The 227422-nt window shown below is 62.8% G+C and carries 201 protein-coding genes, 1 tRNA gene, 1 other RNA gene and 2 pseudogenes (1 of these 205 only partly in view); 108 read left to right on the top strand and 97 right to left on the bottom strand.

The genetic code is table 11. From position 1 onward, the window contains the following. The 8 genes in view from bcsC to UF78_RS21160 are tightly spaced (at most 7 nt apart) and all read right to left on the bottom strand, a layout consistent with a single transcriptional unit that may run on beyond the window. Window positions 1-2052, bottom strand: partial view of a cellulose synthase complex outer membrane protein BcsC gene (bcsC, locus tag UF78_RS21195; protein ID WP_045164183.1) — the 5' portion only. It extends 1407 nt beyond the left edge of the window; the window shows 2052 of its 3459 coding nt (coding positions 1-2052); its start codon is at window positions 2050-2052; the stop codon falls past the left edge of the window. A gap of 5 nt (window positions 2053-2057) precedes the next feature. Beyond that, window positions 2058-4280: a cellulose biosynthesis cyclic di-GMP-binding regulatory protein BcsB gene (bcsB, locus tag UF78_RS21190; RefSeq protein ID WP_045164182.1), complete on the bottom strand. Its 2223-nt coding sequence runs from the start codon at window positions 4278-4280 to the stop codon at window positions 2058-2060. Then, window positions 4277-6874: a UDP-forming cellulose synthase catalytic subunit gene (gene bcsA, locus UF78_RS21185; protein WP_045164181.1), complete on the bottom strand. Its 2598-nt coding sequence runs from the start codon at window positions 6872-6874 to the stop codon at window positions 4277-4279. The genes bcsB and bcsA overlap by 4 nt, the downstream gene beginning before the upstream one ends. 2 nt (window positions 6875-6876) lie before the next feature. Then, window positions 6877-7611: a cellulose biosynthesis protein BcsQ gene (bcsQ, locus tag UF78_RS21180; RefSeq protein ID WP_045164180.1), complete on the bottom strand. Its 735-nt coding sequence runs from the start codon at window positions 7609-7611 to the stop codon at window positions 6877-6879. Next, entirely contained in the window at window positions 7608-7841 is a 234-nt protein-coding gene (bcsR, locus tag UF78_RS21175) for a cellulose biosynthesis protein BcsR (RefSeq protein ID WP_045164179.1), read from the bottom strand. The genes bcsQ and bcsR overlap by 4 nt, the downstream gene beginning before the upstream one ends. 7 nt (window positions 7842-7848) lie before the next feature. After that, window positions 7849-9486: a cellulose biosynthesis protein BcsG gene (gene bcsG, locus UF78_RS21170; RefSeq protein ID WP_045164178.1), complete on the bottom strand. Its 1638-nt coding sequence runs from the start codon at window positions 9484-9486 to the stop codon at window positions 7849-7851. Next, window positions 9483-9674 carry a cellulose biosynthesis protein BcsF gene (bcsF, locus tag UF78_RS21165; RefSeq protein ID WP_045164177.1) on the bottom strand — a complete coding sequence of 64 codons (192 nt, stop codon included), beginning with the start codon at window positions 9672-9674 and terminating at the stop codon, window positions 9483-9485. The genes bcsG and bcsF overlap by 4 nt, the downstream gene beginning before the upstream one ends. After that, window positions 9671-11212, bottom strand: coding sequence for a BcsE family c-di-GMP-binding protein (locus UF78_RS21160; RefSeq protein ID WP_052679349.1), 1542 nt, complete (start codon window positions 11210-11212; stop codon window positions 9671-9673). Before UF78_RS21160 ends, bcsF begins: the two co-directional genes overlap by 4 nt. A gap of 234 nt (window positions 11213-11446) precedes the next feature. On the opposite strand from UF78_RS21160, the gene UF78_RS21155 reads away from it, so the two are divergent. From UF78_RS21155 to UF78_RS21145, 3 genes are all read left to right on the top strand, one after another. After that, complete coding sequence (locus UF78_RS21155; protein WP_045164176.1) at window positions 11447-11833, top strand: diacylglycerol kinase; 387 nt, start codon at window positions 11447-11449, stop codon at window positions 11831-11833. A 121-nt stretch (window positions 11834-11954) separates the two neighbouring features. Then, the gene (gene ompR / locus UF78_RS21150; protein WP_045164175.1) at window positions 11955-12689 is read left to right on the top strand and encodes a two-component system response regulator OmpR; all 735 of its coding nucleotides are present in this window, start codon (window positions 11955-11957) and stop codon (window positions 12687-12689) included. A gap of 96 nt (window positions 12690-12785) precedes the next feature. Continuing rightward, a complete protein-coding gene (locus tag UF78_RS21145; RefSeq protein ID WP_045164174.1) occupies window positions 12786-14105 on the top strand; it encodes an ATP-binding protein in 1320 nt (439 codons plus the stop codon). A 23-nt stretch (window positions 14106-14128) separates the two neighbouring features. On the opposite strand, the gene rimK is transcribed toward UF78_RS21145, so the two are convergent. Together rimK and UF78_RS21135 are read right to left on the bottom strand one after the other, a co-directional pair. Then, on the bottom strand, window positions 14129-15034 hold the full coding sequence (gene rimK, locus UF78_RS21140; RefSeq protein ID WP_025243607.1) for a 30S ribosomal protein S6--L-glutamate ligase: 906 nt from the start codon (window positions 15032-15034) through the stop codon (window positions 14129-14131). After that, entirely contained in the window at window positions 15031-15498 is a 468-nt protein-coding gene (locus UF78_RS21135) for an ATP-dependent zinc protease (protein ID WP_045164173.1), read from the bottom strand. Before UF78_RS21135 ends, rimK begins: the two co-directional genes overlap by 4 nt. Window positions 15499-15600: 102 nt before the next feature. Between UF78_RS21135 and UF78_RS21130 the strand changes: the two genes are divergently transcribed. The 5 genes from UF78_RS21130 (at window position 15601) to UF78_RS21110 (ending at window position 21657) form a co-directional block, all read left to right on the top strand. Then, complete coding sequence (locus UF78_RS21130) at window positions 15601-15996, top strand: RNA-binding S4 domain-containing protein (protein WP_045164172.1); 396 nt, start codon at window positions 15601-15603, stop codon at window positions 15994-15996. A gap of 132 nt (window positions 15997-16128) precedes the next feature. Beyond that, a complete protein-coding gene (gene hslO, locus UF78_RS21125) occupies window positions 16129-17022 on the top strand; it encodes an Hsp33 family molecular chaperone HslO (protein WP_045164171.1) in 894 nt (297 codons plus the stop codon). Window positions 17023-17177: 155 nt separating this feature from the next. Further along, on the top strand, window positions 17178-18719 hold the full coding sequence (locus UF78_RS21120) for a phosphoenolpyruvate carboxykinase (protein ID WP_045164170.1): 1542 nt from the start codon (window positions 17178-17180) through the stop codon (window positions 18717-18719). A 168-nt stretch (window positions 18720-18887) separates the two neighbouring features. Then, window positions 18888-19490, top strand: coding sequence for a nitroreductase family protein (locus UF78_RS21115; RefSeq protein WP_045164169.1), 603 nt, complete (start codon window positions 18888-18890; stop codon window positions 19488-19490). Between the two features lie 241 nt (window positions 19491-19731). After that, on the top strand, window positions 19732-21657 hold the full coding sequence (locus tag UF78_RS21110) for a RecQ family ATP-dependent DNA helicase (protein ID WP_045164168.1): 1926 nt from the start codon (window positions 19732-19734) through the stop codon (window positions 21655-21657). Window positions 21658-21675: 18 nt separating this feature from the next. Here UF78_RS21110 and UF78_RS21105 read toward each other — a convergent pair whose 3' ends face one another. Beyond that, on the bottom strand, window positions 21676-23697 hold the full coding sequence (locus UF78_RS21105) for a methyl-accepting chemotaxis protein (protein ID WP_045164167.1): 2022 nt from the start codon (window positions 23695-23697) through the stop codon (window positions 21676-21678). Between the two features lie 338 nt (window positions 23698-24035). Here UF78_RS21105 and UF78_RS21100 point away from each other — a divergent pair, with 338 nt between their 5' ends. Next, on the top strand, window positions 24036-25670 hold the full coding sequence (locus UF78_RS21100; protein ID WP_045164166.1) for a methyl-accepting chemotaxis protein: 1635 nt from the start codon (window positions 24036-24038) through the stop codon (window positions 25668-25670). A 9-nt stretch (window positions 25671-25679) separates the two neighbouring features. Here the strand turns inward: UF78_RS21100 and UF78_RS23205 are convergent, their stop codons facing one another. Next, window positions 25680-25811 carry a hypothetical protein gene (locus UF78_RS23205; protein ID WP_268988835.1) on the bottom strand — a complete coding sequence of 44 codons (132 nt, stop codon included), beginning with the start codon at window positions 25809-25811 and terminating at the stop codon, window positions 25680-25682. Between the two features lie 354 nt (window positions 25812-26165). Here UF78_RS23205 and UF78_RS21090 point away from each other — a divergent pair, with 354 nt between their 5' ends. From UF78_RS21090 to UF78_RS21065, 7 genes are all read left to right on the top strand, one after another. Continuing rightward, on the top strand, window positions 26166-27083 hold the full coding sequence (locus UF78_RS21090; protein WP_045164164.1) for an aldo/keto reductase: 918 nt from the start codon (window positions 26166-26168) through the stop codon (window positions 27081-27083). 45 nt (window positions 27084-27128) lie between these two features. Continuing rightward, complete coding sequence (locus UF78_RS21085; protein ID WP_045164163.1) at window positions 27129-28433, top strand: NTP/NDP exchange transporter; 1305 nt, start codon at window positions 27129-27131, stop codon at window positions 28431-28433. Between the two features lie 214 nt (window positions 28434-28647). Beyond that, window positions 28648-29070 (top strand): HPF/RaiA family ribosome-associated protein, encoded by a 423-nt coding sequence (locus UF78_RS21080; RefSeq protein ID WP_045164161.1) that lies wholly within the window; start codon window positions 28648-28650, stop codon window positions 29068-29070. A gap of 111 nt (window positions 29071-29181) precedes the next feature. Then, the gene (locus UF78_RS21075) at window positions 29182-29745 is read left to right on the top strand and encodes a fructose 2,6-bisphosphatase (protein ID WP_045164160.1); all 564 of its coding nucleotides are present in this window, start codon (window positions 29182-29184) and stop codon (window positions 29743-29745) included. A 144-nt stretch (window positions 29746-29889) separates the two neighbouring features. Then, complete coding sequence (locus tag UF78_RS21070) at window positions 29890-31101, top strand: aldose 1-epimerase family protein (RefSeq protein ID WP_045164159.1); 1212 nt, start codon at window positions 29890-29892, stop codon at window positions 31099-31101. 188 nt (window positions 31102-31289) lie between these two features. Beyond that, on the top strand, window positions 31290-31565 hold the full coding sequence (locus tag UF78_RS22945) for a hypothetical protein (RefSeq protein ID WP_155397675.1): 276 nt from the start codon (window positions 31290-31292) through the stop codon (window positions 31563-31565). A 131-nt stretch (window positions 31566-31696) separates the two neighbouring features. Then, window positions 31697-32650: an alpha/beta fold hydrolase gene (locus UF78_RS21065; protein ID WP_045164158.1), complete on the top strand. Its 954-nt coding sequence runs from the start codon at window positions 31697-31699 to the stop codon at window positions 32648-32650. Window positions 32651-33039: 389 nt separating this feature from the next. On the opposite strand, the gene UF78_RS21060 is transcribed toward UF78_RS21065, so the two are convergent. Continuing rightward, the gene (locus tag UF78_RS21060; RefSeq protein WP_045164384.1) at window positions 33040-33951 is read right to left on the bottom strand and encodes a LysR family transcriptional regulator; all 912 of its coding nucleotides are present in this window, start codon (window positions 33949-33951) and stop codon (window positions 33040-33042) included. 102 nt (window positions 33952-34053) lie between these two features. Here UF78_RS21060 and UF78_RS21055 point away from each other — a divergent pair, with 102 nt between their 5' ends. The 4 genes from UF78_RS21055 to UF78_RS21040 all read left to right on the top strand — a co-directional run bounded on the left by UF78_RS21055 (window position 34054) and on the right by UF78_RS21040 (window position 38846). Beyond that, entirely contained in the window at window positions 34054-35292 is a 1239-nt protein-coding gene (locus tag UF78_RS21055; RefSeq protein ID WP_045164157.1) for a 3-hydroxyacyl-CoA dehydrogenase, read from the top strand. Window positions 35293-35294: 2 nt separating this feature from the next. Continuing rightward, entirely contained in the window at window positions 35295-37085 is a 1791-nt protein-coding gene (locus UF78_RS21050; RefSeq protein WP_045164156.1) for an acyl-CoA dehydrogenase C-terminal domain-containing protein, read from the top strand. Window positions 37086-37190: 105 nt separating this feature from the next. After that, entirely contained in the window at window positions 37191-38354 is a 1164-nt protein-coding gene (locus tag UF78_RS21045) for an iron-containing alcohol dehydrogenase (protein ID WP_045164155.1), read from the top strand. A gap of 57 nt (window positions 38355-38411) precedes the next feature. Beyond that, on the top strand, window positions 38412-38846 hold the full coding sequence (locus UF78_RS21040) for an acyl-CoA thioesterase (protein WP_045164154.1): 435 nt from the start codon (window positions 38412-38414) through the stop codon (window positions 38844-38846). Window positions 38847-38898: 52 nt separating this feature from the next. Here UF78_RS21040 and UF78_RS21035 read toward each other — a convergent pair whose 3' ends face one another. Beyond that, entirely contained in the window at window positions 38899-39357 is a 459-nt protein-coding gene (locus UF78_RS21035) for a YMGG-like glycine zipper-containing protein (RefSeq protein ID WP_045164153.1), read from the bottom strand. A 141-nt stretch (window positions 39358-39498) separates the two neighbouring features. After that, window positions 39499-40587, bottom strand: a complete 1089-nt coding sequence (locus UF78_RS21030; protein WP_045164152.1) for a substrate-binding domain-containing protein — start codon at window positions 40585-40587, stop codon at window positions 39499-39501. Between the two features lie 338 nt (window positions 40588-40925). Here UF78_RS21030 and UF78_RS21020 point away from each other — a divergent pair, with 338 nt between their 5' ends. The 5 genes from UF78_RS21020 (at window position 40926) to fdhD (ending at window position 47115) form a co-directional block, all read left to right on the top strand. Next, the gene (locus UF78_RS21020) at window positions 40926-41420 is read left to right on the top strand and encodes a formate dehydrogenase subunit gamma (protein WP_045164150.1); all 495 of its coding nucleotides are present in this window, start codon (window positions 40926-40928) and stop codon (window positions 41418-41420) included. Beyond that, the gene (locus UF78_RS21015; RefSeq protein ID WP_045164149.1) at window positions 41417-42988 is read left to right on the top strand and encodes a formate dehydrogenase beta subunit; all 1572 of its coding nucleotides are present in this window, start codon (window positions 41417-41419) and stop codon (window positions 42986-42988) included. Before UF78_RS21020 ends, UF78_RS21015 begins: the two co-directional genes overlap by 4 nt. A 15-nt stretch (window positions 42989-43003) precedes the next feature. Continuing rightward, window positions 43004-45847, top strand: a complete 2844-nt coding sequence (gene fdhF, locus UF78_RS21010; protein WP_045164148.1) for a formate dehydrogenase subunit alpha — start codon at window positions 43004-43006, stop codon at window positions 45845-45847. 75 nt (window positions 45848-45922) lie between these two features. Further along, window positions 45923-46159, top strand: coding sequence for a formate dehydrogenase subunit delta (locus UF78_RS21005; RefSeq protein WP_230623710.1), 237 nt, complete (start codon window positions 45923-45925; stop codon window positions 46157-46159). Window positions 46160-46281: 122 nt separating this feature from the next. Next, on the top strand, window positions 46282-47115 hold the full coding sequence (gene fdhD, locus UF78_RS21000; protein ID WP_045164146.1) for a formate dehydrogenase accessory sulfurtransferase FdhD: 834 nt from the start codon (window positions 46282-46284) through the stop codon (window positions 47113-47115). Between the two features lie 107 nt (window positions 47116-47222). On the opposite strand, the gene UF78_RS20995 is transcribed toward fdhD, so the two are convergent. Beyond that, window positions 47223-49325 (bottom strand): hybrid sensor histidine kinase/response regulator, encoded by a 2103-nt coding sequence (locus tag UF78_RS20995; RefSeq protein ID WP_045164145.1) that lies wholly within the window; start codon window positions 49323-49325, stop codon window positions 47223-47225. 188 nt (window positions 49326-49513) lie between these two features. Next, a complete protein-coding gene (gene yrfG / locus UF78_RS20990) occupies window positions 49514-50203 on the bottom strand; it encodes a GMP/IMP nucleotidase (protein WP_230623730.1) in 690 nt (229 codons plus the stop codon). Window positions 50204-50328: 125 nt separating this feature from the next. Here yrfG and nudE point away from each other — a divergent pair, with 125 nt between their 5' ends. From nudE to UF78_RS20975, 3 genes are all read left to right on the top strand, one after another. Further along, complete coding sequence (nudE, locus tag UF78_RS20985; protein ID WP_045164383.1) at window positions 50329-50895, top strand: ADP compounds hydrolase NudE; 567 nt, start codon at window positions 50329-50331, stop codon at window positions 50893-50895. Continuing rightward, entirely contained in the window at window positions 50892-51707 is an 816-nt protein-coding gene (gene cysQ / locus UF78_RS20980) for a 3'(2'),5'-bisphosphate nucleotidase CysQ (protein ID WP_045164143.1), read from the top strand. Before nudE ends, cysQ begins: the two co-directional genes overlap by 4 nt. Before the next feature lie 103 nt (window positions 51708-51810). Next, complete coding sequence (locus UF78_RS20975) at window positions 51811-54660, top strand: ATP-binding protein (RefSeq protein ID WP_045164142.1); 2850 nt, start codon at window positions 51811-51813, stop codon at window positions 54658-54660. 30 nt (window positions 54661-54690) lie between these two features. On the opposite strand, the gene UF78_RS20970 is transcribed toward UF78_RS20975, so the two are convergent. Together UF78_RS20970 and UF78_RS20965 are read right to left on the bottom strand one after the other, a co-directional pair. Next, window positions 54691-55683, bottom strand: a complete 993-nt coding sequence (locus UF78_RS20970; protein WP_045164141.1) for an asparaginase — start codon at window positions 55681-55683, stop codon at window positions 54691-54693. 204 nt (window positions 55684-55887) lie between these two features. Then, the gene (locus UF78_RS20965; RefSeq protein WP_045164140.1) at window positions 55888-57333 is read right to left on the bottom strand and encodes an alanine/glycine:cation symporter family protein; all 1446 of its coding nucleotides are present in this window, start codon (window positions 57331-57333) and stop codon (window positions 55888-55890) included. Window positions 57334-57484: 151 nt separating this feature from the next. Here UF78_RS20965 and UF78_RS20960 point away from each other — a divergent pair, with 151 nt between their 5' ends. Then, a complete protein-coding gene (locus UF78_RS20960; protein ID WP_045164139.1) occupies window positions 57485-58306 on the top strand; it encodes a helix-turn-helix domain-containing protein in 822 nt (273 codons plus the stop codon). A 55-nt stretch (window positions 58307-58361) separates the two neighbouring features. Here the strand turns inward: UF78_RS20960 and UF78_RS20955 are convergent, their stop codons facing one another. The 3 genes from UF78_RS20955 to UF78_RS20945 all read right to left on the bottom strand — a co-directional run bounded on the left by UF78_RS20955 (window position 58362) and on the right by UF78_RS20945 (window position 62068). Then, window positions 58362-59120, bottom strand: coding sequence for a substrate-binding periplasmic protein (locus UF78_RS20955; protein ID WP_045164138.1), 759 nt, complete (start codon window positions 59118-59120; stop codon window positions 58362-58364). Window positions 59121-59277: 157 nt separating this feature from the next. Then, a complete protein-coding gene (locus UF78_RS20950) occupies window positions 59278-60537 on the bottom strand; it encodes a dicarboxylate/amino acid:cation symporter (RefSeq protein WP_045164137.1) in 1260 nt (419 codons plus the stop codon). 106 nt (window positions 60538-60643) lie between these two features. Next, entirely contained in the window at window positions 60644-62068 is a 1425-nt protein-coding gene (locus tag UF78_RS20945) for an aspartate ammonia-lyase (protein ID WP_045164136.1), read from the bottom strand. A gap of 190 nt (window positions 62069-62258) precedes the next feature. Between UF78_RS20945 and UF78_RS20940 the strand changes: the two genes are divergently transcribed. Further along, window positions 62259-63185, top strand: a complete 927-nt coding sequence (locus UF78_RS20940; RefSeq protein ID WP_045164135.1) for a LysR substrate-binding domain-containing protein — start codon at window positions 62259-62261, stop codon at window positions 63183-63185. A gap of 40 nt (window positions 63186-63225) precedes the next feature. Here UF78_RS20940 and adhP read toward each other — a convergent pair whose 3' ends face one another. Beyond that, window positions 63226-64248 carry an alcohol dehydrogenase AdhP gene (gene adhP, locus UF78_RS20935; RefSeq protein ID WP_045164134.1) on the bottom strand — a complete coding sequence of 341 codons (1023 nt, stop codon included), beginning with the start codon at window positions 64246-64248 and terminating at the stop codon, window positions 63226-63228. Window positions 64249-64501: 253 nt separating this feature from the next. Here adhP and purE point away from each other — a divergent pair, with 253 nt between their 5' ends. The 5 genes from purE to UF78_RS20910 all read left to right on the top strand — a co-directional run bounded on the left by purE (window position 64502) and on the right by UF78_RS20910 (window position 67701). Next, entirely contained in the window at window positions 64502-64993 is a 492-nt protein-coding gene (gene purE, locus UF78_RS20930; protein ID WP_045164133.1) for a 5-(carboxyamino)imidazole ribonucleotide mutase, read from the top strand. Then, the gene (locus tag UF78_RS20925; protein WP_045164132.1) at window positions 64994-66079 is read left to right on the top strand and encodes a 5-(carboxyamino)imidazole ribonucleotide synthase; all 1086 of its coding nucleotides are present in this window, start codon (window positions 64994-64996) and stop codon (window positions 66077-66079) included. 101 nt (window positions 66080-66180) lie between these two features. Beyond that, window positions 66181-66432 carry a GlsB/YeaQ/YmgE family stress response membrane protein gene (locus tag UF78_RS20920; RefSeq protein ID WP_025243550.1) on the top strand — a complete coding sequence of 84 codons (252 nt, stop codon included), beginning with the start codon at window positions 66181-66183 and terminating at the stop codon, window positions 66430-66432. 50 nt (window positions 66433-66482) lie between these two features. Beyond that, window positions 66483-67013 (top strand): DUF3299 domain-containing protein, encoded by a 531-nt coding sequence (locus UF78_RS20915; RefSeq protein WP_045164131.1) that lies wholly within the window; start codon window positions 66483-66485, stop codon window positions 67011-67013. Between the two features lie 16 nt (window positions 67014-67029). Continuing rightward, on the top strand, window positions 67030-67701 hold the full coding sequence (locus tag UF78_RS20910) for a uracil-DNA glycosylase family protein (RefSeq protein ID WP_045164382.1): 672 nt from the start codon (window positions 67030-67032) through the stop codon (window positions 67699-67701). A gap of 5 nt (window positions 67702-67706) precedes the next feature. Here UF78_RS20910 and UF78_RS20905 read toward each other — a convergent pair whose 3' ends face one another. The 15 genes from UF78_RS20905 to panM all read right to left on the bottom strand — a co-directional run bounded on the left by UF78_RS20905 (window position 67707) and on the right by panM (window position 81649). Next, on the bottom strand, window positions 67707-68786 hold the full coding sequence (locus UF78_RS20905) for an FAD-dependent oxidoreductase (protein ID WP_045164130.1): 1080 nt from the start codon (window positions 68784-68786) through the stop codon (window positions 67707-67709). 235 nt (window positions 68787-69021) lie between these two features. Beyond that, complete coding sequence (locus tag UF78_RS20900; RefSeq protein WP_045164129.1) at window positions 69022-69918, bottom strand: D-hexose-6-phosphate mutarotase; 897 nt, start codon at window positions 69916-69918, stop codon at window positions 69022-69024. A gap of 147 nt (window positions 69919-70065) precedes the next feature. After that, the gene (locus tag UF78_RS20895; protein WP_045164128.1) at window positions 70066-70755 is read right to left on the bottom strand and encodes an ABC transporter permease; all 690 of its coding nucleotides are present in this window, start codon (window positions 70753-70755) and stop codon (window positions 70066-70068) included. Beyond that, window positions 70752-71447: an ABC transporter permease gene (locus UF78_RS20890; RefSeq protein ID WP_045164127.1), complete on the bottom strand. Its 696-nt coding sequence runs from the start codon at window positions 71445-71447 to the stop codon at window positions 70752-70754. The genes UF78_RS20895 and UF78_RS20890 overlap by 4 nt, the downstream gene beginning before the upstream one ends. Window positions 71448-71508: 61 nt before the next feature. Next, window positions 71509-72264, bottom strand: coding sequence for an ABC transporter substrate-binding protein (locus tag UF78_RS20885; protein ID WP_045164126.1), 756 nt, complete (start codon window positions 72262-72264; stop codon window positions 71509-71511). Between the two features lie 16 nt (window positions 72265-72280). Continuing rightward, complete coding sequence (locus UF78_RS20880; protein WP_045164125.1) at window positions 72281-73054, bottom strand: ABC transporter ATP-binding protein; 774 nt, start codon at window positions 73052-73054, stop codon at window positions 72281-72283. A gap of 277 nt (window positions 73055-73331) precedes the next feature. After that, window positions 73332-75392: a BCCT family transporter gene (locus tag UF78_RS20875; RefSeq protein ID WP_045164124.1), complete on the bottom strand. Its 2061-nt coding sequence runs from the start codon at window positions 75390-75392 to the stop codon at window positions 73332-73334. A gap of 215 nt (window positions 75393-75607) precedes the next feature. After that, window positions 75608-76387: a substrate-binding periplasmic protein gene (locus UF78_RS20870; RefSeq protein ID WP_045164123.1), complete on the bottom strand. Its 780-nt coding sequence runs from the start codon at window positions 76385-76387 to the stop codon at window positions 75608-75610. A gap of 130 nt (window positions 76388-76517) precedes the next feature. Next, window positions 76518-76847: a DUF3325 family protein gene (locus UF78_RS20865; protein ID WP_045164122.1), complete on the bottom strand. Its 330-nt coding sequence runs from the start codon at window positions 76845-76847 to the stop codon at window positions 76518-76520. Then, window positions 76840-77133 (bottom strand): hypothetical protein, encoded by a 294-nt coding sequence (locus UF78_RS20860; protein WP_196298705.1) that lies wholly within the window; start codon window positions 77131-77133, stop codon window positions 76840-76842. The genes UF78_RS20865 and UF78_RS20860 overlap by 8 nt, the downstream gene beginning before the upstream one ends. A 150-nt stretch (window positions 77134-77283) precedes the next feature. Then, window positions 77284-77359: transfer RNA gene (locus UF78_RS20855), tRNA-Phe, on the bottom strand. Window positions 77360-77533: 174 nt separating this feature from the next. Next, window positions 77534-77806 (bottom strand): oxidative damage protection protein, encoded by a 273-nt coding sequence (locus tag UF78_RS20850; RefSeq protein WP_045164120.1) that lies wholly within the window; start codon window positions 77804-77806, stop codon window positions 77534-77536. Next, the gene (mutY, locus tag UF78_RS20845; protein ID WP_045164381.1) at window positions 77803-78870 is read right to left on the bottom strand and encodes an A/G-specific adenine glycosylase; all 1068 of its coding nucleotides are present in this window, start codon (window positions 78868-78870) and stop codon (window positions 77803-77805) included. Before mutY ends, UF78_RS20850 begins: the two co-directional genes overlap by 4 nt. 11 nt (window positions 78871-78881) lie before the next feature. Continuing rightward, on the bottom strand, window positions 78882-81107 hold the full coding sequence (locus tag UF78_RS20840) for an AsmA family protein (protein ID WP_045164119.1): 2226 nt from the start codon (window positions 81105-81107) through the stop codon (window positions 78882-78884). Window positions 81108-81250: 143 nt separating this feature from the next. Beyond that, a complete protein-coding gene (gene panM, locus UF78_RS20835) occupies window positions 81251-81649 on the bottom strand; it encodes an aspartate 1-decarboxylase autocleavage activator PanM (protein ID WP_045164118.1) in 399 nt (132 codons plus the stop codon). Window positions 81650-81918: 269 nt separating this feature from the next. Between panM and hisB the strand changes: the two genes are divergently transcribed. The 7 genes and pseudogenes from hisB to UF78_RS20805 all read left to right on the top strand — a co-directional run bounded on the left by hisB (window position 81919) and on the right by UF78_RS20805 (window position 86429). Beyond that, window positions 81919-82512 carry an imidazoleglycerol-phosphate dehydratase HisB gene (gene hisB / locus UF78_RS20830; protein ID WP_045164117.1) on the top strand — a complete coding sequence of 198 codons (594 nt, stop codon included), beginning with the start codon at window positions 81919-81921 and terminating at the stop codon, window positions 82510-82512. After that, entirely contained in the window at window positions 82512-83150 is a 639-nt protein-coding gene (hisH, locus tag UF78_RS20825; protein ID WP_045164116.1) for an imidazole glycerol phosphate synthase subunit HisH, read from the top strand. The genes hisB and hisH overlap by 1 nt, the downstream gene beginning before the upstream one ends. After that, window positions 83150-83410, top strand: coding sequence for a DUF2164 domain-containing protein (locus tag UF78_RS20820; protein WP_045164115.1), 261 nt, complete (start codon window positions 83150-83152; stop codon window positions 83408-83410). Before hisH ends, UF78_RS20820 begins: the two co-directional genes overlap by 1 nt. A 35-nt stretch (window positions 83411-83445) precedes the next feature. Next, entirely contained in the window at window positions 83446-84189 is a 744-nt protein-coding gene (gene hisA / locus UF78_RS20815; RefSeq protein WP_045164380.1) for a 1-(5-phosphoribosyl)-5-[(5-phosphoribosylamino)methylideneamino]imidazole-4-carboxamide isomerase, read from the top strand. Window positions 84190-84271: 82 nt separating this feature from the next. Then, window positions 84272-85042: an imidazole glycerol phosphate synthase subunit HisF gene (gene hisF, locus UF78_RS20810; RefSeq protein ID WP_045164114.1), complete on the top strand. Its 771-nt coding sequence runs from the start codon at window positions 84272-84274 to the stop codon at window positions 85040-85042. Between the two features lie 98 nt (window positions 85043-85140). Next, window positions 85141-85323, top strand: a pseudogene (locus tag UF78_RS23160) (amino acid ABC transporter substrate-binding protein); the annotation flags it as partial. 359 nt (window positions 85324-85682) lie between these two features. Further along, window positions 85683-86429, top strand: coding sequence for a substrate-binding periplasmic protein (locus UF78_RS20805; RefSeq protein WP_045164379.1), 747 nt, complete (start codon window positions 85683-85685; stop codon window positions 86427-86429). 7 nt (window positions 86430-86436) lie between these two features. On the opposite strand, the gene UF78_RS20800 is transcribed toward UF78_RS20805, so the two are convergent. The 4 genes from UF78_RS20800 to gpmI form a co-directional block, all read right to left on the bottom strand. Next, the gene (locus tag UF78_RS20800; RefSeq protein ID WP_413044477.1) at window positions 86437-87192 is read right to left on the bottom strand and encodes a divergent polysaccharide deacetylase family protein; all 756 of its coding nucleotides are present in this window, start codon (window positions 87190-87192) and stop codon (window positions 86437-86439) included. A gap of 60 nt (window positions 87193-87252) precedes the next feature. After that, the gene (locus UF78_RS20795) at window positions 87253-88590 is read right to left on the bottom strand and encodes a S41 family peptidase (protein ID WP_045164112.1); all 1338 of its coding nucleotides are present in this window, start codon (window positions 88588-88590) and stop codon (window positions 87253-87255) included. A gap of 41 nt (window positions 88591-88631) precedes the next feature. After that, window positions 88632-89891 (bottom strand): murein hydrolase activator EnvC family protein, encoded by a 1260-nt coding sequence (locus UF78_RS20790; protein ID WP_045164111.1) that lies wholly within the window; start codon window positions 89889-89891, stop codon window positions 88632-88634. A gap of 106 nt (window positions 89892-89997) precedes the next feature. Further along, the gene (gene gpmI, locus UF78_RS20785; protein WP_045164110.1) at window positions 89998-91536 is read right to left on the bottom strand and encodes a 2,3-bisphosphoglycerate-independent phosphoglycerate mutase; all 1539 of its coding nucleotides are present in this window, start codon (window positions 91534-91536) and stop codon (window positions 89998-90000) included. 141 nt (window positions 91537-91677) lie between these two features. Here gpmI and UF78_RS20780 point away from each other — a divergent pair, with 141 nt between their 5' ends. From UF78_RS20780 to secB, 3 genes are all read left to right on the top strand, one after another. Beyond that, window positions 91678-92091: a rhodanese-like domain-containing protein gene (locus UF78_RS20780; protein ID WP_045164109.1), complete on the top strand. Its 414-nt coding sequence runs from the start codon at window positions 91678-91680 to the stop codon at window positions 92089-92091. Window positions 92092-92093: 2 nt separating this feature from the next. Next, on the top strand, window positions 92094-92348 hold the full coding sequence (gene grxC, locus UF78_RS20775; RefSeq protein ID WP_045164108.1) for a glutaredoxin 3: 255 nt from the start codon (window positions 92094-92096) through the stop codon (window positions 92346-92348). A gap of 87 nt (window positions 92349-92435) precedes the next feature. After that, window positions 92436-92930, top strand: coding sequence for a protein-export chaperone SecB (gene secB / locus UF78_RS20770; protein ID WP_045164107.1), 495 nt, complete (start codon window positions 92436-92438; stop codon window positions 92928-92930). 78 nt (window positions 92931-93008) lie between these two features. On the opposite strand, the gene UF78_RS20765 is transcribed toward secB, so the two are convergent. Then, on the bottom strand, window positions 93009-93986 hold the full coding sequence (locus UF78_RS20765; protein ID WP_045164106.1) for an NADPH:quinone oxidoreductase family protein: 978 nt from the start codon (window positions 93984-93986) through the stop codon (window positions 93009-93011). Between the two features lie 178 nt (window positions 93987-94164). Between UF78_RS20765 and UF78_RS20760 the strand changes: the two genes are divergently transcribed. Further along, window positions 94165-94569: a flagellar basal body-associated protein FliL gene (locus UF78_RS20760; protein ID WP_045164105.1), complete on the top strand. Its 405-nt coding sequence runs from the start codon at window positions 94165-94167 to the stop codon at window positions 94567-94569. 28 nt (window positions 94570-94597) lie between these two features. On the opposite strand, the gene UF78_RS20755 is transcribed toward UF78_RS20760, so the two are convergent. The 5 genes from UF78_RS20755 to UF78_RS20740 form a co-directional block, all read right to left on the bottom strand. Next, entirely contained in the window at window positions 94598-95047 is a 450-nt protein-coding gene (locus UF78_RS20755) for an EVE domain-containing protein (protein WP_045164104.1), read from the bottom strand. Window positions 95048-95428: 381 nt separating this feature from the next. Then, on the bottom strand, window positions 95429-96046 hold the full coding sequence (locus tag UF78_RS20750) for a 5-formyltetrahydrofolate cyclo-ligase (RefSeq protein WP_045164102.1): 618 nt from the start codon (window positions 96044-96046) through the stop codon (window positions 95429-95431). Between the two features lie 6 nt (window positions 96047-96052). Beyond that, window positions 96053-96231, bottom strand: a non-coding RNA gene (gene ssrS / locus UF78_RS22765) — 6S RNA. Window positions 96232-96264: 33 nt separating this feature from the next. Further along, window positions 96265-96579: a cell division protein ZapA gene (locus UF78_RS20745; protein ID WP_045164101.1), complete on the bottom strand. Its 315-nt coding sequence runs from the start codon at window positions 96577-96579 to the stop codon at window positions 96265-96267. Then, complete coding sequence (locus UF78_RS20740; RefSeq protein WP_045164100.1) at window positions 96576-96785, bottom strand: TIGR02449 family protein; 210 nt, start codon at window positions 96783-96785, stop codon at window positions 96576-96578. The genes UF78_RS20745 and UF78_RS20740 overlap by 4 nt, the downstream gene beginning before the upstream one ends. A gap of 122 nt (window positions 96786-96907) precedes the next feature. Between UF78_RS20740 and UF78_RS20735 the strand changes: the two genes are divergently transcribed. The 9 genes from UF78_RS20735 (at window position 96908) to gcvP (ending at window position 108980) form a co-directional block, all read left to right on the top strand. Next, window positions 96908-97462: a YecA family protein gene (locus UF78_RS20735; protein ID WP_045164099.1), complete on the top strand. Its 555-nt coding sequence runs from the start codon at window positions 96908-96910 to the stop codon at window positions 97460-97462. A gap of 14 nt (window positions 97463-97476) precedes the next feature. After that, entirely contained in the window at window positions 97477-98808 is a 1332-nt protein-coding gene (gene pepP / locus UF78_RS20730) for a Xaa-Pro aminopeptidase (protein WP_045164098.1), read from the top strand. Between the two features lie 2 nt (window positions 98809-98810). After that, window positions 98811-99989 carry a 2-octaprenyl-6-methoxyphenyl hydroxylase gene (gene ubiH, locus UF78_RS20725; protein WP_045164097.1) on the top strand — a complete coding sequence of 393 codons (1179 nt, stop codon included), beginning with the start codon at window positions 98811-98813 and terminating at the stop codon, window positions 99987-99989. Between the two features lie 204 nt (window positions 99990-100193). Further along, window positions 100194-101414, top strand: coding sequence for a 2-octaprenyl-3-methyl-6-methoxy-1,4-benzoquinol hydroxylase (locus UF78_RS20720; protein WP_045164096.1), 1221 nt, complete (start codon window positions 100194-100196; stop codon window positions 101412-101414). A 105-nt stretch (window positions 101415-101519) separates the two neighbouring features. Beyond that, a complete protein-coding gene (locus UF78_RS20715; protein WP_045164095.1) occupies window positions 101520-102521 on the top strand; it encodes an extracellular solute-binding protein in 1002 nt (333 codons plus the stop codon). A gap of 164 nt (window positions 102522-102685) precedes the next feature. Continuing rightward, the gene (locus UF78_RS20710; RefSeq protein WP_045164093.1) at window positions 102686-104302 is read left to right on the top strand and encodes an ABC transporter permease; all 1617 of its coding nucleotides are present in this window, start codon (window positions 102686-102688) and stop codon (window positions 104300-104302) included. A 142-nt stretch (window positions 104303-104444) separates the two neighbouring features. Next, window positions 104445-105527, top strand: coding sequence for a glycine cleavage system aminomethyltransferase GcvT (gcvT, locus tag UF78_RS20705; protein ID WP_045164092.1), 1083 nt, complete (start codon window positions 104445-104447; stop codon window positions 105525-105527). Between the two features lie 81 nt (window positions 105528-105608). Beyond that, on the top strand, window positions 105609-105998 hold the full coding sequence (gene gcvH / locus UF78_RS20700; RefSeq protein ID WP_045164091.1) for a glycine cleavage system protein GcvH: 390 nt from the start codon (window positions 105609-105611) through the stop codon (window positions 105996-105998). A 105-nt stretch (window positions 105999-106103) separates the two neighbouring features. After that, window positions 106104-108980: an aminomethyl-transferring glycine dehydrogenase gene (gene gcvP / locus UF78_RS20695; RefSeq protein WP_045164090.1), complete on the top strand. Its 2877-nt coding sequence runs from the start codon at window positions 106104-106106 to the stop codon at window positions 108978-108980. A gap of 97 nt (window positions 108981-109077) precedes the next feature. Here the strand turns inward: gcvP and yihA are convergent, their stop codons facing one another. Further along, window positions 109078-109719: a ribosome biogenesis GTP-binding protein YihA/YsxC gene (gene yihA / locus UF78_RS20690; RefSeq protein WP_045164089.1), complete on the bottom strand. Its 642-nt coding sequence runs from the start codon at window positions 109717-109719 to the stop codon at window positions 109078-109080. Between the two features lie 262 nt (window positions 109720-109981). Between yihA and UF78_RS20685 the strand changes: the two genes are divergently transcribed. The 5 genes from UF78_RS20685 (at window position 109982) to UF78_RS20665 (ending at window position 115073) form a co-directional block, all read left to right on the top strand. Continuing rightward, window positions 109982-110614: a c-type cytochrome gene (locus UF78_RS20685; RefSeq protein ID WP_045164088.1), complete on the top strand. Its 633-nt coding sequence runs from the start codon at window positions 109982-109984 to the stop codon at window positions 110612-110614. A gap of 182 nt (window positions 110615-110796) precedes the next feature. Further along, a complete protein-coding gene (locus UF78_RS20680) occupies window positions 110797-111426 on the top strand; it encodes a thiol:disulfide interchange protein DsbA/DsbL (protein WP_045164087.1) in 630 nt (209 codons plus the stop codon). Between the two features lie 5 nt (window positions 111427-111431). Beyond that, window positions 111432-112301, top strand: a complete 870-nt coding sequence (locus UF78_RS20675; RefSeq protein WP_045164086.1) for an endonuclease/exonuclease/phosphatase family protein — start codon at window positions 111432-111434, stop codon at window positions 112299-112301. Continuing rightward, window positions 112298-114151: a GGDEF domain-containing protein gene (locus tag UF78_RS20670; RefSeq protein ID WP_045164085.1), complete on the top strand. Its 1854-nt coding sequence runs from the start codon at window positions 112298-112300 to the stop codon at window positions 114149-114151. The genes UF78_RS20675 and UF78_RS20670 overlap by 4 nt, the downstream gene beginning before the upstream one ends. Before the next feature lie 142 nt (window positions 114152-114293). Continuing rightward, complete coding sequence (locus tag UF78_RS20665) at window positions 114294-115073, top strand: N-acetylmuramoyl-L-alanine amidase (RefSeq protein ID WP_045164084.1); 780 nt, start codon at window positions 114294-114296, stop codon at window positions 115071-115073. A 2-nt stretch (window positions 115074-115075) separates the two neighbouring features. Here UF78_RS20665 and UF78_RS20660 read toward each other — a convergent pair whose 3' ends face one another. The 3 genes from UF78_RS20660 to algB are packed head-to-tail and all read right to left on the bottom strand — an operon-like array spanning window position 115076 to window position 118649. Next, entirely contained in the window at window positions 115076-115483 is a 408-nt protein-coding gene (locus UF78_RS20660; RefSeq protein ID WP_045164083.1) for a DUF1330 domain-containing protein, read from the bottom strand. Window positions 115484-115518: 35 nt separating this feature from the next. Next, window positions 115519-117306, bottom strand: coding sequence for a KinB sensor domain-containing domain (locus tag UF78_RS20655; RefSeq protein ID WP_045164082.1), 1788 nt, complete (start codon window positions 117304-117306; stop codon window positions 115519-115521). After that, the gene (gene algB, locus UF78_RS20650) at window positions 117303-118649 is read right to left on the bottom strand and encodes a sigma-54-dependent response regulator transcription factor AlgB (protein ID WP_045164081.1); all 1347 of its coding nucleotides are present in this window, start codon (window positions 118647-118649) and stop codon (window positions 117303-117305) included. The genes UF78_RS20655 and algB overlap by 4 nt, the downstream gene beginning before the upstream one ends. Window positions 118650-118940: 291 nt before the next feature. Between algB and UF78_RS20645 the strand changes: the two genes are divergently transcribed. The 4 genes from UF78_RS20645 (at window position 118941) to UF78_RS20630 (ending at window position 121757) form a co-directional block, all read left to right on the top strand. Continuing rightward, window positions 118941-119375, top strand: coding sequence for a ferritin-like domain-containing protein (locus UF78_RS20645; RefSeq protein ID WP_045164080.1), 435 nt, complete (start codon window positions 118941-118943; stop codon window positions 119373-119375). 200 nt (window positions 119376-119575) lie between these two features. Next, window positions 119576-119812 (top strand): hypothetical protein, encoded by a 237-nt coding sequence (locus UF78_RS20640; protein WP_045164079.1) that lies wholly within the window; start codon window positions 119576-119578, stop codon window positions 119810-119812. Between the two features lie 72 nt (window positions 119813-119884). Continuing rightward, window positions 119885-120055 (top strand): DUF1328 domain-containing protein, encoded by a 171-nt coding sequence (locus tag UF78_RS22760; protein ID WP_003282841.1) that lies wholly within the window; start codon window positions 119885-119887, stop codon window positions 120053-120055. 472 nt (window positions 120056-120527) lie between these two features. Further along, window positions 120528-121757, top strand: a complete 1230-nt coding sequence (locus tag UF78_RS20630) for a nucleoside recognition domain-containing protein (protein WP_045164078.1) — start codon at window positions 120528-120530, stop codon at window positions 121755-121757. Window positions 121758-121826: 69 nt separating this feature from the next. Here the strand turns inward: UF78_RS20630 and UF78_RS20625 are convergent, their stop codons facing one another. The 5 genes from UF78_RS20625 to UF78_RS20605 form a co-directional block, all read right to left on the bottom strand. After that, window positions 121827-122849: an AbrB family transcriptional regulator gene (locus UF78_RS20625; RefSeq protein WP_045164077.1), complete on the bottom strand. Its 1023-nt coding sequence runs from the start codon at window positions 122847-122849 to the stop codon at window positions 121827-121829. Window position 122850: 1 nt separating this feature from the next. After that, window positions 122851-124365, bottom strand: a complete 1515-nt coding sequence (locus tag UF78_RS20620; protein ID WP_045164076.1) for a tripartite tricarboxylate transporter permease — start codon at window positions 124363-124365, stop codon at window positions 122851-122853. A gap of 2 nt (window positions 124366-124367) precedes the next feature. Then, window positions 124368-124811: a tripartite tricarboxylate transporter TctB family protein gene (locus UF78_RS20615; RefSeq protein ID WP_045164075.1), complete on the bottom strand. Its 444-nt coding sequence runs from the start codon at window positions 124809-124811 to the stop codon at window positions 124368-124370. A gap of 61 nt (window positions 124812-124872) precedes the next feature. Next, window positions 124873-125847 (bottom strand): Bug family tripartite tricarboxylate transporter substrate binding protein, encoded by a 975-nt coding sequence (locus UF78_RS20610; protein WP_045164074.1) that lies wholly within the window; start codon window positions 125845-125847, stop codon window positions 124873-124875. A 33-nt stretch (window positions 125848-125880) separates the two neighbouring features. Then, window positions 125881-127143 (bottom strand): OprD family porin, encoded by a 1263-nt coding sequence (locus UF78_RS20605; RefSeq protein WP_045164073.1) that lies wholly within the window; start codon window positions 127141-127143, stop codon window positions 125881-125883. 177 nt (window positions 127144-127320) lie between these two features. Here UF78_RS20605 and UF78_RS20600 point away from each other — a divergent pair, with 177 nt between their 5' ends. Both UF78_RS20600 and UF78_RS20595 read left to right on the top strand, forming a co-directional pair. Next, on the top strand, window positions 127321-127992 hold the full coding sequence (locus UF78_RS20600; RefSeq protein ID WP_045164072.1) for a response regulator: 672 nt from the start codon (window positions 127321-127323) through the stop codon (window positions 127990-127992). Further along, window positions 127985-129391 (top strand): sensor histidine kinase, encoded by a 1407-nt coding sequence (locus tag UF78_RS20595; RefSeq protein ID WP_045164071.1) that lies wholly within the window; start codon window positions 127985-127987, stop codon window positions 129389-129391. The genes UF78_RS20600 and UF78_RS20595 overlap by 8 nt, the downstream gene beginning before the upstream one ends. Before the next feature lies 1 nt (window position 129392). Here the strand turns inward: UF78_RS20595 and UF78_RS20590 are convergent, their stop codons facing one another. Continuing rightward, window positions 129393-131294 (bottom strand): sensor domain-containing diguanylate cyclase, encoded by a 1902-nt coding sequence (locus UF78_RS20590; RefSeq protein WP_045164070.1) that lies wholly within the window; start codon window positions 131292-131294, stop codon window positions 129393-129395. A gap of 344 nt (window positions 131295-131638) precedes the next feature. On the opposite strand from UF78_RS20590, the gene UF78_RS20585 reads away from it, so the two are divergent. Together UF78_RS20585 and UF78_RS20580 are read left to right on the top strand one after the other, a co-directional pair. Further along, the gene (locus UF78_RS20585; protein WP_045164069.1) at window positions 131639-132604 is read left to right on the top strand and encodes a TAXI family TRAP transporter solute-binding subunit; all 966 of its coding nucleotides are present in this window, start codon (window positions 131639-131641) and stop codon (window positions 132602-132604) included. A gap of 122 nt (window positions 132605-132726) precedes the next feature. Next, window positions 132727-135279: a TRAP transporter permease gene (locus UF78_RS20580; RefSeq protein ID WP_045164068.1), complete on the top strand. Its 2553-nt coding sequence runs from the start codon at window positions 132727-132729 to the stop codon at window positions 135277-135279. Window positions 135280-135407: 128 nt separating this feature from the next. Here UF78_RS20580 and UF78_RS20575 read toward each other — a convergent pair whose 3' ends face one another. Further along, a complete protein-coding gene (locus tag UF78_RS20575; protein WP_045164067.1) occupies window positions 135408-137093 on the bottom strand; it encodes a Na/Pi cotransporter family protein in 1686 nt (561 codons plus the stop codon). Window positions 137094-137246: 153 nt separating this feature from the next. Then, window positions 137247-138137, bottom strand: a complete 891-nt coding sequence (locus UF78_RS20570) for a cache domain-containing protein (RefSeq protein WP_045164066.1) — start codon at window positions 138135-138137, stop codon at window positions 137247-137249. 224 nt (window positions 138138-138361) lie between these two features. Between UF78_RS20570 and recC the strand changes: the two genes are divergently transcribed. The 5 genes from recC (at window position 138362) to UF78_RS20545 (ending at window position 148573) form a co-directional block, all read left to right on the top strand. Beyond that, window positions 138362-141631 (top strand): exodeoxyribonuclease V subunit gamma, encoded by a 3270-nt coding sequence (recC, locus tag UF78_RS20565; RefSeq protein ID WP_045164378.1) that lies wholly within the window; start codon window positions 138362-138364, stop codon window positions 141629-141631. Next, on the top strand, window positions 141628-145176 hold the full coding sequence (recB, locus tag UF78_RS20560) for an exodeoxyribonuclease V subunit beta (RefSeq protein ID WP_045164065.1): 3549 nt from the start codon (window positions 141628-141630) through the stop codon (window positions 145174-145176). Before recC ends, recB begins: the two co-directional genes overlap by 4 nt. Window positions 145177-145297: 121 nt before the next feature. Further along, window positions 145298-147139, top strand: coding sequence for an exodeoxyribonuclease V subunit alpha (recD, locus tag UF78_RS20555; protein WP_045164064.1), 1842 nt, complete (start codon window positions 145298-145300; stop codon window positions 147137-147139). Window positions 147140-147265: 126 nt separating this feature from the next. Further along, on the top strand, window positions 147266-147721 hold the full coding sequence (locus UF78_RS20550) for a hypothetical protein (RefSeq protein ID WP_045164063.1): 456 nt from the start codon (window positions 147266-147268) through the stop codon (window positions 147719-147721). A gap of 84 nt (window positions 147722-147805) precedes the next feature. Then, window positions 147806-148573, top strand: coding sequence for a substrate-binding periplasmic protein (locus UF78_RS20545; RefSeq protein ID WP_045164062.1), 768 nt, complete (start codon window positions 147806-147808; stop codon window positions 148571-148573). A 15-nt stretch (window positions 148574-148588) separates the two neighbouring features. On the opposite strand, the gene UF78_RS20540 is transcribed toward UF78_RS20545, so the two are convergent. Continuing rightward, window positions 148589-149497, bottom strand: coding sequence for an AEC family transporter (locus UF78_RS20540; protein ID WP_045164377.1), 909 nt, complete (start codon window positions 149495-149497; stop codon window positions 148589-148591). Window positions 149498-149668: 171 nt separating this feature from the next. Between UF78_RS20540 and UF78_RS20535 the strand changes: the two genes are divergently transcribed. Continuing rightward, window positions 149669-150868 (top strand): GGDEF domain-containing protein, encoded by a 1200-nt coding sequence (locus tag UF78_RS20535; RefSeq protein WP_045164061.1) that lies wholly within the window; start codon window positions 149669-149671, stop codon window positions 150866-150868. 12 nt (window positions 150869-150880) lie between these two features. Here the strand turns inward: UF78_RS20535 and UF78_RS20530 are convergent, their stop codons facing one another. Then, window positions 150881-151282 carry an acyl-CoA thioesterase gene (locus UF78_RS20530; RefSeq protein WP_045164060.1) on the bottom strand — a complete coding sequence of 134 codons (402 nt, stop codon included), beginning with the start codon at window positions 151280-151282 and terminating at the stop codon, window positions 150881-150883. 217 nt (window positions 151283-151499) lie between these two features. Between UF78_RS20530 and UF78_RS20525 the strand changes: the two genes are divergently transcribed. The 5 genes from UF78_RS20525 to phoU all read left to right on the top strand — a co-directional run bounded on the left by UF78_RS20525 (window position 151500) and on the right by phoU (window position 158535). Continuing rightward, window positions 151500-152468 (top strand): PstS family phosphate ABC transporter substrate-binding protein, encoded by a 969-nt coding sequence (locus UF78_RS20525; protein ID WP_045164059.1) that lies wholly within the window; start codon window positions 151500-151502, stop codon window positions 152466-152468. A gap of 215 nt (window positions 152469-152683) precedes the next feature. Continuing rightward, the gene (locus UF78_RS20520; protein ID WP_045164058.1) at window positions 152684-154960 is read left to right on the top strand and encodes an ABC transporter permease subunit; all 2277 of its coding nucleotides are present in this window, start codon (window positions 152684-152686) and stop codon (window positions 154958-154960) included. Window positions 154961-155031: 71 nt separating this feature from the next. After that, on the top strand, window positions 155032-156702 hold the full coding sequence (pstA, locus tag UF78_RS20515) for a phosphate ABC transporter permease PstA (RefSeq protein ID WP_045164057.1): 1671 nt from the start codon (window positions 155032-155034) through the stop codon (window positions 156700-156702). Window positions 156703-156796: 94 nt separating this feature from the next. Beyond that, a complete protein-coding gene (gene pstB / locus UF78_RS20510; protein ID WP_045164056.1) occupies window positions 156797-157627 on the top strand; it encodes a phosphate ABC transporter ATP-binding protein PstB in 831 nt (276 codons plus the stop codon). A 185-nt stretch (window positions 157628-157812) separates the two neighbouring features. Further along, on the top strand, window positions 157813-158535 hold the full coding sequence (gene phoU / locus UF78_RS20505; RefSeq protein ID WP_025243469.1) for a phosphate signaling complex protein PhoU: 723 nt from the start codon (window positions 157813-157815) through the stop codon (window positions 158533-158535). A gap of 55 nt (window positions 158536-158590) precedes the next feature. Here phoU and UF78_RS20500 read toward each other — a convergent pair whose 3' ends face one another. Continuing rightward, window positions 158591-159505 carry a LysR family transcriptional regulator gene (locus UF78_RS20500; protein WP_045164055.1) on the bottom strand — a complete coding sequence of 305 codons (915 nt, stop codon included), beginning with the start codon at window positions 159503-159505 and terminating at the stop codon, window positions 158591-158593. 87 nt (window positions 159506-159592) lie between these two features. Here UF78_RS20500 and UF78_RS20495 point away from each other — a divergent pair, with 87 nt between their 5' ends. Continuing rightward, a complete protein-coding gene (locus UF78_RS20495; protein ID WP_045164054.1) occupies window positions 159593-160513 on the top strand; it encodes a DMT family transporter in 921 nt (306 codons plus the stop codon). Here the strand turns inward: UF78_RS20495 and UF78_RS20490 are convergent. Next, the gene (locus UF78_RS20490) at window positions 160510-161883 is read right to left on the bottom strand and encodes a GTPase/DUF3482 domain-containing protein (protein ID WP_045164053.1); all 1374 of its coding nucleotides are present in this window, start codon (window positions 161881-161883) and stop codon (window positions 160510-160512) included. The genes UF78_RS20495 and UF78_RS20490 overlap by 4 nt on opposite strands. 75 nt (window positions 161884-161958) lie before the next feature. Continuing rightward, window positions 161959-163353: a DUF2868 domain-containing protein gene (locus UF78_RS20485; RefSeq protein WP_045164052.1), complete on the bottom strand. Its 1395-nt coding sequence runs from the start codon at window positions 163351-163353 to the stop codon at window positions 161959-161961. 213 nt (window positions 163354-163566) lie between these two features. Between UF78_RS20485 and UF78_RS20480 the strand changes: the two genes are divergently transcribed. Next, entirely contained in the window at window positions 163567-163812 is a 246-nt protein-coding gene (locus UF78_RS20480) for a DUF4282 domain-containing protein (RefSeq protein ID WP_045164376.1), read from the top strand. A gap of 102 nt (window positions 163813-163914) precedes the next feature. On the opposite strand, the gene UF78_RS20475 is transcribed toward UF78_RS20480, so the two are convergent. From UF78_RS20475 to UF78_RS20465, 3 genes are read right to left on the bottom strand one after another with little or no spacing between them, the layout of a single operon-like run. Beyond that, entirely contained in the window at window positions 163915-165426 is a 1512-nt protein-coding gene (locus UF78_RS20475) for a tripartite tricarboxylate transporter permease (RefSeq protein ID WP_045164051.1), read from the bottom strand. A gap of 27 nt (window positions 165427-165453) precedes the next feature. Then, window positions 165454-165945: a tripartite tricarboxylate transporter TctB family protein gene (locus tag UF78_RS20470; protein WP_045164050.1), complete on the bottom strand. Its 492-nt coding sequence runs from the start codon at window positions 165943-165945 to the stop codon at window positions 165454-165456. A 12-nt stretch (window positions 165946-165957) separates the two neighbouring features. Beyond that, window positions 165958-166944: a Bug family tripartite tricarboxylate transporter substrate binding protein gene (locus UF78_RS20465; protein WP_080890670.1), complete on the bottom strand. Its 987-nt coding sequence runs from the start codon at window positions 166942-166944 to the stop codon at window positions 165958-165960. A gap of 236 nt (window positions 166945-167180) precedes the next feature. Here UF78_RS20465 and UF78_RS20460 point away from each other — a divergent pair, with 236 nt between their 5' ends. After that, complete coding sequence (locus UF78_RS20460; protein WP_045164049.1) at window positions 167181-168374, top strand: CaiB/BaiF CoA transferase family protein; 1194 nt, start codon at window positions 167181-167183, stop codon at window positions 168372-168374. Window positions 168375-168484: 110 nt separating this feature from the next. Here the strand turns inward: UF78_RS20460 and UF78_RS20455 are convergent, their stop codons facing one another. Together UF78_RS20455 and UF78_RS20450 are read right to left on the bottom strand one after the other, a co-directional pair. Beyond that, window positions 168485-169462: a Bug family tripartite tricarboxylate transporter substrate binding protein gene (locus UF78_RS20455; RefSeq protein ID WP_045164048.1), complete on the bottom strand. Its 978-nt coding sequence runs from the start codon at window positions 169460-169462 to the stop codon at window positions 168485-168487. A 178-nt stretch (window positions 169463-169640) separates the two neighbouring features. After that, complete coding sequence (locus UF78_RS20450) at window positions 169641-170753, bottom strand: glycerophosphodiester phosphodiesterase (RefSeq protein WP_045164047.1); 1113 nt, start codon at window positions 170751-170753, stop codon at window positions 169641-169643. A gap of 152 nt (window positions 170754-170905) precedes the next feature. On the opposite strand from UF78_RS20450, the gene folA reads away from it, so the two are divergent. Continuing rightward, window positions 170906-171421 (top strand): type 3 dihydrofolate reductase, encoded by a 516-nt coding sequence (gene folA, locus UF78_RS20445; protein ID WP_045164046.1) that lies wholly within the window; start codon window positions 170906-170908, stop codon window positions 171419-171421. 93 nt (window positions 171422-171514) lie between these two features. Beyond that, on the top strand, window positions 171515-172192 hold the full coding sequence (locus UF78_RS20440; RefSeq protein WP_045164045.1) for a YitT family protein: 678 nt from the start codon (window positions 171515-171517) through the stop codon (window positions 172190-172192). A 3-nt stretch (window positions 172193-172195) separates the two neighbouring features. Here the strand turns inward: UF78_RS20440 and UF78_RS20435 are convergent, their stop codons facing one another. Further along, on the bottom strand, window positions 172196-172651 hold the full coding sequence (locus UF78_RS20435) for a metallophosphoesterase family protein (RefSeq protein WP_045164044.1): 456 nt from the start codon (window positions 172649-172651) through the stop codon (window positions 172196-172198). A gap of 108 nt (window positions 172652-172759) precedes the next feature. Between UF78_RS20435 and UF78_RS20430 the strand changes: the two genes are divergently transcribed. Beyond that, a complete protein-coding gene (locus tag UF78_RS20430; protein WP_045164043.1) occupies window positions 172760-173878 on the top strand; it encodes an NAD(P)/FAD-dependent oxidoreductase in 1119 nt (372 codons plus the stop codon). Here the strand turns inward: UF78_RS20430 and UF78_RS20425 are convergent, their stop codons facing one another. Continuing rightward, window positions 173879-175264, bottom strand: a complete 1386-nt coding sequence (locus UF78_RS20425; RefSeq protein WP_045164042.1) for a nucleobase:cation symporter-2 family protein — start codon at window positions 175262-175264, stop codon at window positions 173879-173881. Window positions 175265-175624: 360 nt separating this feature from the next. On the opposite strand from UF78_RS20425, the gene UF78_RS20420 reads away from it, so the two are divergent. Then, window positions 175625-177358 (top strand): DUF4153 domain-containing protein, encoded by a 1734-nt coding sequence (locus UF78_RS20420; protein WP_045164041.1) that lies wholly within the window; start codon window positions 175625-175627, stop codon window positions 177356-177358. 49 nt (window positions 177359-177407) lie between these two features. On the opposite strand, the gene ilvD is transcribed toward UF78_RS20420, so the two are convergent. The 3 genes from ilvD to UF78_RS20405 all read right to left on the bottom strand — a co-directional run bounded on the left by ilvD (window position 177408) and on the right by UF78_RS20405 (window position 181542). Further along, complete coding sequence (ilvD, locus tag UF78_RS20415) at window positions 177408-179246, bottom strand: dihydroxy-acid dehydratase (RefSeq protein ID WP_045164040.1); 1839 nt, start codon at window positions 179244-179246, stop codon at window positions 177408-177410. 369 nt (window positions 179247-179615) lie between these two features. Then, window positions 179616-180812, bottom strand: coding sequence for a class I SAM-dependent rRNA methyltransferase (locus tag UF78_RS20410; protein WP_045164039.1), 1197 nt, complete (start codon window positions 180810-180812; stop codon window positions 179616-179618). Between the two features lie 190 nt (window positions 180813-181002). Next, window positions 181003-181542 carry a type 1 glutamine amidotransferase domain-containing protein gene (locus UF78_RS20405; protein ID WP_045164038.1) on the bottom strand — a complete coding sequence of 180 codons (540 nt, stop codon included), beginning with the start codon at window positions 181540-181542 and terminating at the stop codon, window positions 181003-181005. 128 nt (window positions 181543-181670) lie between these two features. Between UF78_RS20405 and UF78_RS20400 the strand changes: the two genes are divergently transcribed. The 3 genes from UF78_RS20400 (at window position 181671) to UF78_RS20390 (ending at window position 183860) form a co-directional block, all read left to right on the top strand. Further along, window positions 181671-182534, top strand: coding sequence for an HDOD domain-containing protein (locus tag UF78_RS20400; RefSeq protein ID WP_045164037.1), 864 nt, complete (start codon window positions 181671-181673; stop codon window positions 182532-182534). A gap of 56 nt (window positions 182535-182590) precedes the next feature. Continuing rightward, entirely contained in the window at window positions 182591-183403 is an 813-nt protein-coding gene (mutM, locus tag UF78_RS20395; protein ID WP_045164036.1) for a bifunctional DNA-formamidopyrimidine glycosylase/DNA-(apurinic or apyrimidinic site) lyase, read from the top strand. A gap of 115 nt (window positions 183404-183518) precedes the next feature. Continuing rightward, the gene (locus UF78_RS20390) at window positions 183519-183860 is read left to right on the top strand and encodes a hypothetical protein (protein ID WP_045164035.1); all 342 of its coding nucleotides are present in this window, start codon (window positions 183519-183521) and stop codon (window positions 183858-183860) included. Window positions 183861-184142: 282 nt separating this feature from the next. Here UF78_RS20390 and UF78_RS20385 read toward each other — a convergent pair whose 3' ends face one another. The 3 genes from UF78_RS20385 to UF78_RS20375 form a co-directional block, all read right to left on the bottom strand. Then, window positions 184143-184394 carry a YfhL family 4Fe-4S dicluster ferredoxin gene (locus UF78_RS20385; RefSeq protein WP_025243441.1) on the bottom strand — a complete coding sequence of 84 codons (252 nt, stop codon included), beginning with the start codon at window positions 184392-184394 and terminating at the stop codon, window positions 184143-184145. A gap of 138 nt (window positions 184395-184532) precedes the next feature. Next, window positions 184533-185015 carry a pantetheine-phosphate adenylyltransferase gene (coaD, locus tag UF78_RS20380; RefSeq protein WP_025243440.1) on the bottom strand — a complete coding sequence of 161 codons (483 nt, stop codon included), beginning with the start codon at window positions 185013-185015 and terminating at the stop codon, window positions 184533-184535. 125 nt (window positions 185016-185140) lie between these two features. Then, on the bottom strand, window positions 185141-186571 hold the full coding sequence (locus tag UF78_RS20375) for a coniferyl aldehyde dehydrogenase (RefSeq protein ID WP_045164034.1): 1431 nt from the start codon (window positions 186569-186571) through the stop codon (window positions 185141-185143). Window positions 186572-186703: 132 nt separating this feature from the next. On the opposite strand from UF78_RS20375, the gene UF78_RS20370 reads away from it, so the two are divergent. Further along, window positions 186704-187399: a TetR/AcrR family transcriptional regulator gene (locus tag UF78_RS20370; RefSeq protein WP_045164033.1), complete on the top strand. Its 696-nt coding sequence runs from the start codon at window positions 186704-186706 to the stop codon at window positions 187397-187399. 31 nt (window positions 187400-187430) lie between these two features. Here the strand turns inward: UF78_RS20370 and UF78_RS20365 are convergent, their stop codons facing one another. The 4 genes from UF78_RS20365 to UF78_RS20350 form a co-directional block, all read right to left on the bottom strand. Then, on the bottom strand, window positions 187431-188444 hold the full coding sequence (locus UF78_RS20365; protein WP_045164374.1) for a hydrolase: 1014 nt from the start codon (window positions 188442-188444) through the stop codon (window positions 187431-187433). Window positions 188445-188535: 91 nt separating this feature from the next. Further along, a complete protein-coding gene (rsmD, locus tag UF78_RS20360) occupies window positions 188536-189135 on the bottom strand; it encodes a 16S rRNA (guanine(966)-N(2))-methyltransferase RsmD (RefSeq protein ID WP_045164032.1) in 600 nt (199 codons plus the stop codon). Then, window positions 189135-190676: a M16 family metallopeptidase gene (locus UF78_RS20355; RefSeq protein WP_045164031.1), complete on the bottom strand. Its 1542-nt coding sequence runs from the start codon at window positions 190674-190676 to the stop codon at window positions 189135-189137. The genes rsmD and UF78_RS20355 overlap by 1 nt, the downstream gene beginning before the upstream one ends. Then, complete coding sequence (locus UF78_RS20350) at window positions 190669-192021, bottom strand: M16 family metallopeptidase (RefSeq protein ID WP_045164030.1); 1353 nt, start codon at window positions 192019-192021, stop codon at window positions 190669-190671. The genes UF78_RS20355 and UF78_RS20350 overlap by 8 nt, the downstream gene beginning before the upstream one ends. A gap of 235 nt (window positions 192022-192256) precedes the next feature. Here UF78_RS20350 and ftsY point away from each other — a divergent pair, with 235 nt between their 5' ends. The 4 genes from ftsY to rpoH all read left to right on the top strand — a co-directional run bounded on the left by ftsY (window position 192257) and on the right by rpoH (window position 196223). Further along, window positions 192257-193582, top strand: a complete 1326-nt coding sequence (gene ftsY / locus UF78_RS20345) for a signal recognition particle-docking protein FtsY (protein ID WP_045164029.1) — start codon at window positions 192257-192259, stop codon at window positions 193580-193582. After that, window positions 193579-194250, top strand: coding sequence for a cell division ATP-binding protein FtsE (gene ftsE, locus UF78_RS20340; protein ID WP_045164028.1), 672 nt, complete (start codon window positions 193579-193581; stop codon window positions 194248-194250). Before ftsY ends, ftsE begins: the two co-directional genes overlap by 4 nt. Further along, window positions 194247-195257, top strand: a complete 1011-nt coding sequence (gene ftsX, locus UF78_RS20335; protein ID WP_045164027.1) for a permease-like cell division protein FtsX — start codon at window positions 194247-194249, stop codon at window positions 195255-195257. The genes ftsE and ftsX overlap by 4 nt, the downstream gene beginning before the upstream one ends. Window positions 195258-195368: 111 nt before the next feature. After that, window positions 195369-196223 (top strand): RNA polymerase sigma factor RpoH, encoded by an 855-nt coding sequence (gene rpoH, locus UF78_RS20330; RefSeq protein WP_045164026.1) that lies wholly within the window; start codon window positions 195369-195371, stop codon window positions 196221-196223. Between the two features lie 96 nt (window positions 196224-196319). On the opposite strand, the gene UF78_RS20325 is transcribed toward rpoH, so the two are convergent. Together UF78_RS20325 and mtgA are read right to left on the bottom strand one after the other, a co-directional pair. Then, a complete protein-coding gene (locus UF78_RS20325; RefSeq protein WP_045164025.1) occupies window positions 196320-198878 on the bottom strand; it encodes a hybrid sensor histidine kinase/response regulator in 2559 nt (852 codons plus the stop codon). Between the two features lie 208 nt (window positions 198879-199086). Then, entirely contained in the window at window positions 199087-199797 is a 711-nt protein-coding gene (gene mtgA / locus UF78_RS20320) for a monofunctional biosynthetic peptidoglycan transglycosylase (RefSeq protein WP_045164024.1), read from the bottom strand. Between the two features lie 69 nt (window positions 199798-199866). Between mtgA and UF78_RS20315 the strand changes: the two genes are divergently transcribed. The 12 genes from UF78_RS20315 to hutC all read left to right on the top strand — a co-directional run bounded on the left by UF78_RS20315 (window position 199867) and on the right by hutC (window position 213458). Next, window positions 199867-200241: a DUF423 domain-containing protein gene (locus tag UF78_RS20315; protein WP_045164023.1), complete on the top strand. Its 375-nt coding sequence runs from the start codon at window positions 199867-199869 to the stop codon at window positions 200239-200241. Between the two features lie 93 nt (window positions 200242-200334). Further along, window positions 200335-200535, top strand: coding sequence for a sulfur carrier protein ThiS (gene thiS / locus UF78_RS20310; RefSeq protein WP_045164373.1), 201 nt, complete (start codon window positions 200335-200337; stop codon window positions 200533-200535). A gap of 84 nt (window positions 200536-200619) precedes the next feature. Beyond that, window positions 200620-201414 (top strand): thiazole synthase, encoded by a 795-nt coding sequence (locus tag UF78_RS20305; RefSeq protein ID WP_045164022.1) that lies wholly within the window; start codon window positions 200620-200622, stop codon window positions 201412-201414. A gap of 62 nt (window positions 201415-201476) precedes the next feature. Then, window positions 201477-202187 carry a tRNA (guanosine(46)-N7)-methyltransferase TrmB gene (gene trmB / locus UF78_RS20300; protein WP_045164021.1) on the top strand — a complete coding sequence of 237 codons (711 nt, stop codon included), beginning with the start codon at window positions 201477-201479 and terminating at the stop codon, window positions 202185-202187. 171 nt (window positions 202188-202358) lie between these two features. Continuing rightward, entirely contained in the window at window positions 202359-203696 is a 1338-nt protein-coding gene (locus tag UF78_RS20295; RefSeq protein ID WP_045164020.1) for a DUF1329 domain-containing protein, read from the top strand. 605 nt (window positions 203697-204301) lie between these two features. Next, entirely contained in the window at window positions 204302-205540 is a 1239-nt protein-coding gene (gene hutI / locus UF78_RS20290) for an imidazolonepropionase (RefSeq protein WP_045164019.1), read from the top strand. Next, on the top strand, window positions 205530-206528 hold the full coding sequence (hutG, locus tag UF78_RS20285; protein ID WP_045164018.1) for a formimidoylglutamase: 999 nt from the start codon (window positions 205530-205532) through the stop codon (window positions 206526-206528). The genes hutI and hutG overlap by 11 nt, the downstream gene beginning before the upstream one ends. A 92-nt stretch (window positions 206529-206620) precedes the next feature. Next, entirely contained in the window at window positions 206621-207946 is a 1326-nt protein-coding gene (locus tag UF78_RS20280; protein ID WP_045164016.1) for a YjiH family protein, read from the top strand. 37 nt (window positions 207947-207983) lie between these two features. After that, entirely contained in the window at window positions 207984-209666 is a 1683-nt protein-coding gene (hutU, locus tag UF78_RS20275) for a urocanate hydratase (RefSeq protein WP_045164015.1), read from the top strand. Then, window positions 209663-211201: a histidine ammonia-lyase gene (gene hutH, locus UF78_RS20270; protein WP_045164014.1), complete on the top strand. Its 1539-nt coding sequence runs from the start codon at window positions 209663-209665 to the stop codon at window positions 211199-211201. The genes hutU and hutH overlap by 4 nt, the downstream gene beginning before the upstream one ends. A gap of 88 nt (window positions 211202-211289) precedes the next feature. After that, a complete protein-coding gene (locus tag UF78_RS20265) occupies window positions 211290-212630 on the top strand; it encodes a Na+/H+ antiporter family protein (protein WP_045164013.1) in 1341 nt (446 codons plus the stop codon). Between the two features lie 84 nt (window positions 212631-212714). Continuing rightward, entirely contained in the window at window positions 212715-213458 is a 744-nt protein-coding gene (gene hutC / locus UF78_RS20260) for a histidine utilization repressor (RefSeq protein WP_045164012.1), read from the top strand. Window positions 213459-213487: 29 nt separating this feature from the next. Here hutC and UF78_RS20255 read toward each other — a convergent pair. The 11 genes and pseudogenes from UF78_RS20255 to UF78_RS20205 all read right to left on the bottom strand — a co-directional run. Next, window positions 213488-213930 (bottom strand): annotated as a pseudogene (locus UF78_RS20255) (carbamate kinase); the annotation flags it as partial. A gap of 100 nt (window positions 213931-214030) precedes the next feature. Beyond that, window positions 214031-214354, bottom strand: coding sequence for a DUF3392 domain-containing protein (locus UF78_RS20250; RefSeq protein ID WP_045164011.1), 324 nt, complete (start codon window positions 214352-214354; stop codon window positions 214031-214033). Between the two features lie 9 nt (window positions 214355-214363). Continuing rightward, complete coding sequence (gene hemW, locus UF78_RS20245) at window positions 214364-215581, bottom strand: radical SAM family heme chaperone HemW (protein WP_080890669.1); 1218 nt, start codon at window positions 215579-215581, stop codon at window positions 214364-214366. Beyond that, entirely contained in the window at window positions 215578-216174 is a 597-nt protein-coding gene (rdgB, locus tag UF78_RS20240; protein ID WP_045164010.1) for an RdgB/HAM1 family non-canonical purine NTP pyrophosphatase, read from the bottom strand. The genes hemW and rdgB overlap by 4 nt, the downstream gene beginning before the upstream one ends. Beyond that, window positions 216171-216593, bottom strand: a complete 423-nt coding sequence (locus UF78_RS20235) for a DUF4426 domain-containing protein (protein ID WP_045164009.1) — start codon at window positions 216591-216593, stop codon at window positions 216171-216173. The genes rdgB and UF78_RS20235 overlap by 4 nt, the downstream gene beginning before the upstream one ends. A gap of 27 nt (window positions 216594-216620) precedes the next feature. Continuing rightward, window positions 216621-217220 carry a methionine biosynthesis protein MetW gene (metW, locus tag UF78_RS20230; RefSeq protein WP_045164008.1) on the bottom strand — a complete coding sequence of 200 codons (600 nt, stop codon included), beginning with the start codon at window positions 217218-217220 and terminating at the stop codon, window positions 216621-216623. Between the two features lie 9 nt (window positions 217221-217229). Next, window positions 217230-218369, bottom strand: a complete 1140-nt coding sequence (metX, locus tag UF78_RS20225) for a homoserine O-succinyltransferase MetX (RefSeq protein WP_045164007.1) — start codon at window positions 218367-218369, stop codon at window positions 217230-217232. 81 nt (window positions 218370-218450) lie between these two features. After that, window positions 218451-220412 (bottom strand): dynamin-like GTPase family protein, encoded by a 1962-nt coding sequence (locus UF78_RS20220; RefSeq protein WP_045164006.1) that lies wholly within the window; start codon window positions 220410-220412, stop codon window positions 218451-218453. A gap of 117 nt (window positions 220413-220529) precedes the next feature. After that, window positions 220530-221120: a YggT family protein gene (locus tag UF78_RS20215; protein WP_045164005.1), complete on the bottom strand. Its 591-nt coding sequence runs from the start codon at window positions 221118-221120 to the stop codon at window positions 220530-220532. Between the two features lie 276 nt (window positions 221121-221396). After that, window positions 221397-222224, bottom strand: coding sequence for a pyrroline-5-carboxylate reductase (proC, locus tag UF78_RS20210; protein ID WP_045164004.1), 828 nt, complete (start codon window positions 222222-222224; stop codon window positions 221397-221399). Window positions 222225-222236: 12 nt separating this feature from the next. Further along, window positions 222237-222950: a YggS family pyridoxal phosphate-dependent enzyme gene (locus UF78_RS20205; protein ID WP_045164003.1), complete on the bottom strand. Its 714-nt coding sequence runs from the start codon at window positions 222948-222950 to the stop codon at window positions 222237-222239. Window positions 222951-223016: 66 nt separating this feature from the next. Here UF78_RS20205 and pilT point away from each other — a divergent pair, with 66 nt between their 5' ends. Both pilT and UF78_RS20195 read left to right on the top strand, forming a co-directional pair. Continuing rightward, window positions 223017-224051 carry a type IV pilus twitching motility protein PilT gene (pilT, locus tag UF78_RS20200; protein WP_019339777.1) on the top strand — a complete coding sequence of 345 codons (1035 nt, stop codon included), beginning with the start codon at window positions 223017-223019 and terminating at the stop codon, window positions 224049-224051. Between the two features lie 78 nt (window positions 224052-224129). Continuing rightward, window positions 224130-225275, top strand: a complete 1146-nt coding sequence (locus UF78_RS20195) for a PilT/PilU family type 4a pilus ATPase (protein ID WP_045164002.1) — start codon at window positions 224130-224132, stop codon at window positions 225273-225275. Here the strand turns inward: UF78_RS20195 and UF78_RS20190 are convergent, their stop codons facing one another. Further along, on the bottom strand, window positions 225276-226106 hold the full coding sequence (locus tag UF78_RS20190; protein WP_045164001.1) for a TIGR03915 family putative DNA repair protein: 831 nt from the start codon (window positions 226104-226106) through the stop codon (window positions 225276-225278). It abuts the gene before it with no gap. Beyond that, window positions 226106-227317, bottom strand: coding sequence for a putative DNA modification/repair radical SAM protein (locus UF78_RS20185; RefSeq protein WP_045164000.1), 1212 nt, complete (start codon window positions 227315-227317; stop codon window positions 226106-226108). The genes UF78_RS20190 and UF78_RS20185 overlap by 1 nt, the downstream gene beginning before the upstream one ends. Between the last annotated feature and the right edge of the window lie 105 nt (window positions 227318-227422).

Below are 227422 nucleotides of genomic sequence, written 5' to 3'. Positions count from 1 at the left end.
GGCCAGGCGTCGATTGGCGTTCCAGTCATTCTCGGTTAATGCGGGCGGGGTTGTTCGTAGCGCCTGTCTGGCGGCATCCGTTTGGCCCTCGGCGAGCAGAAGTTCGATGCGCATCAGGCGCGCTTCCGGGTGAGTCGGGTCGATGTGCAGTGCGCGTTCGACATAGGGAGAGGCGACCGCGGACTCGCCGCGTATCACCGCCCAATCGGCCAGCACCAACAGATCGTCCACGGAATCGCCGTGCGTGCGCAGCCGCTTCTGCATCAGCTCGACGGCCGCCGCCTCACGGCCGGTGGCGCGTAGCTTGTCGATGCGGGACATCAACTCCCGCCGCTCGAGGCGCGTCGCCAGGGCGTGCATGTCTTCGTCCCAGTCGGACTCTTTGATGCGATGCAGGCTGGCGAGCGCCTGGGCATCGCGCTGTGCACCGGACAGATAGAGCGCGTGGGCGTAGCGCGCGCTGGGATCGTCGGCCTGCCGCTTGAGCAGGTCGTCGAATACCCCATCGGCTTCGATAAAGGCTTGTTGCTGCCGTAAAGAGCTGGCTAGTCGATAGGTCAGCCAGGGGTCGGCTGGCGCCAAGCTGCGGGCCTGCTTCAGTGCAGTGATCGCCGCAGGCTGGTCGCCGCGTTCCAGCGCCTGTTCGGCGAGCAGGCGATAGCGGGCCAACAGTAAACCATTGCGCATCTCGGCGAAGGAATTTCGTTGGCTGGCTCCGAGCGTTTCGATGAACGCCAGCGCGCGTTCTGGCGATTGCGCCTGATACAGGCGAAGCAGTCCGCGGATCGCGCTGGCGTTGCCCGGCTCCCGGCTGAGCAGCTGCTGGTAGCCGGCTTCAGCGTCGGCAAGTCGATTTTGCGCTTCGGCGACTTGTGCCAGCCCGAGCTGGGCGAAGGGGTTGCTCGGTTGTTGCTTGAGGGCGCTGGCGTACAGCGACGCCGCTTCCTCAGTCCGCTTTTGCTCGAGCGCCTGGTCGGCTTTTTCGAGCGTGAGCCAGTAGCGGGTCGAGACGATCAGGTCGTTCCACTTGCTCAGATTGTCGATGTCTTCTTCGTGTTCCTTGGCGCGGCCGAAATACACCAGCGCCTCTTGGCGATGGCCCGGCCGCATCAGCGCCAGGCCGAGGCCGCCCAACAGCTCGGGGTCGTTCGGATAGCCGCGCAAGGCCTGCCTTAACTTGGTTTCGGCGGCCGCGTCCTGCGAGCGATCGAGCAGGCGCAGTCCCTCTTGCCCGGCTCGCCAGTATGGATCGGCCAGCAGCCGCTGGCTTCGTTCCAGATTCGATCGCGCATCGGTGGCAAAACGGCCGGTGGGATAACGCTGAAGGAAGCCGGTCCAGGCTTTTATGCTGGTGTCGTCGATTCGCCGGGTCGCGAGGTATTCGAACTCGCGTTGGGCTGCCGCATCGGTCGCGGCCGGGTTGCGTCCCAGCTCGGCCAACAGAGCGAGGGCCGCCGTGTCCTGTCCATCTTCGAACAGCAGGTTGGCCAATAGCTGACGAGCGGGTGGATTGCCCGGGTATTGCTCGTCAAGGCGGCGTAGCGCGTCGATCGCCAGCGAACGCTGACCCGGCTGAGCGCTGCGCACACGCCAGTACTCGACTGCTAGTTCCAGCGTCGGCGGTTTGTCACCATAGAGCGCTCTAAATCCTTGCAGTGCGTCTTCTGGCCTGCCCGCCATGGCTGCCAGCCGGGCCTGCTGCAGTTGCTGCTGCCCGGCCTCACGGCTCAATGAGTAGAGAACGCGTCCAGCTCGCTCGGCCTCGGTGCCGGCCGCCGACCGCTGCAAGCGCTGTTGCAGCGCTTCCACCTGTTGCGGGTTCCTCTGACGCAGGGCGAGTCGCATTTCGGCCAGCAGCGCACGCGCATCGCCAGGGGCAACGCGCTGTAGACGCGTCAAGGCGTCATGAACCAGTTCGTCGCGGCTCACCGCCTCGGCGGCGCGGATCTGGGCCAGCAGCCATTCGGCCTGCTCTGCCCGGTCCGCCGGTACCTGTGCGTGGCACCACACCGGGAGCAGTGCCGCGAGCAGCAACAATCGATAGCTGCGCATCGGGCTCACTCAGCGTCGGCCAGGCGCCGACGAGCAGCCCAGCTCAGTGCCCGCCAGAGCACGATAGCGAACAGCACGATGCTAGCGGCTGCCAGGAAAGCCAAAAGAACTGGATGCGAAGAAAGGTGGAACCACAGCAGCAGCCACCAAGGCAGATCGCCCACATAGTACTGGTCGCCAACGAAATGGCTGCTGACTCCGCTGTTGCGAATCAACGCGATAGCACCGGCAAAAGCCTCCTGCTTGCCGGAATCAGTCAAGGCATCGCGTAACAGCGCGTAGTCCTGCGGAGCCGAGGCGAGCAGTGCAACCAGGCTGCGTTGCGTGTGAAAAGGCGACTGCAGGCCAACCACTGCTGCCAGTGGACCGTTGGCGGTCATGCCGAGGTTGCCGTTGGCCGGCTCGATGGTCGGCCCGCCCCCGCCGTTCTGTAACCAGCTACGTGGCGATTCCAGCAAAATCGGTAATGTCGCGCCGTCTGCCAGCTGTTGCGGCAGCGGGCCGATTAACAACAGATCGGCATCGACCTGCTCGGCCATCTTCCAGTCATCCGTGATACGAACGCCATAGGCCGGATAACCGGTTTGCGAGCCAATCAGGGCAAGCGTATCCAACAGGGTTCCGACTTGCTCCTGGTTGGGCTGCGAGGGGACCAGTACCAGCGTCTCGGACAGGTCAGCCATCCGGCTGAAAGGGAAGCCGCTACGAGAGAAGGCCTTCAGGTCGGGCATGGCCATGTAGTGGTAGTAGCCCGAGAGGTCGATGGAAGACTGCTCGTCGATGGCGGCCTGGATATTGGTCGGCAGGTAGGTCTGGCAGCGGTCTCGCTGGGCATTGCCCAGCTTGCTGGCGAAATTGAACTCGAATCGCACCTTGTTGCGGATACCCATCTTGAGCGCGGGCACCAGCAACTTCTCGCTTTCGGTTGTCGAGTCGGATGAAAGGACGGACAGTCGAACGTTTTCCACACCGCTGCGGCTATCGCTGCCTTGCAAGGCGATGCTGGTGATGTACTGATCGTTGACGCTGATATTGAGGCGTGATTCGTCCGTGGTCGTTGGCGGGGTGTAGCGATAACGGGTCTGTAACGGAATGCCCTGGTTGCGCCAGACAAACAGATCCGGCGGCAGATTGACGTCCAGTGTGATCGGGTATGGTTGTAGCCCGCTTACTTGTAACTGCTGGGGATAGTCGATCAGCTCTGAAAGCTGTACTGCACGATCGGTACGTATCCAGTTGGGCGCGTCGTACGGCACGCGAGCAGGCGGCTCCATTCGCTCCATCCGGACCCGGTTGCCACGCAACTGACCGTTGTCCATTGCCAGCGCCGATGCCACTACGATGAGGTCGTTATCGTCGCGACCGAAGATGAGCAGCAACTTGCTGTAGCGATCTTCTGGATGCTCGATCAGTTCTACCGTGGGGCCGTCTACCTCGGGGTGTTCGGCGAGGAACGACGGGCGGCGGGAGTTGGTGGCGAAGACCACGGTTGGCTGCGGGCGGGCTGTTGTGGACGGCAGTGCATCGAACAGCACGGGGAAGCTGGCGCCTCGCCAGGCCGCCAAACCGCCAAAGTAGGAAGCCAGAATGCCAGCTGCACGCTGCTCGTTGGGTGTCGGGGCGCCACTGAATACGACCGGGAGGTTGAGAGGCTGACTGTCGCGTTCATCGAAGAATGGTTGCGGAAACCAAGCCAGATCGCCGGCGATGTCCAGCGCCTGCTCATGAAGACTGACCCGGCTCTGCCTGCCGAGATTGAGCCACAAGCCACTGTGCGCCGGGTCCTCGCAGATATCGCTGTAATGGCCAACGAATTCGACGCGTACCCGGTTGAAGTCTCCGAGCAGATGCGGGTCGAGCGCCAGGTCTTTGCTGACCCGCTGGCCTATTTGCTCCTTAGTGATGGGCAGCGTTCCCATCAGTTCGTCGTTCAGGTAGATCCGCAGGTGCGAGAGCACTGGAAGCAGGGCCGGTGAAGGTGTGTAGTCCAGGTGCAAAGTGGCGTCGGTGGCGATCCGGTCGTGGCGCAGGCGAAATTCGATCTGCTCGGCGTTGCGGATACCCAATAGCAACTGATCCCGAGGACGGCCCAAGTCACTGAAGCTACGACTGGAATCCCAGCTGGGTGGCGCGATATCAACGTCAACGCTCGGCTCCGTGGAAGCAACAGCAGTGAGTGCCCACAGTAAGGTGGTAAGCAGCGTCCAGGAGTGCGTTTGGGTGTTCATGGCAGATTTACCAGAGGTTTAGAGGCTGGGGTACGGGGGCAGAAGCTGAGTAGCCAGGCGGCTAGTCGAAAAATGGGGCGAAGCGGTTTGCTCAAGCCTTGCGGGAGCTGTTCGAGCAAGCGGTAATAGCCGCGACCTCCCATACGCAGAACCTCGATGAGGCTGTGTAGTGGGCGGTCCGTCTCGAAGCCATCATGGCGATCCAGCCAGACGTCGGCACGAGCGAACGTGCACTGAACCAGATCGATTTGCTGGGCCAGATCGAGGGTGTCGAGCCGGATTCCCAGACGTTCTCCAACTTGGCGAGAGGCGCGCCCGGGGAAAATGAATTCACGGTCGCCGCGCCGCAGGATCAGGGAAATCGGCTGATCCATGCCGATTTGCAGGCCAGACGGGATCTGCAGACCGGCACCGCCTTCGGCGAAGTCCAACAATGTGCAGGGGAACAGGTGTCCGTTGCTGAGCTTCAGCGATGCGGGCTGGCGAGCCATAACGCGATGCGCCCGGCGTATCTGCCTCACCTCCGACGCAACCGCCACGGCAGCGCCGATGATGAGCAGGTTGTAAATGACCCAGGCGGAGCTGACCAGGACGGTACCGATCTCGGTGACTGGGCCTGTGAACAGTCGCCAGACGGCAAATCCCAACCCCGCGACGTTGAGTATGGCCAGGACCAGGTAAGGCCGGGCGATACGCCAGTCGAACTGATCGTGATCCATCAGCCCGCCCTTTGCCGTGACGTTGAACTTTCCTTTCCCGGGATTGAACAGCGCCACCGTCGTGGGACGGGCGATGTACCAGGCCAGTACCGTCTCGTAGACCTCGCCCCAGAACGAATGCCGGTGCTCGCCCTGCATGCGTGCGTTGGTCAGGCTGGCGTGAATCATGTGCGGCAACACATACAAGACGATCATCAACGCCGGCGCATAGATGATGTACGCGTGCAGGAGCAGGAATGCGAGCGGTGCGGTCAGGTAGATCAGGCGAGGCAGGCCGGCAAGGAAATGCAGCATGGCGTTGGCGTAGCACAAGCGCTGAAAGATGCTGAGGCCGCGACCCAGAAGAGGATTGTCGGTACGGAATATCTGAGCCATGCCGCGTGCCCAGCGTATCCGCTGGCCGATATGCGCCGACAGGCTTTCTGTCGCCAAGCCGGCCGCCTGAGGCGTAGGCAGATACGCTGAATTCCAGCCCGAGCGATGCAGGCGCAGCGCGGTATGCGCGTCCTCGGTGACGGTTTCAACGGCGAAGCCGCCAATGCTCTCTACGGCTGTGCGGCGCAAAATCGCACAGGAGCCACAGAAGAATGCAGCGTTCCACATGTCGTTGCCGTTCTGGACCAAGCCGTAAAACAGCTCGCCCTCATTGGGCTTGCGACGGAACGAGCCGAGGTTGCGCTCGAAGGGATCTGGCGAGAAAAAGTGATGTGGGGTTTGCACCAGCGCCAACTTCCAATCGCGAAGAAACCAGCCCGTGGTGACCTGAAGAAAGGAGCGCACCGGGATGTGGTCGCAGTCGAAAATGGCGATCAGCTCGCTGTGGGTCACGGTCATGGCGTGGTTGAGGTTGCCGGCTTTTGCGTGGTTGTTGTCCGGGCGAGTGATGTAGCCCACCCCAACCTCTTCGGCAAAGCGTCGGAAACTGTCCCGCCGTCCATCATCGCAGATGTATATGTTCAGCTTTTCATGCGGCCAGTCCAGCCCCAACGCGGCTAGCACAGTGGTGCGCACTACCGAGAGGTCTTCGTTGTAGGTCGGTATGAAAAGATCGACCGACGGCCACTCAGCAGTGTTTTTCGGTAAGGGTGCAGGCTGACGATCGAGCGGCCAGCAGGTTTGGACGTAGCCGAGGATCAGCACGATCCATGAGTAGGTCTCGGCGGCAAGCAGGACAATGCCGCAGGCCAGATCGAAGTGCGAATCCCACCGGAGCGTCGCCGTGTAACGCCACCACAAGTAGCGGCAGGAAATGATCGCCGAGAGAACGATGAGCATCAGTACCGCGAAGCGGCCCGGCACCCGCCTGACCAGCAGGGCGACCCCCCAGAGCAGCAGAACGAAGGTGATCTGTGCGGCATAGCCGAAGGGCTCGGTGATGCAAAGAATGCTGAGCAGCGTGGCGAGCACCGCGATGGCCGCGTTAAATGCGTATCTGGCTGGTTTCGATAGTTTGGAGTGCCAGCGTTCGGCACGGTTGGCGCGCGCCTCGACGTTGCGCAGACCCTTCAGCCCCGGCAGAAGGTCGCTGCTCGCGCGCATCGGCACGGCCAGCTTGGCCGCGACGCTACGCAGCCGGTGGCCTGCTGATCGGGCCGGATTCCATAGGCGACGCGTGCCTGGTTCCTGCAAGGGGCGCGCGAGGATCAACCAGACGCTCTGAATCAGAACCCGTAATGGGTCGCCCGCGCTAGGGCGTTTGTCGGCCACGTGCGGATAGAGTCTGCGACGCTCAGCCAATACCCACTGCCAGCCGGGGGCTTCGAGGCGCAATAGCAGCCAGGCCAGTGTATAGGCGACCAACCAGCTGAGCGCGCCGTACAGACTCGCGCCACGCCGGTATCGGATGGCTTGGTAGTAACGCAGTGGGCTGAGCATGTTCAGCACTCTGCGCGCTGAGCAAGGCACCAGATCGCCAGGCTTCGCAGGTCGCTGGCCGCCTGGCTTTGAGGTGCGTAGTGGCCAATTGTCATCTTGTGTGCGAGAGCCTCTGGTGCTGCCTCGTCTTCATGCACCAGCTGCGGCGGTCGTGACATTCCAGGACGCCTGCGCCAGATCATTAACAGATCCCGCTGTAGCTGGCTCGCCGGATTGACGCGGTTGACCAGCAGCAGATCGGCGATCGGCTGCGTTCTTTGCTGAAGCAGCACATGGCAAGCCGGATCCGTTGTCGCGAGATCGATCAGCAGGTCGGCCCGGTCATCTTCGGATACACCCACCCGGTGGCCGGGCAACCTCTGCGGCAGGTCGAACAGAATCCAGTCGTAGTCGCGCGAAACCAGGCCGCAGCGTTGTGACCAGCAACTCGAGTCGGCGCAGAGCTGCAACTCAATCTGTGCGACCTCCGAATCGTTCAGGCGCCCGTATGGCAGCAGATGCAACCCTGGCAGCATCTCCAGGGCAGCATCGTTCCACTCGCTGCCGTCCAGCTGCGCACGCGCCCAGCCAGCTTCATACGTGGTGTCGACATTGAAATGCAGGCGCAGCATGTTGTCCGGACTGAGATCGACCAACAGCACGCGCTCGCCCTGTTCATGGAGGGCCAGAGCCAGATCGGCCAGCAATGTCGTGGCGCCGAGGCCTCCACGGATTGCCCGCATCACGAGACGCTTCATACGGGCTGTCTACCGACGGTTGGCGCCGTTACCGGCTCGAGTGACACGCTGTCGAAGGCGGTTTCCAGATCGGCAATGATCGAAAGTTCCGTGAGCAGTGGCCATCGCTGAATGGCCCTATCCAATTCCAACGATGCGGAAATGTCCTGGTAGCCGAGATCTGGCAGTCCCAGATGACGCTCTAGGCGGGCAATGTCGTCGTGTTGAACACGCTGAGCTAGGCTGACCATATGCTTGCTACTCGAACCGATTTGGGTAAGGGAGCCAGACGGTCTGGCCGCCCAGCCGTACGTAAGGTTGTCCAGCCTGTTCGATCACTTGGGCACCGGCGGTTTCGGAGACCGGCTCGGTCTGCGGCAGGTTGGCGATCAGCGTGTTGACGTCCACCGCGCTGCTGCTTCCCTGCGCGGCGTAGAGCCTGGAAATCAGCTCGGAAAGCGCTAGGAAGCTCGAGGGTTGCTGGACGTGGAGCGGTAGGCCTGGGGTGGGCGGCGTCATCCCGATCAGTTTCAACCCGACGGGGACCTGAGTAATCGAGGGTCGTGGTATTTCGCGCATGCCAGCAATTTGCATGCGGTCGCCATGCAGCGCAGCGCCGTGTTCCGGCACCAGCAATAAGGCTACAGGTCGGCCGCTACGCTCCAGCTCATCGATGAAGCGACTAAGGTCGTCCAGAAGTCGCTGCGCTCTGGGGCGATATTCTGCTGACTGGGCATTTCCGTCTGATCCGACGATGCGGTTTCCATCGTGCAGGCTGATGCTGTTGTAGAAGAGGCTGACGTGGGCGTCCGGCAGCTCCTGCCGACGCTTCCACCAGCCGCTGAGTACGTCCAGATCCCCTGCGATCGGGGAGCCGTCGAAGCCTGCAAGGGCGCGAGCGAACTTCTGGCTGGGCAGAACCGGTTGTGGCATACCCTGGGCCTGGATCTCCTCGGCAAATCCATCGAAGCGGCCGTTGTGGTTCATCAGAGTTTCGGAGCGAAATCCCAGATTGGCCAGGTTTTGAAACAGCAGACATTGCTCCGGCGCAGGTTCGTACAGCGCTTGATGACGAGGTTGACCGCAGCTGGCACGCAACAGCCGGATTGCCGCGGGCCCGCTATAAGACGTCGCGGAATTGAATCGATCGAAAATTACATCCATGCGTTGAAGCAATGCGTTCTCGCGCAGGCCGACCGCATCGAGATCGTCCCATGCCAATGAGCAGACGTTAATGATCAGTACGTCGAACGCCGCCGTTTGCTCGCTGGGTTGGGGGAACTGCGTCTGGCGGGTCGCTTCGGTCTTGAAAAAGGTTTCAAGCCAATTGTCCAGTGCAACGTTGTCGTTGCTTGCCGCTGCCGTCGACGCTGCCGGCTGTCCCTGGGCGGGCGTCGTGGCTGGCGAGGCAGCCATGCTTGTTGCGGGAGCCAGAAAGGGAATGCTGCCCAGATTCAGCCAGAGGAGTCCGCCCAGGCAGAACGTCGACAGGCGAATCCAGTTGGAAAGGTAGCTATAGCCGATGACCAACAACGCGCAGAGACCCACGAGTGTCCAGTCAATGAAGCGCCCGACGAGTTCGAGCAGGTATGCCGGCGTGAAGTCCAGTACGCCAGGTTGCGCCAGCAACCGCTCGAACGGAGGGAGCCAAGTGTCATGGTAGAGCAGCGCTACACCGATCGGGATCGCGATGAGCTGGCGTGCGATGCGCCAAGCGCGGCCAGGGAGCGGCACGACAAGGAATGCAGCGAATATCAGATTCGGCAACGGCTGGAAATTCAGCATGCCAAGACCCAGCAACAGAAACTTGAGCAGGAAATAAAGGTTCCAGGTGCCCAGGCCAGGCCAGGTCACAGCGGCTGGCACGGGTACGCTCAAGCGCTCGTGTGCGGTCATTGTTTTTCTTCCTCGCCGATCGATCCGGCAGGGCGGCGTCGCAGTGCAGCCGTCTTCAAATAGCGAGGCGGAAGCAGCCGATCGAATGAGCGAACGATTTTGTAGTGGCTTGTTGCTATCAGCCAGCCGATGCAGGCGCCAATTACGGTGAACAGGCCTGCCACCTCAAGGAGTTGTTCGAGGGTCATGGCCGTGCTTCTAGAGAAAGACGCATAGGGCGTGGATGAAAAGGCTGTTTCGGTTCACCCGCGCTGGCAGCGACTGGCGTACTGCTGGGCATCGGCGAGGCGTCACTCTGGAAACTGGGTCTTGATAGGGGGTCGAGATCGGTCAGCTGCTCCAGTCCCACGAAAAGCTCCTGCCACCTGACCCCGAAAATATTACTCAGGGCGGCTTCGAGCGATTCCGGACGGCAAGCGAAAAGAAACAAATGGAGGGCTTTGTCGGCAATACAGGCGATATCGCCGCTGCGCCGCAGACGCGTCTGGCTCAGGACCTGCTGCAGGCTTAAACCCGACACGGGCTGCAGGCGAATCAGCTGATGGATGATCTCGCCCGTTGCGCTGCTCGGCCACATTTCCCGAACGGCTTCGGCGAATCCCAGCGGACTTTGCTGGCCACATAGGGGAAGTGGTTTCAATTCGTCAAGGTTGACGCCTATGTCTTTCAGCTGCCTTTGCCAGAGATGACCCTGGACACTTTCGACCAATGTCAGAAAACGGGGAAGGGAAGTACCAAAAGGCACGACCAGCGAGGCACCGCTGGTCAGTAGCAACTGTTCGTCGCGGTAGCGAAGACAGGGCGCTATTTCCCGAACGATCAGCTTGAGCTGGTTGCCACACGAGCGGCGCAGCTGATTAAGCTGATGCGCCAGATCTTCGACTTGCTCGTTTTTCGTAATGGCGAACAAGACACTGGCCGCTCTGGCTGCAAGCGCATGCTGAAACAGCTCGTTTCTGTTTTCGAACAAGCGCCATTGCACTGAGAGATTTTGCGCGCCGTCCAGCACACTGCGCTCGGCGTGAATCCGCCCTTGGTCCGGGTACTCGATGGTGGGCTCGATATCGCTTGAAGCCGCCACTCGGAAGCCGTCGGGTCGGTACTGAAGATGAAGTTCGCGAGCGCTCGTAATGCCCTGACCGCCGTTCCAGAAGTGCAGAAACAGGCGAGGGCCAAGGGGCGTGCGATTCAGCGATGCATAGCCGGCAAGCGAATAGGTGAGCTGACTAAGGCGCTCGCTCAAGCCATCACACACACCGTCGCTGATGACGAGCAACGTCGCCTGGCGTTCGATAAGCCAGCGACTCACTTTTTCGAGCCAGGTGGCAATTGTTCGCTCGCCGAACCGGTCCCACACGGTGGTTGGAGGCGTCAACAATATGCAGCGACCCCGCATGTCGCCCGCGCGGTCCAGTTCCGAGCCTAGACGCTTGAGAAAGGCGGTGAAATGGCTTGATGCGAGTGTCAGACACAATAACTCGCTCGGCCCTGAATCTGCGGGTAGTTTGGCGAGAAGGCTCTTCTGTCTGGCGTCGTCCGACACTAGGACAGCCTGGTGGTGTGGACCGAACGCCTCGATGACTTGCTGTGACAAGAGCGCTGCATCGCTTGCTTGCTCTACGATGACCCACTGCACACGGCCAACGCTTAGCGTCAGGGCTCCGCGGTCGATATCCAGCCCCAGCGAGGCTGGGCCGTGTTCGGGATAGCTAGCAGTAGTGGACAAGGTGTCACCTGTGGTGAGTGCTTTCGACGATCTGAAGTCGCCGTAGCCAGATTTCGGCTGAGTTGAGATGGGCTTTAATCCGCTAACTGCAGCTCGTCGGAATCTGGCGTGATAGCTATTGCGATATCATTATGATATCAGCAGGCAGGGCGCCCAGATACCCGCTCTGATAAGTGGTAACCACGCTCAGCGAACCGGCAGGTTGCCCGTCCGGATGACTCAGAAGAGAACATGATGAAAACCGAAACAGCCAGCGATGCTTCTGCGCTGAAAACCAAGCCCGGCCTGGGTCGCTTGGCCAAGGCCGCTAGCTACTCTCTCGCCGGTCTCAACGCCGCTTGGCAGCATGAGGCCGCTTTTCGCCAACTGACGTGCATGGCCTTTTTGCTGATTCCCCTTGCTTTTTTACTGACAGGTTCGCCCGTTGAACGGGCGCTCCTGATTCTCCCCATCCTTATGTCGCTTGCGCTCGAATTGGTGAACTCCGCCATTGAGGCGGTGGTGGATCGCGTATCGCTGGAGATTCACCCGTTATCCAAGCGAGCAAAGGATCTGGGCAGTGCTGCCCAGCTTGTCGGGCTTTGCTCCATCGTCATCATCTGGCTCGCCATCCTCCTCTGAGAGGTGCAAGCCGCATGGCTAACGCATATCTGCTCGGCCACGAAAAATCTGCTAACAATGGCTTCGGTTGCGCTGTCATCTGTGTGCGCATAATGCGTTGACGATTTTTCCGGGAGCTCCCATGAGTAGCACTGCATCCGCCAGCGAAGGCGAAAAGATCCTCATAGTCGATGACGACGCGCGCTTGCGGCGCTTGCTCGAGCGCTTTCTCGACGAGCAGGGCTATCGCGTGCGTACTGTGGAAAGCGCCGAGCAGATGGACCGCGTACTCAGTCGCGAGTTGTTCCATCTGGTCGTGCTGGATTTGATGATGCCTGGCGAGGATGGCTTGTCCGCCTGCGCGCGTCTGCGCGGCGGCGGCAATCAGATCCCGATCATCATGCTCACCGCCAAGGGCGACGAGACCAGCCGGATCCAGGGACTGGAGCAGGGCGCCGACGACTACCTGGCCAAGCCCTTCAACCCACGCGAGCTGCTGGCGCGGATCCGCGCGGTGCTGCGCCGGCAGGCGCCGCAGGTGCCAGGTGCCCCGGGCAGCGAAGATGAGACGGTGACCTTTGGTGATTACGAGCTGTTCCTCGGTACTCGTGAGTTGAAGAAAGGTGATCAGATACACATGCTCACCACGGGTGAGTTCGCTGTTCTCAAGGCCCTGGTTCAACACGCCCGCGAGCCGCTGACCCGCGACAAATTGATGAATCTGGCCCGCGGCCGCGAGTGGGACGCACTGGAACGCTCCATCGACGTGCAGATTTCCCGCCTGCGCCGGCTGATCGAGCCGGATCCGTCCAAGCCGCGTTATATCCAGACGGTCTGGGGTGTGGGTTATGTGTTCGTGCCCGATGGCAACAAATGAGCACAAGCTGCACGGCTCGAGCTGCAATTACAGAGCGCTACGGTACGGCACTATCTCTTCTTTTCTTGCCGTCTGTAGCTTGAGACGTTCAGCTCAATGAAGACCCCACTCTGGTTTCCGCAAAGCTTCTTCGCCCGCACCCTGTGGATGGTGCTGATCGTCGTGCTGTTCTCCAAGGTACTGATGCTGGTGTACCTGATGATGAACGAGGACGTTATGGTCGATCGGCAGTACAGCCACGGCGCGGCGCTGACCCTGCGCGCGTACTGGGCTGCCGACGACGAGAACCGTGAGCGTATCGCCGAGGCCGCTGGCTTGCACCGGGTCAGCGACGACGAGGTGCCACCCAGCGAATATCACTGGCCCTACACGGAAATCTTTCAGCGACAGATGCAGACCGAACTCGGTGAGGAAACCGAGGTTCGGGTGCGTATTCAGCCGCAGACGGCCATCTGGGTGCGTGCGCCCAGCCTGGGGCCGGACTGGCTACAAGTGCCGCTCTATGCATACCCGTTGCGCGGTCAGCGGATCTGGAGCGTGCTTGGCTGGTTCCTCGGGATCGGGCTGTTGTCCACCGCAGCCGCGTGGATCTTCGTCAGCCAGCTCAACCTACCGCTCAAGCGGTTGGTCTACGCGGCTCGGCAGATCGGCAAGGGTCGCAGCGTGCGGCTACCCATCGGCGACACGCCGAGCGAGATGACCGAGGTGTATCGCGCATTCAACCAGATGGCCGAAGATGTCGAGCAAGCGGGCCGCGAGCGCGAGCTGATGCTCGCCGGCGTCTCCCATGATCTGCGTACGCCGCTGACCCGTCTGCGCTTGTCGCTGGAGCTGATGACCAGCGATTCCGAGCTCACCGAAGACATGGTGCGTGACATCGAAGACATGAATGCGATCCTCGATCAGTTTCTCGCCTTCGTCCGTGACGGCAGCGACGAGTCGGTGGAAAGCGTCGACCTGGGTGAGTTGGTCCGCGAAGTCGTGGCGCCTTATAACCAGTACGGCGAAAGCGTGCGTTTGTGCGTCGAGCCGATGCCACCGCTGGCGCTGCGCCGGGTATCGATCAAACGCCTACTGGTCAACCTCATCGAGAACGCCTTGCGCTACGGTGGGCATGGCGTCGAAGTCGCCGCCCACGTCTCCGGAGACAGCAGCGCCCCCTATGTGGTGCTCAGTGTGCTCGACCGGGGAGCTGGTATCGATCAGGACGAGCTGGGGGAAATCTTCAACCCGTTCATCCGTGGTGATCGCGCGCGCGGTGGTCAGGGTGCCGGACTGGGATTGGCCATCGTCAAACGCATCGCCTCGCAGCACGGCGGTGTGATCGAGCTGCGCAATCGTGAAGGTGGCGGGCTTGAGGCCCGGGTTAGCTTGCCGCTGGGCCTGCTGCTGCCGCGCGATGCGATAAAGGCTTGAAACCGCTGGGAGATTGACGCTGACTAGCCCTTACCTTTGGTTCGGGTCAGATGCGGGCCGGCGTTTTTCTCCAGGTACTGGATGATCAGACCGGCCACGTCCTTGCCGGTGGTCTCCTCGATGCCGGCGAGGCCGGGTGATGAGTTGACCTCCATCACCAGCGGGCCGTGATTGGAGCGCAGGATATCGACGCCGGCCACGCTCAGGCCCATGACTTTGGCAGCGCGGATGGCAGTCATGCGTTCTTCCGGGGTGATCTTGATCAGGCTAGCGGTGCCGCCGCGATGCAGGTTGGAGCGAAACTCGCCGGGCTTGGCCTGACGCTTCATCGCCGCGATCACCTTGTCGCCGACGACGAAACAGCGGATATCCGCGCCGCCGGCTTCCTTGATGTACTCCTGGACCATGATGTCCTGCTTCAGGCCCATGAAGGCCTCGATTACCGATTCGGCGGCCGTGGCGGTTTCGCACATCACCACGCCGATGCCCTGGGTACCTTCGAGCACCTTGATGACCAAGGGCGCGCCGTTGACCATCCGGATCAGGTCGGCGATGTCGTCGGGCGAGTGCGCGAAGCCGGTCACCGGCAGGCCGATGCCCCGGCGCGCCAGCAATTGCAGCGAGCGCAGCTTGTCACGCGAGCGAGCGATGGCCACCGATTCGTTGAGCGGGAATACGCCCTGCATCTCGAACTGGCGTAGCACGGCGCAGCCATAGAAGGTGACCGAGGCGCCGATCCGTGGGATCACTGCGTCGAAGCCTTCCAGCGGACGGCCGCGGTAGTGGATCTGTGGCTTGTGGCTGGCGATATTCATGTAGGCGCGCAGGGTGTCGATCACGACGACCTCGTGGCCACGTTGCTGGCCGGCCTCTACCAGGCGGCGGGTCGAATACAAACGTGGATTGCGCGACAGCACGGCGATTTTCATTGGGCACCGGGAGAGGTAAGGGTCTGGGGTTTTTCCTGCACGTAGGTGCGCGCAGGGTCGACCAGCCATTTGCCGTCCATCAGGGCTTTTGATCCCAACAGCAGGCGATAGCGCATGGTCTTGCGACAGGTAAGGGTGAATTCCACGGGCCACAGGTGAGAGCCCAGCGCCAATAGCGTGCGCACCACATAGCGGGTCTGCGCATGGCCATTGGAGCTCTTGATCGTCTTGCGCGCGACGACAGGCGCTTCACAGCGATGGCGTCGCTGCACCAGCGTGCCCAGATGCGCGGTAAAGCGAACCCAGCGCTTGCCGCCGCGTTCGAATTCGGTGATATCGGTTGCATGCAGCGCGGAGGTGCTGGCACCTGTATCGATTTTTGCGCGCAACCCGACCACGCCAAGCTCGGGCAGGGCGATCCATTCGCGCAAACCGATGATTGTCTGGGGGTCGGGATTGTTCAAAAGGCGTATCCAGTAGATTTCCGCGCATTCTAGACGGGGTGCATGACAACCGCATCTACCTGTACGACTCTATGACAACACGACGGCTGACTGAGTTGAGCAATGAGCGAAAAAGACGACGGCAAGGTCCGGTTGGACAAGTGGCTATGGGCCGCGCGCTTCTTCAAGACACGCGCACTGGCCAAGGCTGCCATCGAGGGCGGCAAGGTCCATTGCCGCGGCGAGCGCTGCAAACCGAGCAAAGAACCCAAGGTCGGTGAGGAGCTGATGATTCGCGCTGGTTTCGATGAACGTACCGTGGTTGTACGGGCCCTGTCAGCGGTGCGCCGAGGCGCGCCGGAAGCGCAGTTGCTTTATGAAGAAACCGCCGAAAGCCAAGCGCGTCGCGAAAACGCTGCGGCGATGCGCAAGGCCGGCAGCCTGGGCGTAGAAACCGATGGCAAACCGAGCAAGAAACAACGACGCGCCTTGCAGCGCTTTCGCTCTGATGCGGGATGAACGCTGACGGTTGGACCGTTGCCACTTTCCCCCTAGAATGCGGTCCCCTTTTCAGGTGCCGTGCACGCGGGCCGGGTCGATGCGACCCGGCTCTCCAATGGCTCCGGCCTTCAACCTGCCCTGGTCTGTCCAATGCTTGATTTCGACTTCACTCAGCGTTTCCTCTTCGATGACACCGACGTCCGTGGCGAGTGGGTCGGGCTCGAGCGCAGCTATGCCGAGGTGCTGGCCAAGCACGCCTATCCGGAGCCTGTGGCGCAGCTGCTCGGTGAGCTGCTCGCCGCCGCGGCGTTGCTGGTGGGTACGCTGAAATTCGACGGGTTGATGGTGCTGCAGGCGCGTTCGGCCGGTGCGGTGCCGCTGTTGATGGTCGAGTGCTCGAGCGATCGCGAAGTGCGTGGCATTGCGCGGTACCACGAAGAGCAACTGACACCTGGCGCCACGCTATCCGAGCTGATGCCGGAAGGCGTGCTGGCGATGACCATCGACCCGGCCAATGGGCAGCGTTATCAGGGCATCGTCGCGTTGGACGGGGTCGATCTGGCGGACAGCCTGTCGAACTATTTCGCCTCGTCCGAGCAGTTGCCGACGCGCTTCTGGCTGGCCGCCGACGGCCGTCGCGCCTGTGGCATGTTGCTGCAGCAGCTACCGGCCGATCGCATCCGTGACGGCGAAGCGCGTGAAGCCAGTTGGCAGCATTTGCGCACGCTGGCCGACACCCTGTCGGCCGAGGAACTGCTCGGCCTGGACACCCAGACCGTGCTGCATCGTCTTTATCATGAGGAGCAGGTGCGGCTGTTCGAACCGCGTTCGATCGTCTTCCGCTGCAGCTGCTCGCGCGAGCGTTCGGCCAACGCGGTGGTGAGCCTCGGCCAGCACGACGCCGAGCAGTTACTCAACGAGCAGGGTGGCGCGATTACCATCGACTGTCAGTTCTGCAATCACAGCTATCGCTTCGATGCAGCCGATGTCGCTCAGCTGTTTGCCGGTGCCGGCATCGAGGGGCCTTCCGGCACTCGGCATTAAAAATGGCGGGGGGCGTAGAACCTTTTCGCCATTACGCCCTCATACCCAGCGCCGCGCCTTTTCTGTCATAATCGCGCGCACTTTTTTCGATGTAGTCCATCGTCAGTTGGGCTACAACAGCATGGAGGAATCGGCCCAGGGCCGACGGGGAACTCATGACGCAAGCCAATAACGCCGTGTACATCGATATCAGCATCGCTCAACTGGTCGAAGAGGCCATCAAACGCGGTGAAGGTGAATTGGCCGCCAACGGCGCGCTCGTCGTGAGAACCGGCCATCGGACCGGTCGTTCGCCAGCTGATCGCTATATCGTCGAGGAGCCCAGCACGCAGGCTTCGATCGCCTGGGGGCCGATCAACCGTCCGTTCCCGGCCGACAAGTTCGATGCCCTGTGGGATCGCGTCGAGACCTTCAACAAGGCCCAGGACCATTTTGTATCTCACGTTCATGTAGGCTCTTCCGAGGGGCACTACCTGCCGGTCAAGATGTCCACGGCGACGGCCTGGCAGAACCTCTTCGGTCGCCAGCTGTTCATCAATCCCACGCAGTACAACCCGGCCGGCAAGGACGAGTGGCAAGTGCTCAACGTCGCCAACTTCGAGTGCGTGCCCGAACGCGACGGCACCAACTCCGACGGTTGCGTGATCATCAACTTTGCCGCCAAGAAGGTCCTCATCGCCGGTATGCGTTACGCCGGTGAAATGAAGAAAGCGATGTTCTCGGTGCAGAACTACCTGCTACCGGAGGCCGACGTGCTGCCGATGCACTGCGCCGCCAACATCGGCGACGACGGCGACGTCACCCTGTTCTTCGGCCTGTCCGGTACCGGCAAAACCACCCTGTCGGCCGACGAGTCGCGTTACCTGATCGGCGACGATGAGCACGGCTGGGGTACGGGCGTCGTGTTCAACATCGAAGGCGGCTGCTACGCCAAATGCATCGATCTGTCCGAGAAGAACGAGCCGGTGATCTGGAAAGCCATCCAGTTCGGCGCGGTTCTCGAGAACGTTGTATTGAACGACGAACGCATCGCCGACTATGCCGATGACAGCCTGACGCAGAACAGCCGTGCCGCCTATCCGCTGGAGCACGTCGAGAAGCGCTCCGAGAAGAACCTGGGCGGTGAGCCGAACGCGGTGATCTTCCTGACTTGCGACCTGACCGGTGTGCTGCCTCCGGTGTCCGTACTCAATGAAGAGCAGGCGGCTTACCACTTCCTCTCCGGCTACACCGCGCTGGTCGGTTCCACCGAGATGGGTTCGGGCAGCGGCATCAAGTCGACCTTTTCCACCTGCTTCGGCGCGCCGTTCTTCCCGCGCCCAGCCGGTGTCTACGCCGAGCTGCTGATCAAACGCATTCAGGCGTTCGGCTCCAAGGTCTATCTGGTCAATACCGGCTGGACCGGCGGCGGCTATGGTGTCGGCAAGCGCTTCAACATCCCGACGACCCGTGCGGTAATCTCGGCGATTCAGAGCGGCGCGCTGGTGGGTGCAGAGACCGAGCATCTGCCGATCATCAACCTGGACGTACCGAAGGCCGTCGAGGGCGTGGATACCCAGCTGCTCAACCCACGCAATACCTGGGCAGACCAGAACGCGTACGACGAAGCGGCGAAGGAACTGGCGAACAAATTCATCGAGAATTTCAAGAAGTTCGATGTGTCCGAGGCCATCAAGGTTGCCGGCCCACAGCTTTAAGCCAGCACTGCATCAGACAAGCCGCCTTCGGGCGGCTTTTTCTTGCCTCAACGGCACCTGCGCAACGGATCGAAGCAGGTGATGAGTACCATCAGTAAAGACGCATGGATTCGATCAATCCGTTGGGCATAGCATGGCGGCCACATTTCTCAGCCAGTGGAGCCGTTCATGCACATCGAAGAAGCCATCCGCACCCGTCGCGCCGTCAAAGCCTACGACACCAACTTTCAGCTCAGCCGCGAAGAAAAGGACGAGCTGCTGCAACTGGCGCTGCTGGCGCCGTCGGCGTTCAATCTGCAGCACGTACGCTTCGTCGAGGTCAGTGATCCGGCGTTGCGTGCGCAGATCCGCGAGGTGGGCTGGAATCAGGCGCAGATGACCGATGCGTCGATGCTGGTGGTGGTCTGCGCGCAGCTCGACAGCTGGGAAAAGAATGTCCGCCGCGTCTGGGAGGGTGCGCCGCCCGAGGTGCAGGACTACATGGCTGGCGCCATCGACACCTACTACCGTGGCAAGCCGCAGGTTCAGCGCGACGAAACCATGCGCAGTTGCGGCCTGATGGCTCAGACCCTGATGCTTGCCGCCCGTGGCAAGGGCCTGGACTCCTGCCCCATGGACGGCTTCGATTTCGACGCCGTGGCTAAGCTGATCAACCTGCCGGACAACCATGTCATCGCGATGATGGTCGCGGTCGGCAAGCGCGCCGCCGAGCCCAAGCCGCGTGTCGGCAAGCTGCCGTTCGATGAGGTGATCATCCGCGATCGGTTCTGATCGCTCGGCAAGGTAGGTGTCTGCCTGGTGGATCGATGAAGCGTGATCCACCCTACGCCCCCCGCGCCTTGCTACCCTCCGCCCTCAATTAAGGGCGTGACTCACTGTGTAGGGTGGATGTCGCCTCTTACATCCACCGCAATGCCACTGTGATCTGTCTGGTGGAACGGTGAAGCGTGATCCACCCTACGCATCCCGACCCTTGCTACCCTCCGTCCTCCAGTCAAGGGAGTGACCCAGCATGATCGAGCAGACGCTCAAACAGACATTCGGCTACGACGGCTTTCGTCCTGGCCAGGAACAGGCCATTCGTGCCGTGGTGGCGGGCCGCTCGGCGGCAGCCATCTTTCCGACCGGCTCAGGCAAGTCGCTGTGCTATCAACTGCCGGCACTGCTGTTGCCGCATCTCACCCTGGTGGTCTCGCCGTTGCTGGCGCTGATGCAGGACCAACTCGCCTTTCTGCACCGCCACGGCATTGCCGCCGGCAGCATCGATTCGGCCCAAAGCCGTGAGCAGACCAGTGCGACCATGGCACGGGCCAAATCGGGCGAACTGAAGATCCTGATGATTTCGGTGGAGCGGTTGAAGAACGAGCGCTTCCGCAACTTCATCAGCCAGGTGCCGATCTCGCTGCTGGTGGTGGACGAGGCGCACTGCATCTCCGAATGGGGTCATAACTTTCGCCCTGACTACCTCAAGCTTCCCGAGTATCAGCGCCAGTTCAACATTCCACAGACGCTGCTGCTGACTGCCACGGCGACGCCGCCGGTCATCGCCGACATGCAGGCCAAGTTCTCGATTGGCGCGGATGACGTGGTGACCACCGGCTTCTATCGACCCAACCTCAATCTGCTGGTGGAGCCGGTCAGCGGCTTCAACAAGCAACGTCGGCTGGTGGAATGGCTGGCAGACAAGGGCGGCCAACCGACCATCGTCTACGTCACTCAGCAGAAGACCGCCGAGCAGGTCGCCGAGCATCTGGCGCAGCGGGGTTTCCCCGCCAGCGCCTATCACGCCGGCATGAACCACGAAGTGCGCGAGGCGATCCAGCGGCGCTTCATGGCGGGCGAGCTGAACTGCATCGTCGCCACCATCGCTTTCGGCATGGGCATCGACAAGGCGGACATCCGCAACGTGGTGCACTACGACCTGCCGAAATCGATCGAGAACTACAGCCAGGAAATCGGCCGTGCCGGGCGTGATGGTCAGGCATCGGATTGCCTGGTGCTGGCCAATCGCGACAGCCTCAGCGTGCTGCAGAACTTCGTCTACGGCGATACGCCGGAACGCGAGGGCATCCGCTGCGTACTCGACGAGCTGCTGCAGGCGGGCGCAGACGGGCAATGGGAGCTGATGCTCAGCCAGCTGTCGGACCAGAGCAACATCCGCCAGCTGCCGCTGAAAACTCTGCTGGTGCAGTTGGAGCTGCGCGGCATCATCGCGCCACGCTTCGCCTATTTCGCCGAGTACCGCTACAAGTACCTGCTCGAACCTGAGGCGCTGGTGGCGAAGTTCGAAGGGGAGCGGCGTCAGTTCGTCGAGGCGATCGTGCATAGCTCGGCGCGGGCGCGGACCTGGTGCACGCTGGATTTCGATGCGCTCTATCAGCAGCATGGCGCCGACCGCGCGCGGGTGGTCAAGGCACTGGAATATTTCCAGGAAAAAGGCTGGATCGAGCTTGAGAGCAAGCAGATGACCGAGGTCTATGCGTTGCTCGACGGGGGCTTCGATGCCGAGGCATTGAGCGCCGAGCTGCACGCCTATTTCAGGCAGCACGAGGCGAGCGAGATCACCCGCATCGACAACATGCTGGCGCTGTTCGAATCTGCCGAATGTCTCAGTCAGCGGCTAGCCGCCTACTTCGGCGACCACCAGGCGCCGCAGCGTTGCGGGCATTGCTCGGTCTGCGGGGGGCAGGTGGCGCAACTGCCCGATCCGCCGGCGCTGGCGCCGCTCGCTGAGATCGATGTCGAGGGTCGCTGCGCAGATTTCAGTCAGCGTTACCAACAGCTCAAGGGCGGCGCGCCCAGCGTCGAATGCCTGACGCGCTTTCTCTGCGGGATCAGCGTGCCGGTGTTCACCAAACTCAAGGCCCGTCAGATACCTGGGTTCGCCTCGCTGGAGGCTTATCCCTACGGCGAGGTTCGCGCGCGGTTGGCGCCGTGAATCCCTCGCTGCACCGCCTCAGCGGGCCGTCAGACCAATCAATCGGTCCGCCACGCCCTTGGTCTGGCGTGAGGTTCCGGCGGTGAGGTTGCTCGAGTTTTCCAGCGCATCGAGCAAGCCGGTGAGCGAGCCGACACCAGCCGACTGCGTTTCGATGTGCTGCGCCACTGCGTGGATCTCACTGGCCAGCCGGTCGATGTCGGTGCCGATCTCTTCGGCATTCCTGCGGGTAATCTCGGCCAGCTTGCGCACCTCGTCGGCCACTACCGCGAATCCGCGTCCCTGCTCGCCGGCACGTGCGGCCTCGATCGCCGCATTGAGCGCGAGCAGGTTGGTCTGTCCGGCGATCTGCTGAATGGTCTGCACCACCGACTGGATGCGCTGGCTCGATTGCGCCAGGTCGTGGGCGCTGCTGACCACCTCATCGGCCTGCTGGACCATCTGCTTGACCGAGCTGCCGGCCTGTTCGATGACAGCGCCCTGTTGGTTGATGTTCAGCGTCAGATCATCCATCGAGCCGTGCAGCTCGGTGGCGCACTGGCTCAGCTGCTCGGACATGGAGCGGCGCTCCTGATCCGCCTGCGACAGCACCTGCCCGAGGTCGGCCAGGCCGCGGAATACCGGGCGGATGTGTTCATCGAGGCCGCTGATGTCCACCGCGCTGCTGTAGTCCTGGCGCTTGAACTGCTCGATCTGCTTGACCACCACCTGGCTCAAGCCGGTGAGCTTCTTGATCTGACGGCGCAGGAAGAAGGCTTTGAACTCGCCGTGGTAGGCGATGAAGTTGTCCGTGTAGTCGTCGTGGAACGCTTCGTTGTCCCGGACGCGAAAGAAGAACACCGCGGTCAGCGTCTGGTTGAGGTTGAGGCCGAGGATCTCGCCGAAGGTCGAGTAGCCGGCGACCGGCACGTCGTCGAACACCGGGTCCATGCGGCCGAGCGCCTGCTCGTTGTTCAGGCGCCGCAGGATGCAGTCGTTGAGGATCCCGGCCAGTGGCTTGCCGGGCTTGTTGCGCATGAATTTCTCGTAGTCGCGGCGGGTCGCCTCGGCCAGCGGGGTGCGCTTGACCATGATCAGCTCCTCGCCGGGCGCCACGTCGCAGAACAGGTGCACGCGTTCGTTGGCGAAGTCGATCTGCGAGATCGACCGGACGAAGACCTCCTCGCCGACGCGGATGGCGAAGGAATAGTCGGCGAGCCGCTGTTCCAGTTCCTGCGGTGCGCACACGAGCGCCTCGCAGAGCGCCTGAACCATCGTGCAGATGTTGCCGCGGGCGTCGACCACCTGGCTGATGTAGCGGTCCTCCAGCGAGGCACTGAGCACGCTCAGGCTGAGCGCGGTGGGCTCGAAGTTCTGGCTCTTGAACACGCCGAAACGCACGTCTCGGGCGCACTTGAGGAAGACGATCAGCGCGTGGTTCTGATAGCTGCGCTTGCCGTCGTGCAGCTGGGTCGTCTTGAAGTCCAGCTTGCCACCGGCCGAGCCGCCGACGAACAGGCACGGGAAGCGACCGGACTCGTACAGCGCCTCCATGAAAAAGGACTCGGATGCCGAAAGGCCGTCGAAGAAGATGTTCGCCAGGGTGTCGCGGTAGTCGATCTTCATCGACACCTGCAGGCGCTTGATCGAGGCGGTGAGTTTGGCGATCCGTTGCGCCATGCTCATCCGCTCGGTGCCCTTGCGGATGTCTTCGCACTCCAGCGGCACCTGCACGATCTCGGCGGCGGCGATCACACTGGCGTCGAACAACTGCAGGACCACGCCATCCCATTGCGCGCCGGTGGCGCAATAGAGCCGCTGATTCTCGCTGGATAGCTCTCCCGAGGTGGTGCACAGGCTGATGGCCGCGTGCGGAAAGCGCTGTGAGATCTGCCGCGCCACCTGGTCCAGATCGACATGTGGCGAGACGAATCCGGCGATATAAGTCGGTTCGAAGCGCAGGGCGGCTAGCTGCTGCGCGAGCTTTTGCGCGGTACCGAGCAGACTCAGGGTTCCGTTGGTGGGCGTATGACCTGGCTTGAATCGAGAGAACGAAAACATGGGCGTTACTCGCGCATTGTGGGTGGGTGAGCGGTCCCGAACCCGCCCGTTCCCGATGACCGGATGATTCGCTATCAGCCTCGTGCAGGCATGCCCTGCAGACCGTTCGGCAGCGGCTCGGTGGTTTCAGGTTATCGGCCGCTTCGGCAATGCTGGCTATGCAACCTTGGTGTTCGTTCTGAAGTAGTAGGTGCGCTGGGACGAGGGGCGGGCGCGCTGTTCAGGCCGCAGGCGACCGGCGCGATAGCGGCTGCTGTGATTGTGCAAATTTCGACCAGAGGCCTCTTGTTGTGGAAGAAATTGCCGATAGCCACGGTATTCACCCCAGGAGCGGCGCCATGTCTCGCTTTCTTTCAGATCTCGGATTCCGTTGGAAAATCACCCTGCCCATTGCTGTGCTGGCCCTGTTGCTGGTGTTGATGGGGGGCGTTGGCATGCGTGGCATCGACCGGGTGGCCGACTCAAGTCAGCAGCTGGCCAAGCGACATCTGCCCGCTATCAGCCTGCTGCTCAATGCCGATCGCGACCTTTACCAGGCCTTCGTGGCTGAGCGCAGCCTGCTCGATAGCGACGCCGGCGAACATCGTCAGGCGCTGCGTGACAGTCATACGGAAAACCTCAAGCAGGCCTATGACCGGGTGCAAAAATACGCCGCCACCCAGCCGGGTTCCGAGGCCCTGGCATTGATCGAGCAGTTCAATCGTGGCTTTCGACAATGGTCGGAGGTTTCGCAGCGGGTGATCGGTCGAATCGATCTCGACCGGCAGGCGGCCAGTGCGCTGAGCTTCGGTGACAGCGAAGCGCGCTTCGATGCCATGCGCGATGCCATCGACAAGCTGGGCGAACTCGCAGATGAGGCCGCAGCGGCCGAGGGCGAGGAGGCAATGGCCGAGGGGGCGGCGACCGCCAGGCAACAAGGCGCAGTGCTGGTGGTCGGTTTGCTCGGCTGCACGCTGCTGGTGCTCGGCCTGCCGCTGGTGGTGTTGCGCCCGCTCCGCCGTCTGCTCGACCGTGTGCAGCAGATTGCAGAGGGTGATGGTGACCTGCGCACCCGGCTGGAAGTGCGTTCGGCCGATGAGCTGGGTCAGCTCGGTAACGCATTCAACCGTTTTCTCGACAAGCTGCAGCCGCTGATCGCTGAAGTAAGGCGGATGACCGGTGAGGTCGATGCCGCCGCGCGGGGCATGGCGGGGATGGCCGCGACCAACGATCAGCTGATTAGCCGCGAACACGTGGCGGTCGACCAGGTCAGCACGGCGGCCACAGAGATGAGCGCCGCGGTTCATGAAGTCGCGCAGAATGCACAGAACGCCTCGGATGCGGCGCGGGATGCCGAGCGCCAGTCACGTGAGGGCGCAGCGGCGGTTAGCAACACCATCCAATCGATCCGCCAGCTCGCGCAGGAAGTGGAAAGCACCTCGCAGACCATCGAGGCGCTGGCTGAAGAAACCGCCAGCATTGGCGCCGTGCTCGAAGTCATTCGCGGCATTGCCGAGCAGACCAACCTGCTGGCGCTCAATGCTGCCATCGAAGCCGCACGGGCCGGTGAGCAGGGCCGAGGCTTCGCCGTGGTCGCCGATGAGGTGCGAGCCTTGGCGGCCCGTACCCAGGATTCGACCAAAGACATCCAACTGCGTATCGAGCGCTTGCAGACTGGCGTCGCCAAGGCCGTGCAGGCGATGCATGTCGGCAGCAACAAGGCGCGCGACAGTGTCGAGCGCGCCGCCGGCGTCGATCAGGTGTTGGCCGACACGACGCACTCGGTCCAGCGCATCAACGACATGGCGGCGCAGATTGCCACCGCCTGTGAGGAGCAGAGCAGCGTCACCGAAGAGATCGCGCGCAATATCAGCGATATCCGCGACCTGTCCAATGATGCGGCGGGCAATTCGGCCGAGAGCATGCAGGCTAGCCAGCAGCTCTCATCGTTGTCCCAGAGCCTGGCAGAGTTGGTTGGGCGCTTTCGGGTCTGATCTCAGCGCTCATGCGCCGGCTTTTGCAGCGGCGTTGAGCGTTCCCCACAGCAACTTGCCGAGGCCGGTGTCGTCGGGCAATAGCAGTACGTTGAGCAGAAGTACCAGTATCAGGCCCGCTGCGTAGGCCAGGCTGATCATTCGCTGCCTTCGCCGCCGGCGCGTGTCTGGCGCGTAGGTTGACGAATGCCCGGAGGGTCGGGAGGAGGTTGGGTGCATCGTTGTCTCTACAGGTGGCGAACCGCGGATCGCTGATGGCATTCGGGACAGGCGCGGAGGCGCGGCGAAGTAAAACCGAAATAGAAGCATAATGCCACTATTGCGATAGCGGTCCGACGGACTGCGCGGGGGCTCCCGGCTTCGCGTCTTGCGATTCGCTCATACCCCTGAAACAAACGGAAAAGCTCTCGTTCGTCAGTCTGCCAGTGAGGCGTGCGGTGTCGACCATACTCAAGCGTCGATATTGCCGACCGCAACACCGAACCGGAGGCTTTCATGCAGACGCGCCGCCAGCTGCTTCATCGTTCCGTCCTGTTCGCTACCCTTGCCGTGCTCGGGCCGTCATGGCCGTTGCTGGCGAAAGCCGCCGAGCCGTTACGGATGCGCAAGATTCCGGCCTCAGGCGAATTGCTGCCGGTGATCGGCCTGGGTACCTCGCGTACGCATGACATCCGCCTCGATGACGACGAGATGCAAGCCCTGCTCGAGGTTCTGCGAGTCTTCATCGAGGGGGACGCCCAACTGATCGACACGGCGCCGAGCTACGGCAACGCCGACCGCGTGGTGGGTGAGCTGGTTCGGCGGCAGAACGTGCGTGAGCGGGTGTTTCTCGCCACCAAGGTTTCCGCCACCGGCCGGGACCGCGGCATGGCACAGCTCGAGAAGAGCTTCGAGGCGTTGCAGGCCGACACGCTCGACTTGGTCCAGGTGCACAACCTGCAGGACACCCGCACCCAGCTCGGCCTGCTGCGCGACCTCAAGGAGCAAGGGCGGATCCGCTATATCGGCGTGACACACTATGTCGAGTCGGCCCACGATCGCCTGCTAGAGGTTCTCAAGCAGGAGCCCGTCGACTTCGTCCAGTTCAACTATTCGGTCAGCGAGCGCAATGCCGAGAAGCGCCTGTTGCCCTATTGCGCAGACAAGGGCATCGCCACGCTGATCAACCGGCCGTTTACCCGTGGCAACCTGCTTTCACGGGTCAAGGGCAAGCCGCTGCCGGCCTGGGCCGCCGAGATCGACGCCAGGTCCTGGGCGCAGATGCTGCTCAAGTTCATCCTCGCCGAACCGGCGGTCACTACGGTGATCCCGGCAACTTCCAACCCCCGTTACATGGCTGACAATATTATGGCGGGGCAGGGAAGGCTGCCGGACGCGCGCCAGCGGCAACTGATCATCGACGCTTTCAGCTGATCACCACATGGCACAGCCTGAGTGTCGCCGCCGTCGGGAGGCCGCATGCCTGCCCATCTAGCCACGCGGTTTTCCGCATCGATCAATGCGCGCCCCGGCGAGCTGCACGCGGCGCTCGCGGGGTTCGGGCTGTTTTTCTGTCTGTTCACCGGCTATTTCATGCTGCGCCCGATTCGCGAGTCGATGGGCATCCAGGGCGGGGTCGACAATCTGCAATGGCTGTTCACCGCGACCTTTTTCGCCATGCTGGCGGCGGTGCCGCTGTTCGCCTGGCTCAACTCGCGGGTCGCGCGCATTCACTACATCGATTGGGTGTACGGGTTCTTCTGCCTGAACCTTTTGCTCTTCGCCGGATTGTTCTTCGTGCTACGCGACAGCATCTGGCTGGCGCGCGTGTTCTACGTATGGATCTCGGTCTACAACCTGTTCGTGGTCTCGGTGGCCTGGAGCCTGATGGCCGATGTGTTCGACGCGCCCCAGGCGCGTCGCCTGTTCGCCTTCATCGCCGCCGGTGCCAGTGTTGGCGGCCTGGTCGGGCCGGCGCTGAGCGCCTTGCTGGTGGGTCTGCTCGGACAGTTCGGCCTGATGCTGTTGGCCGCACTGTTGCTGGCTGCGGCCGTGGCGCTCAAGCATTACCTGATGGCGTGGCGCGAAATCCATGGCGCCGGCCGGCCCGGTGCCGAGCATGCCGAAAGTTCGCGGCGGCCGGTCGCCGGTAATCCCTTCAGCGGCCTTACGCGGGTGCTCGGCTCGGGCTATCTGCTGGGAATCGCTGCATTCGTCCTGCTGCTGACCACGGCCAGTACCTTTCTCTATTTCGAGCAGGCGCGGCTGGTAGCCGAGCTGTTTGAAGACCGCGCCGAGCAGGTGCGGGTGTTCGGCGCGATCGACTTCGTGGTGCAGGCCGGTGCGTTGCTGTCCCAGCTGTTCATCACTGGCCGCATCGCCCAGCGCCTCGGTGTGCGGGTGCTGCTGACGGCGGTGCCGGGGTTGGTCTGCCTGGGCTTCATTGGCCTGGCGCTCGCGCCGACCTTCGCCGTGCTGGCGACAGTGATGATCGTGCGAAGGATTGGTGAGTACGCCTTCGTCCGACCGGGACGGGAAATGCTCTTCGCGCCGCTGGACGCCGAGAGTAAATACAAGGCGAAGAACTTCATCGACACCGTGGTCTATCGCGGCGGTGACGCCTTGAGCGGCTGGGCCAAGAGCCTGCTCGACAGTCTAGGTCAGGGCGCCTGGCTGATCGGCGTGGTGGGAGCGATCTGCGCCGCGGTCTGGGGTGCGGTGGGGTGGTTTCTCGGTGGGCGTGCCGATCGTGCCGATGTGACCAAGGCCACAGGGCACGACTAAAGCGGTGCAGCTGAGATTGTTCGCAGCCATGGCTTGATCTTGCCTTCGGGCAGCTTGTTGTGGCGTGCGCTGTCTCGCCTGTGCCGATTCACTGACCTGGGTCAGGAGCGGCAATCGCGCCGCTGATGACAATTCCTTCAAACGAAGCCGCTGAACCTCGGCGATGCGGGCGCCTCGAACCCTTGTAGGTACGTTATCAATTAGGAGTAGTCGTATGCATGTTCAAGTCAACAGCCATCACATCCCCGGCAGTGTCGAGCTGCATGAATGGGTGGGGTCGACCGTGGAGGAGCGGCTGGAGCGCTTCGACGAATTCCTCACTCGGATTGAGGTGCACGTCAGCGACGAGAACGCGCAAAAGGCCGGAGCCGACGATAAGCGCTGCCAGATCGAGGCACGGCCCAAGGGCCATCAGGCGGTTTCGGTAACTCACAAGGCCGATTCGCTGCAGCTGGCGGTCGAGGGCGCGGCGGAAAAGATGCGCCATGCACTCGATCATTTGATGGGCAAGCTGGACAACAACGTCCTGTCTACTGGCGAACTCAACGATCCGTTTCTCGACGAGCAACCGCAGGCCGTCAAGGACGCCATGATCGAGGAAGACTTCCTGGAAAAGCAGGACGAACTCGATAAGTAATTCCAGCCCCGGCGCACAGCCGGGGTCTGTTCCCATCAAAGTTGCGCAGAGCCCGGAACCCATCGCTACCGGTGCGTTTCAAACCCAGCATCTCCTCTCGGTGGGCTTTTCATGCAGATCATTCTGGTGCGTCATGGACGGCCCGATCACCGTGCCAGCCCATGGAGCACGCCGGCCGGCATGCAGCGCTGGGTCGAGCGCTACAACGCCGCCAACGTCGTGGTCGCCGAACGACCGGAAGCGTTGCGCCGCCTCGCTGGTTCCGCCGGCACAGTGCTCTGCAGTTCGCTTATGCGCTGTGTGGAGTCGCGTGACGGGCTTGGTTGCGACTGCCGTTCCGAGCCTGATCCGCTATTTGCAGAGGCGCATCTGCCTTACCCCGATTGGTCGTTCCCACCGATGCCCTCACGCTTCTGGCGCATCACCTTTCGCACGGCTTGGTTCTTCGGTTTTGCCCGGCACACCGAGCCGGTGAGTGACTCGAGGCAACGCGCCCGCGCAGCCGCCGACAAGCTCATCGAATTGGCGCATACCCACGACTGTGTGTTGCTCATGGGGCACAAGATCATGAATGCGTTGATCGCTCGTGAACTGCGCCGGCGCGGCTGGCATGGGCCGGCGTTGCCGCTGCTGTCCGGCTACTGGCACCCGAGTCGTTACCACAAACCGTCCTGATTGGCCTTCCATCGCTGACCTCGCCTGAAGCCTCGCAGTCCGCCCTTCCTGGATGACCTTATGCGTTTGCCTCTCGCTTTGGTTTGCAAGCTGAAACGTTTCAGCTAACGTAATCAGGCATGCATAACAACAAAGGAAAACCTCATGACGCGTTTGCAGCTTCTTTGCGGTCTGGGCCTGTGCCTGTCCAACCCTGCCATGGCCTGGGAACAGGTGCTGATCGACCCTGACAAGCCTGTGCAGAATTGGCGCATCACCAGCCAAGCGCTCGGAATCAAGGCCGAGCAGCCGTTCAGTGTCAGCCTGCGCACCCTGCATGGTGGGCGCCAGGAGGGTGTCAGCCTGATCGAGATCGACAACGGCGCGATGCGGATCACGGTCGTCCCGACGCGCGGCATGAACGTGCTCGAGGCCGTGGCTGGTGATGTGCGCCTGGGGTGGGATTCGCCGGTGGACGAGGTGGTCAACCCGGCCTTTATCGAACTCAACGGTCGCGGTGGTCTGGGCTGGCTGGAAGGCTTCAACGAGCTGGTTACCCGTTGCGGTTTCGAATGGGTCGGCCACCCCGGCGAAGACAATGGCGAGTTGCTCACGCTGCATGGCCGCGCGGCGAATATCCCTGCCTCTCGCGTGGTGCTGGAGATCGACGAGAAGCCACCTTACGCCATTCGCCTGCGTGGTGAGCTGAAGGAAAAGGCGTTCAAGAAGGTCGACTTTTCGATCATGACTGAACTGAGCACCGAGCCCGGCCGCAGCGGTTTCTCGCTGCACGATACCCTGACCAACCAGGGCGACTACGCAAAGGAATATCAGGCGCTGTATCACACCAATTTCGGGACGCCCTTGCTGGAGCAGGGTGCTCGCTTCGTCGCGCCGGTGAAGCAGGTCTCGCCGTTCAACGCTAAGGCCGCCAAGGAGCTCGGTGACTGGCAGACCTATCGTGGCCCGACCCCGGACTACGATGAAACCGTCTACAACGTTGTGCCCTATGCCGATGCCCAAGGCGAAACGCTGGCGATGTTACATAACCGCGACGCCGAGTTAGGTGTCACCGTCGGCTTCAATACGCGCGAGCTGCCGGTATTCTCGCTGTGGAAGAACACCGACACCCACAAGCAGGGCTACGTCACCGGGCTGGAACCGGGCACCAGTTTTTCCTACAACCGTTCCTACCAGCGCCCGCTCGGATTGGTGCCGAAGATCGAACCGGGTGAGCAGAAGCATTTCCACGTGCGCTACGAGTTGCTGGCGAACAAGGCGGCCGTTGCGGACGCCCGTAAACGCATCGAGGCGATCCAGGCTGGCCGCCAGAGCGAGGTCCGCCAGGAGCCGTTGGTCGACCTTGACAAGAACTAATACGCACTCAATGCAAGGTTATTGACGGAAAGCCGGCCTGCGCCTTGCCTGCTACGCTGTGAACCGTTTCCACGGTTCGCCAACGGCCTGTTGATTGAACCGTTGCAGCTGCTCTGCCTTGGGCATCCAAGGCGGGCGCAACCAGCGTCTTGTGAGCATTTGGGGAAGTGCTCATAGTGCGTCGTTCGATGGACGCCACTCACGCAGCTATGGCAAAAGGCTTACAAAAACCTGCGCCATTGGCTGCTTCAGCTCAGGGCGGGGAATGCTTAATCTACTCCCACTCTGAAGCGCAGGACGCGCTCAGGATCAGGATGATCGACCACCGCCAGGATGGCACTCGAACGGATTCGATACGGTCAGAAAAAAACCCGCTTCGGCGGGTTTTTTGCTTTCTGGTCAAAGCTGCATTCGCGACGGCGGTCATTGCGATCATGCAAAGCTACAACTGCATGGCGTTTTGATCGATTTAGACGATCTGCAGCATTTGTTGGACTTTGTGAGTGCGTAAAGATCCTTTCGGTAGGCACCATAGCTTCATCGGTTGGGCACATCCCGCTCACCGTTCAGCCTTCCACCTATCGAGGATAAGACCATGCATACACTCAATCGCGCACTCACCCTGGCCGCCCTGGTCCTGGCTACTACTGCAGCCAACGCCGCCGGGCCCGCCGGCACCGGCACCGGCACCGCCGCGGTACTCGGCAGCGAACGAACTGAAAGCTATGTCACGACGAAAGACGGTGTCAGTCTCTACTACAAAGACTGGGGCCCGCGAGACGGTCAGGTGGTCACCTTCAGCCATGGCTGGCCTCTGAATTCGGATAGCTGGGAATCGCAGATGATGTTTCTGGCCTCGAAGGGCTATCGGGTAGTCGCCCATGATCGGCGTGGACATGGTCGTTCCAGCCAGCCGTGGGACGGCAACGACATGGATCACTATGCCGACGACCTGGCCGCGGTGCTCGACGCGCTTGATCTGAAAGACGCCACCCTGGTTGGCTTCTCCACCGGTGGCGGTGAGGTGGCCCGCTACATCGGTCGTCACGGCACCGCTCGTGTGAAAAAGGCAGTATTGGTCGCCTCGGTTCCGCCACTGATGCTCAAGACAGATAGCAATCCCGATGGTGTTCCGCTGGAAGTCTTCGATGGTCTGCGTCAGGCGTCTCTGGACAACCGCTCGCAGCTTTATCTGGACATCGCGTCCGGGCCCTTCTTCGGCTACAACCGACCCGGCGCGACGCCTTCTCAAGGGTTGATCCAATCGTTCTGGGTGCAGGGCATGCAGGCCGGGCACAAGAATACCTACGACTCGATAGCCGCGTTCTCCGCTACCGATTTCCGCGAGGACCTGAAGAAGTTTGATGTTCCGACCTTGGTGATTCATGGCGACGATGACCAGATCGTGCCGATCGACACCTCGGCCCGTGCGGCCGCTGCCATCATCAAGGATGCCGAACTCATCGTGTATCCCGGCGCTCCGCATGGCCTGGCCGATACTCACAAGGACCGCCTGAATCAGGACCTGCTGGATTTCCTAGAGCAATAAGCTGTCATCGATCGGTCCGGATACCGGGCCGGTCGGTACCTGCTGGCGACCGGCGCCAGCCTCCGTTGCGATTGCGTGCTGGCTCTGGGGCGGGCTCATTAAACATCAGGGCGCATCAGATCAGTGTGCGGGCTCCCTGACAGCGAAACGCCTAATTGGTTGCCGATATAGCGAAAGGCTTACACGGATCGCAGCGATCGGCTATTTAGCTGAGGCCGTCCGAAGCCTAATCTATGCCCATCTCTGAAGCGCAGGACGCGCTCAGGATCAAGGAAGATCGGCCATCGCCAGGACGGCAACCGGAAGGATTCGGAATGGTCAGGAAAAACCCGCTTCGGCGGGTTTTTTGTTGTCTGCAAGAAAGCGGCGGTGAGCCTTAAGCGCTGTGTTCACTGGCCCGCACTGCTGCCCGGTACCGCCGTGATCTGCTCGATCAACCACTGCAGCGCTGCATCCCGCTCGCGCTGGGCCACGCTGACAATGTCCAGCTGAAAGGCGCCGAGGTCGAACGGCAGATTGAAGAGTTGCAGTGGCAGCAACCGGGCGAAATGCCGGGCGAGCTGGGTTGGGAGTACGGCGGCCAGATCGCTGCTGGCCACGATGTGCGCGGCCTGGAGATAGTTGGGCGTGGTATAGACGACGTCGCGGCTGAGCCCTTGGTCTTCCAACCACTGATCGACCATGCCACGCGTCTGGCCGCCATGGACCCAGAGGTGACGCAGGCGCAGAAATGCGTCGAGATTCAGCGTTTTGCCAATCAGCGGATGCCCTTTGCGCACCGCGACCTGCAGTGTCTCGCTGGCCCAGCGGCGGGTGTGGAAACGCGTCGGCACATCGACGAAACGGCCCAGTACCAGATCCAGCTCGCCGTCATCCAGCGCCGCCGCGGGCAGGCTCGGGGTCAGGTGTTGAATCGCCAGTTGGATGCCCGGCGCTACACTCGCCAGACGGGCCATTAGCGAAGGCATGCAGATCAGCTCGACGTAATCAGTTACGGCAATGACGAAGCGCTGGCGGCTGGTGGCGGGGTCGAAGTAATCGCCGGCGTTCAGCGTGTGTTCGATCTGCTGCAGCGCATCGCGAATCGGCACTTCCAGGCTCAGCGCGCGCGGCGTCGGCTGCATGGCGCGCCCGACCCGTACCAGCAGCGGATCATCGAGCAGTTCGCGCAGACGGTTGAGTGCGTTACTGACCGCCGGTTGACTGAGCGAGAGCCGTTCGGCAGCGCGGGACACGTTGCGTTCGCGAAGCAAAGCGTCAAGCACGCGGAGGAGGTTGAGGTCAAAATTGTAGATATTCATTTGGTGAATCTGAAACATCACAAGACTAAATTTCAAAAATAGTATCGTCATCGTCTATGGTTGGTCTCCAGTTTTTTCCGCCTTGCGACGAGGACAGCTGCAATGAGCCAAACCCGCTTCGATATCCAGACCGCCGCCGTGATCGGCGCGGGCACTATGGGCCGCGGCATCGTCATGAGCCTGGCCAACGCCGGTGTGCAGGTGCTGTGGCTGGACAACAATCCCGAGATGCTCGAACAGGCGTTGAGCGTTGTCGCCGATACCTACGCGCATAACGTCCGGCAGGGGCGCATCGACGAAACCCAGGCCGAAGCGCGCCGCGCATGCACCAGCAAGGCCGCCAACTATCAGGCGCTGGCGGACGTGGATCTGGTGATCGAGGCGGTGTACGAGAACCTCGAACTCAAGCAGAACATCTTTCGCGAGCTGGACGGCATCGTGAAGCCGGCCGGCATTCTTGCCAGCAACACCTCGGCGCTGGACATCGATGCCATTGCTGCCGTTACCGGGCGCCCAGAGCAGGTCGTGGGCCTGCACTTCTTCAGCCCGGCGCACATCATGAAATTGCTGGAAATCGTCCGCGGGGCGAAGACCTCGACAGCGGTGCTCGAGGCCTCCACCGAGCTCGGCAAGCGCATGGGCAAGGTCAGCGTGATCGCCGGCAACTGCCAGGGCTTCATTGGCAACCGCATGCTGGCGACCTATGTGCGTGAGGCGCGGATGATGCTGCTCGAAGGCGCCTACCCGCATCAGGTGGACGCCGCGCTGCAGGGCTTCGGCTTCGCCATGGGACCGTTCCGCATGTACGACGTGGTCGGCATCGATCTGGAATGGCGCGCCCGGGAGCTGGCGGGCAAAGGGCAGGATGAGCCCGAGGTGCAGGTCGACAATCGTCTCTGCGAGCTCGGCCGCTTCGGCCAGAAGTCGCGCATGGGCTACTACCGCTACGCCGAGGGCAGCCGTCAGGCCGAGCACGATCCGGAAGTGGATGCGCTGGTGCAGCGCGAATCTGAGCGGCTTGGCTTCCAGCGTCGCGAGATTGGCAGCGAGGAGATCCTTGAGCGCTGCCTGCTGGCACTGGTCAACGAAGGCGCGAAGATCCTCGAGGAAGGTATGGCCGAGTCCAGCGCCGATATCGACACCGTCTATCTCTACGGCTACGGCTTCCCCGCCGAAGTTGGTGGGCCGATGACTTGGGCTGATCGCCAGGGGCTGCCGGCCATTCGTGATCGCCTCAACGCCTTGGCTGAGCGTCACGGCCCACACTGGCAGCCGGCTGAGTTGATCGACAGCCTGGCCACCTTGGGTGGTCGCTTCGTCGACTACAAGCGGGAGGCTTGAGCATGGAATACAAGGCTCCCCTGCGTGACATGCGCTTCGTACTGCACGAGCTGTTCGACGCCACTGCCCATTGCGAGCTGCTCGGTAATGGCCTTGATCGCGAGCTGATCGACGGCGTGCTGGAAGAAGCGGCGCGCTACACCGGCGGCGAGATCGCACCGCTCAATCGCAACAGCGACGAAGAAGGCGTGACCCTGGAAAACGGCGAGGTCCGCACGCCGCAGGGCTTCGTCGAGGCATACCGGCAGTACGTCGATAACGGCTGGGCGAGCATGACTGGGCCGACCGAGTATGGCGGCCAGGGCTTCCCGCAGCTGGTGGCGTGCAACTTCCATGAGATGCTGATGGCCGCCTCGCTGTCGTTTCGCATCTATTCCGGCCTCACCGAAGGCGCGGTGCTGGCGCTTTACAAGCACGGCAGCGACGCGCTGAAGAATGCCTATCTGGAGAAGCTGGTCAGCGGCAACTGGAGCGGCACCATGTGCCTCACCGAGCCCCAGGCCGGCACAGACCTCGCGCTGCTGCGCACCAAAGCCGAACCTCAGGCGGACGGTAGCTACCGCGTCACCGGCAGCAAGATCTTCATCTCCGGCGGCGAGCACGACATGAGCGAGAACATCGTGCATCTGGTGCTGGCGCGCCTGCCGGATGCGCCGTCCGGCGTGAAGGGCATCAGCCTGCTGCTGGTGCCCAAGTTCATCGCCAATGCCGATGGCACGCCAGGCGAGCGTAACTCGCTGTCCTGCGGTGCCGTCGAGCACAAGATGGGCATCAAGGGTGCGGCCACCTGCGTGATGAACTTCGATGGAGCGACCGGCTGGATCGTCGGCGAGCCGAATCAGGGCCTGGCGTGCATGTTCACCATGATGAATGACGCGCGTTTCCAGGTCGGCCTGCAGGGCCTAGGCATCGCCGAGCAGGCTTATCAGGGCTCGCTGGCCTATGCCCGTGAACGCCTGCAATCCCGCGGGCTGGCAGGCGTCCAGCATCCGGACAAGGTCGCCGACCCGATCATCGTTCACCCGGACGTGCGGCGCATGCTGCTCACCCAGAAGACGCTGGTGGAAGGCAGCCGCATGCTGGCGACGTACTGCGCGCGGCAGCTGGATCTGGAACACGGCCATCCCGAACCAGGCTATCGCAAGGCGGCGAGCAAGCGCGCGGCGTTGCTGATCCCGATCGTCAAAGCCTTCTTCACCGATATGGGCCAGGAGGTCGCCAGCTTGGGCGTGCAGGTCTATGGCGGGCACGGCTATATCCGTGAGTGGGGCATGGAGCAGCTGATGCGTGACAGCCGCATCACGCAGCTTTACGAGGGCACCAATGGCATCCAGGCGCTGGATTACATCCGTCGCAAATTGCTGGGCGACGGCGGGGCAGAACTGTCGGCGCTGCAGGCGGAGTTCAGCGAGATTTGCGACCAGCAGATCGATCGGCCAGCACTGCATGAAATGGTCAGCAAGGTGCAGGCGCGTATCGGCGAGTGGCGCGAGCTGAGCGCCGAGATAATCGCCGCGACTGGGCGTGATCCGCAGGAGATCGGTGCAGTGTCGGTGGACTTTCTGCAGTACTCGGCCTATGTCTTGTTGGCCGGGCTGTGGCTGCAGGCGGCGGCGCGGGCGCAGGATGCGCTGGAGCAGGGCGCCGGCGAAGAGGCGTTCTATCAGGCCAAGCTGGCCAGTGCGGACTTCTATTTGCGTCGCGTCCTGCCGCGGGCGAGTGCGCATCGGGAAGCGATTCAGGGCGGAGCAGGATGTCTGATGGCGTTGCCGGAGACGGATTTCGCTTTTTGATCGGAATCGTGAAACCCATCAGCCCCAGATAGAGCAGCACCGGGGTGCCTTAGGCAACCAAGCGCCTCCGCCAGGAGGGCCCAATATTCGACACAGGAGGCACCGATGCATCCGTTCAGCTTTGCCACAACCGCTCAACTGATCTGCGAACCCGGCTCATCGCGCCGGCTGGCCAGCCTCTGCAAGGAGCGCGGCGCGCGTTCGGTGCTGGTGGTGACCGACCCCGGCATCACCCGCTTCGGCCTGCTCAACGAGGTGCTACCCGGCTTTGAGACGGAAGGGCTGCAGGTCGCCGTTTACGATCAGGTCGCCGCCGATCCGCCAGAAAATATCGTGATGGCTGCGGTCGAGCAGGCGAAAGCATGCGGTGCCGATCTGGTGATCGGCTTCGGTGGCGGCAGCTCGATGGATGTCGCCAAGCTGGTGGCGTTGTTAGCGCATCCAGCGTGTGCGCAATCGCTGCAGGACATCTATGGCGTGGGAAACGCCAAGGGCCAGCGTCTGCCGCTAATCCAGGTGCCGACCACTGCGGGTACCGGCTCCGAGGTCACCCAGATCGCCATCATCACCACTGGCGAGACGACCAAGATGGGCGTGGTCTCGCCGCTGTTGTTGCCGGATCTGGCGCTGCTGGATGCCGACCTCACCCTCGGCCTGCCGCCAGCGGTGACCGCCGCCACCGGTATCGACGCCATGGTGCATGCCATCGAGGCCTATACCAGCGCACTGAAGAAGAACCCGATGTCCGACCTGCTGGCCCGCGAAGCGCTGCGTCTGCTGTCCGCCAATCTCGACGAGGCGGTGCACAACGGCGGTAACCGCGAGGCGCGCCAGGCGATGCTGCTCGGCGCCTGCTTGGCCGGGCAGGCGTTCGCCAACGCGCCAGTGGCGGCTGTGCATGCGCTGGCCTATCCGCTGGGCGGCAACTTCCATATCCCTCACGGGCTATCCAATGCGCTGGTGCTGCCGCAGGTGCTGCGCTTCAACGTCAGCGCGGCTACCACTCACTACGGCGAACTGGCACCGATCGTCCTCGGTGACCGGCTGCGTACGGGCGACCCCACTACCTACGCCGAACAGCTGATTGAGGAGTTCGAGCAGATGAGCGCTCGCGTCGGCTTGCCGACTCGCCTGCGCGATGCCGGTGTGCCGGAAGACATGCTGCCGCAACTGGCCAAGGAGGCGATGCTTCAGCAGCGCCTGCTCGTCAACAATCCGCGCGAAGTGACCGAGGCCGATGCCCTGGCGATCTACCAAGCAGCATACTGAGCCGCGCGCTGCGTCGCGTTAGCGTGGCGCAGCGCTTTGCCTACTCAAGGATTTCCAATGGCTGAACAACCGCAGCACCTGCGCGCCGATTATCGCCACTTCCAGCCTATCACCACGCGCTGGCATGACAACGACATCTACGGCCACGTGAACAACGTCGTTTACTACAGCTATTTCGACAGCGCGGTGAATGCCTACCTGATCGAACGCGGTGGGCTGGATATCCATGAAGGCGAAGTGGTCGGCTTCGTGGTCAGCTCATCGTGCGACTACTTTGCATCCATCGCTTTTCCCGATGCGCTGGAAGTAGGCATGCGGGTTGGCAAGCTCGGGAACAGCTCGGTGCAGTACGAATTGGCGATCTTCAAAGTAGGCGAAGAGCAGGCCTGCGCGGCGGGGCGCTTCGTGCATGTGTTCGTGGACCGCGCCAGCAATCGGCCGACGCCGATTCCGGATGGGTTGCGCACGGCCTTGGAGGCTTTGGCAAAATAGCGGGACGAGGGCGAGGCGGGCCTGAAGGAGTGGCCCGCCCGGAACGTATGTATCAGTCGTGATGCTTGTGTTTGTGCTTCCAGTGACCCTTGGCTTTGCCTGGGTGCCCGTAATAGCGGCGATCATCACGATAACGGCGGTCACGATGATCATCGTCATCGCCATATTCGTTGCCGAGCGCTCCACCAGCGCCACCGCCCACCGCTGCACCGATCAAGCCGCCGGTGCTGCCGCCGACTCGTTGGCCGATGACGTTACCACCGGCGGCGCCCAGGCCGCCGCCGATGGCTGCTTCGGTGCGGCTGCGCTTGTCGGCACCGACCATACCGCCGGCTGCCCCGCCAACCCCGGCGCCGATGGTCGCGCCGGTCGATCCGCCCAACTGTTCGCCGACCACCGTGCCCAAGGCACCTCCCAGCGCGCCACCCACGGCGGCTTCGGTATTGCCCGCCAGGGCGTAGCCGCCACAGGTCAAGCCAAGCGAGAGGAGGAGCAACTGCAGAGACTTCATAGACACCTCGAGGACAGAGCCGCCTTGCGGCGAGAATTGCGCCATAGACTGGTGAGTCCGCGTCGAGTTCCCGCTTCGGTTGTTCGCTTGCCAGCTTTGTGAGCTGGTTCACGATTCATCCGCCAGAGGATAGGAAGGCTCTCAGAGCAGGCTCTCGCGACTCCATTGTTCCAGCGCCTGGGTTAACGGCAGCACCTCGCCAGGACGGCTCAAGGCGTACCCGGGTAGTTGACTGATGCGCGCCTGGAATTCCGGGTTCTGCAGCACCCGTAGCAGCGCGGCCATGGCCGGTAGCTCAAGACTATCCTCGCGGCACAGCAGGCAGTAGTGCTCGCGGGCCATGGGCAGGAAGGTCAGACCGAACTGGCGTGCTGCCGCCTCGACCCCGAAGCCGACGTCGGCCATGCCGCTGGCCACGTAGGCGGCCACTGCGGCATGGGTAAATTCCTCGTTGTGGAAACCCTTGATCGCGGTGCTGTCCAGCTCGTCGCGGCGCAATAGATCTTCGAGCAGCAAACGCGTGCCCGAACCTGGCTCGCGGTTGACGAAGCGCAGCTCGCCACGCGCCAGGTCCGCCAACCCCTCGACGCCGTGCGGATTGCCGGGGGCCAGCATCAATCCCTGGGTGCGCACGACGAAGGTGATTACCCGCTGGTCGGGCCGCAGCCACGGCTGTATGCGGTTCATGCTGAGCGCGCCGAGCGGCCCGGCCGGCACATGCAGGCCGGCGACTTCGCAGTCGTGGCGATGCAGGGCGATCATCGCCTCGCTACCGCTGCGAAACTGCACCTCCCACTGCCAGCTCGGGTCGCGCTCCAGCCACTCGCGCAGCGCCGCCACGGCGAAACCGTGGCTGGCGTGAATGCGCAGGCCCGGGTTGCTGGCTTGCAGCACCCGGTTCAGTTCCAGCTCCAGCTCGCCGGCCAGGTTGTCCAGCTGAGGCGATAGCCGCGCGCGAATCCGTTGGTCGGCCCACAGCAGTTTTTCCCCCAGCGGCGCCAGACGTGCGCCCTTGCCGCGTTCCAGATCGATAAGTGGGCTGCCGAAGAAGGCCTGCCATTTGCCCAGCAGGTTCCAGGCATGGCGATAGGAATAGCCGACGCGGGCAGCGGCTTCGGTCAGCTTGCCGGTGTCGTGCACGGCCTGCAGAAGTTCCAGACCTTGGGGATCGAGGCTGCTGCCGTCGCGTTGATGAAAACGCCAACGTGGCTGGATTTCGATGCGTATCATATGCTCAAGACTTCATATTTGTTCGGCTGATTGCCCATGATAGTGTGCCGCACATGGGCGCTCTGCGGCCAAGTATAAGAACTTTTATTCATATGTGGCGATCCTTCGAACGCCACCTGGGATAAGCGTCAATCAACCGTGGGAGGTTGTGAAGAAATCGTCGCGAGTGAAGGCAGATTGCGTTTCGCCGGAGCGCAGCAAGCGGAATGTATTGAAATACATGAGCATTGCGAGCACCGCCCGAAATGCGAGATGCCGAACGCAGTAGATTTCCTCACAAGCTCTGATGCGCTTGTCTCCCGACAGTACCGGTATAGCCGCCGGCTGGAGCATAGAACATGGCCATTCTTCCCCAGCGCTTCGCCCCCGAGCAGTGCCAGGCCGTCGCCCGTGAGGTACTGGCCGCCCACCGCGGTCGGCCAGGCGCCCTGTTACCCATCCTGCACGACATCCAGGATCGCCTCGGTGCGGTGCCGCCGGAGCTGCTGCCGATGATTGCCGAGGACCTCAGCCTGTCGCGTGCCGAAGTGCACGGCGTGGTCAGCTTCTACCACGACTTTCGCGCCACGCCGCCGGGCCGTCAGGTGCTCAAGCTGTGCCAGGCCGAAGCCTGCCGCTCGATGGGGGCCAAGGCCTTGACTGCCGAACTCGAGGAAAAGCTCGGCCTGCCGCTCGGCGAGACCCGCGAAGACGGCAGCCTCACCTTCGAGCCGGTGTATTGCCTGGGCAATTGCGCCTGCGCGCCGAACGCCATGCTCAACGGCGAGCTGCATGGCCGCGTCGATGCCGAGGGTCTGTTGGAACTGTTGGCTGAACAGGAGGTTCGCGCATGAGCGAGTCCATTACCGTTTACGTACCGCGTGACGTCACCGCGCTGAGCCTGGGTGCCGACAAGGTCGCCCAGACCATTGCCGCCGAGGCTGCGGCTCGTGGCCTCGACGTGAAGCTGGTGCGCAATGGCTCGCGTGGGCTGTTCTGGCTCGAGCCGCTGGTCGAAGTCGCCACCGCCGCCGGCCGTGTCGCCTATGGTCCGGTCAAGGCCAAGGATGTCGCCGGACTGTTCGATGCCGGGTTCCTGTCGGGCGGCGAGCATCCGCTGGGCCAAGGCCTGACCGAGGAGATTGAATACCTCAAGCGTCAGGAGCGCCTGACGTTTGCTCGCGCTGGCATCACCGACCCGTTGTCGCTGGATGACTATATCGCTCACGACGGCTATCGCGGGCTCAAGCGTGCTCTGGGCATGACGCCTGAGGCCATCGTCGCCGAGGTCACCGAGTCCGGCCTGCGCGGCCGTGGCGGCGCGGCCTTCCCCACCGGTATCAAATGGCGCACCGTGCTCGGCTGCGAGGCGGCGCAGAAATACATCGTCTGCAACGCTGACGAAGGCGACTCGGGGACCTTCTCCGACCGCATGGTGATGGAAGACGACCCCTATGTGCTGATCGAGGGCATGACCATTGCCGGTCTGGCCGTCGGCGCCACCAAGGGTTACATCTACCTGCGTTCGGAATACCCACACGCCGAGGCGGTGCTGCTCGAGACCATCGCCCGCGCCAACGCCGCCGGCTACCTGGGCGACGACCTGCTGGGTAGCGGCAAGGCGTTCCATCTGGAGCTGCGCCGCGGCGCCGGCGCCTATATCTGCGGCGAGGAAACCGCACTGCTCGAAAGCATCGAAGGCAAACGCGGCACCGTGCGGCCGAAGCCGCCGCTGCCGGCCATCGAAGGCCTGTTCGGCCAGCCGACGGTGATCAACAACGTGATCTCCTTGGCCTCGGTGCCGATCATCCTCGACAAGGGCGGCGCCTATTACAAGGATTACGGCATGGGCCGCTCGCTTGGCACTCTGCCGATCCAGCTGACCGGCAACATTGCCCGCGGCGGCCTGATCGAGAAGGCCTTCGGCATCACCCTGCGCGAGCTGCTATATGAATATGGTGGAGGTTCGGCCAGTGGCCGGCCGATCCGTGCGGTGCAGGTGGGCGGCCCGCTGGGTGCCTATCTGCCGGAGTCGCAGTTCGATACCCCGCTGGACTACGAGGCCTTCGCCGCCCTCGGCGCGGTGCTCGGTCACGGCGGCATCGTGGTGTTCGACGATACGGTCGACCTGGCCGAGATGGCGCGCTACGCCATGGAATTCTGCGCGGTGGAATCCTGCGGTAAGTGCACGCCCTGCCGGATCGGTTCGACCCGTGGCGAGGAGCTGCTCGACCAAATCATCGTCGCCCGTTCCGAAGGGCCGCAGCCGGGCCGTATCGAGCTGCTCAAGAGCCTCTGCGACACCATGCTCGGCGCCTCGCTCTGTGCCCTCGGCGGGATGACGCCCTACCCGGTGATGAGCGCTATCAACCACTTTCCCGAGGACTTCGGGGTGTCGCCAGACACCGCCGAAGCCCGCTGATTCGGAGGCACAGACATGGCCCTGTATCGTGAACTCGACTATGGCACCCCCGCCCGCACCGGCGCACCGGTAACGGTGGAAATCGACGGCACCGCCATCACCGTGCCAGCTGGCACCTCGGTCATGCGCGCTGCACAAGAGGCTGGCATCGCCGTGCCCAAGTTGTGCGCCAGTGACAGCCTGGAGCCGTTCGGCTCATGTCGCCTGTGTACCGTGGAAATCGAGGGCCGCCGCGGTTATCCGGCGTCCTGTACCACTCCGGTTGAGCCGGGTATGAAGGTGCGCACACAGAGCCCCAAGCTCGCCGAACTGCGCCGCGGCACCATGGAGCTGTACATCTCCGATCACCCGCTGGACTGCCTGACCTGCTCGGCCAACGGTAACTGCGAACTGCAGGACATGGCTGGCGTGGTTGGCCTGCGCGAGGTGCGCTACGACCCGGTGAAGACTCACCTGGCCGAGCCCAAAGACGAATCCAACCCCTATTTCACCTACGACCCATCCAAGTGCATCGTCTGCAACCGTTGCGTGCGGGCCTGTGAAGAAGTGCAGGGCACTTTCGCCCTGACGATCGACGGCCGTGGCTTCGACTCGCGAGTGGCCGCCAGCCAGGACGAAAGCTTCATCGATTCCGAGTGCGTTTCCTGTGGCGCCTGCGTGAATGCCTGCCCGACCGCCACCCTGACCGAGAAGTCGCTGATCGAGATGGGCCAGGCCGAACGCAGCGTGACCACCACCTGCGCCTATTGCGGCGTTGGCTGCTCGTTCAAGGCCGAGGTCAAGGGCAACGAAGTGGTGCGCATGGTGCCGAACAAGGACGGCCACGCCAACCACGGCCATGCCTGCGTCAAAGGCCGCTTCGCCTGGGGCTATGCCACCCACCCGGACCGCATCAAGACGCCGATGATTCGCGACAGCATCAACGAGCCCTGGCGTTCGGTGAGCTGGGACGAGGCGATCGGCTATGCCGCCCGGCGCTTCAAGGAGATCCAGGCCCAGTACGGCCGCGATTCGGTCGGCGGTCTGACCTCCTCGCGCTGCACCAACGAGGAAACCTACCTGGTACAGAAGCTGGTGCGCGCCGCCTTCGGCAACAACAACGTCGACACCTGCGCGCGCGTCTGCCATTCGCCGACCGGCTATGGCCTCAAGGTCACTCTCGGCGAATCCGCCGGTACCCAGGACTTCGATTCGGTACTGGCCGCCGACGTGGTGATGGTGATCGGTGCCAACCCCACCGACGGCCACCCTGTGTTCGGCTCGCAGCTCAAGCGCCGCCTGCGTGAAGGTGCGCGGTTGATCGTCGCCGACCCGCGCGGCATCGACCTGGTGCGCAGCCCGCACATCAAGGCCGAGCATCACCTGCAACTGCGTCCGGGCAGCAACGTCGCCCTGCTCAACAGCCTGGGGCATGTCATCGCCACCGAAGGCCTGATCAACGAAGCCTTCGTCGCCGAGCGCTGCGAGGCCGAGGCCTTCGAGCAATGGCGCGCCTTCGTCAGCGAAGCGCGCAACAGCCCCGAGGCCATGCAGGAGCTGACCGGCGTGCCGGCCGCCGAGGTACGCGCAGCCGCCCGGCTGTACGCCACCGGCGGCAACGCCGCGATCTACTACGGCCTGGGCGTCACCGAGCACAGCCAGGGCTCGTCCACCGTCATGGCGATCGCCAACCTGGCCATGGCCACTGGCAACATCGGTCGCCCGGGCGTTGGGGTGAACCCGCTGCGCGGACAGAACAACGTGCAAGGCTCCTGCGACATGGGCTCCTTCCCGCATGAATTGCCGGGCTACCGCCATGTCTCGGATCCGGTGGTGCGGCCGCAATTCGAGGCCGCCTGGGGCGTCCAGTTGCTCGACGAGCCGGGTCTGCGCATTCCCAACATGCTCGCCGCGGCCCACGCCGGCACCTTCAAGGGCCTCTACGTGCAGGGCGAGGATCCGGCGCAATCCGATCCGGATACGCAGCACGTCACCGATGCGCTCAAGGCCATGGAGTGCGTGGTGGTGCAGGACCTCTTCCTCAACGAAACCGCCAAATACGCCCATGTGTTCCTGCCGGGCGCCTCTTTCCTGGAGAAGAACGGCACCTTTACCAACGCCGAGCGGCGCATTTCACCGGTGCGCAAGGTGATGCCCGCGCTGGCCGGCAAGGAAGACTGGGAAGTGACAGTGGCGCTGTCCAACGCCCTCGGCTACCCGATGAACTACACCCATCCGTCGCAGATCATGGACGAGATCGCCCGCCTGACCCCGACCTTCACGGGCGTCAGCTACGCCAAGCTCGACCGGATGGGCAGTATCCAGTGGCCGTGCAACGACGAGGCGCCGGAAGGTACGCCGATCATGCACGAGGACGCGTTCGTGCGTGGCATGGGTCGCTTCATGGTCACCGAGTACATCCCGACCGAAGAGCGCACCTCGCGCAAGCGTCCGCTGGTGCTCACCACCGGCCGCATCCTGTCGCAGTACAACGTTGGCGCACAGACCCGGCGCACCGCCAACGGCGCCTGGCACGCCGAGGACATTCTCGAACTGCATCCAGTGGATGCCGAGGACCGTGGGATCAACGATGGCGACTGGGTCGGCATCAACAGCCGTGCCGGCGAGACGGTGATGCGCGCCAAGGTCACCGAGCGCATGCAGCCGGGTGTGGTCTACACCACCTTCCACCACCCGGAATCCGGCGCCAACGTGATCACCACCGACAACTCGGACTGGGCCACCAACTGTCCCGAGTACAAGGTGACTGCGGTACAGGTGCACAAGGTCGAGGTGCCGTCGAAGTGGCAGCAGGAGTTCGAGGCCTTCACCCGCGAGCAGGTCGAGTTCCTGCCGCGCATCCAGGTCACCCAGCTGTAAACCCCAGCGGCGGGCCTTCGCGGCCCGCCGTTGGCTCCTGTTTTCTCTTCAGCGCATCGAGGTGTGCAGATGGGCATGAATGCCACGCAACTGATCAAGATGGCCAACCAGATCGGCGCCTTCTTCGCCTCCCAACCCGACCCCGCCCAGGCGCGCAGCGAATTCGCCCAGCACCTCAGGCGCCAGTGGGACCCGCAGATGCGCACCGCACTCTATGCGCATCTGGACGCCCACGGCGGCGAAGGGCTCAGCGAGTTCGCCCTGCAGGCGCTGCAAGGGCTGCGTGAGCAGATCGAACCGCAGGTGGCGTGAGCAGCATAAGGTCCTGGTTCGGCATAGGGTGGATGACGGTCTTTTCATCCGCCGTCGCGGCGCCTATGGTGGATCGATAAAAGCGCGATCCACCCTACGATCATTGCGAGGAACCCAACGCCATGTCACGCCGTGCCTCCCGTCCGCTCGCCACTGATCGCATCACCAACCCGGCGCCGGAGGCCTACAGCTACGTCGAGCTGGACGCTGCCGCGCAGCGGGGCAATGCGGTGCTGGCCGAGGAGTGCGCCCTGGCCATCGCCTACAACGGCATCAGCCATGCGGTGATGATGGTCTCGCCCAGTGCCCTGGAGGACTTCGTCGTCGGCTTCAGCCTGAGCGGCGCGCTTGTCGAAAGCGTGGATGAAATCTACGACATCCAGCTCAGCCGTCGCGGCGAGGCGTTCAGCGCCGAGGTGCAGATCGGTAATCGTGCGTTCTGGGCGCTCAAGCAACAGCGCCGTAGTCTCGCTGGCACCAGCGGTTGCGGTCTGTGCGGCGTGGAGGCGATCGAGCAGGCGTTGCCGCAACTGACCACGCTGACGCCCAGCCCCTTGCCGCCGGCCGCGCATCTGCATGAGCTGCGCGCGCGGATCAACGATGCGCAGCGCCTGGCGCGGCAAAGCGGTGCGCTGCACGCCGCGCTGTACGTCGACGAGCACGGCGAAATCGTGCTGTGTCGCGAAGACATCGGCCGGCACAATGCGCTGGACAAGCTGATCGGCGCGCTGCGTCGAGAAGGCCGCGACAGCCGGCGGGGCTTCGCCGTGGTCACCAGCCGTTGCAGCCTGGAGCTGATCCACAAGGCCGTGCGTGCCGGGTTGTCGACGCTGGTCAGCCTGTCGGCACCGACCGACCTCTGCGTGCGCTGGGCGCGCCAGCACCACCTCAATCTGATCCATCTGCCGCACCACAGCGCGCCGCGGGCCTACAGCCCCAGTAATAACGCCGAATAGCCCTTCCGCTTCACGAATGCCGCGGTGTTCTTGTGCCGATCGCGCTTGTGTGAGCGGCCCCAGACGATGCTTCAATGCGCGTTGCGCACAGGTGGGTATCCGGTGCGCTAGGAATCGCTTGCCAGCATGTCGCGCACCCGCGTCGCCAGATGATCGACGGAGAATGGCTTGCTGATCATGTCCATGCCGGTATCGAGAAAGCCGCTGCTGGCCGCCTGCTCGGCGTAACCGGTCATGAACAGCACACGCAACCCGGGGCGGTGCTGACGCGCGATGTCGGCCAGCTGGCGACCGTTCATGCCCGGCAAACCGACGTCTGAGATCAGCAGGTCGATGTGCTCGCCGCTTTGCAGAATCTTCGCTGCGGCATCGCCTTCGGCTGCTTCCAATGCGCGGTAACCGAGCATACCCAATACGTCCAACACCAGCAGACGCACGGCGGGATCATCCTCCACCACCAGCACGGTTTCACCCTGCAGTGCCTGTGGGGCCTGTTTCGAGGGCTCGGACAGCGCTGCTGGCGAAGCCATCCCTTTGTACGCTGGCAAATAGAGCGTGACCTCGGTGCCGTTGCCCGGTTCGCTGCGGATCTGCACGTGACCGCCGGCCTGGCGCGCGAAGCCATAAATCATCGACAGGCCGAGACCGGTGCCCTGGCCGATCGGTTTGGTGGTGAAAAATGGCTCGAAGGCCGCAGCCAACACCTTGCGTGTCATGCCGAAACCGCTGTCGATCACACTGAGGCTGACGTAGCGCCCGGGTGCCAGCTCGCCCACCTCCGATGGGCGCTGCAGATGCACGTTGGCGGTGGCGATGTACAGGCTGCCGCCGTCGGGCATGGCGTCGCGGGCGTTGATCACCAGATTGAGCAGAGCGCTTTCGAGCTGGTTCTCGTCACTGTTGGCCGGCCACAGATCCGGCGCCAACATGGCGTCGATCAGAATATGACTGCCGAGGGTGCGCACCATCAGGTCGCGCATCGATTCGACCAGGGCATTCAGATCGACTCGCTTGAGATTCAGCGGCTGGCGCCGGGCGAAGGCCAGCAGTCGATGGGTCAGTGCGGCGGCGCGATTGGCCGAGTTCACCGCGGCATCGATGAAACGCTGGGTTTCGCCGTGGCGGCCCGACTGGTTGTACCGCTGGATCAGATCCAACCCGCCGATGATACCGGTGAGCATGTTGTTGAAATCGTGGGCGATGCCGCCGGTGAGCTGGCCCACTGCTTCCATCTTCTGTGCCTGGCGCAGGGCTTCCTGTGCCTGTTCGCGGCTGGCCATTTCAGTGACCAGCCGCTCATAGACTTCGGCCAGGGCCTCGGTACGTTCCTGCACCCGGCTTTCCAGCGTCTCGTTGAGTTCGCGCAGTGCCTGCTCGGCCTGCCAGCGCTCGGTGACGTCCTGCGCCAGGACGAAGAATCCCTGTACCTGCCCGTTGGCATCCCGACGTGGCAGGTATTGCACCTGGCTGTGGCGTTCCTGGCCGTCACGGTGTGGACTCGAGGTCTCGAAGCTGATGGTCTGTCCGGCGAGGACCGCTTCGATATGGTTCTGGCGCAGCGCGTAGCCTTCCTCGCCAAGCACCTCGCGCACGGTTTTGCCCCGCAGCCATTCGGGTGAATGCCCGAACCATTCTTTGTAATAGTGGTTGTTGAAACGAAAACGCTGGTCTCGATCGATGTAGCCGATAAGGATCGGCAGCGCATCGGTGATCATACGGATCTCCGCTTCGCTGCGGCGCAGCGCTTGTTCCTCGCTATGGCGCAGGCACACCAACTGCCCGCCGACTACCTGGCCATCCCTGATCGGGCTGAGGGCCAGATCGAACCAGGCGGCGGCCCCGTCGGCGGTACCGTCCTCTGAAAGACGGTGGTTGCGTAGCAGACACGCCTGGCTCCGGTCGCTGGTTTCGCGGGCTTCGATCAGCTCGGGCCAGATGGCACCCCAGGTGATGGCGACGGGCGCACCCAAAGCGTCAGGATGGTAACGGCCGATCAGCGCGGCATGGGCATCGTTGTACAGCTGCAAGCCGGTCTCGCCCCATAGCACGCACATGGGCAGCGGCGCGTCGAGCAGCGTGTCGAGAAGGATTCGCAGCGGGACGGGCCAGTTTTCGATCGGGCCCAGTGGCGTTGCGCTCCAGTCGTGGCCGCGGATGCGTCCGCTCATTTGACTAGTACCGGCCGGCCAGGGCTCTGGGTTTACTGCCATAGGTTGTCCATCGATGCGCGACGAGCAATTTCGCCGGTCGTCGCGTTTATGCGGCATCGGATGCCTGGTGCGGCGCAGCCGGAGGCTGGGCCTCGTTGTCTTGTCTGTTTGGACGCATCGCCATCCTAATCATTCCTGTCGAATGGCCACTGGCTTATGGGCGACCTCGGGCCGCTGTAATTAAGTCATCACAGCGGCGGTTCAGGCCGATATCCCTGCAGGCTGCGGATCAGCTCCAGGTAATCGTTGACGGCTGTGAATTCTTCGGTATTTTTTTGCCCGCGCCGGCTGTCCGGTTCGCTGACGGCCAACAGGTACGCGATGCCGAAATCACGAGCGCTGCGCAAAACAGGCAGACTGTCGTCGATGAACAGCGATGTGGCCGGGTCGAAGTCCAGATCCGCCTTCAGGGCGTCCCAGAACTGTGCCTGCTCCTTTGGAAATCCGTAGTCGTGAGAGCTGATCAGGCGGTCGAACCAGGGCGCCAGTTCGATTCGCTCGAGCTTCAATGACAGCGAGTCGCGATGGGCATTGGTGATCAGCACCACCCGCTTGCCTGCATCACGCAGGGCGGCGAGGAACTCGTCGGCGGCTGGCCGCAGGGCGATCAGGTCGGCGATTTCGCGCTTCATTTCGCGAATCGGCAGGTTCAGCTCGCGGGTCCAGAAATCCAGGCAATACCAGGTGAGCTTGCCTTCGTGCTCGTTGAATAACGGAGCCAGCTCCAGTTCGGCCATGGCGTAGCTGATGCCGTGCAGTTCGGCGTAACGTTGCGGCAGGAATTCGAGCCAGAAATGATTATCGAAATGCAGGTCCAGCAAGGTGCCGTCCATATCCAGCAGGACGGTATCGATGTCGGACCAGGGCAGTGAAGCGATCATGGCAGGCTCTTTTTTTCGGCGATTGATGCAATGGTGCGGCAGTGGTCGGTTCGATGCAAAGCGTTCACGGCGATGGCAAAAAGGCGGGTTATGATTGCGGTTCGCGTTTCAAGGATATCCCCATGCGCCAGAAACCTACCGTGCTTGCCCGTGAGATCGTTGCCACCAGCCGTCTGTTCCGTGTCGAGGAGCTGCAGCTGAGGTTTTCCAATGGTGTCGAGCGCACCTACGAACGGCTGGTTGGCCAGGGCACCGGCTATGGCGCGGTGATGATCGTCGCGCTGGATGCCGACGGACGGGCATTGCTGGTCGAGGAATATTGCGGCGGCACCGATACCTATGAGCTGTCGCTGCCCAAGGGCCTGATCGAGCCGGGCGAAGACGTGCTCGATGCTGCCAACCGCGAGTTGAAGGAAGAAGCTGGTTTCGGTGCGCGCCGCCTCGAATTGCTCACCGAGCTATCCCTCTCGCCCGGCTACATGAGCCAGAAAATTCAGGTGGTCCTGGCCCGCGACCTTTATCCCGAACAGCTGCCAGGCGACGAGCCGGAGCCGATGCGCGTCGACCGGATCGATCTGCGCGAGTTGTCGAGCCTGATCCAGAACCCGCAATTCAGCGAAGGACGCGCTCTGGCGGCGCTGTATCTGGCGCGGGACCTGCTGACCGAGCGAGGGGAGTACGTCCGATGAGTCATCCGTATCTGGCCAGGGTCATCGACCTGGTGCGCGACGCCGGGCAGGCGATCCTGCCACATTGGCGCAATGAGGTACGGGTGCACGAGAAGGCGGACGCCTCGCCGGTGACCGCGGCCGACATGGCGGCGCATCACCTGTTGGCCGACGGCCTGCGTGCGCTGGATCCGAACATTCCGGTGCTGTCCGAAGAAGATTGCAATCTGAGCCTGGCCGAGCGCGCCGGCTGGACCCGCTGGTGGCTGGTCGATCCGCTGGATGGAACCAAGGAATTCATTGCCGGCAGCGAGGAGTTCACCGTCAACGTGGCGCTGATCGAGCAGGGGCGGGTGCTGTTCGGCGTGGTAGGCATTCCGGCCAACGGCCGCTGTTACTACGGCGGCGCCGAATTCGGTGCCTGGCGTGCCGAAGCCGATGGCGCGGCCCAGCCGTTGCAGGTGCGCCATGAACCGGCCGAGGGGTTCACCGTGGTCGCCAGCCGTCGTCATTCGAGCCCGGCGCAGGAGCAGTTACTGGACGGGCTGCGCCAGCGCTTCGGCGAGCTGGTGCTGGCCAGCGTCGGCAGTTCGTTGAAGTTCTGCCTGCTGGCCGAGGGCGCTGCCGACTGCTATCCGCGACTGGCGCCAACTTCGCAGTGGGACACCGCCGCCGCCCAGGGCGTGCTCGAGGGTGCAGGGGGCGAGGTGTTGGACATTGGCGGCGCCACGCTGACGTACGAGGCACGTGAAAGCTATCTCAACCCATCCTTCCTGGCGTTGCCACGCGGTGTGGCGTGGCGTGCCGGGCTGATCGAGCTGGCGAACCGCTGAGTCGCTGGGCTATCGGTCATTACACTGAACGCGGTCCGGTTCCGCCAATGCAGTGCGCACCGTGGCCAGCCGGGGGCCTGAGTCGGATCGCTGGAGCAGCGCAGTGTCATTGAAAACCCCTGTCGGGATACGTCAATGGATCTGGCGCGCCTTCGTTCAAAGCGCGCTGATTCCGCTGGTGCTGGTCGAGGTGGTGCTTATCGCGGCCTACCTGCTGACCAACACGGCCATCCGCGATGCGCAGATCGAGTATCTACGCGAGACAGCGCTTGCCGAGCTGCAAGCGGCGGTGGACCGCGAAGCGCGGATCATCAGTCAGCAGTTGCAGCAAGTGGCGAGTACCACCGCCCTGTTTCGCAATTTCACCCTCCGTGCGCTGGAGGACGACAGCCCGGTGCCGCCTGCATCGCTGACCCTGAGTGAGGGTGGGGTGCGCTATAGCCCGATCGATAACGGCGGCGCGGCCAGTTTCTACTCCGCCGCCACCGCGCCCGAGCAGCAGGATCTGGAAAAGGTGGCGCGCTTGCACCGTCTCGATCCGCTGATGAAGGAGTTGCACGCCGGCAACCCGCTGATCGCCAGCCTCTATTTCAACAGCTGGGACAGCTATAACCACATCTACCCCTGGTTCAACACCGCGGAACAGTATCCGCCGGACATGGACATCCCCCGCTACAACTTCTATTACCTGGCCAACTCCTGGCAAAACCCGGCGCGGCGGGTGGTCTGGACCGACGTCTACCTGGATCCGGCTGGGCACGGGTGGATGATGTCAGCCATCGCGCCGGTGTATCGAGGCGATTTCCTGGAAGGGGTCAGCGGTATCGACGTCACGGTCAGCGGCATTCTGCAGCAGATCGGACGTCTGCGAGTGCCTTGGAACGGTTATGCCATGCTGGTCAGCCGCGACCTCGACATCATGGCCCTGCCCGAGGCGGGCGAGCGCCAGTTCGGCCTCGCTGAGCTGACCGAGCACTCCTACGACGAAGCGATTCGGCGAGAGATCTTCAAGCCCGAGGATTTCCGTCTCGGGCGTCGTCCGGGTACTGACAAGCTGGCCAGCGCCGTCGCCGCGCAGGCTGACGGGGTGCAGCGCCTGAGCCTCGATGATGGTCGGCAGCTGGTAGCCTGGGCCACGGTGGAGCCGACGGGCTGGCATCTGCTGGCGGTGGTGGACGAGGCTGCGGTGTTCAGCCAGACCACGACCCTGGCCAGCCATTATCGGCAGATCGGCTATTTGCTGATTGCCGGCCTGCTGCTGTTCTATCTGCTGTTCTTCGCCTATATGTGGCTGCGTGCACGGCGGCTCAGCCAGGCGCTGCTTGCGCCCATCGCCAGCATCTCACGGATGATGGGACAGATCGGCCAGGGTCAATGGCGGCCTCAGTCGGTCTCGTCCAATATCCGTGAACTGGACGATCTGGCCCAGCACACCCAGGCCATCGGTGGCCAGCTGGAGCTCAGCGAGGCGCAGCGGACGCAGATGCAGAAGCGTCTCGAACTGGTGCTCGAGAGCTCGACCGAAAGCCTCTGGGAAAACGACATGCGCAACGCCACCCTGCAGCTGCGCGGGCGCCTCCCGTACCGCTTCGGCTTGCCCTCGTCGAAACTCGCCTCGGCGCAATTTTTCCAACGCATCCATCCGCGCGATTTGCCTCGCGTGCGTGCCGAGCTGGCGCGTATGCAGTCGGGAAATGCTACGCGCTATGAATGCGAGTTCCGCTTTGCCGACGCGCTCGGCGAATATCACTGGCTGCTGAGTCGCGGCCGCGTGCTCGAGCGCGATCCGCAGACAGGCGAAGCCACGCTGTTGGCGGGTACTCATGTCGACATCGATGCGATCAAGCGGGTCGAAGAGGATCTGCGCCATGCCACGCAACAGGCCCAGGCGGCCAACGAGGCCAAGACCCATCTGATTTCCAGCATCAGCCATGAATTGCGAACACCGCTCAATGCCATCCTCGGCTTCGCCCAACTGATGCGCATGGACTGTTCCCCTGAAACCGACCCGGAGGCGGCCGACTATCTCGACGAAATCCTGCTGGCCAGCCGCCACCTCAATCAGCTCCTCGCTGACATCCTCGACTGGTCGAGCCTGCAGGCCGAGCGGCCGCGGCTGGAGCTCAAGCGGGTGGAGGTCTGTGCGCTGATGCGAGAGTGCGCCGAGCTGGTCGCGCTTGATGTCCAGCGTCATGATCTGCAGCTGGAATTCGACCTGCCGGCGTCACCCATCGAGGTGCTGGCCGAGCCGAGACGGCTGCGCCAGGTGTTGCTCAACCTGTTGTCCAACGCGATCAAGTACAACAACCCGTCCGGCCGGATACGGATGTCCATCGAAACGGCTGCCGGGCAGGTAAGGCTGATGGTCGAGGACACGGGACTGGGCATCGACGAGGCGTTGCAGGCGCAATTGTTCGCGCCGTTCCAGCGTCTAGGACGTGAGAATTCGAATATCCAGGGCGCCGGTATCGGGCTGTCGCTGAGCCTGGAATACGCCAAGCTGATGGGAGGCAGCATCGGTGTGAAGAGCAAGCTGGGTGCCGGGAGCCTGTTCTGGGTCGCGCTGCCGGTGCTCGAGCCGGAGCCTGTACTGCCGCCCCACGAGCGGCCGCGGATCGTCTACGTGGAAGACGATCCGGCCAGCCAGCTGCTGGTACGCAAGGCGTTGGCCGACATCGGTGAAATCAGCGTGATCGATAACGGCCGGACCGCCCTCAAACATGTGCTCGCCGATCCGCCGGAGTTGTTGCTGCTGGACCTCAATCTGCCGGAACTCAAGGGCAAGGAATTGCTGGCGCTGCTACGCCAGACGCCGGCTACCCGGGAGGTTCCGGTCATCGTGCTGAGTGCGTCCAGCGAGCTCTCTGAGGAGATCAACTGTCAGGCTCGCCTGGCCAAACCGCTGGACCTGGACGAGCTGCGCAGGCAGGTCCGCGCCTGTCTGCAGCGCTGAACCTCAGCCCGGACTGAGTCGCCGATACCGCTAGTCGGCACGCTCGCCGCAAAGATCGAGGGCGAACCAGTGTTCGGTTTCTGCCTGTGACAAACCCGCGCCGAGCAGCGCGAACAGCTTGCCCAGCGCGGCTTCACGGGTCATGCCACCGCCGGAGATCAACCCTGTGGCCGCCAGCGTGCTGCCGGCGGCGTAGATGCCGAACTCGACGTGACCTTGCGGGCACTGACTGATTGCTGCCAGCACCACACCACGCTCATGTGCATCCTTCAATACCGCCAGCAGCTCGGCATCGTCCGCCGGGCCCGTACCGCTGCCGTAGCATTCGAGTAGCACACCTTGCACGCCGCAGGCCAGCAGGGCGCGTAGATGTGACGCCTCGATGCCCGGGTAGAACGGCAGCACCGCAAGGCTGACCGACCGGCGCGGCTGGCGATAGTCGAGCGTGGCCGGGATGCCTGGCGCACGTTTACCCTGACGCAAACGAGGCGCGACACCGAAGGCATCCAGCGTCGCGGTACCGCGTTTGCTGGCCCGCACGCCGGACATCAGCTTGCCACTGAAGTACAGATATACCCCCGGCTCGATCCCGGCCTGCAGTGCCTGCATGGCGCCGAAGAGGTTGCTCCAGGCATCGCTGTCAGGCGCACCGGCCGGCAGCATGGCGCCGGTCAGCAGCACCGGCACCTCGAGCCCGAGCAGCAAGAAGCTCAGGGCGGCAGCGCTGTAGGCCAGGGTATCGGTGCCATGCAGCACCAGCACGCCATCGCAGCCGTCCTGCTCGACGCCGGCACGAATGGCCTCGACCATGGACAGCCAGTTGGTTTGGTTCATGTTGGCGCTGTCGATTGCTGGCAGCAGCTCGCGGAATAGCCAGTTGGGTAACGTCAGCTGAGGTTGCTGGTCCTGCTGCTCGCGTAGCCTGCCGGCGAAACCAGAGGCGGGCATCAGGCCTACGGCGCTTTGTTGCATGCCGATGGTGCCGCCGGTGTACAGCACCAGAATGTTTCTGGAAGCCACCATGTTGGTCTCCTAAGAACACAGGAGGCCGTACAAACCGTATGAAAAGCTACTGCGCTCGGTCATGCTGCGTTAAAAACAACCTCAAAAATGCTCATTTACAGCACGTAAACTGCGCTTTTTCGGCTGTTTTTGCCTTGCCTGACCTTCGCTCGCTACGTTTTCACACGGCCTGTGTGGCCTCCTGTTCGTACCCGCTGCGGGCGCTTAGCGCTGCTGCACCGGGGAGGCGGTTGCCGATCCCGTGGCAGGCGATTCACTGGTGCCGCGGGCTGGCCAGACGGTCGGGTCCAGATCCAGATCGGCGAAGTTCTTCGGATCGAACACCGGAGACTCCACGCCCGCATCACGCTGGCTGTCGTAGTCGCGCATCAGGCGCAGCCCAACCTTGAACAGCAGCGCCAAGGCGATCAGGTTGCAGATCGCCAGCAGACCCATGGTGACGTCGGCAAAGCCGAACACCGTGCCCAGGTCCTGGATCGAGCCCCACATCACCAGGCCGATCACCATGACGCGGTAGACCTGCACCGGCCAGCGCTTCTCAGTGAAGAAGCCCAGCGCATTCTCGCCGAGGTAGTAGTTGTAGATCAGGGTGGTGAACACGAACAGCAACAGCGCCACGCTGATGAACACCCGGCCCCACTCACCGACAACGGCCGCGACGGCAGTTTGCGTCAGGACCACACCGGCCATCTCGCTGCCCGGCTCGAATACGCCGGAGAGGATGATGATCAGCGCGGTGCAGCTGCACAGCACGATGGTGTCGATGAACACGCTCAGCGACTGCACGATGCCCTGTGCCACCGGGTGCTTGACCTCGGCGACTGCGGCCACGTTGGGCGCGCTGCCCAGGCCGGCTTCGTTGGAGAACAGACCGCGCTTGACGCCCATGATGATCGCCGCGCCGATGCCACCGGCGAATGCCGGTTCGAGGCCGAAGGCGCTACGGAAGATGGTGCCGAAGGCGGCAGGGATATCGCCGGCATTGCTGCCGATGACGAAGATCGCCATGGCGATGTAAGAGAACGCCATCACCGGAACCAGCACGTCAGCGAACTTGGCGATGCGCTTGATGCCACCGAAGATGATCAGGCCGATCACCACCATCAGCACGATGCCGCTGACGAAGGTCGGCACGCCGAAGGTATCGTTCATCGAACTGGCGACGGTGTACGACTGCACGGCGTTGAAGCCGAAGCCGAAGGTCACCAGCAACAGCAGCGATACCACGATACCCAGCCAGCGTTGGCCGAGGCCGTGCTGGATGTAGAACGCCGGGCCGCCGCGATAGCCGCCGTCGGGTTCACGGCGCTTGTACAGCTGCGCCAGGGAGCACTCGAAGTAGCTGGTGGCCATGCCGACCAGGGCCACAATCCACATCCAGAAGATCGCGCCTGGGCCGCCGAGCATGATGGCGACCGAGACACCGGCGATGTTGCCGGCACCGACGCGGCCGGCGACGCTGAGCATCAACGCCTGGAATGAACTGAGCTGGCCCGGCTGGCGTTTGAAGGCTTCGCCGAAAATCTTAAACATGCTGCCGAAGTAGCGGAACTGGACGAAGCGCGAGGCGATGGTGAAGAGCAGGCCGAGGCCTATCAGCATCACGATGAGCAGCTTGCTCCAGATGAGATCGTTGAGAAGATCGAGCATGCGGAAGGGTCTCTCTTGTTGTTTTGGACGAATGTAAGGACGCAGCCGGGGAATGGTTGGCCAGATGCCTCAGTGATGCAATTGCGCGGATCGCGGCGAACTGACGCGAGTTGATGCTAGAATCGCGCCGCTCGCATCACTGGGATCGACCATGAAAGACCACCTCGGCGCCAATCTCAAGCTGCTCTGCAGCCATTACCGGTCGATTGCCGAGGTGTGCCGCAAGCTTTCGATCAACCGGGCGCAATTCAACAAGTACCTGAATGGCCAAAGCCGCCCCACTGCGCACAACCTCAAACGCATCTGTGATTTCTTCGGGGTCGAGGGCTACGAGCTGAGCCTGCCCGGTGAACAGTTCGCGCAGTTGATCGGTCTGCGACGAAACGATCAGGAGCGCATCGCCGCCAGTGACCCGCTGCTGGAGTTGTTCCAGCCGATGCGCGACAACGCCAACAGCCTGTCCCGTTACTGTGGCTACTACTTCGAATATGCCAATTGCATGTCGGTGCCGGGGCAGATCCTGCTGTCGCTGGTGCATCTACGCGAGGATCGCGGCAGCTTCGTCTTCGAACGCCAGGAACGTCAGGAACAGTCGCGTCCCGACAATCCCAAACAGGAAGACGGCGTGGTGCGCTGCCGCTACCTGGGCGCCGCCTTCTATTTGCAGGATCGACTGTTTCTCATCGACTACGAGTCGCTGACCGACAACGAGATGAGCCAGACCATCCTGATTCCCAGCTTCAAGAGCCGTATCAGCCGCCTCAATGGCTTGAAAACCGGTGTCTCCAGCGGAGACCGACGTACGCCGGCCTGTACTCGCGTGGTCTGGGAGTACCTGGGTACCGAGATCAACCGGGTCAATGCCTACCGGCAGGTAATGCTCTACGGGCGGGATGATCCGCGGATCGATCCGGAGATCCGCGATCGGTTGGCCTCAGCGCAAATGCGTGACGGCTTGTTCGAGATCGAGTAGCTGGTGGCGCTTGCGGGTCCGGCACGAAGGTGCCTTCCGCGAGGTCGCTGCTGATTCAGCAGAGTTCGGGGTGCTTGACGCAGCTGCCGTAACCCTCGGTCTTCATCTGATCCAAGGCGCTTTGCAGGCGAGTGATCACTTCATCGGGCGTGTCCTTGTTGAGGGCCAGGTACAGCGGCGACGAGTTGAACACCAGCACCGTGTTCAGGCCGCTCACGCCCTCCTGCTTGGCGTAGTAGCGCCACACCGGGTCGGACGTCGCCCAGAGGTCGATCTTGCCGATGAGCAACTTCTGCAGGTTTTCCTGATCGCGCAGCGCATTGACCGGTGCAAGACCCTGAGCCTCCACGCGCTGACTCACCGCGCTGCTCTTGTAGGCACCTATCTTGTACCCCTGGGCCTGGGCGAGGCTGGTCAGCTTGAGGTTCGAGCCGGGTGCCGAGAGCAGGACGCTTTCGTACTGCGCGATGGGGCCGACCCACTTGAACAGCGACCGGCGCTCATCGGTCATCGACGTCGAGAACAGGCCGTGGTTAGGCAGATCCAGGGTCGATTGGTAAATGCGATCCCAAGGAAAGCGTAGCGTCATCGAATAAGCGATGCCGGCGCGCTTGAACATCTCGCGCACGGTGTCGGCGCTGATGCCATGGATATGCTCTTCCTTCGCGAAGTTCTTGCCGCCCTCCGCCATGTTGAAGGGCGGAAAGTTCTCGGTCTGCAGGACCATCTCATAGCCTTTCGGGAGCTCCGCCTGGGCGAACGGTGCGGCGATGAAAGAGCTGAGCAACAGGGTAAGCGTGAGTAGTTTGCGCATGAGGCCTCCAGGAAATCGGCGGAGTCTACGCAAGGGCTGAAAACGGCGGCTTGTGCCGTATCACGCTTTAGCCAGCGGGGTCGACGCCGCTTCGCCCGGATCGCGGCGTTTGTCTGCGGGTTTGCTGGACCGCCGAGTCAGAGCGGCCCAGCGAGGCTCATTCCTTGTTGCTGCTGTTGTATACGTCTTGATCCAGCTCGTTCTCGCTGCGCCCGACCAAGGTAGTGGTCATCAGGTCACCGGCGACGTTCACCGTGGTGCGCGCCATGTCGAGGATCCGGTCGATGCCGGCGATCAACGCCACACCTTCGAGTGGCAGGCCGGCCGAAGTCAGTACCAGTCCGAGCATGATCAACCCCGCACCAGGGATGCCCGCGGTGCCCACTGATGCCAGGGTCGCGGTGAGGATGATCATTAGATACTGCCCGGCATTGAGGTCGATGCCGAACGCCTGAGCGATGAAAAGCGCCAGCACGCCCTGATAGATGGCGGTGCCGTCCATGTTGATGGTGGCGCCAACGGGGAGTACGAAGCCCGCCACGCCTTCGGACACGCCGAGATTCTTGCGTGCGCATTCGATGGAAACCGGCAGGGTGCCGGAACTGCTCGAAGTGCTGAACGCAACCGCCAGTGCCGGTGCAATGCCCTGCAGGAACCGCAGCGGGCTCAACCGCCCCACTAGTCCGAGCAGGCCGCCATAGACGAGCAATACATGGGCAATGCTAGCCAGGTAGATCACGCCGATGACGCCGGCCAGGGGCAGCAGCACTTCGGCGCCGTGGCTGCCGACCACGCCGGCGGTCAGGGCAAAGACCCCGATCGGCGCAACGCGCATCACTAAATCGGTGAGCTTGTAGAAGGTCTCGGCTAGGCCATCGAACAGCCGCACCGCCGGCGCCGCGCGTTCACCGACCAGATTCATGCTCACGCCCAGCGCAATGGCGAAAACGATGATCTGCAGGATATTGCCTTCGGCGAATGCAGTGACCGGGTTGCTCGGGATCAGGCCGACCAGGATGCTGACCAGAGACGGCGCCTGCTTGGCCTCGCCGGTGGTGCTGGCCACCATGCTCATGCCCTCGCCGGGGCTGAACAGCGCACCAAACAGCAGCCCGATGCTGACCGCGAACGCGGTGGTGATCAGGTAGATGGCGATGGTCTTTACGCTGATCCGTCCCAGTTTGGCGCTGTCCTGCATGGAGGTGATGCCGGCCACCAGCGAAACGAATACCAGCGGCACGATGAGCATCTTGATGGCATTGAGAAACAGCGTGCCGATCGGTGCCAGAACCAGCGCGTCCTGCTTGAAAACGAGGCCGGTGACGATGCCCAGGCCCAGGCCGATGAGGATCTGCTGCCACAGGGCCAGGCGGCCGAGCAGGCGCAGGGGATTAGCGAGAGTGGTGCTCTGATTCATGCGGATACCTGTTTGTTGTTCTTATTGAAACGAGCCGTTTGTGGCGGCTCGGTATGTAAGGGCGCCCGGCACAGCGGGCGCCTTTACAGCGGGAAACACCAGCGCGTCAGGCCTTCAGCGGCACCAGCCGCGGTGCGATCATGTTTTCCGGACGCAGGATGTCGTCGAGGGTGGCGTCGTCCAACAGCTGCTCCTCGCGCACCAGCTCCAGCACGCCGCGGCCGCTGAGCAGCGCCTGGCCGGCGATGCGGGTGGCGTTTTCGTAGCCGATGTAGGGGTTCAGCGCGGTGATCAGGCCGATGGAGTTTTCCATCAGACGACGGCAGTGGTCCTCGTTGGCGGTGATGCCGACGATGCAATGCTCGCGCAGCATGTCCATGGCGCGCTGCAGCAGGCGGATCGAGTCGAACAGCTTGAAGGCGATCAGCGGCTCCATGACGTTGAGCTGCAACTGCCCGGCCTCGGCAGCCATGGTCAGCGCCAGGTCGTTGCCGATCACTTCGAACGCCACCTGGTTGACCGCCTCTGGAATCACCGGATTGACCTTGCCCGGCATGATCGAACTGCCCGGCTGGCGCGGCGGCAGGTTGATCTCGTTGATGCCGGTGCGCGGGCCGCTGGAGAGCAGCCGCAAGTCGTTGCAGATCTTCGACAGCTTGACCGCCAGACGCTTGAGCATGCTCGAGAAGGTGACGAAGGCGCCCATGTCCGAAGTGGCTTCGATGAGGTCGGCGGCGGGTTTCAGCGGATGCCCGCTGATGGTCGCCAGGCGTTGCACGGCCAGGGCTTGATAGTTCGGGTCGGCGTTGATGCCGGTACCGATGGCCGTTCCGCCGAGGTTGACCTCGACCAGCAGTTGCGGGGCGATCAGGCGAAGGTGCTCAAGGTCTTCACCGAGCGTGGTGGCGAAGGCGCGGAATTCCTGGCCGAGGGTCATGGGCACGGCGTCCTGCAGCTGGGTGCGACCCATCTTGAGAATGTGCGCGAACTCGGCGGACTTGCCAGCGAAGGCCTGCACCAGGCTGTCGAGGCTGGCCAGCAGGGTGTCGTGGCCCAGCAGCAACCCCAGGCGGATAGCCGTGGGATAGGCGTCGTTGGTCGACTGCGCCATGTTCACGTCGTTGTTCGGGTGCAAGTGGCGATACTCGCCCTTGGCGTGGCCCATGTATTCCAGCGCCAGGTTGGCGATCACCTCGTTGGCGTTCATGTTGGTCGAGGTGCCGGCACCACCCTGGATCATATCGACGACGAACTGATCGTGATGCTCGCCGCGGATCAAGTGCGCACAGGCCTGGCTGATCGCCAGGTGCTTGGCGTCGCTGAGGTGCCCCAGCTCGCGGTTGGCGTCTGCCGCCGCCTGCTTGACCATCGCCAGCGCGACCACCAGCTTCGGGTAGTGTGACAACGGCACGCCGGAAAGATGGAAATTGTGCACGGCGCGTAGGGTCTGGATGCCGTAATAGGCATCGGCAGGTACTTCGAGCGAGCCAAGCAGATCTTTTTCGAGGCGGAAGGATGCAGCGGAGGACATGAGGTTCTCATCCGAGAGAAAAGCGGCATTTGCCGCGAAGGCCGCTACCATAGGGCTGAGGCCCTTTCTCGGCCAATGCCGTTAAACACTGGCCTATGCACAATCGGCATAATTGCGGTGTGACGCCGTTAGGCTGGCGAGCGATATTGCGCTTCATCCCGATCCCATTCCCAGCCTGCCAGGAGCCGGCATGAACATCGAAACCAAGTGGCTGGAAGACCTGGTCGCACTGGCGGCTACTCGCAGCTTCTCCCAGGCCGCCGAGCGACGCTTCGTCACCCAGCCGGCCTTCAGCCGGCGCATCCGCAGCCTGGAGAACACCCTGGGCCTGACCCTGGTGAACCGCGCCCGTACGCCGATCGAGCTGACCGAGGCGGGACAGCTGTTCCTGGTCACGGCACGCAACATGGTCGAACAGCTGGGCGAGGTGGTGCACTACCTGCACAACCTTGAGGGGCAACGCGGCGAGGTGTTGCAGATCGCCGCTGCGCATTCGCTGGCGCTCGGTTTTTTTCCAGGTTGGTTGGCCCGGCTACGTCTCGATGGTGTGCCGGTCAACAGCCGGCTGGTGGCGACCAACGTCGGCGAGGCGGTGCATTCCCTGCGCGAAGGCGCCTGCGACCTGATCCTTGCCTATTACGATCCGGATGCCGCGCTGCAGATGGATCCGGAGCTGTTTCCGTCGTTGTCGCTGGGACGTACCGAGATCGTGCCGGTCTGCGCTGTCGATGACGCCGGCAGGCCGCTGTTCGATCCCGACAGCGGCCAGACCGTGCCGCTGCTGGCCTACAGCGCCGGCGCCTCGCTGGGTCGGTCGGTTAATTTGCTGCTGCGTCAACGCGGCCTGCGCTCGTCCACGGTGTACGAAACGGCGATGGCCGACAGCTTGAAAAGCATGGCGATGCAGCGGCTGGGCCTGGCCTGGGTGCCACGGCTCTCCGTAACCGCCGAGTTGGAGCGTGGTGAGCTGGTGATCTGCGGAGCCGAGCATTGGCGGGTGCCGCTGGAGATTCGCCTGTATCGCTGTGCGCTGGTGCGCAAGGCGCCGGTGCGACTGCTCTGGCGCAAGCTGGAAAGCGGCGCGGGTCAGGTTGCTGAGATGGCGGTCGAGGATTGAGTTGGGCCCGGACACGAGCTTGGCGCATCCGGGCCTGCGCTTAAAGGCTCAGAACAATGCGTCCCTCGATGGTCCCCGCGCGCATCTGGTCGAAGATCTGGTTGATGTCGTCCAGTTTGCCAGCATGGATAGTCGCCTTGACCAAGCCTTCGGCGGCGAAATCCAGCGCTTCCTGCAGGTCGGCGCGGGTGCCGACGATCGAGCCGGTAATGCTGATGGCCTTGAGCACCACATCGAAGATCGGCGTGGGGAAATCGCCTGGCGGAAGGCCAACCAGCGCGACCGTTCCGTGACGGCGAGCCATGCCGATGGCCTGGCCGAAAGCGCCGTTGGACACCGCAGTGACCAGCACCCCATGCGCCCCGCCGATGTCGCGCTGGACGATCGCCACCGGGTCTTCGCTGCGGGCATTGATGGTCAGGCTGGCGCCGAGCTTCTTCGCCAGTTCCAGCTTGGCGTCGTCGACGTCGACCGCCACCACGTGCAAGCCCATCGCCTTGGCGTATTGCACCGCGACATGGCCCAGCCCGCCGACACCGGAAATCACCACCCACTGGCCGGGACGGGCGCCGGTCATCTTCAGGCCTTTGTAAACCGTGACGCCGGCGCAGAGGATCGGTGCAATCTCATCGAACGCGACCTTGTCCGGCAAGATGCCGACATAATTGGGATCAGCCAGGACATATTCGGCGTAGCCACCGTTGACTGAATAACCGGTGTTCTGTTGCGCGGTACACAGGGTTTCCCAGCCGGTCAGGCAATGCTCGCAGCAGCCACAGGCGGTATAGAGCCAGGGCACGCCGACGCGATCGCCTTCCTTGACCCGTGTTACGCCGCTGCCGACAGCGGCGACGTAGCCGACACCTTCATGGCCTGGAATGAAGGGCAGGGTAGGGCGCACCGGCCAGTCCCCTTCGGCCGCGTGCAAGTCGGTATGGCAGACGCCACAGGCTTCGATCTTTACCAGTATCTGCCCGGCGCTCGGCAGCGGGACCTTCACTTCCTCGATACGCAATGGTTCGCCGAAGGCATGCACCACGGCGGCTTTCATGGTCTGGGTCATTGGGGAGTCTCCTTTGCATCGGAGCCGCCAGTCTGCTCCCGACCCCGGGGGCGCACCATTGACTTCGAGCAATACCCGCCGCGATCGACGGCGTGGCCGGACGTACGGTCGCGGGTGCCGGCGGGCGGGGGCTTGCGCTATACTGCGCGGCCTTCGGTCGGACCGGTTCCGGCCATGTACCTGCACGGCCGCGCTGTTTTCAGCGCGGCCGTTGTTCCTGATGCGCCCGCAGGCGCCGAAGAGAGGCACGACGATGACCGCACTGGTAGGCGTGATCATGGGCTCCAAGTCCGACTGGTCCACCTTGAGCCACACCGCAGACATGCTGGAAAAGCTCGGCATTCCGCACGAAGTCACCGTGGTGTCAGCGCACCGCACCCCCGATCTGCTCTTTCAGTACGCCGAACAGGCCGAAGGGCGTGGCCTGCGCGTGATCATTGCGGGCGCCGGCGGCGCCGCCCATTTGCCCGGCATGTGCGCGGCCAAAACCCATCTGCCCGTGCTCGGCGTGCCCGTGCAGTCCTCGATGCTCTCGGGCGTGGATTCGCTACTGTCCATCGTGCAGATGCCCGCAGGTGTGCCGGTCGCTACCCTGGCCATCGGCAAGGCAGGCGCGATCAACGCCGCACTGCTCTCGGCCAGCATCCTTGGCCATGAGTTCCCCGAGTATCACGCCGCGCTGAAGAAATTCCGCGACGAACAGACTCAAACCGTGCTCGACAACCCGGACCCGAGGGACGCGTAAATGAAGATTGGCGTGATCGGTGGCGGCCAACTGGGCCGTATGCTGGCCCTGGCGGGGACGCCGCTGGGCATGAACTTCGCCTTCCTCGATCCGGCACCGGATGCCTGTGCTGCCGCCCTGGGCGAGCACCTGCGTGCCGACTACAGCGACCAGGACCACCTGCGCCAGCTGGCCGACGAGGTCGATCTGGTGACCTTCGAGTTCGAGAGTGTGCCAGCGGAGACCGTTGCGTTTCTCTCGCAGTTCGTCCCGGTCTACCCGAGCGCCGAAGCGCTGCGTATCGCCCGTGATCGCTGGTTCGAGAAGTCCATGTTCAAGGATCTCGGCATCCCGACGCCCGAGTTTGCCGATATCCAATCCCAGGCCGATCTCGACGCCGCGGCGGCCAGCGTCGGCCTGCCGGCGGTGCTCAAGACGCGCACCTTGGGCTATGACGGCAAGGGCCAGAAGGTCCTGCGCAAGCCGAGCGATGTCGCCAATGCCTTCGCCGAGTTGGGCAGCGTACCCTGCATTCTCGAAGGCTTCGTGCCGTTCACCGGGGAAGTCTCGTTGATCGCCGTGCGTAGCCGCGATGGCGAGGTCTGTTTCTATCCGCTGGTTCACAACACCCACGAAGAAGGCATCCTGCGGTTGTCGGTCGCCAGCAGCAATCACCCACTGCAATCGCTGGCCGAGGACTACGCCGGGCGCGTGCTGACCAAGCTGGATTATGTCGGTGTGCTGGCTTTCGAGTTCTTCGAGGTCGACGGCGGGCTCAAGGCGAACGAGATCGCGCCACGCGTGCACAATTCCGGGCACTGGACCATCGAGGGCGCCGAATGCAGCCAGTTCGAGAATCACCTGCGCGCCGTGGCCGGTCTGCCGCTGGGCTCGACCGCCAAGGTCGGCGAGAGCGCCATGCTCAACTTCATCGGTGAAGTGCCGGCCGTGGAGAGTGTCATCGCTGTCGAGGACTGCCATCTGCATCATTACGGCAAAGCGTTCAAGGTCGGTCGCAAGGTCGGCCATGCCACGCTGCGCTGTCCCGACCGTGCCACGCTGGACCGACAGATTACCGCGGTCGAATCGCTGATCAGCCGCGACTGAACTCCGGCCGTCCGGCTTGATGTGATCGCCGGCGAACTGGCTGGCTCGCCTCAGGTCCGAGAATACGTAACACATTTTTTCGGACCTGAGGAGATCGCCAAATGGGCATCATTGGAACCATCATCATCGGCCTGATCGTCGGCCTCATCGCACGTTTCCTGAAGCCAGGCAACGACAGCATGGGTTGGATCATGACCATCCTGCTGGGTATCGGCGGTTCGCTGCTGGCTACCTATGGCGGCCAGGCGCTCGGTCTCTATGAGGCGGGTGAGGGAGCAGGCTTTATCGGCGCCGTGGTCGGTGCGATCATTCTGCTGGTGATTTACGGCATGGTTACCAGCCGTAAGCACTGATCCGCTCGGGGCCGTGCCTGGCGGCCCCGTTTTCCTACCGTTCGGTTGCCATGCGCCAGATATTTCTCTTCCTGCTGCTGTGCTGTGTCTCCTTCGTCCAAGCCGCTCCGGCGGAACTCGACTGGCTCGAGCTGATGCCTGCCGAGGACCGCAAGGCGCTGGAAGAAATGCCGGAGATCGAGCACAACTCCCCTGAAGCCGGTGGTTTCAGCGATCAAGGCGGACTCAAGCAAGGGAGCGGCCTGCCAGCGGTGATGTATTCGGCCAAGACCGTGCCGTCATTGAATGGCAAGCAGGTGCGTCTCGGCGGCTATCCCGTACCGCTTGAAACCGACAGCAAGGGCCGCAGCACTGAGTTCTTTTTGGTGCCTTATCCCGGCGCCTGCATCCACGTTCCGCCGCCACCGCCGAACCAGATCGTCATGGTTCGCTATCCGAACGGGATTACCCTGGAAGATATCTATGCACCGCTCTGGGTTGACGGCACGCTCGCGATCGAACCGGTGAGCAATGATCTGGCCGATGCGGCGTATGTGATATCGGCGGCCGAGGTGACACTGGTGGACGAAAGTGACCTCTAAGTCGAAACGCAGTCCGATTCCCCTCGATCAGACCGAGCGTGAGGCTTTCCGCGCGCTCGCAGCCCGGACCGAAGGCATTGACGTGTCGGTCTATCAGAAATTCGATAAGGACCCGTTGGAGCCGATCATCGGCCTCGGTCGGGCGGACGCGCCCATCGCCTTCTTCGGCCGGGATCCGGGACGCGAGGAGGTTCGCTATGGCGAGCCCTTCATCGGTGGCGGTGGTCAACTGGTACGGCGTTCGCTCTACCGGCATCTGCACGGCGAAGACATGCCGGATTTCGAGGCGAGCCGGGCGGTCGGTGCGGGCTTTTTCTGGATCAATACGGTGCCCTACAAACCACTGGGCAATCGCGCCTGGTCGATGGCGGTCAAGCGTCGTTTTCATCCGCTGATGCGCCGGGTGCTGATCGACAACTGGCGCGGTCGCGACATCGTCACGCTCGGGCGCGAAGCCTTTCTCTGGTTCGGCTTGGAACAGCCGCGCGAGGTGCGCCGGCAGCTCGAAGAGTTCTGGCAGCGTGAAGACCGTTTCACGGCCTGTTTCGATATTGAGCTGGCAACGGAACAGGGCACTACGCGAGCGTTTCGTCTGCATCCGCTTCCACATCCCTCGCCGCGCAACCGTGCCTGGTTCGAACGCTTTCCGGCGCTGCTGGAGACACGTCTGCAGCAACTGCTCGATTGAGCGCGTCAGCCTTCGCTGCCATGACGGCGCATGAAGCGGCGATCGATATAATCCTTCCAGCGGCCCAGTAACCGACCTTCGGCCGCCAGGCTGCCCCAGCTCAGCAGCGCCCCTCCGTGACCGTCGGCCAACAGGGCGAGGCTGTGCGTTGGTGGATGGTAATGACGCAGCGGCTGGCCGATGGCTGCTCGACCAAGGTTGGTGGCGAGTACAGCCGCCTGGCGCACCGCGTGAACACCGTTGTGGAGGGCGCCGGGAAGACTGGCGCAATCTCCGCTGGCGAAAACGTGCGGATGAGAGCGGCTTTGCAATGCTGGCGAGACATCAATGAAGCCGCGTGCATCCAGCCGCAAGCCGGATTCGCGCACCCACTCCAGCGGGCTGGGTCCGGTTGCGACGACCAGACGTCGGCCCCGCCAGCGGATCTGGCCGTCGCCGATCAGGGTGTTGCCATGCACCGCCTGGATCGGAGTGTTTTCATGGACTTGCACCTTGGCGTGCTGCAGATGCCTCAGCGCGAGACGGCGCAGGCGTGGCGGATGCGCGGTAAGCAGCTGGCCATCGGAGAACAGCTCGATGGACGGAGCTCGACCGGCCATCGCCAGCGCCAGTTCGACACCTGCCGCGCCGCCGCCGACAATCGCCAGCGGCTCAGGGATTTCCTGCCATTGTTGCCAGCGCCGGATGAAGTCGGCGAACGGCTTCACCGAGAGCAACTCCATACCATCTCCGGATTGCTCCGGTAGCCAGGGCAGGGAGCCCAAGTTCAGTGACAGCCAGGTGCTGCGCAATGTCTCGCCAGTCGCCAGGAGCAGCTCGGGGGTTTCCGGAAGTAGCGCAACCATCGTGCCCTGGATGAACTCGACTTCGGCCGCTGCGCAGAGTTTGGGTAGCGCGATCCGGCATTGGCGTGCCTGGTAATGCTCGGCAATGAGGCCGGGCATCATGCCCGAGTACCAGGCATGGGGATCGGCCGAGATCAGGCCGATCCGGCCCACGGGGCGTTCACGGCTGGCCCATTGGCGCAGCGCGCCGAGGTGGCTATGACCAGCGCCAGCAAGCAGCAGGTCGAAGTCAGTATTCATGGCGCATCAGAGCAAGGCTGATGCGGATGAGGAACAGGGTTGGCTAGGGCTCGTGTGGCGCAGCGCGGCATCCATGACATCGAGATAACCTCCAGAGCATCGCAACTGACCGGCAGGCTGCATCAGTCGCCGCCTGGCGGTTGCCAGGGCGGTGAAGGGATGCTCGTTGCAGTATAGATTCAATGCGCGGCTGGACGCTTGAATCTTGGCTATCGAGGTGGGCGTCGGTTCGGCCTCAGAGCGTTTCGACGTCGATCGAGACACTCAGAGAATGAGTGGCGCCGGGGGCCAGTCGGACCATGTCGTCCAGCACGTTTGCCGTCTCGATGCAAAGCATCCGCTGCCAGGCATCGTCGGCGAACTGTGACAGGCGCTGCGCCTTGGCGACCCATGGGTTCCACAGCACGGCCGAGCGGGAGCCGCGGGTCTTCAGGATAATCCGGCGGTTGAGTCCCGGATCACGCAGGCACAGCGTCGGCGGCAGCTCGAGGTAGATACGGTCGGTCTCGCCATCGAAGGCGAGATCACCCTGCTGCTGGCGTTGCTGCCAGGCGTCCAGGGTTTCGATATAGGGGCAGCCGTCCAGCCCTTCCACCGAGACCTGATGGATGTCGCTGATGGTGAAATAGCTGTGCATTGCCTGGGACAGCGCGATCTCTGCCTGACCACGGTTGTGGCTGGTCAGCGTCAGGTGCAGCCCTTTATGGTCCAGGCGAATCTGCAGCTTCAAGTCCACCGCGTGAGGCCAGCCAGGCAGGCTGCCAGCTTCGTTGCAGGCGAATTCCAGCGTGGCGCCGTCGGCGTCGCTGCACGAATCTTTCAGCAGCCAGTCGATGTTGCGCACCAACCCGTGCGCCGGAGCCGGTTGGCTGCCCCGGTAGGCGTCCTGGATCGGTTGCGGATTGCGGATCAGATCGCCGAACCAAGGCCAGCACACCGGGATCCCGCCGCGCACCGCCTGGCCGCGTTCGAATGACGCCTCTTCGCTGAGCCAGATGACCGGCGACGCATCGCCCTGACGGTAGCAGAGCACCTGCGCGCCCTGTTCGGCGACGATCAGTTCGGCGGCACCGTTGCGGATGCGCCAGCAGGGCAGTTGGTCCATTTCGATGCGCTGAATGTCGGCGGGCATGGCAGTCTCGTTGGCAAATGCTGGGTTGTTCTGACCTTGTTCGCGCCAGAGGATTCCGCACCGGCCGGTTTCGGCTGACCGGGCTGCGGGACGGACTCGATCACTGTCGGAAGTAGGGTCGAGCCGTCGGGTCTCGGTAGCGGGGGCTCAGCGTCCCTGGCAGGCATCCACGCGCAACCATCGCTCCAGCAGTTTGAAACCCTGCATCAGGATGAAAGCGATGATCAGATAGATCAGGCCCGCAGTGAGGAACATTTCTTCGTGCATATAGGTGCGCGCCGCGATTTTGCGTGCCATGCCGGTCAGTTCGAGCAGGGTGATGGTGCTCGCCAAGGCGCTGGCCTTGAGCATCAGAATGACTTCGTTGCTGTAGGCCGGCAGACCGATGCGCGCCGCGCGCGGCAGGATGATGTGCCACATCGCCTGGCTACGCGACATGCCCAGCGCACGCGCCGCTTCGATTTCCCCCGGCGGCACATTCTGGATCGCGCCGCGGATGATTTCGGCGATATAGGCGGCGGTATGCAGCGTCATGGTGATGATCGCGCACCAGTACGGATCGCGCAGGAACGGCCAAAGCGCGCTTTGGCGAACCACCTCGAACTGCGCCATGCCGTAATAGACCAGGAACAGCTGCACCAGCAGCGGTGTACCGCGGAAGAAAAAGATATAGCCGTAGGGCAGGGCGCGCACCGCCAGGATGCGTGAGGAACGGGCGATGCCCAGCGGCAGCGCAAGGATCAGCCCAGCGACGACCGAAGCGCCGACCAGTTGCAGGGTCAGCCAGGCGCCGTCGAGGAAGCTTGGCAGCCACTTGATGAACAGTTCCCAGCTCATGCGGTGCTCCTGGCGAAGCCGCGACCGGCGCGTTTTTCGAGGAAGTACATACCGCTCATGGCGATAACGGTCAGGCCAAGGTAGATGAAGGCGGCGACGACGAAGAAGGTGAAGGGCTCCTTGCTGGCGGTCACGGCGATTTGCGAACTGCGCATGATCTCGTCCAGGCCAATCACCGAAACCAGCGCGGTGTCCTTCATCAGGATCATGAACAGGTTGCCCAGGCCGGGCAGGGCCAAGCGCCACATCTGCGGCAGGATCAGCCGCAGGAATATCCGCGGCTTGCCCAGGCCCAGGGCCAATCCGGCTTCGCGATGGCCCTTGGGAATAGCCAGCAACGCGCCGCGAAAGACTTCGGTGGCATAAGCGCCGAAGCACAGGCCGAGGGCGATGGTGCCGGCGGTAAACGGGCTCAGGGCAAGATTCTCGATACCGAATATCTCACCGATGCCACGCACCAGGCCGATGGTGCCGAAATAGATCAACAGCACCCAGAGCAGTTCGGGTACGCCGCGCACGATGGTCGAATAGGTGCCGCCTATCCAGCGCAGGGCGGCGAACGGAGAAGTCTTGGCAAGTGCGCCAAGCAGGCCGAGCACGAGGCCCAGGGCCAGCGCCGCGAGGGCCAGTTGAATGGTCATCCAGGTCCCGGCGAGCAGCGCGGGACCGAATCCATGAAGGTCGGGGATCATATGGGCTCAAACACCAAAGCCCGGCCGACCAGATTGGCGACCGGGCCTTGATTCAGACGGATCAGTAGATATCGAAAGGGAAGTACTTCGCGTTGATCTTCTCGTAGGTGCCGTCGGCTCTGATTTCAGCCAGTGCCTTGTTCAGCTTCTCGCGCAGCTCATCGTTGCCCTTGCGCACGGCGATAGCGATCTTGTCGTTATCGAACACCGGCTCACCCTTGAATTCGAAGTCCTTGCCGGCGTCGCTCTTGAGCCATTCCCACTGCACGAAGGAGTCGGCGAGGATGCCATCGACGCGGCCGGAAGCCAGATCGAGGTAGGCATTCTCTTGGGTGTCGTAGAGCTTGATGTCGACCACGCCATCCATGTTGTCTTCCAGCCAGGTGCCAGCGATGGTGGCACGCTGCGCTCCGATGGTTTTGCCCTTCAGATATCCCTCGTCAGTCTTGAAGTCGACCGATTTGGGCGCCACGAACTGCAGCTTGTTGGTGTAGTAGTGGTCGGTGAAGTCGACGGCATTCTTACGCTCCTCTGTGACCGACATGGACGCGGCGAGGAAGTCGAATTTGCCGGCGTTCAGCGCCGGAATGATGCCGTCCCAGTCGGAGGTGACCACTTCGCACTCGACTTCCATCTTGGCGCAGAGTGCGTGGGCGATATCCAGGTCGAAGCCGACCACCTGGCCGCTGGCGTCGATCAGGTTGAAGGGAGGATAGGCGCCCTCAGTACCGATGCGCAGCTTGTCGGCGGCAAAGGCGTTGGCGCCGAGCATCAGGGTGGCGGCGGCAGTCAGCAGAATTTTCTTATAGCTTTTCATGCGATGTGTTGCTCCATTAGCGATGGCTGGACATGAACTGTTTACAGCGTGCCGATTGGGGGTTGTCGAACACCTGCTCCGGCGTTCCTTGCTCTTCGACCAGGCCCTGATGAAGAAAAACCACCTCACTGGAGACCTGTTTGGCGAAATTCATTTCATGGGTAACGAGCAGCATGGTACGACCCTCATCGGCCAGTGACCGGATTACTGCAAGCACTTCTTGTACCATTTCCGGATCGAGCGCCGAGGTCGGCTCGTCGAACAGGATGACCTTGGGTTGCATCGCCAAGGTGCGTGCGATGGCCGCGCGCTGCTGCTGACCGCCGGATAGCTGATTGGGGTAGACATGGCGCTTATCGGCGATGCCCACCTTGGCCAGCAAGGCCTCGGCGCTTTCGGTGGCTTCAGCCTTGCTCAGGCCGAGCACGCGTCGTGGCGCCTCTATGATGTTGTCCAGCACGCTCATGTGCGGCCAGAGATTGAAATTCTGGAACACGAAGCCGAGCTTGCTGCGCATCAGGTTGATCTGCTTGGCGTCGGCTGCCACCAGGTCGCCGTCTTTGGCGCGTTTGAGGCGCAGCTGCTCGCCAGCGACGAGAATCTCGCCCTCGTTGGGGTTCTCCAGCAGATTGATGCAGCGCAGAAATGTGGATTTTCCGGAGCCGGACGAGCCGAGGATGGAAATCACATCGCCGTCGCGCGCGGTCAGCGAGATGCCTTTGAGTACTTCCAGATCGCCGTAGCGCTTGTGCAGGTTGCGGATTTCCAGTGCTGGGATGGCCTCAGCCATTGAGCTTCCTCTTCTCGGACCAGGGCGTTGCGTGGTCCTTTTCTGTGTAAATTGCGCTCCGGCCGACTGCTCGCCCTCCTGGCGAGGCGCAAACCTAGCATGGGCGGGGGCATGCGCCAAGCGCGGCACCATACCAAGCTTCGTGACCGGTTGGTCACCGATGGTTGGCCTCGTTAATCGGTCTTCTATATATAGATGAATTTAGCGCCATTGCCCGAAACCCGGAGCGAAACGCGGACAAACGACGCGACCGCTTGCGCAGAGTCGCGGTCGCTCCTCATGGCTGATCGGGTTTGGGCAGATCGGTTTCGCCGCTCAGCATCTCGTCGTGTTCGTTCATTTTCCACGGCAGGCTTCCCGGCGATATATGCAGGAAGTGCAGGTACTTTTCGAACTGGTCGAGGATGTCGCTGATGATGTCCTGCTGGTCATAGCCGTAAATGTCATAGTGCTGCCCGCCGCGGCGCAGGAAAACCTCGGCGCGATAGTACTGCTCATCAGTATCCGGCCCTTCGGAAAGGGCGAAGGCGGGCATGGCGTAGCCCACCATGCGGATTTCGTAGATGAAATCTACCTGGGCTTCCTTGAGCACTTCCAGATAGACGCGAGAGTTGGCTTCGTCCGTATGCACCTCGGCGTTCCACTCTTGGCCGCTGAGTTCGCGCTGCACACGGCGCATGGCCTTGAGCACGGTGCTGCTCATGAAGTCTTCGACCTGCTCGCGGTCTGGGAAGCTGACCATGCCGGCAAGGCGCTTCTTCCACAGACCCGGCCCGGCGTTGCTGGCCAGGCGGCTGCTTTGCATGTGGTTCTGCAGGCTGGTTTCGTGATGCCCTTCGATCACCAGCGCGCGCCACATGCCCAGCGCGGAGATCAGCATGATGATGGCGAACGGCAACGCACTGGCGATGGTCATGGTCTGCAGCGCGCTAAGGCCACCGGCGAGCAAAAGCGCGGCCGCCACCAGCCCCTCCGTACTGGCCCAGAACACGCGTTGCCAGACCGGCGTATGGCTCGCGCCGCCGGCTGCCAGCGAGTCGATCACCAACGAGCCGGAGTCCGACGAGGTGACGAAGAAGGTGACGATCAGCAGCACCGCCAGGAACGAGGTGATAGCGCTCATCGGGAGCAGTTCGAACAATTTGAACAGCGCAATGGCGTTATCGGCCTGCACATCGGCGATCAGCGAGGTGTAGCCCTCGACCATGATCAGATGCAGCGCGGTGTCGCCGAACACCGAAAACCACAGAAAGGTAAAGATCGTCGGCACGAACATCACGCCGAAGACGAACTGCCGAATCGTCCGGCCGCGGCTGATCTTGGCGATGAACAGACCCACGAACGGCGACCAGGCGATTGTCCAGCCGAAGATGAACAGGGTCCAGTTGCCGATCCAGTCGCTGCGCGAATAGGCCTGCAGATTGAAGGTACGCTCGATGATGTTGTTCAGGTAGCTGCCTGTGTTCTGCAAAAAGGTTTCGAGAATGAAGATGGTCGGGCCGGCCAGAAACACGAACAGCATCAGCGCGATCGCGAGAATCATGTTCAGCAGCGAGAGATTCTTCACGCCCTTGTCGAGGCCGGCGACCACCGAGCAGATCGCCATGGCGGTGATGACGGCGATGGCGGTGATCTGGACCCCGATACTCACCGGAATGTCCGGCCACAGATAGTTGATCCCGGCGTTGATCTGGGTAACCGACAACCCGAGCGTCGTGGCGATGCCGAACAGCGTACCGAGAATGGCGAAGACATCCACCACGTGACCGATTGGCCCGTAGATGCGTTCGCCAATGATCGGATAGAGCGCCGAGCGCATGGACAGCGGCAGTCCGTGGCGAAAGGAAAAATACGCCAGCACCAGGCCAGTCAAGCCGTAGATCGCCCAGATATGAAAGCCCCAGTGGAAGAAGGCGATCTGCATCGCCTGCTTGGCTGAGTCGACCGTTTCCGCTGCACCGGCCGGCGGCGAGGCGTAATGCAGCACCGGCTCGGCCACGCCGAAGAACAACAGGGCGATGCCGTAGCCGGCAGAAAACAGCATGGCGAACCAGGCGGGGAAGCTGTATTGCGGTTCCGCGTGGTCAGGTCCGAGCTTGATGCTGCCCCAGGGTGTCATCGCGATACCGACGATAAACACCAGAAAGAACGCCACCGACAGCATGTAGAACCAGCCGAAGTTAGTGGTGATGAACGCCAGCGTAGAGCTGAATACCTTGCCGGCCAGGTCCGGATTGCTGATGGTGCCGAGCACCAGCAGCAGCGTTACGGCGACGGCAGGAATGAACACCGGGAAAAGGATGATGGCTTTGGGTAGCTTCTTCTTCTCTGCATCCATGTGTGTTCGGGCCTCTGGTTGGCGAGTGGAACGGAAAACGCTTTGGCTCTCCAAGCGCGATGGCAATCAGGAAGGTAGACGGCCATTTGCGACGAAATACTCACCAGCATTGCCGTGTGGACGTCCGTTGCTCAAGAGACTGGTCGGACTTCAAACGGGCATGGGGCTCCACGGCGGGGGCAGCGCGACTTGGCGTGGGTTGGTTGAGCGGTCGCTCAGAAGGCCGGCTCCAGTTGGTAACGGCGCAAGATGCTCGGCACCGTACCGTCGGCGATCGCCTCGTCCAATGCATGCTCGAACGCCATGAACTGGGTCTCGCTCACCGTCTTGCGCGACAGCCCGATACCGTAGGTGATCGGGCCCATTTCGCCCGCCTCTCGCAGTCCATCGAGGTGTTCGTCTTCGATCAGGTGCCAGGCCACATCCTGATTGAGCACCGCCAGCCCTTCCTTGCCGAAGCGTCCGGACTGCAGCATGCGCAACAGGCGCCGGTTGTCGGCAGTCAGGTGGAAGTCCACGTCAGGTACGGCCTTGAGGCGTTCGGAGAGCACATAGGAGGTTCCCGAAGGGCCATAAACACCAACCCGTCGGCCGGCCATATCGCTTGGTTGATGAAACACGAAGGTACTGTCATCACGGGCGAAGACGCTGTAGTGAGAAGTCACCAGCATCCGGGTGATGTGGAATATCTGTTGCCGTTGGGGCGAGCGTACTAGTGTGAAGATGCCATCCGCCTGGCCCTGCTCGGCGAGCCGCAGCGCTCGCCGCCAGGGATACAAGGTGATCGTGCAGTCCTGCTGCAAACGTACGCAGACCGTTTGCACCACCTCCACCAGAGGGCCACCCGCACCGACGCCGGCGTCAGTGTTGGCTGGGGTGTCGGCAGGGTAGGTGAAGGGGGGAAAGTCTTCGGTCACGAAGCGCCAAGGCGCTGCGCTGGCCTGCGCAGTAGCCAGTAGCAGCCAGATCATCGGAATCGAGAGAACCTTACGCATGGCTTGCTCCTTGCGTTGCGTTAAGCCTTCCTTAGCGGATCAATGCAGCCAGGGCGATATGACGGTCGGCCCGTCACACTGGTATCAGCCTAGCCCAGAATTAAGTCAGGGCGGCTAAACGGCTTAAGACTTAACGCGTCGGTTTCCCGATCGATTGAAGTAGCGGGCGCAACCAGGTGGGCTTCCAGCTCAGCGTCAGCGAGAGGCTGAATGCCCCCGCGCTGACCAGCAGCATCCAGAGGACCGCACCAAATCCGCTGCTTTGTAGGGCCAGCAGCAGCGCCAGCGCTGTTGCCAGAGAAAAAGCCGCGAGCAGCTTCCGGCCCTGTTGGCTGGCCGGGCTGGGTGTACAGGCCAGCGGATCGACCGCCTTGCGATGCACTGGCTGACAGAGCGCTAGCAGGGCGAAGGCGAGATAGCGCAGCGCGAACGCCAGCGCCGAAGCGAGCAGCTCAGGCACGCTGATGCCTCTCGCGCAGGGCTCGTGCAGCCGGTTGAGGGGCGAGCTCGGCCTGGCGGATTCGCCGCGCCGCCAGCAGACAAACGCTGGCGAGGGCCATCAGCATCAGGTCCATGCCGGCGACGGCAGCCTGTCCTGCGGACAAGCTGTGCAGCAAATGGTCGCCAGTGGTGAGCCAGTTCAGCAACACCGCACTTACGGCCAGCCCGGCGGCCGATTGCAGCTGCCTGCGCCACGCCTGCGCCGGGCATAGCACGGCGTGAGCCAGCGCGAGCAACCAGTACAAATAGAACGCCCAACCTTCCAGAGCCGCAGCGCACAACTTGGAGCGCGCCGCATGACTGGATGCGTCGTCATGGATCGTGAAGAGCGCTGTAAAAACGCAGCAGAAAACAAAAAGGCCCACCGCATGGGTGAGCCTTTTCGTTCGGATTAGTGGTGCCCAGGGACGGAATCGAACCGCCGACACGGGGATTTTCAATCCCCTGCTCTACCGACTGAGCTACCTGGGCAACGGGGCGCTATTAGACGGATTTGGCTTTTGCCTGTCAAGCGCGGCCAGGAAAATATTTAGCCAGAACGGGCGTTTAGCGTTGTGCTGGACCTTTTGCAGCGATCTTGGCGTCGCGGGCGGCTTGCGCGGGGCGAGCAGGGCGCGGTGCCTTGCTCGCTCTGGACGCGGCGGATCATTCGCTCGGCGGTACGTAACCCTCGGCCTGGGCGTAATCCTCTCCGGAGAAGAACTTGTCCATCTCGGCTTGCAGGAACTTGCGGTCCTCGGCGTTCATCATGTTCAACCGGCGCTCGTTGATCAGCATGGTCTGGTGCTTCTGCCAGTCGTCCCAGGCCTTCTTCGACACGTTGTTGTAGATGTCTTCGCCCTTCGGGCCCGGATACGGCGGGCGATCGAGGCCGGGCAGTTGTTCTTTATACTTGCGGCAGTTCACGGTGCGGGTCATGACATCTCTCCTGCGTTCAATTCGGCGGCGGCGCGCTTGAGCAGCGTCTTCACCGGGGCGGCGAGCCCCAGTCGCGGCGGGGTGGCGAGGTTATACCAGAGCCAGTCAGGCTCGGCCACGGCATCGCCCTTGGGCTTGACTCTGATCAGCCACGGCTCGATCGCCAGCTGGAAATGGCTGAACGTATGAGTCAGGCCCGGCAGCTCGCGGCGCTGCTGCAGTTGCAGTGCATGCCGTGCGGCGAGCGGGTCAAGCGCGGCCAGATCATCCAGTTCCGGCAGGCTCCAGAGTCCGCCCCATAGTCCGGTGGGTGGACGGCGATAAAGCAGGATGGCGCCTTCATGGTTGGCCAGCAGCGGCATCAGGGTGCGCTTCTGCGGCAATGCCTTGCGTGGTTTGGGCACTGGGAAATCGGTTTCGCGACCGAGCAGATGGGCTCGGCAGCCGCTCTTTAACGGGCAGAGCAGACAGCTGGGCTTGCTGCGGGTGCAGAGCGTCGCGCCGAGATCCATCATCGCCTGGGTGTAGTGATTGACACGCGCTTGCGGGGTCATGCGTTCGGCCAAGTCCCACAGCTGTCTGGCGACTTTCGGCTCTCCGGGATAACCGTCCTGCGCGACGTAGCGAGCCAATACGCGCTTGACGTTGCCGTCGAGTATCGGGGCGCGCAAACCCATGCTCAGGCTGGCGATAGCGCCGGCGGTGGAGCGGCCGATGCCGGGTAGCTCGGCGAGCTGATCGACGCATTGCGGAAATTCGCCGCCGTGCTCGGTGACGATCAGCTTGGCGGTCTTGTGTAGGTTGCGCGCGCGGCTGTAATAGCCCAGGCCGGTCCACAGGTGCAGCACTTCGTCTTCGGTGGCGTCGGCCAGGGCTTCGACCGTTGGCAGGGTGGCCATGAAACGGTCGAAGTAGCCGAGCACGGTGCTGACTTGGGTCTGTTGCAGCATGATCTCCGAGACCCAGACCCGGTAGGGCGTGATGCCCTGCTGCCAGGGCAGATTTTTACGCCCGTGGCGGTCGTACCAGTCGAGCACGGCGGTGCCGAACTGCTCCGGGCTCATGGGGTGGTCAATCATCGGTTGAACAGGCCTTTAAGTGCGTCTTTCAATTCAGGACTGACCTTGTCGCCAAGCTTCTCTTCGATTTTTTCGTTGAGCTTTTCTCCGGCGAGCCTGGCGGCGATCTTGCCGAGGCCGTCCTTATCGAAGCGGCACGCCTTGGCGCCTAGTTCCAGCGGGCCGCGGCAGCGCAGTGGCCATTCGAGGCCGACATAGCGCTCATTGACTGCGCAGGCCGGGTCGGGCATCGCGCCTTTGTCGCCTTCGACGACGATACCGACGCGGTAGTCCATGCCCAGCACACGGAGGTCGATGTCGCCGTTGCCGTTGACCGTCAAACCGGGAATGCTGGCCTTCAGGTCCGGGTTGCTGGCGATGCCGTTGTGCAGGTTCAGACTGCCCTTCAATTGGCGGAACGGGGTGTCCTTGCTACGCGGGTCGCTGGAGAGGGGTTTGCGGTTGAGGGTGGCGATGGCGTGGCAGAGTTGCTGCTCGAGGTTGGCATCGACGAGGATGCCATTGTCGACGATGAAGCCGATGTTGCCGTTGAGATTGTCGATCCAGGCCTTCTGGCTGTTGCCCTGGCTGCGAAGGTCGCTGTCCAGGTTGAGCAGGCCCTTGATGATGACCTTTTCATCCTGGCTTTGCAGCAGGCGCTCGACCGGAACGCGGGCGAGGCGGGTCTGGGCGGTTATCAGTGGTACCTCTGGTCGCACGTCGAGGCTGGCCGAGGCTTCCATGCGGCCGTTGTAGATGCCGCCGCGCAGCTCCTGCAGCGTCAGCAGACCGCCAGCGCTGCGTGCCTTGAGCGCGAAACCGTCGAATGGCAGTTTCATTGCGGTGAGGCTGCCGATATCCAGGTTGATCCGGGTGTCCAGGCTGCGCAGTGTGCCGATCGGCAGTACCTGCGCTTCGCTCCAGGCTTGCTGGGTCGGTTTGTCAGGCAGAGGCGTGGTGCCGCTGCCGATTGCCGCGGCTTCGGTGGCTTCCACTTCGCTCTGGCGAGTCGCGCCAGCTGCATCGTCCTTGCCTGGCGGCGGCAGGTAATGATCGAGGTTCAGCTGGTCGCCCTTGAGGTCGACGCGCAGTGCCTGCTTGGCGAAATCGCTGATGCCAACCTGGCCGGTAAAGGTGCTGCCGTCCAGCTTCAGGTCGAGTTCTTCAAAGGTCAGGCTGTTCGAAGTCCCGGCCAGGCGAGTGACCAGTTCGGCTTTGCTCAATGCCTTGTTGTCGGCCATGGTCGGAAGCTGCTGGCCGATGCTGTCGAGAAATTCGCGCAGGTTGAATTGGGCGATGGACAGGGTGCCGGCGATCTTCGGCTGCTCCCGCAGATCGCGCGCTTTCAGCTCACCAAGACCACGCAGCTGGTTGGCGGTGAACTTGAGGCTGGTCCACTCGGCAACGTTGGCCGCCAGGTCGGCCAGCAGCTGGCCTTGAGCGCTGAAGGAGAGAGTCTTGCCTTGCAGCGGCTCGCCGGAAGCCTCCCCGCTCAGGCGCAGGTCTTCGAGCTGATAGCGTTGGAGTTTGGTATCGAAGCGCAGCGCGCCTTGCAGTTCGGTACGCGCACGCATCACCGGCTTGTTGCTGCCGAAGAAGGCGTTGAGTTTGACCGGAATCGAGGTGGCTTCGCGAATGGCGCCCGTGCTCAGCTCGATGCCCTCGGCACTGAATTGCTGGCCACTTTTCGCGTCGTGGTAGGACACTCGGGCATCGCTGATGGTCAGGCTATCGATATCGAGTCGCAGGGGTCGCCTGCGATTGTCGGTTTTCTGCTCGTCAGTCGAGGTTTCGGCCGGTTCCGCTGGTGGCGTGTCGCCAGGCTGTGTTTCGCTGGCAACCGGTTGGCCCACGCCTTCCCAGTTGCCCTTGCCGTTTTCGTCGCGGCTCAGGGTCAGGTTGAGGCCGTTGAGCGTGATATCGCTCATCTGCACTTCACGGCTGAACAGCGGGAGCACTCGGACCGAGAGGCCAAGCATGCGCAGGTCGGCGAAAGGCTGTTGTGGAGCTCGGACGCTGGCCAGGGTGGTGTCGTGTAGCTCCAGGCCGAGCCAGGGGAACAGGCTCCAGCCGATGTCGCCGGCGATATTCAGCTCGAGTCCGGCCTTGTCGCGGGCAAGTTCGCGAATTTCGTCCTTGTAATCATTGGGATCGAACAGGTGGGTCAGGGCAAAGCCCAATGCGACGATGAGCAGCAGCAACCCGAGGATTACCAGGCCCAGGATCTTGCCGAGCGCTTTCATGGACAGGTCCTTTGTGTTTGGCATTCAAAAGCAGCGAGTATAGCGCTGCGAACCATGGCTTTCGTCGCAGCTGGCGTTGGAGTAGTTACAGGCGCCTGGGTTCCTGGCCGGCTGCGCAGGCGCAGGCAGCGGTCCAGCCATAACTAGCTGGGGTCTAGTGGCAGATGTGTCCGTGCGGCCAGCGCCTGGGCTTCGAGGTGCGCCGGCGGCGCTACGAGATGCAGCTCGTTCGAGGCTTCGGCAGCCAGGCGCCGGCACTCGTCCAGGATCCGTTTGCCAACGCCACGACGGCGGGTGACCTTGCGGACGCATAGATGCGAGAGGCGCCAGTGCGGAGCGCCCCGCTGCAACAGGGCCGCGCCGAGCAGGCGATCATTGAAGCGGCCGGCGATCAGGCTACGGTTGGCCAGTCCCGCCTCGATCAGAGCTGTGGCATCCGCATAAGGCGCCAGCAGCCAATCCGGGGCGTCGGCATATATTTTCGCGAGATCGATGCGATCCTGCTGGCTGGGCTCGGTTACGGTTTCGACGAATACGGGCATGTTGACCTGGTGCGCTGTGTGGTTGCGGCAAGCATAACTGCGCCGGCTTGCCAGCGCACGGTGGCGGTGCGCCGTGTTCCGATGTGCTGGATCTCGGGCGATCTGCTTTTGGGGACCCTGAGGCTTAGCACCACCAGACGAGATGTTTCGACGATCGCCCGTCCGGCTTCCCGCTAGCCGTATTGTGAGCCGCCGGGGCGCGTATCCCCGCAGGCGGGTTTGCGCCTATAATGCCGATCTTTTTAGCCCCACGATCAGCGGAGCTGTCGATGTCCGAACGTACGGCATGCGTAGAGCGCAACACCCTGGAAACCCAGGTCAAGGCCACCATTAACCTCGATGGCACCGGCAAGGCCCGTTTCGCCATTGGTGTGCCCTTTCTGGAACACATGCTCGACCAGATCGCCCGCCATGGGCTCATCGATCTGGATATCGAGTGCAAGGGCGATCTGCACATCGATGACCACCATACTGTCGAGGACGTCGGCATCACCCTCGGCCAGGCCTTTGCCAAGGCGGTCGGCGACAAGAAGGGCATGACCCGCTACGGACATGCCTACGTGCCGCTGGATGAGGCGCTGTCGCGCGTGGTGATCGACTTCTCCGGGCGTCCGGGCCTGCAGATGCACGTCCCTTACACCCGCGCCACCGTCGGCGGTTTCGATGTCGATCTGTTTCAGGAATTCTTTCAGGGCTTCGTCAACCACGCCTTGGTCACCCTGCACATCGACAACCTGCGCGGGCACAACACCCATCACCAGATCGAAACCGTGTTCAAGGCTTTCGGCCGCGCGCTGCGCATGGCGGTGACGCTGGATGAGCGGATGGCCGGGCAGATGCCGTCAACCAAGGGTTGCCTGTAATGCAGACCGTCGCCGTCATCGATTACGGCATGGGTAACCTGCACTCGGTTGCCAAGGCGCTCGAGCACGTCGGTGCTGGCCGAGTGTTGATCACCAGCGATGCGCAAGTCATCCGCGAAGCCGATCGGGTGGTGTTCCCCGGCGTCGGCGCGATCCGCGACTGCATGGCCGAGATTCGCCGCCTGGGTTTCGACGAGCTGGTGCGCGAAGTCAGCGTCGATCGCCCGTTCCTGGGCATCTGCGTCGGCATGCAGGCGCTGATGGAGCGTAGCGAGGAGAACGGTGGTGTCGATTGCATCGGCCTGTTTCCTGGCCAGGTGCGCTTCTTCGGCAAGGATATGCAAGAGGGCGGCGAGCGCCTGAAAGTGCCGCACATGGGCTGGAACGAGGTGGAGCAGGCGATTGCCCATCCGCTCTGGCACAACATTCCCGCCGATGGCCGCTTCTATTTCGTGCACAGCTATTACATCGAAGCGGGAAATCCAAGACAGGTGGTCGGTCGCGGCCACTACGGCAAGGATTTCGCCGCCGCGTTGGCCGACGGCTCGCGCTTCGCCGTGCAGTTCCACCCTGAGAAGAGCCACACCCACGGCCTGCAGCTGCTGCAGAACTTCGCCGCCTGGGACGGCCGCTGGTAATGAGTCGGGCAAAGCTCAAAGCGCCGATCCTGACGCTGGATTCTGCGCAGGAGCAGGCCGCACAGCAGATCATAAAGCGCTTTCTGGAAGATCGTTTCGAGCTGGAGCTCGGCTCCTTCGAAGCGCAGGAAGTGCTCGATCTGTTTGCTCGCGAGATTGCTCCGCTCTATTACAACAAGGCGATTTTCGATGTGCAAACACACCTTAAAGAAAGGTTTGAAAGCATCGAAAGCGACTTGTGGGCGCTCGAGAAGAGCTGACCTTAACCGATATCCGATTTGAACAGGTTCGAGCCATGCTGATTATTCCCGCCATCGATCTCAAGGACGGCGCCTGCGTGCGTCTGCGTCAGGGGCTTATGGACGACGCTACGGTGTTCTCCGACGACCCGGTGGCCATGGCCGCCAAGTGGGTCGAGGCCGGTTGCCGTCGTCTGCATCTGGTCGATCTCAACGGTGCCTTCGAGGGGCAGCCGGTCAACGGTGAAGTGGTCACGGCGATCGCCAAGCGTTATCCGGACCTACCGATCCAGATCGGGGGCGGCATTCGTACCCTGGAAACCATAGAACACTACGTACGCGCCGGCGTCAGCTACGTGATCATCGGCACCAAGGCGGTCAAGCAGCCGGAGTTCGTCACTGAGGCCTGCCGCGCCTTCCCGGGCAAGGTGATCGTCGGCTTGGACGCCAAGGACGGGTTTGTCGCCACCGATGGCTGGGCAGAGGTCAGCAGCGTGCAGGCCGTAGATCTGGCGCGTCGTTTCGAGGCCGATGGCGTTTCGGCAATCGTCTACACCGATATCGCCAAAGACGGCATGATGCAGGGCTGCAACGTCGAGGCGACGGTGGCCCTGGCCAACGCCAGCCGTATTCCGGTGATCGCCTCCGGCGGTATCCACAACATCGGCGATATCCAGAAGCTGCTCGATACCAATACCCCCGGCGTCATCGGTGCCATCACCGGTCGTGCGATTTACGAGGGCACGCTGGACGTGGCCGAGGCGCAGGCGCTCTGCGATCTCAAATTTAAAGACGAATAAAAAGTCGTGAGCTGAAGCCGGAAGCAGCTCGACCGGCTTCCAGCTTCTGGCTCAAGGCTTCAAGCTCTTTTCGGAGAAAAGCATGGCCCTCGCCAAACGCATCATTCCCTGCCTCGACGTGGACAATGGCCGCGTGGTCAAAGGCGTCCAGTTCGAGAACATCCGCGATGCCGGTGATCCGGTGGAAATCGCCCGTCGCTACGACGAGCAGGGCGCCGACGAAATCACTTTCCTCGATATCACGGCCAGCGTCGACAACCGCGACACCACGCTGCACACGGTGGAGCGCATGGCCAGCCAGGTGTTCATCCCGCTGACCGTCGGCGGCGGCGTGCGCAGCGTGCAAGACATCCGCAACCTGCTCAATGCCGGTGCCGACAAGGTCTCGATCAACACCGCCGCCGTCTTTACCCCCGAATTCGTTGGCGAAGCCGCCGAGCGCTTCGGCTCGCAGTGCATCGTGGTCGCCATCGACGCGAAAAAGGTATCCAAACCTGGCGAAACGCCGCGCTGGGAAATCTTCACCCATGGTGGCCGCAAACCCACCGGGCTCGACGCCGTAGTCTGGGCGCAGAAAATGGAAGCGCTGGGCGCCGGGGAGATTCTCTTGACCAGCATGGACCAGGACGGCGTCAAGAGCGGCTATGACCTCGGCGTGACCCGCGCCATCAGTGAGGCCGTGCACATCCCGGTGATCGCATCCGGTGGCGTCGGCAACCTGCAGCACCTGGCCGACGGCATCATCGAGGGCAAGGCTGACGCGGTGCTGGCGGCCAGCATCTTCCACTTCGGTGAATACACGGTGCCAGAAGCCAAAGCTTACATGGCCAGTTGTGGCATCGTGATGCGTTGACCGGCGCCGCGCCAGTCAACCAGGAGCACAGCCGCGAACATGCCGCGGCTGCCGCTTCGTCAGGGAGTCACATCATGTTCAAAACCCTGCTTTTTGCGATGGACGTCGACTCTCGCTGATCGCTGGCGCCGTGCAGTCGGCACCAGAGCCGCTAAAGCTGCTCACCGAGAACTTTCCGCCGCTACAACATGGCAGTCGATGGCAAGAACTTCGCGCGTGACGAAAACATCACCGCGATTGCCACCGATATCACTCTCGGAACGTTTAGGCGCACCGGCGTCATTACGCTAGACACCATCAGCGGCCGCAATCTGTAGCGGTTTGCCTTGCTGCAGCTCCGGTCGACGTGCCGAATCGCAGCGTTTATAGCGCTGCGATGCTCTATTTCGGAACGCCACGCTCGCGTTTCTCTGCTTGCCGGCCGGTATTTCCCTCCCGTTGATCCGTCAGGCAATTGCCTGGTTGCGAATGATGGCAATATGATTCCCTGGATCTGTGCGGTTTTTCACATTGCGGGGGTCGCTGCGCTGCGTCTGGTTCACAAGTTGCTAAACATAATCGAACGAGGTCCGCATGGAGTCTGCTCGGCAGGGCCAGCGCGGTGTCGTATGGGATGTTCGCTGACGTGGGGGAAGGATCGATGAGACGAATTCTAATGGCCGGGCTGTTGCTGTTGATGGCGACTTCGGCCAGGGCCGCACTGCCTGATGACTACAAGCTGGTGTTGCTGACAGAAAACTTTCCGCCATTCAACATGGCGGCGGACGGCAAGAACTACGCTGCAGATCGCAACATCAGTGGAATCAACGCCGAGATCGTGCGCGAAATGTTCAAGCGTGCCGGGATCGCTTACAGCCTGACGCTGCGTTTCCCCTGGGAGCGTATCTACAATCAAGCGTTGGAGCATCCGGACCAGGGCCTGTTTTCCACCACCTACACGCCCGAGCGTGAGCCGTTGTTCAAATGGGTCGGTCCGCTAGCCAGTACCGGCTGGGTATTGCTGGCTCCGGCCGGCAGCCCGATGCGGCTGAGTTCGCTTGACCAGGCGCAGCAGTACCGGATCGGCGCATACAAGAACGATGCGGTCAGCCAGCATTTGGAAAGCCAGGGTTTCGAGCCGATCAATTCACTGCGCGACCAGGAAAACATCGGCAAGCTGCTCAAGGGGCAGATAGACCTATGGGCGACAACCGACCCCGTCGGGCCCTACCTGGCCAAGCAGGAAGGGGTAAGCGGATTGACCACGGTGCTGCGCTTCAACGACGCGCAGCTGTTCCTTGCGCTGAACAAGCAGACGCCAGATGAAGTCGTAACGCGATTGCAGAAAGCGCTGAACGAAATGAAGAGTGACGGCGCTATAGACGCCATCATGCGTCGTTACCTGTGATTCAACCTCAACGATAAAGGCCGTTTGCGCCATGGGCGATCATGGCGCGGTTGCCCCGGGTGGCGATCATCTGGTCGATGTTCACCCAATCGATGCCCTGTGCTCCGAGCTTCGGCAACTCCCGCTCCAACAGGGCAAGTGTGGCCGGGTGTGGATGGCCGATCACCACGACTGAACCTTGTTTGCGAGCCAGCTGTATGGCCGCGCGAAACTGCTCGGCAACGGCTTTGGGGCTGGGGTCGTCATCGAGAAAAATGTCGCGCGACAGGCTGGCCAACCCGATCTTTTGCGCGGCAGCTGCGGCGACGGTTCCGGCGTTGGTGCGGCTGTCCAGAAAGAATAGATGACGTTCCTGCAGCTCGCTCATCAGGGCGGTCATGGGGCGCTGTCGATCGGTCATCTGACTGCCCATGTGATTGTTCACACCGCTGGAATGGGGAACCTTAGCCAGTGCGCTGTCCAGGCGGCGATCCAGCTCCGCCTGCGGTAGTTGTGGCTGCCAGGCGTAGGGGCCGCCGGCGGGGGCCATGGGCAAATGCAGCATGACTGTCTTACCTGCCGTCCTGGCCTGCTCAGCCAGCTTCGTGGCGTGGCGGGTATCTGGCAGAATCGCCATGGCCACCGGGCCGGGCAAGGCCAGTACACGCCTGTCCCGAGCGGCATTCTGGCCCAGATCATCGATCACCAGAGCGAGCTTGGGCATCCGCGCGACGACTGCCAGATCATCTGCGCCTTCTATATCGCCGGCTTCAACGCTGGCCATGACGACCATTAGCAGCGGTGCGAGGATTCCCAGCAGAAGACGTACGACCTTGGGCATCCGCTACTGACCGCGAGTGAGGTTCAATCCCTTGAGCAGGTTCAGCGCCTGGCCGAGTTGGAAGTCATCGTCCTGTGGGCGTGGCGAATCGCTGACGATCGGAGCGCCGCTGGGGCGTTCCGGCCCTCCGTTGCCGTTGCCCAGATGGCCGGCCAGATCGGCCTCTCGTATGCCTTCGGCGGCCTGTTCGCGTGTCAGCTTGGCGCGGGTTACCTCGATATCGGGCTCGATGCCCTGAGCCTGGATGGAACGGCCGTTGGGTGTGTAATAGAGCGCAGTGGTGAGTTTCAGGGCGCGGTCATTGTTCAGTGGCAGCACGGTCTGCACCGAGCCCTTGCCGAAGCTGTCTGTACCCATCACGACGCCGCGCTTCTGGTCCTGCAGCGCACCCGCGACGATCTCCGACGCAGAGGCGCTACCGCCGTTGATCAGTACGACCAAGGGAACGCCTTCGCTGGCGTCGCCTGGATCGGCGCTGAAGCGCAGCTCGGAGTTGGCGATGCGCCCTTTGGTGTAAACGATCAGACCATCCGTGAGGAAGTGATCGGACACCTCCACTGCCGCCTGCAGCACGCCACCCGGGTTGTTACGCAGGTCGAGCACCAGGCCGTTGAGTTTCTTGCTGTTTTCCTTGCGCAGACGCGCCAACGCCTTGCCGACTTCTTCGCCGGTATTGATCTGGAACTGGGTGACGCGTAAATAGCCGTAGCCGGGTTCGAGCATCTGGCTCTTGACGCTGTTGACCTTGATCACCGCACGGGTGAGCTTGACGGTGAAGGGCTTGCCACCCTCGCGCACCAGCGACAACGATATATCGCTGCCCGGCTTGCCGCGCATCATGCTGACCGCATCCATCATCGACATGCCCTTGGTCGGCTTGCCATCGATCTTGACGATCAGATCGCCCGCCTCGATACCAGCCTTGGAGGCTGGTGTGTCGTCGATCGGCGACACCACCTTGATGAAGCCATCTTCAATGCCGACCTCGATGCCGAGCCCGCCGAACTCGCCGCTGGTGCTTTCCTGCAACTCGGCAAAGGCCTCGGGCTCGAGATAGGCAGAATGCGGATCGAGGTTGCTGAGCATGCCCTTGATAGCATTCTCCAGCAGGGTTTTGTCATCGACTGGTTCGACATAGGCGGCCTTGATCCGGTCCAGCACTTCGGCGAAGGTGCGCAATTCGTCCAGCGGCAGCGGGGCCTTGCGGGTCGCGGTGTCCAGCGCAATTGGCTCTGGCGCCAGCTCTGCGGGCGATTGCTGGGCCCAGGCGCTCCCGTACAGCCCCAGCATGATGGTCAGGGCCAGGGTGGTGGGTTGGGCTATACGTCGCAGGTGCAGCATGTCTGACTCCAGTTGTGAGGGGCGCTAGCAGCCGGACCGGCCTATCCTTGCGCGCGACACCATTGTGCTGGATCGCTTGGGCGACCCTGTTGGCGAATGGCGAAATACAGTGCGGCGGACTCTTGTCCGCCACTGGTTCCTACGGTGGCGATCGGGTCGCCTGCCTTGACGATTTCTCCGGCGTCGCGCAGCAAGCTCTGATTGTGACCGTACAGGCTCAGGTAACCATTGCCATGGTCGAGGATCACCAGCAGGCCGGCACCCCGCAGCCAATCGGCGAACACCACCCGGCCGCCGTGCACGGCACGCACCTGGGTGCCGACTTCGGCCCCGATCAGCACGCCATCCCACTTGGTTCGAGCATCACCGCCGCGCGGAGTGCCGTAGCGGGCGACCAATCGTCCGTCCACCGGCCAGGGCAGCTTGCCCTTGGCGCTGGCGAATGGGCCGCCGAAATTTCCTCCGGCGCTGGATACGATCGGCCCTGACGGTGCCGGTGCGGTGCGACCTGCCTGTTGCTGGCGGACTTGTTCTTCGCGTGCCGCTGCGAGCGCGCGTTGGCGCTCCTGTTCGGCTTCACGTGCTTGCCGCGCAAGGGTTTGCTCGATGGTCTTGAGGACTCGCTCCAGTTGCGCCTGCTCCTGCTGACGCGCCTTGAGCTTCTGGTCGCGGGTGGAAAAGTCGCGATCGAGCTTGGCCAGCGTCTGACGGCGCTCCTGACGTACCTCGGCCAGCTGGGCGCGGCGCTCCTGCAATCCGTCCTGCTGCTCGGCGAGCGTCGTCTGCTGCGCCTCGATGTTTGCTTCGACCTTGGCCAGCTGGCTGAGCGTTTCGTTGAAGTTTGCGACCTGCTCGAAACGGGCCTTGCTGAGGTAGTCGTAGTAGGTCAGGGTGCGGCTGAATTTTTCCGGGTTCTGCTGATTGAGCAGAAGCTTGAGATATTCCTGACGCCCGCTCTGGTAGGCAGCCCGCGCCTGGATTCCGATCAGGCGCTGCTGTTCGAGGCGAGCGCCTTCCAGTGTGGTCTTTTCATCATTGAGGCGCTCGAGCTCCGCTTCGCTGCGATCGATTTCCTGCTGCAGCGAGTCCACCTGCTTTTCCAGCTGACCCATCTCGCTTTCGGTGGTTTGCAGCTGTTTCTGGACCGCCGATTTCTCCTGCTCGATCTGCTTGAGCAGCTTTTGTAACTCGGCGACGTCCTTGCGTGCCGCTTCGATTTGTTTACGGGCGTCGGCGCGCTCGTCTGCCATGGCCGAACCGAGCAGACAGAAAAGTGCGAATGCGAGAAGAATACGAGGCATGTAAGGGACAAGCCGGAAGGTTTGGGATCGCCGTAGTATGCCTAAAAAAGCGGCTGGAAGCTCGAGCCCTCAGCTGAAGCGAAGGCTCGGTTTCCAGCTGCCATCGTCAGCTTTGCAGTTCGATGATCGAGCGGCCGGTCATCTCTGCAGGCACCGGCAGGCCCAGCAGCGTCAGCATCGTCGGAGCCACATCGGCGAGCACACCGCCTTCGCGGATCGTCAGGTTGCGCTTGCCGTAATAAATGAAAGGCACCGGTTCGCAGGTATGGGCGGTGTGCGCCTGTCCAGTCATGGCGTCCTCCATCTGTTCGACATTGCCATGGTCGGCAGTGATCAATGCCTCGCCGTCAACCTTGTCCAACGCTTCGGTGATGCGACCGATGCAGGTGTCCAGGCATTCCACTGCTTTCACGGCAGCCTCGAACACGCCGGTGTGGCCCACCATGTCGCCGTTGGCGTAGTTGACGATGATCACGTCGTAGCGCTGCTGCTCGATGGCTTCGACGATGCGATCGGTGACTTCCGGGGCGCTCATCTCCGGCTGCAGATCGTAGGTGGCGACCTGTGGCGATGGAATGAGAATGCGTTCTTCGCCGGGAAACGGCTCCTCACGACCGCCGGAAAAGAAGAAGGTGACGTGGGCGTACTTCTCGGTCTCGGCGATGCGCAGCTGGGTCTTGCCATTGTTCGCCAGGTATTCGCCCAGCACATTGGTGAGGGCTTCGGGTGCGAAAGCCGACGGTGCGGGGATGCTTGCGGCGTACTGGGTCAGCATGACGAAGCCAGCCAGTTTCGGTACGCGCGCGCGCGGGAACTCGTTGAAATCGGGCTCCACGAAGCAGCGGGTCAGTTCGCGCGCGCGGTCGGCACGGAAGTTCATGAACACCACGGCATCGCCATCTTCCACGCGTACCGGCTCGCCGATAGTGGTGGCTTTGACGAACTCGTCGCTCTCGCCGCGCTCGTAAGCGGCGATCAGGCCGTCCACCGCATAGTCGGAACGATAGGCCGCCTTGCCGTCGACGATCAGGTGATAGGCCTGCTCGACACGGTCCCAGCGGTTATCGCGATCCATCGCGAAGTAGCGACCGATCAGGCTGGCGACGCGGCCTTTGCCCAGGCGGGTGAAGGTGGCCTGCATCAGTTCGATGGAATGTTGGGCGCTTTTCGGCGGAGTATCGCGGCCATCGAGAAAGGCATGCAGATAGATCTTTTCTGCGCCGCGCTTGGCGGCCAGTTCGGCCATCGCCACCAGATGGTCTTGATGGCTGTGTACGCCGCCATCTGACAGCAGGCCGAGGATATGCACGGCCTTGCCCGCGGCGGCGGCCTTGTCGACCGCGGCGCAGATGTTCGGGTTCTCGAAGAACTCGCCGTCCCGGATGGACTTGGTCACTCGGGTGAAGTCCTGATACACCACGCGACCAGCACCCAGGTTCATGTGCCCTACCTCGGAGTTGCCCATCTGGCCGTCCGGCAGGCCCACATCCATGCCGCTGCCGGAAATCAGACCGTGCGGCTGGCTGGCGAGCAGACGGTCATAAACCGGTTTGTTGGCGGCGTGGATGGCATTGAATTCAGGACTGTCGCTGTGTCCGAAGCCGTCGAGAATCATCAGTACCAGGGGTTTGGGCGCGGCAGGCATGTATCTGGCTCCTTGCACGAGGGCGCGAAAAATGGCGGCCAGTCTACTGGCTGGCCCGTTTGGCGTCACGATTCGCAGGGTTCAGCCCGGTGGAGGGGCTGTGTATACTGGCCCGCATTTTATCCCCCGGGTACCCTATTGATGGTCGCTAACCTGATTGAATTTGTCTCCAACCACTATGTACTGGTCAGCATCTTTCTGGTGCTGCTGGTCCTGCTTGCCTTCACCGAGGCGCGCAAGGGCGGCAAGAGCCTGAGCAATCGTGAGCTGACCAATCTGGTCAATCGCGACGAAGGCGTGGTGTTGGACGTGCGTGCGAAGAAGGAGTTCGACGCGGGCCGCATCGTCGACTCATTGAACATTCCCTACGAGAAGCTGGTCAGCCGAATGGGCGAGCTGGAAAAACACAAGGGCAAGACGATCATCGTCGTCGACGCCATGGGCCAGCACGCTGGAGCGGCCTGCCGTGAGTTACAGAAGGCGGGCTTTACTGCTGCCAAGCTTGCTGGGGGAATTTCCAGCTGGCGCGGCGAGAATTTGCCAGTGGTCAAGTAAATATGCCAAAAGTCGTCATCTATACCACCGCCTGGTGCCCGTACTGTGTCCGGGCCAAGAGTCTGCTCGATCGCAAGGGTGTCAGTTACGAGGAAATTGCCGTGGACGGCAAGCCGGCCTTGCGTTCCGAAATGGCGAACAAGGCCGGACGTACCTCGGTTCCGCAGATATGGATAGGCGACGAGCATGTCGGTGGCTGCGACGAGCTGCACGCGCTGGAACGGGCAGGTCGGCTGGATCCGCTGCTACAGGCATGATTCGATTACAGCTCTGTCGGGCGGGCGACTCGCATCGGCGCTGGCAGGGCGATCTCCAACACGACATGCACAACAAGAAGGCTTCACATGACTGAACAAGCAAACAACGGCGCAGCGGCTGGTCAGGACGAGCAGGGCGCACAGTTTTCCCTGCAGCGGATCTATGTTCGAGACCTTTCTTTCGAGGCGCCGAAAAGTCCAGAAATCTTCCGTCAGGAATGGAATCCGAGCGTTGCGCTGGACCTGAACACCAAGCAGAAGTCGCTCGAAAACGATTTCCATGAGGTGGTGTTGACTCTGTCGGTTACCGTCAAGACGGGCGAGGAGGTGGCGTTCATCGCCGAAGTCCAGCAGGCCGGTATTTTCCTGATCAAGGGGCTTGAAGCCCAAGCCATGAGTCACACGCTTGGCGCCTTCTGCCCGAACATCCTGTTCCCCTATGCCCGCGAAACCTTGGACAGCCTGGTCACTCGCGGTTCTTTCCCGGCGCTAATGCTGGCACCGGTGAACTTCGATGCGCTGTATGCCCAGGAAATGGCTCGCATGCAGCAGGGCGGCGAAGCGCCGGCTACCGCTCACTGATTAGCGTCCTTTCGTAAGATCCTCTCGTTACACGCTAGCGCGGGACGCCTGGTGTCCCGCGCTAGCGGTTTACGGTTCTCAGCGTACCTTCACGACCAGTTTGCCCACAGCCTTGCGCTGGGCCAGCGTGTTTATCGCGTTGGCGGTCTGCTCAAGCGCGAAGGTCTGCGATACCAAGGGTTTCAGTTTGCCTTCGGCGTGCCAGGCAAACAGCTGCTTGAAGTTGGCGGCGTTGTCATGCGGCTGGCGGCGGGCGAAGGTGCCCCAGAACACCCCGACCAGCGAGGCACCCTTGAGCAAGGGCAGATTGGCCGGTAGCGAAGGGATATCGCCTGCAGCGAAGCCGACCACCAGCATTCGGCCGTTCCAGGCAATGCTGCGGAACGCTTCTTCGAACAGTTTGCCGCCTACCGGATCGTAGATCACGTCCACGCCCTGGCCATCGGTCAGCTCCTTCAGGCGCTCTTTGAGGCTGGTGTCTGTGTAATTGATCAGCTCATCGGCGCCCGCAGCCTTTGCGACCTCGAGCTTCTCGGCGGAGGACGCGGCGGCGATGACTCTGGCCCCCATTGCCTTGCCGATCTCGACGGCGGCCAAGCCGACGCCGCCCGATGCGCCCAGGACCAGCAGGGTTTCGCCGGGCTGCAGGTTGGCGCGTTGTTTGAGTGCATGCATCGAGGTGCCATAGGTCATGCTGAAGGCCGCAGCCGTCTCGAAACTCATGCTAGGTGGAACTGGCAGCACATTGTCTCCCGGGACGGCGACTTGCTCGGCAAAGCTGCCCCAGCCCGTCAGCCCCATGACGCGGTCGCCGACTTTCAAGTGGGTAATGTTCTCGCCCACCGCGGCGACCACGCCTGCAGCCTCACCGCCCGGCGAAAACGGAAAGGGCGGCTTGAACTGATACTTGCCTTCGATAATCAGCGTGTCCGGAAAGTTGACGCCGGCGGCATGTACATCGAGCAGCACCTCGCCCTTCTTGACCTGCGGGCTATCGATTTCTTCGATGACGAGTTTCTCGGCCGGGCCGAATTCTTTGCACAGGACAGCTTTCATCGGGTTTTCCTTATTGTCGTCAGAGAGGGACCATTGCCATTTTCGAGTTCAACCAGTCTAGGAGCCTGCTCGCGGCGTGCAATGAGCATGGTCTGTCCTGATGGCGATACATAAGGCCGGGCTTGGGTCCGCGCGTGGCACTGGTTATGCTGGTGACCGTATCCCTTGGAGTTTTCACGTGAAGCGACTTCTTGCTGTGTTCTTCGCGCTTTGTATGGCGCAGCCGGTTCTGGCCGAAACGTCCGAAGCCGATGCGGCCGCCACCAAAACCATCTATTACGCGTTGGTCCCTGCGTTGGTAGGAAACTACGGTTCGGGCGGCAGGCTGAAGTACTACAAGGCCGACATTGCGTTGCGTGTCAGCGGGAGTGAGGCGGAAGCGAAGGTCAAGCATCACGAGCCGTTAATCCGCAATCAGCTGGTGACGCTATTTTCGCAACAGACCGACGCCAGCCTCGGAGCGGTCGAGGCCAAAGAAACCCTTCGGCAGGAAGCGCTCAAGCAGGTACAGGCGGTGCTCACTCAGGAAGAAGGTGAGCCCTTGGTGGAAGACCTGCTATTCAATAATCTGATTGTTCAATAGTGGCCCGAGGGCATGGCAGCCCAATGGCTCAGCGCATACCGAGAATGGCGAGCCACTCGCTTTCACTGACCGGCATCACTGAGAGCCTGCTACCCTTCTGTACTAATGGCATCTGCGCGAGAGCCGGCTCCGCTTTGAGTCGAGGCAATGTCAGCGTCGAATCGAAGCGTTCGATAAAGCCGACGTCTACGGCGCTCCAGGGGTTTTTTGTTTTGTGGGCCTTGACGTCAAAATAGCTGCTGTCGGGGTCAAGGGCGGTCGGGTCGGGATAGGCGGTGCGCTGAATTTCTCCTATTCCGGCGATACCAGGCGTGGCGCAGCTTGAGTGGTAGAAGAAGAACCGGTCACCTTCAGCCATCTGGCGAAGGAAATTGCGAGCCTGGTAGTTGCGTACGCCATCCCAGCGACTCGTGCCGAGTTGCTCCAGGTTTCGAATAGAAAATTCGTCCGGTTCGGACTTCATCAACCAGTACGGCATGGTCTTTGCTCACTGCTGATTGCATTGATGGGTTCTCAAACGCAACATCCCCGACAATCGGTCGCAACGCAAGTTTGCGCTGTACCGAGGCATGACGGAGAATGCCGCGCTTGAGGTTGGCATTGTCGAGTCTGGAAAACTAAAACGATACTGACTCGACGTAACACTGTCGCCTAGCAGGGGGAGGCGAAAACTATGAAACGCAAGCCAGACATTCTTTGGATCCTGGTGCTGATTTTTGGCCTCGGGGTCGTGACAACGGGCTACACCCAGGGGTTGTGGGATCGGCCAGGCGACACGTCTTCAATGGTTCCGATCAGTCATTCGCAACAGCTTCAGCGCTGAGCGCGCCCGCCGCATGGACGCGGCCCCAGATATTCCTCAGCTATTCCCGCCTCGCTTCGCATACCAGCCCCGGCCCGTCACCGTAGCCTCCAAGCTCACATCCCAGCTGGCCAATGGCAAGCGATCAACCTTCTGACATTCGTGGGCAAGGCCTAGAAGCGTCGGTTTGTGACCTTTTTTGCGCCTACTGCGGTATGCCAGGCTGCGATCATAAAAGCCCCCTCCCATGCCCAGCCGGCCACCGTGTTCGTCGAACCCCACCAGCGGCATAAGAATTAGATCGAGGGCCCAGATGGAGCGCTGACGGGCATGACAAAAAACCGGCTCGGAGATACCGAATCGGTTCGGCTTCAGCTGCTCGTTCGGAAGTATTCGCTGGAACACCATGCGCGTGCGTGGCCAGGCATTGAGCACCGGCAAGTAGGTCGCCTTGCCGCGTCGTTGCGCTTCCAGTAACAGCGGGCGGGGATCTATTTCACCGTCGTTGGGCAAATACAGAGCGACGTGGCGCGCACGGCGAAACAGCGGATGCTGAGCCAGTTGCCGATACAGGTTTCTTGCGGCCTGACGTTGCTGGACGGGCGAGAGCTGGCGGCGAGCTTGTCGCAATTGACGTCGCAGCGCCGGGCGCGAGAGGCCTTCGGCTGCGATCATGAAATGAGGCTCCCCAGCATGCCGCTGCCAGCGTAGGCCCTTGAACCCGAGAGTTCAAGGTGGCGACTACAGAGTACCTTAAGGCTTTCCGTCAGGCGGACATGCACACCGGCACTACGTGTAGCCTCCATGGTGTTGCTTATCGGGAGAGGGTCATCGCCGACTGGCGAACATGCCAGGGAGTGGGCGGGATTATAACGCAATCTGTCTGCCGTTCATCAGTTGCTGGAGGGGTTTGGATCAGTGGCCAGCGCGCTGTCGACCCGCTCAAGCAAAACGCGGACGTGCTCGCGGGCGCTGTTGGCTTCGGCGTCCAGCCGGTCATGCTTGTGTAGCAATTCATGGGTGATGTTGAGCGCGGCCATTACCGCGACACGGTCGGCGCCAATGACCTTTCCGCTGCTGCGGATTTCCCGCATCTTGCGGTCCAGGTACTGCGCGGCGCCTTCGAGGTTGCTGCGTTCTTCGGGTGGGCAGGAAATGCAGTATTCCTTGTCCATGATGTGCACGGTTACGGTGTTCGGCTGGGTCATGAGTCCTGCTCCAGGGCTTTCAGGCGCGAAATCATTGATTCGACCTTCACTCGTGCCATTTCGTTCTTTTCAATCAGATGAGCGCGTTCCTCGCGCCAGGCCTGCTCGCTGTGAAGCAGCAAGCGATTCTGCACCTTGAGTTGCTCGATGCGCTGAATCAGCTGTTCCAGCTTGGCGGTCAGCAATTGCAGATCGGCGTCTTCCATGGGATTCCCGGTAAGTGGCGCGAGCATCTGGCGGTCCGGCTTCGATGGTCTTGGCTCGTGTGCCGATGCTAGGATACAAGGCCTCATTCTAGTCATTAGCGCCACTGCGCGCCTAGCCGCCAATGCCCATTCAGAACTCGCCGTATGCCGCTTTCGCCACATTGCTGGCCAGCAGTGCCCAACCCGTCACACCCGCCGAGCTGCACGGGCTTTTGCTCGGGCGCAGCTGTGCCGGCGCCGGTTTCGATGTCGACATCTGGTTGACCGATGCAGCCGAGCTGCTCGGCACCGAGCCCGAGGAGTCGGTGCGCCAGGCGCTTATCGGCTTGCAGGAGATGGTCAAAGGCGAGCTTGCCGGTGACGACATCGCCATCGTGCTGTTGCTGCCCTCCGATGATGCACCGCTCGCCGAGCGCGCGCTTGCCCTGGGGCAATGGTGCCAGAGCTTCCTGACCGGCTTCGGCTTGATCGCCGGTGACCGCGCGCTGAGCGGCGAGGCCATGGAAGTCCTGCAGGATCTGGCAGCCATCGCGCAGATCCAAGACTCCCTGGAGGAGTCGGAGGACGGTGAAAGTGACTACATGGAAGTCATGGAATACCTGCGCGTGGCGCCACTGCTGCTGTTCACCGAGTGTGCAAAGCCGGTACCGCCGGCACCCAAGCCCTCCTTGCATTGAGGACCCAGCCGTTCATGATCCGCATCCCGAAGTCGGAATACAGCCGTCGGCGCAAGGCGCTGATGGCCGAGATGGAACCCAACAGCATCGCCATCCTGCCGGCGGCGCCGATGTACATCCGCAATCGCGACGTCGAGCACATCTACCGTCAGGACAGTGATTTTCAATATCTGTCCGGGTTCCCTGAGCCGGAATCGGTGATTGCGCTGATCCCGGGCCGCGAGCATGGCGAATACGTGCTGTTCTGTCGTGAACGCGATCCGGCGCGAGAACTGTGGGACGGGTTGCGGGCGGGCCAGGACGGGGCCATCTCCGAGTATGGCGCTGATGACGCCTTTCCCATCGGCGATATCGACGACATTCTGCCTGGCCTGATAGAAGGGCGTTCACGGGTTTACTACGCCATCGGCAGCAATCAGGAATTCGACCACCGGTTGATGGAGTGGATCAACACTATCCGCTCCAAGGCGCGTCAAGGAGCGCAGCCGCCGAACGAGTTCGTCGCCCTCGATCATCTGTTGCATGACCTGCGTTTGTACAAATCGACCAACGAGGTGAGGGTGATGCGCGCCGCGGCGGAGATCTCCGCCCGCGCCCATGTTCGCGCCATGCAAGCCAGTCGCCCAGGCCTCTACGAATATCACCTGGAAGCGGAGCTGGACTACGAGTTTCGCAAGGGCGGGGCGAAGATGCCGGCTTACGGCTCCATCGTCGCGGCTGGCAAGAACGCCTGCATTCTGCATTACCGCGAGAACGATGCGGTGCTTAAGGATGGCGACCTGGTGCTGATCGATGCTGGCTGTGAGATCGACTGCTACGCCAGCGATATTACCCGCACTTTCCCGGTCAGCGGTCGCTTTTCAGCCGAACAGAAAGCGATCTACGAGCTGGTGCTGGCAGCCAATGAAGAGGCCTTCAAGCATATTGCGCCCGGCAAGCATTGGAACGAGGCCCACGAGGCTACCGTTCAAGTCATCACGGCCGGACTGGTCGAGCTGGGTCTGCTTCAGGGCGATGTCGAGGAGCTGATCGCCGCCGAAGCCTACAAGCCTTTCTATATGCATCGCGCCGGTCACTGGCTGGGCATGGATGTCCATGATGTCGGCGACTACAAGGTCGGCGGCGAGTGGCGCGTGCTCGAGCCGGGCATGGCGATGACTGTCGAGCCGGGCATCTATATCGCCGCTGACAACCAGGACGTGGCGAAGAAATGGCGCGGCATTGGTGTTCGCATCGAGGATGATGTGGTTGTGACCCGCACCGGCTGCGACATCCTCACCACCGGTGTGCCCAAGACCGTCGCGGAAATCGAGGCCTTGATGGCGACCGCCTCCGAGGTCGCCTAGGCATGGGTCGGCTCGCCATCGTGGGCGGCGGACTGGTCGGTGCCAGTCTGGCGCTGGCGCTGCAGCAGGGCGCCAGGCAACGCGGCTGGACCATCGAGCTGATCGAGCCGTTCGAGCCGGGCAATGAATATCAGCCCAGCTACGACGCGCGCTCCACCGCGCTTTCCTACGGTACCCGGCTGATCTACCAGCGGTTGGGCGTCTGGGAGCGGATTGCCGAGCGTGTTGAGCCGATCAGCCGCATCCATGTTTCCGATCGCGGGCGGGCGGGTGCTGCTCGGCTCGATGCCAGCACCGAGCAGGTGCCTGCACTGGGCTATGTCGTGGAAAACGCCTGGATTGGTCATTGCCTGTGGCAGGCGCTGGATGATCGGGTCGTGGTTCGTCATTGCCCCGCCGAAGTCGAGCGCATGCAGCCCTTGGACGGCGGTTATCGGCTGATCCTGACTGACCGGCAACAGCTTGACTGCGATTTGGCCGTGCTCGCCGACGGGGGGCGGTCCGCGTTGCGCGAGCAACTCGGCATCGAGATCAAGTGCACGCCTTATGATCAAACGGCGCTGATCGCCAACGTGACGCCGGGCAAGCCTCATGGCGGACAGGCGTTCGAGCGCTTCACCGATAGCGGGCCGATGGCGCTGTTGCCGTTGCAGGACAATCGCTGCGCCTTGGTCTGGACGCGTTCGGAGCAGGATGCGGCGCGTCTGGCCGCGCTCTCGGAAGCGGAGTTTCTCGGCGAACTGCAACAGGCGTTCGGCTATCGCTTGGGAGGTTTCCAGCAGGTCGGGGCGAGGCATCTCTATCCGCTGATGCTGATAGAGGCAGCAGAACAGGTTCGCTCCGGGTTGGTCGTACTGGGTAACGCCGCGCACAGCTTGCACCCTATCGCAGGGCAGGGATACAACCTGTCTCTGCGAGACACCGAGGCGCTCGCGAATGCGCTATTGAGCAGTCCTAAGGGATTGGGGGATCTGGGTGTGCTGCAGGCTTATCATCGGCAGCAGCGGACGGATCAGCGACTCACCGTGGGTTTTTCCGATCGGCTGACCCAGCTGTTCGGTGATTCGGCCCGTCTTTCCAGCGCGGCGCGCAACGTCGGACTGCTGGGGTTGGATCTCATGCCGCCAGCCAAGAGCTGGTTTGCGCGGCAAGCGATGGGGTTGGGCGTACGCGAACGTTGAGCGTCTTGGGCTGATCGTTCGGAGTGGTCGAGTTGTTTCCTGAACCCGCTCAGCATTGGACCGTTCCGGGCGATTGGAGAGCTACGGCGGGAGCAGTCCTGCCGGGTTGAGTATCGAGCGTGTAATGCGCAGGGCCGTCAGTTCGGCTTGCGGACCCACCAGACATGCCGCAGCCGAAGGCCGGCGCGGTGTAGGAGAGCAGCAATGCAAGCGGACCTCATCATCGTCGGTGCCGGGATGGTCGGCAGTACTCTGGCCTTGGCACTGCAAGACGCCGGCTTCGCCATCAAGCTGATCGATGCCGGCCCGCTGGACGTCCAGACTTTCGCCCCCGACGCCCCATTCGAACCGCGTGTCAGTGCGTTGTCCGTCGCCAGCCAGCGGATTCTCGAGCGTGTCGGCGCCTGGTCTGGAATCGTCCGGCGCCGTGCCAGCCCCTATACCGATATGCATGTGTGGGATGGCTCCGGCACCGGGCAAATTCATTTTTCCGCCGCATCGGTACATGCCGAGGTGCTCGGCCACATCGTCGAGAACGCTGTGGTGCAGAACGCCCTGCTAGAGGTTTTGGAAGCGCATGGCTCGATCGAATTGCTGGCCAACGCACGTCTGGAGCGAATGCAGCAGAACGAACATGGCTGGACCCTGACCCTGGCCGACGGGCAACAACTCAGCGCCGGTCTGGTGGTTGCGGCCGATGGCGCCAACTCCGCGGTCCGCCGTCTGGCAGGTTGCGAAACGCGCGAATGGGATTATCTGCACCATGCCATCGTGACCAGTGTGCGCTGTGCCGAACCGAATCAGCAGACGGCCTGGCAGCGCTTCACCGATGACGGCCCGTTGGCCTTCCTGCCGCTGCAACGCGGAGACGATCCGCATTGGTGCTCCATCGTCTGGTCGGCCACCGAAGACGAGGCTCAGCGTCTGATGGCTCTCGACGATCAAGCGTTCTGTCAGGCGCTTGGGCGGGCCTTCGAATACCGCTTGGGCGAGGTTCTGAAGGCCGATCCGCGCCTTTGTATTCCCTTGCGGCAGCGCCATGCCAAGCGCTATGTGCAACCAGGCCTGGCGCTCATTGGCGATGCTGCGCACACCATCCACCCCCTGGCGGGGCAGGGCGTGAACCTAGGCTTGCTTGATGCCGCAGTGCTTGCAGAGGTACTGCTGGCGGCTACCGCTCGGGGTGCCCAGTTGGGTGATCCCCGTGTATTGGGCCGTTTCGAACGACGCCGGATGCCGCATAACCTGGCCATGATGGCTGCGATGGAAGGCTTCGAGCGCCTGTTCCAGGCGGATCCTCTGCCGCTGCGCTGGCTGCGCAATACCGGCCTGAAAGCGATTCAGGCCATGCCGGAAGCCAAGGCATTGTTCGTGCGTCAGGCTTTGGGTCTGAGCGGTGATCTACCGGATCTGGCACGCGTCTGACCGACGATGGCTCGCGGTCTCCGGGCGGCGCGAATAGTTGCGTTGAGAAAGTAAATGACATTCACTACTATTCAGCCTCGTTCATCAATGAAATGAGGCTGATCCATGCAGGCAAGCAAAGGTTTACTCGCCGCTCTGGCGCTCACTGCGCTGTCGAGCGCTGTACAGGCTGCCGATGAAGTGGTGGTTTACTCCTCGCGGATCGATGAATTGATCAAGCCTGTTTTCGATGCCTACACGGCCAAAACCGGCGTCAACGTCAAGTTCATCACCGACAAGGAAGCGCCGCTGATGGCTCGCATCAAGGCCGAAGGCGAGAACACGCCGGCGGATCTACTGTTGACGGTGGATGGCGGCAACCTTTGGCAGGCCGAGCAGATGGGCATCCTGCAGCCACTGAAGTCCCAGGTGATCCAGGACAATATTCCCGCCCAGTACCGCTCATCCAGCAACGCCTGGACTGGCCTGTCGCTGCGTGCTCGGACCATCGTCTACTCGCCCGAGCGGGTCGAGAAGGGCGAGTTGACCACCTACGAAGCGCTTGCGGACAAGAACTGGGAAGGCCGTCTGTGCCTGCGCACCAGCAAGAAGGTCTATAACCAGTCGCTGACGGCCACGCTGATCGAGACCCACGGCGCTGAGAAGACCGAGGCGATCATCAAGGGTTGGGTGGATAATCTCGCAACCGACGTATTTGCCGATGACACTGCCTTGATTCAAGCAGTCGATGCCGGTCAGTGCGACGTGGGTATCGTCAATACCTATTACTTCGGCCGCCTGCATGCGCAGAATCCTGAGCTGAAAGCCAAGTTGTTCTGGCCAAACCAGGGTGATCGCGGCGTACACGTCAACCTGTCAGGCATCGGCCTGACCAAGTACGCACCGCACCCCGAAGCGGCACAGAAGTTGGTGGAGTGGATGACCTCGCCGGAGGCACAAAACATTTTCGCCGACATCAACATGGAGTTCCCGGCCAACCCGAATGTGAAGCCTTCTGCGGAGGTCGCCGCGTGGGGCGATTTCAAGGCGGACACCATTCCGGTCGAGGTTGCCGGCAAGCGCCAGGCTGAAGCCATCATGCTGATGGACCGTGCCGGCTGGAACTGATCGGCTGCGGCGAGCTGCAAGCAGGTTTCATATCACGGCGCCGGGCAAAGAAAGGCTTCGGCTTCTCGGTCTCGGCGTCACACTGCTTACAGCTATCGCTGTCGTTATACTCGACGCCCCCGGCATGCTCCGGGGGCGTTGTCATTTTTGCTTCCGAGGCCTGAGTGTCCCACCCTGTCGAGCACCGTTGGTACCCTATCTCCCTCGCCGTCGCCGCGCTGGTATTGCTGCCGCTTAGCGTCCTGCTGTTCAGCTGGGGCGACATCGACACGGGCATTTGGTCGCACCTCTGGCAAACCCAGATGCCACGACTGCTTGGCAACACGCTGACGCTGGTCCTGGGTGTCGGCGTAGGGGTGACGGTGCTTGGGGTCAGCCTGGCGTGGCTGACTTCGTTGTGCGAATTTCCGGGGCGGCGCTGGCTTGACTGGGCGCTGATGTTGCCCTTCGCGATTCCCGCCTACGTGCTGGCATTCGTCTTCATCGGCCTGCTGGATTTCGCCGGCCCGGTTCAGACGTTGGCACGCGAGTGGTTCGGCAGCGGGGTACGCTTTCCTCGGGTCCGTTCCACCGGCGGGGTGATCATCGTTTTGGTCCTAGTCTTCTACCCCTACGTGTATCTCTTGGCGCGCTCGGCATTCATCGCCCAGGGCAAGGGATTGATGGAGGCGGCGCGAGTCCTCGGGCAGTCGCCCTGGCGAGCGTTCTGGAGCGTGGCATTGCCGATGGCGCGGCCGGCAATCGGCGCCGGGCTGGCCTTGGCATTGATGGAAACGCTGGCCGATTTCGGAGCTGTCGCGGTATTCAACTTCGATACTTTCACCACCGCCATCTACAAGACCTGGTACGGGTTCTTCAGCCTCACCAGCGCGACTCAGTTGGCCAGCCTGTTGCTGCTGGCGGTGATGCTGGTGCTCTACGGCGAACGCCGTGCGCGCGGTGCGGCCAGACCCGCCAATGACCGGGCTCGCTCGGCTGTGCTCTATCGACTACATGGATTCAAGGCGCTCGCCGCCAGCAGTTGGTGCGGCCTGGTGTTTCTCTGCGCCTTCGTCGTTCCGGTGCTGCAGCTGCTGGTGTGGCTCTGGCAGCGTGGGCGATTCGATCTCGATGAGCGATATACCGGGTTGATTCTGCATACGCTCTACCTGGGAGGCCTGGCGGCCTTTATCACGGTCGCGGTGGCGTTGCTGCTGGCCTTTGCCCGGCGCCAGGCACCGGTACGCACGGTGAAGACAGCTGTTGGGTTGGCAAACCTGGGCTATGCGCTGCCGGGTTCGGTGCTGGCGGTTTCGATCATGCTCGCGTTCAGCTATCTCGATCGTGAACTGGTCATTCCTCTGTCCGCATGGCTAGGCGGCGCCGGCAAGCCGTTCCTGCTCGGTAGCCTTGCGGCCTTGCTGTTGGCTTATCTGATCCGTTTCATGGCCGTCGCGTTCGGCCCACTGGAAAGCGCACTGGCGCGAATCCGCCCCTCACTACCGCAAGCGTCGCGCAGCCTTGGTGTGGGCGGGCCGGCGCTGTTTTTCCGGGTATATCTGCCGTTGCTGTTGCCCGGCACGTTGAGCGCTGCACTGCTGGTATTCGTCGACGTGCTGAAGGAAATGCCGGCGACGCTGTTGATGCGCCCGTTCGGGTGGGACACGCTGTCGGTGAGAATCTTCGAAATGACCAGCGAAGGCGAGTGGGCGCGTGCTGCGCTGCCTGCGCTGACGCTGGTGCTGGTGGGCCTGCTGCCGGTCATCCTGTTGATACGCCGTTCGGCCCGACGAGCGGGTTGAGCATTCGCTCCATCGCCGCACCGTGACCTGTCACATCCTTGGGGCTACAATGCGCGCCATTCAAAAATCGTCGGGCTTGTCTGCTCGACTCTAATGAGCTTCACCCACGCCGCTTCGGCGACCTGCCCGGAAGGAGAAACCCATGGGTCAGCGTACTCCCCTCTACGATCAACACCTCGCACTTGGCGCCAAGATGGTCGACTTCGGCGGCTGGGACATGCCGCTGCATTACGGCTCCCAGGTAGAGGAGCATCACCAGGTGCGACGTGATTGTGGAGTGTTCGACGTCTCTCACATGACGGTGGTCGACGTCGCGGGCCCCGACGCCATGAGCTATCTCCAGCGCCTGCTGGCCAACGATGTGAGCCGCCTCGGGCCGGTAGGTAAAGCGCTGTACACAGCGATGCTCAATGAGCGCGGCGGCGTGATCGATGACCTTATCGTTTATCTCACCGACTGGGGCTACCGCCTGGTCGTCAACGCCAGCACTCGCGATAAGGATCTGGCCTGGATGCAGGCGCAGGCGGAAGGCTTTGCCGTCGAAGTGACCGAGCGACCCGAGCTGGCGATGCTGGCTATCCAGGGACCGCAGGCGCGAGCCAAAACGGCTGAGCTGGTCAGTCAGCCTCGGGCCGCGCTGATTCAGGAATTGAAGCCGTTTCATGGCCGGGCCGCTGGGGACTGGTTCATCGGGCGCACCGGCTATACCGGCGAGGATGGTCTGGAGATCATTCTGCCGGCCGAGCAGGCCCCCGATTTTCTCAGTGAACTGGTCGGGGCCGGTATTTCACCAATCGGATTGGGTGCGCGTGACACGCTGCGCCTCGAGGCGGGCCTGAATCTCTACGGCCAGGACATGACCGAAGACGTCTCGCCGCTGCAAGCCAACATGGGCTGGACCGTGGCCTGGGAGCCGGCCGAACGTGACTTCATCGGTCGCGCGGCGCTGCAAGTGCAGAAAGAACAAAGCGACCTGCCGAAACTCGTGGGTCTGGTGCTCGAAGAGCGCGGCGTGCTGCGTGCCCATCAGACCGTGCGGGTCAATGGTGTTGGCGAAGGCGAAATTACCAGCGGCAGTTTTTCGCCTACGCTTGGCAAAGCCATCGCGCTGGCGCGTGTGCCGGCCGCAGCCGGTGACCGCGCCGAAGTGGAGATCCGTGGTAAGTGGTATCCCGTGCGCGTGGTGCAGCCGACTTTCGTGCGTCACGGCAAAGTACTGGTGTAAATTCGGCCAACTGCTTCCTAGCAGCGGGCGGTCGAGCCTGTTTCGTGCCCGCAAACCGACAGTTTTTTTGAGGACATACGAATGAGCGACATCCCCAGCGATCTGCGTTACGCCGCCAGCCACGAGTGGGCTCGCCTCGAAGCGGACGGCAGTGTAACCGTCGGCATCTCCGATCACGCCCAGGAAGCCCTGGGTGATGTGGTGTATGTGGAACTGCCGGAGATCGGCCAGCAACTCACCGCCGGCCAGCAGGCAGGCGTGGTGGAGTCGGTAAAGGCCGCTTCGGACATTTACGCGCCGATTTCCGGAGAAGTGGTCGCGGTCAACGAGCAGCTCACCGACTCACCGGAGATGGTCAACAGCGAGCCCTATGGCAGCTGGTTCTTCCGGCTCCAGCCGAACGACGCTTCTGAACTGGACAAGCTGCTCGACGCAGCGGGTTACAAGGCCTCCTGCGACGCCGAAGCCTAAGCGGTCCCCTAACAAAAAGCCTCGCGATGCAGGTGTGTGAGAATCGATCACATCGGTTTCACAAAAGCCTGTGTGTCGGGGCTTTCCTTTTTCGAGAGAGCAGTGATGTCCCACGTGCCGCGCCTTTCCCAGCTCCAGCAACCTGACGCCTTTTTGCGTCGCCATCTCGGTCCCGATGCGGCTGAACAGCAAGCCATGCTCGACGCGCTGGGCTTGTCCAGCCGTGAGCAGTTGGTCGAACAGACCGTACCGCCGGCGATCCGCCTTCAGGGGGAGCTGGCATTGCCACCGGCGTTGGACGAGCAGGGCGCACTGGCACGGCTGCGCAGCTATGCCGAGCAGAACCAGCTCTGGACCAGTCTGATCGGCATGGGTTATCACGGCACCATCACGCCGCCGGTAATCCTGCGTAACGTGCTGGAGAATCCGGGTTGGTATACCGCCTATACCCCCTATCAGCCGGAAATCGCTCAGGGCCGTTTGGAGGCACTGCTGAATTTCCAACAGCTGACCATCGATCTTACCGGGCTGGACCTGGCCAACGCCTCGCTGCTCGATGAGGCGACCGCGGCGGCGGAAGGGATGACGCTGGCGCGGCGCATGGCCAAGAGCAAGAGCAACCGCTTCTTCGTCGATGAGAACTGTCACCCGCAGACGCTCTCGGTGGTGCAGACCCGTGCCGAGGCCTTCGGCTTCGAACTGGTGGTCGGCGCCGTCGAGGATATCGCGGCGCAGGAGGTGTTCGGCGCGCTGCTGCAATACCCCGACACCCACGGCGAGATCCGCGACTTGCGCCCGGCGATCGAGGCGCTGCATGCCCAGCAGGCGCTGGCCTGTGTCGCAGCCGATCTGCTCAGCCTGCTGCTGCTGACGCCACCGGGCGAACTCGGCGCGGATGTGGTGCTCGGTTCGACCCAGCGCTTCGGCGTGCCGATGGGCTACGGCGGCCCGCATGCGGCCTATTTCGCCACGCGTGACGCCTTCAAACGTGCCATGCCTGGGCGCATCATCGGTGTGTCCAAGGATGCCCGCGGTAACACGGCGCTGCGCATGGCGCTGCAGACGCGCGAGCAGCACATTCGTCGCGAGAAGGCCAACTCCAACATCTGCACCGCCCAGGTGCTGTTGGCCAACATCGCCAGCTGCTACGCGGTATACCACGGCCCCGAGGGGCTCAAGCGCATCGCCCAGCGCACTCATCGATTGACGTCGATTCTGGCCGGCGCGCTGGAGCGGCACGGCATCAAGCGCCTCAACCAGCATTTCTTCGACACCCTGACCCTCGAGGTGGGCGGCGCTCAGACCGCGGTCCTCGAAAGCGCCCGGGCCGCGCGGATCAATCTGCGTATCCTTGGTCGCGGCAAGCTGGGTGTCAGCCTCGATGAAACCTGTAACGAGCAGACCGTGGAGCAGCTGCTGGCGGTGTTTCTCGGTGCCGATCACGGACTGGACATCGCGACGCTGGACGCGGGTGAAATCGTCAGTGGCATCCCGACCGAACTGCAGCGCAGCAGCGCTTATCTGACTCACCCGGTTTTCAACACCCACCACAGTGAAACCGAGATGCTGCGCTATCTCAAGCAGCTGGAAAACAAGGACCTGGCATTGAACCAGGCAATGATTCCGCTCGGTTCATGCACCATGAAGCTCAACGCCACCAGCGAGATGATCCCCATCACCTGGCCGGAGTTCGCCAACCTGCATCCCTTCGCTCCGCAGGAGCAGGCGCATGGCTACAAGTTGATGATTGACGAGTTGGAGGCCTGGCTCTGTGCGATCACCGGCTTCGATGCGATCTCGATGCAGCCCAACTCCGGCGCGCAGGGTGAATACGCGGGCCTGGTCGCGATCCGCAAGTATCACGAGAGCCGTGGCGAAGGGCAGCGGGATATCTGCCTGATCCCGTCCTCGGCGCATGGCACTAACCCGGCGTCGGCGCAGATGGTCAGCATGCGCGTTGTGATCGTCGAGTGCGACAAGGCGGGCAACGTCGACCTTGAAGATCTCAAGCGCAAGGCCGCCGAAGCAGGCGACAAGCTGTCCTGCCTGATGATTACCTACCCATCGACCCACGGCGTCTACGAGGAAGGCATTCGCGAAATCTGCGAGGCGATCCATGCGCAGGGCGGCCAGGTCTATATGGACGGCGCCAACCTCAATGCGCAGGTCGGCCTGGCGCGACCTGCCGACATCGGTGCGGACGTCTCGCACATGAACCTGCACAAAACCTTCTGCATACCCCACGGGGGCGGCGGTCCTGGCATGGGCCCGATCGGCATCAAGGCGCACCTGCAGCCGTTCGTGTCCAACCATCCGGTGATCGAGTTGCAAGGGCCGAATCCGCAGAACGGTGCGGTCAGTGCGGCGCCCTGGGGCAGCGCCAGCATCCTGCCGATCAGCTGGATGTACATCGCCATGATGGGGCCGCAGCTGCGCGATGCCACCGAAGTTGCGATTCTCAGCGCGAACTACCTGGCGATGCGCCTCGGTGAGGCGTTCCCTGTGCTCTACAGTGGCCGCAACGGCCGGGTCGCGCACGAATGCATCATCGACCTGCGGCCGTTGAAGGCGCAGACCGGTATCACCGAGGAAGACGTCGCCAAACGCCTGATCGACTACGGCTTCCACGCGCCGACCATGTCGTTCCCGGTGCCGGGCACGCTGATGATCGAACCGACCGAGAGCGAGTCGAAGGTGGAGTTGGATCGCTTCGTCGAGGCGATGCTGAGCATCCGCGCTGAGATTGCCAAGGTTCAGGACGGCGGCTGGTCTGCCGAGGACAACCCACTGGTTCGTGCGCCGCACACCCTGGCCGATGTGACCCACCTGTGGGATCGCCCCTACAGCATCGCCGAGGGCGTGACCCCTAGCGCCCACACCCAGGCGCACAAATACTGGCCGGCGGTAAACCGGGTCGACAACGTCTTCGGCGATCGAAATCTATTCTGCGCCTGTGTGCCTGTCGAGGATTACCGGGACTGAACTGCCGCGGTGTAGGCGGATGCCGCTTTCTTGCATCCGCCGCAATTCCGCAGGGTGGATCGTTAAACGTGATCCGCTCTGCGGCGCTGTTGCAGCGTCAGCCTTGTGCTTCTGCGTCTTCTTCCAGCATTCCAAGCAGTTCAGCCAGTTTCAGCTGCGCTTCTTCCACGCCCTGCCGCTTGGGCGCTGAGAATAATTGCACGCTGACCCCATCTCCCCAGCCCTTGCGAATGTCTCGCTGGATCGCCAGCAGGGCGTTTTTCGCCGCACCGAAGGCGAGCTTGTCCGACTTGGTCAGCAGGATATGCAGCGGCATCTCGCTGGCGCTCGACCAGTCGAGCATCATCCGGTCGAACTCGGTCAGGGGGTGGCGGATGTCCATCATCAGGAATACGCCGGCGAGGCTCTCGCGGCTGCTCAGATACGCCTCGAGGTGACGTTGCCAATGCTGCTTCAACGGGATAGGCACCTTGGCGTAACCATAGCCGGGAAGATCGACCAGGCGGTGATCATCATCGAGGCGGAAGAAGTTGAGCAGCTGGGTACGACCCGGCGTCTTCGAAGTACGAGCGAGGCTGGCGTGGGTGAGCGTGTTCAGCGCGCTGGACTTGCCCGCATTCGACCGGCCGGCGAAAGCGACTTCAAGGCCCTCGTCAGCCGGGCATTGATCGACCTTGGCGGCGCTGGTCATGAACGTGGCTTGCTGGCAGAGGCCGAGAATCGGGTTTTTGGGGAGCATGGGCTTTCCGGTGAGTGCGCGGGGTGCGGCAATGGTTCATTTCCGTTTCAAGAGCGCCAGTATATAATGCCGCAGATTTTGTGTGCGCTTTGGTCTTAAAACCGCCCTGTACCACGGTTCCTCCGGCTGTCATGAAGGGCACGTCGGCAGGCCGTTCGGGTGCTGGATCAGGCGCCACTTTTAACGAGCGGGCCATGACCCCAGCGGTCGGCTTGCCGAATAAGATTTCTTTAAACCCCTTTAGCCGTAGTTGGATGAGCTGATGAACAAAGTACTCGTGAGTCTGCTGTTGACCCTTGGCATCACCGGTATCGCCCAAGCGGCTGGAAATGCCGAAGCCGGTAAGGAGAAGGTTGCAGTTTGTGGCGCCTGCCACGGTGCCGATGGCAACAGCGCCGCACCGAACTTCCCTAAACTGGCAGGCCAAGGCGAGCGCTATCTGTTCAAGCAGCTGCAGGACATCAAGGCCGGCAGCAGCCCTACCGCCGAGCCTGGTGTTGGCCGCAAGGTACTGGAAATGACCGGCATGCTAGAGCCGTACAGCGATCAGGATCTTCAGGACATCGCCGCCTACTTCGCCAGCCAGAAGGTGACCGTCGGCATGGCGGATCCGGCGCTGGTTGCCCGCGGCGAGAAGCTTTTCCGTGGTGGCAAGGTTGAAGATGGCATGCCGGCCTGCACCGGCTGCCACTCGCCGGATGGCGTGGGTAACAACCTGGCGGGCTTCCCGCATCTGGGCGGCCAACATGCGGCTTACACCGCCAAGCAGTTGACCGACTTCCGCGAAGGCAACCGCACCAACGATGGCGATGCGGCGATCATGCGGACCATCGCGTCCAAGCTGAGCAACAAGGATATTGAAGCCCTGTCGAGTTACATTCAGGGTCTGCACTGACAGCATCGGCTACGGCCGATAAGGAGGGCGTTCAGGTCGCGAACCTGAACGCCTTTTTTGTTTTTGGCATCGCTACAATGATTGTCAAGATATTGAAAAGCGTCGAAAAGCGCTGGCGAGCAAAGATGATTTGCTGCAGCCTGTGGCGCTGTCGGTCAGCCGCTCAAAGCCAAGGAGTCATCATGCGTAAACTCGTTCTCAGTGCCGTTCTTGTCACCGCCAGCTTGTTCGGCTTGGCCGCTCACGCGGCGGATTTCCAGGCGGGCAAGGAGTATGTCGAACTCAAGACGCCAGTGCCCGTGGCCGAGCCAGGCAAGATCGAGGTGGTCGAGCTGTTCTGGTACGGCTGCCCGCATTGCTATCAATTCGAGCCGACGATCAATCCGTGGGTTGCGCAGCTGCCCGATGATGTGGACTTCAAGCGTATTCCGGCCATGTTCGGCGGCGTTTGGAACGTGCATGGCCAGATGTTCCTGGCCCTCGAGTCGATGGGTGTCGAGCAGAAGGTTCATGACGCAGTTTTCAACGCCTATCACCGCGACGGCAACAAGCTGGAAACGCCTGAGAAAATGGCCGAGTTCCTGGCGGGGCAGGGGGTAGATTCTGAGGCGTTTCTGAAGGCCTACAACTCGTTCGGTGTGAAGAGCCGTGCCGAGCAGGCGAAGAAGCTGGCCATGGCCTACCAAATCACTGGAGTGCCGGTGATGATCGTCAACGGTAAGTACCGTTTTGACATCGGCTCCGCGGGTGGTCCGCAACGTGCGCTGGAAGTGGCCGACTTTCTGATCGATAAAGAACGCGCAGCCCGGTAAGCCCCATGTTGCGCCGTTGGAGTTCACCGCGTCTGGCCGGGTCTCGCCAGGCGAATGTCAATCCGCTCTGTCTGGACTCCAGCGGGCTTCCATGTGACGGTCGGTTGCGCCTGCTCAGCTTCAACATCCAGGTCGGTATCAGTACCGAGCGCTACCACCACTATCTGACCCGAAGCTGGCAGCACCTGTTGCCGCACCCGGGGCGGGCCGGAAACCTCCAGCGCATTGGCGACCTGCTTGGTAATTACGACCTGGTGGCGCTGCAGGAGGCCGACGGTGGCAGCATGCGTTCCGGCTATGTCAATCAGGTCGAACAGCTCGCGCAACTCGGGGCTTTTCCTTACTGGTATCAACAGCTGAATCGCAATCTCGGCCGTTTTGCCCAACACAGCAACGGTGTGCTCAGCCGGCTGGAGCCGCAGGGGCTGGAGGATCATCCACTACCCGGCCCGTCTGGACGCGGCGCCATCCTGCTGCGCTTCGGTGAAGGTGAGGATGCGTTGGTCGTAGTGGTCATGCACCTGGCCCTGGGTGGCGGCGTCAGAACGCGCCAACTGGCTTACATTCGCGAGTTGATCGGTGGCTACCGTCATCAGGTCCTGATGGGCGACATGAATACTCATGCCAGCGACTTGCTCGAGCATTCACCACTACGTGACCTCGGCCTGCAAGCGCCGCAGATCCAGGCAACCTTCCCCAGCTGGCGTCCGCAGCGCTGTCTCGATCACATATTGCTGAGCCCGAGCCTGACGCTCGAGCGTGTCGATGTATTGGCGCAGGCCAGCTCCGATCATTTGCCGGTCGCCGTGGAGATTCGTCTGCCCGATGCGTTGCGTGGCGATATGTTGCCGGTCGCGGCGAGTGCATCGGAATGAGCGATGAAGCACTGCGCTGGAAGGAAAAATACCTGCACTCGCTGGAGCAGCAGGAGCAGCTAGAAAAGCGTTGGAATACGCGACTCGATCTGCTGCGTCGTAGCCTGGTACGCAGCAGTTTTGCCGTAGATGGTGCCGACCCAGCCGTCGAGCAATGCATGCGCGAACTGCGTGAGGTGCTGCGTGACGATGTACAGGATGATCGGTTGGGTGCCCTGGTCCCGCGGCTCGAACGAGCGGTACTGGATACGGAGCGCAGCAAGCAGGAACGACTCAAGCGGCTGACCGAGGCGTTCGATCGGCTGGCCGCGCAGCTGCTTGAATTGCCGCTGCCCAGTGAAATCCGTGGCCCATTGAAAAAGTTCTCGCGCCAGATCGGTGATCGCGCCGCCCAATCGCGCGAACTGCCCGGCCTGTTGAGCGAGTTTGGTGAACTCCAGCGTCAGGTACTGGCTGCGCAGACGACGGGTGCGCCACCTTCGGCGGGCCTGCTGAGTCGCTTGTTTGGCCAGCGAGAACGCACCGCCGAGGCGGCGTCGGATGTTGCCGGTGAATCGTTACCATCCGTGGCGGAAACCAATGGCTCGCGTTCGGAACTGGACGCTAGGGAGCTGCATGTAACGGCTGAGCAGGCGCGGCAGGTGGTGGACGAAGTTTCCGCCATGACGGAGGCTGAAGTGCCTCGCGAGGCCGTTGATATCGCGCCACGGGATTCCGAAGTGGAAGCTATCCCGGCAGGATCAGCAGCACCCCCGGCGGTGCAGGAGAGCGATCCGTATCTTTTGCCTCCCTCGCCGGAGCAGGCCTATAGCGCCATTGCCGAACGTGTCGAGTCGACCCTGGTCGGCCTGCTCGATGATCTGCAGCTACCCGAGCACCAGCAGCCTCAGGCGCAGGGCCTGCGTGAGCGGATAGAACAGGGTCTGAACTGGTATGAGCTGGTGCCGGTGCTGGATGACCTGGCCCAGCTGATGCTCGCCGTGGCCGACCAGGGGCAGCGTGAATTCGAGAGCTACCTGAAACTGCTGAACGAACGCCTGGCTACGATGCAGGAGAGCCTCAGCGCGGCGCGAGAAGGACACGTGCAGAGCAAGGAAACGGCCCTCGCCCTGGATGAAGAGCTGCGCCAGCAGGTGGGCGGGCTGCAGAGCAGCATGCTCGAAGCCAAGGATCTGCCGACTCTGAAGCAGGCGGTTCAGACCCGCCTGGATGGACTGTTGGAGACAGTCGACATTTACCAGCGCCAGCGCAGTGAGCACGAGCAGCAGTTGAGTGAGCGACTCGGCACTCTGATCGGACGTGTCGCGAGTCTGGAGCAATCTGCGGCCGGGATGCGCGAGCATCTCGAAGAGCAACGACAGAAAGCCTTGCGGGACCCGCTGACCGAGCTGCCGAATCGCGCCGGCTGGGACGAGCGTCTGGAACTGGAGGTGGCGCGCCAGCAGCGCTATGGCGGCCAACTGCTGCTGGCGGTGCTCGATGTGGACCATTTCAAGCGTATCAACGACAGTTTTGGCCACCTAGCCGGCGATCGGGTACTGAAGATCATTGCCAACGAGTTGCGCAAACGGCTGCGCAAGACTGACTTCATCGCCCGCTTCGGCGGCGAAGAGTTCGCCTTGTTGCTTCCAGAGACGCCGCTCGAAGCGGGGCAACAGTTGCTCGATAGCCTGCGCTCGGGCATTCAGGATTGTCCGTTCCACTTCAAGGGCGCGCGTATCCAGGTGACGCTATCGGGCGGGATTTCTCGTTTCGCCGCGACCGACAGCGCCGGACAAGTATTCGAGCGCGCCGACCGAGCGCTTTACCGGGCTAAAGATGCCGGCCGCAACCGTATCGAAGCGGACTGACCGGTCGCACTGGAGCATCCAGGTCACCTCGGTATAATCCTCCGTCTTGTTCTGCGTCACTTCTCGGCGCTGTCCTGCGGGCGGCTGACCGCTCGACCCAAGCTGAAATCTGCGTCATATCGTTGTCGACCAGGGGTACCGAATGAAAGCCTTGATCCTCGCCGCGTTAGCCGTGCTGCTCGCGGGCTGCGCCAGTGGGCCACGTATCGATACCCGCTATACGTCTCTGGGCCAAGACAGCCGGGCTCAGTTTATCGTCTTGCACTACACGTCCAGTGACCTGTCGCGCTCGCTCGAGATTCTCAAGGGAAATGATGTCAGCAGCCATTACCTGATCGGTGAGGCGCCTGCGACGATCTATCGGCTGGTGGACGAGAATCGCCGTGCCTGGCATGCCGGGGAGAGCCAGTGGAACGGTCGGACCTGGCTCAATTCCAGCTCTATCGGTATCGAGTTGGTCAATCGAGGCTATATCGAAGACGCACAGGGGCGGCGGCTCTGGTACCCCTATTCCGAGCAGCAGATCGATGCGCTGATCGTGCTACTCAAGGACATCATGCAGCGCCACGGGCTCAAGCCTGGCGCCGTCATCGGTCACAGCGACATCGCGCCGCAGCGCAAGGTCGATCCCGGTCCGCTGTTTCCTTGGAAGCGCCTGGCCGACGCAGGGCTGATAGCTTGGCCGGACGCCGCGACCGTCGAGCGTCAACGCTCCTTGTTCGCGCAGCAGCTACCGGACGTCGCCTGGTTCCAGGTGCAGCTCGCCAGGCAGGGCTACAAGGTGCCGGAACACGGCCATCTGGATCTGGAAACCCGTAATGTGATTGCGGCGTTTCAGATGAAATACCGTCCGACGCGCTTCGATGGCGAGCCGGACGCGGAAACCGCGGCGCTGCTCGCAGCGCTCGCGGTGCAGCCCTGACGTCAGGCGCGAGGGGAGCACGCGATCAATCGCGAGTCGGCCAGTGCCGCGGTGCGATGGAGAGTTGCCGCTTGGTATTGCTCATCGCTCAGCATCGCCAGGAAGGCATCCGGCGAGGGGTATCGCACCAGCAACATTTCATCCCAGTGTTCTTGCTCCGGTGCAATCAGCGCAACCTGAGCTTTGGCCGCCACCTGGACGTCGCCTCCCGCTGCACGGACTTTTTGCAACGCCGTGCGGCTATAGCGGGCATAAGCCTCCTTGCCGCTGCATGGCGCTTGGTCACTGTCGGCCGGATAAGCCGCTTGCTGATTGAAGCGCAGCAGATTGAGCATCAGGATCGGCTCGCCAGCCGGCATCTGTTCGGCGAAGCGTTTCAGTTGTTCGGCGCTGGGATTGAGGCTGGGCATGGGGGCTCCTTTATTGTTCTTCCGACCCCGCTGGCTCAGATCGGCAGGGCGATATAGAAGATGGTGCCGTGCCCGATTCGCGAATGCACGCCGATACGACCACCATGCAGCTGCGCAATCTCCTTGCATAAGGCCAAGCCCAGTCCGGCTCCCCCTCGGCGGCGACCGATCTGCACGAACGGCTCGAAGATTCGCGCCTGTTGACTGTAGGGAATGCCCTCGCCGTTGTCCTCGACGCTGAGTATCACCCGTTCGCCGTGATGTCGGGCCAGCAGCCGGATCTCACCGCTGTCTGGTGTATGACGCAGCGCGTTGCTCATAAGGTTGTCGAGCATCCGCTCCATCTGTTGTCGGTCCAGCAACAGGCTGGGCAGCGGCGACTGCAGTTCCAGTTTGATTTCAATACCGTTCTGCGCCGCCGCAGGCTGAAAGCGCTGCCGCGCTTGCTCGAGAAGTTCGGCCGGTTCGCAAGGCACCCGTTCGAGCTTCTGCTGGCCGCTCTGATAGCGCGAGAAATTCAGCAGGTCGTTGATCAGCGTGACCAGACGCTGCATCTCCTCGTGCACGGTGCTGAACAGGTCGGCCTCGCGGCTATTGTCAGGGTAATGAGTGCGCTCACGCAGCAGGCTGAATGCCATCTGCATGCCGGTCACCGGCGTGCGCAATTCGTGGGAAGCACGCAGGACGAATTCGTTGCGCACGCGCTCGAAGGTGCGCTGGTCGGTGACATCGTGCAGCACCATGACCGCACCGCTGATACGTCCGTCGTGATGGTTCACCGGGCTCATACGCCACGACAGCAGCCTGTGTTCGCCATCGGCTTCGATCACCAGATCTTCCGGTGGGCCTGACAGTGGCTTGTCGTCCAGGACCTGCTGGGCTGCCTCGTCTAGCTCCGGATAGCCGAGCGCCTGGCCGAGGGTCGAACCCAGGTGTTCGCTTTCCCAGGCGAGCTGCCTTTGCGCGACGGGGTTGGCATGCTCCAGCCGGCCCTGGCGATCGATGATCAGTAGGCCGTCGTCGATGCTGTCCAGTAACGCCTGCAAGCGTTGCTGGCCGTCGACCAGCGCCTCGACGTTGGTCTGTTTGAAGTCGTGCAAGGCCTGCGCCATCAAGCCGAAGCGTCGGATCAGCGAAGACAGTTCGGCGATGGGAGAGGTGGGCAGGTTGATGTTGAAATCGCCGCGACCGATCTGGTCGGCCACGCTGGACAACTGTTCGATGGGATCACCGAAGCGCCTTGCGAAGCTATGCGCGGTGATGAAGCCGATCAACAGCACAGCGATGCCGGTCAGGCCGAGCAGTCCGGCGAGCAACTGTGCCCGTTCACGGCTACGAATCTCGGTGTCGCGGATCTGGTCGTAGGCGCTCTGCTGCATATCGACCATCAACTCACGCACGTGATTGAAGGCTTGGCTGAGGGCGTTGTCTTCCAGCAGTGACCAATTTAGGTTCGCCGGGGTTTGCAGCTCATCGATGAAGCGGGCGTATGCATCGCCGATCGCCTGATACGCCTCACGGTCGGCTGGCCGCGCTGCCTGGGACAGTCCCTGTGAAAGCGCCGCCTGGAATACGCTGCGCGATTCCGCGAGGGCAGCGTTGTCGCGTTTTTCGCGCACTAGAAGCAGAAGATGATTACTCAACGCTTGGCGCAATTGCTGGTTGATTTCGATGACCCCGAAATTCTCTCGGATGAGCTTTTCCTGGCTCTGGGCCATCTGCACCACACTGACCAGAGCAAGCAACAGTCCAAGCAGTGCCACCGTCATCAGTGCCGAGAATCCCAGGAACAGGCGGGTCCTCAGCTTCATCTGAAGTTTCATAGGCCGTATTGCTTGCGTTTTCGATAGAGCGTCGAGGCGTCGATGCCGAGAATCCGGGCGGCCTGCTCAAGGGTGTCGCTGGTGCTCAGTACCCCCGAAATATGTGCCTTCTCCAACTCTTCCAGGCTGAGTGGTTCACCGATGCGCGGTGCGTTGCTGACGGTCTGATCGGCCAGTCCGAGGTGACTGACGTCGATCATCGCCTGCGGACAGATGATGCTGGCGCGCTCGACGACGTTGCGCAGCTCCCGCACGTTGCCAGGCCAGCGGTAGGCTTTCAGCGCCGCGATGGCGCTCTCGCTGAAGCCACGCGCCGGACGGCCGTAACTTTTGACGAAGTACGCGAGGAACCGTTCGGCGAGCGCCAATACGTCCTCCGGCCGCTCGCGCATGGGCGGCAGATTTAGCGTGATGACATTCAGGCGGTAGAGCAGATCTTCGCGAAAACGACCTTCACGGACCATTTCCTCGAGGTTCAGGTTGGTCGCAGCGAGAATGCGTACATCTGCGCGCCGTGTGACCGGGTCACCGACGCGCTCGTATTCTTTGTCCTGAATGAAACGGAGCAGTTTTGGCTGTAGGGCCAAGGGAAAGTCGCCGATTTCATCGAGAAACAGGGTGCCGCCGTCCGCCTGATTGACTCGTCCCAGCGTGCTTTCGGTGGCGCCGGTGAAGGCGCCGCGATTGTGCCCGAAAAGCTCGCTTTCCATCAGATCCGCAGACAGCGACGGGCAGTTGATGGTGATGAAGGCCTTCTTCGCACGACGGCTCCAGTTGTGAATCGCCCGCGCCAGCTCGCCTTTGCCTGTGCCGGACTCGCCGAGAATCAGAATATTGGCATCGGTATCGGCCACCTGCCGGGCGGTCTCCAGCACACCCATCATCGCCGGACTGTGCGAGCCGAGCGCGTCGCTGCGCTTTTGCACCTCGCCTTCGAGTGCCTCCAGGCGAGCCGCCATCTGCCGGACCTCCAACTGCTTGGCTGCCGACAGGCGTAGCTGCTCCGGACTGCACGGCTTGACCAGATAGTCCGCCGCGCCTGCCTGCATGGCATCCACGGCGGTATCCACGGCCGAGTGCGCGGTGACGATCACCACGCGCATCCAGGGTGCGAGGACGCGCATCTGCTGCAGGACATCCAGGCCGTTGTCTTCGCCGAGGCGCAGGTCAAGGAAGCAAAGATCGAACACCTGACGCTGCAGGATCGCCTCGGCTTGTGAGGCGCTGGCGGCCGTGACCACCGTATAACCGCGGTCCTCCAGGCAATAGCGGAAGGTGCGCAGAATTGCGGCCTCGTCATCTACCAGGAGAATGCGGCCACCGGTGTCGGTCGTTTGGTCCATGAATGCTCCAGTCGGGCTGTGTTTGCTGGCAAATCGGTGAAAAAAGTTGAGTGCTTTGGCGCTCGGATGAGGCCGAGTATTCAGTGGCGCCTGGTTTAGTCTACGAAAAGTCTTGCAAGTTGCACGGTGGCGAGGCGCATTTCCTGCAGCATGCACGTAAATGCAAAGCGCAACGGTGCGCCAAGCCGCTGATTATAAAGACACAACGTGTCTCTTTGCGCTGGCACGGGGCTTGCGGCTGTCCGTGAGAGCGCCATAGGCGCGCATCGCACCGGAACCCGGAGGACCCTCATGAACGAGAATATGAACCAGCTCAACGAACTGATCGAAATTACCCGAGACGGGCAGCATTTTTACCAGCATGCGCTTGAGGTAGTGAAAGACGTCGAGCTGCAGCATCTGTTTCGGGATATGGCTCAGGCCAAGACTCATATCATTCAGGCGCTATCGGTGAAGGTCGCGGCCAACCAGGAGCAGCCGGCTCAGGGGGGCACCATGGCCGGCAAGCTTCGCGAGATGTACGCCGACACCAAGGCCCGGCTCGGCCATGCCGACGCGGTGTACATCGACCAACTGGATCAGACCGAGGAACGCATCCTCGCGGCGTTTGAAGATGCATTGAAGACGGCTCATCCCGACGTGCGCGCGCTATTGGCCATTGAGCTGCCGAAAATCCGCGCCTGCCACGAACGCATTCATTCACTCAATCATGGCGCCGCCAAGTAGCCAATGTGGTTGGGATTAGGCCGTCGTGCAAATCGCCCGGTATTGGTTGGCGGCATCGTGCAATATAAATTGACGCACCGACATTCATGAATGGTAACTAATTGAAAAATAAGAAAAATATTATTTATATCGACTGGCATGGCGCCTGCAACATAACCCCTAAGAACAGACATGCACCGCATGCTTAGAAGGAGTTGAGGATGAATCGTCAAGCACGCTTCTCACTGGTAGGCAAAGGTTTCCTTACCGCTGCTGTGGTTACGTTGATCGTTGGCGCCGAGCGGCCCATGTCACAACCGCTCAGCCAGACACAGCATGAATCAGCGGAACGAATCCGTATGTATGACGCTCAACCAGTAGGGATCGTGCAAACAGGCCCTGCCCCGAAGACGATTGATTATGTGCAGGTGCGGTCGGAGCAACGCTGGGTTTTCTAGTGGTAGAGCCGCGAGCTGATTGTTTGATATCGGTCCCGCTGAAGATGTCCTGAACCGAAGAGGAGTAACACCATGCTGAGTTGGGCTATTACATTCCTGATCATCGCCATCATCGCTGCGGTTTTGGGCTTCGGTGGTATCGCTGGTACTGCAACGGGCATTGCCAAGATCCTGTTCGTGGTGTTCCTGGTGCTGTTTGTCGCTTCGCTGATTTTCGGTCGAGGTCGCGGCCCACGTGTCTGATGCAATGACGCCGCCCGCAAGGGCGGCTGCAACACTGACGGAGGCAGCACAGGCGGGATGCCAATATTCTGAGGCTTTGCCGCACCGAGGCGAAGCCGGGTAAGAACCGACAGGGTGTTTCATTCGCAAACATCCGTCAGCCCGTGTAGCGGGGGGCCAAGGGGTCGGGACGCTCTGCTTGATGGAGCGACCTAGGGGTACAGGGGGTACCTCCTTAACGGACCAGGCTCAGCGAAAGGCAACCGAAGGTGGGCGACCACCTTCGGCTTGCGATGTCCTTGGGCGCGCTATGCGCTTTCTTTCAAAGATTTCGTAGGCTTCTCTTGCCGCCTGGCCGGATCGGGCTGGCGCGCAACGCTACCCTGTGGGCGTTGCGATCCTGCTTGGCCATCGCCGATGAATCCTTTCCTATTCATGGCCGTTCTCCAACTGCACCGCTATCATCGCGCGCAGTCACTCGTTGGAGAATCACATGCTCAACGGCCTTTGGCTGGGCTTTTTTCTGGTCGCCGCGATTGCTGCGCTTGGGCGATGGTTGCTGGGTGGCGACCCGGCGGTGTTTGCCGCGCTGGTCGAGAGTTTGTTCGCCATGGCCAAGTTGGCTGTGGAAATCATGATCGTACTGTTCGGCACCCTCACGCTCTGGCTTGGCTTCCTGCGCATCGCTGAAAAGGCCGGTCTGATCGAGTTGCTTGCTCGCCTGCTGGGCCCGCTGTTTAGCCGCCTGATGCCCGAAGTGCCGGCCGGCCACCCGGCGCTGGGGTTGATTACGCTGAACTTCGCCGCCAATGGTCTGGGCCTGGACAATGCCGCCACGCCGATCGGCCTGCGAGCCATGCGCGCGTTACAGGAGCTTAATCCCAGCAAGGCCGTCGCGAGCAACGCACAAATTCTGTTTCTGGTGCTCAACACCTCGTCGCTGACGCTGCTGCCGGTTTCCATCTTCATGTATCGCGTGCAGCAGGGCGCCGAAGACCCGACCCTGGTATTTCTGCCGATCCTGTTGGCGACCACCGCGTCCTCCCTGGCGGGGTTGCTGGCGGTGGCGTTGGTGCAGCGGTTGCGTATCTGGGATCCGGTGGTGCTGGCTTATTTCATCCCCGGTGCGCTCCTGCTCGGGGGCTTCATGGCGCTGCTCGCAGGGCTCTCGGCCACTGCGCTGTCATCGCTGTCGTCGCTGCTTGGCAACCTGACCCTGTTCGGTTTGATCACTGTATTCCTGATTGTCGGCGCGCTGCGCAAGGTGCCGGTCTATGAGAGCTTCGTCGAAGGTGCCCAGGAAGGCTTCGATGTGGCCAAGAGCCTGCTGCCCTACCTGATCGCCATGCTCTGCGCGATCGGTGTGCTGCGAGCATCCGGTGCGTTGGACTTCGGGCTGGACGGCATTCGCTGGTTGGTCGAAGCGCTGGGTTGGGATACCCGCTTCGTCGATGCGCTGCCGACGGCGCTGGTCAAGCCGTTTTCCGGCAGCGCCGCGCGGGCGATGCTGATCGAGACCATGCAAAGCCAAGGTGTCGATAGTTTTCCGGCGCTGGTAGCGGCGACGGTGCAAGGCAGCACCGAGACCACTTTTTATGTATTGGCGGTGTACTTCGGGGCGGTGGGCATCCAGCGTGCCCGGCATGCGGTCGGGTGCGCGCTGGCGGCGGATGCGGCCGGGATCCTGGCCGCTATTCTGGTTTGCTATTGGTTCTTCGGCTGAGCGGAGAGCAGTGTCCGCGCGGGATAAGCAGTGTCCGCGCGGGATAAAAAGAACCCGCCAAATGGCGGGTTAAGACGTGGCCCGTTGCCAGAGGCGAAATATCGGCTCGGCCAGGAACATCACCAGGAACAATCGCAGCACCTGCAGCGCGGTAACCAGGGCAACGGATAATTGCAGCGCTTCGGCCGTCAGGCACAGCTCGGTGATGCCGCCCGGCATCATCCCCAGCATCAGAGACGTCTGGTTCAGCGTCGCCGCCCAACCCAGCGCTTCGGCCAGACCCGCCGCGGCGAGCATCGCCAACAGCGTGAACAGCAAAATGCGCAACATGAACCGAGGGGCGGTGCGAAAAAACGGGCGGTCGAAGTGACAACCCAGGGAGCAGCCGATCAGCCATTGACCGAACTGGCCGACGCCTTGAGGCATACCCAGATGCAGGTCGAAAACGGCGCTGGCAGCGGCGCACACCGTCAGCGGACCGAGCATCCAGGGATTGGGCTGATCGAGTTTCTTCCACACCAGCGCCAGCAGTCCTCCGGCCGGTAGCAGCAGCGCCAGCCATGGCCAACTGACCGGTGCCGGCGGCGGGGCATCCACCGGTGGCAGGCTCCAGGTGAAGACCGCGGGAATGATCAGTACCACCAGCAACAACCGCATGCTGTGAGCCGCGGCCACCATTGCCGGCTGCGCGGCGTGCCGTGCAGCCAGATTGACCATTTCACTGGCGCCGCCCGGCATGCTGGAGAAGAACGCCGTGGCGCGGTCCATGCCGCTGCGCCGGAGAATGAAAATGCCGATCAGGCTCAACAACAGGGTGCCCAGCGCGCCGGTGAGGATTACGCCGAAGTGCTCAAGTACCTGCTGCATGACCTCGCTGGTGAAATGCAGGCCGATGGCGCTGGCGATCAGCCATTGTCCGGTCTGCCGACCGCGAGGCACTTCGGCGACCAGCCAGCCACTGCAACGCACTGCAATGACCGCCAGTAGCGAGCCGACCATCCAGGGCAGCGGCCAGTTCGCCAGGCTCGCCAGCCAGCCGCCGAGGGCGCCGACCAATGGCGTCGCCCACCATCCCGGAAGCCAGTGCGGCATATCAGACGTGCGCCTCGCTCAGTTTGGCGCGGCGGCGCTGGCGCCACCAGCGCAGGCCGGGCAGGGCCAGCATCAACGCGGCCAGGGCCCAGAGGATCAGGGTGATCGGGCTGCCCCAGAGGATGCCCAGGTCACCGGCCGAGATCGACAGCGCGCGGCGCAGGTTGTCTTCCATCATCTCGCCGAGCACAAAGCCGAGGATCAGCGACGACAACGGGAATTCCAGCTTGCGCAACAGATAGCCGAACACACCGAGGCCGACCATCAGTACCAAGTCGAAGGTCGTGCTGTGCACCGAATACACACCCACCAGGCTGATCGCCGTGATGGCCGGCACCAGCACCCAATTGGGCACGCTGAGCATTTTGGAGAACAGCCCGACCAGCGGGATATTCATCACCAGCAAAATCACGTTGCCGATGAACAGCGAGGCGATCAGACCCCACACCACGTCGGGTTGCTGCTCGAACAGCAAAGGACCGGGCGTGATGTTGTACAGCGTCAGCGCACCGATCATCACCGCGGTAGTGCCCGAGCCCGGCACGCCCAGGGTCAGCATCGGAATCAGCGAGCCGCAGGCGGAGGCATTGTTGGCGGCCTCTGGCGCGGCCAGACCGCGCAGGTCACCCTCGCCGAACTTGCCCGTGTCGCCGGCCATGCGTTTTTCGCTCATGTAGGTCATTGCGCTGGCAATGGTGGCGCCGGCTCCCGGCAAGGTGCCGATGACGAAACCGGCCAGGGCGCTGCGCACCATGGTCCAGAAGGTCATGCAGAACTCTTTGAAGTTGAACAGCAGGCGCCCGCTGGCCTTGACCGCCTTCTGGCCACTGTGGGTCTTTTCCAGCATCAGTAGCACTTCGCTGACGCTGAAGAAGCCGATCACCACGATGACGAACTGAATACCGTCCGACAGGCTGACGCTTCCGAAAGTGAAGCGATAGACGCCGGTGGTCGCGTCCACGCCGACGGTGGCCAGGCCCAGGCCGATCAAGGCCGCCATCAGGGTTTTCACCGGTTTGTCGCCGACCATCCCGCCTAGGCAGGCAATGGCGAAGATCATCAGCACGAAGTATTCCGCCGGGCCGAAAGCCACCGCCCATTTGGCCAGCAACGGGGCGAACAGCACCACGCCGCAGGTGGCGATGATGCTACCGATGAAGGAGCTGACCGCCGACAGCGACAGAGCGATACCGGCCTTGCCCTGGCGCGCCAGCGGGTAGCCATCGAGGGTGGTCATCACCGCCGCGGCATCGCCGGGAACGTTGAGCAGGATCGCCGAGATGCGACCGCCGTATTCGCAGCCCAGGTATACCGCGGCCAGCAGGATCAGTGCGGTTTCCGGCGGCAGGCCGAGGGCGAAGGCCAGTGGCAGCAGCAGAGCTACGCCGTTGATCGGGCCGAGACCGGGCAGCAGGCCGACGACAGTGCCAACAAAGGCGCCGAACAGCGCCACCAGCAGATTCGTCGGTCGCGTGGCGACATCGAAGCCCTGCATCAAGAAATTCAAGGTTTCCATTTTCAGCTCTCCAGCAAGCGCAGCACGCCGAGTGGCAGCGGCACATCAAGCAACAGGTCGAACAGGCCGTAGAGCAGCACGCCCATCAGCACGCCGCTGATCAAGCAGGGCCACAGGCGGCCGTTGAACAACAGGCCCAGGGCGAATGCGGCCAGTGCCGTGGTAATGACGAAGCCGAGCTTTTCGAACAGCAGTGCGTACGCCAACAGCACCAGCACGCAGAGGGCGGCTCGCCGGGCCATGGTCCAATCGAACGGTGGCGTCGGATCGCCGTGTGGTTTGCACAGCAGCCAGAGCGCGCCGCAACCCATCAGAAACAACAGAAGCAGCGGGTAAGCGCGCGGGCCAACCGGATCGTAGGCGAAGGGCGCCTCGAAACCCCAGGCGAGCAACGCAAGGCCGGCGCAGGCGAGTAGCCACGCCGCGGCAAAGACACGAACGTACATGGTGGTTACCTCGGGAGAAGCGGGCCAGTGGTCCCATCCGGAACCCGAGGCCCGCGGGGTGTTACTTGACCAGACCGAATTCGCCGGCGAGTTCCTTGTATTCGGCGACCTGCTTGTTGACGAAGGCCGTGAGTTCATCACCGGTCATCGACAGTGGGAACAGATCACGTTGCTCGCGCAGCTTGGCGAAGTCCTCGTCGGCGAGCAGGGTGTCGAACTGGGTCTTCCACCAGTTGAAGTCCTCGTCGCTGACTTCTGGGCCCATGTAGAAGCCGCGGATCACCGGCCAACTGATGTCGTAGCCCTGCTCCTTGGCGGTCGGCAGGTTCGACAGCTTGCCTGGCAGGCGATCATCGGACAGCACCGCGAGCACCCGGATCTTGCCGGCTTCGAGCTGAGGCGCGACCTCTCCCAATCCGCTGCTGGTGACCTGGACATGGCCGCCGAGCATGGCGGTGAGCGTCTCGCCGCCGCCTTCGAAGGCGACATAGCGAAGTTTCTTCGGATCGACGCCGGCGGCGCGTGCAATCAGTGCGGTTTGCATCCAGTCCTGCCCGCCGATGGTGGCGCCAGCACCGAAGACCACGCTGCTGGGGTCTTTCTTCACCGCCTCGATGAGATCGTCAAGGTTCTGATAAGGCGCATCGGCGCGTACCGAGATGGCGCCGTAGTCGGTGCCGATGCCGGCCAGCCAGCGCACGTTGGTCTCGTCATAGCGACCGAACTTGCCCTGTGCCAGATTCAGTAGCGAGCCGCTGGAAAAGGCGGTGATGGTCGAGGGATCGCCAGCACGCTGGGCGATCACCGCGTTGTACGCCACCGCGCCGACGCCGCCGGGCATATAGGTGACGCGCATCGGCGCCTCGAGCAAACCTTCATCCTTCAGGCCACTCTGGGCCAGCTTGCAGGTCAGGTCGAAGCCGCCACCGGGCTTGGCCGGGGCGATGCATTCGGGTCGCTTGGGTTCGGCCATCAGCTGACTCGAGATCACCAGGCAGGTCGAGAGCAGTGCGAAACGACGGATTGCATTCTTCATGGTGTTTCCTCTGTTTTCTTATTGTGGACGGCTTTACCAGATCGGCAGGCTGTAGCTGACGATCAGGCGGTTCTCATCGGCGTCACGGGCGAAATCGGAACGGAACATGGCGTTACGCATGCGTACGGCGACGTTCTTCAATGGCCCGGTTTGCACCACGTACTTGAGCTCGATATCGCGCTCCCACTCGCTGCCGTTGCTGCCGCCGCTGTATTCGGCGTTGTCGCCGGAAACGTAGCGTGTAAGGAAGGTTAGGCCGGGAATACCGATCGAGGCGAAGTTATAGTCGTAGCGGGCCTGCCAGGAGCGCTCGTCGGCATTGGCGAAGTCGTTGATCTGAACAAAGTTGGCCAGGTAGGGGTCGCCGCCATCGATGTAGGCGTAGCCGGTATCACCGTTCATCTGCTGGTAGGCGAGGCTGACCTTATGGCCACCGAGGCTGTAGCCGAGCATGCCGTTCCAGGCCTGATTGTCGATCTTGCCGGCGTTTGCTGCGCCGGTGTCATCGCTGATCATCAGACGCAGATCGGCGGTCAGCGCCGAGTCCTTGCCCAGCGGCTGGACGGCCTGCAGGTTGAAGAAGTGCTGGCGATAAATGTCATCGAGCTCAGCGGCATAGTAAGTACCGGTGAAGCGGTCGTTGAAATCGTATTTGGCCCCGGCGTAGGTCAGATGGTCGGCTTCGGCGGCGCTGTCGAAACGACCGTTCTTATTGTTCAGTTGCAGGTCTTGGGAATTGGTCGAGGCACGGTCGATGACCTTGTCCAGACGCCCGCCGGTGAGGGTCAGGCCGGTCACCTCGCGGGATTCCAGCATGGCGCCCTCGAACACCTGGGGCAGGGTACGGCTGTCGCTGGCTTTGACCACCGGCGTTTCCGGGATATGGCTGCCGTAGCGCAGTTCGGTCTCGGACAGCTTCGCCTTGGCCGTCAGCCCCAGGCGGCTGAATTCGTCCGGGGTGCTGCCGTCGTCGTGCACTGGGAGCAGATCGGTGCCGGTGCGACCGCCGCCGGAGTCGAGCTTGATGCCGAGCATGCCCATGGCATCGAGGCCGAAGCCGACGGTGCCTTCGGTGAAGCCCGATTCGATATTGAGCAGAAAGCCCTGCGACCATTCTTCGCGCTTGGACTGGCCGGTACCTTCGCGGAAGTCGCGATTGAGGTAGATGTTCTGAGTTTGCAGGGTCGCATGGCTGTCTTCGATGAAATCGGCCTGGGCCAGCGGCGCCAACGAGGCGGCAGTGATGGCGAGGGCAAGACGAGCACGTGCGGGGTTGTTTCTGACGACAGTCAGCATCCTGTATCTCCACTCTTGTTTTTGTTGTGACGGCAATGCCGTTGCAGGTGGATCGAGCCACCTGATTGCGATCCTAGGCGGCGAAACTTTCGCCAGGCTTTCAAGGGCGAAAGCAGCGTGCGGTGCGCCTTGCCGCTACACTGGCGCTCCGTTCCGTGTGTGGCAGAGGACAGGCAAATGCGGATTCTCCTGGTCGAGGACCATCCCCAACTCGCTGAAAGCGTGGCGCAGGCGCTGCGCGCGGCGGGCTGGACGGTGGATCTGCTGAATGACGGGGTGGCGGCCGATCTGGCGCTGGCGACCGAAGACTATGCACTGGCGATTCTCGACGTCGGGTTGCCCCGGCTCGACGGCTTTCAGGTGCTGGCACGCCTGCGCGAGCGTGGCAAGACGCTGCCGGTGCTCATGCTCACCGCACGCGGTGAGGTGACCGATCGCGTGCACGGGCTCAATCTTGGCGCGGATGACTACCTGGCCAAGCCATTCGAGTTGTCCGAGCTCGAAGCAAGGGTCAAGGCGCTGCTGCGGCGCAGCGTAGCCGGCGGTGAGCGCCAGCAGAGCTGCGGTGCGCTGGTGTATGACCTGGACGCCCGGCGCTTCAGCCTCGACCGGCAGCCGCTGAGCCTGACCTCGCGCGAGCAGGCGGTGCTCGAAGCGCTGATCGCTCGACCCGGGCGGGTCATGAGCAAGGATCAGCTGGCGGCGCAGGTTTTCGGTCTCGACGAGGATGCCAGCGCCGATGCCATCGAAATTTACATCCATCGTTTGCGCAAGAAGCTCGAGGGCAGCGCGGTACGTATCGTCACCTTCCGGGGCCTGGGCTATTTGCTGGAGACGGTGGATGGCTGAAACGTTGCCGCCAGGCGCTGGCAGCCTGCGTGCCGGGCTGTTACGCCGATTGGCCGTGCTGCTCACCTTGATGCTGCTGTTCAGCGGCTGGAGTGCCTACTGGAACGGCCGCGCGGCAGCCGATTCGGCCTACGACCGCACGCTGCTGGCCTCGGCTCGGGCCATCGCCGAGGGGCTGGTGGCCAACGACGGCAAGCTGCGCGCCAATGTGCCCTACGTGGCCCTGGACACCTTTGCCTATGACAGTGCCGGGCGCATCTACTATCAGGTGCTTGATACCGAAGGCCGGCTGGTCAGCGGCTATGAGGACCTACCGGCCCCGGACGCCGATGTCCGGCGTACCGACGATTATCCGGCATTGGCCCGCTTCTATGACGGCGCGTTCAGGGGCGAGGGCGTGCGTCTGGTCAGTCTGCTGCAGCCGGTCAGCGAGCCGGCGCTCACCGGTATCGCCGAGATTCGCGTGGCCGAAACCCTGGGTGCCCGCGAACGTATGGCGCGCGGCCTGCTCACCGACACCCTGTGGCGAGTGGGATTGCTGGCGATCACCGCGTTGCTGCTCGTCTGGCTGGCAGTGAGCGCCGCGCTGCGTCCATTGGGCAAGCTCAGCGAGGCTGTGGAGCTGCGCCAACCGGACGACCTGCGACCGTTGCCGCTGGTGACGGTGCAGCGTGAACTGAAGCCGCTGGTTGCCGCACTCAACCATTTCACCGAACGGCTGCGCGGCCAGTTCGAGCGACAGGCGCAGTTCATCGCCGATGCCGCTCATGAGCTGCGCACCCCCTTGGCTGCTCTCAAGGCGCGAATCGAGCTGGGCCTGCGCGAACAACAGCCGCAGCGCTGGCAGGAAACCCTCGAAGAAGCGGAGGCGCATACCGACCGGGTTATCCACCTGGCCAACCAATTGCTTTCGCTGGCGCGCATCGAAAGTGGCGCGCAAGCGATCGCCGAGGGCGGCGCGCAGCGCCTGGATCTGAGCCGGCTGGCCCGTGAGCTGGGGCTGGCAATGGCTGCGCTGGCGCATAAACGAGGTGTCGCGCTGGCGCTGGAAGCAGATCATCCGGTGTGGATTCACGGAGAGCCGACGCTGCTCAGTGAGCTGTTGAGCAACCTGCTGGACAATGCCCTGGCGCATACGCCGAACGGCGGCAATGTGGTGTTGCGCGTGCGTGACGAAGGTGTGCTGGAGGTTGAGGACGATGGCCCTGGGATTGCGCCCGAAGAGCGTGAGAAGGTTTTCGCACGCTTCTACCGGGTACAGCAGCAGGGGCAGGGCGCCGGGCTGGGGTTGGCCATCGTCGGCGAGATCAGCCGGGCCCATCGCGCCACCATCGAGCTGGGGCAGGGCGCTTTGGGCGGGCTGCTGGTCAGGTTGCGTTTCCCACCGAACATCGATTGACTCAGATCAGCTCGTCCGGCTCGGCGAACGCCACTTGATTGCGGCCGTTGCGCTTGGCTCGGTAAAGCGCGGCATCGGCGGCGGCGAGCAAACGGGTCGGGGAACAGGCCATTGGCGGCTGGAGCGTGGCCACGCCGATGCTGATGGTCAGGTCGAGGCGCGTCTCGTCGCAGATCGGGTGCAATGCGGCCACTGCCATGCGGATCCGCTCGGCCTGCTCGCCAGCCTGGTGGGGGTCGACGCCGGGCAGCGCTATGACGAATTCCTCGCCGCCATAGCGCGCCACCACGTCGCCGGCGCGCTGACCATGCTGCTTGAGCGTGGCGGCCACCAGACGCAGGCATTCGTCGCCGAAGGGATGCCCGTAGGTATCGTTGACCTGCTTGAAATGATCGATATCCAGCATAAGCACCGAAAGCGGCTTCTCGACGCGCTGCGCGCGGCGGATCTCCTCGTCGATCATCAGATCGAAGTGACCCCGGTTGGACAACTGCGTCAGGGCGTCGGTGATACTCATCCGGGTGAGTTGTTCGTTGACCCGCTCCAGGCCGCGCTTGGCCTCTTCCAGCGCTCGGGTTCGCTCGGCCACGCGGGCTTCCAGCGCCTCGTTGGTGCGCCGCTGCACCTCCAGCGTCTGCTGCTGCGCTTGCAGACGCGACTCACGTTCCTGAGCCAGCGCCTCCACGGCCCGTAGGGTGCTGTGCTGGGCTTCGATGCGGCGCTCACGTTCGTGGTTGATGCGCTCGGCCAACGCCATCGACAGCAGCACGAACTCGACGAACATGCCGATCAGCTGACCGTTGAGGGTCCAGAGGTTCAACGGCAGCACGCCCTGCAGGGCCAACAGGTGGGCGACGGTGAAGAACAGCAGCGTCGACCAGGCTATGGTGAACCGGCCCGCTGAAGCATTGCCACGGATCCACAGCGTGATGGTCACCGCGATGGTCAAGCCGCAATGGAGCAGTGCTATCGCTTCTATCGCCAGATAGCGCGTCAGGGCCGGTGCGAACAGGATCGCCAGGAGCACTATGGCCCAGTAGCCCAGCAGCAGCCGCGTGACCAGCCAGACCCAGCCGCCATAGCGGCGGATATTCAGGAAGCGACTGGCGAACACCAACGGGGTGAAAAAGCACAGCGCCGCCGAAAGGCCGTAGAACCGATGCGAGAATCTCGGCGATTCAGGCCAGAGGAACAACTGGCCGAATCCGGTGATGGTCAGCACGTAAAACAGCGCACTGAGCAAGTAGATGACATAAAGCAGATAGCTGAGGTCGCGGGTAAACACGAACAGGCTGCAGTTGTAGAGAAGGATTACCAGCATGCCGCCGAAAAACAGGCTGATCATGGCGACATCGGAGATCTTGCTGGAGATGAACCCCGTTTCGTCGGCGATCGTCAACGGCAGCGCGATCAGCTCACGCGACTGCACACGCAGGTAGACCACCGCTTCTTCTTCGGCATGCAGGGCCAGTGGATATACGAAGTTGTGATCGGCCCGTAGTCGCTCACGCATCGGCAGGGTGTCGCCGGCCCGCATCGGCGGGCCCCATTGCTCGCGCGCCGGGTAATACAGCTGTACCCGAACTAGGTCCAAAACCGGCCACTTCAGGCTGAGATACCAGATGCCCTCTCGGGTGGCAGGGTTACGTAGGGTGAATCGCAGCCACACGCCGTCGGGTTGCCGCTGTAAACTGGGCCGCTCGAGGGGTTGCCAGCGCCAGGCAGCGCTACGGGCGGTGTCGAAATCCGCCTCCGGATTACCGGAGAGGTACTCGATGGCCCCAACCTGTAGGTCACGAAGGTTGTGCGAAGCCATTCTCGGCGTGACGTCCGCCGCCGCCTGCCCAACATAGGCCATCAGCAGGACGAACAGGGCGACGATCGACGATGGTTGGCAACGCATTCGCTAAAGCCTTTTGAAGTTCCCTGACACCCAAGCAGGTCGGCGGCTGGTACGGATGTCGTGCTGCTGGCGTCAAAAACGATACGGCTATTGTCGCTTCGATGCCAGCGCCGTGTCCTGACATCGGACGAGCCGGCAAGGCGCTCTGCGCGTTCGGAACGCGCGCCGGGCGGACGAGTCAGATGACGGGCAGGAATCGCTGCCACTGATCGGGGGTGCTTTTCGCATGTGTTTTGCCCCAGGTGTGGCTCGCGAAATCCGATGGCCTGCTAGACTCCCATCTTCTCGCCGATGCTCACGAGGCCGCGCGAGACAATCCAAAACAACCAATAAGGAGTGAATCCATGAAAGGCAAATCCTTGGCATGGATATTTTCCGCCGCTTTGGCGGGGACTGGGCTGAGCGGTGTGGCTCAGGCGCAAGAGCAATTCGTGACCATCGGCACCGGTGGTCAGACAGGCGTTTACTATGTCGCCGGGCAGTCGATCTGTCGCTTCGTCAACCGCAACGCTGAAGACCTCAAGTGCAACGCACCCGCCAGCGGCGGCGGCGTAGCCAACGTCAATGGTCTGCGCAGCGGCGAATTCAACTTCGGCATCATGCAGTCGGACCATCAGTACAAGGCCATGGAAGGTCTGGAGCCATTCAAGAGCGAAGGCAAGATGGATGACATCCGCGCTGTCTTCTCGCTGCAGAGTGAGGTCTTCACCGTGCTGGCGCGCCGCGACGCCAATATCAAGGGCCTGGACGACCTCAAGGGCAAGCGGGTCAACATCGGCAACCCCGGTTCCGGTCAGCGTGACACCCTCGAAGAAATCATGAAGGAAAAGGGCTGGGACAAGTCGGTCTTCGCCCTCGCCGCGGAGCTCAAGCCGGCCGAGCAGGCCAGCGCCCTGGGCGACAACAACATCGATGCCATGACCTATTTCGTCGGTCATCCGAATGGCGCGATTCAGGAAGCCACCACCACCGTCGACGCCGTTCTGGTGCCAATCACCGGCCCTGAAATCGACAAGCTGTTGTCCGAGAAGAGCTACTACACCAAGGCTGAAATCCCAGGTGGCATGTACAAGGGCAATGACAGCGCCACTCAATCGATCGGCGGCAAGGCGGTGCTTTCCACCACTTCCAAGGTCGACGCGGATGTGGTCTACAAGCTGGTCAAGTCGGTGTTCGAGAACCTCGAGCGCTTCCAGCGCCTGCATCCGGCATTCAAGGATCTGAAAGCCGAAGACATGATCAAGGTCGGCCTGTCCGCACCGCTGCACGAAGGCGCCGAGCGCTACTACAAGGAACGTGGCTGGCTGTAACGGGCTCCGGCCTGCTGCATCGAAGCGGCAGGCCTGCCGTCCGCGGCTTTCGTCTGAAAACCCGTGTGCCCCGTGCCACGGGTTTTCGCGGTTCCGATACCTGAAAAAACAGGCCACATTCCATGCAAGACAAAGAACTCTCCACAGAAGAGCTGATCGCCAAAGACGTCGGTGCGCGGATGCCCGAAGGCGCCATGGCGAAACTGATCGCAGGTCTGGCGCTGCTCTGGTCGCTCTTCCAGCTGTGGATCGCCTCGCCGCTGCCCTTCATGTTGCGCATCGGCGTGTTCAACAATACCGAAGCCCGGGCTATTCATTTGGCGTTTGCCCTGCTCCTGGCTTTTCTGGCATACCCCGCATTCAAACGGTCGCCGCGCGATCGCGTGCCATTGATCGATATCGCGCTGGGGCTGATCGCCGCGGCGAGCGCCGGGTATCTCTTCGTCGCCTATGAGCAACTGGCGCAGCGTCCCGGCAACCTGACCACGCTGGATCTGGTCACTGCCTGTATCGGCATTCCCTTGTTGCTCGAGGCCACGCGCCGCGCGCTGGGCCCAGCGCTGGCGATCATCGCGCTGGTCTTCCTCGGCTATAGCCTGGCGGGGCCGTACATGCCCGGCCTACTGGCGCACCGTGGTGTCAGCTTCACGGCCCTGGCCAACCATCAGTGGATCACCACTGAGGGCGTGTTCGGCATCGCGCTGGGTGTGTCCACCAGTTTTGTCTTCCTCTTCGTCTTGTTCGGTGCGCTGCTCGAGCGGGCCGGCGCGGGTCATTATTTCATCCAGCTGGCGTTCAGCATGCTCGGCCATTTCCGTGGCGGGCCGGCGAAGGCGGCGGTGGTGGCGTCGGGCATGACCGGTCTGATTTCCGGGTCGTCGATCGCCAATGTGGTCACCACCGGTACCTTCACCATCCCGATGATGAAGCGCACCGGGTTTTCAGCCGAGAAGGCCGGCGCGGTGGAAGTGGCGTCCTCGGTGAACGGCCAGATCATGCCGCCGGTCATGGGCGCTGCGGCCTTCCTGATGGTCGAGTACGTCGGCATTCCCTACGTCGAGGTGATCAAGCATGCCTTCCTGCCGGCGCTGATCTCCTACATCGCGCTGGTCTACATCGTTCATCTCGAATCGCTCAAGCTGGGTCTCACCGCGCTGCCACGGGCCAGCGTGGCCAAACCGTGGGTGCAGCGGCTGATCGGGTTCGCGTTTGGCGTTGCCCTGATTTCCGGCATTTCATTGGCCGTCTATTACGGTCTTGGCTGGATGAAGCCGGCCCTCGGCGACGCGGCGATCTGGGTGATCGGGGCGCTGTTGACGGCGGTCTACCTGGCCCTGCTGAAAGTCGCGGCGAGCAATCCGCCGCTGCCACCGGAAGACCCCGACGCACCACTCGAGAAGCTGCCGCAGACGCGCCCGGTATTGTTGGCCGGCCTGCATTTCCTGCTGCCGGTGGTCGTGCTGGTGTGGTGCCTGATGGTCGAACGGCTGTCGCCCGGTCTATCGGCCTTCTGGGGCTCGGTGATACTGGTCATCATCCTGTTGACCCAGCGTCCGCTGCTCAGTTGGATGCGCCGCGATGGCACCCACCAGCACGGCACCTTCGTGGACGGTGTGGTCGATCTGCGTGAAGGCTTGATCGCCGGCGCGCGCAACATGATCGGTATCGGCATCGCGACCGCTGCGGCAGGGATCATCGTCGGCGCGGTTTCACAGACCGGTGTAGGTCTGGTGCTGGCCGATCTGGTCGAGCTGCTGTCGATGGGCAACCTGATGTTGATGTTGCTGCTCACCGCGTTCCTCAGCCTGGTCCTCGGCATGGGACTGCCGACTACCGCCAACTACATCGTGGTGTCGAGCCTGCTGGCGCCCGTTGTCGTGGCGTTGGGGCAGCAGAGCGGGCTGATCGTGCCGCTGATCGCGGTGCATCTGTTCGTCTTCTACTTCGGCATCATGGCCGACGTCACGCCACCCGTTGGCCTGGCTTCGTTCGCCGCAGCGGCGGTGTCCAAGGGCGATCCGATCAAGACCGGCATCGTGGCGTTCTACTACAGCCTGCGCACCGCCGCGCTGCCCTTCCTGTTCATCTTCAACACCGACCTGTTGCTGATTGACGTGGACTTCTGGCACGGCGTGGTGATCTTTATCGTCGCGACGGTGGCGATGCTGATTTTCGCGGCTGGCACACAGGGTTACTTCCTGGTACGTAGCCGCTGGTATGAAAACATCCTGCTATTGCTGGTCGCCTTCACCCTGTTCCGTCCCGGTTTCTGGATGGATATCGTCCACGACCCCTATCGTGACATTCCGCCGTCACAGCTGGTCCAGGCGATGGGCGCGGTGGAAGAGAACAGTCAGCTGCGGTTGCGCATACGCGGTGAAGATGCGGTCGGCGATACGCGTGAGTTCAGCCTGCTGGCCGCCATTCCTGACGGCGAATCCGGCGAAGAGAAGCTGGAAAAGTTCGGCCTGATGACTTACGAGGAGGATGGCAAAGTGCTGATCGACAGCGTGACCTTCGGCAGCCCCGCCGCCGAACTGGGTCTGCAGTTCGATCAGGAAATCGTCGCGGTGCGCGCGCCCACCGATCGTATGGTCAAGGAGTGGATGTGGTTGCCCGGCCTCGCGCTGTTCGGCCTGGTGATCTGGTTGCAGAGACGACGCAGGGTACACTGATCGGCGTAACCGACGGTCCGACCCCGGCGTGCTCAGCATCGCCGGGGTTTTTTTCGACCTGCCGAAAATCCGGTCGTCTATGCCTGGCCTGAGCCGACATTGCCAGCCGGGGCGGGCGCAGTTGTGCTTCAGGCCGGCTTGCCGGGTAGCTGATGCTCCGCGGCATTAACGTCAAGGGTCGGTTCGGTCGGGACGCGGCCCTTGCCACTGGCATGGCCTTCCAGCGCCGCATAACCGGCGCTGCAGAACAGCGAATTCAGGCGTTTCATGTCGGCGATCAGCTCCAGATGCGTAGCGCTGGTTTCGATGCTTTCTTTCACCTGTTGATGCAGTCGATGCACGTGGGCATGTGCCAGCTCGCGTTCGAGCTTGCGAAACTGACGCTTCTGCTGCAACAACTGGCGGGCGCTGTGAGTATCGCCGGAAAGGAAAACCGACAGGCCGAGGCTCAGATTGGCGCTGAGGAGTGCGTGCAGCTGGCTGAGTTCGTCCAGCCCCCGGTCAGAGAAGGATCGACGCTTGGAGGTCTTGAGGTTGTGCACTTTGCCGAGCATGTGCTCGATGATGTCGCCGGCCTGCTCCAGATTGATCGCCAATTCGATGATTTCCGCCCAGCGCTGGCTTTCCTGCTCAGCCAGGTCTTCACGCGGCATACGCGCCAGGTAGAGCTTCACACCGCTGTAGAGCGCATCGACATCGTCATCCAGCCGACGGATTTCCTCGCCCGGCTCTGGCCGATCTTCATGCAGCGCTTCGCGCAGGTGCGCCAGCATGGCTTCCACCAGATCGCCGATGCGCAAGGTTTCGCGTACCGCATTGGCCAAGGCCAGCGTCGGCGTATCCAGCGCGGTGGGATCGAGATGTCGCGGCTGCGCAATGCCGTTATCCACCAGCCGCTCCGGCAATAGGCGTTCGCACAGTCTGGCCATCAGGCCCACCGTGGGCAGTAACAGCACGCAGCGCAGCGAGTTGTACGCCAGATGAAAAGCGATGACCTGGGTCTGGACGCTGAAGCCCAGGGTCGCCATCCATTCGACCAATATCGGCAGCAGCGGCAAGACCAACAGACCGGCCAGCTTGTAGAGCAGGTTGCCAAGCGCCACCCGACGAGCCGGCACGGGTTGCGGGGTTGCGTTGAGCCACGCCAGCACGCCGCTGCCGATATTCGCGCCGATGACGACACCGAGGGCGACCGGCAGGCTGATCAATCCGGCACCGGCCAGGGTCGCGGTCAGTAGAACCGCGGCCAGGCTGGAGTACGAGAGCACGGCGAACAACGCCCCCACGACCGCCGCCAGCAGAGTATCGCCGGCCAGCGAGGAGAACAGCACACGCATGCCGCGTGCCTCGGTGATCGGCTCGGCGGTGACCACGATCAGTTGCAGCGCCAGAATGATCAGACCGAGGCCGATCAGCACGCGCCCGAGCTGGCCGGTGCGGGTTTGCTTGCGAGACAGAAACAGGCACACCCCGACCAGGGTGCACAGCGGCGACAACCACGACAGGTCGAAGGTCAGAATCCGCGACATCAACGCCGTACCGACATCGGCACCGAGCATGATCGCCAGCGCCGTGGGCAGGGTCATCAGGCCCTGGGACACGAAGGAGATAGCCAGGAGTGCGGTGGCGTTGCTGCTTTGCACCAGGGCGGTGACACCGATACCGGCAGCGAACGCCAACGGCGAGTTAGCCATGCTGTGGCCCAGCAGCCGCCGTAAATGCGAGCCATAAACGCGCATGATCCCGGTACGCACGATATGTGTGCCCCAGACCAGCAATGCGATGGAGGACAGCAGGTGCAACAACGTCAACATCAGGCACGGCCTTCGGCTGTTCGGTGATCGGCGGCCACGACACGCCACGCCAGAGGCGGTGGTGAGCAGTGGATGATGATCGGTTGACCGTTTCTGGAAGCCGGATGTTCACGAAAGGTTCATCCACGGCGGCGCCGTGGATGCGTCTGTCGTTCAGCGTGGCGAGTAGTAGCCCACACCGAGCAACACATCATCGACCCGGCGGATCAGCGAATGCTTCTGCTCCACCGCATTGGTGGCAGGGTTGCGCCAGACATAGTCGACCGTCCCGATGCCCTTGTCCTTGGCCAGCGCGATCATCTGCTTGAACAAGGGGGTGCCGGCGGCGTCGGTGATCTCGCGAACATCGACACCCACCAGGTTGGGCGAGGCACCGCTGGCGCGGTACTTACCGTCCTCCAGACCGATGACGAAGACATATTCGTCGTTCATCACGAAGCCGCCCTGCGGATCGTTGAAGGCCTTGAAGGCCGCCTCGCCACCCGAGTGCTTCATCAGCGCCACGGCCTTATCCAGCATCTTCTGCGCCTGCTCGGCGGAGGAGCGCGGTATGTAGTAACCGACCACGAGTATCCGGTCGCCAACCTTGCGATACAGGCTGACCTTGTTTTCCACCTTGTTGTCGGCCGGATTCAGCCAGTGGTACTCGACCTGACCGTTATCGGCCGCCTTGGCCTGCTCGATGATCTCGTGAATGAACGGCTTGCCGGCGGCGTCCTTGAGGTCCATCACGTTGAGCCCGACCAGCGCGCGCGACGCGCCGTTGCTGGCGAGCATGGTGCCGTCCAGGCTGAGGGCGAAAACGTAGTGCTGGCCATCGACGAAGCCGCCTTGGCGGTCGTTGAAGGACGCCAGGGCCTGTTCCGGCCCGTTGCTTTGCAGATGCGCGACGGCGCGGTCGAGCAGGGCGCTGGCCTGGCGCGCATGGCTGCGTTCGACCGAGCCTTTGGCCTGGGCACCCTCGGTGGTGGCATAGGCCAGCGGTGAAGCACAGAGGGCTGCGCCCAACGCGAGGATCAGCAGGTTCCGGTTGTTCAATTTCATCGATTGCTCCTAGCCTGAGGCAGGCGACAGGGTGCAGAGGTGCATGAGGGACTGCCTGCAAGGAAATATCCTATTTGCCGTGAGGGAATTGATATTGATCACAAGGACCGTTGATTACCTGCGAAAGGAGTAGGGAAAAACGTCGCACCGGCCATCTGCGACACCGCCCGCGGCGCGAGCGGAACTTGCTACCCTTGGCCGCTGATTCCGTCGAAGCCGCCGCCATGCTCAGCCTCTACCACGCCCCCGATCTGGAAACCCTCGGCGAACTGGCCACGCGCCTGCTCGCCCAGCCACTCGCCGACCCCTTCGCCCCGGCGCGGGTGGTGGTGCCGAGCCAGGGCATGGGCCGCTGGCTGACGCTGGAGCTGGCGCGCAAGCAGGGCATTGCCATGCAGCTGGAGATGCAACTGCCGGCGAAATTCGTCTGGGACTTGAGCCGCACCGTGTTGGGCAGCCTGCCGGAGCAATCGGCATTCTCCCCCACGACCCTGACCTGGCGCCTCTACGGCTGGCTCTGCGAGCCGGTCAATCTCGAACTCGCGCCGCGCCTGGCGCAGTACCTCGATGGCGGCGACGAACGCCGGCGCCTGTCCCTCGCGGCGAAGATCGCCGACGTCTTCGACCAGTACCTGCTCTATCGCGATGACTGGCTGGCGACCTGGGAACGCGGCGAAACCCTCGACCTCGGCCCCGACGAAGCCTGGCAGGCGCTGCTCTGGCGCGAACTGACCAAGGACGGCCACCCGCACCGCGCGCGCCTGCTCGGCGATCTGCTGCAACGTCTGTACCGCGACGAGCCCTTGCCCGGCCTGCCCGAGCGTCTGCTGGTGTTCGGCATCAGCAGCCTGCCGCCACACCATCTTCGCGTGCTCGACGGCCTGGCGCGGCATATCGACGTGGTGGTCTGCGCGCTCAACCCGAGCCGTGAGGCCTGGGGCGAGATTCGTGACATCCGGGAATTGGCCCGGCAACCGGAGAGCGGAGCAGACGATTGGTATCTGGACGTCGGCCATCCGCTGCTGGCCAGCCTGGGTAAACAGGGCCGCGACTTCTTCGATTCCCTGTTCAGTCTGACTGCCAGCGAAGGCAGCCAGGAGTTCGGCCTGTATTCCGAAGACGAAGACCTGCACGATGACAGCCTGCTGCATGCCTTGCAGAACGACATCCTGCGCCTGCGCACCCGCCTGCCCGATGAGCGGATCACCCTGGCCGAGAACGACCGTTCGCTGGAGGTGCATATCGCCCACTCGCCGCTGCGTGAGGTGGAAATCCTCCACGACCAGCTGCTGGCACGCTTCGCCGCCGACCCGGCGCTGACGCCGGATCAGGTGGTGGTGCTGACCCCCGATATCGAGCGTTACGCGCCCTTCATCGAGGCGGTGTTCGCCTCGCGCGAGGGCAGCCCGCGGATTCCCTACAGCCTGGCCGACCGCAGCCTGCGAGCCGAGATGCCGCTGATCGAGGCCTTCCTCGAATTGCTGATGCTGGCCCAAAGTCGCTTCGCCGCCGAGGAAATCCTCGCTTGGCTGGAGCAGCCGGCGATTGCCCGCCGCGCCGGCATCGAAAGCGAGGACCTGCCGTTGCTACGCGATTGGCTGCGTGAAGCCGGGGTGCGCTGGGGCCGCGACGGTGGCCAGCGCGCTCGCTTGGGCCTGCCGTACGAATCAGCGTTCACCTGGCGCCAAGGGCTGGACCGCCTGCTGCTGGGTTTCGCCGCGCCGCCGCAGCTGGCGGGCGACGACGCGCCGCTGCTCGGTGAACACTGGCCGCTGGATGCCCTGGAAGGCGCTCGTGCGCAGTTGCTGGGACGGGTGGTGGAGTTCGTCGAGCGCCTCGGCATGCTGGCCGATCAGCTGGCCCGGCCGCGTCCGCTGGCCGAATGGGCGGATGATTTACAGGTGCTGATCGACACCCTGTTCGACGAGCGCGAAGCCGGCGATACCTTGCTGCTATTGTCCCAGGCCTGCGCGGCGCTGCGTGACCAGGCCCAGGCCGCCGACCTGACCCGACCCATCGAGCTGGAGCTGGTGCATCAGCAGCTTAGCGCGGCGCTGCAGCAAGGCGGCGGCGCCTCGGGCTTTCTAACCGGTGCGGTGACTTTCTGTACCATGGTGCCGATGCGCAGCCTGCCGTTCCGCGTGGTCTGCCTGCTCGGCCTGGACGATGGCGCCTTTCCACGGCGCACGCCGCCGTCGGGCTTCGACCTGATTGGTCGTCACCCGCGGCGGGGCGATCGCGCCCGACGCCTGGACGACCGCTACCTGCTACTCGAAACGTTGCTCTCGGCGCGTGAGGCGCTGTACCTGTCCTATGTTGGTCGCGACCCGCGTGACAACGCCGTGCTGCCGCCCTCGGTGCTGCTCAGCGAAGTGCTCGAAGCGGTGGACATGACCGCCGTGCTGGCCGACGAATCGCGATCCGCCAGCCAGAAGATCCTGGTCGCCCACCCGTTGCAGCCGTTCTCGCCGCGCAATTTCGGCCACGTGCCCTGCGCCGGTTACTCGCTGCCCTGGTTCCTCGCCGCCCAGCGCCTCGCCGAACCGCCGCAGGCCCAGCCGCAACCGTTCGCCAGCCTGCTCGCCGAACCGGATGAGGCCTGGCTGACTATCGAACCCTCGCAGCTGTTGCAGTGCTTCCGCCACCCGGCGCGCTTCCTGTTGGAGCGGCGCCTGGGTTTGCGTCTGGCCGATGCCCAGGAGTCGCTCGCCAGCGACGAGCCGTTCGACCTGGAAATGCCGGCCTGGAACGGCCTGCGGCGCTTGTCCTTGCAGGCGATGGAACACGGCTGGAGCGATGAGGACGAACGCCGCATGGCTTGCGCGGCAGGCTGGCTGCCGACGGGTGAATTGGGACAGGCGCTGTGGGGCAAGCTGCGCGGGCCGGTGCGTGCCTTTGCGCCCCGGCTGTTCGAGCTGCGTCCGGACGCGGCGCCCGAGCCGCTGGCGGTGGACATCACCCTGGCGGGGGTGCGCGTGCATGGCTGGCTCGACGGCGTTACCCCGGCCGGACTGTTCGGCTGGAAGCTCGGCCGCCTTGGCGAATGGGATCTGCCGCCGTTCTGGCTGCGCCATTTGCTGCTCAATCTATCAGCCACGCCCGGCATCGAGCGCAACAGTCTTATGCTATCGCCCGCTGGTGACTGGCAACTCGGGCCGCTGGCCAATGCGGCCGAGCTGCTGGAGCCCTGGCTGGCGGCCTATCGTTGCGCGATCCGCGAGCCGCTGCCATTGCTGCCGCGCAGCAGCCATGCCTTCGCCAGGGGCTACCGCAAACCGAGCCGCGGCAGCGAGCCGCTGGATTGCGCCCGCAAACGCGCCCGCGAAGCCTGGCTGGGTGCGGAGTTCAGCCCCATCGCCGCCGAAGCTGAAGACCCCTGGAATGCGTTGGCCTTTCGGGACCGCGACCCGCTGGACGAACGCTTCGAGGTGCTGGCCGAACAGCTGATCGGTCCCGCGCTGGATGCTCTGGCTGAAGAAGAGGAGGAAGCATGAAACTCGACCTGCTCGATTCGCCCTTCGACGGTCGCTCGCTGATCGAGGCCAGCGCCGGCACCGGCAAGACCTGGACCCTTACCGCGCTCTATGCCCGCCTGCTGCTGGAGGGGCAGCTGTCGGTGGGGCAGATCCTCGTCGTGACCTACACCACTGCCGCCACCGCCGAGCTGCGTGAACGCATCCGCGCGCGCCTGGCCGATCTCTTGGCGGTATATGACGGCACGCCGAGCGATGACGACTTTCTCAATCGGCTCCATGCACGCTACCCGGACGAAGCCTCGCGGCGGCGCCTGCTGCTGGCGGTGCACGGCTTCGACGAGGCGGCGATTTTCACCATCCACGGCTTCTGCCAGCGCGCCCTTCAGGACGCGGCCTTCGAGGCCGGTGGCGATTTCGACAGCGAGCTGACCGCCGATGACCGCGAGATCATCGATGCGCTGCTCGCCGACGCCTGGCGCAGCGAGTTGGCCGATGCCGATCCGGCCTGGGCGCGTTTCCTGGCCAAGAGCCGCATCACGCCGCTGTGGTTGCGCCAACGGCTGCGCAGTCATCTGGGCAAGCCCTATCTGCGGGTCGAGCCGCAGGGCGCGCCGATTAACGCCGATCTGCGTCCTGTCGAAGCCGCCTGGCAGCGCGCCGCAGCGCTGTGGCAAGAAGCGGGCACCGCCTGGATCGCCGAGCTGCTGGCCCATGGCGGGCTCAGCCAGAGCACGCACAAAAGCATCAAGTTTGCGCCTTGGCAAGCAGAGCTGGACGCCTATTTCGCCGATCCGGCAGTGATGTTCGACCTGCCCGAGGGCGCCGCCAAATTCGGCGTCCGCGCACTGAGCAAGGCCTGCAAGAAGGGCCATGATGCGCCCGTCTGCGAATTGGCCCATGCGCTGGACGAACTGGTTGATCAAGTTGCCGAGGCGCTGCCAGCGGGTAAGCAGCGGTTGATCGCGCTGCAGGTCGCGCTGCTGGAACGACTTAACCGCGAGCTGCCCGAACGCAAGGCGGCGCAGCGGCTGCTGGCCTTCGACGATCTGCTCAATCGTCTGGATCAGGCACTGCAAGGCCCGGTCGGTGAGGACCTGGCGGCCTCGTTGCGCGCCACCTACCCGTTGGCGCTGATCGACGAATTCCAGGACACCGACCCGATCCAGTACGCCATCTTCAATCGCATCTATGCCAAGGCCAGCGAGGCGTCGTTGTGTTTCGTCGGCGACCCCAAGCAGGCGATCTATGCGTTCCGCGGCGCGGACCTGGCGACCTACATGACGGCCAAGCAGCAAGCCGATCGCCAGCCCTTCAACCTGCCCACCAACTACCGCTCGACGCCGGAGCTGATTGCCGCGCTGAATCGGTTGTTCGACCATCCGCAGCCGTTCGCTCAACGCGATCTCCAATACCCACCGGTGGGTGCCGCCGAAAGGCCGCGTGCCAGCTTGCGTCTGGTGGAGGAGGGCGAGGCGGCGCCGCTGTCGCTGGTCTGGCTCGGCGACGATTCGCTGGGCAAGGGCGAAGCCGCGCAGCTGGCCGCGAGCGACACCGCACGGCGTATCGCCCTGCAACTGGCAGGCGCCGCTGAGGGCCGCGCCGGTTTCGACAAAAACGGCGTGTTCACGCCGTTGAAAGGTGGCGATATTGCTGTGCTGGTGGCCAACCACCGCCAGGCCGGGATGATCGCCGATGAGCTGGCCGCGCGCGGCGTGCCCAGTGTGCGCCGTGGGCGTGACAGTGTCTGGCGTAGCGAAGAGGCGGGTGAGCTGGCCGCGGTGCTCGCCGCGTACGCCGAGCCCGGGCGCGAAGGGCTGCTGCGCTATGCCCTGGCCACGCGCCTGTTGGGGCGCAGCGCGGCCGATCTCGCCCGTTGCCAAGATGATCAGCAGCAGTGGGATGCCGAACGCGAAGCCGCCGAGCGCTATCACCAGCTCTGGCAGCAACAGGGCTTCATGCGCGTATTCCGTGCTTGGCTCGACGAGCAAGCGGTGGCCGAACGGCTGCTGAGGCGGGTCGATGGTGAACGCCGGCTGACCAACCTCCTGCACCTCGGCGAACTGTTGCAGGCCGAAAGCCTGCTGCGGCCAGGGCTGGAACCGCTGCTCGCCTGGTTCAATGCCCAGCGCGGTAGCGAAGGCGTCGGTGAGGAAGCCTTGCTGCGCCTGGAAAGCGATGCCGAGCGGGTGCAGATCGTCACCATCCACACCAGCAAGGGCCTGGAATACCCGCTGGTGTTCTGCCCGTTCCTCTGGGACGGCAAGCTGCTCGGCAAGAACCGCGACAGCGCCCGCTGCCACGATGGCAGCGGCCAGCCCTTGTTGGATCTGGGCAGTGACGAACTGGACGAAAACCTCGAACGTGCCCGCCAGGAGGTCTTCGCCGAGCAGTTGCGCCTGGCCTACGTCGCCCTGACCCGCGCCCGCGACAGGCTCTGGTTGCACTGGGGCCCGGTGTGTCTGTGCAAGCCGAAGAAGGACGGCAGCCTGGCCGATGAAGGCCTGCACAGCAGCGCCCTGGCCTGGCTCCTTCACGGCCGCGACCTCCCTGGCGAGCAACCGCTGAGCGAACTGGGCCAGCATCTGGCCGAGCTCGATGGCGGCGGCCTGCGTTTGGCCATCGAGCGGCTGGTCCAGCAGAGCGATGGTCATCTGGCCTGCCTGTCGCTTGAACCGCGTGAAGCCAGTGCCCAAGGGTCCGGTCGTGCGGCGGCGCCTGAGCAGCTGTCGCAGCTCAATCGTAGCCTGCACAGCGCCTGGCGAATCGGCAGCTTCTCCGGCCTGGCCGCCGGAATGCATATGGAAGCGCCGGACCGCGACGCCCTGGCCATCCCCGATGCCGGTGAGCCGGGCAATGGCTTCTTCGCCTTCCCCCGCGGCGCCCGTGCTGGGACCTGCCTGCACGCCATCCTTGAAGATTGGGCGCGCGGAAAAGGCGAGCTGCCGGAGCTGGTCGAACCCGCGTTGCAGGCCTATGGCCTGCCGCTGGATTGGAAGGAGATTGCCACGGCGCATCTGCAAAAGGTGCTCGAGACCGACATGGATGGTGCCGGCCTGACACTCGCCGCGTTGCAATCGGCCAGACGCCTGCCGGAACTGGGCTTCACCTTCCCGGTACTGGACCTGGATGTGGCACGGTTGCGCAGCCTATTGGTCGACCCGTCCAACGGCCTTGCCGAACCGTTGCGCGATGCGGCCGTGCGGCTGGAGTTCGACAGCCTCAAGGGCTTTCTCAAGGGCTTTATCGACCTGACCTTCGAGCACGACGGCCGCTGGTACATCGCCGACTACAAATCCAACTGGCTCGGCCCGGACGCCAGCTACTACGGTGGTGAGCGCCTGCTGCAGGCCCTGGCCGGCGAGCACTACTACCTGCAATACCTGATCTACCTAGTTGCTTTGCGCCGCTTCCTGCGCCAGCGCCTGGCCGATTTTCAAGACGAGCAGCTGGGCGGGGCCTTCTACCTGTTCCTGCGCGGGATGCCCGAGGCGGGCGTTTATTTCGCAAGACCCGATGACGCGTTGCTCGATGCGCTGGATCGCTTGTTCGAGGACGGGCGATGAGTGCCCATTCGCGGTCGAGACCGCTCCCACGGCTGGCGGGGCGGGCAGGCCTTTGTGGGAGCGGTCTTGACCGCGAATCGGCCTGCACGGCCCTTTGGTCATTATTTTTTAGGAGCGTCCGATGACCTTCGCTGATCTGCCGCTTGGCCCGCTGGAGCGTGCGTTCGTTGCGAGCTTGCAGCGCCTCGAGCCGCAGACGCCAGATGAGGTGCTGGTCGCCGCGGCACTGTGCTGTGAGGCGCTGGCCAATGGCGATGTCTGCCTGCTGCTTGAACGGCTGGCGGGTAAACGCCCATGGCCGGATCAGGATTTAATCCTGCCGCCGCTTTCGACCTGGCAAGCGCAGCTGGAGGCCTCCTCGCTGATCGGCGCTCCGGGCGACTACGCGCCGCTCACCCTGGCCGGCAACCGGCTCTATCTGTCCCGCTATCAGGCATACGAACAGCAACTGGCCGAACAGCTGCTGACCCGCGCCGCAGACGCACCGGATGTCGATGAAGCGCGGCTGAGCGACAGTCTGGCGCGCTTGTTCGCCTTCAATCAGCAGAGCCCCGATTGGCAGCGTCTGGCCGCGGCGCAGGCGGTGCGCCGGCGCCTGGCGGTGATCTCCGGCGGCCCCGGAACCGGAAAGACCACCACCGTTGTGCGGCTCCTGGCGGCACTGCTGGAACAGCCCGACGGCGAACGTCTAGCCATCGGCCTCGCCGCACCCACCGGCAAGGCCGCCGCGCGCATGGCCGAAGCGATCCGCAACGCCAAGGCCGATCTGCCGGTCAGTGATGTCGTCAAAGAAGCCCTGCCGGACGAGGCGCGTACGCTGCATCGTCTGCTCGGCAGCCGCGGCGATAGCCCCAAGGTGCGGCATGACGCAGCCAACCCGCTGGCGCTGGACGTGCTGGTGGTGGACGAGGCGTCCATGGTTGATCTGGCGCTGATGGCCAAGCTGGTCGCCGCGCTGCCGCCCAAGGCACGGCTGATTCTGCTCGGCGACAAGGACCAATTGGCCGCCGTGGAAGCCGGTGCGGTGTTCGCCGAACTCTGTGAAGGGCGCGGTTTCGATGCCCAAGCCGCCGACGATCTGCAACGCATTACCGGGCAGAACGTCCCCATCGAGACGCCGTGCTCGCGCCTTGGCGATGCGGTGGTCCTGCTGACCCACAGCCATCGTTTCTCCGGCGACAGCGGGATCGGTGAGCTGGCGCGGCGAATCAATGGCGGTGATGCGAAAGGCACTGTCGCGCTGTTGCAGGAGGGCCGCGTCGATCTGGCCTGGAATGCAACGCCAAGCTCGGGCGCCCTGGTCGAGCGACTCGAACAAGGTTATTCACCTTACCTACAGACCGCACGGCAGGCAGACCCAGCAGCGGCCTTCGAGGCCTTCAACGGCTTTCGTGCCCTGACCGCTCAGCGCGAAGGCGCCTTTGGCGTGACCGGTATCAACGAGGCGTTGGAGACGCGCTTCAAGCGTCGCCTCGGTGTGCCGGCGCGCGAACGCTGGTATCCCGGCCGCGCGGTGATGGTCCGGCAGAACGACTACGCGCTGGGCCTGTTCAACGGCGATATCGGCCTGTGTCTGAAAACCGAGCAGGGGCTGCGGGTGTTCTTCGAAGGCGACGAGGGTTATCGCGCCTTCGCTCCGGCAAGGCTGCCAAGTCACGATAGCGCCTTCGCCATGACCGTGCATAAGAGTCAGGGCTCGGAGTTCACAGAAGTGCTGTTGGCCCTGCCCGAGCAACCCAGCCCACTGCTGACACGCTCGTTGTTTTACACCGGGATCACCCGCGCCAAGCGCAAGGTGGAAATCTGGGCGTTGCCGGCACGTCTGACAGAAGCGGTCAGCACCCGCGCCGAGCGCGCTGCTGGGCTGGCCAGCCGGTTGCTGCAACAGGGGACGGCTGATGCGGCTGCGCCGCGCCAGCCACCGATGCCTGAGCCGCCTGGCGACCAGCTCAGCCTGTTCTGAACGGTATCGCAGCAAGAAGCCGGCATGAGCGCCGTTCATGCCGTTGGTTCGTGAAGTGGTTGCGCGTATCGGCGGCTGAATTCTGTTTCGATGAGCCCCTTGCGAACATCGGACACCGTACGCGCAATGAAAATTTTCTTCTTTCTGCTCTGGGGCCTGCTGAGCATGTCGCTCGGCGGCACCGTGTTGCACCGGCTCTGGCTGGAGCCGACCGTTGGCAGCGCTTTTGCGTTGTTTCTGATCGGCTACTACAGCCTGTGCTTCTTCCAACTGATCCGCGCCGCTTACCGGCCCTGGGGACTGTTCGGGCCGCGACGACGCAGTGGCTACTGGCTGTGTCTGGTTCTGCTGCCTTTAGCGCTATTGCCGCTGAGCGCGGCCTACGAGGTATGGGAAGAAGGCGGTTATCGGGTCGACGTGGATGCTCAGAGCACGCGGCTCGGCCTGTTGGTGTTCCGCCAGTTGCTCATCTGGCTGCAGGACTTGGTTGGCTACCTCGGACCGATGCTGGTTCTGGTCGCTGTCGGGCTTGGTCTGGCTGCGCTGCTGTTGCGCCTGTCTCGTGATCAGGTGGTCCGCTAGACGATTGTTCCGGTGCGCCGCGGTTGCGACAGCGGCATTGGGATAGGGTGCGTTCTGGTCATCCGATGACGTTGGGATTTTGCAATGAAGGAACATTGGAGCAGAGGATTGCTATTGAGCCTGGCGGTCAGCCTGGGCGCCCATGCTGCAGAGGTGCGTCTGGTCACCGGCGATGATTACGGCCCACTCACCGGCAGATCGCTGGCGGGCGCCGGCATGCTATCGGAGGTCGTTCAGGCGGCCTTCGCGCTGGACGGTATAACCTCTTCGCTCGCCTGGCAGCCGTGGAACCGGGGCTATCTGATGGCCCAGCGGGGCGAATACGACGCAACCTTTCCATATATCCGCACCGAGCAGCGGGAACGGGATTTCCTCTACTCGGCTCCTTTGTACGTATCGGAGCAGCACCTGTTCAGCCGAGCGGGCGATTCCGTTGAGCTGGAAAATCTGCATCGTCCCGGTGGGTTGCGGCTATGCCTGCCGCTGGGGTGGCAGTTGCCCGCGGCCATTGAGACGCTGGTCCGTCAGGGCGTACTGGAGCGGCACTCGCCGCCAGGCCTGAGTGAGTGCGCCCAATTGCTGCTGCTCGGTCGTGATGATGTATTTCTCGCCGACCTGCATCTGGGCAACTATGCACTGCAAACGACGGCGGCGCCTCGAACAAGCTTTCATGTCTCCGACACGGTTGTCGGTCACCAGACGATGCACCTCATCGTGCCGCGCAACCAGGCGGGCGCTGACCGGTTGATCCAACGGTTCGACCGGGGCCTGGCGGCCCTGCGCGCCAGCGGCGAGTATCGGCGTCTGCTGGAGCGATTGCCTGAGAGCCGCTCCCTGGTCGCTGGTCCCTAGAACTACGGGCTCGATTCAGCTATTCAGTAGCGTCAACACCAGCGGCAGGCTGGCGGCGGCGAGCAACGTCTGCAGGGTGATGATGCCGGCCATCAGGTGGCTATCGCCACCGAGCTGGCGGGTCAGGACATAGGCGGTTGGAGCTGTAGGCAAGGCGAAGAACAGCACCAGAATGGTGGTTTCCATCGTCGGCAGATGAACGATGTGGGCCACGGCAAAGGCCAGCAGCGGCACTGCCAGCAGGCGCAGGGCGCTGTTCCAGCCGAGCGCGGGAATTTCGCCGCCGAGTTCCCGTGGTTTCAGCGCGGCCCCGACACACAGAAGCCCCAGCGGCAGGCTTGCGGCGGCGAGCAGGTTAAGCAGACGATCAGTACCGCCAGGCAAACCCATTCCGGCGAGATTCACCAGAGCGCCGGCCAGGCAGGCGAGAATCAGCGGATTCTTCAGGATCGGCAGCAACAACGAGCGCACGCTGACGCCACGTTCGGCGGTCAACGCCCATACCGACATCACGTTCACGGTGGGCACCATCAAGGCCAGCATCAACGCCGCCAGTGCCAGCCCTTCCTTGCCGAACAGGCTGCCCACCGCAGCCAACCCCAGATAAGTATTGAAGCGCAGCGCGCCTTGGGCGAAGGCACCAAAGCGCGCGGCCGGCCAGCCGCGCACGCGCTTGAGCAGTAGCAGCCCCGCCCATGCCAGGCCCAGCCCCAGCATGACCGCGCCTGCCAGACGCGGTAGCGCCGGGTTGTCCAGCGGCGCGGTAGCTAGACTGCTGAAGAGTAGCGCCGGGAACAGCACGAAGTAGTTGATCCGTTCGGCACCCGGCCAGAAGGACTCGTTGGGAAAGTCTCGCAGTCGCAGGAAATAGCCGGCGATGATCAGGGCAAACAAGGGCCAGAGGGCGAGCAGAAGGGCAGTCACGCGATACATCCAACAATGCAGGTGGTCCGATAGTGGAGCGTAGCGGCGGCGCCGGCAAGTGATGGGCGTGGCAAAGGCCCACGGCAGACGCCTGCGTGCACGTTCATCGGGAAAACGGGCGGCCTGATGTCTAAGTGATATCATCGCTGCGCCAGTACATGAGCGACGCCAATGCAAAGCCTAGAACATCAGTCTGCCGAAGATTTTCGGGATACGCCCTATGGCAGGCAGCTGCTTCAGGGGTTTCGCTTCCTGTTCTTCGTGCCTGAACTGGAACGTGAATTTCGCCGCTACCTGAATCATCAGGCGCGCCTGGCGCAACGGCTAGGTGCTTGCTTGCTGATGTTGGTGGTTGCGGGCTACCTCTATGTCGAACGGCATCTTTTTGCCCAGTCCGATCCGGCCTGGCTGCTCGAGCTCACGCTGCTGCGCCTGCTGGAGATGCTTCCCGGGCTCGGGATTCTGGCCATGTCGCTCTTCCACAAGCGGGTCAGGATCATCGCCAATCGGCTATTTCCAGTGCTGCTGGTACTGGTCGGCATCATCGCTGCGCGCATCGATATCCAGTACGAGATGCTCCAGCCGGAAATGTCGTTCCGCTATGGCGCCGGGCTGTTGATCGTCTGTTCGTTCTTCTTTCTCGGAATCACCTTCTGGCGGGCCTTGATCAGCGCGGCATTGATCGTGCTGATCGACGTGTTGATGGCTGCGATGATTCTTTCGCCCTTCGAGATGAAGGTGCACTGGATTTCGGTCAGCTATTACCTGTTGCTGCTGGTGATCGGGGCGACCAGTCGCTATGTCCATGAATACTCGCAGCGCGAACAATTCCTGGTGCGCAAGCTGCTCGGCTGGGTTGCGCAGCACGACGCACTGACCGGGCTGGCCAACCGTCGCAGCTTCGACACCGCGCTCAACCAGACACTGTTGCAGGCACGGCGTGATCGTCAGCCGCTAGCGCTGCTGCTGCTCGATCTGGATAACTTCAAGGCCTACAACGACAACCTCGGCCATCCGGCCGGCGATGCGCTGATCCGAGACTTCGGTGCCTTGTTGGATGGCTTCTCGCGACGGCCAATGGATCTGGCGGCGCGGGTTGGGGGCGAGGAATTCGCCGTGCTTCTGCTCAATTGCGATGCTGCGTCGGCGCAAGCCATTGCGGGACAGATACTGTCGACGCTCGCCGAACGTGCTATCCCCCATCCCGCATCGGCACAGGGGAATTGCGTCACAACCACCATCGGCGTCGCGATGTGGCAGCCGGGGCAGACCGCCGAACAGCTCTATCAGGCGGCCGATGCCGCACTGTATCGAGCCAAGCAGGCCGGCAAGAATCGCTACGCGTTGAGCCCTGCTCTGTCAGCGGAGTGAGCGCTGCGCCATTCAGCGCCGCGGCGTGACCGGGCGGGTGCGGCCGCTGCCGTCGATGGCGACGAAGACGAATACCGCCTCGGTCACTTTGCGCCACTCACTGGACAGCGGGTCATCGCTCCAGACTTCCACCAGCATGCGAATCGAGCTGCGCCCGATTTCCAACGTCTGGGTATAGAAGGACAGCTGCGCGCCCACGGCCACGGGCACCATGAACGCCATGCGGTCGATGGACACCGTGGCCACGCGGCCGGCTGCCACGCGGCTGGCCATGGCGGTCCCGGCCAGATCCATCTGGGATACCAGCCAACCCCCGAAGATGTCACCGAAGCCATTGGTTTCGCGCGGCAGGGCGGTCAGCTGCAGGGCCAGATCGCCCTGTGGGATTGGGTCTTCCTGTTCGTATTCTTTCATCGGGTTGGACTCGCGGCGCGTTTGTTGTTCTGGCGCGAAATGCCCACGGTAGTGCGGGCCGGGCCGAGTATAGCGGCTGTGCGTGGCCGCAGCGACTGAAGCGAAACAAGTTCCTGGTCGTCACCAGATTGTCATATTCAGTTCATAGAGTGTTCACACGGCCTGCAGACAATGGCCCCCGTTCCAAACACTGACACACCCCTGCTAGGAGCATGGAATGAAACTGAATCGTTTGATGGCGGCCTTGACCTTTGTTGCCGCTGGTGTAGGCGCTGCCAACGCAGTGGCCGCGGTTGATCCGGCACTGCCGGCTTATGAGAAGACCTCCGGCGTTTCCGGCAACCTGTCCAGCGTCGGTTCCGACTCCCTGGCCAACCTGATGACCCTCTGGGCTGAAGACTTCAAGCGCAGCTACCCGAACGTCAACATCCAGATTCAGGCCGCCGGCTCCTCCACCGCACCGCCCGCGCTGACCGAAGGCACGGCCAACCTCGGCCCGATGAGCCGTCCAATGAAGGACAACGAAATCCAGGCCTTCGAAGAGAAGTACGGCTACAAGCCGACTGCAGTGCCGGTCGCTATCGACGCCCTGGCCGTATTCGTCCACAAGGACAACCCGATCAAGAGCCTGGACATCGAGCAGGTCGACGCGATCTTCTCCAGCACCCGGCTGTGCGGTGGCGAGCAGGACATCAAGACCTGGGGTGACGTGGGTCTGACCGGCGAGTGGGCTGGCAAGCCGATCCAGCTGTTCGGCCGTAACTCGGTGTCCGGCACCTACGGTTACTTCAAGGAAGAAGCCCTGTGTAAAGGTGACTTCAAGTCCAACGTGAACGAGCAGCCAGGCTCCGCTTCGGTGGTGCAGTCGATCTCCAGCACTCTGAACGCCATCGGTTACTCGGGCATCGGCTACAAGACTTCCAGCGTCCGTGCTGTACCGCTGTCCAAGGGTGGCGAGGCTTTCGAAGCCAACGAAGAGAACGCTCTGGCTGGCAAGTTCCCGCTGGCTCGCTTCTTCTACGTCTACGTCAACAAGGCGCCGAACAAGCCGCTGAGCCCGATCGACGCCGAGTTCCTCAAGCTTGTGCTGTCGAAGCAGGGGCAGGAAGTTGTGGTCAAGGACGGCTACATCCCGCTGCCGAAGAAAGTGGTCGACAAGACCATGCAAGAGCTGGGTCTGAACTAAGACGTCACGCCAGCCACGCGGCGCTTGCCGCGAGTTGCAGCGACGCCCGCCACGCCCCGCGCGTTGGCGGGCGTCTTCACGTCACCTGGCTGTAATTTTTCTGTCACACAGCTGCATTAAATTAGGCGCCCGACCGGCCATCAAGCCAGGAAACGACTCGCGCCATAGCGGCGTAGCAGTTCAGTTTTAACGGCCTGAGCGGCCAGGACCTTCGCATGAACGATATCGAGACCATGAGCGCGAATTCCGATGTGCAACGGCTGGACTTCAACACCCCTGCGTTGCAACGCAAGCGGCGCGTACGCGCGCTGAAAGACAACCTGGCGCGTTGGTATGTCTCCATAGGCGGGCTCGCCGTGCTCGGCGCGATCTGCCTGATCTTTTTCTATCTTGCTCAAGTTGTTACGCCCATGTTCCAGGGCGCCGAGTTGGACGCACGCGATGCCCAGCAGCCGGCTTGGTTGGCCGATGCCGGCAAGCCGCTGCTGCTGGCCATGGAAGAGCAGAACCAGGTCGCGTTGCGCCTCGGTGACGACGGCGTGGTGCGCTTTTTCAGTGTGAGAACCGGCGAATCCCTGCGCACGGTCGAACTACCGCTGCCGGCCGACAGCCACATCGTATCGGTGGGGGAGGACACGCCCGGCAACCGTCGGATGGTGCTGGGCCTGAGCAACGGCCAGGTGCTGGTGGCCGAACACAATTACAAAGTCAGCTATCCGGAAGGCAAGAAAACCATCACGCCGCAGCTGGACTACCCCTTCGGTAAAGAGCCGCTGAACCTGGACCCGCAAGGACGTCCCATCGAGCACGCGGCCATCAGTCTCAACGGCTCGACCCTGATGGTCGCCGGCGCAACAGACGGCGCGCTGCATGCGTTGAAAATAGCCTCCAGCGAAAACTTGATGACCGGCGAAATCAGCCTGGAAGAGGAGCGGATGGCGCTTCCTCAGCTGTCGGAGCCGATCAAAGCCCTGCGCATCGACCCACGCCATATGTGGCTGTTCGCGGTGAGTGGCCGTTCCAGCGTCGACGTATTCGACCTGCGTCGCAAGCAGCTCAACGGTCGCTACAAGCTGCTCGCGGGCAAAGGCGAAATTACCACCGTGGCTTCATTGCTCGGTGGCATCTCGCTGATGGTCGGCGATTCGGTCGGTGGCGTTGGCCAGTGGTTCATGGTTCGGGGTAACGATGGTCAAGCCGAGCTGAAGAATGTGCGCAACTTTCAGCTGGACGGCCAGCCGATCACCCAGATTCTTCCCGAAGAGCGTCGCAAGGGCTTTCTTGCGCTCGATAGCGCCGGCACCTTGGGCATCTTCCACAGCACTGCCCATCGTACCCTGCTGACCGAACAGGTCACTGACGGCGCCGCTGTCGCCGCCATGTCCCCCCGTGCGACCCGCCTGTTGGTGGAGTCAGGTGATCAGCTGCAGCGTTTTGTCATCGACAACCCGCATCCGGAGATCTCTTGGAGCGCGCTGTGGGGCAAGGTCTGGTACGAAAGCTACCCCGAGCCTGATTACGTCTGGCAGTCGACTTCTGCGACTGGTGACTTCGAGCCCAAGTTGAGCCTTTCGCCACTGGCGTTCGGTACCCTCAAGGCGGCCTTCTACGCGATGTTGTTGGCAGCCCCGCTGGCTATCTGCGCCGCGTTTTACACCGCCTACTTCATGGCGCCCACGCTGCGCCGCAAGGTCAAGCCGGTTATCGAGCTGATGGAAGCCTTGCCAACGGTGATCCTCGGCTTCTTTGCTGGCCTGTTCCTGGCGCCCTATCTGGAAAACCACCTACCCGGCATTTTCAGTCTCTTGTTGCTGATGCCCGTCGGCATCCTGCTGGCCAGCTGGATTTGGAGCCGGATGCCCGAAGGCTTGCGCCTGAGCGTCCCGGATGGCTGGGAAGCGGTACTGCTGATCCCGGTGATCCTGTTCGTGGGCTGGGGCTCGCTGGCGGTCAGTGGTTACCTGGAGAACTGGTTCTTCGGCGGCGACATGCGCCTGTGGCTGTCCAACGAGATGGGCATTCCCTTCGATCAGCGCAACGCTCTGGTGATCGGGCTGGCCATGGGCTTCGCGGTGATCCCGACGATCTACTCGATCGCCGAGGACGCCGTATTCAGCGTGCCGCGCAGCCTGACGCTGGGCTCACTGGCGCTCGGTGCAACCCCTTGGCAGACATTGATCCGCGTGGTGCTGCTCACCGCCAGTCCAGGCATTTTCTCTGCGCTGATGATCGGCATGGGCCGCGCCGTGGGCGAGACCATGATCGTGCTGATGGCCACCGGCAACACGCCCATCATGGAAGCGAACATCTTCGAAGGCATGCGCACGCTGGCGGCCAACGTGGCGGTGGAAATGCCCGAGTCGGAAGTGGGCAGTACCCACTACCGCGTACTGTTCCTCGCGGCGATGGTGCTGCTGATGTTCACGTTCGTGATGAACACCCTGGCCGAGGTGATCCGCCAGCGCCTGCGTCGTAAATACGCCAGCCTGTAACACGAACCACGCCTTCGGGCACCGACGCAGCCCGCTGCGGCTACGACAAGATTTCGAAAAGGTATCGATCCGTGAAAAAGGATTCGCTGAAAACCTGGATCAAGAGCGGCACCCCTTGGGTCTGGATTAATGCCGGTGCTGTTTCCATCGCCGTGATCATGACCCTTGGCCTGCTGGCGGTAATCGCCGTGCGGGGCCTTGAGCACTTCTGGCCAGCTGACGTCGTCGTCAGCGACTACCAGATCCCCGGTGCCGAGCCACGCGTAATGGCCGGTGAAATCGTGCAGGCCGAAGAGGTGCCACGGGCGCGCCTGGCGGCCAGTGGCCTCCCGGTAGATGTCGAGGGCGGCGAGTTCATGACGCGCGAACTGCTCAAGGTCGGCAACCGCGAGGTTTATGGCGCGGACTTCTCCTGGGTCGTCGGCGAGTGGCTGAGCAATCCGCGTAAGCCGGCCGATCTGGTGGCGCTGGAGCGCCGCGAGTGGGGCAACTTCTATGGCGAGTTGTTGAACGTCAAAGAAAGCGGTCAGCTGGTAGCCGAAGGCGACGCAGCATGGCCAGAACTGCAAAAGCGCATTGATCGCATCGACGAGCTGCATGCTGATATCGCCAGGCTGGAGAAGGTCGACATCGGTCGCATCAACCATGGCCTCGAACGCCTGCGTCTGAAGACCCGCAAGCTGGAGCTGGACGATCAGCTCGATGCGGCCGCCCAGGCCGAGCTCGATGCCGAGCGTGCGCGGTGGGATGCCGAATACAAGGCGCTCGAGACCGAGCTGGTCTCGCTCTACACAGGTTTCAATCGCGACAGCATCACCATGCGCACCATGGACGGTCAGGAAAAGGAGATCAGCCTGGGCAAGATCGTCCGCGCCTATCGTCCCAACGCCATGTCGACGCTGGACAAGCTGGGCTTCTATGCCGCCAAGGTTTGGGAATTCGTCAGCGACGAGCCGCGCGAAGCCAATACCGAAGGCGGCATCTTCCCGGCGATCTTCGGCACCGTGCTGATGACCATCATCATGGCGGTGATCGTGACGCCGTTCGGCGTGATCGCCGCGGTTTACCTGCGCGAATATGCCAAGCAGGGCGTGCTGACCCGCATCATCCGCATCGCGGTGAACAACCTCGCCGGTGTGCCCTCGATCGTCTACGGCGTGTTCGGTCTGGGCTTCTTCGTCTATGTCCTGGGTGGCTCGCTCGACCGCATCTTCTACCCCGAAGCGGCGCCGGCGCCGGTGTTCGGTACGCCGGGTCTGATGTGGGCGTCGTTGACATTGGCGATCCTGACCCTGCCGGTGGTGATCGTCGCGACCGAGGAAGGTCTGGCGCGTATTCCGCGAATTCTTCGCGAAGGCTCGCTGGCGCTCGGCGCGACCAAGTCGGAGACATTGTGGAAAGTGGTGCTGCCGATGGCCAGCCCGGCGATGATGACCGGCCTGATTCTCGCCGTGGCCCGTGCGGCCGGTGAAGTGGCGCCGCTGATGCTGGTCGGTGTGGTCAAGCTCGCACCGAGCCTGCCGCTCAATGGTAACTACCCCTACCTGCATCTCGACCAGAAGATCATGCACCTGGGCTTCCATATCTACGACGTCGGCTTCCAGAGCCCCAACGTCGAGGCGGCGCGGCCGCTGGTCTACGCCACCGCATTGCTGCTGGTGCTGGTGATTGCGGTCCTGAACCTCACTGCAGTCGTCATTCGTAACCATCTGCGCGAAAAATACAAAGCGCTCGACCATTAACAGCAGCTGAAAGCCAGAAGCTGGGAGCTAGAAGCAGCACGCTTCGACTTCCAGCTTTCAGCTTCCAGCTTCCAGCTCTCCCGGAGTGAGCCTTATGCAAACCCGAACTACCCATTCCATCGATATCTCTGCGCTGGGTCGCGACAAGCGCGCACTGGACCTGGCCAACGAAGCGATGGCCATCGAAGTGCCCGACCTGAGCCTGTATTACGGCGAGAAGCAGGCGCTGTACAACGTCAGCATGAGCATTCCGCGCCAGCGGGTGACGGCCTTCATCGGCCCGTCCGGTTGCGGCAAGTCGACGCTGCTGCGCTGCTTCAACCGCATGAACGACCTGGTCGACGGCTGCCGCATCGAAGGGGCGATCAACCTCGACGGCACCAACATCTACCGTAAGGGCGAGGACGTCGCCGACCTGCGCCGCCGCGTCGGCATGGTGTTCCAGAAGCCCAACCCGTTCCCCAAGAGCATCTACGAAAACGTCGTCTACGGCCTGCGCATCCAGGGCATCAAGCAGAAGCGCGTGCTCGACGAAACCGTCGAATGGGCACTCAAGGGCGCGGCATTGTGGGATGAGGTCAAGGATCGCCTGCACGAGTCGGCGCTCGGTCTTTCCGGTGGTCAGCAACAGCGTCTGGTCATTGCCCGCACCATCGCCGTACAACCCGAAGTGCTGCTGCTCGACGAACCGAGTTCGGCTCTTGACCCGATCTCCTCGTTGAAGGTTGAAGAGCTGATCTACGAACTGAAGGCCAAGTACACCATCGTCATCGTCACCCACAACATGCAGCAGGCCGCGCGGGTGTCCGACTACACCGCGTTCATGTACATGGGCAAGCTGATCGAATATGGCGACACCGATACCCTGTTCACCAATCCGGCCAAGAAGCAGACAGAAGATTACATCACCGGCCGCTACGGTTGAGGCCTGGCTATGTCAGAGCGCGCCAAGCGGCGTCGGCGGAACTTGCCGTACAAAAACGTACTGTCTGCGTTCCGCCTCCTTGCCTGACACGCTCTGCCAAAGCCCAGACGGATTCAGGTGAATCAATTTACACCGGTGCGCTGCGCACCAGCGCCGCCTAGCGGCAGCCTCCTCGGAGCGAAAACATGATCAGCAAAGACAGCCACACCCAACACATTTCCCAACAGTTCAACGCCGAGTTGGAGGAGGTGCGCAGTCGCCTTCTGGCCATGGGCGGGTTGGTCGAAAAGCAGGTCAACGATGCGGTTACCGCGCTGATCGAAGCCGATTCCGGGCTGGCGCAGCAGGTGCGCGAGGTCGATGACCAGATCAATCAGATGGAGCGCAACATCGACGAGGAATGCATCCGCATCCTCGCCCGTCGCCAGCCGGCGGCATCCGATCTGCGGCTGATCATCAGCATCTCCAAGTCAGTGATCGATCTGGAGCGCATCGGCGACGAGGCGACCAAGATCGCCCGGCGGGCGATCGAACTCTGCGAAGACGGCGAGTCGCCGCGTGGCTACGTCGAGGTCCGCCATATTGGCGATCAGGTGCGTCGAATGGTGCAGGAAGCGCTCGATGCCTTTGCCCGCTTCGACGCCGAGCTGGCTCTGTCGGTGGCGCAGTACGACAAGACTGTCGATCGCGAATACAAGACCGCACTACGTGAGCTGGTCACCTACATGATGGAAGACCCGCGCTCGATCTCGCGCGTGCTCAGCGTGATCTGGGTGCTGCGCTCGCTGGAGCGGATCGGCGACCATGCGCGCAACATCGCTGAAATGGTGATCTATCTGGTGCGTGGCACTGACGTCCGCCACCTGGGCCTGACGCGCATGGCAGAAGAAGTCGCCAAGCGCGACTGAGTTGCCGAGGGTTGGCTGATCGGCGGGCCAGTGCGATAAGAGGGCGGACGAGCGGTCAGCGCGACGCCAAGGCCTCGCTGAGATAATCGATCAGCGCTCGCTGCTTCGGCGGCAGGCGCTGGTTCGGTCGCCACAGCAACCAGGCGGCGCCTTGATACGATCCGGTGTAACGCCATTGCGGCAGCACTTCGCGCAGGTGGCCCTCGGCCAGGGCTTGCGCGGCGGTGAACTGTGGCAAGACGGTGACACCGAGACCAGCCTGCGCTGCTTCGAGCCGCGCTTCACTGTGGTTGCTGATGTAGCGACCACGCACCGTCACCACTTCCTCCTGCGCACCATCGCTGAAATGCCAGCGGTTATCGCCAGCGTGCTCGCCCAGATACAGGCAACTATGTCTCAGCAGCTCCTGCGGATGCTGGGGCGTGCCGTGCATTGTCAGGTATGTCGGGCTGGCGCAAAGCAGCTGCCGGACCGGACCGAGCGGCTTGCCGGCGAGCCCTTCCGGCGGACGGTCGGTCACCTTTACCAGCAGGTCGAAGCCATCGTCGATCAGGTCCGGGCTCTGGTCGCTGATCTGCAGCTGTACGTCGACGTCGACGTAGCGGCGTAGAAACCCCGGCATCAGCGGGCTGATGACGAACTTGCCGTAGGCCTTGGGCACGCTCAGGCGCACCAGCCCGCGTGGGCTGCTCATCAGCCGCTCACCGATGGCCAGGGCCTGGTCGGCAGCATCCAGCATCGTTCGGCAATGTGCATAGAATTCGCGGCCCGCCTCGTTCAGCCGAAGCTGCCGGGTGGTGCGCTCCAGCAGTCGCAACGACAGCTGTTGCTCCAGCCGTGCTATCTGACGGCTCACCGCCGACGCGGTACTGCCGAGCTGTCGCGCCGCCGCCGAGAAACTTCCCGCTTCGACCACACGCACGAACACCGCCATACCTGGGAGCAGCGCGGTCTTGTCATTTGTTCTCATGCTGAACAAGTCCTTTGCCGAATCGCTGGATTATCGTCCTCGGCGTATCAATGGACAATCGGCCCGTTCAGATAAAACGGTGATCACATGCAGAACGGGCGCGGCGTGGTACAACGCAACCTCTGGCTGGCCGATGCCATGCTGTTGCTGGTGGCGGTCATCTGGGGTAGCAGCTACACGGTGGCCAAGCAGGCACTGTGGTTCTATCCCGTGCTGGGGTTTCTGGCGATTCGCTTTGGCCTGACGTTCTTCCTGCTGTTGCCGCAGCTGCGCGGCAGGGGGCGACGGGCGATTCGTCCGGGATTGCCGCTGGGGCTGGTGATGCTGGGAATCTTTCTCTGCGAAACCTGGGGCGTGATGCTCACCAGCGCCAGCAACGCTGCCTTTCTCATCAGCCTGTGCGTGGTGTTCACGCCGTTCGTGGAGTGGGCGATGCTGCGCCAGCGCCCGAGCAATCTGTTGTTCGTCGCCTGCGCGCTGTCGCTAACCGGCGTCTGGTTGCTGACCGGAGGCATGGCGATATCGCTCAATATGGGTGATGGGCTGATGCTTGCAGCCGCGGTGTTGCGCGCCGTACTCGTGTGCCTGACGCGACGCCTGACCGCCGGTCTTGAGGTTCCGCCCTTGGCGTTGACGGCGGTGCAAAGCGGTGTGGTGGCGTCAGGTTGCTTGGTGCTGGGCTTCTCGCTGCCAGATGGCTTACCGGCCTTGCCGCAAAGCCCGGCATTCTGGGCGGCGGCCTTGTATCTGGTGGGCTTCGCCACGCTGTTCGCACTCTATGTGCAAAACCTGGCGCTGGGTCGGACCAGCGCGACGCGGGTATCGCTGCTGATGGGATCCGAGCCGCTGTTCGGCGCGATTATCGCCGGTCTCTGGCTCGGTGAGCGGCTGGGGCTGCAGGGCTGGATCGGAGGATTGCTGATAATCGCGGCGACGTTTTGTGCCTTGCGGTCATCTCTTAGGCCCAAACCGCGCGTGTCAGACGCGGCCGTTGTGGCGAGTGCCTAGCTTCGTTGAAGACTGGTCACCAGTTCCGCCAGTTGCTGCTGCCGTTCGGCCTGCTCCAGGCGGGCGCCAGGATTGAGCGAGGACCATTGCGGATGCGCGCGGCACCGGTGCAGCGCTTCAGGTAGCTTGCCTTCGCGCCACGCCTTATCGTCCGGCGCATCGACGCGGATCGCGTCCATCGCGGCGTGCCCGCGCGCGGCGAGTGCGATCAGCAGCCGTCGCTGGCGCAGGGCGAGCAGGCGCAGCACGGCGTCATCGACGGTCAGCTCGCGCTGGCCTCTGAGCTTGCCCAGCAGGCGATTGCCATAGTGGCGAGCGGTCTGCGCGCCGCCACCGGCAATGGCACCGAGTAATGCCGCTGCGCCCAGAGTGATGCCGCCGACCATCAGGTCGACACCGGCACCTGCGGCCGCCCCGGCCGCCATACCCCCACCGATTTTTACACCGAGTTCCTTGAGCGTCTCCGGATTGAACAGATCGTCGCCCCAGCGACCATCGAGCAGCGGCAGATCGGCGGCCGCTGCATCCTGCGGACGGAAGCCATACAACCGCAACATGGTTTCGACGCAACGCTGCTCGCGGGCGCGCACGGCATCGTGCAGCTCACGAATGGCGCCGCGTTCGAGTTCCGGTTGAGCGGCGACGCTGCGCCGGCAAGCAGCGACATCCACCAGCAAGTCGGCGATCAATCGGTTGCCCTCGCTCAGTCGTGCGGCGGCCTGGGCTTCATGGTCGTCGATCAGGCGCTGTAACTTCGGGCGCGACTGCTCCAGCAGCAGCGCCAGGCTTTCGTACAAGCGACGCTCGCCGTCGATCGGCGGCGCCACGCTGTCGAAGCGCACCAATGCATGCAGACCCAGCCGTGCCAGGGCTTCGCGCCACTGTTCTTCACGGTGACCGGGCTGGGCGACGAAGTTGAGTACCGGCAGCAGCGGTTTGCCACAGCCGGCCAGCACCGCCAGCTCGTCCTTGTACTTGGCCAATACCGGCTCGCGGGCATCGATGACGTAGAGGCCGGCATCGCTGGCCAATAGCTGGCGTAGCACCTTGGCTTCCTGTTCGAAACGCTGGCGTGCCTCGCTGCCGTCGAGAAAACGGGCCGTGCGCGCCGGACCATCGAGGCGCTCGCCGGGTCGTTCGATGCGTTCGAGATGGTCGAGCAGGGCGATGGCGTCTTCGAGGCCCGGCGTGTCGTAGAGCTCCAGCAGCGGTTCGCCATCCACCGAGAGCCGTGCGCCTTCGACATGGCGGGTGGTGCTGGGCCGATGCGAGACCTCACCAAAGCTGACATCACGTGTGAGGGTGCGCAGCAGCGAAGTCTTGCCGACATTGGTGTGGCCGACCAGCGCGAGCTTCAGGGGCGCGCTCATGACTGCAATTCCGTCTTGGTGTTTACGAAGCTATGGACGCACTGGCTGGCGTCCGCCGGAATCGAGCCGAGCTCATCAATCATGGCCAGTCTCCAACCAGGTCATGGGGGCGCTGCCCGAATGAGGCAACCCAAGGCTCTCCAGCGCCTGGTGCCAATCCTGCAGCCGATAACTGTCCAGCGCTTCGCCAGCGGGCGCCTGCAACAGCCAGATGCGACTTTGTGCGGCACAACGGCTCAGCTCGCCGATCAGTGCCAAGGTGCCGCGATCGGGCGAGCGGCGCGGATCGCAGGCGATGGCTAGACGTTGTGGTGGGAAGCGGGTCAACTGTTCCAGCAGGCGACGGCGCTGCTCGCGGTCGTCCAGCACGCCGGCGTTAGCCACCGACCTTGGCAGCTTCGGTGGCCAGGGGTGGCTCGGCTCCAGCTCGATGGCTACCAGCACGGCACCTTCGCTACCATCCAGGTGCTCGCCGGCGTGTGGCGTATGCAGCTGGGCCGGAGCGGCATCGTTGACACCGAGGCGTTCGCTGGGTGGCTGCAGACGTTCGCGTAACAGGCGGTAGGCTGGCAATTGCAGGTCCAGGCGCAGCTGCGCACGACCCCGCCGCCAGCGCCACAGACAAAGCAGCGTCAGCAGCAGACGCGGCAGCAGGCCGTAGACCAACACCACGCCGACCAGCCAGCCGGCCCAGCTTTGCCGGGCGGTTTCGGCGCTGCCGGCCAAGGCACCGCTGGCTCGGATCTGCTCGACATCCGGCACACTGAAGCCCAGCAGCGCGGGCAGCGCGCCGAGCGCCTGGGTCAGGCTGATGAAGGTACTTTCGCCGAGAATGGTGGTTTCCCAGACGAAGCCATAACGTCGCGTCGCCAGCAGCGCCAATAGGGTCAGCAGCGCGCTGAACATCGCCAGCAGCCACAAACCGTGTACACCAAGCCCCAGCAGCCAACGGCCGAGGCGGTGTTGTTCCAGCACCGCCAGCAGGGCCGGCGCCAGCTGAACCGCTCGGGCATCACGGGCGAGCTTTTCACTGAGCCAGAGCCACAGGCGGCCCAGTGCACCGCCGGCATCGCCGGCGAAGAAGAATCCCAGCAACCAACCCAGCAACGTCAGTAGATTCAGCCCGAGCAGACTGCCCAACGCCCAGAACACATTGACCGGCCGCACGCCATCACCCAGCGCCGCCAGTCCCAACCCGGCCCCGGTGAACAGGGCCAGGAGGACCAGCGCAAAGCCGGCCAGCCGTGCGCCTTGGCGCCAGTGCTGCAAGGCGTCGATCAATCCGTCACGGCGCGCCAGCCACAGCGCGCGGAACTCAACCAGCTTAGCTAGCTCGCCGCCCTGCGCGCGGGCCTGGCGATTGGCTTCGGCATCATCCAACGGGCCGGCGTGCTCTTCACGCAGGCGTACGGCTTCGGTCAGCCAGAGGCGGTCGAGGGGATTCGGCGGCGACAGTGGAGGTTGGGGCACGCGGCTTCTCGTAGAGGGATTCGGTCCTGAGGATAACCGTTGCCGGTCAGAAGGGTGAAATGGCCGACCCGCTGGCACGACGTGCCGATTCTGCTAGCATCCGCCGCCGATCATCCGATCGCTCTGCGGTTCGCCGCGCCATTTGCCAGGGACAGGCCGATTCGCCAAGCCATGCTTGATCGCCGCCTTGTGCACCTTCAAAAGGAATTTGCTATGAAAGACGTCTTCTTCTTCGACTCCATGCTGACGCCGAAGATCATTATCTTCATCTACTGGCTGGGCTTGATCAGTGTGGTTATCGGTGCGATCGGCACCATGTTCAGCGGATACGGCGGGGGTTTCTGGTCCGGCCTCGGGATTCTGCTGTTCGGCCTGATCGGCACGCGGATCTGGTGCGAGCTGCTGATCGTGCTGTTCAAGATCAACGAGAACCTGCAGAAGATCGCCAATCGTCAGTGATTGGCCTCAGGCGGCATCCGTGCCGCCTGTTTTCAGCGCCAGCCGTTCGGCGTGGCGCCTTGCGTTAACAGCAGCTGATCGAAGAACGACAGATTTCAGGCTCTAGCCGAGGGGATTTTCCTGCGCGCCGTCGTTCGCTGGACGCTTGATGCGCTCCTGCCAATAACGGCGAATGGCGAAAAACAGCGAGAACGCGGTGAGCATGATGAAAATCCAAGTGATCGGCCCGCGAACGAAGATCATCGGATCGCCACGGCCGATCAGCAGCGTGCGCCGCAGGTTGTCCTCGAACATCGGCCCGAGGATGAAGCCGAGCAGAAAGGGCGCGGTGGCGAAGCCGGTGCGATTGAACACATAGCCGACCACCCCGAAGAACAGCATCAGGCCGATATCGAACACGCTGTTGTTCACCGCGAAGGAGCCATAGACGCAGAACATCAGCACGATCGGCAGCAGAATCGCCTTGGGAATGTCCGCCACCAGCGAGAAGTACTTGATCACGCCGTGGCCGACGCAGAGCAACACCGCGGAGCTCAGCATGATTCCGCAGAACAGCGCATAGATCAGGGTGAGGTTTTCCTGGAACAGCACCGGCCCGGGCGTTAGACCATGGATCATGAAGGCACCGAGAATGATCGCGGTGATAACGTCGCCGGGAATACCGAGCGACAGCAGCGGGATCAGCGTCGCGCCGGCCACGCCGTTGTTGCCTGACTCGGCTGCCGCCACACCTTCCAGCTCGCCCTTGCCGAAATTGGCGGCGTTCGGCGAGCGCCGTTTGGCTTCGCTGTAGGAGATGAAGGTGGCCGCGGTGGCGCCGGTACCGGGAATCGCCCCGATGATCACGCCAATGACCGAGCCGCGCACGATGGTCTTGAGGCTGGCCTTCAGCTCCTTGAGTGTCAGGCCGGCGCCGCTGGTAGCGGCGCGAATGTGCGGCTCCGCCTTTTTCAGATAAAAGCTGATCACCTCCGGTACGGCGAACAATCCGATCAGCAGCGGCACGAAGGACACCCGATCCATCAGGTTGTAGCTATCGAAGGTCAGTCGTTGGCTGCCGTAGACCACATCCATGCCGATGGAGGAGACGATCACTCCGAGACTGGCCGCGATCAGGCCTTTTATCGCGGATTCGCCAGCGATGGAAATAATCACCGTGAGCGAGAAGCAAATCAGCCAGAAGAACTCCGGCGGGCCGAAGTTCAGCGCGATCTTGGCGAGGTAGGAGGCGAACAGGATCAGCGCCAGGTTCGATAGCACGTCGGCGATGCACGACGAATAAAGCGCCATCTGCAGCGCCTTCTTGGCTTTGCCTTGCTGGGTCAGTGGATAGCCATCGAGCAGCGTGCAGGCTGCTGCGGGCGAGCCGGGTGTGTGGATCAGGATCGCGGTGATCGAGCCGCCGTACATGCCGCCCTTGTAGATGCCGACCAGCAGCAGGATTGCCGTCACCGGTTCGAGGCTGAAGGTGAACGGCAGCGCCAGGGCGACCGCCATGGTCGCGGTGAGGCCGGGAATGGCACCAACCACCACGCCGATCAATACGCCGATACCGATCGCGACGAAGTTGTCGACGCTCAGGAACAGGTTCAGGACTTCGGAAAAACCTTCCATTCGGCCACTCGCGGATAAGGACGGAGTTCAGTCCCAGAGCGTGCCCGAGGGCAGCGGGACGTTCAGGACATGGATGAACAGCAGGCTCACGATCCACGGCAAGACGATTGCCAGCGCGTAGAGCCAGAGTTTGCGCACCGGGTGGGCGGCGAACAGCAGCAGGGTGCCGAGTATCCCGGCGGCGATAGCGCCCAGCGGCTCGAACAGCAGCCAGTACGCGCCCAGCCCGGCGAGCATCAGCAGCCAGCGGCGTGGCGGCGCGCCTTCCTCGAGGGCCACCGTGCGCACCGGCGGGCGCAGGCAGCCTTCGATGATGAGTGCCAGCGACAGCACCGCGACCAGCCAACCGGCCACGTTGGGAAGCCAGCGTGGCGACTGCATCGGGTTTTGAACCATCGGCGCTTCTTCGATGTAGTTCGGCACCAGATGGAAGACGAACACCAGCGCGGCCAGCAGCCAGAGGCCGCCGAGCAGCGTATTGATATTGGCCCAGCGCGGACGACCGATGGCGGTTCTCATGCGGGCCTCCGCTTATTGAAGTTCGGCCTGGCCAGCGACGTGTTGCCAGCGCTGGACATCCTCAGCGACATAGTCGCGGAATGCATCGCCTTCCTGGCTTGCCGCTTCGCCGCCGATCTGTGCGGCGAAGTCCCTGAAGCTCTGATCCCCCATGACCTTGTCCAGCGCGCGCTGCAGCGTCTGCACGGCTTCGTCGGGCATGCTGTCGTCAGCGATCAGGCCGAACCAGGCGGTGGTGACGAAGTCGCCGAGCCCCTGATCGGCACCGAGCTTGGACAGCGGCTCGACACCCGGTAGGTAAGGAGAAGGTTCGGCGGAGGTCACCGCCAAGGCCCTGAGCTTGCCGGACTTGATGTGCGCGAGCACGGTGGGCATGTTTTCGAACGACAGGTCCACGTCGCCACTGAGCAGCGCCGGCAGCGCTTCGCCGCTGCCACGGAAGGGCACGTGGGTCATCTTGGTCCCGGTCATGGTTTTGAACAGCTCGCCGGACATATGGATCGAGCTGCCGACGCCGGATGAGCTGAAGGTCATCTCCTTGTCTTTTGCCGCCTTGATGAACTCGTCGACGGTTTTATAGGGGCTGTCCGCCGGCACCACCATGACGTTGGGAATCTCGATGACGTTGCGGATGAATTTGAAATCCTTCACCGGGTCGTAGGGCAGATTCTTGTAGATCACCGGGCCGATGGTGTGGCCGGGGGATGCCATGAGAATGCTGTGGTCGCTGCCACGGCCGCCTCGTGCCATCTGACCGGTAGCCATGGTCGAGCCGGCGCCGGGACGGTTTTCCACCACGACGGTGCCGATTTCCTTCTGCAGCAGGTCGGCGATCTTGCGCGAGAGGACATCGGTGGTGCCGCCCGGCGCATAGGGCACCACCAGGCGAACGGTGTCGGTTGGCCATTCGGCCGCCTGAGCCGCAATGGAAGCGAGCGGGAGAATGGTGCCCAGCAGAAGCAGGCGCAGGCGCAGGGTGCGCTTGAGAGTCAGAGCCATAGGAGAAATCCCGTCTTGTAATTGTTGTGGGCGTCCGACGATTGCTGGCTGGCATAGGGCCATAGACAGCGGCTCGGACGCATTCACCATAAAGGAACCCGCCCTGCCGAGCCTCCGCTGGACTGAAATGGTGTTCGATTATCGAACACTACTGCGCCTGTCACCGGTTGTGGTTTCGACCCGCTTGGGCCAACTTCGACTCCCCAGATTGTCGGTCCGTTAACGAGGAGGCGCCGGTGAGCGTTCTGCAGGGCATCAAAGTATTGGATCTAACGCGCATCCTCGCCGGCCCCTGGTCGACCATGGCGCTAGCGGATCTCGGTGCCGAGGTCTGGAAAATCGAGAGCCTGGACGGCGGCGACGATACCCGCAGCTGGATGCCACCGGCCAAGGAAGGGATCTCGACCTATTACCTCAGCGCCAATCGCAACAAGCAGAGCCTGGCGGTCGACCTGCGCAAGCCGGAAGGTCGCCAACTGATCCTCGAGCTGGCGGCGCACGCCGACGTGGTGGTGGAAAACTTCCTGCCGGCGAGCCTCAAGCGCCTGGGGTTGGACTACGCGGCGCTGTCGGCGGTCAATCCGCGGCTGATCCATTGCTCGATCACCGGCTATGGGCGCGACAATCCGCTGGAGAATCGTCCCGGTTACGACTTCATCATCCAGGCCGAGAGCGGTTTCATGTCGATCACTGGCGATAAGGACGGCGAGCCCATGCGTCTGGGCGTCGCCTTCATCGACCTGGTTACTGGTATGAATGCGGTCCAAGGCATCCTCGCTGCGCTGTACGAGCGCGAGAAGTCCGGTCTGGGACAGTCGGTGGATATCGCGTTGTCCGACAGCGCACTGCATTTCCTCGCCAACATCGCCTCCGGCTATCTCAATACCGGTAAGGTGCCGCAGCGCTACGGCAACGCCCACGCCAGCATCGTCCCTTATCAGCTGTTCAATACCGCCGACGGTAGCATCGCCCTGGCCGTGGGCAACGACGAGCAGTACCGGCGTCTGTGTCTGGACGTGCTGAAGCAACCGGAGCTGTATAGCGACCCGCGCTTCACCCAGAACAAGAGCCGTACCGAGAACCGCGAGGTGTTGCTCCCGATGCTGCAGGACGCCTTTGCGGGCTGGAACAACGAGGTGTTGATCGGCGCATTGCGCGCGCAGGGGATTCCTGTGGGCGAGGTGAAAAATGTGGCCCAGGCATTCGAGTCGGAGACCGCTCGCCATCGCGACCTGGTGATCAGCGCCGAACACCCGGTCGCCGGTGAAGTGCGCATGGTGCGCAGCCCGTTGCGCCTGTCGCGCACGCCGACCGTTGCACCGAAGGCACCGCCGTTGCATGGGCAGCACACCGACAGCGTGCTCGGCCGGGTGCTGGGCAAGAGCGAGGCCGCGCTGGCCGAGCTGCGTGCCGCTGGCGCTATTCGCTGAGCGCAGGCGGCGCAGTCCGGCTGGCGACCCGCTCGGATTGAAGCGGAGCGTCGCCCGGCCCGCCAAGCAGGCTGCAGCCGCGTACGCGCCGGCGAGTCCTCGTTGCGATCTTATTGGTCGAGCTGTGCCTGCCCGGCGACACGCTGCCAGCGTTTAACGTCCTCTGCGACATAATCGCGGAAATCGTCACCTTCTTCAGTCGCCAGTTCACCGCCGAGCTGGGCAACGAATGCCTTGAAACTCTCGTTATCGAGCTGCTTGTCCAGCGCGCTCTGCAGCGTCTGGATGGCCTCGTCCGGCATGCTGTCATCGGCGACCAGGCCGAACCAGGCGGTGGTGACGAAGTCGCCTAGACCCAGGTTGGCACCGAGCTTGGACAGCGGCTCGACACCCGGCAGGTAAGGAGAAGGTTCGGCGGAGGTCACCGCCAGCGCCCGAAGCTTGCCGGACTGGATGTGCGCGAGCACCGCCGGCATGTTCTCGAACGACACGTCGACATCGCCACTGAGCAGCGCCGGCAGGGCCTCGCCACTCCCGCGGAAAGGCACGTGGGTCATCTTGGTACCGGTCATGGCTTTGAACAGCTCACCGGACATATGGATCGAGCTGCCAACGCCGGCCGAGCTGAAGGTCATCTCCTTGTCTTTCGCTGCCTTGATGAATTGCTCGACGCTTTGGTAGGGGCTGCTCGCCGGCACCACCATGACGTTGGGAATCTCGATGACGTTGCGGATGAATTTGAAATCCTTCACCGGGTCGTAGGGCAGATTCTTGTAGATCACCGGGCCGATGGTATGGCCGGGCGACGCCATGGCGATGGTGTGGTCGGCGCCGCGTCCGCCGCGGGCAAGCTGCCCGGTGGCCATGGTGGAGCCGGCGCCGGGACGGTTTTCGACCACGACGGTGCCGATTTCCTTCTGCAGCAGATCGGCGACCTTGCGCGAGAGGACATCGGTGGTGCCGCCCGGTGCGTAGGGCACTATCAGGCGAACGGTATCAGTTGGCCATTCGGCGGCCTGGACAATGGAAGCGAGCGGGAGCGTGGTGCCCAGCAGCAGGGGCAGCAGGTGTTTGAGGACGGGCTTCATGTTTGTTCCTTCTTGTGGTTGTTCTAGGAATCACCGCCGTTCGCAGGACGATCGGTCGCGGCCAGGCCGTAAAGCTAATACCTCGCCAAGGGGCGGCGGGTTCCCCTCCCGCGAACCCTGAATGCCTGATGATCACTCGACGCGAGGCCCGGTCGCTCAGAGCCGGGCCACATGTGCCTCAATCGGCGCGCAGGCGCACGGCGATGTCTGGTTGATCGATGAACAGACCGTCGATACCGGCGTCCAGGTAGGCGCGGATATCGGCCTCGATGTCGCCTCGATCGGCAGGCGAGTCGCCCTTACGCAGGTTGGTCGGCAGGAAGGCGTTTTCGGCACGGAAGGTGTACGGATGCACCTTCAGGCCAGCGGCGTGGGCGTTCGGCACGAAGTCAGTAGGCTGACCGAGGTTGCCGTTGGCGTCGCGCGGGATGATGTAGCTTTTCTCCGGACCGACACCGGCGGCGTAACGCGAGATCACCTTTAGACCTTCTGCGGTCGCCATTTGCGCGTAGGTCAGGTCAGTTCCGCGAACCTGCTGATCGTACGGCTGACCGCTGCCGAACAACTGCACCAGGCGTAGCTGGGTCATGCGGCTCAGGGCTTTCAGGTTCTCGACTTCGAACGACTGGATATGCACCGGCGCATTACGGCCGGCGTAGCCGTTGCGGTGGAGGATGCGCACCAGCGGCTTTTCCATGGCCAGGCCGAGCTGCTGGAAGTGGGTCGGGTGCTTGGTTTCGGGGTACAGACCGATGCGGCGGTGTTCGCTCAGCTGCAAGGTTTTCACCAGATCGATGATTTCCTGCAGCGTCGGAATTTCCAGGCTGCCGTCGAGCCGCGCATTACCGGGACGAATCGCCGGGATGCGCTCGATGGCGCGCAGCGTTTTCAGCTCGGCCAGGGTGAAGTCTTCGCTAAACCAGCCGGTGAGCTTCACGCCGTCGACCAGTTGCGTGCGCTTGCGGTCGGCGAACTCGGGATGTTGCGACACATCGGTGGTCAGCCCCAGCTCGTTGTCGTGTCGAGCAACCAACTCGCCGTCGCGGGTCATGACGAGGTCCGGCTCGACATAGTCGGCGCCCTGCAGGATGGCTAACGCGTAAGAGGCGAGGGTGTGCTCGGGCACGTAGCCACTGGCGCCGCGGTGGGCAATGACCAACGGGTGGGGCTCGCCGCGGCCGTTCTTGGCTGCGATCGAGGCGTCGGGCGTGGCGGCAAACGCGGCGATCGGCAAAAGCAGGCTGCAGGCGATAAACAGGTGGCGCAGGGTGGGGCGGCTGTGGCGGGCCATTAGGGCGTCTCCATGAAAGGGGAGCGGTAAGCCTGAAACCTGAGAATGACGACAGATTGACGCTTTGGTAAAGCGAAGATGACCGTTCGATGATGCTGACGTGTATCTGGCGGCGCTGACTGCTCTGCGGGCGCTCTGTTATTCTCGCCGTCATGAATCAGACCTCACTTCCCCTCGCCATGATCGCAGCCCTCGCGGACGACCGCGTAATCGGGCTCGACAACAAGATGCCGTGGCATCTGCCTGCCGACCTCAAACACTTCAAGGCGATGACCCTTGGCAAGCCGATCATCATGGGCCGCAAGACCTGGGATTCGCTCGGCCGGCCCCTGCCGGGGCGGCTGAACCTGGTGGTCAGCCGACAGCCGGACCTGCAACTCGAGGGTGCCGAGACCTTCACCTCGCTCGACGCCGCGCTGACTCGCGCCGAGCAATGGGCGCGCAAACAGGGTGTCGATGAGCTGATGTTGATCGGCGGTGCGCAGCTTTATGCCCAGGCGCTGCCCCGGGCGCAGCGCCTCTACCTGACCCGCATTGAGGCCAGTCCCGAGGGTGATGCCTTCTTTCCGGCCTATGACGAAGCCGAATGGGCGCGCATCGACAGCCAGGCACACCCGACCGAGGGCGACGCCCCGGCGTACCGTTTCGAGACCTGGCAGCGCCGCTGAACCGGATTCGCCCACGCCTTCCTTGACCGGTGCCAAGTCTTCACCTGGCGCCAGGCCCTATGCTATCCATCCGCTCGCCACGAGACAGTTTCCATGCAGGACCAGAGACCGGGCGCGGTGCAGGCCGCCGCCGAGCAAGCCGATGCCGAACCGGCTGAACGCATTGCCGCAATCTTCGTGCGACATCCGCTGTGGGAGGACGCGCTGGCGATGCTGCTCGGCACCGCCATGGTGGCGCTGGGGATCGCCTTCTACAGCCACGCCGGGCTGCTCACTGGCGGCACGGTCGGGCTGGCCTTCCTGCTCAAGTATTTCGCCGGCTGGCCCTTTGGGCTGGTGTTCTTCACCCTGAACATTCCGTTCTACCTGCTGGCGATCTGGCGCATGGGCTGGGGCTTCACCCTGCGCACCGTGATCGCCGTGGGTCTGGTTTCGCTGCTCGCGGAGCTGACGCCGAGGTGGATCCGCTTCGCCGAGTTGAACATCTACTACGCCGCACTGTTCGGCGGCTTCGCCATGGGCGTCGGACTGCTGATGTTGTTCCGCCACAAGGCCAGCCTCGGTGGAGTGAACATCCTGGCGTTGTATCTGCAGGCGCGGGTCGGCCTGCGCGCGGGCACCTTTCAGATGGGCATCGATGCGCTGATCGTGCTCGCTGCCGTGTTCATCGTGCCGCCGGAAAAGGTCGCACTGTCGGTGCTCGGCGCCGTGGCGCTGAACCTGGTGCTGGCGGTCAATCACCGTGCCGATCGCTATACGGGCGTCAGTTGAAGCTCAGCCGAGAGTGACCAGCTGCGCCCGTGGCTGGCCGTCCTCGATGTCCAGCAGGGCCAGGCTGATCGGCAGCGTGAAGCGCCGGCGGCCGGCGCTGCCGGGGTTGAGGTAGAGCACGCCGTTGAGTTCCTCGATCTTCGGCTGGTGCGAATGTCCGGCGATCACTACGTCGACCCGCTCGGCGACGGGATCGATGGACAGGCTCTTGACGTCATGGGTGACATGGATGCGCAACCCGCCGATCTGCAGATCCAGTCGCTCGGGGATAGCAGCGGCCCAGTCACCACTGTCGACGTTGCCGCGTATCGCATCGAGCGGCGCCAGTGCACGCAGCCCCTCCAGCACCTCGGGTTTGCCGATGTCGCCGGCGTGAATGATCCGTTCGCAGCCCTGCAGCGCCGTCAACGCTTCGGGTCGCAGCAGGCCGTGGGTATCGGATATGACGCCAATGCGCATGCTGACTCCAGTCATTTCGAGAATGGTTGAAGGTTAGGGCAACCGAGACTTGGCCGCGGTTCGATATTACGGCAGGCTGGCGGCCGCCGAACGAAGAGGAACGAGTGAATGGAGCGGGTCGATTGCGTGGTCATCGGTGCCGGGGTAGTGGGGCTCGCCGTGGCGCGCAGCCTGGCGCAGGCGGGGCGTGAGGTGCTGATTCTGGAGGCTGAGGCCGCCATCGGCACCGGCACCAGCTCGCGCAACAGCGAGGTTATCCATGCCGGCATCTATTATCCGCAGGGTTCGCTGAAGGCGCGTCTGTGCGTGGCCGGGCGCGATGCGCTCTACGCCTTCTGCGAGAGCCACGGGGTGCCGTATCGCCGCTGCGGCAAGCTGATCGTCGCCACGGACGAATCCCAGCTGGCGGGCCTCGAGGCCCTGCAGGCGCACGCGGTAGCCAACGGTGTTGACGACCTGCGGCGGCTCGATGACGGCGAGGTGAAGGCTTTGGAGCCACAGCTCAACGCCGTCGCCGGGCTGCTGTCGCCGAGCACCGGTATCGTCGACAGCCACGCCCTGATGCTGGCGTTGCAGGGCGATGCGGAAGCGGCTGGGGCCCTGCTGGCGCTACGTGCGCCGGTCAAGGCGATGGCGGTGACGGAGGCGGGGTTGCGCGTCGAGGTCGGCGGCGATGAGCCGATGACGCTGCTCGCCAACGGCGTGATCAACTGCGCCGGGCATGCGGCACCGGTGATCGCCGCACACACCGAGGGCCTGGCTGCCGATGCGGTGCCGCCGCGCTATTTCGCCAAGGGCAGCTATTTCAGCCTGGCGACCGCGACGCCCTTTAGACACCTGGTTTATCCGCTACCCGAGCCAGGCGGGCTGGGCGTGCACCTGACCCTGGATCTCGGCGGTCAGGCCCGGTTCGGCCCGGATGTACAATGGGTCGACGGCCTCGATTACGCGATGGATGAAAGCCGCGCCGATGGCTTCTACGCAGCCATTCGCCGCTACTGGCCGGCACTGCCGGACGGGGCCCTGCAGCCCGCCTATACCGGCATCCGGCCGAAGATCAGCGGTCCCGGTGAGCCGGCGGCGGACTTTCGTATCGACGGGCCCGCCGTGCATGGGATTGCTGGGCTGGTGAACCTGTTCGGCATCGAATCGCCTGGGCTGACCGCGGCCCTGGCGATCGCCGACGAGGTGAGCCAGCGCCTCGCTGAGGATGCGCGGATCTGTTGATCAGACGGGTTCTTGCCCGGACCTCTCCGGTGATTCGGGCAGAAACCAATTCATTACCAGGGCGCAGATGCCGCCGGTGGCCACACCGGATTCCAACACATTGCGCAGAGCCACCGGCAGGTTCGCGAGGAACTCCGGAACCTGCGAGACACCCAGGCCCAGCGCCAGCGAAACCGAGATGATCAGCAGCGCCCGGCGATCCAGCTGCACGCCCGCGAGAATGTTGATCCCTGCCGCCGCCACCGCGCCGAACATCACCAGCGCAGCACCACCCAGCACTGGCTCGGGAACCGCCTGCAGCACCCCGGCGACCGCAGGGAATAGCCCCAGCGCCACCAGCATCACGGCGATCCACATACCGACGTAGCGGCTGGCGATTCCGGTCAGCTGAATGATGCCGTTGTTTTGTGCGAACACCGAGCTGGGAAAGGTATTGAACAGGCCGGCCAGCAGCGAGTTGGCGCCGTTGACCAGTACGCCACCCTTGATCCGCTGCATCCATACCGGTCCCTCGACCGGCTGGCCCGAGATCTTGCTCGTGGCGGTGATGTCGCCGATGGCTTCCAGCGAGGTCACCAGATAGATCACCACCATGGGAATGAACAGGCTCCAGGAAAAGCCCAGGCCGAAATGCAGCGGAATCGGTACCTGGAACAGCGCGGCCTCGTGCATGCCGGCGAAGTTCAGGCGGCCCAGGTACGCCGCCAGGGCATAACCGATAGCCAGCGCGATGATGATCGCGCAGCTGCGCATCCACACCACCGGCAAGCGGTTGAGCACGACGATGGCAGCCAGTACCACGCTGGACAGCAGCAGGTTTTCCCGACTGGCGAAGGTGCCGTCGCCCATGGCTGCGTAACCGCCGCCCATGCTGATCAGCCCGACCTTGATCAGCGTCAGCCCGATCATCAGCACCACGATGCCGGTCACCAGCGGCGTGATCAGGCGTTTGATGAACGGCAGCACGCGCGAGACGCCCATTTCAATGAAGGAACCGGCAATGACCACACCGAAGATTGCTGCCATGACGGCCTCCACCGGTGTGCCCTGCTTGACCATCAGCACACCGCCAGCGATCAGCGGGCCAACGAAGTTGAAGCTGGTACCTTGCACGATCAATAGTCCCGCACCGAGCGGGCCGAAGCGTTTGCACTGGACGAAGGTGGCGATGCCGGATATTACCAGCGACATGGACACGATGATGTTGGTGTCGCGTGGCGATACGCCGATGGCTTGGCAGATCAGCAACCCTGGCGTGACGATCGGCACGATGATCGCCAGCAGATGCTGTAGCGCGGCGAGAAAGGCTATCCATGGCCGTGGACGGTCATCGAGTCGGTACAGCAGGTCGTTGGGTGTTTCGGTGCGCTGGGTGAGGGCGTTCATGGCCGTCCTTGCAGAAAAAACGGCGATTCTACGTGCCACGGGTGGCCGGGCACAGCCGAATGCATCGGCCGCTGATCAGAACTTGTTCTGGAAGACCTAGGCGCGGTTTCCGGTGCTACGTGACGCTTGTCCTCCGCAGATACCCGGCAAGGCCATGCCTGGCGTTTGTGCCAGTGGAGTTCAACCTGCGCCATGCGTCACGAACGGTGTGCTCCAAGGCAGTTAGTGTGCCCTCGATACGTCCCGCTTAGCACTCAAGCGCAGCGTCACGCGGCGCGGTATCGGAATCGTTGGAATCCATGACAGCATCATGAACGCGCTGCCAGAACGGCAGCGTCATGAATCAATGAAGGGAAGTGCATGCAACGAGCGAGTGAGCAACGACCGTTGATAGTTTACCTGGCGTTGGGCCTGCTCCAGGGCGCGACACTCTGGGCCGCGAGCGAAAGCTGGCCGCACGGAGCGATCTGGCGGTCCTTGTGTTCGGCGTTGATCGCCATCGTCGTGGTAGGCGGGTGGCAGCTACAGATGCTCTGGGGGCGAATACGCGAGGCGCGACGGTGGGAACTATTGCTGCCGGCGATTCTGCTGCCCGCTGTATTAGCGGCGGCACTGGCGGCTCAGTTCGATCAGCCGCGCTGGTATCGCCTGGAAGAAACCACCGGCACGCTGCTGCTGTGGAGCCAACTCGCCCTGGCCTACATCCTCACGCCCTTCATCCAGGCGCGGGACCCTGCGCATCGTTGGCGTTTCGATTACAACGCCCTCTACCGCCACGCGTGGAACAACGGCCTGCTGCTGTTTATGGCACTGGTGATGCTGGGTGTCTTCTGGTTGTTGATCTGGCTCTGGGCGGGCCTGTTCAGCATGCTCGGGATCGATCAGTTCAAGCGGCTGTTCCGCTCGTCTGGCTTCGTCTGGGTCGCCAGCGCTATGGTCGTCGCCGCTGGGCTGCGCATCGGGTTGGAACGCGGGCAGGTCATCGACGCGCTGCGCAACGTGCTGCAGGCCATGTGTCGCTTCCTGTTGCCGTTGACGGTGGTGATTCTGTTGCTGTTCGTGGTCTTCCTGCCGTTTACCGGGCTGGCTCCGCTCTGGGCGACACGTCACGCCACGCCGATTCTGCTGACGCTGGTGTTCGCGCACGTGGTCCTGCTCAACGGTGTGGTGCAAGACGCTCAGCAGGCCGCCCACTATCCGAGACCGCTGCGGCTGCTGGTCGATGCCAGCTCGCTGTGCCTGCCGTTGCTGGCCGGGTTCGCGATGCATGCGCTGTGGCTGCGTATCGACCAGTACGGGCTGACCCCGGATCGCGTATTGGCTGCGCTCCTGGCGCTGATGGCGATGGTGCATGGCATTGCACTGGTCAGAGCGGTGATCCGGCGTGACCCCACCTGGCTGAGTGGGCTGCGGCAGAGCAACCCGCCGTTGGCGCTGTTCGCCGCATTTCTGCTGGTGTTGATGCATGTACCGATGCTGAGCCCGCTCCAACTGAGTGCCGCGAATCAGTACCAGCGGCTGCTCGATGCCAGGCTGCCCGCCGAGCGAACCGATCTCGGCGCGCTGCGCTTTCAACTGGGCGAGCCGGGGCGGCGGTATCTGCAAGCGCTACGTGAAAAGCTGGGCGAGCCTTGGGAGGACGAAGCTCGGCGCACTGGCCTGCAAGCCGATCTGCAGCGGCTTGATAAGGCGGATCACTATTGGGCCTGGAAACAGGAGCAAGAGGTCGCGAACGCCCCGCCCGTGCGCTGGATTGGCCAACCTGTGACGGATGAAGATGGCTCGTTGGCACGTTCCGTCAGTAACCAGGGATGCGCTAGCGAGTGCCGCTTGTTTGCGGTGGATCTGGATCGCGACGGCCAATTCGAGGTGTTGCTGCTACGCGGCGCGTCCTGGACGGTGCCGGTATTGGGACGTGATGCGGCAGGTGGCTGGCGCTGGCTCGGGCAGATGCGTGTCACCGGAGGCTCGCTGCCGGACGGCGAGGCACTTGGCGAGCTTCTGGAGCGTGGTGGATTCGAACTGGTTGCGCCCCGATTCAATGCGATCGAAATTGATGGTGCTCGCCTGGAACCGGCAATCAGCGAGCCATGAAAAGCCCGACACGATGGTCGGGCTTTCTTTGCCGCAGTAACCCGAACGATCAGTCGTCCAGCATCGCCTTGTTGCGCACTGCACCCTTGTCGGCGCTGGTGGCGAGCAGGGCGTAGGCCTTGAGGGCGGTGGTCACCTTGCGCGCGCGCGGTGCCGCAGGCTTCCAGCCCTTCTTGTCCTGCTCGATGCGGCGGTGAGACAGCTCTTCATCGCTGACCTGCAGCTGGATGCTGCGGTTGGGGATGTCGATCAGCACCTTGTCGCCATCACGTACCAGGCCGATGGCACCGCCCGCGGCGGCTTCCGGCGAGGCATGGCCGATGGACAGGCCCGAGGTGCCGCCGGAGAAGCGGCCGTCGGTGAGCAGGGCGCAGGCCTTGCCCAGACCTTTGGATTTCAGGTACGAGGTCGGGTAGAGCATTTCCTGCATGCCCGGGCCGCCTTTCGGGCCTTCGTAGCGGATGATGACGATATCGCCGGCCTTCACCTCGTCGTTGAGGATGCCTTTGACAGCGCTGTCCTGGCTCTCGAAGATTTTCGCCGTGCCTTCGAACACATGGATGGATTCGTCCACACCCGCGGTTTTCACCACGCAGCCATCCAGGGCGATGTTGCCGTAGAGCACGGCCAGGCCGCCTTCAGCGGAATAGGCATGCTCGACGCTGCGGATGCAGCCTTCGGCGCGGTCCAGGTCGAGGGTGTCCCAGCGGGTGGACTGGCTGAACGCCGTCTGCGTCGGGATGCCGGCCGGGCCGGCCTTGAAAAAGGTGTGCACCGCTTCGTCCTGGGTCTGGGTAATGTCCCACTGGGCGATGGCTTCTTCCATGCTGCGGCTGTGTACGGTGGGCACGTCGGTGTGCAGCAGGCCGCCGCGGGCCAGTTCGCCGAGGATGGAGAAGATGCCACCGGCGCGGTGCACGTCTTCCATGTGGTACTTCTGGATGTTCGGCGCGACCTTGCACAGCTGCGGCACCTTGCGCGACAGGGCGTCGATGGCGCGCAGGTCGAAGTCGACCTCGGCCTCCTGGGCGGCGGCCAGCAGGTGCAGGATAGTGTTGGTCGAGCCGCCCATGGCGATGTCCAGGGTCATGGCGTTCTCGAACGCACGGCGGCTGGCGATGTTGCGCGGCAGAACCGACTCGTCGCCTTCACCGTAGTAACGCTGGCACAGCTCGACCGCGGTACGCCCGGCGCGTAGGAACAGCTGTTCGCGATCGCTGTGAGTGGCCAGGGTCGAGCCGTTGCCCGGCAGCGCCAGGCCCAGGGCTTCGGCCAGGCAGTTCATCGAGTTGGCGGTGAACATGCCGGAGCAGCTGCCGCAGGTCGGGCAGGCGCTGCGCTCGTATTCGGCGACTTTTTCATCACTGGCGCTTTCGTCGGCCGCGATCACCATGGCGTCTACCAGGTCCAGACCGTGGCTGGCCAGCTTGGTCTTGCCGGCTTCCATCGGCCCGCCGGAGACGAACACCACCGGAATGTTCAGGCGCAGCGCGGCCATCAGCATGCCGGGGGTGATCTTGTCGCAGTTGGAGATGCAGACGATGGCGTCGGCGCAGTGCGCGTTGACCATGTATTCGACCGAATCGGCAATGATCTCGCGCGAGGGCAGCGAATAGAGCATGCCATCGTGCCCCATGGCGATCCCGTCATCGACCGCGATGGTGTTGAATTCCTTGGCCACACCGCCGTGCTTTTCGATTTCACGGGCGACCAGCTGGCCGAGGTCCTTAAGATGCACGTGGCCGGGCACGAACTGGGTGAAGGAGTTGGCGATGGCGATGATCGGCTTCTTGAAATCTTCGTCCTTCATGCCGGTGGCACGCCACAGCGCGCGGGCACCGGCCATGTTGCGGCCGTGCGTGGAGGTTTTCGAGCGGTAATCGGGCATGACGGTTCCTGCGGCTAATCAGCTGGTCGAGTAGTGCATATGGTGAGCGTCACCTGTGCCGCGTGCAACGGCAGGTGACCGTGCGTGCGGAGGGGCCGGATCGAGGCGGGGTATCGCTCGGGCGGCCTGGGCTCATGGGCCCGCCGGGGGATGATGGCGAGGAATGGCCCCGATTCTACGCGCGGTTGCGGCACCGGGGAAGGCTGATGGTCGGGCTTCGCTGGTTGTCGGCGTGCCGGCTCCGGTGGAAGACGCTTCGCGGTCTTCCACCGGGGTGGCCATCCACCCTGCGCGCGGACACGGCGCTGCGGGGAAGTGACGTAGGGTGGATGTCGCTTTTCACATCCACCGTCTCCGCCGCGCTCCTCCTCAGCTGTTCGGCAATATTCGGCAGGTGATGCTTTTGATGTAACGCGTTTCAGGAATCGCCGGATGCACCGGATGGTCAGGCCCCTGGGCGCCGCGTTCGAGTAGCTGGATGTTGCGGTCCAGATGACGTGCGCTGCCGAGCAGGATGTTCTGCAGGTTGTCCTCTTCCAGGTGCATCGAGCAGCTGGCACTGACCAGAATGCCGTCCTTGTTCAGCAGGCGCATGGCGGTTTCGTTCAGGCGGCGGTAGGCGGCCTCGCCGTTCTTGATGTCTTTCTTGCGCTTGATGAAGGCAGGTGGATCGGTGATGACCACGTCGAAGCGCTCTTCAGCGTTCTTCAGCTCCCTCATCGCTTCGAAGGCGTCGCCTTCCACACAGGTCATCCTCTCGGCCACGCCATTGAGTGCGGCGTTGCGCTCTACGCCATCGAGGGCGAAGGCCGAGGCGTCGACGCAGAACACTTCGCTGGCGCCGAACGCCGCCGCCTGCACGCCCCAGCCGCCGATGTAGCTGAACAGGTCGAGCACGCGCTTGCCTTTGACGTAGGGAGCCAGTCGCGCGCGATTCATGCGGTGGTCGTAGAACCAGCCAGTCTTCTGGCCCTGAAGAACGGGCGCTTCGAACTTCACGCCGTTCTCTTCAAGGGCGACCCATTCCGGCACCACACCGAAGGCGGTATCGACGTAACGCTCGAGGCCCTCGGCGTCGCGTGCGCTGGAGTCGTTCTTCCACAGCACGCCGCGCGGCTTGATGACCTGGACCAAGGCTTCGAGCACGGCATCCTTGTTGCGCTCCATGGTCGCCGAGGCCAGCTGCACCACCAGGTGGTCGTGGAAACGGTCCACCACCAGGCCCGGCAAGAGGTCGGAGTCACCGTAGATCAGGCGGTAGCAAGGCTGATCGAACAGACGTTCGCGCAGCGACAGGGCGACCTGGATGCGATGCACCAGCAGCGACTTGTCCAGACTGTGCTTGAGGTCGCGCGACAGCAGGCGCGCGCAGATCAGGTTGTTCGGCGAGACGCCGACGATGCCCAGCGGCTTGCCGCCCGCGGCTTCGAGAATCGCCTGATCGCCAGCGGCAAAGCCGCTCAGCGGCGTGGCAGCGGTGTCCACCTCGTTGCTGTAGACCCACAGGTGACCGGCACGCAGACGGCGATCGGCATTGGCTTTGAGGCGCAGGCTGGGCAGGGTCATCGGGAAGGGCTCCGGGCAAGGGGGCGGGCATTGTATAGGAGCGGCGCGCTTCAGGCCCCTACCTCGAGGAAAAGCGGATCGTTGCGGTGCCGCATGCCGAGTTACCGGGTCGTGCCGAGCGGTGAAACCGCCGACACGGGTCCGGCAGTTGCACGCTCAGCAGTCGTCCGCTCGCTTCCAGCGTCCGCTGTCAGGCGGCGAGCGCCTTGATCAGCGCTTCGCTGAATGCCGGGATGTCGTCCGGCTTGCGGCTGCTGATCAGATGGCCATCGACTACCACCTGCTCGTCGACCCACTGCGCCCCGGCGTTTTTCAGGTCATCGGTCAGCGACGGCCAGCTGGTCATGCGCTTGCCCTTCACCAGATCGGCGGAGGCCAGCAGCCAGGCGCCGTGACAGATAACCGCAATCGTCTTGTTTTCACGCGCCGCGTCACGCACCAGTTCCTGGGCCATCTCATCGGTGCGGATGGTGTCTGAATTAACCACGCCGCCCGGCAGCAGCAGGGCGTCGTAGTCTTCCGTGCGGATACTGTCGAAGGTGTCATCGACGTGGAATTTCGTGGCGGGCGTGGTGTGGTTCCAACCGGTCACTTCGCCGTTCTTTGCGGAGATGATATGAACGGTCGCGCCCTTCTTCTCCAGCGCCTCCTTGGGGCCGGTCAGTTCGACCTGCTCGAAGCCGTCGGTTACCAGAATCGCCACGCGTTTGCCGTTGAGTGATGCTGCCATTTCGAATCCTCCTCGTCGGATTGCATGAGTATTCAGATTGGAGCTACTTGAATCCGACCATCTTCTCGGCCAAAGTTCGCACTCTTTCTTTGGTGGCCAAGTGCTATTGGCTGAGCTGAGTCATTCCCATGACAGTCGAGCTTTCCGACGAGCAGATCCGCAGCGTGCTACAGGGCATCAGTGTGCCGCCGCAGCCGCAGATCATGGTCGATCTGCAGATGGAGCAGGTCATGCCGGACCCTGACCTCCGAGCGATTGCCCGCTTGATCAGTCAGGATCCCGGTCTCTCCGGTGCGCTGCTGAAAACCGTCAACTCTCCGCTCTTCGGCCTCGCCAATCGCATTGCCTCGATCCAGCAGGCGGTCAACCTGCTGGGTTGCCGTTCGGTGGTCAACCTGATCAACGCGCAATCGATCAAGGGCGAGCTGACCGACGCGGCCATCGTCACCCTCAACCGCTTCTGGGACACCGCGCAAGATGTCGCCATGACCAGCCTGACCCTGGCCAAGCGCATTGGCCATCCGGCGCCCGACGAGGCCTACACGCTGGGCCTGTTTCACAATTGCGGGATCCCGCTGATGCTGGCGCGCTTTCCCGGTTACATGAGCGTGCTGGAGGAAGCCTATGCCAGTGCCAGCGATGCAGTACGCATCACCGACATCGAGAATCGCGTGCTCAGCACCAACCACGCGGTGGTCGGATATTTCGTCGCCCGCTCCTGGAAACTGCCGGTTCATCTGTGCGAGGCCATCGCCAATCATCACAACGCCCTGGCGCTGTTCGATGATGAGTTGAGCGATCCGCAGATCAAGACGCTGCTGGCGATCCTGAAGATGGCCGAGCACATCTGCGCCTGCCATCGTGTGCTCGGTGATCAGCCGGACGACTACGAGTGGGTGACGGTACAGCAGCAGGTGCTCGAATATGTCGGTCTCTCCGAGTACGATTTCGACTACCTCAAGGGCAGCATTCGCGAGCTGGGCGTGGGCTGACCGCACGGCACCAATAGCTGCTAAGGTCGCCTCCCGGTTCATTTTCGATAGCCCGTATGCCTGAACTTCCTGAAGTCGAAACCACCCGCCGCGGCATCGAGCCGCACCTGATCGGTCAGCGAGTCAGTCGCGTGATCGTGCGCGAGCGTCGGTTGCGCTGGCCGATTCCGGACGACCTCGACGTGCGTCTGTCCGGCCAGCGCATCGAGGCGGTCGAGCGGCGCGCCAAGTACCTGCTGATCAAGGCGGAGGCAGGCACGCTGATCGCCCACCTGGGCATGTCCGGCAGTCTGCGGCTGGTGCCCGCCGATCTGCCGGTGGGCAAGCACGAGCACGTCGATATCCTGCTCGACTCCGGTATGGCGCTGCGCTACACCGATCCGCGTCGTTTCGGAGCGCTGCTCTGGAGCGATGCGCCACTGAGCCATGTGCTGCTCGCCAATCTCGGGCCGGAGCCGCTCAGCGAAGCCTTCGACGGCGACCGGCTGTTCCAACTGTCGCGTGGACGCAGCATGGCGATCAAACCGTTCATCATGGACAACGCGGTGGTGGTGGGCGTCGGCAACATTTATGCGAGCGAGGCGTTGTTCGCTGCCGGTATTGATCCACGACGGCCGGCCGGTACGGTTTCGCGGGCGCGTTATCTGAAGCTTGCCGTCGAGATCAAGCGGATCCTCGCCTACGCTATCGAGCGCGGCGGGACGACGTTGCGCGATTTCGTCGGCGGCGACGGCAAGCCCGGCTATTTTCAGCAGGAGCTGTTCGTCTATGGCCGAGGTGGGGATTTCTGCAAGAGCTGCGGCTCGACGTTGCGCGAGATTCGTCTGGGCCAGCGCGCCAGTGTCTACTGCGGACGCTGCCAGCGATGATGCCGCCCGAGTGTGCAGGCATTGACGGTGTTCACGATCAACAACTGACGGCCACTGCTATAGTGACCGGCACTACAATCATCTGCCTCGTTTCGCCCAGCTGAAGGACCACACCATGAAACTGTTTCGCTCCACTGCTGTTGTCTTGGCCCTTACCACTGGCCTGCTGGCGATGCCGGCCCAGGCGCAATCGGTGCAGCAGAACGCCAGCGGCGATCCGATGTACACCGTCGAGGCACCCAAAGCCTTTTCCATCGTCGGGGATCTGCTGATCGCCCGCCCGCTGCTGATCGCCGCCACGGTCGTCGGTGCCGGCCTGTTCGTCGTCAGCCTGCCGTTCAGTGCCATGGGTGGCGGCATCAAGGAAACCGGGCAGGCACTGGTGGTCGAACCCGGCGCCGCCGCCTTTGCTCGCTGCCTGGGTTGCACCCGCGTCGGTTACAACCGCCAAGACTGACCCAGGCCAGCAGCATCAGGTCGAACCCTTTACTCGATCTGCCTTCCCCCACGGCTTCGCCGCTTGATCGCGCGCGAAGCCGTGTTGTTTTGAGCATTTGATTCGTCGTCGATGAGTCCAGGCGGCTGCGATTTGGCCTCGAGATTTGCGGGCGAGCAGGCGTACCCGGAGCGTAGAACCTGTTGTCGGGGCAGGGTGGTTACATGCCGATTGAGGTTGTCAGCTTGGCTGACGGGACGATGTGCCCGGCCTCACTGCCCGGGAGCAACGAGGGTTTGCCTATCAAGCCTTGCCGGTGATGATCAGGTACTTTTGCATCAGTTCGTCTTTGCTCTCGACATTGCTTTCGTCGAGCGGGATGCAGTCCACCGGGCAGACTTGCTGGCACTGCGGTTCATCGTAGTGGCCGACGCACTCGGTGCAGAGATTGGGATCGATGACGTAGATTTCCTCGCCCTGGGAAATCGCGCTGTTCGGGCACTCGGGCTCGCACACGTCGCAGTTGATGCAGTCATCGGTGATTATCAGGGACATCCAGCTAGCTCCAGCTACGGCAAGTGCCGTAGCACAGTAAAGACGACGCGCCAATTTTGCCGCATCCGCTCGCCGGGTGCACGCGGCAGTACTTCTCCGCTTGTCGGCAGGCGCGCCTGATGCGCGCTGCTGGAAGCTCTAGCGCGAGGCGTAGCGCTCGGTCAGCGCTTTCATCACCGAAGGGTGGACGAACTTGGTGACATCGCCGCCGAGGCGAGCGATTTCACGCACCAGGGTCGAGGAAATGTAGGAGAACTTTTCCGATGGCGTCAGAAACAGGCTTTCGACGTCTGGTGCCAGTTGCCGATTCATATTGGCCAGCTGGAATTCATATTCGAAGTCGGACACCGCGCGCAGGCCGCGCAGCAGGACGTTGGCCTTCTGCTCGATGACGAAATGCGCCAGGAGCGTGGAGAAGCCCAGCACCCTGACATTGGGCAGATGCGCGGTCACTTCCTGGGCCAGCGCCACGCGCTGCTCGAGCGGAAACAATGGGTTCTTGTTAGGGCTGGCAGCGACCGCAATGATCACCTCGTCGAACAGACGTGAGGCGCGCTCGACCAGATCGGCGTGGCCCATGGTGATCGGATCGAAGGTTCCCGGATACAGCACTCGATTCATTGCGGCGTCCTGACGCATGCGTGGGGGTTGGATGGTAGCGGCTCGGTTGCGGCAGCGTAAAGCCTCAAAGAGGAGGCCCGCCTCGAGCAGCAGCGGGGCAGGGAAGGCGGATATCGGACGCAGCCTCAGCGTACGAAGAGCTTGTAGATCAATTTCTGCAGCGCCTTGCCGTAAGGCGGGTAGATCAGTCGGGCGGCGTTGAAGCGTTGCTTGACGAATACTCCCTTGGCCTTGCTGAACGTGAGAAATCCCTCATGCCCGTGGTAATGGCCCATGCCAGAGGGGCCGATGCCGCCGAACGGCAGATCGGCCTGAGCGACATGCAACAGGGTGTCATTGAGGCAGACGCCGCCGGAGTGCGTATGACGCAGTACATGGCGCTGCTCGGCCCGGTCATAGCCGAAGTAATAGAGCGCCAGCGGGCGCGGGCGAGCGTTGATGTAGGTGAGCGCCTGCTCGAGGTTGTCGTAGGCCACGATGGGCAGCAGTGGGCCGAAAATTTCGTCCTGCATGACCTGCATTTCGTCGTTCACGTCGAGCAGCAGGCAATGCGGCATACGTCGGTCCTGAACCTGCTCGAACAGCGGTAGTACGTGCGCGCCCTTGGCCTGAGCATCGTCCAGGTAGCCTTGCAAGCGGGCGTGCTGCCGCGGATTGATGATCGAGGTGTAGTCGGGGTTGTCGGCCAGCTGCGGATAGAAGCGTCGCACTGCCTGCCGATAGGCGTCGACGAAGCCGTCGATGCGTGTCCGCGGCACCAGCACGTAATCCGGGGCGACGCAGGTCTGGCCCGCGTTGAACGTCTTGCCGAAGGCGATGCGTTCGGCGGCATCGGCGAGCGGCACGCCGGTCGAGACGATGGCGGGCGACTTGCCGCCCAACTCGAGGGTGACTGGTGTCAGATTCTCCGCCGCCGCGCGCATGACCTGACGACCGACGCTGGTGCTGCCTGTGAACAACAGGTGATCGAAGGGCAGCTGCGAGAAGGCGATGCCCACATCGGCCTCGCCCAGCACTGCCGCCACTTGATTCTCCGGAAAGATCTGCGCCAGTAGGTCTTTCAGCAATCGGGCCGTGGCGGGGGTGGACTCGCTCATTTTCAACATCACTCGATTACCGGCTGCCAGCGCGCCGATTAACGGGCCGATGGCCAGATACAGCGGATAGTTCCAGGGCACGATGATGCCGACCACCCCGAGTGGCTGATAGACCACTTTCGCGCTGGCCGGCTGAAAAGCCATCCCGACGCTGCGCCGCGATGGCGTCATCCATTGGCGCAGGTGGCGCTTGGCATGCCGGATGCCGTGCAGGCTAGGCATGATCTCGGCCAGCCGTGTTTCGTCCGCCGAGCGGTTGCCGAAGTCCTCGCTTATGGCCTCGATGATCTGCTGCTGATGATTGGCAAGCAGGTCGTGCAGCGCCTCCAGCGCTTGCAGGCGGTTCTCCCCGGTCGGGCTGGGATCGGCATGAAAGGCGCTGCGCTGGCGCTCGAACAGTGATTGCAGGCGGTCGATCTCGAGGCCGAACTGATTCAGATAAGCGACGTCGGCAAGCACGGGTAATGCTCCGGAGCGGAAGGCAGTTGTCGGTATTAGAGCAAATACTCTAGCCTGTCAATTGAGTGCGCGGCCGAGATCGGCGGGTTATCTTTGCCCGCCAGGTTTAGTGCGATGGATGAATCTCCCTTAATGTCCCCCAAGCCGAATACCCGCCATCGCATTCTTCAGGCCAGCCTGGAACTGTTCAATGCCCAGGGCGAGCGCAGCGTGACCACCAATCACATAGCGACACATCTGGAAATCTCGCCGGGCAATCTCTATTACCATTTTCGCAATAAGCAGATGATCATCGCCGAGCTGTTCGGTCGTTACGAGGCGGATTTCGAAGGGTTCCTGCGGTTACCCGAGGGACGCGCGTTGACCCTCGAAGACAAGACACGGTACCTCGAGTCACTGCTCGCGGCGATGTGGGACTACCGCTTCCTGTACCGGGACCTGGAGCATCTGTTGGACAGCGATGATCGGCTCGCCGCACGTTATCGCCTGTTCGCCAAGCGCCATTTGCTGAGCGCGCAGCGTATCTATCAGGGCTTCGTCGATGCCGGCATTCTCGACATGACGCCATCGCAAGTGGAGGCGCTGGCAATCAACGCTTGGATCATCGTGACGTCCTGGGTGCGATTTCTCTGCAGCATGCAAAGCTCGCCTGATGAGGTGCTGGACAAGAACAAGCTGCGCCGGGGCATTTTCCAGCTGCTGATGCTCGAGGAAGGGTTTCTGACGGACCGCGCGCGTCCGGCGGTGTCCGCGCTGCTTTCACAGCTTCATGCTCCATTCGCGATGGAACCGTCCGTCAAGACAGCCAAAGGGCAAGAGCCGACGTGATCGTCAGAACCGCTCGCTTGATGGCTGGCAGTTAGCGGCTGGCCAGCCACGCCGGTATCCGCCGCTCCAGGTAATAGCGCGGCTTGAGCGGCGAGCCCTCGACGAAGCCGACATGACCGCCGCGGGCGTGCAGTTCCAGCGTAGTGGATGCTGACAGCTCAGCGGGTTCGGGCACGCTGTGGCGGAATACGAAAGGATCGTCTTCGGCCTGGATCAGCAGGGTCGGAATTCGGATGTCGGGAAGGAAATAGCGGCTCGAGGCGCGGCGATAGTAGTCGCTGGCATCGATGTAGCCGTGCAGCGGTGCAGTGAAGCGGCCATCGAAGTCCCAGAAGGTGCGCAGGCCATGCACAGAGCCGAGGCGCTGCAGCGCTGACAGATGCTCGGTGTTGCCCTGATTGGCGAACAGGCGCTGCTTGTCCTTCACATAGGCCACTATCTCACGCATGAAATGCGCCTGATAGACCCGCGAAAACCCGAGGCCGATGCGGTCGGCACACTGGTCGAGACGATAGGGTACCGAGACCGCCACGGCCTTTTGCAGCGGCGCAGCCGCGCCCGTTTCGCCGAGGTATTTGAGCAACACGTTGCCACCCAGCGAATAGCCCACCGCATAGAGCGGGGCCAGCGGACGAGCCGCCTGCAGATGGGCGATGATTTCGGCCAGATCGTCGCTGGCGCCGGAGTGGTAGGCGCGTGGCAACAGATTGGGCTCACCGGAGCAACCGCGCCAGTTGATCGCGACGCTGGCCCAGCTGCATTTGGCCAGTTGCCGCTGCAGGCCGAGCACATAGTGAGAGTTGGACGAACCGGTCAATCCGTGCAGTACCAACACCAACGGCGCCGCCGGGTCATGTGGGCCGTGCCAGTCGACGTCAATGAAGTCGCCGTCGGCGAGCCACAGCCGCTCGCGGCGGCGCTGCAGGGGCAGCGAGCGCCGGCAGAAGGGATTCCAGAGCGTCTGCAGGTGCCCACCGCGCAACCACCAGGCGGGAGAGAAGGTCGCGACTGGCTCGGGTGTAACCACGGTTTCCGGAAAGGTCATGGACACTGAACGACCTCGATGCTGGTTGCGGTACATCCCGCGCTTCCGCGTTTTGGCGGAGCGCCGTCACGGCGGGCTTCTACCCTGTTGCTCAGGCCTCGCCACTGCGCTCCCACAGTGCGTAGTGGACGCTGCCGGCCTTCTTCTCGCGATGCAGCCGCCAGTTGCCGGGCAGCCCGAGGCTCGACGGCATGGCTTCGCTCTCGGTATAGATCCAGGCATGCTTGGCCAGCCAGCCCTTGTGCTCCAGCAATTCGCAGGCCGGTTGCAGCAAGTTTTTGTTGAATGGCGGATCGAGGAACACCAGATCGAATGGCGTTGGTGTCTGGGTGTCCAGATATCGCAGCGCATCGCTCTGCAGTAACTGGCCCTGACCGCAGTTCAGCGTATCCAGATGCTTGCGCAGGCTGGCGATGGCGTTGGCATTCAGGTCCAGCGCCAGTGCCATACTGGCGCCACGGGAGAGCGCCTCGAGATAGAGTGCACCGCTGCCGGTAAAGGGGTCGAGTACACGAGCGCCGGACATGTAGGGCGCGAGCCAGTTGAACAAGGTTTCCCGGACCCGATCAGGCGTTGGCCGCAGACCTTCGGCATCGGGAAAGCCGAAGCGCCGGCTGCGCCATTCTCCCCCGATGATGCGCAGCTGCCCTTGGCCCCCGTGGGCGGTTGGACGGATGGGTGGGTTGGCCATCAATGCTCCGGAACGCTACTGGGTTGTTCGAGGGGCTTCTCGCTCGGTGCCGGCAGCGGCTTCTGCTCGACCTGCGGGCCGGCCGTGACGATCACGAAGCCGTCTGGGCTGAGATGCTTGTTCATCGCCGCCTTGACTTGTTCGACCGACAGCGCTTGGACCTGTTGCATGAAGTCTTCGAGGTAGGTCAGCGGCAGGTTATAGAATCCGATGCTGCCCAGCTGGCCGACGATGTCGGCGTTGCTGGCGGTGGATAACGGAAAGCTGCCGGCAATCTCGCGCTTGCTACGTTCCAACTCGGCCCGGGTCGGGCCCTTCTCGAGGAACTCGGCAACCAGGCGTTGCACCAGCTCCAGGGTCGCCTCGGAGAGCTCGGCCCGGGTCTGCAGATTGATCATGAATGGTCCGTTGGTCTGCATGGGGCTGAAGCCGGAATAGATCCCGTAGGTCAGCCCGCGCTTCTCCCGTACCTCCTCCATCAGACGGGTACCGAAGCCTCCGCCGCCAAGGATCTGATTGCCCAGATAGAGCGCGGCGTAATCTGGATCACCGCGTGGGATGCCGAGCTGCGCCAGCATCAGATGGGTCTGGTTGGAAGGAAAATCGATGTGCGTCAGGCCTGCCGAGGGCGCGCTCGGAACAGGTGGTGCAGGCAATGCGTTTCCTTGCGGCAAGGCGCTGGAGATTTGCTCGGCAATCGCTTCGGCGTGTTCACGGTCGAGATCGCCAACCAGCGCGATTACCGCGTTGCCGGCCGCATAGGCTTTGGCATGAAAGGCGCGCAGCTGATCGGTGTCGATGCCGGGAATGGTGTCCGGTGTACCCTCGCTGGGGTGCGCGTAAGGGTGGCTACCGTAGAGCTGCTCGAACAGCTCGAGGCTGGCCAGCTTGCCCGGGTTCTGCTTCTGGAGTTCAAAGCCAGCCAGTATCTGGTTCTTGATCCGCTGCAGCGAGTCCTCGGGAAAGGTTGGCTGCCCGACCACTTGGCTGAACAGCTGCAACGCCGGTTCGCGCTTGTCTTGCGCGCTAAGGCTGCGCAGGCTGGCGACCGCCATGTCCCGGTAGGAGCCGTTGCCGAATTCCGCGCCGAGGCCCTCGAAGCCTTCGGCAATGGCGGTGACGTCCTTGCCCTCGACACCTTCGTTGAGCATCGCATTGGTCAGCATGGCCACGCCCGGTACATCGCCGTCCTGGCTGCTGCCTGCGGCAAACGTCAGGCGCAGGTCGAACATCGGCAGTTGATGGGCTTCGACGAACAGCACCCGAGCACCGCCTTCGGTCTGCCAGCTCTGGATATCCAGCGTGCGGCGAGCGAGCGGCTGGTCGCCCAATTCGTCCAATGACTGGATGCGCTGGCCTCGTTCGGCCGCTTCCCGGGCGATCGCCTGGCCGGATTCGGCTGGAGTGGTCACGGTCCCGGCCGAGGGGAGCGGGATCTTTGCCGCCGCCTCGCCGGTTTCCTCATTGCAGCCGGTCAGGCCCAGGCCGAACGCCAGCGCCAGAACGAACAGGCCGCGACGCAACAGGTTGCGATCACTCATCGCTGGACTCCTCGGGCAGAACATGGGCAACGCTCAGGCGTGAGCGGGTGAAGAAGGTTCGAGCGGCCTGCTGGATGTCGTCCGGCGTTACCGCCTCGAGCGCGCTGAGCTCTTCATCCATCAGGCGCCAGGACAGGCCGACGGTTTCCAGCTGTCCGATGGTGGTGGCCTGCTGGGTGATGGAGTCGCGCTCGTAGACCAGGCCGGCGATGACCTGGGCGCGCACTCGCTCCAGTTCTTCCGGCGAGGGTGCGCTCCGCTTGAGCTGTTCGAGTTGTTGCCAGAGGCCGGCCTCTACCTCTTCCAGGCTCCGGCCCTTCTGCATATTGGGCGCCGCGCTGAGGACGAACAGCGAGTCGCCGCGGGCGTAGGCGTTGTACCAGGCCGAGGCGCTGATCACCAGTTCTTCGCCGCGCTCGAGTTGCTGTGGCAGTCGAGCGCTGTAGCCGCCGTCCAGCAGTGCGCTGATCAGGCGCAGGGCATGAATGTGTCGAGGGTTCTCCTCGGTGGCCAAGCTCGGCGTGTTGAACGCCATGATCAGGCTGGGTACCTGTGTCTTCACATGCAGCGTGAGCCGCCGCTCGCCAGGCTCGGCTAGCTCCAGTGGGCGCTTGGCGATGGGAATCGGGTGACTCTCTATCGGACCGAAATAACGCTCTGCCAGCGCCTGTACCTCGTCGCGCGTCACGTCACCCACCACAACGAGAGTGGCGTTGTTGGGTGCGTACCAGGACTGGTACCAGTTACGCAGCTCCTCGACGGTCATGCGATTGAGGTCGGCCATCCAGCCGATCGTCGGGGTGTGGTAACCGCTGGCGGGGTAGGCCATGGCCTTGAAGCGTTCATATGCCAGGGCGCTCGGCTTGTCGTCGGTGCGCAGTCGACGCTCTTCCTTGATCACCTCGATTTCGCGGGCGAACTCGTCTGCCGGCAGCTTGAGACTGGCGAGGCGGTCGGCCTCCAGTTCGAAGGCGACGGCCAGGCGGTCGCGCGCCAACACTTGGTAATAAGCGGTGTAATCGTCGCTGGTGAAGGCGTTCTCTTCGGCGCCGAGCTCGCGGAGAATGCGTGAGGCTTCTCCGGCGTCGAGCTTGCGACTGCCCTTGAACATCATGTGTTCGAGGGCGTGGGAAAGGCCGGTCTGCCCGGGCGACTCGTAGCTGGACCCAACCTTGTACCAGAGCTGGGAAACCACGACCGGGGCTCGATGGTCCTCACGCACGATCACCTTGAGACCGTTGTTCAGCATGAATTCGTGGGTGGGCTGGCCGTCGGCCGCGAGGGCTAGCGGCACATACAGGGCGCCGAGTAGCAGGACGGCGGCGCGGCGTAGCATCAGGGGCATATTCAGGGCTCGTTCAGGGATGAATCCCGCCGCAACGATGCCGGCAGGCGAGAACACGCAAGGCATGGTACTGGCTGCAGAGGTCAGGGCAAAGCGGTGGAACGTCGGATAGCCTCATGCCGTCGGACGGCTGGGCGGCGGCGCTTAGCGCAGGCGGTTGCGCAGTGCTAGGATAGCCCCCGTCTGGCCGGTGGCGTGGCCGCCGGCGTTTCGCCCTCTTGAGAAAATCTTCTCCATGTTTGGTTCCAACGACGATAAGAAGGCGCCGGCTGCGGCTGGCGAGAAGAAAGGCCTGTTCGGCTGGTTGCGCAAGAAGCCGCAGACACCTGCAGCCGAACCACCGCCTGCCGAGCCGCTGGAAGACAGCCAGCCGTTCGCGGACGAACCCGATACCGCTCTGCTCGAAGAGCAATCGAGCGAAGAGCCCCCGCGCGCCGAATCCGACATCGACCAGCCGGAGCCGCCTGCCGCGCCGGAGATCAAGCCGGAACTGCATGCCGAGCCTGAGCCGGAGCCTGCGGTGGAGCTTGTCCAGCCGCCCAAGGAAGTGCCGGAGGCACCGACCCTGGCCGATATCGCCGTCGAGCCGGCCGCACGTCCCGCCGAGATCAAGCTGGGCTTCTTTGCCCGTCTCAAGCAGGGGCTGTCGAAGACCAGCGCCAGCATCGGCGAAGGCATGGCCAGCCTGTTTCTGGGCAAGAAAGCTATCGACGACGAGCTGCTGGATGAACTCGAAACCCGCTTGCTGACTGCGGATGTGGGTGTCGAAGCTACCACGGCGATCATGCAGAACCTCGCGCGGCGGGTCTCGCGCAAGGAGCTGGCCGACAGCGGCGCGCTGTACAAGGCGCTGCAGGAAGAACTGGCCGGCCTGCTCAAACCGGTCGAGCAGCCGCTGACGATAGATGCCGGCAAGCAGCCGTTCGTGATTCTGGTGGTTGGCGTCAATGGCGTCGGCAAGACCACCACCATCGGCAAACTGGCCAAGAAGCTGCAGCTCGAAGGCAAGAAGGTCATGCTGGCCGCTGGCGATACCTTCCGCGCGGCGGCGGTCGAACAGCTGCAGATATGGGGTGAGCGCAACAATATCGCCGTGATCGCCCAACACACCGGTGCCGATTCCGCCTCGGTGATCTTCGACGCGGTGCAAGCGGCGAAGGCCCGAGGCATCGATGTGCTGATCGCCGATACGGCCGGTCGGCTGCACACCAAGGACAACCTGATGGAGGAGTTGAAGAAGGTCCGTCGGGTGATGGGCAAGCTCGACGAGACTGCGCCGCACGAGGTGCTGCTGGTGCTCGATGCCGGCACCGGCCAGAACGCCATCAACCAGACCAAACAGTTCAATCAGTCGGTGGAGTTGACCGGTCTGGCGCTCACCAAACTCGACGGCACCGCCAAGGGCGGAGTGATCTTCGCACTGGCCAAGCAATTCGGCACACCGATCCGCTACATCGGTGTCGGTGAGGGCATCGACGACCTGCGCACCTTCGAGGCGGACGCCTTCGTCAACGCGTTGTTCGCCGAGAAGGGTACGAGCGGAGGTAGCGCCTCGTCATGATTCGTTTCGAGCAGGTCGGCAAGCGCTATCCCAATGGCCACACCGGATTGCACGAGCTTTCATTCCACGTGCAGCGCGGCGAATTCCTCTTCGTCACTGGTCACTCCGGCGCCGGCAAGAGCACCTTGCTGCGCCTGTTGCTGGCGATGGAGCGCCCCACCAGCGGCAAGTTGCTGCTGGCTGGGCAGGATCTGGCACGCATCAGCAATGCGCAGATTCCATTTCTACGTCGTCAGATCGGTGTGGTGTTCCAGAATCACCAACTGCTGTTCGATCGCACGGTGTTCGACAACGCCGCGTTGCCCCTGCAGATACTGGGATTGAACAAGCGTGAGATCGGACAGCGGGTGATGACCGCGCTGGAGCGCGTCAGCCTCAAGGACAAAGCGCTGCAATATCCTTCCGATCTCTCGACCGGGCAGCAGCAACGCGTCGGTATCGCGCGCGCCGTGGTGCACCGCCCGGCTCTGCTACTCGCCGACGAACCAACCGGCAACCTCGACCCGCGTCTGGCAGCAGAAATCATGGGTGTATTCGAAGACATCAATCGCCTCGGCACCACCGTGCTGATTGCCAGTCACGACCTGGCGCTGATCGCTCGCATGCGCCATCGCATGCTCACCTTGCAGCGTGGCCGCTTGATCGGTGACGGGGAGGCCGCTCGATGAGCGCACCCGAGCAAAATCCGAATCCGGTCGAGCGCGCCGGTGGGGTGCGGAACAAGCCCGAGCAGCCCAGAAGCGACGAGCCGGATTTCAAGACCTTGTTTCACGCCTGGCTGGAAAGTCACCGAGCCAGTGTGGTCGACAGCGTCGGCCGGCTGATCAAACAACCGATCGGCAGCTTCTTCACCTGCCTGGTCATGGCAGTGGCGTTGAGCCTGCCCATGGGCCTGGCGCTATTACTGGACAACGTCGAGCGGCTCGGCGGTTCCTGGCAACGTGCGGCGCAGATTTCGCTGTTCATGCAGCTCGACGTGGACGCGCAGCAAGGCCAGCGGCTTCGCGAGCAGATCCTGGCGATGCCGGATGTTTCGGAGGCCAGCTGGATCAGCCGCGAGCAGGCGCTTGAGGAATTTCAGCAGCTGTCCGGGCTTGGCGAGGCATTACGCGAATTGCCGGACAACCCCTTGCCCGGCGTGATACTGGTGACGCCCAACGAGGTCGATCGGGACAACCTCGAAGCCTTGCGCCAGCGCTTGGCGGAGCTGCCCGGTGTGGAGCAGGCGCAGCTCGACCTGCTCTGGGTCGAACGTTTGACGGCTATTCTGAAACTGGGTGATCGCTTCGTTTTCGGCCTCAGTCTGTTGCTGATCGCGACGCTGCTGCTGGTGATCGGCAACACCATTCGCCTGCACATCGAAAACCGCCGTACCGAGATCGAGGTGGTCAAGCTGGTCGGCGGGACCGACGGTTATGTTCGCCGCCCCTTTCTCTACATGGGCGCCTTGTATGGATTGGGCGCGGGGGTGATTGCCTGGTTGCTGCTGGCTTACGGACTGGGTTGGCTGAACGAGGCGGTGGTCGGTCTGGCCGGCTTGTACGGCAGCGACTTCAGTTTGGCCGGGGTACCGGCTGGAGATGGCATGTCGCTGGTTCTCGGTGCCTTGCTGCTGGGCTATATCGGCGCCTGGTTGGCCGTGGCTCGGCATCTGAGCGAGCTGGCGCCTAGATAGTAACTCGTTGATTTATAAAGCTTTACTGAAGCTGTAAGGGAACTTTTCCACAGGCTTGCAGTCTGACCCGGCAGTGCTAAACTGCTGCAGCTTCATTATCGGAGGATCTGCATGACTACTAATCTGCAACCTGTTCAAGCCCTGGTCCCGGGAGGCAATCTCGAGGCCTATGTGCAGACGGTCAACAGCATTCCGCTGCTTACGGTCGAGCAGGAACGCGACCTGGCTGAGCGCCTGTTCTACCATCAGGATCTCGAGGCCGCACGTCAGATGGTGCTCGCCCACCTGCGATTCGTAGTGCACATCGCCCGCAGTTATTCGGGATATGGCCTGGCCCAGTCGGATCTGATCCAGGAAGGCAACGTCGGCTTGATGAAGGCGGTCAAGCGCTTCAACCCGGAAATGGGCGTGCGCTTGGTGTCCTTCGCCGTGCATTGGATCAAGGCCGAAATTCACGAATTCATTCTACGCAACTGGCGCATCGTCAAGGTCGCCACGACCAAGGCCCAGCGCAAGCTGTTCTTCAATCTACGCAGCCAGAAGAAGCGCCTGGCCTGGCTGAACAATGACGAGGTCGAGCGGGTTGCCGACAGCCTCGGCGTTGAGGCCCGTGAAGTGCGTGAGATGGAGAGCCGGCTGACCGGGCACGACATGGCCTTCGATCCGTCCGCTGATGCCGACGACGACAGCGCCTACCAGTCGCCTGCGCATTACCTGGAAGATCACCGTTACGATCCGGCCAGGCAACTCGAGGATGCGGACTGGAGCGACAGTTCCAATTCCAGCCTGCACGAGGCGCTGGAAACCCTGGACGAGCGTAGCCGGGATATCCTCCAACAGCGCTGGTTGAGCGACAACAAGGCGACGCTGCATGATCTTGCAGCCAAGTATGGTGTATCTGCAGAGCGGATCCGACAACTTGAGAAAAACGCGATGAACAAGCTCAAGGGTTCCATTCAGGCCTGATAGGGGCTGATCGTTGTCCAAGAGGCGCTGCAACTGCAGCGCCTTTTTTATGCCCTTGAGTCGAGGGTCACTGCGGCTCAGTTCGCCTGTTGCGACTCAGGGAAGATGCCTGGAGCTTTCCAGGGTATCGGTGAGTGCGATCAACAATTGCGCCGCACTGATGGGTTTGTGTAGCCATGTGATGCCGGTGTCGTAGTCGTTCTGCTCGAACTGGCTGGCCGCTGAAATAACGATGATCGGCAAATCCTGCGTATCGGGGTTGGCGCGTACCTCGTCGATCATCTCGCGGCCGCTACCGTCGGGCAGATGCAAGTCGAGTGTCATCGCCTCGTAACGGGTGCTGGCGAGCTTGATCCGTGCCGCATGCAGGCTCTGCACGCGATCGACCGCATATCCGGCGTCACGTAGCATCAGGTGCAGCAGTCGGCCGGTATCCGGCTCGTCCTCGATCACCAGCAGGCGAGGCTGACCTTGATCGGTTGCCAACGTGGTCGATTCGACTATCGGCAGCTCGCACCAGAAGGTCGTGCCGCGACCCTCCGCCGTATCGAAGCCGACCCGCCCTCCCATGCGCTCGATGAATTCCTTGGTAATGGCGAGTCCCAGTCCGGTGCCGCCTTTCTGGCGACTGTCGGAAGCGTCCGCCTGCGCGAATTTTTCGAACACCCGAGACTGGAAGCTGGGTGGAATGCCCGGGCCTTGGTCGGTCACGTTGATGCGCACGTGACCGGTATCGGACAGGCTGCAATCGAGGACCACTTCGCCACCTTCGGGTGTGTACTTGATGGCGTTCGACAGGAAGTTGGTCAGCACCTGCTGCAGGCGCAAGCCATCGACCCAGACGTTGACCTGCACCGGATCGCGCAGTACGCAATTCACCCCGAAATGCGCGGCGAAGGCCTGGTTGCTGGCCAGGGCTTCTTCCAGTAATCGGCAGAGCGAGTGCTCGCGCATATCGAAGGACATCTTGCCGGCGGCGATTTTTTCCATATCCAGCAAATCGTTGATCAGGTAGCCCAGGCGCAGGCTGTTGCGATGAGCGATTTCCAGCATCTGCTGCACCGCTGGCGGAACCTCGCCCATCGCGCCGCCGGTGACCAGGCCCAGGGCACCGCTGATGGAGGTCAACGGGGTGCGCAGCTCGTGGCTAACGGTGGAGACGAACTCATCTTTCATTTGTTCGATGCGCTTATGCTCGGTCAGGTCCATGCTGGTGCCGCTGATACGCAGCGGCTGGCCATCCCGATTACGTTGAATGTAGCCACGGATCAGGACCGGAATCAGCTTGCCGCTCTTGTGCTGAAAGCGCAGCTCGGTGGTGAAGTGGTCGACCGCCGAAAGCATGGTTTGCGCCAGTTGCTTCTTGGCCTGCGGTAAGTCCTCCGGCGCCATGATCCGTTCCCAGAGTTTCAGATCCGAATGCAACTCGCCGGGGCGATAGCCGAGCATGTGCCAGGCGCGTGGTGACGCGTAGAAAGTTCCCGCATCCAGGTTCATGTCCCAGAGGCCGTCGTTACTGCCCTTGAGGGCGAGGCTGAGGCGCTCTTCGCTGAGCTGCAGGGCGCGTTTGTTTTCCCTTATGTGTTCGGTCATTTGTTGGGCCAGCGCCTCGGCACGTCTGCGCCTGAGCGTTAGCGAGGAGGTGAGGAAGAACAGCAGGATACTCAGGCCAGCGCCAAGGCCAATCACCAGCTCGTTGCTGACCTTAAAGAACGCGTCGAACTCCGGTAGGCTCTCCAGGCGCAAGGTCCATGTCTGCCCATACAGATCGAGCCGCACGATTTGGCTGTGTTGAGCAGAGTCGCTTCTGGCCTGATTCCTACTGGCGAAGATCAGGTGCTCGGGCAATTCGTCATCCCCGGCATAAATACGCAGGCTCAGGTTCGGATCGGCTGCGCCGAGAATGCCGCGCATCAGGTCATCCATTCGGTAAGGGCTGTAGACGAACCCCTTGAGTGCCTGCAACCGCTGCTGGGGCGAGCGAATTGTTTCGTCAGGCTGGTACAGCGGTACGTACATGAGAATGCCGGCCTGCGTCTTGCCGTGGGTTTCCTGACGTAACCTGACCTTTCCGGTGATATGGGGTTGTCCGGATTTAGCCGCCTGGAGCATGGCGTGTCGACGCACCGGTTCGGTGAACATGTCATAGCCAAAGGCAGCCAGGTTGCGATCGCGGAAGGGGTCTAGATAGACGATCGGCGTGTGCAGCGAGGCGTTTTCGTCGAGTGGATGTACGTCGTATTCGGTGAAGCCTTCGCTGCGAACGCTCTGGATATGCGCCTCGAGACCCTCGGGACGTACCGCCTCGGCAAACCCCACACCCTGGATGCCGGGATAGTGCTCGGCCAGGTGCAGGCGCTGATTGTAGGCGCGCCACTGCGCTCGCGAGACCGTATCGCTGACATCGAACAGCCCGGCGGCGCCGAGCAGGACCTGTTCGTGGTCAATCATGCGTTTGCCAATGGCTTCGGTGGTAGTGCGTACGAGAAAGTCGAATTGCTGGGCCGCAGCGCGACCCTCTTTCAACTTGAGGTGCTGAAGAATGGCCAGCTGGACCAGCAGGGTGAACGCCAGAACGAGCCAGGCGACGCTGTTGCGTCGGTGGAAGAGTTGTCGCACCTTGTTCGGGGGTGCTTTGGTTGCGGTTACGCTCATGCTCTCGCTGCCGTGCGTTCAGTGCGAATGGCGAGAAGACGACTGCACGTCTGCCGACGACCTCCTACATACGGGGCGTGATCCCGCATCTCGCAACATGGTGGTTGCAGCTTACTCGCTGCGATGGCGCACTGCCATAACGCTCCGTCAGACCGCTTCGCCTGAGGTCCTGCGCAAGATGGTGGTTCGTTGGGCACCGATGACCTTGTCAGCGCTGCTTGGCTGTCTGTAGCTGATTCAGATAATGGCTGCCGCCCAGCTGACGCATTTGCTGACGAATCCAACTGGCACGTCGACGGACATGCGGGCCGGGGCGCCCTGCGCTCCACTCGCGAGGATTGGGCAGCACGGCGGCCAGCTGGCTGGCCTGGGCGGTGGACAGATAGGCCGCGCCTTTACCGAAGTGATGCTGCGCCGCCGCCTCGGCACCGAAAATGCCGTTGCCCCATTCGACACTGTTCAGATAGACCTCCAGGATGCGTTGCTTCGGCCATAGCAGCTCGATCCAGGCGGTGAACCAGACTTCGAACCCTTTGCGCACCCAGCTGCGTCCGGACCAGAGGAACAGATTTTTCGCGACCTGCTGGCTCAGGGTGCTGGCGCCACGTAGCGAGCCGCCTTGTTCGTTGTGTGCGAATGCGGCGCGGATGGCGGCGATATCGAAGCCCCAATGATCGGCGAACTTCTGATCTTCGGCAGCGATCACGGCCATTTTCAGATCATCCGGCAGCACCTTCCAGGGCCGCCAGCTGCGTTGCAGGTCGATGCTGTCGTCGCTGATCCAGGATTCGATCTTGCGTTCGACCATGAGTGCTGTGAAAGGCGGTGGAACCCAGCGCAGCACCAGTACCAGCAGCACGGAAAGCGCGGTCAGCCAGAGCAGCAGTTTGGTGAGGCGGCGCAGCAGAGCTCGGAGCATGGGCGTGGTCGGGACCAGGGGGAACGGGCATTATAACGAGCTCATCACAGCCTGACTGGAGGCGCCTGAATGATTCGTCCCTTTCTTCTGCTTGCTGCGTTCTTCGGACTGACCGGTGTGGCGCTCGGCGCCTTCGCCGCGCATGGCTTGAAAAGCCGCCTCGGCGCCGATTACCTCGCGGTATTTCAGACCGGCGTGCACTACCAGTTATTTCACGCCCTGGCGTTGTTCGGGGTGGCCTTGCTCGCCTTGCATGCACCGAGCCGTCTGTTGGTCGCAGCGGGTGGCTTGTTTGCGCTTGGCGTTCTGTTGTTCTCCGGCAGCCTGTATCTCCTGGCCCTGACGGGTATCGGCAAGCTGGGCATCATCACGCCGTTCGGCGGCACGGCATTTCTGGCCGGGTGGATCTGCCTGATGCTGGCCGCCTGGAATCTCCGCGCCTGATCGCCGAGAGAGATGAATGGCAGCGCTCGTCGCCTTGGTGCGCCGAGGCGATCGGGCTAGAATGCGGACCCTTTGGCAATGGTGGCGATCACTATGCACATCCAGTTGAACGGCGAGCGCTACGAGCTACCTGACGGTCAGTCGGTGGCCGATCTGCTGCAGCGTCTGGAACTGACTGGGCGCCGGCTGGCGGTCGAACTCAATCGCGACATTGTGCCGCGCAGCCTGCATGCCACGACAGTATTGGTCGAAGGCGACCGGGTCGAAGTCGTGCATGCCATTGGCGGCGGTTGAGGAGGCCGCTACCTCGATAATTCCGGACGTCGCCCGTGCAGCGGCGTACTTCTTCGCTTCATTACAGATGAACAGGATGGTCGCATGAGCCCAGTTCCGCACGACAAACCCTTCACACTTGCCGGCCGCACTTATCAGTCGCGCCTGCTGGTGGGTACCGGCAAGTACAAGGATCTCGACGAGACCCGCGCCGCCATCGAAGCATCCGGCGCCGAGATCGTCACCGTCGCGGTGCGCCGCACCAACATCGGCCAGAACCCGGGCGAGCCCAATTTGCTCGACGTCATCTCGCCAGACCGTTACACCATTCTGCCGAACACCGCCGGTTGCTACGACGCCGATGAAGCGGTACGTACCTGTCGGCTGGCCCGCGAGCTGCTCGACGGCCACAACCTGGTCAAGCTCGAAGTGCTGGCCGACCAGAAAACACTGTTCCCCAACGTCATCGAAACCCTGAAAGCCGCCGAAGTGCTGGTCAAGGACGGCTTCGACGTAATGGTCTACACCAGCGACGACCCGATCATTGCCCGCCAGCTGGCCGACATGGGCTGCATCGCGGTAATGCCGCTGGCCGGACTGATCGGCACCGGTCTGGGGATCTGCAACCCCTACAACCTGCGGATCATTCTCGAAGAAGCCAAAGTGCCGGTGCTGGTCGATGCTGGCGTAGGTACGGCCTCGGACGCCACCATTGCCATGGAGCTGGGCTGCGAGGCGGTCCTGATGAACAGCGCCATCGCTCATGCGCAGAACCCGGTATTGATGGCCGAAGCCATGAAATACGCGATCGATGCAGGCCGCCTGGCCTATCTTGCCGGGCGTATGCCGAAGAAACTCTATGCCAGCGCCTCTTCGCCTCTGGAAGGCCTGATCCGCTAATTTCCCTTCCCATTACCGGCCACGTGCTCGCGCGGCCGGTGCTTGTTATCTGCAGGTTTTCCATGAGTGACACTACCTCCCCGGCCGAGGGCCAACGGCGCATGCGTACCATCAAGAGTTTCGTGATGCGTGCCGGGCGCATGACCGAAGGTCAGCAGCGAGGCCTCGATCAGGGCTGGCCGCGGTTCGGTCTGGAGCTGGCCGACGGCCCGCGCGACTTCGATCAGGTGTTCGGCCGGCAGGCGCCACGGACCTTCGAAATCGGCTTTGGCATGGGGCATTCCACGCTGGAAATGGCGGCGGCGGCACCTGAGCAGGACTTCATCGGGGTTGAGGTGCATTCGCCAGGCGTTGGCGCGCTGCTAAACGGGCTTATGTCACAAAACCTGACGAACGTGCGGGTTTACAGTTGCGATGCGCTTGAAGTGCTGCGTGAATGCGTTCCCGACGCCAGCCTGGACCGGGTCTTGCTGTTCTTTCCCGATCCTTGGCACAAAAGTCGCCACCACAAGCGGCGCATCGTCCAGCCGGCATTCGCCGAACTGGTGCGGCAAAAACTCAAGATCGGTGGTGTGTTGCACATGGCAACCGACTGGGAAGCTTATGCCGAGCACATGCTCGAGGTCATGAGCATCGCGCCTGGCTATCGCAACCAGGCGGTAAACGGGCAGTACGTCGAGCGTCCACAAGAGCGCCCGACGACCAAGTTCGAACGCCGGGGCGAGCGCCTCGGTCACGGGGTCTGGGACCTCAAGTTCGAACGCGTCGACTGACCGAGAGTGGGCGTTACAGCGCCCATCAGGGCCGTACCACGCGGTCTCAGGAAAATCTGACAAGAGCGGAGCGCCAGGAAGCGCGATCCCCCAACGCACAACTAATAGAGCCCTGTCTTTTGGCAGAGGCCGTCGTCTGCCGCGTCCGTTGCGCGGCAAGGAGCAAAAGCGATGTACAGAAAATTTGGAGTTCTGCTGCTGGCGGCCTGGGTGAGCCAGGCCCACGCCAAGGTGGATGACGCTCAGGCTGCTCGTCTGGGACAGGATCTGACCCCGCTGGGCGCCGAGCAGTCGGCCAATGCCAGCGGCAGCATCCCGGCATGGACCGGTGGTGTACAGGCGCCCGCCAACTACTCGAGTGGAATGCACCACCCGGACCCCTATGCCGCCGACCCGGTGCTGTACCGGGTCGATAGCAGCAATGTCGCGCAATACGCCGCGCTTTTGCCCGAAGGTCTCCGAGCATTGGTTGAGCGCTATCCGGACTTCTATTTGCGTGTGTTCCCGACACGTCGCAGTGCCGCGGCTCCGCAGCGCATCTATGACGAGACGCGCGCCAATGCCGTCGCTGCTGAGCTGATCGCCAACGGCAACGGCATCAAGGGGGCTGTCGCCGGCATCCCGTTCCCGCTGCCCCAGGACGGCATGGAAGTGATCTGGAATCACATCCTTCATTACAAGGGTGAGCAGACCCACATGATCAACAACCAGGCCGTGGTGATCAACGGCAGAGCTAACCTGATCAAACGGGATCGGCACATCTACTACGTCTACAACCGCGAGGGCATGAACAAGACGCAGCTGGACAACACGCTGCTCTACTACAAGTACCGGGTCACCGCTCCAGCAAAGCTCTCCGGGACCTCGCTGGTGGTGCAGGATCCGATCGACCAGGTACTGTCGATCCGCAAGGCTTGGCGCTACAGCCCGAGCGACCGCCGCGTACGGCGCCTGCCCTCGCTGGCCTATGATTCGCTGCAGCCGGATACCAGCGGGCTGGCCACGGCGGATGTGGTGGACACGTTCAACGGCGCGCCTGACCGTTATGAATGGAAGCTGATTGGCAAACGGGAAATGCTGATTCCCTACAACAGCTATGCCGTGCACCAGCAGGGCATACCCTACGACTCGATTGTGGGTGCACGTACCCTGAACCCCGAGCTGCTGCGCTACGAGCAGCACCGCGTGTGGATCGTCGAGGCGACGCTGCGCAAGGGCTTCAATCATCCGTATGCCATGCGTCGCTTCTACATCGATGAGGACAGCTGGCAGATTCTGGCAGTCGATCTGTTCGATCAGGATGCCGAACTGATCGGCCTGCAGGAAAGCCATCCGATCAGCTACTACGAAGTCCCCATGTTTGGCAGCACCCTGGAAACCTTGTACCACCTCAAGGATGGCAACTACTTCGTCGATGGCCTGGATAACAACGAGCCGATGTACGACTTCAGCGCCCAGATGGGGCCGCGAGACTTCTCTCCTGCAGCGCTGCGCCGCGGCGCCAACTGAGCGCTGCGCCCGGCCAGGTGTCTGCGCCGCCTGGCCGAGCCCTGGCTAACCTGGCCAGGGCTGTCTTTTCGAGGGCTGCTGGCACCTTCGCTGCCAGCTCTTCGAGCCTGATCCGTAGCCATCTGCCTGTTGAATACGCTGCCTGGTCCCGGCGAGCGTTCTAATCACCGCGTTGCCGTTGCGGGTCGGCACCTGCGTCGTGCTCGTCCAGCGGCAGAGTGGCATAGCGCAGCGGCACTTGCCGACCCCGAGGGCGCAGTGCCTCGGTAGTTTCTGTGCGCCTGTCATACTCGAACCGCCCGGCCGTTCCGAAGCCACAGGCCGGCAACCTGCGCGAACAACTACAGCGTTTCTCTGTGGCTGCCACCGAACGATTGGCACGTCTGCTGGCTGGGAGCGAGCCACGCTGCCAACATCTTCCCGACGCGCTGTCGATACCGGCTACGCCGGTCGCTTATATGTATATACATTAAGAGGGGGGTTGAGCAGCCGGCCCATCGGATATAAGCGCAAGCATCTGGCAAATAAAAGCACTAAGAGCGCTTGACCGAACAAACTGTCATTTCCTATTGTATATACAATAAGACAGCCAGAGGTCGCCTACGATGCCTTCCACTCCTGACAAACGCCTGCTATGGCGCGCCGTAAGCGTATTCGACGGTATTCAGACCCTGCCCCAGCCGATGGCAGTGATGGTAGAGGCCGGTCGCGTCACGCTTGTGGTGACCATGTCCGAGTTGGATGAGGCGCAGGTCGCCGGCGCATTGGAAGTGGGCTGCGGGGGCGTGATGACGCCCGGTTTGATCGATTGCCACAGTCATCTGGTCTATGCCGGTAACCGCGCCGATGAGTTCGAGCAGCGCCTGGAAGGGGTCGACTACGCTGAAATTGCCAAGGCGGGCGGAGGCATTCTCAGCACCGTGCGTGCCACCCGCGCCGCCAGCGAGGCGCAACTGCTGGCCCAAAGCCTGCCTCGGCTGCAGGCGCTGCTGGCCGATGGCGTGACCACCGTCGAAATTAAATCCGGTTACGGCCTGACGACCGCCGACGAGCTGAAAATGCTGCGTGTGGCGCGCCGACTCGGTGAACAGCTGCCGGTACGAATCACCACGACCTTACTCGCGGCGCATGCGTTGCCACCGGAATTCGCCGATGACAGCGATGGCTACATCGACCTGGTCTGCAACGAGATCATTCCAGCGGCCGCGGCCGAGGGGTTGGCCGATGCGGTGGACGTGTTCTGCGAACACATCGGCTTCAGCCCGGCCCAGTGCGAGCGGGTATTCGTGGCGGCCCAGGCTCAGGGGCTGCCGGTCAAGGCACATGCCGAGCAGCTGTCCAACCAGGGCGCCAGCGCCCTCGCGGCGCGCTATCGAGGGCTCTCGGCCGACCATATCGAGTTTCTCGACGAGGCCGGGGTGCAAGCCATGGCGGCCGCCGGTACGGTTGCGACCCTGCTGCCGGGCGCCTACCACACGCTACGCGAAACCCAGCTGCCGCCCATCGCGCTGCTGCGCCAGTATGGGGTGGCGATGGCGGTGGCCGGCGATGCCAACCCTGGAACCGCGCCAATCTGTTTTCCTACCCTGAACCTGAATCTTGCCTGCACGCTGTTTCGCCTGACGCCGCGCGAGGCGCTGGCCGGCATGACCGCACATGCCGCGCAAGCGCTGGGCACACCTGAGCTCGGGCGTATCGCCGTCGGTGCGCCAGCCGATCTGTGTCTGTGGGATGTCCAGACGCCAGCCGAGCTGGCGTACGCGGTACAGCCGGGACGCCTGCGCCAGCGCATCTTTGGCGGTGTTGTCAGCTACGACAAGGAGGCCGCTCGTGATGCACGCTGATCGCCACTCGATGGAGCCCTGGCAAGGCCGCGTTGACCCGGAAGCGGACAGCGCGCGCTGGCACCAGCGCATTCAACCGCTCGCCGGCGACAGCGTACTGGGCCTGGCCTTGCTCGGCTTTGCCAGCGACGAAGGCGTGCGGCGCAATCATGGCCGAGTCGGTGCGGCAAACGGCCCCTTGGCGATTCGCAAGGCGCTGGCCAATCTGGCCTGGCACCGCAGCGGACCGGCCTACGATGCGGGTGACGTGGTCTGTGCCGATGGCGAACTGGAAGCGGCGCAGGCTCGTCTGGGTAGCAATGTCTGCGCATTGCTCGATGCGGGTCATCTGCCGATCGTTCTTGGCGGTGGCCATGAAGTGGCGTTCGGTAGCTGGCAGGGCCTTGCTGGGCATCTGGGCGGTGATCAATCCGAGCAGCGCTCTCCAGCGATGGCCGTCCCACGGAGGGCCGCCCCACGGAGGGCCGCCCCACGCATAGGCATCATCAATTTCGACGCGCACTTCGACCTGCGTGATCCGACCCATGTGCAATCTTCCGGCACGCCGTTCGCGCAGATCGCCGAGCAATGCGCGTTACGTGGTTGGCCTTTCGCTTATGCCTGTATAGGCGTCAGCCGAGCCAGCAACACTCGGGCGCTGTTTCAGCGCGCCGCCGAACTGCAGGTTTTGGTGCGCGAGGACCGCGACATCAGCGAAGCCAGCCTGGCCTCGCTGGGCGCGGATCTGGATCGTTTCATCGCCGGTTGCGACGCCGTCTACCTGACCATCGATATCGACGTGCTGCCCGCCTGCGAAGCACCTGGGGTCAGCGCACCGGCCGCGCGCGGCGTGTCCCTGGCACTGCTCGAGCCGTTGCTCGAGCGCATCCGTGACAGCGGCAAGCTACGGCTGGCCGATCTCGCCGAGCTCAACCCCGAGCATGACATCGACAACCGCACCGCGCGGCTGGCGGCGCGGCTGATTCACCTGCTGTCCCTGACCGGCTGAGCCCACTCCAGCCATTTCTCTGACAAAAACAATTACAGAGGAACATTCGATGATGCTTTGCAGCGTTCGAGCGCTTTGCCGGGAGCACCGCCATGTCTGACCCGGCTACCACTCTCGCCAATGTTTCGCGGGCTCGTGCACTGGCCCGTTTGCTCGGCTACAGCCTGATCGGATTGCTGGTGTTTTTCGTGCCGTTCGATATCGATGGCCGTTCGACCATCCTGCTCGACCACAGCGCCAGCGCCTTGCTCGCCCATGCTCGTCCGCTGGTTGTCGCCATCGCCCTGGGGTTCCTGTTCTACGGCGCGTTGCAGCCCTGGCTCAGCGGCAGCTGGCGCGGCGACCTGACCCGCACGGTGTTCAGCGTGCTCAAGGTGTTCGGCCTGCTGATCGGTGTGGGCTATCTGCTTGGTATCGGTCCAGAGGCGCTCTACCAACCGGGCATGCTGCCGTTTCTGTTCGACAAGCTGGTGCTCAGCCTGGCGCTGATCGTGCCGCTCGGCGCGCTGGCGCTGGTATTTCTGATCGGCTTCGGCCTGCTGGAATTGGTCGGCGTGCTGATGCAGCCGGTCATGCGACCGATCTGGCGCACCCCAGGCAAGTCGGCGATCGATGCGGTGGCCTCGTTCGTCGGCAGCTACTCGGTGGGCCTGCTGATCACCGACCGCATGTATCGACAAGGCCATTACAGCGTGCGCGAGGCGGCGATCATCGCCACCGGCTTCTCCACGGTATCGGCGCCCTTCATGGTGATCATCGCCAAGACCCTCGGCCTGATGGACATCTGGAACCTGTATTTCTGGAGCGCGATGCTGGTGACCTTCAGCGTCACCGCGGTCAGCGCACGGATCTACCCGCTGTCGCGCCTGCCATCCGAGAGCCGTGTCGAGCCGCCGCTGCCGGCCGGGGAAAGCCGTATCGCCGGTGCCTGGCGCGCCGGCCTCGAACAGGCGGCCCATGCGCCGTCGTTGCCGAGCGCGCTGCGGGAGACCTTCATCGATGGTCTGCGCATGACCGCGGCGATTCTGCCGAGCATTCTCGCGGTGGGCCTGCTCGGCTTGCTCGCTGCCCAGTACACCCCGCTGTTCGATGCCATCGGCGTGCTGCTGTATCCGCTGACCTGGTTGTTCGGCCTCGACCAGCCGATGAAGGTGGCCGGTGCGATTTCCTCGGGCCTGGCGGAAATGTTCCTTCCGGCGATGTTGCTGAAGGATGCCGACGTGCTGGTCAAATTCGTCACCGCGATCGTATCGGTGAGCAGCGTCCTGTTCCTGTCCGCCTCGATCCCCTGCGTGCTCGCGACACGAATCCCCCTGCGTTTGCGCGACCTGTTGCTGGTCTGGCTGCAACGCACCCTGTTGAGCCTGGCATTCAGCATTCCGCTGGCCCACCTGGCGCATTACCTGGGCTGGCTGTAACGCCTGCCGTTTCCGAATTTGTAGAGAGGAGCCTGAAATGACCCGTTTCCGCGACACCGAAATCCGCGCCGCCCGCGGTACCAGCCTGACCGCCAAGAGCTGGCTGACCGAAGCGCCGTTGCGCTTGCTGATGAACAACCTCGACCCGGAAGTGGCCGAGAATCCCAAGGAGCTGGTGGTGTATGGCGGCATTGGCCGCGCCGCGCGCAACTGGGAATGCTTCGACAAGATCGTCGAGGTGCTGACCCGTCTGGAAGACAACCAGACCCTGTTGATCCAGTCGGGCAAGCCGGTCGGCGTATTCGAAACCCACAAGGACGCGCCGCGGGTGCTGCTGGCCAATTCCAATCTGGTGCCGCATTGGGCGAATTGGGAGCATTTCAACGAACTGGATCGCAAGGGCCTGGCCATGTACGGCCAGATGACCGCCGGCAGCTGGATCTACATCGGCAGCCAGGGCATCGTTCAGGGCACCTATGAAACGTTCGTCGAGGCCGGCCGCCAGCACTATGACGGCGACCTCAAGGGCCGCTGGGTACTGACCGCCGGCCTGGGCGGTATGGGCGGCGCGCAGCCATTGGCCGCGACCCTGGCCGGTGCTTGCTCGCTGAACATCGAGTGTCAGCAAAGCCGTATCGATTTCCGCCTGAAGACCCGCTACGTCGACGAGCAGGCCAACGACCTCGACGATGCCCTGGCGCGCATCGACAAATACACTGGTGAAGGCAAGGCGATCTCCATCGCGCTATGTGGCAACGCCGCGGAAATCCTTCCGGAGCTGGTGCGCCGCGGCGTGCGCCCGGACATGGTGACCGACCAGACCAGCGCCCACGATCCGCGCCACGGTTATCTGCCGGCCGGCTGGAGTTGGGACGAGTACGTCGCCCGCGGCAAGACCGAAGAAGAGGTGGTGGTCAAGGCCGCGCGTCAGTCCATGGCCGTCCACGTGCGGGCCATGCTGGACTTCCAGAAGATGGGCGTGCCGACCTTCGACTACGGCAACAACATTCGCCAGATGGCATTGGAGGAGGGCGTCGACAACGCGTTCGACTTCCCCGGTTTCGTCCCGGCCTACATCCGCCCGCTGTTCTGTCAGGGCATCGGCCCGTTCCGCTGGGTAGCGCTGTCCGGCGACCCCGAGGACATCTACAAGACCGACGCCAAGGTCAAGGAGCTGATTCCCGACGACGCGCATCTGCACAACTGGCTGGACATGGCCCGCGAGCGCATCAGCTTCCAAGGTTTGCCGGCACGCATCTGTTGGGTCGGCCTGAAAGACCGCGCACGCCTGGCGCAGGCGTTCAACGACATGGTCGCCAATGGCGAATTGAAAGCACCCATCGTGATCGGCCGCGATCACCTGGATTCCGGCTCGGTAGCCAGCCCCAACCGCGAAACCGAGGCGATGCAGGACGGTTCCGACGCGGTCTCCGATTGGCCGCTGCTCAATGCTCTGCTGAACACCGCGGGCGGCGCCACCTGGGTATCGTTGCACCATGGCGGGGGCGTCGGCATGGGCTATTCGCAGCACGCCGGGGTGGTTATCGTGGCTGACGGTACGCCAGAGGCTCGGGCCCGTCTCGGACGGGTATTGCGCAACGATCCGGGGACCGGGGTGATGCGTCACGCCGACGCCGGTTATGACATCGCCATTCATTGCGCACGCGAGCAAGGACTCGACCTTCCAATGATCGCCGCTACCCAAGGAGCCAACGCATGAGCCTGTTCAATCTGATTCCGGGCCAACTGACCCTGGGCCAGTTGCGCGCCGCCTACCACGACCCGCTCAAGCTCCGCCTGGACGACAGTGCCCACACCGCCATCGAGGCCAGCGTCGCCTGCGTCAACGCGATCATCAGCGAGGGCCGCACCGCCTACGGCATCAATACCGGTTTCGGTCTGCTGGCCTCGACCCGTATCGCCAGCGAAGACCTGGAAAAGCTGCAGCGTTCGCTGGTGCTGTCGCATGCCGCCGGCATCGGCGAGCCGCTGGATGACGCCATGGTGCGGCTGGTCATGCTGCTCAAGGTCAACAGTCTGGCGCGTGGCTTTTCCGGCATCCGCCTCAGGGTCATCGAGGCGCTGATCGCCCTGATCAATGCCGAGGTCTATCCGCATATTCCGCTAAAGGGGTCGGTCGGGGCTTCCGGTGATCTGGCGCCGTTGGCGCACATGTCGCTGGTACTGCTCGGTGAAGGTCGAGCGCGTTACCAGGGCCAGTGGCTACCGGCGCGGGAGGCCCTGGCCATCGCCGGCCTCGAGCCCATGACCCTGGCCGCCAAGGAAGGCCTGGCGCTGCTCAACGGCACCCAGGTTTCCACCGCCTACGCCTTGCGTGGTCTGTTCGAAGCCGAGGACCTGTTCGCCGCAGCCACGGTCTGCGGCAGTCTGACCGTCGAGGCGGCACTGGGCTCGCGGGCACCCTTCGATGCACGCATCCATGCCGCCCGCGGTCAGCGCGGGCAGATCGATGCGGCTAACGCGTATCGCCACCTGCTTGGCGACAGCAGCGAAGTTGGCCATTCCCATCAGGGCTGCGACAAGGTTCAGGATCCGTACTCGCTACGCTGCCAGCCGCAGGTCATGGGTGCCTGCCTGACTCAGCTGCGCCAGGCCGCAGACGTGCTGGCGGTGGAAGCCAATGCGGTCTCCGACAATCCGCTGGTGTTCGCCGCCGAGGGCGATGTGATCTCCGGTGGCAACTTCCATGCGGAACCGGTGGCCATGGCCGCCGATAATATCGCCCTGGCGATCGCCGAAATCGGCGCGCTGAGCGAGCGGCGCATTTCGCTGATGATGGACAAGCACATGTCGCAGCTGCCGCCGTTCCTGGTGGCCAACGGTGGGGTGAACTCAGGATTCATGATCGCCCAAGTCACCGCCGCGGCCCTGGCCAGCGAGAACAAGGCTTTGGCGCACCCGCACAGCGTCGACAGCCTGCCAACCTCGGCCAACCAGGAAGATCATGTCTCCATGGCGCCGGCGGCGGGCAAGCGGCTGTGGGAGATGGCGGCCAATACCCGGGGTGTCCTGGCCATCGAGTGGCTGGGTGCCTGCCAGGGGCTGGACTTTCGCGAGGGGCTGAAAAGCTCGTCGTTGCTCGAACGGGCGCGCCAGGTGCTGCGGGCCAAGGTGCCTTACTACGTGGAAGACCGCTTCTTCGCGCCGGACATCGCGGCGGCCGATGCGCTGCTCGCCGAGCGCGTGCTCAACCCGCTGATGCCGAGCGGAATGCTGCCTTCGTTTAATCCATAACGCTGTGACGCTCTCCTGGCCTGTCTCTAATGGCAGGCCTTGGGGGCGTTTTGTCGCAAAAAAACAATAAGAACCGAAAGGAACTCCAATGAATTCAGTCGTTTTGGCCGTATTGGCCATGGTCACGCTGTCGATGATGCGGGTCTCGGTGGTCTTTGCGCTGGTGGTCTCCGCGGTGATCGGCGGGCTGACGGCCGGGATGCCGATCGAGGCCATCATCGAGGCCTTCAACGAGGGGCTCGGCGGCGGCGCCTCGGTGGCCCTGGCTTACGCCACTCTGGGCGCGTTCGCTGTGGCGCTGTCGCGTACCGGTATCGCCCAGCGACTGTCGGCCCGGGTCGTCGAGCATCTGGGGCACAGCCGCCATAAGACGGGCGAGCTGGCGCTGGTCAAGTGGGTCATGCTGACCAGCCTGGTGCTGGCCGGTTTCGCCGCCGAGACCGTGATTCCGGTGCATATCGCCTTTATCCCGATCCTGGTGCCGCCGCTGTTGCACGTGATGAATCGTCTGCAGCTGGACCGGCGGCTGACCGCCTGCGCGATCACCTTCGCCATCACCGTGACCTACATGGCATTGCCGATCGGTTTTGGCGCCATTTTTCTCAATGACATCCTGATCGGCAACGTCAACCAGGCCGGCGCAGCCCAGGGACTGGCGGTCAGCCGCGAAATGGCTCCCCAGGCGATGGCGATCCCGGCACTGGGAATGGTCCTCGGGCTGGCAGTCGCTGCGTTCAGCTACCGCCGCAAGCGGGTCTACCAGGAACTGCCGGTCGCCGGCGAGCATCTGCGCAGCAATACCACCCCATTGGGTGCGCGCCAGCTCGGGTTGATCGTTCTCGCCCTGCTACTGGCGCTGGGTGTGCAATTGTGGAGCGGTTCGATGATATTCGGCGGCCTGGTCGGCTTCGCGGTGATTTCGATCAGCGGAGTGATCCGCTGGGACGAACAGGACGACGTGTTCACCCAGGGCATGCGCCTGATGGCGCTTGTGGGATTCATCATGATTGCCGCTGCCGGCTTCGCGGCTGTGATGAAGGCCACCGGAGAGATCCCCAGCCTGGTCAGCAGCTCGGCAGAGCTGATCGGCGACAATCGAGGCATGGCGGCCTTGATCATGCTGCTGGTGGGGCTGCTGATCACCATCGGCATTGGCTCGTCGTTTTCCACGGTGCCGATCATCGCCTCCATTTATGTGCCGCTGGGGCTGGGTTTCGGCTTCTCGCCGTTGGCGATCATCGCGTTGGTGGGGACCGCCGCGGCGCTCGGTGATGCCGGTTCGCCCGCTTCGGATTCGACCCTGGGGCCCACTGCAGGGTTGAATGCCGATGGCCAACATGACCACATCTGGGACACCGTGGTACCAACGTTCCTGCACTTCAACCTGCCGCTGATCGCGGCCGGTTGGTTGGCGGCTATGGTGCTCTGATCGTCCGGGCGCGCTCGGGTCCCTGCACCTCGGTCACGGTGAACGTTATCATCCGCGCATCGCGTCGACTTTAAGGGGGCCTGAGTGGCCAGCAACACACCGCGCTACCGGGTCATCGAGCAGTACCTGCTCGAGCGCATCAACGCCGGCGACTTTCCGGTCAATCACCAGATCCCAGCGGAGGAGCAGCTGGCGCGGGATTTCGGCGTCAGCCGGATGACCGCCAACAAGGCCATCCGCGACCTGGTGCAGAAGGGCTACCTGATCCGCCAAGCCGGGCTCGGCACCTTCGTCACCGATCGCAAGGCCGAGTCTTCGCTGCATGAGGTGCTGAACATCGCGGCCGAGGTCCGGGGACGCGGCAACGAGTACAGCAACCTGATACTGCGCTGCGAGGCGATCGAGGCCGACGACGAGGTCGCCCTGCGGCTCGGCGTACGGGTCGGCACGCCGACCTTCCACAGCATTCTGGTGCACCGCGAGAACGGCCTGCCGATCCAGTTGGAGGATCGCTACGTCAACCCGCGCTGGGTGCCCGATTACCTACAGACCGATTTCGCCCGGCACACGCCCAACGAGGTGCTGGTGGCCGCCTGCCCGATCTCCGACGTCGAGCATGTGGTCGAAGCCGTGCTGGTCGATCGCCAGACCGCCGAATGGCTGGCCATGGACTCGGCGACCCCTTGCCTGAGCATGATTCGCCGGACCTGGTCCGAGGATCACTTGGTCAGCTACGCGCGGCTGATCCACCCGGGAGACCGCTACAAGCTGCGCTCGGCGCTGGGGCCGCGCGACTTCGCCTCGGCCTCGCTGCGACGTGGCAGCTGACGCCTTCTCGGCGTGCCAAGGCGAGCCGGCTAGGACGATCCGCTCGGTGTCAGGCTGACACGAGTCCCCGCCCGGCTCTGAACGATCGCCTCGATATCGCCGAGCGAACCGATGGCCGCCGACTTGCCGGTATTGCGGCGAACTCGCAGGTGGCCTGTACCTTCGGCCCCATCGAGTGCAGCTTGCGGTCCTGGTCATAGACCGCCGGGATGTCTCCGCCACTGGCACAAATGACCACGGCGCTTTTTTCCAGCAGCCAGCGGATCGGCCGGATTTCGAAGATTCGCTTTGGCCGGGGTCTGGCGACCACGCGGCGGAAGCGGTCGCCGTCCGCAGCGATGCGCCAGCTTTTCTGGGTGGCCAGGCGTTCGGCTTCTTCGCGGCTGTAAACCGGCCCGATCGGCTTGCTCGATTGTTCGAAGGCAGAGTCGTTCGCGTCCACCTCGACCTGGGTCAGCAAGCGACCTGCGGGCCGTTGTCGTGGCGTTCAATTTCCTGCAGCGCATCAGCTGCACGGTATGTCTGGGGAGCCGATGGATCTCGATCGATTTCTGCGCGAGGAGTGATGCCGCTCAGTTACGGTCGGCTACCACGCCGATAATGAACAGCAGCAGCAACAGCACTGGCGCGAGCGTGTAGTTGTTGAACTGAGCCAACCCCTTGGCCAGCCAGGGGCTCAGGTAGATGATGCCGAGGCCGTAGACCAAGGCGCAGAAGACCACGAAGGCGAGGGTGCGCAGAACGAAATTGAGCCCACCAATGTTCTTCTGCACCCAGGCGTTGAGCGCCGGTCCGAACAGGACGAACAGCGTCGCCACGATCGCCAGCGAAATATCGAACAGGTGGCTTCGGCTCCAGCGCGATAGGGTGGCGATGAGGTCGAGTACAAGATCCATGCGGGGTCCTTAGGGCAGGAAAAGCTGCAGCAGGTCGTTGAGGAATAACTGGCCCTTGGCCGTGGCGGCCAAGCGCTGCGGGTCGCGCTTGAGCAGTCCGCGCGCTTCGGCTTTGCGGCGGCCTTCGACGAGCATCTCCGTCGACAATCCAGTGCGCTCAGTGAACAGTGCTGACGGAACGCCGTCGGTGAGGCGCAGCACATTCATCAGAAATTCGAAGGGTAATTCATCGTCGCGCAGAACCGATTCGCCGGCACGGTAGCGCTTGGCGGGGTCCAGGTAGTCTTTTGGTAATCGGGTCTTCCAACTTCGGCGAATCTGCCCGTCGGGCCTACTGATCTTGCCATGTGCGCCGGCACCGAGGCCGAGGAAGTCACCGAAGGTCCAGTAATTGAGGTTGTGTCGTGCCTGACGTCCGGGCTGAGCATAGGCCGAGGTTTCGTACTGACGGAAGCCATGCTCGGCGAGCAGCACCTGGCCTGCCTCCTGGATATCCCACAGCGTCTCGTCCTCGGGTAGCTGAGGTGGTCGGTTCCAGAATTCGGTGTTGGGCTCGACCGTCAGCTGGTACCAGGACAGGTGAGTCGGCTGCTGGGCGATAGCGGTGCGCAGATCGCCGAGGGCATCGTCCAGGCTCTGCTCGGGCAGTCCGTGCATCAGGTCCAGGTTGAAGTTGTCGAAGCCGGCGGCGCGCGCCATGTCGGCGGCGCGTACGGCTTCGTCGCCGTCGTGGATCCGCCCCAGCGCTTTCAGCTTGGCGGCTTGAAAACTCTGAACGCCGATCGACAGGCGATTGATTCCGAGGTGACGGTAGTCGCGAAATTTCGCTTGCTCGAAGGTGCCCGGGTTGGCCTCCAAGGTGATCTCGACGTCAGCGGCGAAACCGACCCGTTGTTGCAGTCCGTCGAGAATCCGGCCCAGCGCTTGGGCGGAAAACAGACTCGGGGTACCGCCACCGAAGAAGATCGAGGTGAGCCTGCGCCCCTGCACCTGATCCAGATCGCTTTCCAGATCGTCCAGCAGCGCCGCGACATAGGCGTCTTCGGGGAGCGTCGGACCGGCCGCGTGCGAATTGAAGTCGCAATAGGGGCATTTGCGTACACACCAGGGAATGTGGACATAGGCGGCCAGCGGCGGCAGCGCCAGGCGTGGACCCGTGCGCTGAGCCTTGTCCGAGTGGTTCGCGTTGCCAGCTTCCCGGTTGCTGCGACTGCCGGTTTCGCTCATGCGATACCCAGGCGCTGCTTGAGCAGGGCCATGGCACGCGCGCGGTGGCTGAGCTGGTTCTTATCCGCGGGTGTCATCTCGGCGCTGGAACAGTTGCGCTCTGGCACCCAGAACAGCGGGTCATAGCCGAAGCCATGCTCGCCCTGGGCGGCATGCAGAATACGCCCATGCCAGAGCCCCTCGCAGATGATCGGCAGCGGATCCTCGGCATGCCGGACCAGCGCCAGCGCGCAGACGAACTGCGCGCCGCGCTCGGCATCCGGCACGTTCCTGAGCGCATCCAGTAGCTTGGCGTTGTTCGCGGCATCGCCCTGACCATCGGCGTAACGGGCCGAGTAGATCCCCGGCGCGCCACCGAGATGGTCGACCGCCAGTCCCGAATCGTCGGCGAGTGCCGGCAGGCCGGAAACCCTGGCCGCGTTGCGCGCCTTGAGGATAGCGTTCTCGACAAAGGACAGTCCGGTTTCTTCCGGTTCCACGTCGGTGAATTCGCCAATCGGACGTACACGTACCGTGTCGCCCAGCATGGCCTGCAGTTCCTTGAGCTTGCCGGCGTTATGGCTGGCCAGCACTAGTTCGTTGAAAGGCATCATTCGTCTGGAAAGAATTCCTGGGTGAAATCGAAGTTGATCGGATCGGCGCCCGTGGGTCGTACGTTCAGGTTGAAACGCAGCGTCTCATTGGAGTCGAAGGGAAACTGCGCGAGGTAGTAGATGGCCTCGTCGCCTTCCTTGAGCTGCTTGAAGGTCAGGGGGTAATCCTGACCGAGAAGATTCTTGACCACGCCACTGACCTGCGCGGCCACCGGCTTGCCGGCCTTGATCACCGAGACGTTGACCACGCCCTGGGCCTTGCTGCGCACCAGACCGGCGGCTGCGGCGATGTCCGGTTGGAGGAAGCTGGAATTGAAAGCGATGTAGTGAACGTCGTGCTCACCGACGCTGTACTTGCGCTCGGCCAATGCCGGTAAGGTGAACAACAGGGCGAGCAAGCATATCAGGCTGCGTTTCATGGACGGTTCCTCCATTGATGAAGCGGATCAGCGGCCCGGTCCGGTGACTCGGTATATACCGATCTCGCCGATCAGGTTGGGCCATAGGCGACTTGCCATCCCATGCTTGTGATGGCGATCCACCGCCAGGCGTTCGAGTACCCGGGCTCCGCGTTCACGACACAGCCGCTCGAAATCCTCGAAGGTGCAGAAGTGGATGTTCGGCGTGTTGTACCAAGTGTAGGGCAGGAACTCCGAGACCGGCATGCGACCCTTGCTGGCCAGATACCAGCGGCAGCGCCAGTGGCCGAAGTTGGGAAAGGTGATGATGCATTCGCGACCGACACGGAGCATTTCCTTGAGCAACACATCCGGGTAATGCACCGCTTGCAGCGCCTGGGTCATGACCACCATGTCGAAGCTGTCGCTGGCGAAATTGCCCAGGCCCTTGTCGAGGTCCTGCTCGATGACGTTGACGCCCTTGTCGATGCAGGCGGCGATATTATCGGGATCGATTTCCAGGCCGTAACCACTGACCTGCTTGTGATCTCGCAGCCAGGCCAGTAGCTCGCCGTTGCCGCAACCGAGGTCGAGCACGCGGCTACCCGCCGGTATCCAGTCTTGGATGATTTCCAGGTCGGCGCGCATGTGGGTTCCTTATACGACGATGCGGTTCATGTAGCCGCGAAACGCCTGCAGATAGCGGGGAATGGGAATCAGAAAGGCGTCATGGCCCTGGGGAGCGTCGATTTCCAGGTAACAGACGTTCTTGCGTGCCGCCATCAGCGCATCGACGATTTCATGTGAACGCTCCGGGGAGAAACGCCAATCGGTGGTGAAGGAGATCACGCAGAAGTCCGCCTTGGCCGTCGACAGGGCTTTTGCCAGATCGTCGTCAAACGCCGCCGCCGGATCGAAGTAGTCCAGCGCCTTGGTCATCAGCAAGTAGGTGTTGGCGTCGAAACGACTGGAGAACTCTTCGCCTTGATAACGCAGGTAGCTCTCGACTTGGAATTCGACACTGTTGAAATCGTAGTTGAGCTTCTCGCTCTTCAGGCCGCGACCGAACTTGGTGCCCATGGCGTCATCGGACAGGTAGGTGATATGGCCGACCATTCGGGCCAGCATCAGGCCGCGCTTGGGAATCACGTTGCGTTCCTGGAAGTGCCCGCCGTGGAACTCCGGATCGGACAGGATCGCCTGGCGCGCCACCTCGTTGAAGGCGATGTTCTGCGCCGACAACTTGGACGCCGAGGCGATCGCGACGCAGTGGCGAACCCGTTCTGGATAGCTCATGGTCCATTGCATCGCCTGCATGCCGCCGAGGCTGCCGCCCACCACTGCCGCCCACTGTTCGATGCCCAATACATCGGCCAGGCGTGCCTGGCTGTTGACCCAGTCCTCCACCGTGACGACGGGGAAGTCCGCCCCGTAAGGCTTGCCGGTCAGTGGGTTGATGCTGCTGGGGCCGGTCGAGCCGTTGCATCCACCGAGGTTGTTCAGGCTGACCACGAAGAAGCGGTTGGTGTCGATCGCCTTGCCCGGCCCGATGCAGCTGTCCCACCAGCCGGGTTTATTCTCGTCCATGCTGTGGAAACCGGCTGCATGGTGATGGCCGGACAGCGCATGGCAGATCAGCACGGCATTACTGCGCGCGGTGTTCAATTCACCGTAGGTTTCGTAGATCAGCTGGTAGTCATTGAGCGTGCGGCCGCAGGCAAGTGCCAGCGGTTCGGCGAAATGCTCGACCTTCGGACTCACCAGACCAACGGAATCGGCTGGAATAGCTGTGGGCATCGACCCTGGCTCGTACTGGAAGAAGGCGGCAAAGTCTAAAGGTTAGCGCGCCTCAATTCATCCTCAATCGCAACGCCCGAGTCAACTCAGGCTGGCGCTGGTGAGGCTGACCACTTTGCCCTGGCGACGGATCGGAGCCGGCCGCCGCAGCAATCGCAACATTTCCCCAGCCTGTGCCAACTGTTGCTCCAGCTCGAGGCTGTAGCGTGCCAGCAGACGACCGCGCTGGCTGCTTTGCTGGCTCTCCTGTGCCAGGCTTTTTAGCTGCAGCAGGTGCGCTTCGAGCTGTTGCTTGTGCTCCAATGAATGTTGCATCAACGGCATCAGGGCTTCGTCGGCCCATTGCTCGGCGTCCTGACGCAGGCGCTGATGCATTCCGATGACTTCCTGCACCAGGGTGGCGAAGAAGCGTCGGGTCAGCGTGCGCTGCTCGGTAAGCAGCGTTTTAAGCTGCAGGCGAAACTGGTCGGCTTTGTTCTGCAGTCCCTTCAGCTCTTTCTGGTAAGGGCCGAGCCGAAACAGGGGAGCGTCGACCCCGTGCAGCGGGTTCTGTTCGTTGTGGCGGGCGTAGATCGCCGACACCATCTTGTTTGCTAGCGCCGCCTCATGCTCGAGCGCACCCAGGTCCTGCTCGACCGAACGGAAGAAGTGCAGAATGCTCAGGTTGATACCCAGGGTCGTCAGGCTGCCTGTCAGGCTGCGGCGCAGGCGGGTCAAATGCTCTTCCAAGCGCTCGGCGCGCACGGTGCCGCGCAGCAGCTCGCCCTGACGCTGCAGCAGGCGCTGGTTGGTCTTCAATTGCAGCAGGCGCTTGTGGTGCTGATTGTGATCGTGCCGAGTGCGGGCGGTCAGCTCCAGCAACAGCTGCCCGCTATCGTGACGGCGGTTATCGAGCAGTTCGCTCTGTTCGCGAACCTTGGCCAAGCGCTGGGTCAGGATGTGCTGGCTGTTCTGTAGCAGAGCGAGCACCTGGCGCACCACCTGTTGCTCCAGCAGGCGCTCCTTCTGCGCGAGGATGCGTTCGCAAAGAAGCTGCTCCAGCGCCACCAGTCGGCTGCGCTCAAGCAGTGGCTGATCGCCGCGAATCTTCGCAAGCAGTGCCTGCTTGGCCGAAAGCGGAAGCACGTCGTCGACGGCGATACCCAACTGTTGGGCGGTGCTGCTCTGCATCCTCTGGATCGCATCGTTGACGAACGCGTCGCCGGAGACGTCGTCCCAGAGCACATCGATTTTGTTGAGCACGGCGAACAAACGGTGTCGACCGCCGTCGTCGAGCTGATGGATATGCTGCTGCCAGATATCCATATCGCTGGCGGTCACGCCGGCGTCGGCTGACAACAAAAAAATTACCGCCTGGGCACTCGGCAGCATCGACAGGGTGAGTTCTGGCTCGCTGCCCAGCGCGTTGAGGCCCGGCGTATCGAGTATCCGCAACCCCTGGCGCAACAGGGGGTGATCGAAGTTGACCATCGCGTGCCGCCAGGCCGGCACCATGACTTCGCCGGCCGTCTCCGCTTGTTCCAGTGAGTCGGGATGGAAACCGAGCTGAATGGCTTGCTCCACCGGCATGGATTTGGTGGAAGCGACCTGGGTGAAGGCTTCGACCATGGCGTCCGGCTTGTTCGGATCCAGCGCTATGTTCTGCCAGAAACGCGGATTGCGCTTGAGCTGGGCGATGCTCGTGTCGTCCAGGCGCGACTCGATCGGCAACAGGCGGATATAGGAGCGCTCCGCGCGTGGATCAAAAAACAGTTCGGTTGGGCACATGGTGGTGCGCCCTGCACGCGAGGGCAGGATGCGTTGGCCGTACCCGGAGAAAAACAGGCTGTTGATCAGCTCCGTCTTGCCACGGGAAAACTCGCCGACGAACGCCAGGGTGATGTGATCGGTGCGCAGCAGTTTCAAGGCACGATCAAGCCGCGCATCTACCGCCTCCGAATTGAGGCGGTTGTGCCCCAGCCAGCTGCGGTAGCGGGTGATCTCCCGAACCAGATCACGCTTCCAGGTAACGTAGGCATCCACTTGCCGGTCTAGTCGTTCCATGATCGTGGTGCTTCCTGAAAGGCGGATCGGGCGATTATCCCAATCGCCCGATGCGGGTCAATTGAGAGGGTGTGAACTACCGCTCAAAGGCCGCATGTGGTGCGCAGACGGTTGGCCTCAGATCAGCGAGCGGAGGATATTGGGCATATGCGTCATCATCGCCAAGTTGTTGATCACCAGCATGTCCAGCAGCTTGATCGCCAGAAAAGCGAAGATCGGCGAGATATCCAGCCCGCCAAGATTGGGCAGCAGGCGGCGGAAAGGTGCCAGCGCCGGTTCGCAGATCTGGTTGACCAGTTGAGCGCCGGGGTTGTGGCTACCGGGTGCGACCCAGGACAGGATTACGCTGATGATCAGCGCGTAGAAGAATATGTTCAGAAACAGCCCGGTCACGCCAATCAGCGCCCAGACCAGAAGCTGCAGCGGGTTGCCGATGGTGCCGTAGGCCAGCATCAGGATGGCAGCCATCAGCAGCACTTGAATCACGATGGCCAGCACCAGCGAGGATAGATCGATGCCGCCGATGCTCGGTATCACCCGGCGCAACGGTCGCAGCAAGGGGTGCGTGGCGCGCACGATGAACTGGCTCAGCGGATTGTAGAAGTCCGCCCGGACCAACTGCAGGATAAAGCGCAGCAGCACGATCAGCAGATAGAGACTGCCGAGCGTCTGGACGATCAGGATCAGGGCTTGTGAGAGTTGCGACATGAAGGCTCCTTAGGGTCTGTTGATGTTTCGTCGCGAGCCGCGTTGCTGCGTCAAATGACGCCAGGCAAGGCGCGGGACGCAGGTAATGGTTGTTCCCTTGACAAGTCTCGCAACGCCGCATGGCGTCATTTGCCGCGCAACCCGAAGGGCCGGGCCTGTTTTTGCGCGGTGCGGCGTTATTCGTCGTTCATTTGGAATGACCAAACTTCTCTCCTCATGCCTTGCTCCGCGCAAAAACAAGCTCCGGCGCGGCCGCGAACGAAACGTCAACAGACCCTAATTACCCAGTTGTTCGGCGAGTTCGGCCGAGCGTTGTGCGGCGGCATTCATCGCCTGTTGAACCAGGCTCTCGAAGCCGCCTGTCTGGAAGGCTTTGATCGCCGCTTCGGTGGTTCCGTTCGGCGAGGTGACGCGGCGACGCAGTTCGGCTGCCTCGACGTCGCTTTCGCAGGCCATCCGTGCGGCACCCAGCGCGGTGTGCAGTGTCAGCTGCGCCGCGGTGTCGCGTGGCAGGCCCAGGTGCTGGCCGGCGGCGGTCATGGCTTCGATCAACAGGAAGAAATAGGCGGGCCCGCTGCCGGAGACGGCGGTGACGGCGTCGATCAGTTCTTCCTTGTCCAGCCAGAGCGCCAGGCCCACAGCCGATAGCAACTGCTCGGCCTGTTGTTTTTGCTCAACGCTGACCTGAGCACTGGCGAACAACCCGCTGACGCCTTGACGCAATAGCGATGGCGTATTCGGCATGCAGCGCACGATGGCCCGTGGCGTCTGCGGCCCCAGCCATTGCTGCAAGCTGGCGCAGTTGATTCCCGCGGCGATCGACACGATCAGCTGGTTCGATTGCAGATGGACGGCCAGATCGCGGCAGACCGACTGCATCATCTGCGGTTTGACCGCCAGCAGGACGACATCGGCACCGGCAACGGCTTGGCTGTTGTCGGCGAAGGTCTCGATGCCGTGGGTTGACTCCAGCTCGGCGCGCTTGTCAGCGCCTGGATCGCTGGCACAGATGGATGTGGCGGATACGCCTTGGGCACGCAACCCGCCGATCAGGCTGGCAGCCATGTTGCCGCCGCCGATGAATGCGATACGGGGTGTGTTCATGCGTGGGTTCCTTTACTTATGCGCAGGTTTGGCCGGAGCGGTCTGCGGTGGCGACGCGCGGGCGCCGAACAGGGCAGTGCCGATGCGGACCCAGGTGGCGCCTGCTGCGATGGCAGCCTCCAGATCCTGGCTCATGCCCATGGAGAGGGTGTCGAGCTCGAGGTCGAGCTCGTTTTGCAACTGTCGCAGGCGGGCGAAGGCGGCACGCTGCTCGGCGGGATCGTCGGTCGGCTCGGGAATCGTCATCAGCCCCCGCAGACGCAGGCGGGGCAGGGCGGCGATGACCTGAGCCAGTTCTGGCACATCCTGTGGTTCGCAACCGGACTTGCTGGCCTCGCCACTGACATTCACCTGCAGGCAGATATTCAGCGGTGGCAGTGATTCGGGGCGCTGGTCGGAGAGCCGCTGAGCGATCTTCAGGCGGTCGACCGAATGAACCCAGTCGAAGTGCTCGGCGATCGCCTTGGTCTTGTTCGACTGGATCGGGCCGATGAAATGCCAGGTCAATGACAGGTCGGCGAGCTCGGCCTGTTTCTCAAGAGCTTCCTGCAGATAGTTCTCGCCGAAATCGAGTACACCGGCGCTGGATGCCTCGCGAATCGCGGCGGCCGGCTGGGTCTTGCTGACCGCCAACAGGCGTACCTCGTCGGGATCACGCGCCACAGCTTGCGCCGCCTCACGGATGCGCGTTGCGACCTTTGCAATATTGTTCGCTATCGTGGACATTAACTGCGCCTGCCACCTTAGGGTCTGCGCGGCATTCTACCTGCTTGCTTGTAATTGGGGAGTCCCATGGATATCACAGAACTGCTGGCCTTCAGTGCCAAGCAGGGTGCGTCTGACTTGCACCTGTCTTCCGGCTTGCCGCCGATGATCCGCGTTGACGGTGACGTGCGCCGGATCAATCTGCCGGCGATGGACCACAAGCAGGTGCACGCACTGATCTACGACATCATGAACGACAAGCAGCGCAAGGATTTCGAGGAGTTCCTCGAGACTGACTTTTCGTTCGAAGTGCCCGGCGTGGCGCGCTTCCGGGTCAACGCATTCAACCAGAATCGCGGCGCCGGTGCGGTGTTCCGGACCATTCCGTCGAAGGTGCTGACCATGGAAGACCTCGGCATGGGCGAGGTCTTCCGCAAGATCACCGATGTGCCGCGAGGGCTGGTGCTGGTCACCGGGCCGACCGGTTCGGGCAAGTCGACCACCCTGGCGGCGATGCTCGACTATCTGAACAACACCAAATATCACCACATCCTCACCATCGAGGACCCGATCGAGTTCGTCCACGAGTCGAAGAAGTGCCTGGTCAACCAGCGCGAAGTGCACCGCGACACATTGGGCTTCTCCGAAGCCCTGCGCTCGGCGCTGCGTGAAGACCCGGACATCATCCTCGTGGGCGAGATGCGCGATCTGGAAACCATCCGCCTGGCGCTGACCGCCGCGGAAACCGGTCACCTGGTATTCGGCACCCTGCACACCACCTCGGCGGCCAAGACCATTGACCGCGTGGTCGATGTGTTCCCGGCGGAAGAAAAATCCATGGTTCGCTCGATGCTCTCCGAATCGCTGCAGGCGGTGATCTCCCAGACCCTGCTGAAGAAGGTCGGTGGCGGTCGAGTGGCCGCGCACGAAATCATGATCGGTACACCGGCGATCCGAAACCTGATCCGCGAGGACAAGGTGGCGCAGATGTATTCCTCGATCCAGACCGGCGGTTCGCTGGGCATGCAGACGCTCGATTCCTGTCTCAAGGGGCTGCTGGCCAAGGGGTTGATTTCGCGCGACGCAGCCAAAGAAAAGGCCAAACAGCCGGAAAATTTCTAAACCCACGGGTGGTCCGGCGACATCGTCGCCGGCTTCCGCTTCGCTACAACGCGGCTTCGCCAGACTACGAGAACGACGATGGAATTCGAGAAACTGTTGCGCCTGATGGTCGAAAAGGGCGGATCCGATCTGTTCATTACCGCTGGTGTGCCGCCTTCGATGAAGGTCAACGGCAAGATCCTGCCGGTGAACAAGACGCCCATGTCGCCGGAAATGACCCGCGAAACCGTGCATGCCGTGATGAACGAGCAGCAGCGCCGCGAGTTCGCCGAGAACCACGAGTGCAACTTTGCCATCAGCGCGCGCGGCATCGGTCGCTTCCGGGTCAGCGCCTTCTATCAGCGCAACCTCGCCGGGATGGTGCTGCGCCGTATCGAGACCAATATCCCGACGCTCGAAGACCTGAAACTGCCGGACGTGCTGAAAAAGCTGGCGATGACCAAGCGTGGGCTGGTGCTGTTCGTCGGCGCTACCGGCACCGGCAAGTCCACTTCGCTGGCGGCGATGATCGGCTACCGCAACAAGAACTCCAGCGGTCATATCATTTCCATCGAAGACCCCATCGAGTTCATTCACCAGCATCAGAGCTGCATCGTTACTCAGCGCGAGGTCGGTATCGATACCGATTCCTTCGACGTGGCGCTGAAGAACACGCTGCGCCAAGCGCCCGATGTGATCCTCATCGGTGAGGTGCGGACCCGCGAGACCATGGACTATGCGGTCGCGTTCGCCGAAACCGGCCACCTGTGCCTGGCCACGCTACACGCCAACAACGCCAACCAGGCACTGGATCGAATCATCAACTTCTTCCCCGCCGACCGGCAGCAGCAGGTCTGGATGGATCTCTCGCTCAATCTCAAGGCCATCGTCGCCCAGCAACTGATCCCCACGCCCGACGGTAAAGGCCGGCGGGCGGTCATCGAGGTATTGATCAATACGCCGCTGGCGGCTGACCTGATCCGCAAGGGTGAAGTGCACGAACTCAAATCACTGATGAAGCGCTCCACCGACCTCGGCATGCAGACGTTCGATCAGGCGCTCTACAACCTTTACGTGCAGGGCGAGATCACCTACGAAGATGCGCTGCTGCATGCCGACTCGTCCAACGACCTGCGCCTGATGATCAAATTGGGCTCGGAGACCGATGGCGAACATCTGACCTCCGTATCCCAAGGCCTCACTCTGGAAGTCAGCGACGACGACCCGGGTCGCAGCTTCCGCTGATCAGGTCCTTCCTGATTGGCCGATGCGTTTGCCGGGCCGGCTGGCGACCCGTTCGGCCTGACCGTCACGCTGGGCCCCGGCCCTGGCGCGGCTCATCAGCTGTGGAATCAGCGATCCTTCGGGCAGGTTTTTCCAGAAGCGTACCGGCAGATTGCTCTGCATTACTTCCCGGTTGAGCCGCGCCGGGTTGAAGGTACTTTCGTAGTAGGCCTTCCACAGGTGCGCGCCGGGATCCTCGACCGATTGCGCCAGTTGCCGCCAGGCGGGCGGGCAGGGGTTGGCGTAATGCATGGTTTCACCATCCCATAGCACCGCATTGTCCGGGGTTGCGATCAGCCAGGAGTGCAGGCCCATGCGGTCGGCGAAGTGCGGCGCGGCGCTGAGCAAGATGTCGTGGGCCGGTTCGAACCAGGCCACATAGTCCACCACTTCGTCAGCGCCCGCTGGGCTGAAGCGCAGAAAAGCATGCATGTGGTGCGTTTCGCGGCGTACCGCCTTGATCCGTGCGTGCAGTTCACTGCCATCAGCGTCGCCGACCAGCCGGGCCGTCTGATCACCCCTGGCGACCCGCCAGAGAATGCGGTATAGCAGGCTCCATCGGCCGCTAGTTCGAAAGCGCGCCGCGCTCTCCAGTTCGTCGATCAGTTGCCGTGGAATGCGTGTCCGAGACATCGGCTCTGACGGTTCGGGTACATCGGGCTCGTCGAACAAACCACCGCTATCGTCACTGCCGAGCCACTCCACCTGATGAGGGGCGACCTTGCGGCGGAGCAGGTCACGCGCAGCGTCGCGCCAGCCAGCGAAAGTGCCGTCGAAACGTACCTGACGCATCACCACAATCCCATCTGTACGGGACCTTCGCCGAGTTGTTGGCGCAGGACGGCAGATTCCCGCTGGGCCTGGCTCGGTCGATAGTCGAGGGTCACGATGAAGGGTTTGGCCTTTTCCAGCGAGCAGCGAAGGCGCGTCAGGTCCTCGAAGCGAATGCGCTTCTGCCGGCGTAGGGCCACCAGGCGCTGGGCGCTGAGGATGCCGATCCCGGGAATGCGCGCGATCAGCGCCGCTTCGGCGCGATTCAGGTCCACTGGGAAATGCTCACGGTTGGACAGCGCCCAGGCGAGCTTGGGATCGATGTCCAGCGGTAGGTTGCCTGGACCGGCAAGCAGCTCGCCGGCCCGAAAACCGTAACCGCGCATGAGAAAATCGGCTTGGTACAACCGGTGTTCGCGCAGCAGTGGCGGCGCCTCGAAGGGAACGGTCTTGGGGCTGTGCGGAATCGGGCTGAACGCCGAGTAGTACACGCGGCGCAGGCGGAAGTCGCCATACAACGACTGTGCAGTATGCAGAATGGTGCTGTCGTCAGTTGCGTCGGCGCCAACGATCATCTGCGTGCTTTGCCCGGCCGGAGCGAAACGCGGCGAACCTTTCTCCGCCTGGGCTTCGGTCTCTCCTTGATAAATCGAATGCATGGCCTGTTTGATCGTCACCACCTGTTTTTCCGGCGCGAGGCGGAGCAGGCTGGACTCGGTCGGCAGTTCGATATTGACGCTGAGGCGGTCGGCGTAGCGACCGGCCTCGGCGATGAGCAGCGGATCGGCGTCCGGGATGGTCTTCAGATGGATGTAGCCGCGGAACTCATGCTCCTCGCGTAGCAGCTTGGCTACTCGATTGAGCTGTTCCATGGTGTAGTCGGCCGAGCGAATGATGCCGGAGCTGAGAAACAGACCGCTGATGCAGTTGCGACGGTAAAAGTCGAGTGTCAGCGTCACCACTTCTTCCGGGGTGAAACGCGCTCGCGGTACGTCACTGGAACGCCGATTGACGCAGTACTGGCAGTCATACAGGCAGAAGTTAGTCAGCAGCACCTTGAGTAGCGCCACACAGCGGCCGTCCGGCGTGAAGCTGTGGCAGATGCCCATACCGTTCGTGGCACCAAGCCCACTGCGGCCTTTCGAACTGCGCTTTGGCGCGCCGCTGCTGGCACATGACACGTCATATTTGGCAGCGTCGGCAAGGACGCTGAGCTTTTCGATCAGCTGCATGAGGACCATCTGTATACTGTTTGCATATACAGTATCACGGTCGCCTCATCGCGTAACGGCCCGTTCGGCAGACCGTTCACTCGGCCGAGAATCGGATAAGCTCAA

Source organism: Stutzerimonas stutzeri (genome assembly GCF_000952685.1).
Taxonomy (GTDB): domain Bacteria; phylum Pseudomonadota; class Gammaproteobacteria; order Pseudomonadales; family Pseudomonadaceae; genus Stutzerimonas; species Stutzerimonas stutzeri_E.
The sequence above is the reverse complement of the archived record's forward strand: the minus strand, read 5'-3'. Positions and strand labels throughout refer to the sequence as shown.

Excerpts from the sequence above, each read along its gene's own strand:
- bcsB (WP_045164182.1), bottom strand. The coding sequence starts at position 4,280 with ATGAACACCCAAACGCACTCCTGGACGCTGCTTACCACCTTACTGTGG.
- bcsA (WP_045164181.1), bottom strand. The coding sequence starts at position 6,874 with ATGCTCAGCCCACTGCGTTACTACCAAGCCATCCGATACCGGCGTGGC.
- bcsQ (WP_045164180.1), bottom strand. The coding sequence starts at position 7,611 with ATGAAGCGTCTCGTGATGCGGGCAATCCGTGGAGGCCTCGGCGCCACG.
- bcsR (WP_045164179.1), bottom strand. The coding sequence starts at position 7,841 with ATGGTCAGCCTAGCTCAGCGTGTTCAACACGACGACATTGCCCGCCTA.
- bcsG (WP_045164178.1), bottom strand. The coding sequence starts at position 9,486 with ATGACCGCACACGAGCGCTTGAGCGTACCCGTGCCAGCCGCTGTGACC.
- bcsF (WP_045164177.1), bottom strand. The coding sequence starts at position 9,674 with ATGACCCTCGAACAACTCCTTGAGGTGGCAGGCCTGTTCACCGTAATT.
- UF78_RS21155 (WP_045164176.1), top strand. The coding sequence starts at position 11,447 with ATGAAAACCGAAACAGCCAGCGATGCTTCTGCGCTGAAAACCAAGCCC.
- ompR (WP_045164175.1), top strand. The coding sequence starts at position 11,955 with ATGAGTAGCACTGCATCCGCCAGCGAAGGCGAAAAGATCCTCATAGTC.
- UF78_RS21145 (WP_045164174.1), top strand. The coding sequence starts at position 12,786 with ATGAAGACCCCACTCTGGTTTCCGCAAAGCTTCTTCGCCCGCACCCTG.
- rimK (WP_025243607.1), bottom strand. The coding sequence starts at position 15,034 with ATGAAAATCGCCGTGCTGTCGCGCAATCCACGTTTGTATTCGACCCGC.
- UF78_RS21130 (WP_045164172.1), top strand. The coding sequence starts at position 15,601 with ATGAGCGAAAAAGACGACGGCAAGGTCCGGTTGGACAAGTGGCTATGG.
- hslO (WP_045164171.1), top strand. The coding sequence starts at position 16,129 with ATGCTTGATTTCGACTTCACTCAGCGTTTCCTCTTCGATGACACCGAC.
- UF78_RS21120 (WP_045164170.1), top strand. The coding sequence starts at position 17,178 with ATGACGCAAGCCAATAACGCCGTGTACATCGATATCAGCATCGCTCAA.
- UF78_RS21115 (WP_045164169.1), top strand. The coding sequence starts at position 18,888 with ATGCACATCGAAGAAGCCATCCGCACCCGTCGCGCCGTCAAAGCCTAC.
- UF78_RS21110 (WP_045164168.1), top strand. The coding sequence starts at position 19,732 with ATGATCGAGCAGACGCTCAAACAGACATTCGGCTACGACGGCTTTCGT.
- UF78_RS21105 (WP_045164167.1), bottom strand. The coding sequence starts at position 23,697 with ATGTTTTCGTTCTCTCGATTCAAGCCAGGTCATACGCCCACCAACGGA.
- UF78_RS21100 (WP_045164166.1), top strand. The coding sequence starts at position 24,036 with ATGTCTCGCTTTCTTTCAGATCTCGGATTCCGTTGGAAAATCACCCTG.
- UF78_RS23205 (WP_268988835.1), bottom strand. The coding sequence starts at position 25,811 with ATGATCAGCCTGGCCTACGCAGCGGGCCTGATACTGGTACTTCTGCTC.
- UF78_RS21090 (WP_045164164.1), top strand. The coding sequence starts at position 26,166 with ATGCAGACGCGCCGCCAGCTGCTTCATCGTTCCGTCCTGTTCGCTACC.
- UF78_RS21085 (WP_045164163.1), top strand. The coding sequence starts at position 27,129 with ATGCCTGCCCATCTAGCCACGCGGTTTTCCGCATCGATCAATGCGCGC.
- UF78_RS21080 (WP_045164161.1), top strand. The coding sequence starts at position 28,648 with ATGCATGTTCAAGTCAACAGCCATCACATCCCCGGCAGTGTCGAGCTG.
- UF78_RS21075 (WP_045164160.1), top strand. The coding sequence starts at position 29,182 with ATGCAGATCATTCTGGTGCGTCATGGACGGCCCGATCACCGTGCCAGC.
- UF78_RS21070 (WP_045164159.1), top strand. The coding sequence starts at position 29,890 with ATGACGCGTTTGCAGCTTCTTTGCGGTCTGGGCCTGTGCCTGTCCAAC.
- UF78_RS22945 (WP_155397675.1), top strand. The coding sequence starts at position 31,290 with ATGGACGCCACTCACGCAGCTATGGCAAAAGGCTTACAAAAACCTGCG.
- UF78_RS21065 (WP_045164158.1), top strand. The coding sequence starts at position 31,697 with ATGCATACACTCAATCGCGCACTCACCCTGGCCGCCCTGGTCCTGGCT.
- UF78_RS21060 (WP_045164384.1), bottom strand. The coding sequence starts at position 33,951 with ATGAATATCTACAATTTTGACCTCAACCTCCTCCGCGTGCTTGACGCT.
- UF78_RS21055 (WP_045164157.1), top strand. The coding sequence starts at position 34,054 with ATGAGCCAAACCCGCTTCGATATCCAGACCGCCGCCGTGATCGGCGCG.
- UF78_RS21050 (WP_045164156.1), top strand. The coding sequence starts at position 35,295 with ATGGAATACAAGGCTCCCCTGCGTGACATGCGCTTCGTACTGCACGAG.
- UF78_RS21045 (WP_045164155.1), top strand. The coding sequence starts at position 37,191 with ATGCATCCGTTCAGCTTTGCCACAACCGCTCAACTGATCTGCGAACCC.
- UF78_RS21040 (WP_045164154.1), top strand. The coding sequence starts at position 38,412 with ATGGCTGAACAACCGCAGCACCTGCGCGCCGATTATCGCCACTTCCAG.
- UF78_RS21035 (WP_045164153.1), bottom strand. The coding sequence starts at position 39,357 with ATGAAGTCTCTGCAGTTGCTCCTCCTCTCGCTTGGCTTGACCTGTGGC.
- UF78_RS21030 (WP_045164152.1), bottom strand. The coding sequence starts at position 40,587 with ATGATACGCATCGAAATCCAGCCACGTTGGCGTTTTCATCAACGCGAC.
- UF78_RS21020 (WP_045164150.1), top strand. The coding sequence starts at position 40,926 with ATGGCCATTCTTCCCCAGCGCTTCGCCCCCGAGCAGTGCCAGGCCGTC.
- UF78_RS21015 (WP_045164149.1), top strand. The coding sequence starts at position 41,417 with ATGAGCGAGTCCATTACCGTTTACGTACCGCGTGACGTCACCGCGCTG.
- fdhF (WP_045164148.1), top strand. The coding sequence starts at position 43,004 with ATGGCCCTGTATCGTGAACTCGACTATGGCACCCCCGCCCGCACCGGC.
- UF78_RS21005 (WP_230623710.1), top strand. The coding sequence starts at position 45,923 with ATGAATGCCACGCAACTGATCAAGATGGCCAACCAGATCGGCGCCTTC.
- fdhD (WP_045164146.1), top strand. The coding sequence starts at position 46,282 with ATGTCACGCCGTGCCTCCCGTCCGCTCGCCACTGATCGCATCACCAAC.
- UF78_RS20995 (WP_045164145.1), bottom strand. The coding sequence starts at position 49,325 with ATGGCAGTAAACCCAGAGCCCTGGCCGGCCGGTACTAGTCAAATGAGC.
- nudE (WP_045164383.1), top strand. The coding sequence starts at position 50,329 with ATGCGCCAGAAACCTACCGTGCTTGCCCGTGAGATCGTTGCCACCAGC.
- cysQ (WP_045164143.1), top strand. The coding sequence starts at position 50,892 with ATGAGTCATCCGTATCTGGCCAGGGTCATCGACCTGGTGCGCGACGCC.
- UF78_RS20970 (WP_045164141.1), bottom strand. The coding sequence starts at position 55,683 with ATGGTGGCTTCCAGAAACATTCTGGTGCTGTACACCGGCGGCACCATC.
- UF78_RS20965 (WP_045164140.1), bottom strand. The coding sequence starts at position 57,333 with ATGCTCGATCTTCTCAACGATCTCATCTGGAGCAAGCTGCTCATCGTG.
- UF78_RS20960 (WP_045164139.1), top strand. The coding sequence starts at position 57,485 with ATGAAAGACCACCTCGGCGCCAATCTCAAGCTGCTCTGCAGCCATTAC.
- UF78_RS20955 (WP_045164138.1), bottom strand. The coding sequence starts at position 59,120 with ATGCGCAAACTACTCACGCTTACCCTGTTGCTCAGCTCTTTCATCGCC.
- UF78_RS20950 (WP_045164137.1), bottom strand. The coding sequence starts at position 60,537 with ATGAATCAGAGCACCACTCTCGCTAATCCCCTGCGCCTGCTCGGCCGC.
- UF78_RS20945 (WP_045164136.1), bottom strand. The coding sequence starts at position 62,068 with ATGTCCTCCGCTGCATCCTTCCGCCTCGAAAAAGATCTGCTTGGCTCG.
- UF78_RS20940 (WP_045164135.1), top strand. The coding sequence starts at position 62,259 with ATGAACATCGAAACCAAGTGGCTGGAAGACCTGGTCGCACTGGCGGCT.
- adhP (WP_045164134.1), bottom strand. The coding sequence starts at position 64,248 with ATGACCCAGACCATGAAAGCCGCCGTGGTGCATGCCTTCGGCGAACCA.
- purE (WP_045164133.1), top strand. The coding sequence starts at position 64,502 with ATGACCGCACTGGTAGGCGTGATCATGGGCTCCAAGTCCGACTGGTCC.
- UF78_RS20925 (WP_045164132.1), top strand. The coding sequence starts at position 64,994 with ATGAAGATTGGCGTGATCGGTGGCGGCCAACTGGGCCGTATGCTGGCC.
- UF78_RS20920 (WP_025243550.1), top strand. The coding sequence starts at position 66,181 with ATGGGCATCATTGGAACCATCATCATCGGCCTGATCGTCGGCCTCATC.
- UF78_RS20915 (WP_045164131.1), top strand. The coding sequence starts at position 66,483 with ATGCGCCAGATATTTCTCTTCCTGCTGCTGTGCTGTGTCTCCTTCGTC.
- UF78_RS20905 (WP_045164130.1), bottom strand. The coding sequence starts at position 68,786 with ATGAATACTGACTTCGACCTGCTGCTTGCTGGCGCTGGTCATAGCCAC.
- UF78_RS20900 (WP_045164129.1), bottom strand. The coding sequence starts at position 69,918 with ATGCCCGCCGACATTCAGCGCATCGAAATGGACCAACTGCCCTGCTGG.
- UF78_RS20895 (WP_045164128.1), bottom strand. The coding sequence starts at position 70,755 with ATGAGCTGGGAACTGTTCATCAAGTGGCTGCCAAGCTTCCTCGACGGC.
- UF78_RS20890 (WP_045164127.1), bottom strand. The coding sequence starts at position 71,447 with ATGATCCCCGACCTTCATGGATTCGGTCCCGCGCTGCTCGCCGGGACC.
- UF78_RS20885 (WP_045164126.1), bottom strand. The coding sequence starts at position 72,264 with ATGAAAAGCTATAAGAAAATTCTGCTGACTGCCGCCGCCACCCTGATG.
- UF78_RS20880 (WP_045164125.1), bottom strand. The coding sequence starts at position 73,054 with ATGGCTGAGGCCATCCCAGCACTGGAAATCCGCAACCTGCACAAGCGC.
- UF78_RS20875 (WP_045164124.1), bottom strand. The coding sequence starts at position 75,392 with ATGGATGCAGAGAAGAAGAAGCTACCCAAAGCCATCATCCTTTTCCCG.
- UF78_RS20870 (WP_045164123.1), bottom strand. The coding sequence starts at position 76,387 with ATGCGTAAGGTTCTCTCGATTCCGATGATCTGGCTGCTACTGGCTACT.
- UF78_RS20850 (WP_045164120.1), bottom strand. The coding sequence starts at position 77,806 with ATGACCCGCACCGTGAACTGCCGCAAGTATAAAGAACAACTGCCCGGC.
- mutY (WP_045164381.1), bottom strand. The coding sequence starts at position 78,870 with ATGAGCCCGGAGCAGTTCGGCACCGCCGTGCTCGACTGGTACGACCGC.
- UF78_RS20840 (WP_045164119.1), bottom strand. The coding sequence starts at position 81,107 with ATGAAAGCGCTCGGCAAGATCCTGGGCCTGGTAATCCTCGGGTTGCTG.
- panM (WP_045164118.1), bottom strand. The coding sequence starts at position 81,649 with ATGCCCGTATTCGTCGAAACCGTAACCGAGCCCAGCCAGCAGGATCGC.
- hisB (WP_045164117.1), top strand. The coding sequence starts at position 81,919 with ATGTCCGAACGTACGGCATGCGTAGAGCGCAACACCCTGGAAACCCAG.
- hisH (WP_045164116.1), top strand. The coding sequence starts at position 82,512 with ATGCAGACCGTCGCCGTCATCGATTACGGCATGGGTAACCTGCACTCG.
- UF78_RS20820 (WP_045164115.1), top strand. The coding sequence starts at position 83,150 with ATGAGTCGGGCAAAGCTCAAAGCGCCGATCCTGACGCTGGATTCTGCG.
- hisA (WP_045164380.1), top strand. The coding sequence starts at position 83,446 with ATGCTGATTATTCCCGCCATCGATCTCAAGGACGGCGCCTGCGTGCGT.
- hisF (WP_045164114.1), top strand. The coding sequence starts at position 84,272 with ATGGCCCTCGCCAAACGCATCATTCCCTGCCTCGACGTGGACAATGGC.
- UF78_RS20805 (WP_045164379.1), top strand. The coding sequence starts at position 85,683 with ATGAGACGAATTCTAATGGCCGGGCTGTTGCTGTTGATGGCGACTTCG.
- UF78_RS20800 (WP_413044477.1), bottom strand. The coding sequence starts at position 87,192 with ATGGCCAGCGTTGAAGCCGGCGATATAGAAGGCGCAGATGATCTGGCA.
- UF78_RS20795 (WP_045164112.1), bottom strand. The coding sequence starts at position 88,590 with ATGCTGCACCTGCGACGTATAGCCCAACCCACCACCCTGGCCCTGACC.
- UF78_RS20790 (WP_045164111.1), bottom strand. The coding sequence starts at position 89,891 with ATGCCTCGTATTCTTCTCGCATTCGCACTTTTCTGTCTGCTCGGTTCG.
- gpmI (WP_045164110.1), bottom strand. The coding sequence starts at position 91,536 with ATGCCTGCCGCGCCCAAACCCCTGGTACTGATGATTCTCGACGGCTTC.
- UF78_RS20780 (WP_045164109.1), top strand. The coding sequence starts at position 91,678 with ATGGTCGCTAACCTGATTGAATTTGTCTCCAACCACTATGTACTGGTC.
- grxC (WP_045164108.1), top strand. The coding sequence starts at position 92,094 with ATGCCAAAAGTCGTCATCTATACCACCGCCTGGTGCCCGTACTGTGTC.
- secB (WP_045164107.1), top strand. The coding sequence starts at position 92,436 with ATGACTGAACAAGCAAACAACGGCGCAGCGGCTGGTCAGGACGAGCAG.
- UF78_RS20765 (WP_045164106.1), bottom strand. The coding sequence starts at position 93,986 with ATGAAAGCTGTCCTGTGCAAAGAATTCGGCCCGGCCGAGAAACTCGTC.
- UF78_RS20755 (WP_045164104.1), bottom strand. The coding sequence starts at position 95,047 with ATGCCGTACTGGTTGATGAAGTCCGAACCGGACGAATTTTCTATTCGA.
- UF78_RS20750 (WP_045164102.1), bottom strand. The coding sequence starts at position 96,046 with ATGATCGCAGCCGAAGGCCTCTCGCGCCCGGCGCTGCGACGTCAATTG.
- UF78_RS20745 (WP_045164101.1), bottom strand. The coding sequence starts at position 96,579 with ATGACCCAGCCGAACACCGTAACCGTGCACATCATGGACAAGGAATAC.
- UF78_RS20740 (WP_045164100.1), bottom strand. The coding sequence starts at position 96,785 with ATGGAAGACGCCGATCTGCAATTGCTGACCGCCAAGCTGGAACAGCTG.
- UF78_RS20735 (WP_045164099.1), top strand. The coding sequence starts at position 96,908 with ATGCCCATTCAGAACTCGCCGTATGCCGCTTTCGCCACATTGCTGGCC.
- pepP (WP_045164098.1), top strand. The coding sequence starts at position 97,477 with ATGATCCGCATCCCGAAGTCGGAATACAGCCGTCGGCGCAAGGCGCTG.
- ubiH (WP_045164097.1), top strand. The coding sequence starts at position 98,811 with ATGGGTCGGCTCGCCATCGTGGGCGGCGGACTGGTCGGTGCCAGTCTG.
- UF78_RS20720 (WP_045164096.1), top strand. The coding sequence starts at position 100,194 with ATGCAAGCGGACCTCATCATCGTCGGTGCCGGGATGGTCGGCAGTACT.
- UF78_RS20715 (WP_045164095.1), top strand. The coding sequence starts at position 101,520 with ATGCAGGCAAGCAAAGGTTTACTCGCCGCTCTGGCGCTCACTGCGCTG.
- gcvT (WP_045164092.1), top strand. The coding sequence starts at position 104,445 with ATGGGTCAGCGTACTCCCCTCTACGATCAACACCTCGCACTTGGCGCC.
- gcvH (WP_045164091.1), top strand. The coding sequence starts at position 105,609 with ATGAGCGACATCCCCAGCGATCTGCGTTACGCCGCCAGCCACGAGTGG.
- gcvP (WP_045164090.1), top strand. The coding sequence starts at position 106,104 with ATGTCCCACGTGCCGCGCCTTTCCCAGCTCCAGCAACCTGACGCCTTT.
- yihA (WP_045164089.1), bottom strand. The coding sequence starts at position 109,719 with ATGCTCCCCAAAAACCCGATTCTCGGCCTCTGCCAGCAAGCCACGTTC.
- UF78_RS20685 (WP_045164088.1), top strand. The coding sequence starts at position 109,982 with ATGAACAAAGTACTCGTGAGTCTGCTGTTGACCCTTGGCATCACCGGT.
- UF78_RS20680 (WP_045164087.1), top strand. The coding sequence starts at position 110,797 with ATGCGTAAACTCGTTCTCAGTGCCGTTCTTGTCACCGCCAGCTTGTTC.
- UF78_RS20675 (WP_045164086.1), top strand. The coding sequence starts at position 111,432 with ATGTTGCGCCGTTGGAGTTCACCGCGTCTGGCCGGGTCTCGCCAGGCG.
- UF78_RS20670 (WP_045164085.1), top strand. The coding sequence starts at position 112,298 with ATGAGCGATGAAGCACTGCGCTGGAAGGAAAAATACCTGCACTCGCTG.
- UF78_RS20665 (WP_045164084.1), top strand. The coding sequence starts at position 114,294 with ATGAAAGCCTTGATCCTCGCCGCGTTAGCCGTGCTGCTCGCGGGCTGC.
- UF78_RS20660 (WP_045164083.1), bottom strand. The coding sequence starts at position 115,483 with ATGCCCAGCCTCAATCCCAGCGCCGAACAACTGAAACGCTTCGCCGAA.
- UF78_RS20655 (WP_045164082.1), bottom strand. The coding sequence starts at position 117,306 with ATGAAACTTCAGATGAAGCTGAGGACCCGCCTGTTCCTGGGATTCTCG.
- algB (WP_045164081.1), bottom strand. The coding sequence starts at position 118,649 with ATGGACCAAACGACCGACACCGGTGGCCGCATTCTCCTGGTAGATGAC.
- UF78_RS20645 (WP_045164080.1), top strand. The coding sequence starts at position 118,941 with ATGAACGAGAATATGAACCAGCTCAACGAACTGATCGAAATTACCCGA.
- UF78_RS20640 (WP_045164079.1), top strand. The coding sequence starts at position 119,576 with ATGAATCGTCAAGCACGCTTCTCACTGGTAGGCAAAGGTTTCCTTACC.
- UF78_RS22760 (WP_003282841.1), top strand. The coding sequence starts at position 119,885 with ATGCTGAGTTGGGCTATTACATTCCTGATCATCGCCATCATCGCTGCG.
- UF78_RS20630 (WP_045164078.1), top strand. The coding sequence starts at position 120,528 with ATGCTCAACGGCCTTTGGCTGGGCTTTTTTCTGGTCGCCGCGATTGCT.
- UF78_RS20625 (WP_045164077.1), bottom strand. The coding sequence starts at position 122,849 with ATGCCGCACTGGCTTCCGGGATGGTGGGCGACGCCATTGGTCGGCGCC.
- UF78_RS20620 (WP_045164076.1), bottom strand. The coding sequence starts at position 124,365 with ATGGAAACCTTGAATTTCTTGATGCAGGGCTTCGATGTCGCCACGCGA.
- UF78_RS20615 (WP_045164075.1), bottom strand. The coding sequence starts at position 124,811 with ATGTACGTTCGTGTCTTTGCCGCGGCGTGGCTACTCGCCTGCGCCGGC.
- UF78_RS20610 (WP_045164074.1), bottom strand. The coding sequence starts at position 125,847 with ATGAAGAATGCAATCCGTCGTTTCGCACTGCTCTCGACCTGCCTGGTG.
- UF78_RS20605 (WP_045164073.1), bottom strand. The coding sequence starts at position 127,143 with ATGCTGACTGTCGTCAGAAACAACCCCGCACGTGCTCGTCTTGCCCTC.
- UF78_RS20600 (WP_045164072.1), top strand. The coding sequence starts at position 127,321 with ATGCGGATTCTCCTGGTCGAGGACCATCCCCAACTCGCTGAAAGCGTG.
- UF78_RS20595 (WP_045164071.1), top strand. The coding sequence starts at position 127,985 with ATGGCTGAAACGTTGCCGCCAGGCGCTGGCAGCCTGCGTGCCGGGCTG.
- UF78_RS20590 (WP_045164070.1), bottom strand. The coding sequence starts at position 131,294 with ATGCGTTGCCAACCATCGTCGATCGTCGCCCTGTTCGTCCTGCTGATG.
- UF78_RS20585 (WP_045164069.1), top strand. The coding sequence starts at position 131,639 with ATGAAAGGCAAATCCTTGGCATGGATATTTTCCGCCGCTTTGGCGGGG.
- UF78_RS20580 (WP_045164068.1), top strand. The coding sequence starts at position 132,727 with ATGCAAGACAAAGAACTCTCCACAGAAGAGCTGATCGCCAAAGACGTC.
- UF78_RS20575 (WP_045164067.1), bottom strand. The coding sequence starts at position 137,093 with ATGTTGACGTTGTTGCACCTGCTGTCCTCCATCGCATTGCTGGTCTGG.
- UF78_RS20570 (WP_045164066.1), bottom strand. The coding sequence starts at position 138,137 with ATGAAATTGAACAACCGGAACCTGCTGATCCTCGCGTTGGGCGCAGCC.
- recC (WP_045164378.1), top strand. The coding sequence starts at position 138,362 with ATGCTCAGCCTCTACCACGCCCCCGATCTGGAAACCCTCGGCGAACTG.
- recB (WP_045164065.1), top strand. The coding sequence starts at position 141,628 with ATGAAACTCGACCTGCTCGATTCGCCCTTCGACGGTCGCTCGCTGATC.
- recD (WP_045164064.1), top strand. The coding sequence starts at position 145,298 with ATGACCTTCGCTGATCTGCCGCTTGGCCCGCTGGAGCGTGCGTTCGTT.
- UF78_RS20550 (WP_045164063.1), top strand. The coding sequence starts at position 147,266 with ATGAAAATTTTCTTCTTTCTGCTCTGGGGCCTGCTGAGCATGTCGCTC.
- UF78_RS20545 (WP_045164062.1), top strand. The coding sequence starts at position 147,806 with ATGAAGGAACATTGGAGCAGAGGATTGCTATTGAGCCTGGCGGTCAGC.
- UF78_RS20535 (WP_045164061.1), top strand. The coding sequence starts at position 149,669 with ATGCAAAGCCTAGAACATCAGTCTGCCGAAGATTTTCGGGATACGCCC.
- UF78_RS20530 (WP_045164060.1), bottom strand. The coding sequence starts at position 151,282 with ATGAAAGAATACGAACAGGAAGACCCAATCCCACAGGGCGATCTGGCC.
- UF78_RS20525 (WP_045164059.1), top strand. The coding sequence starts at position 151,500 with ATGAAACTGAATCGTTTGATGGCGGCCTTGACCTTTGTTGCCGCTGGT.
- UF78_RS20520 (WP_045164058.1), top strand. The coding sequence starts at position 152,684 with ATGAACGATATCGAGACCATGAGCGCGAATTCCGATGTGCAACGGCTG.
- pstB (WP_045164056.1), top strand. The coding sequence starts at position 156,797 with ATGCAAACCCGAACTACCCATTCCATCGATATCTCTGCGCTGGGTCGC.
- phoU (WP_025243469.1), top strand. The coding sequence starts at position 157,813 with ATGATCAGCAAAGACAGCCACACCCAACACATTTCCCAACAGTTCAAC.
- UF78_RS20500 (WP_045164055.1), bottom strand. The coding sequence starts at position 159,505 with ATGAGAACAAATGACAAGACCGCGCTGCTCCCAGGTATGGCGGTGTTC.
- UF78_RS20495 (WP_045164054.1), top strand. The coding sequence starts at position 159,593 with ATGCAGAACGGGCGCGGCGTGGTACAACGCAACCTCTGGCTGGCCGAT.
- UF78_RS20490 (WP_045164053.1), bottom strand. The coding sequence starts at position 161,883 with ATGAGCGCGCCCCTGAAGCTCGCGCTGGTCGGCCACACCAATGTCGGC.
- UF78_RS20480 (WP_045164376.1), top strand. The coding sequence starts at position 163,567 with ATGAAAGACGTCTTCTTCTTCGACTCCATGCTGACGCCGAAGATCATT.
- UF78_RS20475 (WP_045164051.1), bottom strand. The coding sequence starts at position 165,426 with ATGGAAGGTTTTTCCGAAGTCCTGAACCTGTTCCTGAGCGTCGACAAC.
- UF78_RS20470 (WP_045164050.1), bottom strand. The coding sequence starts at position 165,945 with ATGAGAACCGCCATCGGTCGTCCGCGCTGGGCCAATATCAATACGCTG.
- UF78_RS20465 (WP_080890670.1), bottom strand. The coding sequence starts at position 166,944 with ATGGCTCTGACTCTCAAGCGCACCCTGCGCCTGCGCCTGCTTCTGCTG.
- UF78_RS20455 (WP_045164048.1), bottom strand. The coding sequence starts at position 169,462 with ATGAAGCCCGTCCTCAAACACCTGCTGCCCCTGCTGCTGGGCACCACG.
- UF78_RS20450 (WP_045164047.1), bottom strand. The coding sequence starts at position 170,753 with ATGGCCCGCCACAGCCGCCCCACCCTGCGCCACCTGTTTATCGCCTGC.
- folA (WP_045164046.1), top strand. The coding sequence starts at position 170,906 with ATGAATCAGACCTCACTTCCCCTCGCCATGATCGCAGCCCTCGCGGAC.
- UF78_RS20440 (WP_045164045.1), top strand. The coding sequence starts at position 171,515 with ATGCAGGACCAGAGACCGGGCGCGGTGCAGGCCGCCGCCGAGCAAGCC.
- UF78_RS20435 (WP_045164044.1), bottom strand. The coding sequence starts at position 172,651 with ATGCGCATTGGCGTCATATCCGATACCCACGGCCTGCTGCGACCCGAA.
- UF78_RS20430 (WP_045164043.1), top strand. The coding sequence starts at position 172,760 with ATGGAGCGGGTCGATTGCGTGGTCATCGGTGCCGGGGTAGTGGGGCTC.
- UF78_RS20425 (WP_045164042.1), bottom strand. The coding sequence starts at position 175,264 with ATGAACGCCCTCACCCAGCGCACCGAAACACCCAACGACCTGCTGTAC.
- UF78_RS20420 (WP_045164041.1), top strand. The coding sequence starts at position 175,625 with ATGCAACGAGCGAGTGAGCAACGACCGTTGATAGTTTACCTGGCGTTG.
- ilvD (WP_045164040.1), bottom strand. The coding sequence starts at position 179,246 with ATGCCCGATTACCGCTCGAAAACCTCCACGCACGGCCGCAACATGGCC.
- UF78_RS20410 (WP_045164039.1), bottom strand. The coding sequence starts at position 180,812 with ATGACCCTGCCCAGCCTGCGCCTCAAAGCCAATGCCGATCGCCGTCTG.
- UF78_RS20405 (WP_045164038.1), bottom strand. The coding sequence starts at position 181,542 with ATGGCAGCATCACTCAACGGCAAACGCGTGGCGATTCTGGTAACCGAC.
- UF78_RS20400 (WP_045164037.1), top strand. The coding sequence starts at position 181,671 with ATGACAGTCGAGCTTTCCGACGAGCAGATCCGCAGCGTGCTACAGGGC.
- mutM (WP_045164036.1), top strand. The coding sequence starts at position 182,591 with ATGCCTGAACTTCCTGAAGTCGAAACCACCCGCCGCGGCATCGAGCCG.
- UF78_RS20390 (WP_045164035.1), top strand. The coding sequence starts at position 183,519 with ATGAAACTGTTTCGCTCCACTGCTGTTGTCTTGGCCCTTACCACTGGC.
- UF78_RS20385 (WP_025243441.1), bottom strand. The coding sequence starts at position 184,394 with ATGTCCCTGATAATCACCGATGACTGCATCAACTGCGACGTGTGCGAG.
- coaD (WP_025243440.1), bottom strand. The coding sequence starts at position 185,015 with ATGAATCGAGTGCTGTATCCGGGAACCTTCGATCCGATCACCATGGGC.
- UF78_RS20370 (WP_045164033.1), top strand. The coding sequence starts at position 186,704 with ATGTCCCCCAAGCCGAATACCCGCCATCGCATTCTTCAGGCCAGCCTG.
- UF78_RS20365 (WP_045164374.1), bottom strand. The coding sequence starts at position 188,444 with ATGACCTTTCCGGAAACCGTGGTTACACCCGAGCCAGTCGCGACCTTC.
- rsmD (WP_045164032.1), bottom strand. The coding sequence starts at position 189,135 with ATGGCCAACCCACCCATCCGTCCAACCGCCCACGGGGGCCAAGGGCAG.
- UF78_RS20355 (WP_045164031.1), bottom strand. The coding sequence starts at position 190,676 with ATGAGTGATCGCAACCTGTTGCGTCGCGGCCTGTTCGTTCTGGCGCTG.
- UF78_RS20350 (WP_045164030.1), bottom strand. The coding sequence starts at position 192,021 with ATGCCCCTGATGCTACGCCGCGCCGCCGTCCTGCTACTCGGCGCCCTG.
- ftsY (WP_045164029.1), top strand. The coding sequence starts at position 192,257 with ATGTTTGGTTCCAACGACGATAAGAAGGCGCCGGCTGCGGCTGGCGAG.
- ftsE (WP_045164028.1), top strand. The coding sequence starts at position 193,579 with ATGATTCGTTTCGAGCAGGTCGGCAAGCGCTATCCCAATGGCCACACC.
- ftsX (WP_045164027.1), top strand. The coding sequence starts at position 194,247 with ATGAGCGCACCCGAGCAAAATCCGAATCCGGTCGAGCGCGCCGGTGGG.
- rpoH (WP_045164026.1), top strand. The coding sequence starts at position 195,369 with ATGACTACTAATCTGCAACCTGTTCAAGCCCTGGTCCCGGGAGGCAAT.
- UF78_RS20325 (WP_045164025.1), bottom strand. The coding sequence starts at position 198,878 with ATGAGCGTAACCGCAACCAAAGCACCCCCGAACAAGGTGCGACAACTC.
- mtgA (WP_045164024.1), bottom strand. The coding sequence starts at position 199,797 with ATGCTCCGAGCTCTGCTGCGCCGCCTCACCAAACTGCTGCTCTGGCTG.
- UF78_RS20315 (WP_045164023.1), top strand. The coding sequence starts at position 199,867 with ATGATTCGTCCCTTTCTTCTGCTTGCTGCGTTCTTCGGACTGACCGGT.
- thiS (WP_045164373.1), top strand. The coding sequence starts at position 200,335 with ATGCACATCCAGTTGAACGGCGAGCGCTACGAGCTACCTGACGGTCAG.
- UF78_RS20305 (WP_045164022.1), top strand. The coding sequence starts at position 200,620 with ATGAGCCCAGTTCCGCACGACAAACCCTTCACACTTGCCGGCCGCACT.
- trmB (WP_045164021.1), top strand. The coding sequence starts at position 201,477 with ATGAGTGACACTACCTCCCCGGCCGAGGGCCAACGGCGCATGCGTACC.
- UF78_RS20295 (WP_045164020.1), top strand. The coding sequence starts at position 202,359 with ATGTACAGAAAATTTGGAGTTCTGCTGCTGGCGGCCTGGGTGAGCCAG.
- hutI (WP_045164019.1), top strand. The coding sequence starts at position 204,302 with ATGCCTTCCACTCCTGACAAACGCCTGCTATGGCGCGCCGTAAGCGTA.
- hutG (WP_045164018.1), top strand. The coding sequence starts at position 205,530 with ATGCACGCTGATCGCCACTCGATGGAGCCCTGGCAAGGCCGCGTTGAC.
- UF78_RS20280 (WP_045164016.1), top strand. The coding sequence starts at position 206,621 with ATGTCTGACCCGGCTACCACTCTCGCCAATGTTTCGCGGGCTCGTGCA.
- hutU (WP_045164015.1), top strand. The coding sequence starts at position 207,984 with ATGACCCGTTTCCGCGACACCGAAATCCGCGCCGCCCGCGGTACCAGC.
- hutH (WP_045164014.1), top strand. The coding sequence starts at position 209,663 with ATGAGCCTGTTCAATCTGATTCCGGGCCAACTGACCCTGGGCCAGTTG.
- UF78_RS20265 (WP_045164013.1), top strand. The coding sequence starts at position 211,290 with ATGAATTCAGTCGTTTTGGCCGTATTGGCCATGGTCACGCTGTCGATG.
- UF78_RS20250 (WP_045164011.1), bottom strand. The coding sequence starts at position 214,354 with ATGGATCTTGTACTCGACCTCATCGCCACCCTATCGCGCTGGAGCCGA.
- hemW (WP_080890669.1), bottom strand. The coding sequence starts at position 215,581 with ATGAGCGAAACCGGCAGTCGCAGCAACCGGGAAGCTGGCAACGCGAAC.
- rdgB (WP_045164010.1), bottom strand. The coding sequence starts at position 216,174 with ATGATGCCTTTCAACGAACTAGTGCTGGCCAGCCATAACGCCGGCAAG.
- UF78_RS20235 (WP_045164009.1), bottom strand. The coding sequence starts at position 216,593 with ATGAAACGCAGCCTGATATGCTTGCTCGCCCTGTTGTTCACCTTACCG.
- metW (WP_045164008.1), bottom strand. The coding sequence starts at position 217,220 with ATGCGCGCCGACCTGGAAATCATCCAAGACTGGATACCGGCGGGTAGC.
- metX (WP_045164007.1), bottom strand. The coding sequence starts at position 218,369 with ATGCCCACAGCTATTCCAGCCGATTCCGTTGGTCTGGTGAGTCCGAAG.
- UF78_RS20220 (WP_045164006.1), bottom strand. The coding sequence starts at position 220,412 with ATGGAACGACTAGACCGGCAAGTGGATGCCTACGTTACCTGGAAGCGT.
- UF78_RS20215 (WP_045164005.1), bottom strand. The coding sequence starts at position 221,120 with ATGTCGCAACTCTCACAAGCCCTGATCCTGATCGTCCAGACGCTCGGC.
- proC (WP_045164004.1), bottom strand. The coding sequence starts at position 222,224 with ATGAACACACCCCGTATCGCATTCATCGGCGGCGGCAACATGGCTGCC.
- UF78_RS20205 (WP_045164003.1), bottom strand. The coding sequence starts at position 222,950 with ATGTCCACGATAGCGAACAATATTGCAAAGGTCGCAACGCGCATCCGT.
- pilT (WP_019339777.1), top strand. The coding sequence starts at position 223,017 with ATGGATATCACAGAACTGCTGGCCTTCAGTGCCAAGCAGGGTGCGTCT.
- UF78_RS20195 (WP_045164002.1), top strand. The coding sequence starts at position 224,130 with ATGGAATTCGAGAAACTGTTGCGCCTGATGGTCGAAAAGGGCGGATCC.
- UF78_RS20190 (WP_045164001.1), bottom strand. The coding sequence starts at position 226,106 with ATGCGTCAGGTACGTTTCGACGGCACTTTCGCTGGCTGGCGCGACGCT.
- UF78_RS20185 (WP_045164000.1), bottom strand. The coding sequence starts at position 227,317 with ATGCAGCTGATCGAAAAGCTCAGCGTCCTTGCCGACGCTGCCAAATAT.